This window comes from Rhodoferax aquaticus (assembly GCF_006974105.1).
Taxonomy (GTDB): domain Bacteria; phylum Pseudomonadota; class Gammaproteobacteria; order Burkholderiales; family Burkholderiaceae_C; genus Allorhodoferax; species Allorhodoferax aquaticus_A.
This window is the reverse complement of the sequence record NZ_CP036282.1, coordinates 285343-513908: the sequence shown is the minus strand read 5'-3', so window position 1 is coordinate 513908 and position 228566 is coordinate 285343. Positions and strand designations below refer to the sequence as shown.

General features: G+C 58.7%; 209 protein-coding genes and 1 pseudogene (2 of these 210 only partly in view). 115 read left to right on the top strand and 95 right to left on the bottom strand.

Annotated elements, in window-relative coordinates; all coding sequences use genetic code 11:
• From EXZ61_RS02360 to EXZ61_RS02345, 4 genes are all read right to left on the bottom strand, one after another.
• Nucleotides 1-816, bottom strand: the beginning of a protein-coding gene (locus EXZ61_RS02360) for a long-chain-fatty-acid--CoA ligase (RefSeq protein ID WP_142808655.1). It extends 858 nt beyond the left edge of the window; 816 of the gene's 1674 nt are visible here — the first part of the coding sequence; the start codon lies at nt 814-816; the stop codon falls past the left edge of the window.
• A gap of 89 nt (nt 817-905) precedes the next feature.
• Nucleotides 906-2342, bottom strand: coding sequence for an NAD(P)(+) transhydrogenase (Re/Si-specific) subunit beta (locus tag EXZ61_RS02355; protein WP_142808653.1), 1437 nt, complete (start codon nt 2340-2342; stop codon nt 906-908).
• The gene (locus EXZ61_RS02350) at nt 2339-2659 is read right to left on the bottom strand and encodes an NAD(P) transhydrogenase subunit alpha part 2 (RefSeq protein ID WP_142808651.1); all 321 of its coding nucleotides are present in this window, start codon (nt 2657-2659) and stop codon (nt 2339-2341) included. The genes EXZ61_RS02355 and EXZ61_RS02350 overlap by 4 nt, the downstream gene beginning before the upstream one ends.
• A gap of 29 nt (nt 2660-2688) precedes the next feature.
• Nucleotides 2689-3816, bottom strand: coding sequence for a Re/Si-specific NAD(P)(+) transhydrogenase subunit alpha (locus tag EXZ61_RS02345; protein ID WP_142808648.1), 1128 nt, complete (start codon nt 3814-3816; stop codon nt 2689-2691).
• Nucleotides 3817-4153: 337 nt separating this feature from the next.
• On the opposite strand from EXZ61_RS02345, the gene mnmA reads away from it, so the two are divergent.
• From mnmA to EXZ61_RS02300, 9 genes are all read left to right on the top strand, one after another.
• On the top strand, nt 4154-5281 hold the full coding sequence (gene mnmA / locus EXZ61_RS02340) for a tRNA 2-thiouridine(34) synthase MnmA (protein WP_142808646.1): 1128 nt from the start codon (nt 4154-4156) through the stop codon (nt 5279-5281).
• 153 nt (nt 5282-5434) lie between these two features.
• Nucleotides 5435-5848: a cellulose biosynthesis protein BcsD gene (gene bcsD, locus EXZ61_RS02335; protein ID WP_168224675.1), complete on the top strand. Its 414-nt coding sequence runs from the start codon at nt 5435-5437 to the stop codon at nt 5846-5848.
• A gap of 863 nt (nt 5849-6711) precedes the next feature.
• Nucleotides 6712-7476, top strand: a complete 765-nt coding sequence (bcsQ, locus tag EXZ61_RS02330) for a cellulose biosynthesis protein BcsQ (protein ID WP_142808642.1) — start codon at nt 6712-6714, stop codon at nt 7474-7476.
• Entirely contained in the window at nt 7473-9629 is a 2157-nt protein-coding gene (locus EXZ61_RS02325; protein ID WP_142808640.1) for a glycosyltransferase family protein, read from the top strand. Before bcsQ (EXZ61_RS02330) ends, EXZ61_RS02325 begins: the two co-directional genes overlap by 4 nt.
• Nucleotides 9630-9637: 8 nt before the next feature.
• A complete protein-coding gene (gene bcsB, locus EXZ61_RS02320; protein ID WP_142808638.1) occupies nt 9638-12046 on the top strand; it encodes a cellulose biosynthesis cyclic di-GMP-binding regulatory protein BcsB in 2409 nt (802 codons plus the stop codon).
• A gap of 18 nt (nt 12047-12064) precedes the next feature.
• Complete coding sequence (locus tag EXZ61_RS02315) at nt 12065-12739, top strand: hypothetical protein (RefSeq protein ID WP_142808636.1); 675 nt, start codon at nt 12065-12067, stop codon at nt 12737-12739.
• Nucleotides 12740-12807: 68 nt separating this feature from the next.
• Entirely contained in the window at nt 12808-13557 is a 750-nt protein-coding gene (gene bcsQ / locus EXZ61_RS02310; RefSeq protein ID WP_142808634.1) for a cellulose biosynthesis protein BcsQ, read from the top strand.
• A 64-nt stretch (nt 13558-13621) separates the two neighbouring features.
• On the top strand, nt 13622-15007 hold the full coding sequence (locus EXZ61_RS02305) for an MBOAT family O-acyltransferase (protein ID WP_142808632.1): 1386 nt from the start codon (nt 13622-13624) through the stop codon (nt 15005-15007).
• 3 nt (nt 15008-15010) lie between these two features.
• Nucleotides 15011-16156: an alginate O-acetyltransferase AlgX-related protein gene (locus tag EXZ61_RS02300; RefSeq protein ID WP_142808630.1), complete on the top strand. Its 1146-nt coding sequence runs from the start codon at nt 15011-15013 to the stop codon at nt 16154-16156.
• Nucleotides 16157-16230: 74 nt separating this feature from the next.
• Here the strand turns inward: EXZ61_RS02300 and EXZ61_RS02295 are convergent, their stop codons facing one another.
• The 3 genes from EXZ61_RS02295 to EXZ61_RS02285 form a co-directional block, all read right to left on the bottom strand.
• Nucleotides 16231-17145, bottom strand: a complete 915-nt coding sequence (locus EXZ61_RS02295; RefSeq protein ID WP_168224674.1) for an alginate O-acetyltransferase AlgX-related protein — start codon at nt 17143-17145, stop codon at nt 16231-16233.
• 147 nt (nt 17146-17292) lie between these two features.
• Nucleotides 17293-18006, bottom strand: a complete 714-nt coding sequence (locus tag EXZ61_RS02290; RefSeq protein WP_168224673.1) for a DUF4397 domain-containing protein — start codon at nt 18004-18006, stop codon at nt 17293-17295.
• Between the two features lie 22 nt (nt 18007-18028).
• Entirely contained in the window at nt 18029-19894 is a 1866-nt protein-coding gene (locus EXZ61_RS02285) for a polysaccharide deacetylase family protein (RefSeq protein ID WP_142808624.1), read from the bottom strand.
• A 292-nt stretch (nt 19895-20186) separates the two neighbouring features.
• Here EXZ61_RS02285 and EXZ61_RS02280 point away from each other — a divergent pair, with 292 nt between their 5' ends.
• From EXZ61_RS02280 to EXZ61_RS02260, 5 genes are all read left to right on the top strand, one after another.
• A complete protein-coding gene (locus tag EXZ61_RS02280) occupies nt 20187-22142 on the top strand; it encodes a BcsE family c-di-GMP-binding protein (RefSeq protein WP_142808622.1) in 1956 nt (651 codons plus the stop codon).
• Nucleotides 22143-22393: 251 nt separating this feature from the next.
• A complete protein-coding gene (locus EXZ61_RS02275; RefSeq protein WP_142808620.1) occupies nt 22394-23716 on the top strand; it encodes a tetratricopeptide repeat protein in 1323 nt (440 codons plus the stop codon).
• Nucleotides 23710-25065 carry a glycosyltransferase family 2 protein gene (locus tag EXZ61_RS02270; protein ID WP_142808618.1) on the top strand — a complete coding sequence of 452 codons (1356 nt, stop codon included), beginning with the start codon at nt 23710-23712 and terminating at the stop codon, nt 25063-25065. Before EXZ61_RS02275 ends, EXZ61_RS02270 begins: the two co-directional genes overlap by 7 nt.
• 1 nt (nt 25066) lies before the next feature.
• The gene (locus tag EXZ61_RS02265; RefSeq protein ID WP_142808616.1) at nt 25067-25288 is read left to right on the top strand and encodes a hypothetical protein; all 222 of its coding nucleotides are present in this window, start codon (nt 25067-25069) and stop codon (nt 25286-25288) included.
• Entirely contained in the window at nt 25285-27177 is a 1893-nt protein-coding gene (locus tag EXZ61_RS02260) for a polysaccharide deacetylase family protein (RefSeq protein WP_142808614.1), read from the top strand. The genes EXZ61_RS02265 and EXZ61_RS02260 overlap by 4 nt, the downstream gene beginning before the upstream one ends.
• 133 nt (nt 27178-27310) lie before the next feature.
• Here the strand turns inward: EXZ61_RS02260 and ssb are convergent, their stop codons facing one another.
• Both ssb and EXZ61_RS02250 read right to left on the bottom strand, forming a co-directional pair.
• Nucleotides 27311-27826 carry a single-stranded DNA-binding protein gene (gene ssb / locus EXZ61_RS02255; protein WP_142808612.1) on the bottom strand — a complete coding sequence of 172 codons (516 nt, stop codon included), beginning with the start codon at nt 27824-27826 and terminating at the stop codon, nt 27311-27313.
• A 28-nt stretch (nt 27827-27854) separates the two neighbouring features.
• Nucleotides 27855-29030, bottom strand: a complete 1176-nt coding sequence (locus EXZ61_RS02250) for an MFS transporter (protein WP_142814067.1) — start codon at nt 29028-29030, stop codon at nt 27855-27857.
• A 224-nt stretch (nt 29031-29254) separates the two neighbouring features.
• Between EXZ61_RS02250 and uvrA the strand changes: the two genes are divergently transcribed.
• On the top strand, nt 29255-32296 hold the full coding sequence (uvrA, locus tag EXZ61_RS02245) for an excinuclease ABC subunit UvrA (RefSeq protein WP_425353602.1): 3042 nt from the start codon (nt 29255-29257) through the stop codon (nt 32294-32296).
• A gap of 129 nt (nt 32297-32425) precedes the next feature.
• Here the strand turns inward: uvrA and EXZ61_RS02240 are convergent, their stop codons facing one another.
• The 4 genes from EXZ61_RS02240 to EXZ61_RS02225 form a co-directional block, all read right to left on the bottom strand.
• Nucleotides 32426-33166 (bottom strand): substrate-binding periplasmic protein, encoded by a 741-nt coding sequence (locus tag EXZ61_RS02240; RefSeq protein ID WP_142808608.1) that lies wholly within the window; start codon nt 33164-33166, stop codon nt 32426-32428.
• Nucleotides 33167-33329: 163 nt separating this feature from the next.
• The gene (locus EXZ61_RS02235) at nt 33330-33986 is read right to left on the bottom strand and encodes a DsbA family oxidoreductase (RefSeq protein WP_142808606.1); all 657 of its coding nucleotides are present in this window, start codon (nt 33984-33986) and stop codon (nt 33330-33332) included.
• Between the two features lie 223 nt (nt 33987-34209).
• Entirely contained in the window at nt 34210-34692 is a 483-nt protein-coding gene (locus tag EXZ61_RS02230) for a GNAT family N-acetyltransferase (protein ID WP_142808604.1), read from the bottom strand.
• The gene (locus EXZ61_RS02225; RefSeq protein WP_142808602.1) at nt 34686-35141 is read right to left on the bottom strand and encodes a rhodanese-like domain-containing protein; all 456 of its coding nucleotides are present in this window, start codon (nt 35139-35141) and stop codon (nt 34686-34688) included. Before EXZ61_RS02225 ends, EXZ61_RS02230 begins: the two co-directional genes overlap by 7 nt.
• 103 nt (nt 35142-35244) lie before the next feature.
• Between EXZ61_RS02225 and pdxR the strand changes: the two genes are divergently transcribed.
• Nucleotides 35245-36699 carry a MocR-like pyridoxine biosynthesis transcription factor PdxR gene (gene pdxR / locus EXZ61_RS02220; RefSeq protein WP_142808600.1) on the top strand — a complete coding sequence of 485 codons (1455 nt, stop codon included), beginning with the start codon at nt 35245-35247 and terminating at the stop codon, nt 36697-36699.
• 15 nt (nt 36700-36714) lie between these two features.
• Here pdxR and EXZ61_RS02215 read toward each other — a convergent pair whose 3' ends face one another.
• Nucleotides 36715-37344: a TetR/AcrR family transcriptional regulator gene (locus tag EXZ61_RS02215; protein ID WP_142808598.1), complete on the bottom strand. Its 630-nt coding sequence runs from the start codon at nt 37342-37344 to the stop codon at nt 36715-36717.
• Between the two features lie 184 nt (nt 37345-37528).
• Between EXZ61_RS02215 and EXZ61_RS02210 the strand changes: the two genes are divergently transcribed.
• A complete protein-coding gene (locus EXZ61_RS02210; RefSeq protein WP_142808596.1) occupies nt 37529-37951 on the top strand; it encodes a hypothetical protein in 423 nt (140 codons plus the stop codon).
• 94 nt (nt 37952-38045) lie between these two features.
• On the opposite strand, the gene EXZ61_RS02205 is transcribed toward EXZ61_RS02210, so the two are convergent.
• Together EXZ61_RS02205 and EXZ61_RS02200 are read right to left on the bottom strand one after the other, a co-directional pair.
• Nucleotides 38046-38657, bottom strand: coding sequence for a glutathione S-transferase family protein (locus tag EXZ61_RS02205; protein WP_142808594.1), 612 nt, complete (start codon nt 38655-38657; stop codon nt 38046-38048).
• Between the two features lie 167 nt (nt 38658-38824).
• A complete protein-coding gene (locus EXZ61_RS02200) occupies nt 38825-40051 on the bottom strand; it encodes an HD-GYP domain-containing protein (protein ID WP_142808592.1) in 1227 nt (408 codons plus the stop codon).
• A 103-nt stretch (nt 40052-40154) separates the two neighbouring features.
• On the opposite strand from EXZ61_RS02200, the gene rfaE2 reads away from it, so the two are divergent.
• On the top strand, nt 40155-40661 hold the full coding sequence (gene rfaE2 / locus EXZ61_RS02195) for a D-glycero-beta-D-manno-heptose 1-phosphate adenylyltransferase (RefSeq protein ID WP_142808590.1): 507 nt from the start codon (nt 40155-40157) through the stop codon (nt 40659-40661).
• Nucleotides 40662-40668: 7 nt separating this feature from the next.
• Here the strand turns inward: rfaE2 and glnE are convergent, their stop codons facing one another.
• A complete protein-coding gene (gene glnE / locus EXZ61_RS02190; protein ID WP_237219063.1) occupies nt 40669-43395 on the bottom strand; it encodes a bifunctional [glutamate--ammonia ligase]-adenylyl-L-tyrosine phosphorylase/[glutamate--ammonia-ligase] adenylyltransferase in 2727 nt (908 codons plus the stop codon).
• Between the two features lie 27 nt (nt 43396-43422).
• Between glnE and EXZ61_RS02185 the strand changes: the two genes are divergently transcribed.
• Together EXZ61_RS02185 and EXZ61_RS02180 are read left to right on the top strand one after the other, a co-directional pair.
• Nucleotides 43423-47517 carry a YhdP family protein gene (locus tag EXZ61_RS02185; RefSeq protein WP_142808586.1) on the top strand — a complete coding sequence of 1365 codons (4095 nt, stop codon included), beginning with the start codon at nt 43423-43425 and terminating at the stop codon, nt 47515-47517.
• A 21-nt stretch (nt 47518-47538) separates the two neighbouring features.
• Entirely contained in the window at nt 47539-48363 is an 825-nt protein-coding gene (locus EXZ61_RS02180) for a carbon-nitrogen hydrolase family protein (RefSeq protein ID WP_142808584.1), read from the top strand.
• 52 nt (nt 48364-48415) lie between these two features.
• Here EXZ61_RS02180 and EXZ61_RS21855 read toward each other — a convergent pair whose 3' ends face one another.
• Nucleotides 48416-48562, bottom strand: a complete 147-nt coding sequence (locus EXZ61_RS21855) for a hypothetical protein (protein ID WP_168224672.1) — start codon at nt 48560-48562, stop codon at nt 48416-48418.
• Between EXZ61_RS21855 and mltA the strand changes: the two genes are divergently transcribed.
• Together mltA and EXZ61_RS02170 are read left to right on the top strand one after the other, a co-directional pair.
• A complete protein-coding gene (mltA, locus tag EXZ61_RS02175) occupies nt 48495-49706 on the top strand; it encodes a murein transglycosylase A (protein ID WP_142808582.1) in 1212 nt (403 codons plus the stop codon). The genes EXZ61_RS21855 and mltA overlap by 68 nt on opposite strands.
• Before the next feature lie 59 nt (nt 49707-49765).
• Nucleotides 49766-50725, top strand: coding sequence for a chemotaxis protein (locus tag EXZ61_RS02170; protein WP_142808580.1), 960 nt, complete (start codon nt 49766-49768; stop codon nt 50723-50725).
• A 2-nt stretch (nt 50726-50727) separates the two neighbouring features.
• Here the strand turns inward: EXZ61_RS02170 and EXZ61_RS02165 are convergent, their stop codons facing one another.
• Nucleotides 50728-51303: a hypothetical protein gene (locus EXZ61_RS02165; protein ID WP_142808578.1), complete on the bottom strand. Its 576-nt coding sequence runs from the start codon at nt 51301-51303 to the stop codon at nt 50728-50730.
• Between the two features lie 131 nt (nt 51304-51434).
• On the bottom strand, nt 51435-51974 hold the full coding sequence (locus tag EXZ61_RS02160) for an Lrp/AsnC family transcriptional regulator (protein WP_142808577.1): 540 nt from the start codon (nt 51972-51974) through the stop codon (nt 51435-51437).
• Nucleotides 51975-52170: 196 nt separating this feature from the next.
• Here EXZ61_RS02160 and EXZ61_RS02155 point away from each other — a divergent pair, with 196 nt between their 5' ends.
• From EXZ61_RS02155 to EXZ61_RS02135, 5 genes are all read left to right on the top strand, one after another.
• The gene (locus EXZ61_RS02155; protein WP_142808575.1) at nt 52171-55788 is read left to right on the top strand and encodes an indolepyruvate ferredoxin oxidoreductase family protein; all 3618 of its coding nucleotides are present in this window, start codon (nt 52171-52173) and stop codon (nt 55786-55788) included.
• Between the two features lie 138 nt (nt 55789-55926).
• A complete protein-coding gene (gene yajC, locus EXZ61_RS02150; protein ID WP_142808573.1) occupies nt 55927-56259 on the top strand; it encodes a preprotein translocase subunit YajC in 333 nt (110 codons plus the stop codon).
• Nucleotides 56260-56315: 56 nt separating this feature from the next.
• A complete protein-coding gene (secD, locus tag EXZ61_RS02145; protein WP_142808571.1) occupies nt 56316-58196 on the top strand; it encodes a protein translocase subunit SecD in 1881 nt (626 codons plus the stop codon).
• Nucleotides 58197-58207: 11 nt separating this feature from the next.
• Nucleotides 58208-59161, top strand: coding sequence for a protein translocase subunit SecF (secF, locus tag EXZ61_RS02140; RefSeq protein ID WP_142808569.1), 954 nt, complete (start codon nt 58208-58210; stop codon nt 59159-59161).
• A 98-nt stretch (nt 59162-59259) separates the two neighbouring features.
• A complete protein-coding gene (locus tag EXZ61_RS02135; RefSeq protein ID WP_237219062.1) occupies nt 59260-61716 on the top strand; it encodes a DUF1631 family protein in 2457 nt (818 codons plus the stop codon).
• Between the two features lie 27 nt (nt 61717-61743).
• Here EXZ61_RS02135 and EXZ61_RS02130 read toward each other — a convergent pair whose 3' ends face one another.
• The 3 genes from EXZ61_RS02130 to EXZ61_RS02120 all read right to left on the bottom strand — a co-directional run bounded on the left by EXZ61_RS02130 (nt 61744) and on the right by EXZ61_RS02120 (nt 64749).
• A complete protein-coding gene (locus EXZ61_RS02130; protein WP_142808565.1) occupies nt 61744-62211 on the bottom strand; it encodes a Smg family protein in 468 nt (155 codons plus the stop codon).
• A 97-nt stretch (nt 62212-62308) separates the two neighbouring features.
• The gene (dprA, locus tag EXZ61_RS02125; protein ID WP_142808563.1) at nt 62309-63490 is read right to left on the bottom strand and encodes a DNA-processing protein DprA; all 1182 of its coding nucleotides are present in this window, start codon (nt 63488-63490) and stop codon (nt 62309-62311) included.
• A 38-nt stretch (nt 63491-63528) separates the two neighbouring features.
• Nucleotides 63529-64749, bottom strand: coding sequence for a LysM peptidoglycan-binding domain-containing protein (locus EXZ61_RS02120; RefSeq protein WP_142808561.1), 1221 nt, complete (start codon nt 64747-64749; stop codon nt 63529-63531).
• Nucleotides 64750-64943: 194 nt separating this feature from the next.
• On the opposite strand from EXZ61_RS02120, the gene def reads away from it, so the two are divergent.
• The 22 genes from def (at nt 64944) to EXZ61_RS02010 (ending at nt 89234) form a co-directional block, all read left to right on the top strand.
• Complete coding sequence (gene def / locus EXZ61_RS02115) at nt 64944-65453, top strand: peptide deformylase (protein WP_142808560.1); 510 nt, start codon at nt 64944-64946, stop codon at nt 65451-65453.
• Between the two features lie 33 nt (nt 65454-65486).
• Entirely contained in the window at nt 65487-66479 is a 993-nt protein-coding gene (fmt, locus tag EXZ61_RS02110) for a methionyl-tRNA formyltransferase (protein ID WP_142808558.1), read from the top strand.
• A gap of 2 nt (nt 66480-66481) precedes the next feature.
• Nucleotides 66482-67234 (top strand): AzlC family ABC transporter permease, encoded by a 753-nt coding sequence (locus tag EXZ61_RS02105; RefSeq protein WP_142808556.1) that lies wholly within the window; start codon nt 66482-66484, stop codon nt 67232-67234.
• Entirely contained in the window at nt 67231-67599 is a 369-nt protein-coding gene (locus EXZ61_RS02100) for an AzlD domain-containing protein (RefSeq protein WP_142808554.1), read from the top strand. Before EXZ61_RS02105 ends, EXZ61_RS02100 begins: the two co-directional genes overlap by 4 nt.
• 129 nt (nt 67600-67728) lie before the next feature.
• On the top strand, nt 67729-68922 hold the full coding sequence (locus EXZ61_RS02095) for a phosphoglycerate kinase (RefSeq protein WP_142808552.1): 1194 nt from the start codon (nt 67729-67731) through the stop codon (nt 68920-68922).
• Between the two features lie 234 nt (nt 68923-69156).
• Nucleotides 69157-69837 carry a hypothetical protein gene (locus EXZ61_RS02090; RefSeq protein ID WP_142808550.1) on the top strand — a complete coding sequence of 227 codons (681 nt, stop codon included), beginning with the start codon at nt 69157-69159 and terminating at the stop codon, nt 69835-69837.
• Between the two features lie 10 nt (nt 69838-69847).
• Nucleotides 69848-70213, top strand: a complete 366-nt coding sequence (locus EXZ61_RS02085; protein ID WP_142808548.1) for a response regulator — start codon at nt 69848-69850, stop codon at nt 70211-70213.
• Between the two features lie 90 nt (nt 70214-70303).
• Nucleotides 70304-70612, top strand: a complete 309-nt coding sequence (locus EXZ61_RS02080) for an STAS domain-containing protein (protein WP_142808546.1) — start codon at nt 70304-70306, stop codon at nt 70610-70612.
• Nucleotides 70609-72819, top strand: coding sequence for a chemotaxis protein CheA (locus EXZ61_RS02075; protein WP_142808544.1), 2211 nt, complete (start codon nt 70609-70611; stop codon nt 72817-72819). The genes EXZ61_RS02080 and EXZ61_RS02075 overlap by 4 nt, the downstream gene beginning before the upstream one ends.
• Before the next feature lie 55 nt (nt 72820-72874).
• Nucleotides 72875-75445: a methyl-accepting chemotaxis protein gene (locus tag EXZ61_RS02070; protein WP_142808542.1), complete on the top strand. Its 2571-nt coding sequence runs from the start codon at nt 72875-72877 to the stop codon at nt 75443-75445.
• 14 nt (nt 75446-75459) lie between these two features.
• On the top strand, nt 75460-75978 hold the full coding sequence (locus EXZ61_RS02065) for a chemotaxis protein CheW (RefSeq protein ID WP_201799107.1): 519 nt from the start codon (nt 75460-75462) through the stop codon (nt 75976-75978).
• Between the two features lie 100 nt (nt 75979-76078).
• Nucleotides 76079-79150 (top strand): methyl-accepting chemotaxis protein, encoded by a 3072-nt coding sequence (locus tag EXZ61_RS22475; RefSeq protein ID WP_142808540.1) that lies wholly within the window; start codon nt 76079-76081, stop codon nt 79148-79150.
• Nucleotides 79151-79196: 46 nt separating this feature from the next.
• Entirely contained in the window at nt 79197-80159 is a 963-nt protein-coding gene (locus tag EXZ61_RS02055) for a chemotaxis protein (protein ID WP_142808538.1), read from the top strand.
• On the top strand, nt 80160-80978 hold the full coding sequence (locus EXZ61_RS02050) for a CheR family methyltransferase (RefSeq protein WP_142808536.1): 819 nt from the start codon (nt 80160-80162) through the stop codon (nt 80976-80978).
• Nucleotides 80975-81460: a chemotaxis protein CheD gene (locus tag EXZ61_RS02045; protein ID WP_142808534.1), complete on the top strand. Its 486-nt coding sequence runs from the start codon at nt 80975-80977 to the stop codon at nt 81458-81460. The genes EXZ61_RS02050 and EXZ61_RS02045 overlap by 4 nt, the downstream gene beginning before the upstream one ends.
• On the top strand, nt 81450-82514 hold the full coding sequence (locus EXZ61_RS02040) for a protein-glutamate methylesterase/protein-glutamine glutaminase (protein WP_142808532.1): 1065 nt from the start codon (nt 81450-81452) through the stop codon (nt 82512-82514). Before EXZ61_RS02045 ends, EXZ61_RS02040 begins: the two co-directional genes overlap by 11 nt.
• A 111-nt stretch (nt 82515-82625) precedes the next feature.
• Nucleotides 82626-84059, top strand: coding sequence for a pyruvate kinase (pyk, locus tag EXZ61_RS02035; protein ID WP_142808530.1), 1434 nt, complete (start codon nt 82626-82628; stop codon nt 84057-84059).
• A 123-nt stretch (nt 84060-84182) separates the two neighbouring features.
• On the top strand, nt 84183-85247 hold the full coding sequence (fba, locus tag EXZ61_RS02030) for a class II fructose-bisphosphate aldolase (protein WP_142808528.1): 1065 nt from the start codon (nt 84183-84185) through the stop codon (nt 85245-85247).
• Nucleotides 85248-85353: 106 nt separating this feature from the next.
• Complete coding sequence (locus tag EXZ61_RS02025; protein ID WP_142808526.1) at nt 85354-86262, top strand: phosphoribosylaminoimidazolesuccinocarboxamide synthase; 909 nt, start codon at nt 85354-85356, stop codon at nt 86260-86262.
• Between the two features lie 7 nt (nt 86263-86269).
• Nucleotides 86270-86791: a phosphatidylglycerophosphatase A family protein gene (locus EXZ61_RS02020; RefSeq protein WP_142808524.1), complete on the top strand. Its 522-nt coding sequence runs from the start codon at nt 86270-86272 to the stop codon at nt 86789-86791.
• Nucleotides 86785-87312 (top strand): CinA family protein, encoded by a 528-nt coding sequence (locus EXZ61_RS02015; RefSeq protein ID WP_142814065.1) that lies wholly within the window; start codon nt 86785-86787, stop codon nt 87310-87312. The genes EXZ61_RS02020 and EXZ61_RS02015 overlap by 7 nt, the downstream gene beginning before the upstream one ends.
• Before the next feature lie 95 nt (nt 87313-87407).
• Entirely contained in the window at nt 87408-89234 is a 1827-nt protein-coding gene (locus tag EXZ61_RS02010; protein ID WP_142808522.1) for a PAS domain-containing sensor histidine kinase, read from the top strand.
• Between the two features lie 7 nt (nt 89235-89241).
• Here the strand turns inward: EXZ61_RS02010 and EXZ61_RS02005 are convergent, their stop codons facing one another.
• Nucleotides 89242-90225 (bottom strand): sugar nucleotide-binding protein, encoded by a 984-nt coding sequence (locus EXZ61_RS02005; protein ID WP_142808520.1) that lies wholly within the window; start codon nt 90223-90225, stop codon nt 89242-89244.
• 128 nt (nt 90226-90353) lie between these two features.
• Here EXZ61_RS02005 and EXZ61_RS02000 point away from each other — a divergent pair, with 128 nt between their 5' ends.
• A complete protein-coding gene (locus tag EXZ61_RS02000) occupies nt 90354-91241 on the top strand; it encodes a LysR family transcriptional regulator (RefSeq protein ID WP_142808518.1) in 888 nt (295 codons plus the stop codon).
• Between the two features lie 40 nt (nt 91242-91281).
• Here EXZ61_RS02000 and EXZ61_RS01995 read toward each other — a convergent pair whose 3' ends face one another.
• Nucleotides 91282-92100, bottom strand: a complete 819-nt coding sequence (locus EXZ61_RS01995) for a YecA/YgfB family protein (RefSeq protein WP_142808516.1) — start codon at nt 92098-92100, stop codon at nt 91282-91284.
• A gap of 133 nt (nt 92101-92233) precedes the next feature.
• On the opposite strand from EXZ61_RS01995, the gene EXZ61_RS01990 reads away from it, so the two are divergent.
• Entirely contained in the window at nt 92234-93862 is a 1629-nt protein-coding gene (locus EXZ61_RS01990; RefSeq protein WP_142808514.1) for an FMN-binding glutamate synthase family protein, read from the top strand.
• A 30-nt stretch (nt 93863-93892) separates the two neighbouring features.
• Here the strand turns inward: EXZ61_RS01990 and EXZ61_RS01985 are convergent, their stop codons facing one another.
• The 9 genes from EXZ61_RS01985 to argS all read right to left on the bottom strand — a co-directional run bounded on the left by EXZ61_RS01985 (nt 93893) and on the right by argS (nt 102686).
• A complete protein-coding gene (locus EXZ61_RS01985; RefSeq protein ID WP_237219061.1) occupies nt 93893-94645 on the bottom strand; it encodes a substrate-binding periplasmic protein in 753 nt (250 codons plus the stop codon).
• Nucleotides 94646-94731: 86 nt separating this feature from the next.
• Entirely contained in the window at nt 94732-95151 is a 420-nt protein-coding gene (locus EXZ61_RS01980; RefSeq protein WP_142808512.1) for a putative toxin-antitoxin system toxin component, PIN family, read from the bottom strand.
• A complete protein-coding gene (locus EXZ61_RS01975; protein WP_142808510.1) occupies nt 95148-96413 on the bottom strand; it encodes a THUMP domain-containing class I SAM-dependent RNA methyltransferase in 1266 nt (421 codons plus the stop codon). The genes EXZ61_RS01980 and EXZ61_RS01975 overlap by 4 nt, the downstream gene beginning before the upstream one ends.
• A complete protein-coding gene (rpoN, locus tag EXZ61_RS01970; protein WP_142808509.1) occupies nt 96410-98008 on the bottom strand; it encodes an RNA polymerase factor sigma-54 in 1599 nt (532 codons plus the stop codon). Before rpoN ends, EXZ61_RS01975 begins: the two co-directional genes overlap by 4 nt.
• A 115-nt stretch (nt 98009-98123) precedes the next feature.
• Entirely contained in the window at nt 98124-98891 is a 768-nt protein-coding gene (lptB, locus tag EXZ61_RS01965) for an LPS export ABC transporter ATP-binding protein (protein WP_142808507.1), read from the bottom strand.
• A complete protein-coding gene (gene lptA / locus EXZ61_RS01960; protein WP_142808506.1) occupies nt 98888-99505 on the bottom strand; it encodes a lipopolysaccharide transport periplasmic protein LptA in 618 nt (205 codons plus the stop codon). Before lptA ends, lptB begins: the two co-directional genes overlap by 4 nt.
• A 91-nt stretch (nt 99506-99596) precedes the next feature.
• Nucleotides 99597-100250: a thiol:disulfide interchange protein DsbA/DsbL gene (locus tag EXZ61_RS01955; RefSeq protein ID WP_142808504.1), complete on the bottom strand. Its 654-nt coding sequence runs from the start codon at nt 100248-100250 to the stop codon at nt 99597-99599.
• A gap of 58 nt (nt 100251-100308) precedes the next feature.
• Nucleotides 100309-100953, bottom strand: a complete 645-nt coding sequence (locus EXZ61_RS01950) for an SPOR domain-containing protein (protein ID WP_237219060.1) — start codon at nt 100951-100953, stop codon at nt 100309-100311.
• A 23-nt stretch (nt 100954-100976) separates the two neighbouring features.
• The gene (gene argS / locus EXZ61_RS01945; RefSeq protein ID WP_142808500.1) at nt 100977-102686 is read right to left on the bottom strand and encodes an arginine--tRNA ligase; all 1710 of its coding nucleotides are present in this window, start codon (nt 102684-102686) and stop codon (nt 100977-100979) included.
• A 173-nt stretch (nt 102687-102859) separates the two neighbouring features.
• Between argS and EXZ61_RS01940 the strand changes: the two genes are divergently transcribed.
• Nucleotides 102860-103174 (top strand): PsiF family protein, encoded by a 315-nt coding sequence (locus EXZ61_RS01940; RefSeq protein WP_142808498.1) that lies wholly within the window; start codon nt 102860-102862, stop codon nt 103172-103174.
• 92 nt (nt 103175-103266) lie between these two features.
• Here EXZ61_RS01940 and ubiA read toward each other — a convergent pair whose 3' ends face one another.
• The 4 genes from ubiA to EXZ61_RS01920 form a co-directional block, all read right to left on the bottom strand.
• On the bottom strand, nt 103267-104154 hold the full coding sequence (ubiA, locus tag EXZ61_RS01935; RefSeq protein WP_142808496.1) for a 4-hydroxybenzoate octaprenyltransferase: 888 nt from the start codon (nt 104152-104154) through the stop codon (nt 103267-103269).
• A gap of 78 nt (nt 104155-104232) precedes the next feature.
• Nucleotides 104233-105168: a Dyp-type peroxidase gene (locus EXZ61_RS01930; RefSeq protein ID WP_237219059.1), complete on the bottom strand. Its 936-nt coding sequence runs from the start codon at nt 105166-105168 to the stop codon at nt 104233-104235.
• A gap of 59 nt (nt 105169-105227) precedes the next feature.
• Nucleotides 105228-106187: a LysR substrate-binding domain-containing protein gene (locus EXZ61_RS01925; RefSeq protein WP_142808494.1), complete on the bottom strand. Its 960-nt coding sequence runs from the start codon at nt 106185-106187 to the stop codon at nt 105228-105230.
• A 37-nt stretch (nt 106188-106224) separates the two neighbouring features.
• A complete protein-coding gene (locus EXZ61_RS01920) occupies nt 106225-108399 on the bottom strand; it encodes a PAS domain S-box protein (RefSeq protein ID WP_142808492.1) in 2175 nt (724 codons plus the stop codon).
• 259 nt (nt 108400-108658) lie between these two features.
• Between EXZ61_RS01920 and EXZ61_RS01915 the strand changes: the two genes are divergently transcribed.
• The gene (locus EXZ61_RS01915; protein WP_142808490.1) at nt 108659-109429 is read left to right on the top strand and encodes a substrate-binding periplasmic protein; all 771 of its coding nucleotides are present in this window, start codon (nt 108659-108661) and stop codon (nt 109427-109429) included.
• Here the strand turns inward: EXZ61_RS01915 and EXZ61_RS01910 are convergent.
• Nucleotides 109426-110334: a DMT family transporter gene (locus EXZ61_RS01910; RefSeq protein ID WP_168224671.1), complete on the bottom strand. Its 909-nt coding sequence runs from the start codon at nt 110332-110334 to the stop codon at nt 109426-109428. The two genes, EXZ61_RS01915 and EXZ61_RS01910, sit on opposite strands and share 4 nt — an antisense overlap.
• A 39-nt stretch (nt 110335-110373) precedes the next feature.
• Between EXZ61_RS01910 and EXZ61_RS21850 the strand changes: the two genes are divergently transcribed.
• From EXZ61_RS21850 to EXZ61_RS01900, 3 genes are all read left to right on the top strand, one after another.
• Nucleotides 110374-110517, top strand: coding sequence for a hypothetical protein (locus tag EXZ61_RS21850; protein WP_168224670.1), 144 nt, complete (start codon nt 110374-110376; stop codon nt 110515-110517).
• Nucleotides 110518-110583: 66 nt separating this feature from the next.
• On the top strand, nt 110584-111819 hold the full coding sequence (locus EXZ61_RS01905; RefSeq protein ID WP_142808486.1) for an MFS transporter: 1236 nt from the start codon (nt 110584-110586) through the stop codon (nt 111817-111819).
• A gap of 131 nt (nt 111820-111950) precedes the next feature.
• Nucleotides 111951-112391, top strand: a complete 441-nt coding sequence (locus tag EXZ61_RS01900) for a hypothetical protein (RefSeq protein ID WP_142808484.1) — start codon at nt 111951-111953, stop codon at nt 112389-112391.
• 29 nt (nt 112392-112420) lie between these two features.
• Here the strand turns inward: EXZ61_RS01900 and recG are convergent, their stop codons facing one another.
• Together recG and EXZ61_RS01890 are read right to left on the bottom strand one after the other, a co-directional pair.
• Nucleotides 112421-114523, bottom strand: a complete 2103-nt coding sequence (gene recG, locus EXZ61_RS01895; RefSeq protein ID WP_142808482.1) for an ATP-dependent DNA helicase RecG — start codon at nt 114521-114523, stop codon at nt 112421-112423.
• Between the two features lie 4 nt (nt 114524-114527).
• The gene (locus EXZ61_RS01890; RefSeq protein WP_142808480.1) at nt 114528-115454 is read right to left on the bottom strand and encodes a pyridoxal-phosphate dependent enzyme; all 927 of its coding nucleotides are present in this window, start codon (nt 115452-115454) and stop codon (nt 114528-114530) included.
• 187 nt (nt 115455-115641) lie between these two features.
• Between EXZ61_RS01890 and EXZ61_RS01885 the strand changes: the two genes are divergently transcribed.
• The 3 genes from EXZ61_RS01885 to tgt all read left to right on the top strand — a co-directional run bounded on the left by EXZ61_RS01885 (nt 115642) and on the right by tgt (nt 119102).
• A complete protein-coding gene (locus tag EXZ61_RS01885; protein WP_142808478.1) occupies nt 115642-116625 on the top strand; it encodes a Bug family tripartite tricarboxylate transporter substrate binding protein in 984 nt (327 codons plus the stop codon).
• A gap of 107 nt (nt 116626-116732) precedes the next feature.
• The gene (gene queA, locus EXZ61_RS01880; protein ID WP_142808476.1) at nt 116733-117836 is read left to right on the top strand and encodes a tRNA preQ1(34) S-adenosylmethionine ribosyltransferase-isomerase QueA; all 1104 of its coding nucleotides are present in this window, start codon (nt 116733-116735) and stop codon (nt 117834-117836) included.
• Between the two features lie 48 nt (nt 117837-117884).
• Nucleotides 117885-119102 (top strand): tRNA guanosine(34) transglycosylase Tgt, encoded by a 1218-nt coding sequence (gene tgt, locus EXZ61_RS01875; protein ID WP_142808474.1) that lies wholly within the window; start codon nt 117885-117887, stop codon nt 119100-119102.
• A gap of 103 nt (nt 119103-119205) precedes the next feature.
• On the opposite strand, the gene EXZ61_RS01870 is transcribed toward tgt, so the two are convergent.
• From EXZ61_RS01870 to EXZ61_RS01815, 12 genes and pseudogenes are all read right to left on the bottom strand, one after another.
• Nucleotides 119206-119613 (bottom strand): 3-phosphoshikimate 1-carboxyvinyltransferase, encoded by a 408-nt coding sequence (locus EXZ61_RS01870; RefSeq protein WP_142808472.1) that lies wholly within the window; start codon nt 119611-119613, stop codon nt 119206-119208.
• A gap of 145 nt (nt 119614-119758) precedes the next feature.
• On the bottom strand, nt 119759-121345 hold the full coding sequence (locus tag EXZ61_RS01865; RefSeq protein WP_142814062.1) for a methyl-accepting chemotaxis protein: 1587 nt from the start codon (nt 121343-121345) through the stop codon (nt 119759-119761).
• Nucleotides 121346-121512: 167 nt separating this feature from the next.
• The gene (locus EXZ61_RS01860; protein WP_425353601.1) at nt 121513-123384 is read right to left on the bottom strand and encodes a methyl-accepting chemotaxis protein; all 1872 of its coding nucleotides are present in this window, start codon (nt 123382-123384) and stop codon (nt 121513-121515) included.
• 111 nt (nt 123385-123495) lie between these two features.
• Nucleotides 123496-125304, bottom strand: coding sequence for a methyl-accepting chemotaxis protein (locus tag EXZ61_RS01855; RefSeq protein ID WP_142808470.1), 1809 nt, complete (start codon nt 125302-125304; stop codon nt 123496-123498).
• Between the two features lie 249 nt (nt 125305-125553).
• A pseudogene (locus EXZ61_RS22545) lies at nt 125554-127353 on the bottom strand (methyl-accepting chemotaxis protein).
• Nucleotides 127354-127506: 153 nt separating this feature from the next.
• Nucleotides 127507-128793 (bottom strand): FIST signal transduction protein, encoded by a 1287-nt coding sequence (locus EXZ61_RS01845; RefSeq protein WP_142808468.1) that lies wholly within the window; start codon nt 128791-128793, stop codon nt 127507-127509.
• Nucleotides 128794-128828: 35 nt separating this feature from the next.
• On the bottom strand, nt 128829-129506 hold the full coding sequence (locus tag EXZ61_RS01840; RefSeq protein ID WP_142808466.1) for a PhaM family polyhydroxyalkanoate granule multifunctional regulatory protein: 678 nt from the start codon (nt 129504-129506) through the stop codon (nt 128829-128831).
• Between the two features lie 84 nt (nt 129507-129590).
• Nucleotides 129591-130997, bottom strand: a complete 1407-nt coding sequence (locus tag EXZ61_RS01835) for a PepSY-associated TM helix domain-containing protein (RefSeq protein ID WP_142808464.1) — start codon at nt 130995-130997, stop codon at nt 129591-129593.
• 275 nt (nt 130998-131272) lie between these two features.
• Complete coding sequence (locus tag EXZ61_RS01830) at nt 131273-131659, bottom strand: DUF2946 family protein (protein WP_168224668.1); 387 nt, start codon at nt 131657-131659, stop codon at nt 131273-131275.
• 28 nt (nt 131660-131687) lie between these two features.
• Nucleotides 131688-132191 carry a copper chaperone PCu(A)C gene (locus EXZ61_RS01825; RefSeq protein WP_142808460.1) on the bottom strand — a complete coding sequence of 168 codons (504 nt, stop codon included), beginning with the start codon at nt 132189-132191 and terminating at the stop codon, nt 131688-131690.
• A gap of 45 nt (nt 132192-132236) precedes the next feature.
• The gene (locus EXZ61_RS01820) at nt 132237-132788 is read right to left on the bottom strand and encodes a YcnI family copper-binding membrane protein (RefSeq protein ID WP_142808458.1); all 552 of its coding nucleotides are present in this window, start codon (nt 132786-132788) and stop codon (nt 132237-132239) included.
• Nucleotides 132789-132987: 199 nt separating this feature from the next.
• Nucleotides 132988-133356 (bottom strand): DUF2946 family protein, encoded by a 369-nt coding sequence (locus EXZ61_RS01815; protein ID WP_142808457.1) that lies wholly within the window; start codon nt 133354-133356, stop codon nt 132988-132990.
• Between the two features lie 124 nt (nt 133357-133480).
• Between EXZ61_RS01815 and EXZ61_RS01810 the strand changes: the two genes are divergently transcribed.
• The 3 genes from EXZ61_RS01810 to EXZ61_RS01800 are packed head-to-tail and all read left to right on the top strand — an operon-like array spanning nt 133481 to nt 134917.
• On the top strand, nt 133481-133840 hold the full coding sequence (locus EXZ61_RS01810; protein ID WP_142808455.1) for a TraR/DksA family transcriptional regulator: 360 nt from the start codon (nt 133481-133483) through the stop codon (nt 133838-133840).
• Nucleotides 133841-133858: 18 nt separating this feature from the next.
• A complete protein-coding gene (locus EXZ61_RS01805; RefSeq protein ID WP_142808454.1) occupies nt 133859-134272 on the top strand; it encodes a VOC family protein in 414 nt (137 codons plus the stop codon).
• 42 nt (nt 134273-134314) lie between these two features.
• Nucleotides 134315-134917: a MarC family protein gene (locus tag EXZ61_RS01800; RefSeq protein WP_142814060.1), complete on the top strand. Its 603-nt coding sequence runs from the start codon at nt 134315-134317 to the stop codon at nt 134915-134917.
• 33 nt (nt 134918-134950) lie between these two features.
• On the opposite strand, the gene EXZ61_RS01795 is transcribed toward EXZ61_RS01800, so the two are convergent.
• Nucleotides 134951-135961, bottom strand: coding sequence for a fumarylacetoacetate hydrolase family protein (locus tag EXZ61_RS01795; RefSeq protein WP_142808453.1), 1011 nt, complete (start codon nt 135959-135961; stop codon nt 134951-134953).
• Nucleotides 135962-136065: 104 nt separating this feature from the next.
• Between EXZ61_RS01795 and EXZ61_RS01790 the strand changes: the two genes are divergently transcribed.
• From EXZ61_RS01790 to purU, 3 genes are all read left to right on the top strand, one after another.
• Entirely contained in the window at nt 136066-137151 is a 1086-nt protein-coding gene (locus EXZ61_RS01790) for a DUF3108 domain-containing protein (protein WP_142808452.1), read from the top strand.
• A gap of 90 nt (nt 137152-137241) precedes the next feature.
• On the top strand, nt 137242-137583 hold the full coding sequence (locus EXZ61_RS01785) for a BTH_I0359 family protein (RefSeq protein ID WP_142808451.1): 342 nt from the start codon (nt 137242-137244) through the stop codon (nt 137581-137583).
• Nucleotides 137584-137634: 51 nt separating this feature from the next.
• Nucleotides 137635-138483 carry a formyltetrahydrofolate deformylase gene (gene purU, locus EXZ61_RS01780; protein ID WP_142808450.1) on the top strand — a complete coding sequence of 283 codons (849 nt, stop codon included), beginning with the start codon at nt 137635-137637 and terminating at the stop codon, nt 138481-138483.
• 32 nt (nt 138484-138515) lie between these two features.
• Here purU and EXZ61_RS01775 read toward each other — a convergent pair whose 3' ends face one another.
• The 10 genes from EXZ61_RS01775 to EXZ61_RS01730 all read right to left on the bottom strand — a co-directional run bounded on the left by EXZ61_RS01775 (nt 138516) and on the right by EXZ61_RS01730 (nt 149217).
• Entirely contained in the window at nt 138516-140321 is a 1806-nt protein-coding gene (locus EXZ61_RS01775; protein WP_237219058.1) for a methyl-accepting chemotaxis protein, read from the bottom strand.
• 61 nt (nt 140322-140382) lie between these two features.
• The gene (gene asd, locus EXZ61_RS01770; protein ID WP_142808449.1) at nt 140383-141225 is read right to left on the bottom strand and encodes an archaetidylserine decarboxylase; all 843 of its coding nucleotides are present in this window, start codon (nt 141223-141225) and stop codon (nt 140383-140385) included.
• Nucleotides 141226-141268: 43 nt separating this feature from the next.
• The gene (locus EXZ61_RS01765) at nt 141269-141508 is read right to left on the bottom strand and encodes a hypothetical protein (RefSeq protein ID WP_142808448.1); all 240 of its coding nucleotides are present in this window, start codon (nt 141506-141508) and stop codon (nt 141269-141271) included.
• Nucleotides 141505-142845 (bottom strand): leucine-rich repeat-containing protein kinase family protein, encoded by a 1341-nt coding sequence (locus EXZ61_RS01760; protein WP_142808447.1) that lies wholly within the window; start codon nt 142843-142845, stop codon nt 141505-141507. The genes EXZ61_RS01765 and EXZ61_RS01760 overlap by 4 nt, the downstream gene beginning before the upstream one ends.
• An 8-nt stretch (nt 142846-142853) precedes the next feature.
• A complete protein-coding gene (locus EXZ61_RS01755) occupies nt 142854-144197 on the bottom strand; it encodes a glutamine synthetase family protein (protein WP_201799106.1) in 1344 nt (447 codons plus the stop codon).
• A 152-nt stretch (nt 144198-144349) separates the two neighbouring features.
• Nucleotides 144350-145033, bottom strand: coding sequence for a DUF1345 domain-containing protein (locus tag EXZ61_RS01750; RefSeq protein WP_142808446.1), 684 nt, complete (start codon nt 145031-145033; stop codon nt 144350-144352).
• A 9-nt stretch (nt 145034-145042) separates the two neighbouring features.
• Entirely contained in the window at nt 145043-146353 is a 1311-nt protein-coding gene (locus EXZ61_RS01745) for an NAD(P)/FAD-dependent oxidoreductase (protein ID WP_142808445.1), read from the bottom strand.
• A 62-nt stretch (nt 146354-146415) separates the two neighbouring features.
• Entirely contained in the window at nt 146416-146853 is a 438-nt protein-coding gene (locus EXZ61_RS01740; RefSeq protein WP_142808444.1) for a hypothetical protein, read from the bottom strand.
• 103 nt (nt 146854-146956) lie between these two features.
• Nucleotides 146957-148342: an aminopeptidase P N-terminal domain-containing protein gene (locus EXZ61_RS01735; RefSeq protein ID WP_142808443.1), complete on the bottom strand. Its 1386-nt coding sequence runs from the start codon at nt 148340-148342 to the stop codon at nt 146957-146959.
• A gap of 29 nt (nt 148343-148371) precedes the next feature.
• Nucleotides 148372-149217: a nucleotidyltransferase family protein gene (locus tag EXZ61_RS01730; RefSeq protein ID WP_237219057.1), complete on the bottom strand. Its 846-nt coding sequence runs from the start codon at nt 149215-149217 to the stop codon at nt 148372-148374.
• A 170-nt stretch (nt 149218-149387) separates the two neighbouring features.
• On the opposite strand from EXZ61_RS01730, the gene EXZ61_RS01725 reads away from it, so the two are divergent.
• On the top strand, nt 149388-149717 hold the full coding sequence (locus EXZ61_RS01725) for a hypothetical protein (protein ID WP_142808442.1): 330 nt from the start codon (nt 149388-149390) through the stop codon (nt 149715-149717).
• Between the two features lie 15 nt (nt 149718-149732).
• Here the strand turns inward: EXZ61_RS01725 and EXZ61_RS01720 are convergent, their stop codons facing one another.
• The 3 genes from EXZ61_RS01720 to EXZ61_RS01705 all read right to left on the bottom strand — a co-directional run bounded on the left by EXZ61_RS01720 (nt 149733) and on the right by EXZ61_RS01705 (nt 153369).
• Entirely contained in the window at nt 149733-150431 is a 699-nt protein-coding gene (locus tag EXZ61_RS01720; protein ID WP_142808441.1) for a response regulator, read from the bottom strand.
• A complete protein-coding gene (locus EXZ61_RS01715) occupies nt 150431-151981 on the bottom strand; it encodes an ATP-binding protein (RefSeq protein WP_178084829.1) in 1551 nt (516 codons plus the stop codon). Before EXZ61_RS01715 ends, EXZ61_RS01720 begins: the two co-directional genes overlap by 1 nt.
• A gap of 62 nt (nt 151982-152043) precedes the next feature.
• Entirely contained in the window at nt 152044-153369 is a 1326-nt protein-coding gene (locus tag EXZ61_RS01705; protein ID WP_142808438.1) for a cytochrome-c peroxidase, read from the bottom strand.
• Nucleotides 153370-153577: 208 nt separating this feature from the next.
• Between EXZ61_RS01705 and EXZ61_RS01700 the strand changes: the two genes are divergently transcribed.
• The 10 genes from EXZ61_RS01700 (at nt 153578) to EXZ61_RS01655 (ending at nt 166136) form a co-directional block, all read left to right on the top strand.
• Nucleotides 153578-153940, top strand: a complete 363-nt coding sequence (locus tag EXZ61_RS01700) for a SpoIIAA family protein (protein ID WP_142808437.1) — start codon at nt 153578-153580, stop codon at nt 153938-153940.
• Nucleotides 153941-153997: 57 nt separating this feature from the next.
• Nucleotides 153998-155032 (top strand): SPFH domain-containing protein, encoded by a 1035-nt coding sequence (locus tag EXZ61_RS01695; RefSeq protein ID WP_142808436.1) that lies wholly within the window; start codon nt 153998-154000, stop codon nt 155030-155032.
• A 15-nt stretch (nt 155033-155047) separates the two neighbouring features.
• Nucleotides 155048-156553, top strand: coding sequence for a DUF4178 domain-containing protein (locus EXZ61_RS01690; protein ID WP_142808435.1), 1506 nt, complete (start codon nt 155048-155050; stop codon nt 156551-156553).
• A gap of 32 nt (nt 156554-156585) precedes the next feature.
• Nucleotides 156586-156798 (top strand): DUF350 domain-containing protein, encoded by a 213-nt coding sequence (locus EXZ61_RS01685; protein WP_425353600.1) that lies wholly within the window; start codon nt 156586-156588, stop codon nt 156796-156798.
• Entirely contained in the window at nt 156795-158366 is a 1572-nt protein-coding gene (locus EXZ61_RS01680) for a polyamine aminopropyltransferase (RefSeq protein WP_237219056.1), read from the top strand. Before EXZ61_RS01685 ends, EXZ61_RS01680 begins: the two co-directional genes overlap by 4 nt.
• On the top strand, nt 158366-160033 hold the full coding sequence (locus EXZ61_RS01675) for an FAD-dependent oxidoreductase (RefSeq protein ID WP_142808433.1): 1668 nt from the start codon (nt 158366-158368) through the stop codon (nt 160031-160033). Before EXZ61_RS01680 ends, EXZ61_RS01675 begins: the two co-directional genes overlap by 1 nt.
• 125 nt (nt 160034-160158) lie before the next feature.
• Complete coding sequence (locus tag EXZ61_RS01670; RefSeq protein ID WP_142808432.1) at nt 160159-162021, top strand: PAS domain-containing protein; 1863 nt, start codon at nt 160159-160161, stop codon at nt 162019-162021.
• Nucleotides 162022-162243: 222 nt separating this feature from the next.
• Complete coding sequence (locus tag EXZ61_RS01665) at nt 162244-162837, top strand: hypothetical protein (RefSeq protein WP_142808431.1); 594 nt, start codon at nt 162244-162246, stop codon at nt 162835-162837.
• A 56-nt stretch (nt 162838-162893) separates the two neighbouring features.
• Nucleotides 162894-164912, top strand: coding sequence for a peptidase U32 family protein (locus tag EXZ61_RS01660; protein WP_142808430.1), 2019 nt, complete (start codon nt 162894-162896; stop codon nt 164910-164912).
• 9 nt (nt 164913-164921) lie between these two features.
• Nucleotides 164922-166136 (top strand): serine hydrolase domain-containing protein, encoded by a 1215-nt coding sequence (locus EXZ61_RS01655; RefSeq protein ID WP_142808429.1) that lies wholly within the window; start codon nt 164922-164924, stop codon nt 166134-166136.
• Between the two features lie 18 nt (nt 166137-166154).
• Here the strand turns inward: EXZ61_RS01655 and EXZ61_RS01650 are convergent, their stop codons facing one another.
• Together EXZ61_RS01650 and EXZ61_RS01645 are read right to left on the bottom strand one after the other, a co-directional pair.
• On the bottom strand, nt 166155-166901 hold the full coding sequence (locus EXZ61_RS01650) for a substrate-binding periplasmic protein (RefSeq protein ID WP_168224667.1): 747 nt from the start codon (nt 166899-166901) through the stop codon (nt 166155-166157).
• 175 nt (nt 166902-167076) lie between these two features.
• A complete protein-coding gene (locus tag EXZ61_RS01645) occupies nt 167077-168198 on the bottom strand; it encodes an NADH:flavin oxidoreductase/NADH oxidase (RefSeq protein WP_142814055.1) in 1122 nt (373 codons plus the stop codon).
• A gap of 211 nt (nt 168199-168409) precedes the next feature.
• Here EXZ61_RS01645 and tkt point away from each other — a divergent pair, with 211 nt between their 5' ends.
• Nucleotides 168410-170464 carry a transketolase gene (tkt, locus tag EXZ61_RS01640; RefSeq protein ID WP_142808427.1) on the top strand — a complete coding sequence of 685 codons (2055 nt, stop codon included), beginning with the start codon at nt 168410-168412 and terminating at the stop codon, nt 170462-170464.
• A 50-nt stretch (nt 170465-170514) separates the two neighbouring features.
• The gene (gene gap, locus EXZ61_RS01635; protein WP_142808426.1) at nt 170515-171513 is read left to right on the top strand and encodes a type I glyceraldehyde-3-phosphate dehydrogenase; all 999 of its coding nucleotides are present in this window, start codon (nt 170515-170517) and stop codon (nt 171511-171513) included.
• A 102-nt stretch (nt 171514-171615) separates the two neighbouring features.
• Here gap and EXZ61_RS01630 read toward each other — a convergent pair whose 3' ends face one another.
• A complete protein-coding gene (locus tag EXZ61_RS01630; protein WP_142808425.1) occupies nt 171616-172320 on the bottom strand; it encodes a Crp/Fnr family transcriptional regulator in 705 nt (234 codons plus the stop codon).
• A 105-nt stretch (nt 172321-172425) separates the two neighbouring features.
• Here EXZ61_RS01630 and EXZ61_RS01625 point away from each other — a divergent pair, with 105 nt between their 5' ends.
• Both EXZ61_RS01625 and EXZ61_RS01620 read left to right on the top strand, forming a co-directional pair.
• The gene (locus tag EXZ61_RS01625) at nt 172426-172947 is read left to right on the top strand and encodes an Mpo1 family 2-hydroxy fatty acid dioxygenase (RefSeq protein WP_142808424.1); all 522 of its coding nucleotides are present in this window, start codon (nt 172426-172428) and stop codon (nt 172945-172947) included.
• A complete protein-coding gene (locus EXZ61_RS01620) occupies nt 172944-173801 on the top strand; it encodes a bile acid:sodium symporter family protein (RefSeq protein ID WP_142808423.1) in 858 nt (285 codons plus the stop codon). Before EXZ61_RS01625 ends, EXZ61_RS01620 begins: the two co-directional genes overlap by 4 nt.
• Before the next feature lie 47 nt (nt 173802-173848).
• Here EXZ61_RS01620 and EXZ61_RS01615 read toward each other — a convergent pair whose 3' ends face one another.
• Nucleotides 173849-174577 carry a substrate-binding periplasmic protein gene (locus tag EXZ61_RS01615; protein WP_142808422.1) on the bottom strand — a complete coding sequence of 243 codons (729 nt, stop codon included), beginning with the start codon at nt 174575-174577 and terminating at the stop codon, nt 173849-173851.
• A 96-nt stretch (nt 174578-174673) separates the two neighbouring features.
• Here EXZ61_RS01615 and EXZ61_RS01610 point away from each other — a divergent pair, with 96 nt between their 5' ends.
• The 4 genes from EXZ61_RS01610 (at nt 174674) to EXZ61_RS01595 (ending at nt 178766) form a co-directional block, all read left to right on the top strand.
• A complete protein-coding gene (locus EXZ61_RS01610; protein ID WP_142808421.1) occupies nt 174674-175240 on the top strand; it encodes a MepB family protein in 567 nt (188 codons plus the stop codon).
• 292 nt (nt 175241-175532) lie between these two features.
• Nucleotides 175533-176465: a lipase family alpha/beta hydrolase gene (locus EXZ61_RS01605; protein WP_142808420.1), complete on the top strand. Its 933-nt coding sequence runs from the start codon at nt 175533-175535 to the stop codon at nt 176463-176465.
• Nucleotides 176466-176471: 6 nt separating this feature from the next.
• The gene (locus EXZ61_RS01600; protein ID WP_142808419.1) at nt 176472-177449 is read left to right on the top strand and encodes a lipase secretion chaperone; all 978 of its coding nucleotides are present in this window, start codon (nt 176472-176474) and stop codon (nt 177447-177449) included.
• A gap of 102 nt (nt 177450-177551) precedes the next feature.
• Nucleotides 177552-178766, top strand: coding sequence for an MFS transporter (locus tag EXZ61_RS01595; RefSeq protein ID WP_237219055.1), 1215 nt, complete (start codon nt 177552-177554; stop codon nt 178764-178766).
• Here EXZ61_RS01595 and EXZ61_RS01590 read toward each other — a convergent pair.
• The 3 genes from EXZ61_RS01590 to EXZ61_RS01580 all read right to left on the bottom strand — a co-directional run bounded on the left by EXZ61_RS01590 (nt 178746) and on the right by EXZ61_RS01580 (nt 180181).
• A complete protein-coding gene (locus EXZ61_RS01590) occupies nt 178746-179273 on the bottom strand; it encodes a GNAT family N-acetyltransferase (protein WP_142808418.1) in 528 nt (175 codons plus the stop codon). The genes EXZ61_RS01595 and EXZ61_RS01590 overlap by 21 nt on opposite strands.
• A 51-nt stretch (nt 179274-179324) precedes the next feature.
• Complete coding sequence (locus tag EXZ61_RS01585; RefSeq protein ID WP_237219054.1) at nt 179325-179618, bottom strand: hypothetical protein; 294 nt, start codon at nt 179616-179618, stop codon at nt 179325-179327.
• A 77-nt stretch (nt 179619-179695) separates the two neighbouring features.
• The gene (locus EXZ61_RS01580) at nt 179696-180181 is read right to left on the bottom strand and encodes a hypothetical protein (RefSeq protein ID WP_142808417.1); all 486 of its coding nucleotides are present in this window, start codon (nt 180179-180181) and stop codon (nt 179696-179698) included.
• Between the two features lie 201 nt (nt 180182-180382).
• On the opposite strand from EXZ61_RS01580, the gene EXZ61_RS01575 reads away from it, so the two are divergent.
• On the top strand, nt 180383-181525 hold the full coding sequence (locus tag EXZ61_RS01575; protein WP_237219053.1) for an MBL fold metallo-hydrolase: 1143 nt from the start codon (nt 180383-180385) through the stop codon (nt 181523-181525).
• Nucleotides 181526-181552: 27 nt separating this feature from the next.
• Here the strand turns inward: EXZ61_RS01575 and EXZ61_RS01570 are convergent, their stop codons facing one another.
• On the bottom strand, nt 181553-183760 hold the full coding sequence (locus EXZ61_RS01570) for an OsmC domain/YcaO domain-containing protein (RefSeq protein ID WP_142808416.1): 2208 nt from the start codon (nt 183758-183760) through the stop codon (nt 181553-181555).
• A gap of 160 nt (nt 183761-183920) precedes the next feature.
• Nucleotides 183921-184940, bottom strand: a complete 1020-nt coding sequence (gene add / locus EXZ61_RS01565) for an adenosine deaminase (protein ID WP_142808415.1) — start codon at nt 184938-184940, stop codon at nt 183921-183923.
• Nucleotides 184941-185105: 165 nt separating this feature from the next.
• Between add and EXZ61_RS01560 the strand changes: the two genes are divergently transcribed.
• Both EXZ61_RS01560 and EXZ61_RS01555 read left to right on the top strand, forming a co-directional pair.
• Complete coding sequence (locus tag EXZ61_RS01560) at nt 185106-185717, top strand: TetR/AcrR family transcriptional regulator (protein WP_201799105.1); 612 nt, start codon at nt 185106-185108, stop codon at nt 185715-185717.
• 8 nt (nt 185718-185725) lie between these two features.
• The gene (locus EXZ61_RS01555) at nt 185726-186769 is read left to right on the top strand and encodes a DUF418 domain-containing protein (protein ID WP_142808414.1); all 1044 of its coding nucleotides are present in this window, start codon (nt 185726-185728) and stop codon (nt 186767-186769) included.
• Between the two features lie 36 nt (nt 186770-186805).
• Here EXZ61_RS01555 and EXZ61_RS01550 read toward each other — a convergent pair whose 3' ends face one another.
• Complete coding sequence (locus tag EXZ61_RS01550; protein WP_142808413.1) at nt 186806-187879, bottom strand: DUF3616 domain-containing protein; 1074 nt, start codon at nt 187877-187879, stop codon at nt 186806-186808.
• A gap of 162 nt (nt 187880-188041) precedes the next feature.
• Here EXZ61_RS01550 and EXZ61_RS01545 point away from each other — a divergent pair, with 162 nt between their 5' ends.
• A complete protein-coding gene (locus EXZ61_RS01545; RefSeq protein ID WP_142808412.1) occupies nt 188042-188479 on the top strand; it encodes a universal stress protein in 438 nt (145 codons plus the stop codon).
• 34 nt (nt 188480-188513) lie between these two features.
• Here EXZ61_RS01545 and EXZ61_RS01540 read toward each other — a convergent pair whose 3' ends face one another.
• Both EXZ61_RS01540 and EXZ61_RS01535 read right to left on the bottom strand, forming a co-directional pair.
• The gene (locus EXZ61_RS01540; protein WP_168224666.1) at nt 188514-189509 is read right to left on the bottom strand and encodes a lactonase family protein; all 996 of its coding nucleotides are present in this window, start codon (nt 189507-189509) and stop codon (nt 188514-188516) included.
• Between the two features lie 301 nt (nt 189510-189810).
• Nucleotides 189811-190689 carry a PA4780 family RIO1-like protein kinase gene (locus tag EXZ61_RS01535; RefSeq protein WP_142808410.1) on the bottom strand — a complete coding sequence of 293 codons (879 nt, stop codon included), beginning with the start codon at nt 190687-190689 and terminating at the stop codon, nt 189811-189813.
• Nucleotides 190690-190806: 117 nt separating this feature from the next.
• On the opposite strand from EXZ61_RS01535, the gene ribD reads away from it, so the two are divergent.
• From ribD to EXZ61_RS01520, 3 genes are read left to right on the top strand one after another with little or no spacing between them, the layout of a single operon-like run.
• Entirely contained in the window at nt 190807-191925 is a 1119-nt protein-coding gene (ribD, locus tag EXZ61_RS01530) for a bifunctional diaminohydroxyphosphoribosylaminopyrimidine deaminase/5-amino-6-(5-phosphoribosylamino)uracil reductase RibD (protein ID WP_142808409.1), read from the top strand.
• Between the two features lie 17 nt (nt 191926-191942).
• On the top strand, nt 191943-192620 hold the full coding sequence (alkB, locus tag EXZ61_RS01525) for a DNA oxidative demethylase AlkB (RefSeq protein ID WP_142808408.1): 678 nt from the start codon (nt 191943-191945) through the stop codon (nt 192618-192620).
• Nucleotides 192621-192627: 7 nt separating this feature from the next.
• On the top strand, nt 192628-193599 hold the full coding sequence (locus EXZ61_RS01520) for a type II secretion system F family protein (protein WP_142808407.1): 972 nt from the start codon (nt 192628-192630) through the stop codon (nt 193597-193599).
• 66 nt (nt 193600-193665) lie between these two features.
• On the opposite strand, the gene EXZ61_RS01515 is transcribed toward EXZ61_RS01520, so the two are convergent.
• The 4 genes from EXZ61_RS01515 to EXZ61_RS01500 all read right to left on the bottom strand — a co-directional run bounded on the left by EXZ61_RS01515 (nt 193666) and on the right by EXZ61_RS01500 (nt 196731).
• Nucleotides 193666-194457: a substrate-binding periplasmic protein gene (locus EXZ61_RS01515; RefSeq protein ID WP_142808406.1), complete on the bottom strand. Its 792-nt coding sequence runs from the start codon at nt 194455-194457 to the stop codon at nt 193666-193668.
• Between the two features lie 119 nt (nt 194458-194576).
• A complete protein-coding gene (locus EXZ61_RS01510) occupies nt 194577-195227 on the bottom strand; it encodes a peroxiredoxin-like family protein (RefSeq protein WP_142808405.1) in 651 nt (216 codons plus the stop codon).
• Nucleotides 195224-196174 (bottom strand): DMT family transporter, encoded by a 951-nt coding sequence (locus EXZ61_RS01505; protein WP_142808404.1) that lies wholly within the window; start codon nt 196172-196174, stop codon nt 195224-195226. Before EXZ61_RS01505 ends, EXZ61_RS01510 begins: the two co-directional genes overlap by 4 nt.
• Nucleotides 196171-196731: a carboxymuconolactone decarboxylase family protein gene (locus tag EXZ61_RS01500; RefSeq protein ID WP_142808403.1), complete on the bottom strand. Its 561-nt coding sequence runs from the start codon at nt 196729-196731 to the stop codon at nt 196171-196173. Before EXZ61_RS01500 ends, EXZ61_RS01505 begins: the two co-directional genes overlap by 4 nt.
• Nucleotides 196732-196849: 118 nt before the next feature.
• On the opposite strand from EXZ61_RS01500, the gene EXZ61_RS01495 reads away from it, so the two are divergent.
• From EXZ61_RS01495 to EXZ61_RS01485, 3 genes are all read left to right on the top strand, one after another.
• Entirely contained in the window at nt 196850-197752 is a 903-nt protein-coding gene (locus tag EXZ61_RS01495) for a LysR family transcriptional regulator (protein WP_142808402.1), read from the top strand.
• Between the two features lie 88 nt (nt 197753-197840).
• Entirely contained in the window at nt 197841-198434 is a 594-nt protein-coding gene (locus EXZ61_RS01490) for a uracil-DNA glycosylase family protein (RefSeq protein WP_201799104.1), read from the top strand.
• The gene (locus EXZ61_RS01485; RefSeq protein WP_142808401.1) at nt 198434-198814 is read left to right on the top strand and encodes a hypothetical protein; all 381 of its coding nucleotides are present in this window, start codon (nt 198434-198436) and stop codon (nt 198812-198814) included. Before EXZ61_RS01490 ends, EXZ61_RS01485 begins: the two co-directional genes overlap by 1 nt.
• A gap of 237 nt (nt 198815-199051) precedes the next feature.
• On the opposite strand, the gene EXZ61_RS01480 is transcribed toward EXZ61_RS01485, so the two are convergent.
• The 5 genes from EXZ61_RS01480 to EXZ61_RS01460 form a co-directional block, all read right to left on the bottom strand.
• Complete coding sequence (locus tag EXZ61_RS01480) at nt 199052-199627, bottom strand: hypothetical protein (RefSeq protein WP_142808400.1); 576 nt, start codon at nt 199625-199627, stop codon at nt 199052-199054.
• A gap of 159 nt (nt 199628-199786) precedes the next feature.
• Nucleotides 199787-200194 carry a WapI family immunity protein gene (locus tag EXZ61_RS01475; protein WP_142808399.1) on the bottom strand — a complete coding sequence of 136 codons (408 nt, stop codon included), beginning with the start codon at nt 200192-200194 and terminating at the stop codon, nt 199787-199789.
• 349 nt (nt 200195-200543) lie between these two features.
• The gene (locus EXZ61_RS01470) at nt 200544-201011 is read right to left on the bottom strand and encodes a hypothetical protein (RefSeq protein WP_142808398.1); all 468 of its coding nucleotides are present in this window, start codon (nt 201009-201011) and stop codon (nt 200544-200546) included.
• A gap of 131 nt (nt 201012-201142) precedes the next feature.
• Nucleotides 201143-201835: a hypothetical protein gene (locus EXZ61_RS01465; protein WP_142808397.1), complete on the bottom strand. Its 693-nt coding sequence runs from the start codon at nt 201833-201835 to the stop codon at nt 201143-201145.
• 118 nt (nt 201836-201953) lie between these two features.
• Nucleotides 201954-202367 carry a hypothetical protein gene (locus EXZ61_RS01460; RefSeq protein ID WP_142808396.1) on the bottom strand — a complete coding sequence of 138 codons (414 nt, stop codon included), beginning with the start codon at nt 202365-202367 and terminating at the stop codon, nt 201954-201956.
• Nucleotides 202368-202584: 217 nt separating this feature from the next.
• On the opposite strand from EXZ61_RS01460, the gene EXZ61_RS01455 reads away from it, so the two are divergent.
• Nucleotides 202585-202827: a hypothetical protein gene (locus EXZ61_RS01455; protein WP_142808395.1), complete on the top strand. Its 243-nt coding sequence runs from the start codon at nt 202585-202587 to the stop codon at nt 202825-202827.
• A gap of 38 nt (nt 202828-202865) precedes the next feature.
• Entirely contained in the window at nt 202866-203474 is a 609-nt protein-coding gene (locus EXZ61_RS01450; protein ID WP_142808394.1) for a DUF2306 domain-containing protein, read from the top strand.
• Nucleotides 203475-203639: 165 nt separating this feature from the next.
• Here the strand turns inward: EXZ61_RS01450 and EXZ61_RS01445 are convergent, their stop codons facing one another.
• Complete coding sequence (locus EXZ61_RS01445) at nt 203640-203981, bottom strand: gamma-glutamylcyclotransferase family protein (RefSeq protein ID WP_142808393.1); 342 nt, start codon at nt 203979-203981, stop codon at nt 203640-203642.
• Nucleotides 203982-204238: 257 nt separating this feature from the next.
• Nucleotides 204239-204589, bottom strand: coding sequence for a hypothetical protein (locus tag EXZ61_RS01440; protein ID WP_342590562.1), 351 nt, complete (start codon nt 204587-204589; stop codon nt 204239-204241).
• A gap of 109 nt (nt 204590-204698) precedes the next feature.
• Between EXZ61_RS01440 and EXZ61_RS01435 the strand changes: the two genes are divergently transcribed.
• From EXZ61_RS01435 to EXZ61_RS01425, 3 genes are all read left to right on the top strand, one after another.
• Nucleotides 204699-205286, top strand: coding sequence for a LysE family translocator (locus EXZ61_RS01435; RefSeq protein WP_237219052.1), 588 nt, complete (start codon nt 204699-204701; stop codon nt 205284-205286).
• Nucleotides 205287-205295: 9 nt separating this feature from the next.
• Nucleotides 205296-206762, top strand: coding sequence for an aminotransferase-like domain-containing protein (locus EXZ61_RS01430; RefSeq protein WP_142808392.1), 1467 nt, complete (start codon nt 205296-205298; stop codon nt 206760-206762).
• Between the two features lie 264 nt (nt 206763-207026).
• On the top strand, nt 207027-208412 hold the full coding sequence (locus EXZ61_RS01425; protein ID WP_142808391.1) for a homoserine dehydrogenase: 1386 nt from the start codon (nt 207027-207029) through the stop codon (nt 208410-208412).
• 21 nt (nt 208413-208433) lie between these two features.
• Here the strand turns inward: EXZ61_RS01425 and EXZ61_RS01420 are convergent, their stop codons facing one another.
• On the bottom strand, nt 208434-209039 hold the full coding sequence (locus EXZ61_RS01420; RefSeq protein ID WP_142808390.1) for a class I SAM-dependent methyltransferase: 606 nt from the start codon (nt 209037-209039) through the stop codon (nt 208434-208436).
• Nucleotides 209040-209230: 191 nt separating this feature from the next.
• Between EXZ61_RS01420 and EXZ61_RS21845 the strand changes: the two genes are divergently transcribed.
• The 6 genes from EXZ61_RS21845 to EXZ61_RS01395 are packed head-to-tail and all read left to right on the top strand — an operon-like array spanning nt 209231 to nt 212002.
• Entirely contained in the window at nt 209231-209404 is a 174-nt protein-coding gene (locus EXZ61_RS21845; protein WP_168224642.1) for a hypothetical protein, read from the top strand.
• Nucleotides 209401-209847, top strand: a complete 447-nt coding sequence (locus EXZ61_RS01415) for a DUF3429 domain-containing protein (protein WP_142808389.1) — start codon at nt 209401-209403, stop codon at nt 209845-209847. Before EXZ61_RS21845 ends, EXZ61_RS01415 begins: the two co-directional genes overlap by 4 nt.
• Nucleotides 209844-210116 carry a TIGR03643 family protein gene (locus EXZ61_RS01410; RefSeq protein WP_142808388.1) on the top strand — a complete coding sequence of 91 codons (273 nt, stop codon included), beginning with the start codon at nt 209844-209846 and terminating at the stop codon, nt 210114-210116. The genes EXZ61_RS01415 and EXZ61_RS01410 overlap by 4 nt, the downstream gene beginning before the upstream one ends.
• Nucleotides 210117-210128: 12 nt before the next feature.
• Nucleotides 210129-210239: a deoxyribodipyrimidine photo-lyase gene (locus tag EXZ61_RS22330; protein ID WP_142808387.1), complete on the top strand. Its 111-nt coding sequence runs from the start codon at nt 210129-210131 to the stop codon at nt 210237-210239.
• Between the two features lie 27 nt (nt 210240-210266).
• Nucleotides 210267-210431, top strand: a complete 165-nt coding sequence (locus EXZ61_RS01400) for a DUF2256 domain-containing protein (RefSeq protein ID WP_142808386.1) — start codon at nt 210267-210269, stop codon at nt 210429-210431.
• Entirely contained in the window at nt 210428-212002 is a 1575-nt protein-coding gene (locus EXZ61_RS01395) for a cryptochrome/photolyase family protein (protein WP_178084828.1), read from the top strand. The genes EXZ61_RS01400 and EXZ61_RS01395 overlap by 4 nt, the downstream gene beginning before the upstream one ends.
• Here EXZ61_RS01395 and EXZ61_RS01390 read toward each other — a convergent pair.
• Nucleotides 211999-212919, bottom strand: coding sequence for a LysR family transcriptional regulator (locus EXZ61_RS01390; protein WP_142808385.1), 921 nt, complete (start codon nt 212917-212919; stop codon nt 211999-212001). The two genes, EXZ61_RS01395 and EXZ61_RS01390, sit on opposite strands and share 4 nt — an antisense overlap.
• Before the next feature lie 111 nt (nt 212920-213030).
• On the opposite strand from EXZ61_RS01390, the gene EXZ61_RS01385 reads away from it, so the two are divergent.
• On the top strand, nt 213031-213873 hold the full coding sequence (locus tag EXZ61_RS01385) for a pirin family protein (RefSeq protein WP_142808384.1): 843 nt from the start codon (nt 213031-213033) through the stop codon (nt 213871-213873).
• A gap of 85 nt (nt 213874-213958) precedes the next feature.
• Nucleotides 213959-214651 carry a DUF3334 family protein gene (locus tag EXZ61_RS01380; protein WP_142808383.1) on the top strand — a complete coding sequence of 231 codons (693 nt, stop codon included), beginning with the start codon at nt 213959-213961 and terminating at the stop codon, nt 214649-214651.
• Between the two features lie 55 nt (nt 214652-214706).
• On the opposite strand, the gene EXZ61_RS01375 is transcribed toward EXZ61_RS01380, so the two are convergent.
• The 3 genes from EXZ61_RS01375 to EXZ61_RS01365 form a co-directional block, all read right to left on the bottom strand.
• The gene (locus EXZ61_RS01375; RefSeq protein WP_142808382.1) at nt 214707-216179 is read right to left on the bottom strand and encodes a hypothetical protein; all 1473 of its coding nucleotides are present in this window, start codon (nt 216177-216179) and stop codon (nt 214707-214709) included.
• Between the two features lie 3 nt (nt 216180-216182).
• Nucleotides 216183-216779, bottom strand: a complete 597-nt coding sequence (locus tag EXZ61_RS01370) for a chalcone isomerase family protein (protein ID WP_168224665.1) — start codon at nt 216777-216779, stop codon at nt 216183-216185.
• 403 nt (nt 216780-217182) lie between these two features.
• Nucleotides 217183-217971: a tRNA-uridine aminocarboxypropyltransferase gene (locus tag EXZ61_RS01365; protein ID WP_425353599.1), complete on the bottom strand. Its 789-nt coding sequence runs from the start codon at nt 217969-217971 to the stop codon at nt 217183-217185.
• A gap of 192 nt (nt 217972-218163) precedes the next feature.
• Here EXZ61_RS01365 and sbcD point away from each other — a divergent pair, with 192 nt between their 5' ends.
• The 8 genes from sbcD to yjjJ form a co-directional block, all read left to right on the top strand.
• A complete protein-coding gene (gene sbcD, locus EXZ61_RS01360) occupies nt 218164-219399 on the top strand; it encodes an exonuclease subunit SbcD (protein ID WP_142808380.1) in 1236 nt (411 codons plus the stop codon).
• Complete coding sequence (locus EXZ61_RS01355; protein ID WP_142808379.1) at nt 219396-222854, top strand: AAA family ATPase; 3459 nt, start codon at nt 219396-219398, stop codon at nt 222852-222854. Before sbcD ends, EXZ61_RS01355 begins: the two co-directional genes overlap by 4 nt.
• A gap of 435 nt (nt 222855-223289) precedes the next feature.
• Entirely contained in the window at nt 223290-223814 is a 525-nt protein-coding gene (locus tag EXZ61_RS01350; protein WP_168224664.1) for a DUF3304 domain-containing protein, read from the top strand.
• Nucleotides 223811-224614, top strand: a complete 804-nt coding sequence (locus EXZ61_RS01345) for a DUF3304 domain-containing protein (RefSeq protein WP_142808377.1) — start codon at nt 223811-223813, stop codon at nt 224612-224614. Before EXZ61_RS01350 ends, EXZ61_RS01345 begins: the two co-directional genes overlap by 4 nt.
• A complete protein-coding gene (locus tag EXZ61_RS01340; protein WP_142808376.1) occupies nt 224611-226548 on the top strand; it encodes a T6SS phospholipase effector Tle1-like catalytic domain-containing protein in 1938 nt (645 codons plus the stop codon). The genes EXZ61_RS01345 and EXZ61_RS01340 overlap by 4 nt, the downstream gene beginning before the upstream one ends.
• Nucleotides 226549-226887: 339 nt before the next feature.
• Complete coding sequence (locus EXZ61_RS22035; RefSeq protein WP_237219051.1) at nt 226888-227250, top strand: Fic family protein; 363 nt, start codon at nt 226888-226890, stop codon at nt 227248-227250.
• 243 nt (nt 227251-227493) lie between these two features.
• Entirely contained in the window at nt 227494-228222 is a 729-nt protein-coding gene (locus tag EXZ61_RS01330) for a transglutaminase-like domain-containing protein (RefSeq protein WP_142814045.1), read from the top strand.
• Nucleotides 228223-228326: 104 nt separating this feature from the next.
• Nucleotides 228327-228566, top strand: the 5' portion of a protein-coding gene (gene yjjJ / locus EXZ61_RS01325) for a type II toxin-antitoxin system HipA family toxin YjjJ (protein ID WP_142808375.1). 1098 nt of this gene lie beyond the right edge of the window; 240 of the gene's 1338 nt are visible here — the first part of the coding sequence; its start codon is at nt 228327-228329; its stop codon lies beyond the right edge, outside the window.

Below are 228566 nucleotides of genomic sequence, written 5' to 3'. Positions count from 1 at the left end.
GCCCACGGTAAACGCGAAGATATGGTACAGCGGCAAGGCGCACACGCTGGTGGGCTGCTCGTTGGCCGGCACCTTTTGCATCACCGGTGCATTCCATGCCTCGGACTGCAAGGCATTGGCGATCACATTGCGGTGCAACAGCACGGCGCCCTTGGACACACCGGTGGTACCGCCGGTGTATTGCAAAACGGCAACTTCGTCAGCCTTGGGGTCAACACGTTTGAAGCTGCGCTTGGCGCCAATGGCCAAGGCGTCGTTGAAGCGAACGGCCGTGGGCAGGTTGAAGGCTGGCACCATCTTCTTCACGTTGCGCACGACGTAGTTCACCAAACTACCTTTGAGCAAACCCAGTTGGTCGCCCATAGAGCACAAAACAATATGCTTCACCGGTGTGCTGGCTATGCATTTCTCCAGCGTGCTGGCAAAGTTCTCAATAATGACAATCGCCTTGGCGCCAGCATCTTTGAGCTGATGTTCCAACTCACGCGGCGTGTACAGCGGATTGACATTCACCACCACCAAACCTGCTCGCAAAATGGCAGCGACCGCCACGGGGTACTGGGGCACGTTGGGCATCATGATGGCGACGCGGTCGCCTTTGGCCAAGCCCAGGCTTTGCAAATAGGCCGCGAAGGTTTGGCTCAATGCATCCGTTTGGGCATAGGTGATGTCTTTGCCCATGAAGTTGTATGCGACGCGCTTGCTGTACTTCTGGAAGCTCTCTTCCATCAATGCCACCAGTGAGCTGTACTGGGTGGCATCAATATCGGCTGGCACCCCCTTGGGGTAGCTCTTAAGCCAAACGCGGTCTGTCATGTCTTCATCTCCATAATTTAAATTGCGCGCTGGTATTGTCCCAAGGCCTGACCTAGCTTTGGTTTATGTTTTCCCTAGGTCAGATTGGTTTACTCGATGGCTTTGCCCATGTCTTCCACGACCTTTTTGGCGTCACCAAACACCATCATGGTTTTGTCCATGTAGAAGAGTTCATTGTCCAAGCCCGCGTAGCCCGCAGCCATAGAGCGTTTGTTAACAATAACGGTTTTTGCCTTGTAGGCCTCCAGAATAGGCATGCCATAGATGGAGCTGCCTTTTTGCAAAGCCGCAGGGTTCACCACGTCGTTGGCACCCAAGATGATGGCCACGTCAGCTTGGGCAAACTCGCCATTGATGTCTTCCATCTCAAACACCTGGTCGTAGGGCACTTCCGCCTCCGCCAGCAAGACGTTCATGTGGCCCGGCATGCGCCCCGCCACAGGGTGAATGGCGTATTTGACCTTCACGCCACGGTGCACCAGTTTTTCTGCCAGCTCATTCACCGCGTGCTGGGCACGTGCCACGGCCAAGCCGTAGCCGGGAACAATGATCACGGTCTCTGCGTTGCTCAGCATGTAGGCCGCATCGTCCGCGCTACCGCTTTTGACAGCGCGCTGCACTGCTCCGCCGGTCGCAGCCGCTGTCGCATCGCCGCCAAACCCGCCCAAGATCACGTTGAAGAAGGAGCGGTTCATGGCCTTGCACATGATGTAGCTCAGAATGGCGCCGCTTGAGCCCACCAGCGAGCCCGCAATGATCAGCATGCTGTTGTTCAAACTAAAGCCAATACCGGCCGCGGCCCAACCTGAATAGCTGTTGAGCATGGACACCACCACAGGCATGTCCGCGCCGCCAATGGGGATGATGATGAGCACGCCCATCACAAAGCCCAGCGCCAGCAGCAGGCCAAAGTCCAAGCTACTTTGGGAGTGCCAAAAGCCAAATAAAAAGAACAAGGACGCCAGCCCCAACACCAGGTTCAGCTTGTGCTGCCCCGGGAAGGTGACGGGCGCACCTTGGAACAGGCGAAACTTGTATTTACCAGACAGCTTGCCAAACGCAATGACTGAGCCCGAGAACGTGATGGCACCAATGAAAGCCCCCAGCCCCAACTCGATCCGGTTGCCGCCTGGAATAGCGCCACCCTTTTCCACAATGCTGAAGGCCCACGGCTCGGCCACTGCGGCCACGGCAATGAACACCGCAGCCAAGCCGATCATGCTGTGCATGAATGCGACCAACTCGGGCATTTTGGTCATTTCTACGCGTTTGGCCATCAAGGTACCCGCAGTGCCACCGACCAGCAGCGCACCCAAGACCCAAGCCAAGCCAGACATGCCGTCTTGCCCCATTTGGCCCGCCAGTTTCAGAATCAGCGCGGCTGTGGTTAGCACAGCCACGGCCATACCGACCATGCCAAATACATTGCCGCGAATGGAGGTGGTGGGGTGCGACAAGCCCTTCAGGGCTTGGATAAAGCACACGCTGGCAAACAAATAAAGGAGAGTGACGAGATTCAAGCTCATTTCGCGGACTCCTTGGCTGCGGGCTTCTTGTCTTTCTTTTTGAACATTTCCAACATGCGGCGAGTCACCATGAATCCGCCAAACACATTGACGGCGGCTAATGCCACCGCCAATACGCCCATGGATTTACCAAGCGGGGTTTCGGTCAGCGCTGCGGCCAACATCGCGCCAACTATCACGATGGCGGACACCGCATTGGTTACCGCCATCAAGGGCGTGTGCAAAGCAGGCGTCACTGTCCACACCACGTGGTAACCCACGTAGATGGCCAGCACAAAGATGATCAAGTTAAGTACCGTGGGGGAAACCATTTCCATGGTGTCGCTCCTTATCAAGTTAAAAAGAGTTACTTGCGACGCACTGCGCCGCCTTGGGTCATCAAGCACGCCGCCACGATGTCGTCTTCCAAGTCCACGTGCAAGGCGCCCTCTTTGTTGAGGACCAGCTTCAAAAAGTCCAGGACGTTGCGGGCATACAAGCTGGAGGCGTCCGCAGCTACCAAAGCGGGCAAATTGGTCTCACCGATGATGGTCACACCATGTTTGACCACGATCTTGTCCGCCTCTGACAGTGGGCAGTTGCCCCCGCCATTGGGGCCTTTGCCGGCGGCGATGTCCACAATCACAGAACCAGGCTTCATGGACTGCACCATTTCAGCCGTGATCAGCGTGGGGGCTGCGCGCCCGGGGATCAGCGCGGTGCTGATGATCACGTCAGCCTGCGCTACGCGCTTGGCGACTTCTGCCTTTTGGCGGTCCAGCCAGCTTTGTGGCATGGGCTTGGCATAGCCACCCACGCCAACGGCCGCTTCTTTTTCTTCGTCGGTCTCATAGGGCACGTCAATAAACTTGGCGCCGAGTGACTCCACTTGCTCTTTGACACTAGGGCGCACATCGGAGGCTTCAATGACAGCTCCCAAGCGTTTGGCCGTGGCAATGGCCTGCAGACCGGCAACCCCCACGCCCAAGATCACCACCCGCGCGGCCTTCACGGTGCCAGCAGCCGTCATCAGCATCGGGAAAAAGCGTTGGTATTTGTCGGCCGCCATCATCACGGCTTTGTAACCCGCAATATTGGCCTGGCTGGACAGCACGTCCATGCTTTGCGCACGGGTTGTGCGGGGAGCCGCCTCTAAAGCAAATGAAGTAAGTTGGGCTGCGGCCAGCTGCTGTAAGCCTTCTGCATCAAACGGATTGAGCATGCCCACCACCGTAGCTCCGGGCTTCAGACTAGGAAGTTCTGAGGCACTGGGGCTGCGAACTTTGAGCACCAAGTCGCTTCCCAAAGCGCCAGCGGCATCGGTAATCTCTGCCCCTGCTGCTACATAAGCCTCGTCCGTCACACTGGCAGCCAAACCAGCGCCAGCCTGAACCCGCACGGTATGGCCCTGTGACTTGAGTTTTTTCGCAGTTTCAGGGGTAAGGGCAACACGTGTTTCGCCCACCAATGTTTCGGTGGGTACGCCAATTTGCATGGGGCGCTCCTGTAAGGGTTTGAAAAAATGCTGTCAGCTAGCTTACATGAGATTGGGTGGGTTTTTAGTAGCTAAAACCCCTGTGTTGGTTCAAATAATGGGTACAAATAGTATTAACTGGGCCCCATTTAGCGGCCCCGCGCAGGTTTTCTTCCGACATCATGCGACCCATAGTGCTGAGCTTAGGTGAGGCTGGGCCTTGGCGCCTATTGAGTAGCGCACAACCAGCAGGGCCAGAATACTCCTTTTTTGATAGCTAACCACGCAATAGCAACGAGCGCCAGCGCCCAAAGGAGGATGTGTTCTGCGGCTTGAGAGCTCCGTCTAAAATCGAGCCATGAATAAGCATCGCATCGTTGTTGGACTCAGTGGCGGCGTTGACTCGGCTGTCACCGCCTACTTGCTCAAAAAGCAAGGCCATGAGGTCGTCGGCATTTTTATGAAAAACTGGGAAGACGACGACAGCAGCGAAGAAGACAGCAAGTACTGTTCATCCAACGTTGACTTCATTGATGCGGCAGCCGTGGCCGATGTTTTAGGCATTGAGATAGAACACGTCAATTTCGCTGCGGAGTACAAAGACCGAGTGTTCGCGGAGTTCTTGCGGGAGTACCAGGCCGGTCGCACGCCCAACCCGGACATCTTGTGCAATGCCGAGATCAAGTTCAAGTCATTCTTGGACCATGCAATGCGACTTGGCGCCGAAAAAATTGCTACGGGCCACTACGCTCGGGTGCGGCACAACGTTGCGTCTGGATCCCATGAGTTGCTCAAGGGCTTGGACGCAAGCAAAGACCAGAGCTATTTCTTGCACCGATTGAATCAGGCACAGCTCAGCAAAACGATGTTTCCCGTTGGCGAGTTGCAAAAGACCGAGGTAAGGCGAATTGCCGACGAAATAGGCTTGCCCAATGCCAAGAAAAAGGATTCCACGGGCATTTGCTTCATTGGGGAGCGCCCCTTTCGAGACTTTTTGAATCGTTACATCTCAAAAGAACCCGGCCCCATCAAAGACGCCAAAGGCCGCACGATTGGGGAACATGTGGGCCTGTCGTTCTACACATTGGGACAGCGACAAGGACTCGGCATTGGCGGCCTAAAGGCCAAAGGAGCACAAAAAGGCGGTGGGGAGCATGCACCTTGGTTTGTGGCGCGCAAAGACATGGCCCAGAACACCCTGTGGGTTGTACAGGGCCACGACCATCCCTGGCTCTTATCGTCCCAATTGATAGCCCAAGACTTGAGCTGGACCACAGGACAAGCCCCGGCGGCGGGGGCTTATGGGGCGAAAACCCGCTACCGCCAAGCGGACGCAGACTGTATCTTGGACGCAACACACGCGGGCAGCATGGGTTTGCGGTTTTCCGATGCGCAATGGGCGGTGACGCCTGGACAATCTGCCGTGGTCTACGATGGGGACGTATGCTTAGGCGGTGGGGTAATCGCTAGCGCGGAAAAAACGTGACTTGGTTACCATGCAAATCAATTTGTGCGACTTATTACCCGTGCTGACAAGCACAGCGCACGTAACATATGGTTACAATAAATTTTTAAAGGGAGTGGCATCGCAATGGGGCAAGCAGGTTTAGAAGACTATTTCAGGGCACAACAAGTGTCTATGCAATGGCTGCCAGTACTTCGCGCACTGGCGCAACAGTTGGTGACACACTCCAGCGCCCAAGATTTGCGCGCTTTGTTTGTCAAAGTTGGATCGCAGTTTGCATCGGACGTGGAAGACCATTTCCAAGAAATCCAAACACTCTCCCAGCTGGAAGAAGCCCTCAACGGCCTGTGGGCCCAAACCAACTGGGGGTGGGTGACGCTTTCAGAAGCGGGTGGGGGCATCAGCATAGACCATGAAGCCGCTCCCTTGGCTGAGGCCTTTGGCGAAGAGTGCTTAGAGTGGAGCACAGGTTTGCTCGAGGGCTTCTACCAAAGTGTCTTTAGTGTTCTAGGTGCCAGCGACACCATGCGAGTGCGAGAGGCCAGTGCGCCGGAAGGTATGGCCGTTCACTTGCGCTTCGGACGCTAACTCAGTTACTTCACCAGGAGCGCATGCATGCAGACCCCCGGGGATAAATTTTCTAGCTTGTTTCGTTCGTTGGGACCTGATCAGGCCCCTTCCAAAACACCCAAAAATGCAGCGGTGCAGGACGTTGAACAGCGTTGGCCTCTATTCAAAGCCGTATCGCCGCGCACTGCAGCACAAACACCACCACTCTCCGAGCAAGATCGTCAACGTTGGAACAAGTCACAGCGCCCAGCGGGTGCAAGCACTAAGGCCCCTATTAGCGTGCCTAGTTTTAGTAGAAAGCTGGCGCAAGGCTTGTCCAAAATCTCCGAGCAGAGTTCATCGCATGCGGTGCGCGCGACCCCACAACAGGCAAAACTTGCTGCAAAAAGCAACACGAGGGAAGCCCCTGCGGAAGCTGCGCCGCGGCTCAAGGTGTCAAGTGCCAGGGCGGCAGAAAACACAGTGGTGCAGCCCCCTCCCACTGTAGAGACCCACTTTTTGGGCGTGCTGGAGTCAAAACCGGAACCCTCACACGTTCCCAAATCGCGTGTGAAGGCCACATCAGCGGCTCCGTCTGGGTCCCTTGGAGCATCGCTTACCCCGCCAGAACCACAAGCACCCACTGCAGTTCGCGCTGTAGCGAAGCGCGCCAACACTGGCAGTTTTCCGGGTGCCATCAGTGAGGCGCCTGCTGCTGCGAAGCCCACCGCAAAACTCCCTGCAAAGACAGAGACCTTCATGCCCAAGTTCGCGGCACCTGCGGCTAGCGCGGCCCCAGACAACTTGAGTGCCGTGTTCAATCGCCTTGAAGCGACCACCCAGCCAGCGGCTCAACCACTCACTAAGGCGAAACCCTCCTTTTTAAGGCGTTTGGGGCAAAGATGAGCGTTATTGGTGTAGTTTCCATGAAGGGCGGCGTTGGGAAGACGTCAGCCACTGCCAACTTGGCTGCGGCATTTGCTTCTTTGCTCGGTGCTGGTCGGGTCTCCGCCGTCGACTTAGACCCACAAAGCGCATTGCAATACCACTTTGGCCTGAGTAACGCGCACAACGAGGGTGTCTGCGCGCAGTCGTTACGGGGTGGCAGCTGGCGGGCTATTACCGAAGACAGTGCCTATGGGGTTGCCTGTCTGCCCTACGGTGCGGTCTCAGAAGTCGAGCGAGAAGACTTTGAGGCACTATTGGAACGCGATCCGCATTGGGTTGGCAAACAAATTCAACGCGCGGGTTTAGACGAAGACGCGGTGGTGCTCATTGATTCACCACCTGGTCCTTCTGTATACCTGAGGCAGGTGTTTGCTTGCGCTGACATCGTGTTGATTGTCTTATTGGCGGATGCTGCATCCTATGCTTCGATCCCCGCTATGGAATCGTGGCTGGTCGAGATGTCCCACAGTTTTCCGCAGGTCGACAGTGTCTACCTACTCAACCAAGTGGACCGCAGCGAGCCCTTGAACCGGGATGTTGCCGACATGCTGCGCCAGCAACTCCAGGACAAGCTGGCTCCGATCGGGATACATGCGGATGAAGCTGTGAAGGAGGCGTTGGCATTTCAGCAACCGGTGCTGATCTATGACCCACACGGCCAAGCTAGCCACGATATTGCCCGCCTAGCGAAATGGCTCATAGACGCGATCAATAGATGACTCCGCAGCTGTTGCTGTTTTTGTGGCGTGAACGCTGGGACAAACCGCAGAGCGAGCAGTTTGCTTTACCGTATGCACAAGGCAAGGTAACGCGATGGGGCCAACGCATCGGTGAGGCTGCAATTTGGGATCTTCCTGCTGCACCCTTCTGTATTTGGCTCGGGTGCAGCCTCTCTTTTGCTTTGCTTGTTTCTGCCGATCTTTCCCTGAACAGCCAGCTTGTGTTCGCCAGTGTGGTGCTCGCTGGCGCGTTCTATGTGCGACGCTTTGATGGAGAGTTGGTGAGCAATGCGCTCTTGTTCCTCTCCGTGGCCATGTCCTTGCGATACTTTGGCTGGAGAGTTGGGTCCACCCTGGCTCCAGACTTCAATGCGCACTTTGTAGCAGGGCTTTTGCTCTGCCTTGCAGAGTTCTTAGTTTGGATGCCGATAGCGTTACGAGCCACAAAAGCGGCCACTCCCATTCGGATTGCATCTGCCAGTCTGCCCACGAAGACTGCCGATTGGCCCACTGTAGACATATTCATTTTGTTAGGGCAAGACTCACTCGCTGACATCGCACATTGCGCTGCGCAAGTAAAGCAATTGAACTGGCCTCGCGCTACTTTGCAGTTTGTGGACACGGCGCACCGCGATGAAGTACAGGCGATTGCGCAAGCCGAGAAAGGCCACTACCTAGTGCTTCCAGATGGCCCAACCACAGCCCATGAGCAAATCAACATAGCGATCAGCGCCAACCCAAGCGGAGAAAATGCTGGTTCGCTGATTGCAGTGTTTGAAGCGCGCCATTGCCCTGCACCTACGCAGTGGAACAACGCTGTGGCGTGGTTTGCCAGCCATGGCAGTCTAGGTTTGCTCATGAGTCCCAAGAATTTTTTGGGAATTGCACCTTCTCAACAAGCCAGTGAGCAGCTCAATGGCGCTGCGGCCACTAATTTCGTCATGATTAGACGCGAGACGTGGGCCGCCTGTAACGCGCCTCGCGCGGGCCAATCTGACACAAGAAGACCTTGGTGGCAACAATTGGTTGCACATGGATATACAAGCGCCCATGTTGCCACGCCTGAGGTGGCTCAGGCGCATGGCTCAATGGGTGACAGCAACACCGCAGACCAAACTGCACACGATTTTTACGTGAGGCACACGAGCAGTACCTTTAAATACAAAGTGCATGCTTTCGTGGACGGCCTACTCGAAATGCTGAGCTTTTATAAGCCACTTACAAAGTTGATTTTTTTTCTGCTGCCTTTGGCTTACGCGTATCTCGGCATTCAAAGTGTGCAGGCAAGCGCTGAGTTATTCGCTGCCTTTTTGATTCCCCATTGGCTACTCAGCTATGCCGTTCACACACGGCAAACCTCGCACAAACGATTGCCGTTGATGTTGGAAGTGCGTGAAGTGGGACTGTCCGCCTCCATTTTGATACGGACCGTTGTTCTGACCTGTTACACAGCATTGCGCAGACTATTCCAACGCTTGTTTGCCCATTACGCCCCCACTGAGCACTTCTCTAAAGCGTACCCAATGCAGCTTACTAAGCAATGGCTGCTTTTAGGGATCTACGGTGGCGCGCTCTTTTTCATGCTCAAAGAACCCAGCTTCGCGGGCTTGAGCATTCAGTCGGCAGTCCCCATCTTTCTCGCCTGGACCTCGTACCGTTTTTTGCTTTGCATTGGTGCCATTGCCGTCGAAAACGAAGCCGAGCAGATCCAGCGCCATGCGCGCGGGTTGGTGCACCAAGACGGCATGCTCCGATTGCCAAATGGTCGCAGTGTCATCTGCACCACTGAGAATTTTCCGAGCACTCAACTCCGCTTGAGGCTCGCGTCTGAAAACAGGCTAGAAAACGCGACCGCCGTTTCAATTTCCGTGTTCAAAGGGTATGACGAGGTTTCGTTCCCGGCACATGTTTTGGAGTCTGACTCTTGTGTGCTCACTCTGGAAATTGAGCCGCACGCGCTACCAGACTACTTGGAGTTTGCCCAAGCATTGCGGGCGCGTGGCCCGAACTGGACACGCTGGCTCCCAGGGCGCAATGCAGACCAACTGCTACCAGCCTGGCTGTCCAAACTCCGCTCAAGATTCACAAACCTGATTTGGCACACCGGCAGCCGAATTGGAAATTTTTTTACAAATTTGCGCAAAGGCAAATAAGCTTCCATATGACATCCAAACTGTTCAGCTATCCGGGGTCTATTCCTAAGTACAAGATCGCCGCGGGACTAGGGGCCGTGCTTTTCAGCATTGCCACTCTCGTTTTTGCGTTGCCTGCGGCATCCAAGTCCCCGGGCGACAAGCCAGACACTCAAGTGGGAGCAGCTGACGCGGCCAGTGAAAAGACTACGCCCAAAAATGAGAAAAAGAGCAAGTCTGGCAAAGCCACCAAAGTGGCGGAACCCATTGAAGAAGTCATCGACAGTGCGAAGTCTGGCCCTAAGCAACGCGTGGTCTCGCTCACTTTCAAGCAAATGGGCGCTTGGTCTTCCATAAAGTTGCGTGGGGTAGATGGATACCAGTCTCTGCAATTTCCTGTGCGTGCTGATGAAGTGGTGGTCAGTGCGAAGCTGCGGATGGCCTACGATTATTCGCCTGCCTTGATCCCCGAACTGAGCCATTTGCAGATTTCATTGAATGAGCGCGTTGTAGCGGTAGAAGGCTTGCCGAAGGACAAGGGAGTGGGAAACTCCCGCGAGATCAACCTCGATCCGCGTCTTTTTGGCGACCTCAATAGCCTAGGCTTTAAGTTAATTGGTCACTACACGCGTCAATGCGAAGACCCGTTTCACTCTTCTCTTTGGTTGACCTTGAGTGACCTAGGGCGCCTGGAACTGACCTTGGCTCCGTTGTCCGTTTCTAACGACCTCAAAACCCTACCTTTGCCATTTTTGGACAAACGGGAAAATGCAGCACTCAAGCTTCCTTTTGTGTTTTCGGGGTCTCCTTCGTTTGGTACTTTAAAAGCGGCAGGGGTGGTGGCGTCTTGGTTTGGAATGCAAGCTGGAACGCGAGGCGCGCAATTTCCCACCACGTTAAACACATTGCCTAATGGCAATGCCGTGGTCTTTCTGCGTGGTGCTGACACCATCGAGGGCATCAAAGGGGCTGGAGTTTCCAATATTGCAATTCAGCCGCATCCCACCAATGTCCACGCCAAACTTTTGGTGATTTCAGGCGCAACTGAGCAAGACTTGCTGCGCGCAGCCAACACGCTAGCCTTGTACGCGCCGACCCTCACGGGCCAATCGGTCACCGTGACCAAAGAGGTAGAGCCCGCACCCCGCAAACCCTACGATGCACCGGCGTGGCTCCCGACAGACCGCCCAGTCAAGTTTGGCGAACTGGTGCGCCCAGATGAATTGCACGTGCAAGGATATTTCCCCTCTGTGGTGCGAATCAACTACCGTGTCACACCCGACCTGTTCACCTGGCGCAGTCCTGGCGCGCCCATGAAACTGAAGTACCGCGCAACCCGGCTTCCGTTTCACAAAAACTCCAGCCTCAACGTCAGCCTGAACGCCAACTTTATTGAAACGATCGCGCTGAACGCCAACTACCCATTGGATACCAAAACAGAGTTGACGCAGCGCCCCACTCAGGTAAGCAATGGTGCCACGGCTCTACGCGAGGAACGACTGGCGCTGCCACCCTACGCCGTAGGTGGTCGCAACCAATTGCAACTGGGCTACTTCTTTGACGTGATCAAAGAAGGCGAATGCATGAGCTTGCCGCCCGACAACCTGCAAGCCTCCATCGACGCAGAGTCCACATTAGATTTCAGCGGGTATCCACACTATGTTGCTTTGCCCAACTTGGCTTACTTTGCAAGTCTTGGGTTCCCATTCACGCGGTTTGCCGACCTCTCAGAGACCGCGGTCGTCCTCCCTGACAACCCTAATGCGGATGAAATGGGTGTCTACCTCGCAGTGATGGGGCGCATGGGCGAATCAACAGCTTATCCCGTGCTACGCCACTCGGTGATTTCTGCGGCAGAGGTAGACAGAGTTGCGTCCAAAGACCTGATCATCATCGGTTCTGGACGCAGTCAAACCCTGATGAGCAAGTGGGCGGATCATTTGCCTATGGTCCAACAAGATGGGGAACGCCGTGTCCGAGAACGACAGGAATCTTGGTGGCCTAGTTATCGATGGGAGCAAGAAGACGTCAATGCGCTCCCCGTGCCACCCGGCAGCGTAAACTTTTCGATCGCTGGCAGCCTAGCGGCCATGATGGGCTTTCAATCCCCCCTCCAAGCAACGCGAAGTGCCGTGTTTCTGTATGCTGACAAGGCCGGGGATTTGCGTAAGGTCTCAGAAGCATTGGTGGACCCAGAACGCATTCCAATGGTTCAAGGAGACTTTGTCGTAGTCGATGACAAATCTGTTAACCACGCACGCGTGAGTGAAACCTACTACCTAGGGTCTCTTGCCGTGACTAGCAAGATCCGGTGGTTCTTTGCGGACCAACCTATTCTGATGGGGCTTTTGGCGCTCTTTGTTGCAGTGCTGCTGGCTACTCTGGTCTACCGTATGGTCCGCAGGGTGCGCGGCAAACGCCAGCGTAAATTAAGCTAACTCTGCAGCCTTTTGTCCATGCGTTTTTTCGTTCTCTCCATCCTCGCCTTCTTTCTGACAAGTTTGCACGCGGAGGACTTAATGTCCAGCCAGTTGGCCGACCAAGCACGCCAATGGCATGAAAAAGGCCGTGATGACCTTGCCGCAGACTTGTGGAGAAAGATACTACGCGCTGACCCCAAGCATGCAGAGGCCAAAGCCAGACTAGCCGAGATCGACAATCCAATGCCTGCGCCAACGGCTGTGGCTATTCCTATGCAACGTCCGCCTGTCACCGAAACGAAAAAGCCACCAGAGACGCCCAAGCCCAAGTCGCTGAGACCAAAAGAAAAACCTACGCCGGATCTGATTGTCAAGAAGCAGGAAGAATCACCCCGGGCTGCACCGCCGCCGAAATCGCCCTCTGCGCCAGTCAAAGTGGCTAAGCTGCCAAGTCCGCCCCCAACCGTGTCAGTCGAAGTGGCGAAAGAAAAAGTGATGAAACGTGAAATCGTCCGAGGGCGCACCACGCTGGATGCTCGCTCGGTTTCCTTGCCAATCAGTAGAAGTATTTCTGAACCGCAACCCCCGTCACTCGGCATTGGGCCAGTACTGTCACCCTTAAGCCCTAACACAGCCCCCATCCCTGCGCCTGTCAATCCCGCGATGCTGTCCCAACCGGCAAGTGCAGTCACCCCTACCCAGAAGCGGTAGCGCAGAGAACGTCCACTTTTTTGTCAATACAGCATCTCCCACGGTTCCCAAGCACTCAACAACTCTCTATGCAAGTTATCGCCTTAATTTCTGGAAAGGGTGGCGTCGGCAAGACCACTCTAGCGGCCAATCTCGCTGTTGCCTTGGTTGAGCGGAAGAAGCGGGTATTGCTCATTGACCTAGATCCCCAGAACGCCCAACGTTTGCATCTAGGTATGGACCCGGATGAAATAGCGGGCTTGGTGCGCGAGGGCGTAGGGCCAGATTCCATTTTTGACAGCCCGTTTGGTGTCCGTTTTATTCCGTTTGGCCGAGTCACTGAAACTGAACTCGCCGAATTTGAAAGCGCGATCAAATTGGACCCCGATTGGATCGCGAATGGCATCCAATCTATCGGCGAAGACGTCTTCGACTATGTCATTTTGGACACACCACCTGGTCCTAGTGTTTTTCTCAAGCAAGCACTCACAGCCGCGCAGCGCGCACTGGTGGTCATCTTGGCTGACGCCGCCTCTTATGTGACGATCCCTAAGATCATCACTTTGGTCGAAGAATTTACCCAGGGCCGTGAAGATTTTTGCGGCATGCATTTGCTCATCAATCAAATGCCCGGCCAAAGCCAACTCGGACACCAAGTGCGCAATGCGCTGTACACCGAATACGGAAGCCTCATCGTGCCAGTGGCAGTGCATAAGGATCCGCGTGTATCCCAGGCCTTGGCATTCGAGCGTCCTGTCCTTCAGTTCGAGCCACACTGTAAGGCGAGCCTAGACATTCAGAGTGTTGCAGATTGGCTTTTGGCGAGCATGACCCCTTAGTGCTTCAAACTTGATTTGAGTTTAAAGACGTACGCACCAACTTCTCACAGAGTGAGGCAAGACAATGGTTTTTAGCTCTAACATTTTCCTATTTGCGTTTCTTCCGCTGTTTTTGGCAACCTATTACTGCATGCCAATGCGGGGACGATCGGCGCTTATTCTTCTATTCAGTTACGTTTTCTATGCGTGGTGGCGCCCCGACTTCTTAAGCCTCTTGGTGGGAGTAACGGTGCTGACGTATGCCATTGCCTTGGTGATGGACTACACACAAGACGCGGCGAAACGGTATCGGGTACTTTTCGCTGGCGTTGCGCTTAACCTTTGTGCTTTGGCGTACTTCAAGTACGCTAATTTTGGCATCGACAGCCTCAATACCGCACTTCTTGCGCTGGGGTTCACGCGCATTGAGTTCACCCATGTGCTCTTGCCCATCGGGCTTTCTTTTTACATTTTTCACGCCATCAGTTACTTGGTCGACATCTATCGAAGAGAGGCGCCCCCCGCCCGTAATCTGGTCGACTTTGCAGCTTTTATTGCACTTTTCCCGCACTTGGTGGCAGGTCCTGTATTGCGATACCACTTGCTTGCAGAACAGTTCCGCAGCCGAACCCACACTTTGGAAAAATTTTCCCAGGGCTGTGTCATTTTCATGGTCGGCTTCTGCAAAAAAGTATTGATCGCAGACACGGTGGCACCTCTTGCAGATGCGGCCTTCGCGGCCCCTATTCCCACCATGGCCGATGCTTGGCTGGGAGCTGTGGCGTACACCATCCAGCTCTTTTTTGACTTTAGTGGCTACACCGACATGGCCATCGGCTTAGCGCTAATGATTGGTTTCGTCTTCCCGGAGAACTTTAACGACCCCTATACCTCTCGCTCCATTACGGAATTCTGGAAGCGATGGCACATGTCTCTATCCAACTGGCTCAGGGAGTACCTGTATGTGTCTTTAGGGGGCAATCGGAAAGGCGTAGTACGTACGTATATCAACCTGTTCCTAACGATGTTGCTAGGTGGTCTTTGGCACGGTGCTAATTGGACCTTTGTTCTATGGGGGGCATGGCACGGCGGCATCCTAGCACTGGAACGCTATTGGCTAGAGCGCTTTAAAAGGCCACTACTGCCTGCCTGGCTTGGCGTAATCAAGACCATGCTGTTAGTCATGATAGGTTGGGTGATGTTTAGAGCGGTAAACCTCGCAAGCGCTGGAAACATGTTTGCCGGCATGTTGGGCATGCATGGTTTGGGCTTTAGCCCTGAAGTCAGTTGGCAGGTGAGCGCAGACAGGGTCGGCGTCTTGGTCGTCGGGATTGCACTAGTCTATGCAATGCCATGGCTACGTAAAAACAAGGGGGCATACGGTCGCTACCTTCTCGTCCCTTTGTTTGTATGGGCGGTTGCCACGCTGTCTTCGCAGTCGTTCACTCCCTTTCTTTACTTCCAGTTCTAACGTATGTCCAACCCTAGCACTGAAGCATTGCCTAAAGCTGGCCTCGTCTTCCAACACCACCATTTCGCAGCCGGCTGCTTCAGTATTGCCATGCTTGCAGGTGCATGGCAAGTAGCCCAAAGCGTTGTCAAGGTGGAATGGGACAAGCTGCCCAACACCGTGCTTGATTTTCGAGAAGGTCGGCTCACAGGCACCCTAGAAAAAAAAATCGACCACCAGATGCCGCTCAGGCCGACCTTGATCGCCTACGCCAACGCCGGTCGCTACATGATCACCGGTGGTGGTGGTGACCAAGTAAGAATTGGCGAGGACAATTGGCTTTTCCTAACCGAGGAACTTCGGTTTGAGAAGGATGCACAAGCGCACCTTAATGCACGTGTAGACATGCTTGCCTCAGCAGCTCAACAGCTCAAGGCCCAAGGAATTCCTCTGGTCATCGCGCTGGTGCCGGACAAAGCACGCATCTACGCCCAACATTTAGGCTATGCATCCTATCCAGATTTCAATGCGAGCCGCTATAGCCAATCGCTTGATCTCCTGCGCAAAAAAGGCGTGCCTACCGTTGACCTACTAACTGCTTTAAGCCAAGGCGCAGCACAGAACGAAGTCTATTACCGCACGGATACACACTGGAACCAAGAGGGGGGCAGTATTGCCGCCAAGGCCATTGCCAACGAGGTCAAAAAGCTCGCTATTGATGCCGAGATAACCACCTTTCAAACCCTAGAAACCGGTCCCCGCACGGAGCGTCCCGGTGACATTATTCGCCTGATGAGCCTTGACACCGTTCCTGCAGCCTTGCGGCCACGCTCAGATTTTGAAGTACCTGTCGCAACCCGACAAAGTAGCAAAGACGCAAGCGGAGGCTTGTTTGGTGAGGCCAGCGTACCCATTGTGCTCATTGGGACGTCCTATTCGATGCGAGGCAACTTTGCTGGGTACTTACAAGAAGCCCTGTCTCTTAAAGTCTTGAATGCAGCCAAGGAAGGTGGTGGTTTCCTACAAGCGGCCACCACCTACTTTGGGGATGATTCCTTTAAACAAAACAAGCCCAAGCTCATCGTGTGGGAAGTACCCGAACGCTTTTTGTACAGCAAACTTGAAAAAGAAAATACATGGGTGCAAGACGTCGGACTCACGCAGAAATGAAAAAGCCAGCGCGAAACAGCGCTGGCTTTTGAGTTGGGTGTTATTTGCTGAGCAACACCCGATGGGCAGCGGAATTACTTGAGCAAGTCAGTGATCTTCTGCAACCATGCAGCGTTATCCATGATGTAACGAGGGTCACGGAATTTGTTGTTTGGAGGGGAGCGTAATTCACGCTCTGGGATTTCCCAAATGATCAGCTTTGGCTGCCTTGTCTTAAACGCCTCATCTTTGAGATATGACTCCATGCCGAACCAAGGCCCTTGATCCACTGGCAAAGAAATGTCCAATAAGTCTCTTTGGAGCGTGAAGCGCAAACCATCAGGATAACCCGTCGCTTTGTTGGTGTAGCTGCTGCCAATGACGGTAATTCCTACGTTCTCCCCACCGTTTAGTAGATCCGCCTGTGACGCTTGGACACGGCTAACCTTGAATGGCAACACTTGCTCAGGGGCGTAATTCGCAGAACCTTCTGGCAAATAGCGGACCAAGTCTCGAGCTCGGGTATTGATCTTTCTTGCATTCCACGCCAAAGCATATTGCTCTTCTTTTGTAGCAGCTAATGCTGCTTTGAGTGCTGGAGTGGCGTCAATCAACGATCTAACCGTTTCTGCAGCTAACATGGCGCCAGAAGGCGACCAGTGTGTATCCAGGCGCAAAAATAATGGCGTATCACTGGTGCGATGTGGACTCTTGAGAAAAGCCTCGTTCAAATTCACCACGTTGACACCGCCGCTACGCAACGCTTTGACCGCGTTGTCATATTTTTCATTGGTGTACGCATCAAGTGGTTTGTCTACAGGCAACTTATCCGCGTGGATGCGTATTTTTGAAGGCACGATGACCAGTGCCAGTGCTACGCCCTTACGCTCAAACAGCTTGTTGGCACTTTGCAGCAACTGAAGCGTAGCGGAGGTATCTTGGGCATCAGCAGGCGTTGCAAACTCATAGGGAGTGAACAACCATTCGTCCTTGCCAAACAAAACGGGCACGCTGTCTGCGGCGTGCGCTGACATCACTCCAACGGCGAAACCGAGCACCGTGGAGCGCAAAAAATGCTTAAAGCGACTTGTTTTCATAGTGTCCTTGAGAGGGCGTAAAGAAGGTTTAGATCAATTTTAGTGGTCTAGTGTGATGGACTACTTACCGGTGTAAACCTCGGTCTTGTTTTGCACATGGATAGACGTCATCTTGCCTGCGCCATCGGACATCAAGAAAACACTGTACGCACCTCCTTGGGCCATCTCTAAGGGAACCTTGGTTTTTGCTTGCTTGTCGCCAGCTTTAGCGGCAACTAGTTCAACCGCGATCGGATTGACCTGTATCGCCATCGAAGTTCCGTACCCCAAGGCACTAAAGACTTTGGTGTTGCCATCGGCCGTCATCACATCGACTGATGGTGTTTGGGCATCTAACTGGTATACCGTGAGCATGGCCTTCAACTTGTTCGTGCTTGATTTATCTTCAAACACTATCGGCACCGTGCCAGTCTTATGTGCAGGAAAGCTCAGCGTCAACGATTTGCCACGCACTACGTCTAACCCAAAAGTTACCAACGCGGAGTCTTTAGATGCTGGATGCAAAGCAATAGTGTGCTTGCCAGCACTGAGCACCATGTAGTCACCGACTTGGCCAAAGTTCAACTTGGTTGCGCGGGCTTTTCCATCGACGACAACATCAATAGCGGCAGCGCCCTTGACACTGTGCAGCACCCTGACGTAGGCGGAATCGGCGGGTGGCTCAGGGTCGTAGAGCGTTCCTGCGGGTTGCGCAAACGCAAGCAGTGCCCCCACAGAAACGAAGGAAACCAAGGCGGTACGCAGAATCAAACTGACAGTATGGAGGTTTTTCATAGGGGGTACAGGTGGAAAAAAATCATTTGGCGGTACTGCCGGTCGCCTTATCAAAGTAGACATACCACTGATACATCCCGGGCGCTAAGCCGTCGATTATCACTGCTGAGCGCCAACTGTCCAACTTCAACAGCCTTGGTACCGGAACGTTGGAGCCCACAGAAACTAATCGCAGCGAACTACTAGTGTCGGGGGCATTGACAAGTATCGATACAGGATTTTTGAGGGGCAATCCAGCGCTTACTGCAACTGAAAGTATCGGAGCCACGGGACCTGAGTTCAAGCGCGCACTCAGCCGTTCGCGCTCTCGCCACCAATCGGCCACTTGACCGCCACTAGCCATCCAAGTACGCGTCTTCTGCTCTTTCAGGTAGTCAAAAATTGCGTCCAGTTGATCTGGTGCCAGCAGAGTTTGATTTGAGAATCTGACAAATGAAACTCCCCCCATTTGAAGCGAAAGAGCCAGCTCATCCAAAAACGCTTGGAGTCCGTCTTCCGCATCTGGATCATCTAACCATTCTTCAGGACCGGTCTGTGTATTCGGTATGCCCACCAAGGATTTTGAAGATCCTTCCGCAGAGCCAATGACAAAGGGCAGTCGTGTCTCTGTATCCGCTGAATTGCCAATGTAATGACCAAAGCCTTTATCGGCTGCGACTTTTTGAGTGGTTGCATCCGCCGAACCCATAGGAGGACGAAAGCCCGGAGCCACCCCAGTGTCCAGACCTACATCGCCCAGCTTCTTCTGCATAGCCTCTAGACGCCGCATCTGAACGGCAGCGGTCTGGCCTTGGAATCCCTCAAATTTATCGGCGAGATAGGCTAGCTCATGCCCCTTGGACTGCAGTTTCTTGGCGGTTTCAACCGATTTGGCGACTGGATCTGTCAACAAGTAATAGCTCGCACGACCGCCTACATCCTCTAACCGCTTGGCAAAAGCCACATCTCCACTAACCAAGACATCAGCAGAATCAACCCCCGTTACGAAAGCACTGGTGTAGGGGGCCGGCCAAGGGGACAAGTACGCATCGGGCTGGCGAAGTAGCCACATCAACGCGTTATGCGCTATGGCCTCGAGCACTTTAGGGTCAGCTGTCTGCCAAAGACGCTCTGGGTACCCTAGAACGACAGAGCGAGAACGCGCGCCACTGGCTTGCGCACGTTCGTCATAAGTAATCACAGAACTTGGTTTATCTGGGACAAACGTACGCGACCAAGGCATCATGTTGGCGGCTGCATTTTTTCCCACTAGGGACAAGGGATACCAACCCTTTACCCTCTCCAGCCATACCCTTAAACCAGCTGGCAGGGTGTGACTCACCGGGGTACTGCCATGCATGATCATGAACCCATCATCAGCAGCCGGTTCTGTGGTGCCCACTACTTTGACACCCAACGTGGACTCCATGAACTCAAAACCTAGCCAAGTACCTTGATCACTACGCACACCTGTTAGCCAGGTGCTGAGCACACTCCCGCCCTGCTCTCTGTAGGCAGCAATGGCTTTTCGCTCGGCCTCTGACAACGCCGCCGCACTTGGCAGCAAGAGGACGCCTAGGGGTGCCTTTTCAAGTTGTTCTATAGTGGTCAGCTGCTTATACGGAATTTTGTACTTTCGCAAAAGTACTTCCCATGCGCGCGCATTGGTAGTGGCATCCAAGCCTGCTTTCGCAAAGTATGCCTTGTTGCTGGCAGATGCGTACAGCGTTACTACTTGGGTAAAGCTTCCTTTGAATACGGGTACCGCCACGTTAGAAGTAGTTGCGATTTTGGGAGCGGTGCTAACCGTTGCTGGCGTGCTCAAGGCTTGCTTGGGGTCAATCGCCGCCTTTAAAAAGAAGCCAGTAGGAACAAAGAAACCTGGCGGAGGGATGTCTACCAGTGGCACAGGTCCCTGTTTAGCCGGTTCCACCTTCGCCTGCTCAGATTTACTAGGCTCCGCTTTTTTAGGGGTAGAACATCCGGATAACAGCGTCACCCCTATCAGCAGACCCAACATTGTGACCCGCATGCCTTGGGCCGTTAATGAACTTAAGCTACAAAACATGTAAAAGGAACCCGCAGTTTTGTGACATCGTTCTTGAAGACGCAATATAGCAAACTGCATAATCCGACCAAAGCAGGTTAAATGTGATTAAAATAAATTGTAACAATTTGCAAATTTACTTGGCTATACCATTATGACCGACCCCGCTGCGCCGAATATTCCCGTTGTCCGCGTTGGCGTTAGCGGCCTGCCAAATCTCACCGACAGCATGACGATTGGCGGAGCCTATGTGCTTGTAGCAGAGACCCCATCGGCGCGCTTTCCTTTACTCGCAGCCAGTCTTTCCAGCGCCCTTGAGCAAGGCTTGCCGTGCACCGTGATAGTGCCCGCCAACCCAGAGCAGTTTATCCAGCGCATTGATTCCTTTGTGCCTTTGGACGCCGTGACTTTGATCGCGAATAAGAGCCTTCAGCTTTTTGTCATGCAAAACGAATTCTCAAAAGCCATGTTCCGCTTTGGGGCCGACGCTTTTGCAGAGGAGATGGAAGAGTTCGGAATTCCCGAGAATAGCTACCTCATATTTGACCAAGCCGATGAGTTGCTCAGCCTGCACGACATTTCTTTGGCGTTGGAGCAAATTAGCGTTCTTGGGAAGTGGTTTGCACAAAGGCGAATTACCGCGCTATTGGTTTTCTCTAGGGTTACAGAGGCTAACGCGGGAACCATCAACGCCATCATGGACAACTTGTCTGGCATTGCCCGTTTAGGGGGTGACAAAGATGGATTGGAGTTAACCTTTGACTATTGGCAGTCTCCGGAAGGTGCTATTGCTGCTAGGCACTATATTTTGCTCACTGATGAGCTGGGTTTGTACCAAGCCAGCACAAAATCAACGCCGCTCGAACTTGTATCGGAGTCAGAACCAAGCAGCCGCACTGACGCACCGGACACGGCGAGTGCCCGGGTTTTTTACATGGATCCCGATTTGGGATCATTGGCAAAACTCACACCGGGCGGATGGCAATACGCAGACACGCTAATCGGCATGATGCATGCCAGCAGGAACCTGCCCACCGCCACATGCATTTTGAGCTTTCAGCATGACACCAATCTACGCCAACTTGCGGAGGCCATTCACACCCTCCGCCTTACCCTAGGTCGCAAAGCCCTCCTTGTTGTCCAAGAGAAAGGAGCATCTTTGCGCTATCAGAATGAAGCTCTGCTCCTACGTCTAGGCGTGAATCTGGTCATTCACCGCGATGTACCGACATCGCGCCTAACTTTGCTACTTGAATCCATTCGAGGCCAAGTCTTCAACCGAAACGTAGACATTAACTTTGAGGCAGCCCTTGCGAGTGTGGTGCCGACGATGCTTCGAGGGTATTTGATGCCCACCCATTTTGTGCGCGAGGTTGAAACTATTTTCAAACGTTCCGCCACGCTAGATATTCCCTGTGCCTTGATTATTGGCACCCCTCTACCCGATACACCAATGGAAGACCTGTTGGGGAATATCGCCCTGTCAAGACCAGGTGACTTATCAACGGCTAGTGAATCTGAATGCTTCATTTTCTTGAATGCTTGCCCGCAATCCGTGTTACTGGCGACGGTGGAGCGCATCGTACATGGCGCAATAGATACCGTATTCGCAGACGTCAAATTTTTGGTGCATCGCGATGAAATCAACACTGAACTGGCAGCTATGACGCGCAGCGCTGCACTGGGTTCAGTTCCGGACTACACCGAGATTTCTCGCACTTGGGTTGCCGCATTACCTGCTACAGGCTCATCGGTGCCAAACGTACAGCAACCCACACCTTCGCACGTGTACTTGGACAAACTCTCGACAGCCCCTATGGGCAATGGTGTGTCGGCGACAACAGCGCCCGCACCAACAAGTCCCCGGTCCGACGTCTCTGACCTTCGTTACATCCCCCCGGAGTCGCCCCATGTTTTGACAGATGGCGAGTGGACAAGGGAGGAAGCCACCTCCACAAATGCCAAGCCAGACACACTTGGGCAGGCAACTTCGTTCGGCCGACATTCTGCACCTCGGGCCAAGCGCAGTTCAATCGCGAGACCCCAGAGTCCCCACGGCAGCGAAGCGACAGAGGGTACTAGCTTCCTGGGTGTCAACATCCGCCACTGAAACTTGCAACCAATGTCCATGCAACAATTGCTGCAAGGGTCACTTAGACCTATCACCATCCTGCCTCCATTCATCTAATCCATTGGCTTTTCTGCCAATGACAGCAACTTCCGCAACGACCTATGTCCAAAATTTATCACCTGCAGGGGCATCCAACACACAAGCACCACCGCTACACCCAACGTGAAATTGCGTGTGCACTTGGCCTCGTTTGCCTACCGTTGACTGGTTTCGCGCAGGGTGGAGATACTTTGCCAAGTTCCTTGCTGAACCGCCAAAGCGTTACTACCCCGGTCGGAAGTGCTTTACAAATTGCACCATTCAAATACGTTCCACCTCCAGGAAACACCGCAGTCGAAGTACAAAGCGCCGAGGAACCCAGCGGCCCCAAACGCAGCGCCACACAACAGCGGGTCGTAGACCTCAGCAACGCGGGCAACTACAAAGCCGCGAGCCAAGTCGGGGTGGAACTGCTAAAAAACGAAAAAGCAGACGATGCGCTACAACTCATCATCGCCAACAGTTTGGCATGGACAGGACAGCTAAAACAAGCCATACCTGCCTATGAAAAGCTTACCAAAGGCGAACTTGCCAATGCGGCCAATATTGGTTTGGCCAACATAGAAAACTGGCGGGGCAACCCCGAAAAAGCGGCTCCCATGTTTCGTGCGGTACTTGCCACCGAACCCAACAGTACCGACGCGATAGTCGGCTTAGCCCAAGCCGAACGTGAATTGCGGCCCAAGACATCACTCACTTTCGGCGGAACTAAGGACTCATCCGTCATCGAAAGCCGAGTCGCCACCCTCAACCATCGGTGGCGTGATGAAAGCACCATGAATGTCATGGAAGTTGAGACCAGTGGCGTTCGCAACTGGAAAGACGAGAACCAAACAGACCAACGCGATGTAACCTTTCGCTACCAAGCTTTGGGCCTTGAGCTAAAGCCCAGCTTTGAAATCAGCATGCCTACCAAGGCCGACCGCTCGCTGTATGGTGGTGTGCGCTTAAGCTTCAACGATGCCCAAGAAACACTAGATTTCGGCTACATCAACTGGAGCAAAACCACCGTCAACCCCGATGGTTTGGCTGCCAACTTGGGGGCATCGCGCATTGGTGCTGGCTCTCGCAGAAACTACCCATTCGGCGATGTTTCAGCGAGGGTTGATCTGTACTCTATCTCAGACTCCAACCGGATTTGGACTGCCAATGTGCAACTCAACTCCTCATGGCGACCTGTAGGAAACAACGTCAAACCGTTTATTGGCGCAGAAAACAGAACTGCAACGTTCAATACCAGCAATTACTGGTCCCCCATCAATGGCTCAGGAACACTTTACGGAGGTTTGCTCGGTGAATGGGGCGTGGCGGATTGGAGTCTGTATGCCTCAGCCCAACTCTCCATGCCAATTTACGGCGACGCAGGTTCGGGTTGGGCGGCGTCTGCAGGCGGAAAACGCTGGATCACATCGGACATTGCACTCAGCATGAACCTGTGGGCGATGTCGAGCTGGCGAGATAGTGCCACCTACCGCTCACAAAGTGCCAATGTGACCGTGGAGAAACTTTGGTAAGCAAACAAATCTCTCGCTACCTGTGGGCTGCCCTGGCAGTACTCGCAGTTGTAGCTGTGCTGGGGTATAGCTACCAATCCGTCACGGAGGCGAAAGGGTCGTTTGCGGTCCTGCTAGAGAGTTACGTGCTGTCTGCCGTCACGTTTTACCTGCTGGCGTTCCTGGTGCTTCTGGTGATCCGATACGGAATCATGATCTTCTATTCGTTCATGGACCATTTGGAAACCTTGTTTGAACGGCGCACAGCACCCGTGGCCTTGCCGCGTGAAGACAGTTCACTGCCCATGGTTACTCTGGTGGTGCCCGCTTACAACGAAGGTATCGTCATTCAGGCAGCCATCCGCTCCTTGCTGGAACTGGACTATCCCAATTTCGAAATTGTGGTGGTGGACGATGGATCTACGGACGACACGTATGAAAAAGCGCTTGAGGTAGCCCGAGAACAGAATGACATTCCCGTTCGCGTCATTACCAAGCGAAACGGCGGAAAAGCAGAAGCACTCAACACTGGAATGACTGCTGCACGCGGCGAATTCATTCTCAACATGGACGGCGACTCCAAGCTATCGCGCAACACCTTGCGGGTGTGCATTCGGCACTTTGACAACCCCAAAATTGGTGCTGTAGCAGGCAACGTGAAAGTGATTAACCGCGAGAACATGCTCACCAATATCCAAGCGCTTGAGTATGTGGAAGGTTTGGCCATGGCCCGCAAGGCGCAGAGCTTTCTGCGCATCGTCAACATCATTCCGGGGCCGCTGGGGATGTTTCGCAAGTCGGTGTTGCAGCAAGTAGGCGGCTACGACCATGACACGTTTGCCGAAGACTGTGACCTCACCCTCAAAATGCTGATGCATGGCTGGCACATCGCCTATGAACCCAGCGCTATAGCCTGGGTGGAGACGCCTAGCCGCCTGCTGGACTTGCTGAAACAACGTTACCGTTGGACCCGCGGTATTTTGCAAGCCACTAGCAAGCACAGCCACGCACTTTGGCAACCCCGCAAAGCCGGAATTAACTGCTTTATCCTGTGGTTCATGCTTTTCGAAGGGATCATGTGGCCTTTCTCAACCATGCTAGGCAACCTTTTCTTTGCTTACGTGGGTATTCAGTACGGATTGGCAACCCTGCTGTTTTATTGGTGGCTGCAGCTGACGGTACTGGATGTCGTAGCGGCAGCCTATTGCGTGGTGATTGAGGAAGAAGAGCCCGAACTGATCTTTTATGCCGTTATGTTTAGACTTTTTTACATCAACATTATTGACGTTTCAAAAGTTTTTGCCACGATCGAGGAATGGCGCGGCAAAGCCATGACCTGGGGAAAACTCGAGCGAGAAGGAAAACTCTGACATGGATCTTGTATCAATACTAGCAACCGTTATCTTGGTAACGACCATCGGCACGATGGTCATTGGGGTAGGCGCCTACTACGCCTTCAAACTGCGTGACAAACGTAAGCCCAACAAGAAGAAAGCCGACGACACCCTCGATGACACGGGTAAGAAGGAGCCCGTTTTCCTCAATCGCTACGTACCGCAAGCAGTCCCACCCACTCCCCCTGAGCAGCCATGAAACCTAGGTCCGCCACGGCTGATGGAATAGACGCGCCAAATTTCGTAGACAACCGCAGACCGCGTCCTTTTTTTAAGCGCTTTGGTCCCTACTTGCACGTGTACATCGTGCTGGGGTTTGGCTTGCCCGCGTTGATCTATCTCACCGTCATGCAGATCATGGGCTGGCGCACGCCTAGCTTTGGTATCCAAGGCGCACTTTCGTATATTGCAAGCAGCAGCGACACCGTGGTGCTGTACACCTCGCCCAATACCAAGACCTATTTCGATGGAATAGGTGGCAAGTACGAAGTACTGGTGGTGCCATGGCGCAACTACTTTGCTGCCCATAAAGTCGACTTCAAAGAGGTGAGCGACGCAGCCCAACTGCGCAAGCAAAAAGAAGGGGTCCTCATTCTTCCTTCAGCATTGTCATTGGGGCCTGATGAACGCGCGGAGATCGCGGCATTTCGCTTACGCGGGGGGGCTGTTTTGGCCACTTGGGCGACAGGCACACGCAATAGCCGAGGAGAATGGGAAGGTTGGGCATTTATGGAATCGCTGGGCGCAAAGGCAACCGGAGAAATCGCACCCGATAGCGGCATCAACCATCTCATCATGAATGGCGAATCCCCCGTGTCGCACACCCTTCCTGCAGGCCAGCGTATCTTGATGAGCAAGACCTCGGAGGCCTTGCTCCGTTTCAAAGGCGATATGGTCGCTGGCCGCTTCATGAACTGGGCTCGGATCACGGATGACGGGCTGCGAGATGAAGGCGCTGTTTTGTACGCAGAGCAAGACCCCACACAAGGACGCACCGCGGTGTTTGCCTTTGCTGAGTCCACATGGGAATCTCACCCTCAAGAAACCTACGCACTGATCGACGACACGCTCAAATGGCTACAACGGCAGCCCACTATCGTACGGTCCGCTTGGCCCAATGGCAAACAATCTGCCCAAATCATCGCCATGGACACGGAGCAAGGTTTTGAAAACGCGGTCCCTTTTGCCGCCATGATGAAGTCGCTGGACTACCCGAGTACGTTTTACATCCTAACCTCGGTAGGAAAAGCATTTCCTGACATCGTGAGTCGCCTGTCCAAAGAGTTCGAACTGGGGTTTCACGGTGACACCCACACAGGCTTCAAGAACCAAACCGAAAATGTACAAGAGGACCGCATACGTAACATGCGGGCAGACATCGCCCCTATAGTTCCCAATGCAAAAACCATGACAGGTTTCAGAGCGCCTACCGAAGCGTACGACGCGACGACCGAGCGCCTGCTGCAAAAAAACGGGTTCCGACACCACACAGCAGATCCCAACCGCACCGAAGCGCGCCTGCCCATTTTCGCGGAAATGCCAGATATTGAGCCCGAAGACCGTTTGGTGGTGCTCCCGCGCACCCAGCGGGATGACATTAACCTCTATGGGGAGAAGCTCAGCAGCGAGCAGATTGCCAAGGTCTTAGTAGACGATGCCAATTTGGCTGCAGATACAGGTTCTTTAGGGCTACTCAGCATTCATAGTCAAAACTTTGGACCAGACAGTGCGTTGACCAAGGCAATGCCCAGTCTGCTCGTCAACCTCAAACAAAGGAAGACGCAGTTGTGGTTTGCCTCGGCTGGCCAGGTGACGGACTGGTGGCGCGAACGAGACCGCTTCAAGCTCTCCTCCAAGAACAGCAGCAAGCGCTTGGAGTTCAACATCACCGTGACCGGTCAACAGCCCGTCAAAGGCGGGAGCTTGGTCATCATGCTCCCCCAAAAAGGCTTACTCCCTACCATCGGTTCAACCAAAATTGGACTGCCCTTACCTAAAGTCTCTCGGATCGACGAATACAGGGCTTCCGTCGTATTCGACTCGCTCAACCCTGGCAATTACTCATACCAGGCCACGTTCACCCAGTAGCAAACAAAGCACTGCATGGGCTCGCTGGGACATAGCGACATTAGCGAGCCACAAAGGAAAGGGCACATCGCATTACGCCATGTGCCCTTTGTCATTGCCCCCGATCCGCGGGGCATGAATCACCCATCAATGCTCAAAACGGGATGTCGTCATCCATATCGTCAAAACCACTGGCAGTGCGCGGCGCCGGCGCTTGGCGTGGAGCCTGCGCCATAGGTGCGGCAGCGCGAGGAGGTGGCGGGGCCATGCGGCGTGGGGCTTGTTGCTGAGGAGCCCCGCCTTCATCGCCATCACCGCCAGGAGCACCCATACCTTCGCGGCCACCTAGCAATTGCAATTCGGTCGCAATAATGTCCACCGTATTGCGCTCTACACCTGACTGGTCGGTGTACTTGCCGTACTTCAAACGGCCTTCCACATACACAGGGCGGCCTTTTTTGAGGTATTCGCCTGCAATTTCCGCCAGACGCTCATAAAAGGTCACACGGTGCCATTGGGTGTCTTCAATGGTTTCGCCAGAATTACGGTCTTTGCGGCGGCTAGAAGTTGCAACGCTCACATTGGCAACAGCTTGGCCAGAAGGCAGGTAGCGGATCTCAGGGTCGCGGCCACAGTTGCCGACCAAGATAACTTTATTCACGGATGCCATGGGAAATTCTCCAATTTATTGGGGGTGATTATCCAGCCTTTGGCGCTGGCGCCCGCATGGGCCATGCAACCAGCATCCACGCGCCCATGGCCACCGCACATGAGACAAACAAACCTTGTGCCCCCATGTGCTTCATTAGCCAGCCCCCGAGCACGCCGCCAGTGAAAAATCCCAAGGACTGCAGCGTGTTGTAAACCCCTAGGGCGGCACCGCGTGACTGGACCGGCGCTAAACGCGACGCCAAGCTAGGTTGGCTGGCTTCCAGCACATTGAAGCCGCAGAAAAACACAAACAACACCAAAGCCAGCCCCCAAATGCTCGTGCCTTGGTGCGCCATCCACAACAAACCCAGTTGCACCACCGCGATGGCGCCAATCGCGCTCAGAAACACTGCACGCAGATAGCCGCGTTTTTCTAAAGGGAAGAGCGTGGCACCCATCACCACAAACGACCCCAGCACGGCAGGCAAATAGACCCACCAATGGTGTGCCTTCGCCAGCCCTGCATCCACCAGCATGGCAGGCACGGCCACCCACATAGCTAGCTGGGTTGCATGCAAAACAAACACCCCAAAATTGAGCCGCAGCAAAGGCGCTTGGCGCAGCACATGGGCCAAACCGCCGCGCGCTGCATCTACCATTTTCGCGGGCTCTGCAGGTACCCACCACAGCACCACCGCAATGCCCGTCATCGCCAGCACCGCTGTCAAGGCAAACAATCCGTTCAGGCCCACGGCGCTTGCCAACAGCGGAGACAGCACCAAAGACAAGGCAAACATCAGGCCAATGCTGCTACCCACCAAAGCCATAGCTTTGGTGCGCACGAGGTCACGGGTTTGGTCGGCAAGCAAAGCGGTCACCGCGGCGGAAATGGCACCTGCTCCCTGCAAAGCCCGCCCCGCCACCAGCCATTGCAGGCTAGGCGCCAAGGCGGCCAAACAGCTGCCGGCAGCAAACACGATCAAGCCAAACACTATGACGGGCTTGCGGCCAAAACGGTCTGAGGCCAAGCCAAAGGGAATTTGCAGTAAACCCTGGGTGAGCCCATAAATGCCCATGGCCAAGCCAATGGCGGCGGGGTCGTCACCCCCCGGATAGCGATGCGCCTCCAAGGCAAACACTGGCAACACCAAGAACAAGCCCAGCATGCGCAAGGCAAAAATGAGCGCCAAAGACGCGCTGGAACGACGCTCCAGCGCCGTCATGGTGGTGGACGTGTTGGGACTGCCATGCTCGGTGAGCGGCACACCCATACCAGGAACAGTAGACGTTGTTTGATGCACGACGGATAGCCTAGGGCGATAAATCTCGGCACAAAATTTGTGACAGCTCCGATTGTCCTTGATTCAGGCGCTTGCACTTTGACGTAGGACAGCCAATGTCGTGCAGTGTCACTATCATGGGGGGTTTCCCTCAACCGGCTACCACCTTGACCTCTACCGACGGCACCTATCTTGCAAACGCCTTGCAGCAGCAAAATATCAGTGTGCGTGGCGCGCGCACCCACAACCTGAAAAACATCGACCTCGACATCCCCCGCAACCGCTTGGTGGTGATTACCGGTCTGTCGGGTTCGGGCAAATCCAGCTTGGCGTTTGACACCTTATACGCCGAAGGCCAACGCCGCTATGTGGAAAGCTTGTCGACCTATGCGCGCCAGTTCCTGCAACTCATGGACAAGCCCGATGTGGACATGATTGAGGGCCTGTCGCCCGCCATCAGCATCGAGCAAAAGGCCACCAGCCACAACCCGCGCTCTACCGTGGGCACGGTCACCGAAATCCATGACTACCTGCGCCTGCTGTTTGCCCGCGCGGGTACGCCCTATTGCCCAGACCACCAGTTGCCGCTGCAAAGCCAAACCGTGAGCCAAATGGTGGACGCGGTGCTGGCACTGCCCGAAGACACCCGGCTGATGATTTTGGCCCCTGTGGCGCGGGAGAAGAAAGGCGAGTTTTTGGAACTCTTTGCCGACATGCAGGCCCAGGGCTATGTGCGTTTTCGCATCAACGGCGAAGCGTTTGAAGCGGATGCACTGCCAAAACTCAAGAAGACCGAGAAACACGACATTGATGTAGTGGTAGACCGCATCAAGGTCCGCCCCGACTTGAAGCAACGCCTGGCCGAAAGCTTTGAAGCCGCCTTGCGCATTGCCAATGGGCGGGCCATTGCCTTAGAGATGGATGCACCTAGCTCCGAAAGTAATAGCAGCTCACGCAATACGGATGCGCGACAGCAGCCAAAAGAGCATCTTTTCAATGCCAAGTTTGCTTGCCCCATCTGCAGCTACTCGATTGCGGAGCTGGAACCTCGGCTGTTCTCATTCAACTCCCCCGTAGGCGCTTGCCCTAGCTGCGATGGCTTGGGTTCCAACGAATTTTTTGACCCTGCCCGGGTAGTTGCCTTCCCCAGCCTGAGCTTGGCCAGCGGCGCCATCAAGGGCTGGGACCGGCGCAATGGCTACTACTTTGCCATGCTGGAGTGCTTGGCCAAACATTACAAGTTTGACATTGAGGCCCCGTTCGAGACCCTGCCCCCCACCGTGCAGCAAGCCATTTTGCAGGGCTCGGGCGAAGAGGAAATCAAGTTCAGCTATGTGGTCGACTCCGGTGCATCGCAGGGTAAGAAGCTCAGCAAAAAGCACCCCTTCGAAGGCATCATCCCCAATATGCAGCGGCGCTACCGCGAGACGGACTCAGCCCTGGTGCGCGAAGACCTTGCCCGACTACGCAGCACCCAGGCCTGCCCCCAGTGCCATGGCACACGCTTGCGCACGGAGGCACGCAATGTCAAAGTGGGGGAAGGCGACCAAGCCCGCGCGATTTTTGAAATCAGCCACGCCACCCTGAAAGACAGCTACGCCTACTTCAACACCTTGCAAATGACCGGCTCGCGCGGCGAGATTGCCGCCAAGGTGATTCGCGAGATTGGCCTGCGGCTCAAGTTTTTGAACGACGTGGGCCTGAACTACCTAAGCCTAGACCGCAGCGCAGAAACCTTAAGCGGCGGCGAGAGCCAGCGCATCCGCCTGGCCAGCCAGATCGGCTCGGGCCTCACCGGCGTGATGTACGTGCTCGACGAGCCCAGCATCGGCCTGCACCAGCGGGACAACGACCGCCTAATTGGCACCCTGCAGCACCTGCGCGACATCGGCAACAGCGTGCTGGTGGTGGAGCATGACGAAGACATGATGCGCGCTGCCGACCATGTGATTGACATGGGCCTGGGCGCTGGGGTGCATGGAGGGCGCGTGATCGCCCAAGGCACGTTTGCCCAAGTGCGTGACAACCCGGACTCGCTCACGGGCAAGTACTTGGCCCAGGTCTTGAAGATCGCAGTGCCCGCGCGTCGCACGCCGTGGCTGCCCGTGCTTGCGCCCGCAGCGCCTGAGAAAAAGGCCGCCGCCAAAGGCGCACCCAGCAAGGCCGCGCAAGCCTGGGCCGAACGCCAAGCCGCGCACGAAGCCACGCAAGGCGAGCTCCAAGCCATTCGCGTGGTGGGCGCTAGCGGCCACAACCTCAAAGGCGTGAGTGTGGAGTTTCCCGTGGGCTTGTTCACCTGTGTCACCGGCGTGTCGGGCTCCGGTAAGTCCACCTTGGTCAACGACACGCTGTACACCGCAGTGGCCCGCCAGCTTTACCGGGCCCATGAAGAGCCCGCCCCGCATGAGGCGATTGAGGGCATTCAGTACTTTGACAAGGTGATTAACGTCGACCAGTCGCCCATTGGCCGCACGCCGCGCTCCAACCCAGCTACTTACACCGGGCTGTTTACCCCCATTCGCGAGCTCTTAGCCGAGGTGCCCACGGCCCGTGAACGCGGCTACGGCCCCGGGCGCTTTAGCTTCAACGTGGCCGGTGGCCGCTGCGAGGCCTGCCAAGGCGACGGCATGGTCAAGGTAGAAATGCACTTTTTGCCCGATGTGTACGTGCCCTGCGATGTGTGCGCTGGCCAGCGATACAACCGTGAAACGCTAGAGGTGCTTTACAAAGGCAAGAACATTGCGCAGGTGCTAGACCTCACGGTGGAAGCCGCCTACGAGTTCTTCCAAGCCGTGCCAACCATTGCACGCAAGCTGCAAACCCTGCTGGATGTGGGCCTGAGCTACATCCGGTTGGGGCAAGCGGCCACTACGTTGTCAGGGGGGGAGGCGCAACGCGTCAAGCTGGCCTTGGAGCTCAGCAAGCGCGACACCGGCCGCACGCTCTACATCTTGGACGAGCCCACCACCGGCCTGCACTTTGCCGACATCGCCCTGCTGCTCAAGGTCTTGCACCAGCTGCGCGATGCGGGCAACACCATTGTGGTGATTGAGCACAACCTGGATGTCATCAAAACCGCTGACTGGCTCATCGACATGGGCCCCGAAGGTGGCTCAGGCGGTGGCACGGTGGTTGGAGCAGGCACACCAGAAATGCTGGCCGCCAACCCGGCCAGCCACACGGGGCGCTATTTGCAGCGTTACCTTTGAGGGGAAAACGGCACCGCTGCAGCCCGCATCCACACAGCGCAACCCGCTATTCTTTAAATAGCTTACTGCGCTTATTCCATGCGGGCTAGCCACACAAAATAGTGGGAGCCCAAAGTTGGCCTTCGGAGGCTATTTGCTATGCGCCTTGACCACCTTGTCATACGTTCCGTTTTTGCGCAGCGCGTCTAAGCCTTTGTTGAAGGCAGCGACCAAGTCTTTGCTGGCAGGCACGTTTCTGGAGGCGATGAAGTAAAGCCCGTTTTCTGACACGGGTGGCGCCGCCGCCAACACCACGGAGCCCGGTGCGACACCAGCGGCAGCAATCGAGGCTTTGCCGTTGGCCTCCTCCGTCACAAAGAAGTCCACGCGGTCTGCTTCGACCAACTTGACGCAGGTGGAAATGTCTTTAGGGGACTGAAGTTTGATTTGGCCACTCTTGATCAGAGGCGCCAGTGTTGCAGGTTGCGCCCAACCAATGGGCACACAGATCGAGCTTCCGGCAAATCCTGCCGCATCGGCAAATGTGAACTTCTTCGCGCCCGCCTTGGTAAACACCCGGTCCACCAGTTTGATCATGATGTCGGAGTAAATCATCTCCTTCTCACGCTCTGCCGACTTGAAGTAAGGAAAGGTTCCCGCAAAGTTGCCTTGCTTGGTCTCGTCATAGCCGCGAGCCCAAGGCTGCCAGTCCAACTTGACGTCCATTTTGACTTCTGCGAACGCTTTTTTCACCAGCTCCGTGGCCATGCCCCCTTCGGGCAGCTTGCGGTCGGCATACGGAAGGTAGTCATCCCCCGACACCAGTGAAACCACCTGCGCCTGGGCAAGTCCGCCCACTAACAAGAGGGCCGCTAATAGAGAAGCTCGCATGGTTTATTCCTTTGGTTGACAGCGTCCTAAATCAGAACGCTTTATGCCCTTGTCCCCTTTGTGGAGCCTTGGCTGCGCAAAGGGGACAAGGGTAATCAACTATCGGCAATACGGTCACCCAACTTGAACCGTCATTCAGACAGAAGTCTGAGTCAGCCCCTCATCAAGCTGCTTCTGCGGCTATTTGGCGCAGGGCTTGTTCAAACACCTCCACCGGCTGGCCGCCCGAGATCAGGTGTTTGTCGTTGATGATGATGGCAGGCACCGAGTTGATACCGGCACGTTGGTAGAAGGCTTGCGCTTGGCGCACTTCGTCGGTGTAGGCGTCACCCGCCAGAATTTCGGCAGCCCTGGCACCATCCAGCCCTACAGCCACGGCGGTGCGCACCAAGACCTCATGATTTGAAGGATCTTCGCCTTCGGTGAAGTAGGCTTGCAACAAGGCTTTTTTCAATGCCTGTTGCTTGCCAGTGCCCTGTTCTTCGGCCCAATGCAGCAAACGGTGGGCGTCAAAGGTGTTGTAAATGCGGTCGCGCTTGTTCAGGCCAAATTCAAAGCCTAGCTCGGCGCCCCGTTGGCGGATGGTTTCGCGAATTTGGGCTTGCTGCGCGGGACTGGAGCCGTATTTTTCGGTCAAGTGTTCGGTGATGTCTTGCCCCTCAGGCCCCATCTTGGGGTTGAGTTCAAAGGGCTGAAAGTGCAAGTCGGCCTGCACCTCGTTGCCCACGCGTTGCAGCGCGGTCTCCAACGCAGTCAGGCCAATGGCGCACCATGGGCATGAGACGTCCGATACAAAATCAATTTTCAAAGTAGTCGCCATAGCGTGCCTTGTGTGCCTTCGTGTGGAATGAGAGGGTCTCTAGCTGAGGGGTTCTGCTGGCATTTCAAGTCACAGGCTGCGTACACCTCACCGTAGGGCACCATGGTAGCGGCGCGGAGGCAGTGCTACAAACGGCATGGCTATTGCGCCATTCGCTTTGGAATTTATAGCGGCCTGCGCATATCTGATGCGGGCTACGGGCAGTTTTTGCCCAAGCCTGCGGTCAGACGGCCAGGCTAAACCTGTGTTTGGCGAGCGCAGTGGCCCCCAAGCTTTCGTAAAAGCCCATGGCGTGCACATTCCACGGTGGGGTTTGCCATTGCAGATGGCGGCAGTGGTGGGCTGCGGCAAAGGCCTTGACTTCAGCCATCAACGCGCGCCCCAAGCCTTGCCCGCGTGCGGCCTCGCGCAAGTACAAGCAGTCCAGGTGCGCATAGGGGCTGGCTGCTAGCGTGGAGAAGTCCAGCGTTACGCTGGCATACCCCAAGACTTCAGCACCACGTAGGGCCAACCATGCCTGCAAGCGCTCTGCAGCCAGCGCATGACTTAGGCGCAACGCATGGTCCTGTGGTGCAAATGCGATGCCCTCGTACAACGCATGCTCGGCACACAAGTCCGACAAGGCCGCCGCGTCTTGGGGCCTTGCCACCCGTACTGAAGCTGCGACTAGGTCATGCTGCGCTAACTCGCTGTGGGTCTTCAGCATGCGCACTCAATAGCCGGCGTGTCGGCGGCCCATTCACCGGGCGCGCTGCCCTGTGCCACGGGTTGTCCATCACGCATCCAAAAGTCCAAACCGCCCAGCATTTCTTTGACGGTAAAGCCCAAGTTGGCAAGCTTGTAGGCACCTTTGGTGGAGCCGTTGCAGCCAATGCCATCGCAGTAGGTCACATAGACCTTGCTGCGGTCCAGGTGGGCGGTGCTTTGGGCATCCATCAAGCGGTGCGGGAAGTTGATCGCGCCGGGCACATGCGCTTGTGCATAGAGGGACTCGGAGCGGGTGTCGATGACCACGATGTCGGCAATGCGGTTGCGCAGGTCTTCGGCAACGTCCCAGGCGTCGGCGTGGTAGCGCAGCTTGGCCGCCATGTAGTCACGGCTTTGCTCCGCGGTAGCGGGGGGAAACTGGAGAACTGCTGAACTTGTGTGGGACATGGCACAGGCCTTTCTTGGGTTGGCGTTGACGGTATGGCACCAAGTCTAGGTATTTGCGGCCTTATAGTTAATACCAATATCTAGCCTCACTTAAGGCCAATGTATGACCGATGCCCATGTTTGGCTTTCCATGTTTCACGATGCGCAGTCCCCCGCACGCGGTCTACGCGAGCGCGTATGCGCCACTGTGCGTCAGGCCATTCGGGTGGGAAGCCTGCCATTGGGCGCGCGCCTGCCAGCCAGCCGGGTTTTGGCGCAAGACCTGTCCGTCTCTCGCGTCACCGTAGAAGCTGCGTACACACAGCTGGAGGCGGAAGGCTATTTGGTGCGGCGCACAGGGCAAGGCAGTTTCGTCGCGATTGACCTGGCGTCTGGCAACGGTCAACAACACCAGTCTTCCACGACAAACGCAGGTTTGACAGAGCAGGTTGCCTTGTCGCAACGCGGCCAGCGCACGGTAGGTACCGGCGGCTGCCAAGAGCCCATGCGGCTGCAGGCCTTTGCCGCGGGTAGCCCCGATTTGCGGGCTTTTCCCAACGCACTGTGGCGCCAGCTCACCAACCAGCAGTTACGCCAAGGGTCAGACGCTTTGATGCGCTACGGCGACCCGCAGGGCCTGCCCGCTTTGCGTGAGGCCATTGCGCACTACCTGGCCCAGTCTCGCGCGGTGCGTTGCAGCGCCGACCAGGTGCTGGTACTCACGAGCTCGCAACAAGCCTTGCAGCTGATCGCGCATATGCTGATAGACGCCGGCGATGTGGTCTGGATGGAAGACCCGGGCTACCGCGGTGCCCGTGCTGCCTTTGCGTCAGCCGGCGCGAACATCGTGGCCATGCCCGTGGACTCCGAAGGCATGGTGTGCAACTTTGAACAACCCACGCCGCGCCTGATCTACCTCACCCCCTCGCACCAGTACCCCACCGGCCATACCTTGAGCTTGGCAAGGCGCAACGCACTGCTGGACTATGCCCAGCGCGTGGGCGCGTGGATTGTGGAAGACGACTACGACAGTGAGTTCATCTACGACAAGCGCCCCACCCCTAGCATGCAAGGCTTAGACCGCCATGACAGGGTGGTGTACGTGGGCACGTTTTCCAAAGCCTTGTTTCCATCCCTGCGGCTGGCCTATACGGTCCTACCGCACGCTTTGGTCGCACCCTTGGTGACGGCGCGCACGGTGTATGACGGCCATGTGGCGCAATTACCCCAAGCCGTGACGGCCGAGTTCATGCTGCGTGGCCACTTCAGTGCGCACCTGCGTTTGATGCGCCAGCTCTACCGCAGCCGCAGAGATGTGCTGCTGGACTGCCTTGCGGAGAAACTCCCCTGGGCCCAAGCCTTGAACCCAGCCGGGGGACTGCAGTTGGGTGTGGCACTGCCCAAGGGCCGCGAAGTGCAGCTCACGCGCCAAGCCGCCGCGCTCGGCATTGCGACACCCAGCCTGGGTGCGCTGTACCAAACGGCCGGGCAAGTGGATGGTTGGTTGCTGGGCTTTGCGGCCTTGCAACCTGAAGAGATCAAGGCAGCTGTGGACGCATTGGCGCACATCACGCCCTAAGTGCACCGCGAAGCGTTAAGGCTTCGCGGTGGAGGTTGGCCAATGCTCGCAGCCAATCAGTTGGCGCGAAACAATCAGCATCAGGTCTTCGATGGGCATGGCGCCCTCAGGTCTACCGAGCTGGGACTGAAGCACCACGCCTTGGGCTAGTGCAGCAAGCACGTCCACAATGTCGGCTGCCGGAATGAGCAAATGTAGATTCAGGCGGGCACAGGCGAGCTCCATGATGCCGGCCAAGTCAGCCACATGCTCTTGGCAAAGTTCCAGGTAAATGGCACGCACGTCGGGGTTGCGTACAGCGAGCAACTGAAACTCGACCGACAAGATTTCAAAAGTCGGGTCGGCAGCCTTGGACCTGTAGTAAACGCGCAATCGCTCCCACAGGTTCTCAAAGGATTCCGCTTCGTCTAGCAATTCACGCAGACCCAACACATAGCTGCGCATGTGCTCGGCCAGCAGCGCGGAGAGGATGCGTTCCTTGCTCGCAAAGTTGGAATAGAACGCACCTTTGGAATAGCCCGCGCGCTCCGCAATCACATCCACCGAAGCCGCATTGACCCCCAATTGGACAAACAAAGTTCGCGCCGCATCCATCAGCGCGGTGCGGGTCTGGGCTTGACTTTCAGTGCGGCTCAATCGGGACATAGGCGTGAAATCTCGGTAGTTATAGCCCTGTGGGGGAAGGGCATTGTAGGAGTTCAGTCTTCCAAACTAGCCCATTCCCCCACCCAATGGGCGACAGTGGACGAAAAACATCAAAAACCAAATGGTTTTTGCATACCGACAAGAATTCGGATACCATTCAGTCTTCAACTTTAGGAGTAACTCCATGAAATCCATCCGCAATGTCATCCACTTCGCTTCTTCCGCTGCCTTGATCTCCGGCGGTGCAATGGCTCTGGCCCTCTTGGCCGCCCCCGTGCAAGCCCAAACAGCAACATCGGTTGCCGCTTTCTGCCAAGCAGGCATTGCCCCCGCCACTTTGGACGCCCTGCCTGCCAACGCAAAAAGCAATCTGTGCCAATGGATGAAAGAAGCCGAAGTGTCACCTGCCCGCTTTGACCTGGTGTTGGCCCGCAGCACAACCAGCGGAAACCACTCCGTGGCACTCAAGCAAGCCTTGCAAATGGAAGCCGACATTCACACGCGCAGCGCAAAATCTCTGTCAGCCACAGACTTCGGTTTTTTGAGTAGCGAAGCAGAGAAAAAACGCGCAGCTTTTTATGAGCGCCTCAATCAGCTGGTGATGTAACTGCTACGCAAGGGTTTCAGCTTGGTACGCGCAGAACCGTGCCAAGCTAACCTTGCTTAGGCGCCCCGCCGTTGCGCCTGCCCTCTGTTTGAATTTAAGCCCCGTGTTTGGCTATCGCCCGTTGGTAGGCAGGCCTTGCTTCCACCATCGCCACAAAACGGCTGAGGTTGGGAAATGCGTCTGGCCCTGCGCTTCTCACTGCGACCTGGGCAACAAAAGAGAGCTGGATATCAGCGCCGGTCAGGGCCTCTCCTACGAAGTACTCCTTGCCCGCGAGCTCTGCATTCAAAAACCCTAGATGATTCGCCATTTCACTGCCGATGCGCGCTTGCAATGGCGCACCGGCCTCCCCCAAGCGACCGACGTACAGCTTCAACATCAAAGGCAGCATGGCCGAGCCTTCCGCGTAATGCAAAAACTGCACATAGCGGTTGTACTCTGGCGAACCCACGGCAGGGGCCAACAGGCCATTGCCATAGGTGCGAATCAAATAGTCGACGATGGCACCCGATTCAATCATGACCTGACCTTGGTCCCGCAACACCGGCGCTTTGCCTAAGGGGTGTATAGCCAACAGTTCAGGCGGGGCCAAGCGCGTTTTCGCATCGCGCTGGTAAGAAATCACCTCATAGGGTTGGCCCAACTCCTCCAAAAGCCATGTGATACGGCGTGAGCGCGATTCGCTCAGGTGGTGCAACTCAATCATTCAATCTCCAATACGGCACGTTCAGGGTGGGCCTCACGCAGGGCAAGGGTGGAAATCCATTGTGCATTGGCATCTCTAGAGATGGTCGTCTTTGGGCCACCTTGGCGTCACTTTGGCGTCACGGCATTTGCGACAGGAACATTTGCAACCGCCTAAAAGGCAGGCATTCACCAAGGCCGTTCGGAGGTGGCAATTTGGGTGAGCGGCAACATGCGCTCTAAGTTAACGGTGAGCCTAACGTCACGATGTGCCACGCTGGCAACAATGCGGTACTCTTTCTGGCTAGTGTCACGGATCGCGTATTCCACCGTAGGCATACCGTTGCGGTTAATCATGACCGCTACACGCGGGGTAGCAGTATTCACGCCCCGCTTGATGACCATCGCGACTTCCTCTGTGATCAAGCGCACAAAAGTACCCGGCGGATGAATGCCGACCGTCTTGATGAGCGCAGCCCCTGCCTCATCGACTTGTTTGTTTTCATCAAAATAGCACGCTTGCATGGCAACGCCCGGCGCGGTCGGTTGGCGAGAGGCGCGGGGCGAGAGACGGGCAGCAAACATATCGGCGCGCTGTATGAGTCTGGCCAGCCGCTGCGCAGGTGTGCGTGTCGCCAAAGGCCCCGGAGCTTGGACGTGATGGGCACGCACGGTGTCGAGCCAAATGGCGTCTTTCACCCCGACTGCCTCGAGCATTTGCGCCGAACGCTCGCTGTGGCCTTCAATCGCCTTGCGCTGGTCCACGGTCACGGGCCCCAATTGTGAAGCCAAGCGATCTTGCAGCTCAGTCATCCCCAAATTCATGGTCAGCGCGGCTTTGCACAATATGGCTTCCACCGCAGGGGGCCACTTCATCACTTCGCGAGCGGCAAGCCCACACATCATGCTGACCAACATGGCATGGGTGGCGCTGTACATTCCGACCTCGGTCGCAGACAAATGGATGAGTGCGAACAAGGTGCCGTCCGGGTTACGGTTGGCGTGTAAGCTCAACTGGGCATGCAGCCGATCCAAACGGTCCATAAACACGGCGGGGCTGCTGTCTCGCAACAAGGTATTGGCTTGCACTTGCAAGTCCAGCCAATCGGGCAGCACATAGTCGGCGCTACGCTCACCAAACACCGTGCGGGAAACCTTAACGCCCGCGATTTCTCCCAAGGCTTTGCCTTGGTTGACCAAACCATGCAAGCGTTCGACGTAGGCCCGGTGGTGCGCTTCTGAGTCTGCAACGTCGATGTAAAGGCCGCCGCCGCGCTGGGCTATCACCTCCAGATCGTGCCGGGTTGGAATCACAAACGCCCGCTGCGCCAGCAAGACGCCTTCCTTGTCCATCAATGGGAAAGGGAGCGGCTGACCGATGCGGATGGAATCAACGCTGATGGCGACTAGGTGCATAGTTGCTTTCAATTATGCATGGGCAACCCCAGTCTGACAGGCGCTTGAATGGCCCTTTTTCGGTGCAGTTTTGGCCTACCAAGCCTGCTAGCATTGCGCCCTTATGAGCCATGCAGACACCCCCCCCTCTTTCATTTCCAAGATTTGCGACCGTGCATCGTTGGATCACGCCTTGGCGCGCCTGCCAAAACCCTGGGTCTTTACCAATGGCGTGTTTGATGTACTGCACCGAGGACACGTTGTGTATCTAGCCCAGGCACGGGAACTGGGCGGGAGTTTGATTGTTGCGCTCAATACTGATGCCTCGGTCAAGCGGCTGGGCAAGGGCGATGACCGACCTCTCAACCACGATGCCGACCGCGCCATGGTCATGGCCAGTCTGGCCAGTGTCAGCTTGGTCACTTGGTTTGATGAGGACACGCCCTTGGAACTGATTCAGCAAATTCGGCCCGACCTCATCGTCAAAGGGGGAGACTACAACATGGAATTGTTGCCAGAAACAACCGCCGTTCGGTCTTGGGGAGGGCAAGCACTCGCTTTACCGTTTGTTCCCGGCTATTCCACCACGCAACTGTTAAAGCGCATTCGGGCCAGCACGGGCAAACCTTAGGGCTCGGCTACGCCGGCACAGGGCGGTCTGCCGCAAACACTGCGGCCCACAACGCCAAGCCGGCCTCACGCTCCGCTTCCACGGTATCTAACGCTGCTTCTGTAGCCTCTTCGTTTAACCGTGCCCGGTGTTGTATCTGCCGTAGCACACGGTAGGCGTGACCTGCATGCGCACCCACGCCGGCAGGCAACAAACCGCAGTCTTGTGCCCTGAGCAGCAAGCTGATATTGCCAACATTGGCTAACAACTCGGGGTACTGATTGCCATAGGCAAGCACCAAGTACTGCACCGCAAATTCAATATCGACCATGCCCCCCGGGCTGTGTTTCACGTCAAACTGGGCACTGCGTACAGGGTGACTCAGTCGCACTTTGGCGCGCATGGCATCGATTTCGGCGCGTAGGCTCTGGCGGTCGCGATTGGCACCAATTACAGCATTGCGCACCGCGTCAAAACGGGCATGCAAAGCCGCGTCTCCTAAAACGCATCGGGCGCGCGTCATCGCTTGGTGCTCCCAAGTCCAAGCCGTGTTGCTGCCGCGCTGCTGCTGATAGTTGGCGTATGCGTCAAAACTGGTGACCAGAAGGCCAGAATTGCCATTGGGGCGCAGGGCAGTGTCGATCTCGTAGAGGTCACCCTCTCCCGTCTTGACGGTCAGCCAGTTGATGAGTTTACGAACCAAAGCGCCGTAGATCTCGCCGGCCCGCTCATCCTCATCGTCGTACACAAACACCAAGTCTAGGTCGCTGCCATACCCTAACTCCTTGCCCCCCAGCTTGCCATACGCAATGATGGCGAAACGCGGTACCTCCAGGTGACGGCCTTTTAAACGGCTCCAACACCAACGGGTGGTCACCCGCAGCACGGCGTCGGCCAAAGCGCTCAAGTCATCCGCAACCTCTTCGACAGTGATGCGACCTTCCACATCCCGCGCCAAGGTACGAAACACTTCCGCATGGTGCGCGCGGCGCAGCAAATTGAGCAGGGTCTCGTCATCATCTTCTTGGGTACCTTGCAGGGCTACCCAGCGTGATTCCAGTTCGCGCTCAAAATCAGCCGCATCAAATCGCTCAGCCAACATCGTATGACCTGCCAACTCGTCAATCACACCGGGGTGTTTGAGCAAATAGCGTGCGGGCCAACGGGCTGCGCCCAGCATGTGCAACAAACGCTCATGCACGATAGGTCGCTCCAACAGCAAAGCCAAGTAGCTTTCCCTGCGCAGCAAGGGTTCGATCCAGTCCGCAATGCGGACCGCTGCCGCCTCCGTCACTTTGCCTTGCGCCACCCACTGCGCCGTGCGGATGACCAGACGTGCCAGACGCGCGCGCGGCGCCTCACGCAGGGCGAGAACGCGCGGGTGATGCCGCCAGCCGGCCACGCGCTCTTTGAATTGGCCACTTAGCTGATCCAAAAGCTCATCGAAGTCGCTGCTGCCTACCGACGCGGCAGGGCCATTGCAGCCTGAACACTCTTTCTGCGGCCCACCCAGTAGCGCGTCAAACTCTTGTGCCACAAGCTCACGGTGGGTGTCCAGCTGGCACAGCAAACCGGCACTGTCCGTAAATCCCATGGTGTGCGCAATCCAAGCCAGATCCGCATCGGATGTGGGAAGCACATGCGTTTGCTGGTCGTCTAGGTATTGGATGCGATGCTCCACTTGGCGCAAGAATCCATAGGCTTGGGCCAAAGCGTCGGCAGTGGCTTGTGGCATTAACCCAGACGTGACCAAGCGCTGCAAAGCACTCACGGTAGGGCGGGTGCGAAGTTCTGGAAACTGCCCGCCGCGTACCACTTGGAGAAGTTGCACCGTGAACTCGATCTCACGAATGCCGCCGCGTGAAATCTTGACATCGTTGCTGCGCTCCGGACGTCCAGCGCTGCGCTTAGACGCGTGGTCCCGAATTTGCCGGTGCAAGACGCGCAGAGCATCAAAGACGTTGTAATCTAGGTAGCGCCTGAACACAAAAGGCACGACCGCTGCGCGCAAAGACTGGGCGCACGACGAGGTTACCGCCTGAGCAGGCGCCACTACGCGACTTTTCAGCCAAGCAAACCGCTCCCACTCGCGGCCCTGCACATGAAAATATTCCTCCAAGGCCCCTAGAGACACGGCGGGCGGCCCGGAGTTACCGTTGGGTCGCAGCGCCAAATCGACACGAAATACAAAACCGTGTTCGGTCGTTTCCCCCACCCAAGCGTAAATGGAGCGCACCAGCTTGCCGAAGTACTCTTGGTTTGAAATGCGCCCACGGCCATTGGCGTCTCCCGCGGTTTCACCTTCTTGGTCGTAGATATAAATCAGGTCAATGTCACTAGACACGTTGAGCTCGCGGGCCCCGAGCTTACCCATACCCACAATGCACAACTGCGCCCGGGCACCATCTGGCGACTGAGGTGGGCCGTACTGCTGATCTAGAACTCCAATGGAGTGTTGGTAGGCTGCATTCAATGCAATTTCTGCCAGGTCAGTCATGGCCTTGGTCACCACCTCCAGACCCGCATTTTCCTCACAATCCAAACATACCAGTCGCTCTAACACCAGCTGGCGGGTGGTCCGTAATGCAGTGCCCAATTCAGCGCCATCCGACAGCAAGCCGGCCAAGGTTGCATCCATGTTTTGCCGGGTGGGGATGCCGGGTGGGAGCAAAAGCATTTGACTGGCGTAACGCCTGCGGATTCGCTGCGCGAAGCGCGAGCCGGTAGCCAAGGCGGGAGGCACTTTGCGGGTCATAATTCCTAACATTGCTCCGATTGCACGATGAATGAACTGACGCCCCTCCCCTCACGCTTGCTCAAAACAAGCGCGACCCTCGCCAAGTGGGCGTTGCGCATGCTATTGGCTGCGTGGGTCTTACTCGGCATTGCGTGGGGAGGCTTGCATTTTCTGATTGTGCCGCGAATCTCAGAATTGCGCCCTACGGTGGAGCGGCATGCCTCACAGCTGCTAGGGATTCCCCTTCGCATTGGCAACATCACCGCCCTATCCAATGGTTTGATCCCTTCGTTTGCGTTGAGCGACGTCACTCTGCATAACGCGCAAGGCATTGAAGTGCTCCGACTTCCCAAGGTCTATGCGGCCCTATCCCCACGATCGGCCATGACCTTGGGCTTCGAACAGTTATTCGTAGAGGCCCCCGAGCTCGATGTTCGGCGCACATCCGACGGGAAGTTCTGGGTTGCAGGCCTTGCGATCTCCCAGACCAATCCCGACGACAACACCGGAGTGGATTGGGTTTTTTCCCAAACCGAGCTGGTGGTTCGACACGGTTCTGTGCGTTGGACCGACGAGTTGCGCGGCGCGCCCTCTGTTGCCTTGTCTGATGTCGACGTTGTCATTCGCAATGGCCTTCGCAAGCACACCCTGCATGCGGCAGCCACGCCCCCGGCACTGTGGGGCGACCGCATGCGTGTCACAGGTTTGTTCACACAGCCTTTTTTGACGCACCGCGCAGGTGACTGGCATGCTTGGTCCGGACAGGCCTTTGTCGACCTCCCCCACACTGACTTGGCGCAAATCAAACCCTACTTGGATCTGGGCATTGACATCGCGCAAGGGGTAGGTGCTTTGCGGGCGTGGGTCGACGTCGACCATGGGCAAGTGAATGCAGTTACAGCGGACCTTGCGCTGCAAAGCGTGAACATGAAACTAGCCCCTGAGCTCGATGCGCTTAGCTTGGCCAGCATGTCGGGCCGGCTAGGCGCAAAGCGCTTGGAAGGCGGCTTCGAGATATCAACGCAGGCGCTGCAGTTTGACACTGAAGACGGGCTACATTGGCCTGGCGGTAATGTGCGGCTGGCGCTATTTGGCACCGAACCCGCCCACCCGGCACATGGCGAGTTAGCAGCAGACAAGCTGGACCTGGCAGCCATGGTGGAGATTGCGAGCCGTTTGCCACTGGACGCATCCATGCACCAAGTGTTGCGTCAGTTTGCACCTAGCGGGCTTGTGGAAAGCGTGGTTGCGAATTGGCAAGGGTCTGCCAAGCAAGTTAGTAACTTCAATGCCAAGGGCCGAGTGCTGGGACTCAGTTTGCCAGCGCAAACGCGCGATGGAAAAACTACGCCAGGGTTTAGCGGTGCGGACATTGACTTCGACGTAAACCCCACGTCTGGCAAAGCCACCTTGTCCATGCGCAAAGGCACCATTGACGCACAGGGAGTTTTTGAGGAGCCGCTCATTGCGCTAGAGCAGCTCAACGGGGCCTTTCAATGGAAAGTCGATGGACCGCGAATCAGCGTGAGCTCTAGCAATGTCAAGTTCGGCAATGCCGACTTGCAAGGAGAATTGCAGTTCAATTGGCAAACCAGTGATGCCAAAGTGAATGGCGCAGGTCAGGCACCTCACCGATTCCCTGGGGTACTAGACCTGCAAGGCACCTTGAGCAAAGCAGATGGCAGCAAGGTACCGCGCTATCTTCCCGTGGTGGTTGAAAAAGACTTGCGAGATTACTTGCACGAGGCCATTGTTGCGGGCAGTGCCACCGGGGTGAAGTTCAAGGTGAAGGGCAATGTGGACGATTTCCCGTTTGACACCTCCAAAACGGGGGAGTTTAGGGTGTCCGCCAACGTGCAAAACGCCGTTTTGGCCTTTGCGCCGCCTTTGATCATGCCCAAAAACAGTCGCCCATGGCCACAGCTGACCAATCTGAGCGGTGACTTGCTCATAGAACGGGGAGCGCTATGGGTCAAAGGCGCAAAAGCAGGCATTAGTAACGCACCGGGTCTTCAAATTTCTAAAGCAGAAGCGGTGATCACGGACTTGTTTACCAACGCCAAGTTGCAGGTGACCACAGAAGCCAGAGGCCCTGTGCCAGAGGTCATTGCTGTCATCAACAGCTCGCCTTTGGCAGAGATCACTGACAAGGTGTTTGAGCACTCTAGCGCCACAGGGGTGGCTGACTACAAACTCAGGCTCAATATTCCTTTAAACGACACCAACAGCACCACACTCCAAGGCGCCATCGTGCTCAACAGCAATGACCTGCAGGTTACGCCGGAGACGCCTAAGCTCAGCAAAGTACGCGGCACCGTCAACTTCTCAGACACGGGGTTTTCGGTCAGCAATGCTCAAGCGCGGCTTTTGGGCGGCGACGCCAAGCTGGAAGGTGGTTTGAGCTTTGTTAGCAATCCGGCCATTGGATTAACCAGCAAACCCAGCGCCTCGCCACCCGTGCTGCGAGTCACGGGTTCGGCCACTGCAGAAGGCTTGCGCGCCGCCAAAGAACTTGGTTTCGTGGCGCGCCTTGCGGAGTACGCCAACGGTAGCACAGCCTATACAGCCACCCTAGGGCTTCGCTCGGGCATACCGGAATTACTGGTCAACAGCAATTTACAGGGCTTGGGCATCAATTTACCTGCTCCATTGGCCAAGACCCCGGAGTCCATGCTCCCGTTGCGGCTTGAGAATGCGGTGGTCCGCCCCGGTGCCATCGCTAGCACCGCCAAATCGCCCTTGCAGGACCGCTGGCAACTGGATGTCGGGCGCTTGGCCAATGTGCTGTATGTGCGCGATGTTTCATCGCCTGTGCCGCGCGTGCTCAGCGGAGCCATTGGCATAGGCTTAGCCGCTGATGAGACCGCACCCTTGCCGGCGGAAGGCGTGGTTGCGAATATCAGCGCGGGTCGGCTTGACGTAGACGCATGGAACCGGGTGCTTGAAAAACTGGCGGGCACAGACGCCCCCGCAGGCAACGTAGATGCGGCAAATGCCCAATTTGGTATGGCGTACTTGCCCACCAGTATTGCCCTGCGCGCCAATGAGCTGGTCGTTTCCGGCCGCAGCCTGAACCGCGTCGTTCTAGGGGGCGCGCGTGAAGGGGGCCTGTGGCGAGCCAATGTGGACGCCTTAGAGCTCAGTGGCTACGCCGAGTACCGCCAGCCCAGCGGCCCATCTGCAGGCAAGGTCTACGCCCGTCTTGCGCGCTTGTCTCTGGCCCAAAGCACTGCGCAAGATGTAGAGTCGTTGCTCGACGAGCAACCCTCTAGCATTCCCGCGCTCGATGTGGTGATCGAAGACTTTGAGTTGCGTGGCAAGCGCCTAGGCCACCTTGAAATAGATGCCATCAATGTGGGGGCCGGTGCTGCTCGCGAAAGTGCCAAAGAGTGGCGACTCAACCGCTTCAACATCATCACCCCTGAGGCCGTACTCACCGCCTCAGGCAACTGGGCGAACTTAAACGCCCAAGCAGCCAACGCCCCACTCAACCGAAACAGCAAGAGCAAACGCCGTACGGTGCTGAACTTCAAGCTAGACATCAACGACTCAGGCGACTTACTGAACCGCTTTGGCATGAGTGGCGTATTGCGCAAGGGCAAAGGCAAGATTGAAGGGCAAGTAGCTTGGCTAGGGGCGCCACTGACACTGGACTACCCCAGCATGAATGGTGCATTTAACGTCAACGTAGAAGCGGGGCAATTCCTCAAAGCGGACCCTGGTTTAGCCAAGCTGCTTGGGGTGCTCAGCTTGCAATCACTGCCACGTCGCTTGGCGCTGGACTTCAGGGATGTGTTTAGCGAAGGCTTTGTGTTCGACTTTATTCGGGGTGACGTGACCATCGAGCAGGGCATTGCCAAAACCAACAACCTGCAAATGAAAGGCGTGAGCGCCGCCGCCCTCATGGAGGGCCAGGCCGACATTGCCAAAGAAACCCAAGCGATCAAGGTGGTGGTCATTCCTGAGATCAACGCGGGCAGCGCCTCCTTGATAGCTTCCGCCATCAACCCCTTGGTGGGGCTAACCACGTTCTTAGCGCAAGTCATACTGCGCCGCCCTTTGATTGAAGCGGCGACCCAAGAGTTTTTTATTGACGGCACCTGGATCGACCCACGGGTGACCAAAATCAACGCGCCCTAGCCAACCCACACTGGAACAGAGATGAAAGTTGCAGCCCTTCAAATGGTGTCCACCGGCATCCTTGACGACAACCTAAACCAAGCTGCCACTTTGCTGGCACAAGCCGCTGCGCAAGGCGCTGAATTGGCCATACTGCCAGAATACTTTTGCCTGATTGGCCAACGTGACTCTGACAAACTGTCTATCCAAGAGCGTTTTGGCACAGGGCCCATTCAGGCCTTTTTGGCGACCCAGGCGAAGACCCTGGGCCTTTGGATCGTGGGAGGAACTATGCCTCTTTCCGCTTCTGGCCCTGACCGCGTATACAACAGCAGCTTGGTGTTTAACCCGCAAGGGGAATGCGTCGCCCGGTACGACAAGATTCACCTGTTTCGCTTTGACAATGGGCACGAAAGCTACGACGAGTCCAAGGTCTTGGACCGCGGCGATACGCCCGCACAGTTCGAGTTGCCGTCCAAAGACGGGCACCGCTGGACCATTGGCCTTAGCGTGTGCTACGACTTGCGTTTTGCGGAGCTGTACCGTGGCTACGCCGCTACGGGCTGCGATTTAATGCTGGTGCCCAGTGCGTTCACCCACACCACCGGCCAAGCGCATTGGGAGGTTTTACTCAGGGCGCGCGCTATTGAAAACTTGGCATTTGTGGCTGCTGCAGCCCAAGGTGGCGTGCACCCCAGCGGCAGACAGACTTGGGGCCAATCCGTGCTCATTGACCCGTGGGGCAAGGTCCTGGCGCAACAGGCCCAAGGCGCAGGCGTCGTCGTGGCTGATCTCGACGCTACCCAGCTGGCACAACAGCGCAGCCAGCTTCCTGCGCTGCAACATCGTGTCCTAGTCGCAAGCTAGTTTGCTACACAAATAATAGCTACTTACGCATACTCCACGAGCGCCCATGGCACTATGGCTTCAAGTTGTCATCGGACTGGTCCGCAGCATCGGCAGGCTTCCTAGGCTCGCCGTTGTCGCGGCCTGAAAACATGGTCCACCAAATGATCCAAATAAACAAGAGTCCGGCCCCAAGGGCTTCTAGCAGTAACAGTAGCATGGCACGTTGTCTCAATGGGCTGGCGTTGGCCTTGATTGTAGGAAGCTTGGTGGCCTGCGGCAGTGCCCCTATGGCCCCTGTGGGAAGAACCCTGCCGCCGCCAGCACGCACAGCCACGGTGCCAAGCACCCCTGCGGTCGATACCGGGCCCATCATTCAACAACCCAAAAGCCGCTGGGTGGCGGTGGACTGGTCGGGCCTGCCGGGCTTCGAAGATGACAACCTGTTTGAAGCCTGGAACGCATGGCTCAAAAGCTGCGAGCGTCCGGCTGCGGCGCTGGCAGCACTGTGCGGCGATGTGCGTCGCTTAAGCATTGGTAGCGGCGACGAGCAGCGCGCATGGATGCAAAGCAAGCTACAGCCCTACCGGGTGGAATCTTTGCAGGGGGACTCCAATGGTTTGCTCACCAGTTATTTCGAACCCATGCTAGAGGCCAGCAGGACCCCGAGCGCTGCATTTTCCGTACCGATCTACCAAGTACCGCCCAATCTTGCCAGTCGCAAACCTTGGTACAGCCGTCAGGAGATTGACACCTTGCCCGAGGCGCAAGCGGCACTCAAGGGCCGCGTGATTGCCTACTTGGCAGATCCGGTAGACGCACTGGTGCTGCAAATTCAAGGCTCTGGCCGTATGCGGATAACCCAAGCTGACGGTAGCCTGCGCTGGGCTCGGCTCGCCTATGCAGGCACCAACGACCAGCCCTACCGCAGTGTGGGGCGCTGGTTGCTGGACCAAGGTCTGATCAAAGATGCCTCTTGGCCCGGCATCAAAGCATGGCTGATTCAAAACCCGCAACGCCAGCAAGAACTCCTTTGGAGCAACCCGCGCGTGGTGTTCTTTAAAGAAGAAATACTCTCGGATTTGGATGCTTCCTTCGGCCCTAAGGGCGCGCAGGGTGTGGCACTGACGCCGGGGCGCTCAATCGCTGTTGATCCCGGCAGCATCCCCTACGGAACACCCGTCTGGCTAGCTTCCACCGGGGCACAGAGCAATTTGCAGAGGCTGGTTTTGGCACAAGACACTGGCAGCGCCATTACAGGCGCGGTGCGCGCAGACTATTTTGCGGGTTGGGGCTCTGAGGCCGGAGAGCTCGCCGGGCGCATGAAACAAAACCTGCAGATGTGGACATTCTGGCCAAAATAGGCAAGATCACGTTACTATGTGACCACCAAATTTTCACGCCTTTAACCGAGGACCGATCCATGAGCAAAGAATTGCGGGAAATTGACGAGCGCACCAACCTAGCTGGCAACAGCATGTTTGAGCTCTTGCTGTTTCGATTGGGTGAGGCAGGTGCCGCCAACCGGCGTGAGTTGTTTGGTATCAACGTTTTCAAAGTGCGTGAAATTTTGGTCATGCCAGAAATCACCGTGATGGTGAACGCGCCCCCCTCCGTCATGGGCATCGCCAATGTACGTGGGCAAATGATTCCCGTGATCAACCTCGCCGCCATCACGGGGTGCAACCCCACCAAGGGTTTGGGTATCTTGCTAGTCACCGAGTTTGCCCGCACGACACAAGCCTTTGCAGTCGAAGAAGTGAACGAAATCGTGCGATTGGCTTGGAAACATGTGCTGTCAGCCGAAGGCAATGGCGGTGGCCTTGTCACGAGTATTGCCCGCCTAGACGGAGCCGCAGAGAACACCCGCTTGGCCCAAGTCCTGGATGTAGAACAAATCTTGCGCGATGTGTTCCCTGAGCAGCACATGACCATCCAAGAAGGCGCGGTCATACCCAAGCTGACCATTCCAGATGGCACCGTTGTGCTCGCTGCGGACGACTCTGCGGTGGCCCGCATGATGATCGAGCAGGGCCTCAAAGCCATGGGTATTCCCTATGTCATGCACAAAACAGGTCAAGAAGCATGGGACCACTTGCAAACTTTGGCCAAGCAGGTCGCAGATCAAGGCAAAACGATCAAGGACCGCGTGGCCTTGGTGCTGACAGACTTAGAAATGCCTGTGATGGACGGCTTTACCCTCACCCGCAATATCAAGCAAGACGTGCGATTCAAGAGCCTACCCGTCATCATCCATTCCTCCCTGACGGGGGCCACCAACGAGGGCCACGTCAAGAGCGTGGGAGCGGACGCCTACATTGCCAAGTTTGAGGCCGAAGAGCTGGCCTCCACCATTCGCGAAGTGCTAGCAAAAATCAAATAAACCTAACGCACAGTGATACGGACTTGCAAGTCGGTGTCCACCGCGCCGGCTTGGTTGGATAAGCCCGTCAGACCCTGGGTGTTGGCGTTTATTTGCTGCTCGGAGTGCGCAACGGTAAACCACTCGCCTAAGGGCAGCAGCACTGTGCTGCTGGCGCTAGACGTCCCATTCACTACCTGAGATCCCGAAACTTGCGTAGCAGTTTGCTGGGCGCTGAGCACCAACTCCACACCGTCGCCCCCATCCCAGCGCGGACTCGCTGCAAAGCCTGTATTAGCATCCAAGAACACCGCACTCTCTACCGTGCGCCACACACCTTGCAATTTGACGGTTTGAAGCAACCGCAGCGGTAGCGACCTGCCTAAGTTGATGTTGGCGCTGCGCCCGTTGAGCACCAAAGCCTGCTGCAGCACGCGGGCAGACTGCTGGCTTTGGCTGCTTTGGGCGCCTATCCGCCCTTGCATGTCCACGGAGCCATTGCTGCCCACACCCACGGCAAGCCCTCCCCGCACGTCAGTGCCCTGCCCTTGGCTGGACTGCACTTGGCGCACTTCCACCAGCAAGTTCTTGAGTGGCAAGCCCGAAGTCCCGTTTGCTACTGAATTTATAGCTACTTGCGCATATATAACGGGCGCAAATGCCATATTGAGCCCCAAGGTCAACGCCACACTGCCGCAAACCTGGTGCAATGCCCTGCGGAGGGCGCCCTTCATCGCGCACCCCGCAGCGGCTTCCTTGCAGTGGCATTAGATCCCGTGGACACTGCGGGCTCTTTGGCGCCTAAGTGCCCCAAGGGCAAAGCGCTATTGGCCTTGACCTCGCCCAGCGAAAAGCTGGTGTGCAAGTCTTTGACGCTGGGCAGGTTGATCAACACATCGCGCGCAAATTGGCTAAAGCTGTTGAGGTCGCGGCTCACCACCTGCAGCTCAAACGTGCCGGTGCCGCTGATGTAGTGGCAGCTCACTACCTCAGGCAGGGCGCGTATGGCTTCTTCCAAAGCACGCAGCACATCTCCGGCGTTGCGGTCGGCGTCCAGTCGTACAAAAGCCAGCACGCCCAAGCCAATTTTGTGGCGGTCGATCTCGGCGCGGTAGCCTGTGATGAAGCCAGCATCCTCCAAGGCCTTGACCCGCCGCCAGCAGGGCGCGGCACTCAGGCCCACGCGCAAAGACAGTTCGGCATTGCTGATGCGGCCATCGGCCTGCAAGGCCTCCAAAATAGCCAGGTCAAATTTATCAAGAGTTTCCATGAATTTATTCTTTTCTTAGCAAGGATCTTGCTGCAGATGCCTAGTTTAGGGCAAAGAAAGCAAAGACATATCTGTTTGCGACGCATACACTTATCCACCCTTTAGAGGCTGCGCCCCACCCGGGTGCAGCGCTCTTTTTCAACGCCCACAAGGCGTCTTTTGGCCACCCCACGCCAGCCCATTTGGAGACACAAGAATGAACGCACCGCTGCCCGAGCACATCCGCACCGCACTAGAAACGGTGAGCCTCGAAGACAAATACGCCCTGGACTACGGCCACGCATTTATGAGCGGCGTGCAAGCCTTGGTCAAGCTGCCCATGCTGCAGCGCGTGCGAGATCAACGCATTGGCAAAAACACTGCAGGCTTTGTGAGTGGCTACCGTGGCTCTCCACTGGGCGGCTATGACCAAGCCATGGTGCGTGCCGAGAAGTACCTCAAGGCCCACCATGTGGTGTTTCAACCGGGCGTGAACGAAGAGCTGGCAGCCACCGCTTTGTGGGGCACCCAACAACTGGGCTACGCCCCCGCAGGCACCAACAAATACGACGGTGTGTTTGGCATTTGGTACGGCAAGGGCCCCGGCGTTGACCGCTGCTCCGATGTGTTCAAGCATGCCAATATGGCGGGCACCACCGAATGGGGCGGCGTGATTGCCGTTGCGGGGGACGATCACATTTCCAAAAGCTCGACCGCCGCGCACCAAAGCGACCACATCTTCAAAGCCTGCGGCACGCCTGTATTCTTCCCGGCCAATGTGCAAGAAATCTTGGACTTAGGGATTCACGCCTTCGCCATGAGCCGCTTCTCCGGCGTGTGGGCGGGCATGAAAACCATCCAAGAAATTGTGGAGTCCAGTGCCACCGTGATGATTGACCCCGACCGCGTCAAGATCATCATCCCCGAAGACTTTGTCATCCCCCAAGGCGGCCTGCACATTCGCTGGCCAGACCCACCCCTAGACCAAGAAGCCCGCTTGATGGACTACAAGTGGTACGCCGCCTTGGCCTACATCCGCGCCAACCGCCTGAACTACAACGTCATCGAAGGCAAGAACGACCGCTTTGGCCTGATTGCCAGCGGCAAAGCCTTCAACGACACCCGCCAAGCCCTGCTGGACCTAGGCTTGGACGACGCCAGCTGCCAACGTTTGGGCATTCGCCTGCACAAGGTAGGCGTGGTCTGGCCACTGGAGGCGCAACTCACACGTGAATTTGCCACAGGCTTGCAAGAGATTTTGGTGGTGGAAGAAAAGCGCCAAGTCATCGAGTACCAGCTCAAAGAAGAGTTGTACAACTGGCGCAACGATGTGCGCCCTACGGTACTGGGCAAGTTCAATGAAGTCGACGCCAACGACATCTACGGTAGCGGTGGCGAGTGGTCTATGCCCAACCCGACGGCCAATACCCTGCTGCGCGCCAATGCAGATTTGTCGCCCGCCATCATTGCCCGCGCCATTGCCATGCGCTTGAAAAAACTGGGCATTGATGCTGACACTACCGCTCGCATCGACACCCAGCTGGCCATCTTGGAAGCCAAAGAAAAGGCCATGCATGTGATTGAGCTGGCTGCCGAGAAGTCGGAACGCTTACCTTGGTTCTGCTCCGGCTGCCCGCACAACACCTCCACACGTGTGCCAGAAGGCTCGCGTGCCTTGGGTGGCATTGGCTGCCACTACATGGCCACCTGGATGGACCGCTCCACCAACGGATTTACCCAGATGGGCGGCGAAGGTGTGCCATGGGTGGGGCAGCAGCCGTTTAGCCACGACAGCCACATGTTTGCCAATCTAGGCGATGGCACGTACTTCCATAGCGGCTTGCTGGCCGTGCGCCAAAGCATTGCCGCAGGCGTGAACATCACCTACAAAATTTTGTACAACGACGCCGTGGCGATGACCGGCGGGCAGCAAGTGGGCGAGCGCGTCGAAGGCCACACCGTGCTGCAAATCGCGCAGTCCATGCGCGCCGAAGGCACTGCCAAGATCACCATCGTCACTGACAACCCAGAGAAGTACGCAGGCGTGGCGGGCTTGCCAGAAGGCATTGCCATTGAGCACCGTGATGCATTGGACCGCGTGCAGCGCGAGTTCCGTGCCATCGTAGGTACCTCCATCATCATTTACGACCAAACTTGTGCCACAGAGAAGCGCCGCCGCCGCAAACGCGGCTCCATGGCGGCGCCCACTACACGCGTAGTCATTAACGAGTTGGTGTGCGAAGGCTGTGGCGACTGCGGTGTGCAAAGCAACTGCATGAGCGTGGAGCCGCTGGAGACTGAGTTTGGCCGCAAACGCCAGATCAACCAAAGCACCTGCAATATGGACGTGTCGTGCGTCAAAGGCTTTTGTCCTAGTTTTGTCACTGTAGAGGGCGGCAAGCTGCGCAAAACTGCCGCGGCTGCCAAAACCGTTGCCGGCGGTGCATCCGCATCGACTTGGGCAAACTTGCCAGAGCCCACCATAGCCAGCACCCAAGACGCGCCCGGCGGCGTGTGGGGCATCATCGTGGCCGGTGTAGGCGGCACGGGCGTGATCACCATTGGCCAGCTCTTGGGTGTAGCGGCGCATTTGGAAGGCAAAGGCATCGTCACGCAAGACGCTGGCGGTCTGGCCCAAAAAGGCGGTGCGACCTGGAGCCATGTGCTCATTGGCAGTTCGCAAGACGATATCCGCACCACCCGCGTGAGCATGGCCTCTGCTGACTTAGTGATTGGCTGCGACCCCATCGTGGTTGCAGGCAAAGAAACGCTGTTACGCATGCGCCCCGGGCGCACCCACGTGGCGTTGAACTCCAACAGCGCCCCCACGGCGGCCTTTGTGCGTGACGCCAATTGGACCAACCCGGGTGCGGAGTGCATTCAAGCGATTGCGAGCGCGGTAGGTGAAGACGGCATGGGCCTCTTTGACGCTGACGCCATTGCCACCCACTTCATGGGCGACAGCATTTTCACCAACCCCGTGATGCTGGGCTACGCATGGCAAAAAGGCTGGATTCCGTTGGGGCAAGCGTCGCTGATGCGCGCCATTGAGCTCAACGCCGTAGCGGTCGCCCAAAACAAAGTGGCCTTTGAATGGGGCCGCCGCGCCGCCCACGATTGGAAAGCAGTGCAACGCGAGCTCATGCCCACCCAAGTAGTCACCTTTAGCAAAGGCGATCAGCAGCCGTTGGAAGACATGGTCGCGCAACGCGTGGCCTTCCTGACCGACTACCAAAATGCGGCCTATGCTGAGCAATACCGCGCATTTGTGCAAAAGGTTCAGCAGACTGAAGCCGCTTTGGCCGAAGGGTCCAAGCTGCGCTTGACCCGCACCGTAGCGCGCTATTTATTCAAGGTCATGGCATACAAGGATGAATACGAAGTCGCCCGCCTGCACACCGATACCGCATTCAAGCAAAAGATTGCGGGGATGTTTGAAGGCGATTTTTCGCTGAATTACCACCTAGCACCGCCCCTGCTGGCGAGCCGCAACGACAAAGGTGAGTTGCAAAAACGCAAGTTCGGCGCTTGGGTGCAATGGGCTTTCCGCTGTTTGGCGCCGCTGAAGGTGCTCCGCGGTGGGCCACTGGACGTTTTTGGCTACGCCCAAGAGCGCCAAGAAGAGCGTGCGCTGATCCACGAATACCAATCAGCGCTAGATGCCATGTTGCCGATGTTGAACGGCAAAAACCTGGAAATAGCCATTGACTTCGCGCGTCTACCCGAGCAAATCCGCGGCTACGGCCACGTGAAAGCCCGCCACTTGGCAGCCACCCGCCAGCGCTGGGCCGAGACCGTTGCTCGTTTTCAGGGCTTTTCGGCCCGTAACACCTAGGGGTTAGCCAAGGAGCTCCGTCGGGGGACCTTGGCGGCACGCTTACAATCGTTGGGATCCGCCAGAGATGGGCGCGCGTTGCCGCGTCTATCTCTGGCACACTCGTTGATTGTCTTGACCCATTTGTGGAGTTCGCCTGTGTTTATATCTTCTGCTTTTGCCCAAACCGCTCCCGCTGCTGCCGCTGGCGGAGACATGCAATCCACCTTGATGAGCATGTTGCCTTTGGTGCTGATGTTTGTGGTTTTGTACTTCGTGATGATTCGCCCCCAAATGAAGAAGCAAAAAGAACACCGCGCCATGATCGACGCACTCGCCAAAGGTGACGAAGTGGTGACTTCCGGAGGTTTGCTGGGCAAGGTCAGCAAATTGGGCGATAGCCACGTCAGCTTGGAAGTAGCCAATGGCGTAGACGTTCAAATCCAACGCGCAGCAGTCGTACAAGTGTTGCCAAAAGGCTCCATCAAGTAACTTAGCGCTTGCCGCCTCCCTCTGTCCCTTTGTTTTCGTAGTTAGTTAGCACCAACATGAATCGTTACCCGGCGTGGAAGTATGTGATCCTTGTGATTGCGATCCTGGTGGGCGGGCTGTATGCCCTACCCAATGTGTTTGGTGAGTCACCTGCGGTGCAAGTTTCTCCGGCCAAAGCCTCGATGCCTTTGGACGCAAGCGCCTTGGCCAAAGTGGAGGCCGCGCTTAAAGACAAAGGCCTGGTAGCAAATGGCATTACCCTAGAGGGGGGCTCGATCAAAGCCCGTTTTGCGGACACGGATGCGCAGCTCAAAGCCAAAGATGCCATTCAAAACGCTTTGAACACCAGCGTGGCGGAACCAAGCTACATCATTGCGCTCAACCTTCTTTCGCGCTCTCCCGCTTGGCTGACTGCCTTGCATGCGTCTCCCATGTATTTAGGTCTGGATTTGCGCGGTGGCGTCCACTTCATGTTGCAAGTGGACATGCAAGCAGCATTAACCAAGAAAGCCGAGTCCTTGGCAGGTGATTTGCGCACGGTGTTTCGCGAGAAGAACATTCGCCATGGCGGCATTAGTCGCAATGCACAGACCATAGAAGTTAAATTCCGCGATGCCCAAACTGCTGAACAAGCACGTCGCGTGATCCAAGATCAGTTCCCAACTCTGGCTATCGCTGAGACAGTGGATGGGACCGAAACCAAGATGACAGCGACCATCAAGGTCGCAGCAGCCCGTGATGTTCAGTCACAAGCGCTCAAACAAAATATCACTACGCTGCACAACCGGATCAATGAGTTGGGGGTTGCCGAACCCGTGATTCAGCAACAAGGGCTTGACCGGATTGTGGTCCAGTTGCCCGGCGTGCAAGACACTGCCAAGGCCAAAGACATTTTGGGCCGCACCGCCACCCTTGAAATTCGTATGGTGGATGAAGGCGCAGAAGCCCACGCAGCAGAAATGGGTACAGGGCCAGTCCCTTTTGGTTCTGAGCGCTTTTTGGATCGCAATGGAATGGCGGTCATTGTCAAGAAGCAGGTCATACTGACCGGTGAGAACCTCACCGACGCCCAACCGGGTTTTGACAACCAAACCCAAGAAGCTGCGGTTCATCTCAGCCTCGATGCAAAAGGCTCACGCATATTCCGCGATGTCACGCGCGAAAGCATCGGCAAGCGCATGGCTATTTTGCTGTTCGAAAAAGGCAAGGGCGAAGTGGTCACAGCGCCTGTCATTCGCTCTGAAATCGGTGGCGGTCGTGTCCAGATCTCGGGCCGCATGACCACGACCGAGGCGGCAGACACCTCGTTGCTATTGCGCGCGGGTTCTTTGGCCGCTCCGATGGAAATCATTGAAGAACGCACGATTGGCCCATCACTAGGCGCAGAAAACATTGCCAAAGGCTTTAACAGCGTCACGTGGGGGTTTGTCGCAGTGGCAATCTTTATGTGTGCGTACTACATGCTGTTTGGTGTTATTTCCAGCATTGCATTGGCATTTAACTTGCTCTTGCTAGTTGCGGTGTTGTCCATGTTGCAAGCGACGCTAACTTTGCCAGGCATGGCGGCAATGGCCTTGGTACTGGGGATGGCGATCGACGCCAACGTGCTGATCAACGAGCGCATTCGCGAGGAACTGCGCAATGGTGCTTCACCGCAAGCGGCGATCCATGCGGGCTACGACCGCGCGTGGGCCACCATTATTGACTCCAATGTCACCACGTTGATTGCAGGTTTGGCGCTGCTCGCTTTTGGCTCAGGCCCTGTGCGGGGCTTCGCGGTGGTGCATTGCTTGGGTATTTTGACCAGCATGTTCTCCGGCGTGTTCTTCTCGCGCGGAGTCGTGAACCTCTGGTACGGTAGACGCAAAAAACTTAAGACAGTGTCTATTGGTACTGTTTGGCGCCCAGACAGCGAAACGCCTGCGCTGGCGAAATAAAGAGAAACAACATGGAATTTTTCAAAATCCACCGCGACATTCCGTTCATGCGGAATGCAATGGTGTTTAACGTCATCTCACTGGTCACCTTTCTGGCTGCGGTGTTCTTCTTGTTCTCCAAAGGCTTGCATTTGTCCGTTGAGTTTACGGGTGGCACGTTAATGGAAGTGAGTTATAGCCAACCAGCCGACCTGAATGCGGTGCGCAAAAGCATCGCCAACCTTGGCATCAAGGATGTGCAAGTTCAGAACTTCGGCAACGCGAAAGATGTGTTGATTCGCATGCCTGTGCAAAAAGGCGGCAACTCGGGGCAACAGAGTGAGCGCGTCATGGAAGCGTTAAAGGCGGACAACGCTTCTGCAACCATGCGTCGTACCGAATTTGTTGGACCCCAAGTTGGCGATGAGTTGGCAGCCGATGGCTTAAAGGCGCTCGCGTTTGTGGTCGCCGGCATCATGCTGTACTTGGCCGTTCGTTTCGAATGGAAGTTCGCGGTCGCCGCCATCATTGCCAACTTACACGATGTGATCATTATTTTGGGCTTCTTTGCGTTCTTCCAATGGGAGTTTTCGCTACCTGTCTTGGCGGCGGTGCTTGCCGTTCTAGGCTATTCGGTCAACGAATCCGTCGTTATTTTTGACCGTATCCGTGAGAACTTTCGACGCTACCGCAAGATGAATACGCAAGAAATCATCGATAACGCGATCACATCGACCATCAGCCGTACCATCATCACCCACGGCAGCACGCAGCTGATGGTGCTCTCTATGTTGCTATTTGGTGGGGAAACATTACATTACTTTGCAGTTGCATTAACCATTGGTATTCTGTTTGGCATTTATTCTTCGGTATTCGTCGCCGCAGCCATTGCCATGTGGTTGGGCATTCGGCGCGAGGATCTGGTTAAGGGTGTTGTCAAAAAAGACGAAGACCCCAATGATCCCAATGCCGGAGCCGCCGTCTAAGCCAACTAACGCAGAAACACATGCCCCCCAGTCTTTCGCCAAGACAACAACTTGCCCGAACAGTTCGCCAACGATACGTTGCTGAACTCAGCAAGTCTATGGCGGACATAGGCGCGCAAGTCCAAGGCAAGTTGACGGCGCTTATAGACGAACCTGCGAATGCCCGCGACAGCCAACACCGCCGAGATGTATGGGTGGCTTACCGCAAATTTCGCACACCTTGGTTGGAGGCAACACTCAAAGCATGGCGATCTGCGCTGGAGACGCCCGCAAAAGGCCTGGCGAAACCAGCACCTGACGACTTTGGGGCCATGTCTTTGGTGGCGACCGACGCGGTAGAGAACAAAATCTTGGCATCTCGATTGGTCGCGGCAGTAATGGACAAGGTCCACGCTGGTTTTGATGACCTGCGTTTGCGCATCAAGCTGCTTGAAGCCATTGAAGACCTAGACGCGATGGACATCGTGCGGCCGGACGTAGTGATCCTAATGTTGGTGGAAGAGTGGACGCGCGTAGGCATGCCGGCCAATTCATGGCCCCTAGCCAGCGACGTTATTCAGGGTAGCCTGATAGCGCATCTGAATGAGGCATTTAGGAACGCCAACGCCTTGCTAATCCAGCAAGGCGTGATGCCCACCATAGAACTAAAGGACCGCGTGAAGGCGCCAGTCGTGCGCGGTGGATCAAAGGGTGCGTCGTCTCCGGCGAGCCCCACGCCTGCGGAACCTCAGCTTAGTCCGTCCCCTCCCCCCAACGACCAGACTGCTTACAACAGCGGCAATGCTGCGCCTGTACACGCGAATCAGTACCGGGGTGTGCCTTCAGCCGCGCCATCGGCGGAGCAAGAACAAGGGAGTGCTGCATCCGGCGGAGGCATTTTTGGTGGCAGACTCAATTGGCTGCGTAGTAGCCCGAATGACGCACAACCCAACCTTCAAAGTACGCCGACTGCATTGTCCTCCGGGGCGGCCCCGTTTTGGAAGCAAACCTCTGGCCAACATACAGTGCAAAGCGCGCCTCAAGGTGGCTTTGACGAAACCCAACTGCTAGGTAACAGCACGCCCATTGCTCGGGCGCGCGGCAAGGCTCAGGCCGTGATCGGCCAAATCAGGCGGCTTTTTCTCACCCATGTAGGGGGTGATTTGCTCGGTGCCGCACCGATGGCCCCTTCCGCCGCACTGGCACAGGCCATTGGGCGACCAGGCAGTGCGCCAGCCTATGCAATGGGCGGCACCCTTTACGAAGACTATAGCCCGGCAGGGGTTGCAAGAGTAGCCGGTGCCCTGCGCGAACAGTCTACCGAGCTCAAAAAGAAGGCAGAAACGAAGAGTGAAAAAGCCACGATTGAAATCGTGGCACTCATGTTCCAAGCCATTTTGTCGGAAGAGCGAATTCCACCAGGTATTCGCGTTTGGTTCGCTCGCTTACAAATGCCCGTATTGCGTGTCGCCCTAGAAGACCCGGATTTTCTAGGTACAACGACACACCCCGCGCGCCTTTTGATCGACCGCATGGGCTCGTGTGTCATGGGCTTTGATGCGAGCGGTATACAGGGCAAGACGATGGAGCTTGAGATCAAGCGCATCGTTCAAGTGATTGAGCAGTACCCTGAAACGGGGAAGAAGGTTTACCAAGTCGTTTTTGACGAGTTTCAAAAGTTCTTGGCGAAGTATTTGACAGAAAAAGGCGGTACCAAAGAAGTGGTGAGCGTTGCTCAGCAGGTCGAGCAAAAAGAAACCATGGCGATTCAATACACGATTGAATTGCGCAACACGATCAAAGAATTGCCGGTTCGTGATGAAATTCGAGCCTTCTTGTTTAAGGTGTGGGCTGAGGTATTGGCGGTAGCGGCTGTGCGCAAAGGCCCACAGCACGCCGACACACTCATTCTCAAGAAAACTGCAACCGACTTGGTATGGGCTGCAAGTGCCAAACCTAACCGCGCGGACCGCGCCAAAGTCATCCAGGACTTGCCCAATTTGTTGTTACGTCTACGTTCTGGCATGACCCTACTGGCAATGGCCCCATCGGAGCAAGAAGCCTATGTAAAGTCGGTCAGCGACACATTGGCGGACGCGTTTTTGTCGAAAACTCAGGCGATTCCGCAAGCACAAATCGAGGCGATGGCACAGCGCTTAGAAAACCTGGAAGACTTTGTCAGCGACGATGGCATGGGGGACCTGCCTCTCGATGCCGAAAGCATCGAAATGATGTTGGGCATTGACGCTTCGGCTATTCAAGTTGTCAATAATGGGGGCTCCAAGCCCACCGCAGCGATGATGGCTTGGGCCAACGAGTTACAGCTAGGGAGCTGGTTTACTCTAGACCACAACAAGCAGATTTCCCAGGTTCAGTTTGCGTGGTCTAGCGCACGCAAACACTTGAATCTTTTCGCATCGCCAGCAGGTACCTGCTACCTTATACAGGCTGGGCGCTTAGGGGCGTATCTACAGGCTGGCTTATTGTTGCCCCAGGAAGATGAAGCCTTGACTGTGCGCGCGACGCGAGACGCAATGTCCAAACTCGAGGCAAACCCTGACATCTTGCTGAGTTAGTTCCGCGTCTGGCGACTTTGACCTGACTTAGTGTGCCACTCTCTCTGTGGGGTCGTCGCACAACTCATCCAACACCAAGGCATCTAGTTCTTGGCCAAAACTCCAAAAGACGAGCAAGACAATAACTTTCAGGTCTTCTAGCGAAACGGGGGTGCCTGGTGCGGCCATTGCGCGATCGATCACGACTTCTCGCATATAGGCCGGCAGTACACCGACAGCCTCCAGGAAGCTAATGAACTTGAGACACTCCTCACCCAAATGGTATTGCTCGGCATAGGGATAAATGCGCATACTCAACGGACTCGGGTTCAACAACCAAGGCCGTAAAGGTTCTGGATGCGCGGCAGAATCCAATCCTTTTAACCAAGTCAGGGCTTCGCCAATTTCATCTGCCTCAAACCCTACGGCACTGAGCTTGCGCTCCAAATGGGCGGGCTCTGGACAGGACTCACCAGCGAAGTAGTTCTCGTAAACAAAGACAAGTACGTCAAACATGGAAGAAATATAGCCCAGAAGCTTTTGTATTGGGTTGCAGTGGGCTAGATTCCTCGCTTATCCTGCCTTAGCGACTACCCCCCAATTACGATCCTTTTTATTGGGCGGTAACTACACGTTGAAACAGCCCACCAGGCACACGTGCTACGTGGCACTGCAACTCCAGCTCCATCAAACGAACAAGTAAATCTGCCGTACTCAAACCCGTGCGCGTTTGCAAGAGATCCAAACTGGCTGGGTCATACGCTAGCGCCCTCAGGACGACATCCTCATCCGGCGCAGCAGGAGGCTCTGAAACGCCAGCACGCGAACTCGTACCTACGTCGGTGACTTCAAGCGATGTCTTTGTGCCACTCGGCCGTTCAAACCTGAGCTCTTCCAAGACATCCTGTGCACCCTCCACTAACTTTGCCCCTTGCTTAATCAACGCGTGACAGCCTCGTGACTGAGTTGAATGTATGGACCCAGGGATGGCAAAGACATCTTTACCTTGTTCCAAAGCCAATCGGGCAGTGATGAGCGAACCCGACTGCATCGCTGCCTCCACCACCAAGGTCCCTAACGTGAGTCCCGCAATGATGCGATTGCGCTTTGGAAAATTCGCTGACAAAGGCGGTGTGCCCAAAGGGTACTCGCTGAGCAAGATACCCGACTGCGCAATGTGATGGGCCAGACTCAGGTGCTGGCGAGGGTACACACGGTCGAGGCCGGTGCCGACAACGGCAATCGTTGAAATCCCAGCTTCAGAGCCACCCGCTAAAGCGCCTTCATGTGCGGCACCATCTACACCCAACGCCAAACCGGACACGACAGTCAAGCCAGCTTGGGATAGGGCTAGAGAAAACTGCCGCGCGTTAGCCACCCCTTGCGCAGTTGGGTTACGACTACCAACCACCGCGATACTGCGGCTGGCACAACTGGCTAAACCATCCTCCTCCCAAGCATGCGGCGCACCCATCGCATACAGAATCAAGGGCGGATCTTCCATTTCCAACAACGACCGCGGATAGGCCGCATCACCTAGCGTAAGCACCCTTCGGGTATCACGGTGCTCCTCTAGCCAACCCCATGTAGTCTTCAACTGGGCGTCCAATCCCTCTGGAACCTGCAACACTGCATCAGTTTGCCGAGCACTTAGAACTGCACATAATGACGCTGAGGACTGCAGAAAGACCTGGCTTGGCAAGCCAAAAGTGGATAGCAAGGCCCTAGCCTTCGTGTTCCCAACACCAGGGGTTAAGGATAGGCGCAGCCAACTGTATAGCTCATCTCGCTCCATGGAAACACCCCCCTCCCTAGCAACCCAATAGGCTGCTACTAGCGAGGGTTGACCAAGCGGTCGCCCACGCGCACACCGTTAGATATTTCAATAATCAAGGCGTACGAGACCCGTTCAAACGTGCGAAACACCATCAGCAAGCCATTGCGCTCGTCTGGCAGCTTCATCAGAGGCAGCGCCGGGTCCGACTTATCCACCACACGTGCACCATCTTTCAAGATAGCAAGCACGTGGCCAGGCTCCAAGCCATCGCGACTTCCGCGATTGATGGCAACCACCTGATTCTGAGCAGCGTTCACCACTGCGCTACCGTACACCGAGACGATACGACCATTCTGAACGGTGTCAGGCGCGCGGGGTACATAAGTGCTTAGCTGGCGTGCTGGCTCCGGCAGCATGCGGTCACCCACACGCATTTCTTCTTTGGCAGCTACGATGTCGATCGTTGCGGGCACAATGGCTTGTGCTGGTTTGCCATCGGCATCCTTGACTTCTGAGGTACTCTCTCCACGAACCAAAGTTGCTTTGCCTATGTACTGAGCCTCGTAGCCCAACACTTCCCCACTTTCCGGGTCTTTCATCGGGGTCGCATTACGAAAAACACGGTACTGCTTGAACTGCACCCGATCATCCAGCATCGGTGCGTCCGCCGGCCCACGTGCATACGCACGGTCACCGCGCGCCAACAGTACGCGGCTCTCCTGCGCAGAGACGATTCGAGCAGCGGTCTTCAACGTCGACTCGTCGACCACCAAGGGTTCAGCCAAGAAAGGTTCGATGGTGCTGGACTTCAATGCTGGCAAAGGCGAATTCGCCAAGGCTTCGAAACGGGTGCGTGGAGAAACAACAATGGTGTCCGTGGGGGCACCTTGCGACGAGTTCTGACCAGCGGCCACCCTCAGAGTGGCTGCCCCGTTGCTGCGCTCCAACACCAATACCTGCCCAGGGTAAATGCGGTGCGGGTTCTTAATATCTTCAAGGTTCATGCCCCATAGCTCAGGCCAACGCCAAGGACTCTTCAAGAACAATGTAGAAATACCCCACAGCGTGTCACCACTTTTCACGGTGTAGCGGTCTGGGGCATTGGCGGCTAGCTCACTCAAGGGGACGCCTGCCTGCGCCACTTGGGTGGCCGTTTGTTTTTGGGCTTGCGTAATTGGAAAATTCTGCGCGCTGGCGGGAACAGCAAACCAAGCACTGGCCACAAGGGCCACGGTGGCCATGGATACGCTGGGTTTCGCCATCAGGTGTGTCTTCATGAAGTGCTGTCGTGGGAAAGAGTAACTTGATAATTTACGCGCGATTTTGCGCTCAAGCCCTTGATCGGGCAACGTTTTGGGTAACAAGACGTGCGCAAATGTTCAAAAGTCGCGAAAATAGCGACAATCTCCAATCCGGCACCACTGCGCCCTGCCCTCCAGTGCTTCAGCCCTTGCTATCTTTTTGATTTTTTATGGCCCTACTCCCCATTCTCTGCTATCCCGACCCCAAGCTTCACACGGTTGCCAAGCCTGTTGGCGCAGTGGATGCGCGCATTCAAGCCTTGGTTGCCAATATGCTTGAAACCATGTACGACGCAAAAGGCATAGGCCTAGCGGCTACGCAAGTTGACGTGCACGAGCGACTGATTGTCATTGACGTGTCTGAAGAAAGAGACCAGCCTATGGTGCTTATCAACCCCGAGTTGGTGTGGACCAGCCCTGAGACACATCTCAACGAAGAGGGCTGCCTGTCAGTACCTGGCATCTACGACGGTGTGCAAAGGTTTGATGCCGTTCGCGTCAAGGCCTTGGATGGCGCAGGCAATAGCCGCGAACTGGAAGCCGATGGCTTGCTATCTGTTTGCATTCAGCACGAAATGGACCATTTGATGGGCAAGGTGTTTGTGGAATACCTGTCGCCACTTAAGCGCAACCGCATCAAGACCAAGATGCGCAAAGCGCAGCGTGACGATGCGCGTTAGCCCGACAGCCCTGCTTGTACAAGAAGGCTCGCAATGCGCGTAATTTTTGCTGGTACACCCGAATTTGCGCGCATTGCTCTAGAACGTATTCAGACATCGGGGCACACCATCGCACTGGTGCTGAGCCAGCCCGACCGGCCGGCCGGCCGGGGTCTGAAGCTACAGGCCTCCGCCGTCAAACAGTTTGCTCTAGCCCATGGCATTGCGGTCTGCCAACCACGCAGCCTGCGACTGGACGGTAAGTACCCAGAAGAGGCGACCCAGGCCAGAGAGGCTATCGCAGCAGCCCACGCTGATGTCATGGTGGTTGCCGCGTATGGTTTGCTGTTGCCCCAGTGGGTCTTGGACGACATGTCGCCCAGCCCCGCGCACCCTGGGCGTCTCGGGTGCATCAATATCCACGGATCCTTGCTGCCACGTTGGCGTGGCGCAGCCCCCATTCACCGAGCCATTGAAGCAGGTGATACGCACACAGGCGTCACCATCATGCAGATGGACATCGGCTTAGACACGGGCGACATGCTCCTTACGGAGAGCCTCCCCATCACGGAGCAAGCTACGACGGCCACCCTGCATGACGCAGTGGCTCACTTGGGCGCAGACCTCGTAGTGCGGGCCCTAGACATGGCGACCGATCGCACGTTGTCTGCCGTGAAGCAGAGCGAAGTCGGGGTTACGTATGCCCACAAGATCGAGAAACAGGAAGCTGCAATTCAATGGGAGCAAGATGCGTCTGCCATTGCGCGGCGCGTGCGTGCCTTCAACCCATTCCCAGGTGCCAGTGCACACATCCGTGGCGAGACCATCAAACTCTGGCATGCCTACGCAGACGCCGCCAGCCCCGGAGCGGCACTACCCGGAACCATTGTGGCAATTGCGCCCAGCAGTATTGCGGTTGCCGCTATAAATTCTATAGTGCACATCACAGAGTTACAGCGCCCGGGTGGCAAACGACTGACGGTTGCCGAGTTTTTGCGCGGCTTCGAACTCCAAGTAGGTATGCGCTTTGACTCGAGCTCCAGTTAGCCATGTTCTTTCAAGCCCGTAACTACCGCCACCCCGCCTTCAAACGCGGCTTCCTAGACATGCTGAGCGTGGCTCCCGGCATTGCCGCATGGGGGCTTATGACCGGCGTTGCCATGGTGAAGTCCGGCATGAGCACGGCAGAAGCCTTGTTGATGGCGCTCATCGTGTTCGCAGGTAGTTCACAGCTTGCGGCCATTCCTTTGCTTCTGGCGGGGGCGCCCATGTGGGTGGTCTTGGCTACCGCGTTTTGCGTCAACCTGCGCTTCGTGGTGTTCAGTGCCCACATGCGTCCCTACATGATGCACCTGCCCTTGTGGCAACGACTGGTCAATGGCTACCTCACCGGGGATTTGACCTATGTTCTTTTTGTAAAACACTTTCCATCGCCCGCTAGCACACCGGCGCAACAAGCGGAGCAAATGGCCTACTTGGCAGGCAACGGCGGCATCAATTGGTTGAGTTGGACGTCGTTTAGCGTGTTGGGCGTCGTACTGGCCAATTTCATTCCGGCAACGTGGGGCCTAGGGTTTGCGGGCATCTTGGCCTTGGTTGGAATGCTGTGCTCTCTGGCGTCTAACCGCATGCGTTGGATCTCAGCAGGGGCGGCAGCCGTTGTGGGGGTGGCGGCCTACGGCCTACCGCTCAAACTCAACATCTTGTTAGCCATTGCCGTCGCAGTGGCCCTATGCCTCAAACTGGAGCCGCCTGCATTGGTAACTCCACTCTCAGGTCCCGCCAAGAAAGAAACCCCATGAACTGGGACGCTTTCTTCACAGGTACCACCGATGGCTGGACACTGCTCACTACGGTGGGCATGGCGTGCGTCACCGTGATTGCACGGTCTTTTTTCTTTATTTCCGAGAAAGACTGGGCCTTGCCACCATGGGCGCAACGCGGACTGCAATATGCCCCCATTGCCGCTTTGGCTGCCGTTGTGGCTCCTGAGCTCGTCATGAGCCAAGGTGCCCTCATTCACAACGTCCAAGACGCACGCCTCTATGCTGCAGCTGCAGGTATTGCCTATTTCTTTTGGCGCAAAGGCACTGGTCAAGCCGTTTTGGGCACCATCGTCTCGGGCATGCTGGTCTACCTACCACTGCATATAGGCCTAGGCTGGTAGTTACGTTGCAGACTCGTTGCGCGAGCGCAAAAACCCGCCGCTAGGCACTTCTACAATTCGCTTGGTAACGGTAACTCCCACGCGCAATGCGCGGGCCCTACGCTTTCATCCAACCTGAGGTTTCTTTCCATGAATGTGATTCGATTTGCAGACCTGTGCGCCCAAGGCAAAGTCGCTGGCAAGCGCGTGTTTATCCGTGCCGACCTGAATGTCCCCCAAGATGACACGGGCGCTATCACCGAAGACACCCGTATTCGTGCCAGCGTGCCATGCATCCAAATGGCCCTAGACGCCGGCGCTGCTGTAATGGTGACATCGCACCTTGGCCGCCCCACGGAAGGGGACTTTAAGCCTGAAGACTCCTTGAAGCCAGTTGCCCAACGCATGGGCGAATTGATGGGCCGAGACATCCCCGTACTCGCGACCTGGGTCGACGGCGTAACGGTGGTACCCGGCCAGTTGGTCATGTTGGAAAACTGCCGCGTCAACAAAGGCGAGAAGAAGAACGACGAGGCTTTGGCCAAAAAAATGGCCGCACTCTGCGACATTTTTGTGCACGATGCCTTTGGAACGGCCCACCGCGCCGAAGGAAGCACCTACGGTATTGCGCAGTTTGCACCGATTGCCTGCGCTGGCCCCTTGTTGGCCGCCGAGATGGATGCCATTACCGCTGCTCTGCTTGCACCCAAGCGCCCACTGGTCGCCATTGTGGCGGGGTCCAAGGTTTCCACCAAGCTCACCATTTTGAAGAGTTTGTCAGCGAACGTGGACCAGCTCATCGTGGGTGGCGGCATTGCCAACACCTTCATGTTGGCAGCCGGACTCAAGATCGGCAAGAGCTTGGCTGAGCCTGACTTGCTGGCAGAGGCTGCCGCCGTGATTGAAGCCATGAAGGCGCGTGGTGCCGCAGTTCCCATTCCCACGGACGTCGTCACTGCCAAGTCATTTTCGGCAGACGCGCTCGCCACGGTGAAAGCAGCGACCGATGTGGCAGACGACGACTTGATCTTGGACATTGGGCCGCAAACCGCACAAGCCCTCGCCACACAGCTCAAGTCGGCAGGAACCATTGTGTGGAATGGTCCGGTGGGAGTGTTCGAGTTTCCCGCATTTGAGAACGGAACCAAAACTATCGCCCATGCCATTGCCGAGTCCAGCGCGTTCAGCATCGCGGGTGGTGGCGACACATTGGCCGCCATTGCTAAATACGGAATTGAGGGGCAAGTCAGCTATATCTCTACAGGAGGCGGTGCATTTTTGGAAGTGCTAGAGGGGAAAACCCTGCCTGCCTTCGAGATCTTGAGCCGCAGAGCACAAGGCTAACCGCTACATATTTCATAGCCCTCCGCGCTGATTGGACGAGCGCTGTTGGCTAATTGATACCCAGACTCAAAGAGGCACCTCACGCAATGTGAGGTGCCAAGATGCCTCCAGTATTCCAAATTGCGAAAACTTGAGTAAGGGTTTTCCCTAGCTATCCTTGCCTAGGCTTGGCTGCGATATTGCACCAAGGATACGTTTTGCTTGCTAATAAACGGACGCTCTCACGAGTCTGATATGCCACAAAACCAGGGAACAACCGCTACACCCGTACCCCAAGTAGGTACCAGCACCACCCTAGCGCCAAATCTGGCTGCATTGTGCGCGGGGGTGCTGCCCGTATGGGCACGGCACATCGCCACTTCGCGGGCCCAGTCTGAGGTAGCCGTCACGCAGATGCTGAAAGCGTTCGCCGACATAAGCCCCCACATCGGTGCGGCAGAGCGGCAGTCGGTACAAATCACCGAGGCCCTAAGCACCTCGGACGACGGCATCACGGGATTGGTCTGCGCGTGTGAGCGCACCTTGGCACCTGTATTGCAAAACACCACACTCCCTCCAGAAGCCAGCGCTGCGATCGAAAAGGTCTTGGACATGGTGCGCAGCGCCGTAAGCGCCCTAGAAGGCATTGCCAAACCCTTCGCCCATGAAACCCAAATGGTGGCAGAACATGTAGACCGCATGTACATGGGCTTTCAATACCAAGACCGCATCAGCCAAATGATGGCCTTGCTAGAGGGGGACATCGTCCGCCTGCAAGACGCCTGCACGGGCAAAGCTCCTGACACATTGAACCTTGAGGCATGGCTTGCACGGCTCGAGTCGCTGTACGCGATGTCAGAACAACGCCAAGACCACCTTGGTGCAAGCAACCCATCCACCGACTCCACAGAAACCGGCGAGCCCACTTTTTTTTAACGAGGTAGAAATGGCAAAGACGATCCTAATCATCGACGACTCCGCAAGCCTGCGCCAAGTCGTCAAAATGGCGCTTACCGGCGCTGGTTACAACGTCATTGAGGCGGGTGATGGCCAAGCGGCCCTTGCCTTACTGGATGGACGCCAAATCAACATGGCCGTGTGCGACGTCAATATGCCCAACATGAATGGCATTGAATTCGTCAAGGCTGCGAAGCAAGTAGCAGCCTACAAGTTCATGCCCATCCTCATGCTGACTACCGAAAGTCAGGAAGACAAAAAAATGCAGGGTAAAGAGGCTGGTGCCAAGGCATGGATGGTCAAACCTTTCTCTCCTACCCAATTGGTGGCAGCGGTTTCCAAACTTTGCGTTTAGACATGCATAGCTAAGCGGGAGGTGCCCCTTCCCACGCCAGCTAGCAACCATACGGGGCCTATTCTTCATTGCCGATGTCAGGGGAGTTCTATGAGCGACAGGTTTGAGTTACCTTCCGAGTTGAATATCTACCACGCGCTTGAGGCCCGGGATGCCTTGCTTGCCTGGGTATCAGAACGTAGCGTCCACGGCGCAGACTACCTTCAAATTTCTGCGCGGCACGTCGAAGAAGTCGATGGAGCGGGCTTGCAACTCCTTGCGTCTTTATCCAACACGGAACACAGTTGGCGGCTCGTGGAGACCAGCGAAGCATTCACAGAGGCGTGCAAGACCATGGGCTTTGCTCACTGGATTGACAGCCGCTACCTAAGCACCAGCCCTGCAGGAGCACGCACATGAGCTACAGCAACGACGCCGACCAAGACTTCATTGCGCAAGCGATGCCTGCGTTCATCAGCGAGGCCGCTGAACAAATTGAGGCGATTGAGACCCTGTTGTTGGAGCTGGAGGAACAACCCGACAACCGGGAGCTTTTGGACTCCTTGTTTCGCTGCGCACACACGGTGAAGGGTTCCGCGGGTATTTTTGGTCTCAACCGTGTCGTGGAGTTCACCCACCATGTAGAGACCTTGTTGGACAAAATGCGTGACGGTGACATTGCACTGACACCCGCTATCAGTACCTTGCTTTTGCAGTGCAACGACCAAATCAAGTTCTTAGTGGATACCGCAGCTGACGCCAATGCAGACACGCCTGACGAGATCGATCGGCGCGCCGACCTAGTCATGCATCTCAAAGCGCTGACCGAGGGCGGCAGCCCCGCCGTTGCCGCACCTGCGCCCATAAGCGCCCCCGCAGCACAGCAACAGTCCAGTGGTGTATGGAAAATTTCAGCACAGTTTGGTGCCGACACCTTTCGCAACGGCATGGACCCCTTGTCCATCGCACGCTACCTGGGGACTTTAGGCACAGTAACCGCGGTGCGCTGTGGCAGTGAGACCGTGCCTGCTTTGGTCAACATCAACCCAGAAAGCTGCTACCTGAGCTTTGCCATGGAGTTGGAAAGCGCGGCCAGCCGTGAGGACATCGAAGGTGCCTTCAGTTTTGTGATCGATGACTGCCAGTTCGAAGTCGTGGCCCCAGAAACCCCAGACCAGAAACTCGCCCGCGCCATTGAGAATCTGCCAGAAACACCCCGACTCGGCGAGATGCTGGTGCAAGTCGGCGCCGTGTCGCAAGACAAACTGGACCAAGTGCTGTCCACCCAGGCCAAGACCCCAGGTATGCCCGCCGTTGGCAAGGCAAAAATTGGGGACTTGCTAGAGGCACAAGCGGGCGTTGCTGCAGAAGTTGTAGAAGCCGCACTCGGCAAGCAGCAAAAAATCCGTGAAAACACGGCACCGACCGAAGATCGCTACATTCGGGTACAGGCCGATCGCTTAGACGCGGTCATCAACTTACTAGGAGAACTGGTCATAGCGGGAGCTGGTGCCACCCTATTGGCTCGCGAGTCACGCAATGTGACGCTGATTGAAGCCAACTTGCACATGAACAGCCTGATTGAAGAGATTCGTAACGGCACACTCGGCTTACGCATGGTCCCGGTTGGAGAAACCTTTAGCCGCTTCCGCCGGGTCGTGCGTGACACCGCTTCCAGCTTGGGCAAGGAAGTGAACTTTGAGATCGTGGGTGGCGACGCCGAACTCGACAAGTCCATGGTCGAGAAAATTGCCGACCCACTCATGCACCTGGTACGCAACTCGCTGGACCACGGCCTGGAGCCTCCGCAAGAACGCGTGGCAGCGGGCAAAACGCCTGCGGGCAAACTGGTGCTCAGCGCCCAGCACGAAACTGGCGCCATTCTGATTCGTATTGAAGACGACGGTCGCGGCATCAACCGTGAACGAGTTCTGCAGCGTGCCTGGAACCGCGGATTGGTGGAACCCGGCGTGGTACCTAGCGACGACGCTATCAATATGTTGATTTTTGAGCCTGGTTTTTCCACGGCAGAGCAAGTTACCAATCTGTCTGGCCGTGGCGTAGGGATGGACGTGGTACGGCGCAATATCGAGGCCTTGCGCGGCACACTCAAACTCACCAGTGACCCGGGCCGTGGCTTGCAAGTTGACATACGGCTGCCACTCACCTTGGCCATTATTGATGGTTTCTTGGTGGGCGTAGGCCGCTCTAAATTTGTTTTGCCACTTGAAGCAGTCGTTGAAGTCATTGAAGCAGGCGGTAACTTGGTGAAAGTCGACAGCTCGGGACGCCACTGCTTGGAACTTCGGGGTGCGGTGCTCCCTGTGGTACGCATCAAGAGTCTCTATTCCGTTGAATCCAGCCATACCGACCGGGTCAGCGTTGTGGTGGTCAATTCCACAAGAGGCAAGTTCGGCATTGAAGTTGAAGTGCTACTGGGCCAACAGCAAACCGTGATCAAGCCTTTAGGTCGACTGTTCAAAACTTTGCGAGGTATTTCTGGCTCCAGCATCCTGGGCAGTGGTGAAGTAGCGTTGATTCTGGACACCAACTCTCTGGGCGACTTGGTGACCAGTGAACCCACCACGACCAGCGCCAACGGACTGGCCAACGAGGTGGTCCGCTAACAGCGGCAGTGGCGCCAAGCGACCCCGCTTAGCCGACCACGCAATAGGAGAACGTATGAAGGCAATGCGCCTCAAAACTCGACTCTACGCCACGGTGTTGGGTGGGCTAGGCATTTTGCTGATGGTGGGTGGCATGGGCGTTGTGAATACGCTCAAACAAGCCGATTACTCTGAGCAGGCTGCGACTGTCACCCGTGCCGTGCGTGCACAAATGCAGTCGGACATGATGCACGATGCCATCCGTGGCGACGTACTCAATGCCTTGCGTTTCTCGGCGACCTCCTCTACCGATGCAACCGAACGAAGGGCCATTGCCGCCGAGCTCGACGAGCACATCAAAGAGTTTGAAGGGCAGCTTAAGGAACTCGAGACGCTAGGCTTTGCAGACGTAAATGTCCAGTTATCCACACTCACAAAGGAGGTGCAAAGCTACAGTGCCTCCGCGCGTGGCATCGTCACCGCTGCGTTAGACAAACCCAAAGCGGGCCAGGACGCCTGGCCCAAGTTTTCCCAAGAGTTCTCACAGCTTGAGGACAGCATGGGAAAGTTCGGGGACAGCATTGAAGCCATGGCAAAACGTGTCCACGAGGAGTCCAGTGATTACGGTCACCAAGGCTTGGGCTGGATGTGGGGCCTAATTGCACTAGGCTGCTTTATCTTGCTGCTGGCAGGCTACAAGTTAGTAGACAGCGTCTTTCGTCAGTTGGGGGGCGATCCGCAGGACGCTTTGCTTGCAGCGCAGGCAGTGACGGCCGGAGACTTCACCACGGCCATACCGGTTCAGGCAGGAGACCACGTAAGCTTGCTCGCATCCATGCGTGCACTGAGTCAACGCGTCTCCACCGTGATTGCACGCATCCAACAACTCGCCGATGCACAGCACGAGGGCAAACTCGACGCCCGCATTGACACCAGCGATTTACCGGGTGAGTTTGCGGTATTGGGCAACAAAATCAATGCACTGACCTTGGCGCAAGTGGCGGAGCTGCAAGAGATTACAGGCTTGGTCAACGCCTACAGCAAGGGCGACTTTTCAACACAACTCGCACCACAACCTGGCGACAAAGCCCAGTTCAACCAACAGATGGATGCTGTGCGCGACTCACTCGCCAATAGCGTACGCGAAGCAGCGGAAAACCTGCGCATCCGCAATGCGTTGGACAACAGTTCCACCCAAGTGATGATTGCCAATGCTGCCGATGAAATAATCTATGTGAACCAGTCCCTCAGCAAAATGATGCTGCATAGAGAGTCCATCTTGCGCCAAAGTCTGCCCCAGTTTGACGCGCGCAAGCTTGTGGGCCAGAGCATGGATGTATTCCATACGAACCCCTCACACCAACGCACTTTGTTGGCCAGCTTCACAGAAACGCACCGCACACAGATTGCCATAGAAGGTCTTACGTTTCAGTTGTCCATTAGCCCCATATTCAAAGAACGCGGTGAGCGGGTAGGCACCGTGGTGGAGTGGCTAGATCGCACGGTGGAAGTAGCCACTGAGCGCGAGGTGGGAGATATCGTCCAAGGTGCAAGCCGGGGTGATTTCACACAGCGCCTGGACCTGCTAGGCAAGACCGGTTTTTTCGCCAATTTGTGCGCTGGAATGAATACGCTCTTGACCACCAGTGAACAAGGTCTGAGCGAAGTGGCCACTGTACTCACCGCTTTTGCTCAGGGCGACCTCACTCAACGCATGAACGGCGACTACGAGGGACTCTTCGGCAAGGTCCAAAGCAGTGCCAACGCAACTGCGCAAAACCTTGCCCGGGTCATGCAAGAAGTGCAGTCCACCGCAGCTTCACTCACAGGTGCTGCTGAGCAAGTTAACGCTACAGCCCAGTCTTTGTCTCATGCCGCAAACCAACAGGCGGGCAGCGTAGAGCAAGTCACCACCAGCATTGACAGCATGACGACCTCCATCAACCAAAACAGCGACAACGCCAAGGTGACAGACTGTATGGCGGCCAAGACCAGCAAAGAGGCCTTGGACGGTGGGGAAGCCGTCAACCTCACGGTCAAAGCCATGCGACAGATTGCCACCAAGATTGGCATCATTGACGACATCGCGTACCAAACCAATTTGCTTGCGCTTAACGCCGCGATTGAGGCGGCCCGCGCAGGAGAACACGGCAAAGGTTTTGCCGTGGTTGCGGCGGAAGTTCGCAAACTTGCAGAACGCAGCCAAGAAGCCGCAAAAGAAATCGGGGACCTTGCGAGCAACAGCGTGTCAACGGCAGAACGGGCAGGCACCCTGCTTGATCAGATTGTTCCCAGCATTCAAAAGACGAGTGAATTGGTCCAAGAGATCGCCGCTGCAAGCACAGAACAAAGCGACTCTGTCGTGCAGATAGGTGATGCGATGGGGCAGCTCTCAAAGGCCACACAAAAAAATGCGGCTGCCTCAGAAGAACTGGCTGCTACCAGCGAAGAGCTATCCAGCCAAGCGCAGCAACTGCAGCACAGCATTAAGTTTTTCACCATTGCAGCCATTGCGAGACCTGTGGCCCACCAGCCCGCAGGATCTGCGCAGGAGAGACGACAAGCGGCGCCGCGCTTAGGCGGCATATCGCCCGTACAGACCGCGCCAGTGCGTGGTGCAAGCAGGACCAATTTCAAGCTCTACTAGGGATAGGCAACACTATGAACACCGCAGAAACCGAGGTAATGACGACCAACGCGCTTGAGGGTCCATCGAAACAGTATTTGACGTTTGCGCTGGAGGAAGAGACCTTTGCAATGGACATTCGCAGCGTGCGCGAAATCATTCAGCATGCGTCCATGACGGTGGTTCCTTTAATGCCCAATTTCGTTCGCGGTGTCATTAATTTGCGGGGCGCCGTAGTCCCTGTGATTGACCTGCGCGCCCGTTTTGGCTGGCCAGCGGCCCGCGTCGGAAAAAAAACCTGCATCGTCATCTTTGACGCCACTAGCAACCACGAAAAAATGGAACTCGGCCTCATGGTAGACGCGGTGAGCGAGGTGATCGACATCGCCGACTCCAACATTGAAACTCCGCCTCAGTTTGGCACCGCCATTCGGCGGGACTTCATACAAGGCATGGGCAAAGTGGGCGGGGCCTTCATCATTGTTTTAGAGCCGTCGCGCGCCTTGAACATCGACGACATGGCAGCTTTGGTGGAGCAAGCGCAAGCGACCTAAGCAGTGCCGTTGAGACCAGCGGTGTCACCTGCTGGAGGGTTTGGGATTGAGGGCTTGGTTTTCTAGTTATGTTTTCAATAAATTGACAGGGAGTGTCACCATGCGTTTAAGCAATTTCAAGATAGGCTACCGACTTACGCTCATGCTAGTGGTCATACTGGCTTTGATGGTCGGCGTTGGCAGCTTGGGGGTATCAGAAGTACGTAAGAGCCATCAGTCCATGGTCTCGTTGAATGTGGACCGGGTGCAGCCCCTCGCCCAGTTGAGCGCCGTCATGGAGCGGTCTATTGAGAGCCAGCTTGCCGCGTCACGCGCCTTAGAGCAAGCGACACCTGAGGCTTTTGGTGAGGCGCTCAAAACGATTGCGACAGGCAATGAAGTGATCAGTAGTGAGTGGAAGGCGTATGCATCCACTCTCATGACAGACGAAGAGAATCGGCTCATCAAAGAGTACTTGGCTGCGCGCGAGATTTACCTCAACAGTACCTTTAACCCTTTGGTCGAGGCGATTCGCGCCAATGATTTGGCCAAAGGCAAAGAAATTGACAGCCGGATGGGCCAAGCTTGGCTCGCAGTGGACACGCCCTTGAGTGCACTGCTCAAGCTACAAGTCGACGTTGCTATGCAAACCGTTAACGAGCAGGATCAAAGGATCAGCAGCACTTTGACAATGATTTGGGGACTGATCGGCCTCGCTTGTGTGCTGGCCGCGGCCCTCGGTTTTATCCTCATACGAGGCATCACCGTCCCCTTGTCCCGCGCAGTTGAGGTTGCACGCTCCATGGCAGCTGGTAACTACAACGATGCAATCGGAGTCCCCACCCAAGACGAAACCGGCGTCCTTCTGAAAGCTATGGGAGAAACGCAGATCGCATTGCGTGCTGCTGCCGCCGCCGCCGCATTCAACCAACGTATCCGTACTGCTTTGGAATCCGTATCCAGTAGCGTGATGATTGCGGATGCGCAGCACGACATTATTTTTATCAATAAGTCGGTGCAAACGATGTTTGGCGCAGCAGAAAATGACATGCGCAAAGACTTGCCCAACTTCAACGTGAGTACGCTGCTGGGCAGCAACATTGATATCTTCCACAAGAACCCGGGCCACCAACGCGAGATGTTGGCTCGCATGCGAGACACCGTAACTACCCAGACCATAGTGGGGGGACGTATTTTCAGCATGGTGATTACCCCGGTCTTTGGCGACAAGAGCGAACGTGTGGGTACCGTGGTGGAGTGGAAAGACCGCACTGAAGAGATGACCGCGCGTGAAGCCGAACTTACGCTGATGGGTGAAAACACCCGCATTCGCAATGCGTTAGAGAAGTGTTCTACCAACGTCATGATCGCGGACGCAAACAACCACATCATCTTTATGAATGACGCGATCGTTCAAATGATGCAGCGCAACGAGGCTGAGCTACGCAAAACCCTCCCGCAGTTTGACCTCCGCAAGCTGTTGGGCGAAAGCATTGATGTTTTCCACAAGAACCCTGCCCACCAACGCAATATGCTGGCGGCTCTCTCCACGACTTACAACACGCAGATCAAGATCGGGGGCCTCACCTTTAGTCTGTCGGCCAACCCAGTCATCGACCCCAAAGGCAAACGCTTAGGCACTGTCGTTGAGTGGAAAGACATGACCGCAGAACTGGCCGCGCGCGAAGTCGAGCTGACGCAAATGCGTGAGAACACCCGCATTCGCAATGCCTTGGACAAGTGCTCGACCAATGTCATGATCGCAAACGCCAGCAACCACATTGTCTATATGAATGAGGCCGCTCACCAACTCATGCAGCGCAATGAAGCGGAGTTACGCAAGGCACTGCCTCAGTTCGATGCGCGAAAACTCATGGATGCGAATATTGATGTATTCCATAAGAATCCGGCGCATCAACGGGGTCTATTGGCTGCCTTAGCCACCGCCTACAAAACCCAAATCAAAGTGGGAGACTTGTATTTCGGACTGGCAGCAAATCCGGTCGTCGACGCCGACGGAACCCGCGTAGGTACCGTGGTGGAGTGGACTGACCGTACCGCCGAAGTCGGTATGGAGACTGCACTTGCCTCCATTGTGAAGGCGGCTTCAGAAGGAGACTTTACCCAACGATTGGCAGAAACCGGGCAACCAGGCTTCTTTGGCACATTGTCAATTGGCATGAACCAGCTCTTGGACACCAGTGAAAAAGGCCTCTCGGACGTAGCCCATGTACTTGCTGCCTTCGCAGATGGCGACTTGACGCAGCGCATTGAGCGCGACTACCTTGGCCTATTTGGCAAAGTGAAAGACAGCGTCAACACCACCGCAGACAACCTGAGCCGCGTGATGGTTGAAGTGCGTGGTGCCGCCGATGCTCTGACTGGCGCCGCCAACCAAGTGAGCTCGACGGCACAGTCACTGTCCCAAGCCGCTAGCGAACAAGCCGCCAATGTGGAGGAGACAACGGCTTCGATCGACGTAATGTCAGCGTCCATTAGTCAAAACAGTGACAACGCCAAAGTGACGGATGGCATGGCCATGAAGACGAGCAAAGAAGCGGTGGACGGTGGCGAAGCCGTGAGCCAGACGGTGTTCGCTATGAAGCAGATAGCTGCCAAGATTGGTATCGTGGACGATATTGCCTACCAGACCAACCTTTTGGCTCTGAACGCTGCGATAGAGGCCGCCCGCGCCGGAGAGCACGGCAAAGGATTTGCCGTGGTTGCAGCCGAGGTACGTAAGTTGGCAGAGCGCAGCCAAGAGGCCGCCAAGGAAATAGGCGACTTGGCGGGCAGCAGTGTGTCCACCGCCGAACGTGCGGGCAAATTGCTGGACGAAATTGTCCCCAGCATCCAACGTACCAGTGAGCTCGTCCAAGAGATAGCGGCCGCCAGTGCAGAGCAAAGCGAATCCGTTTCCCAAATCGGCGGCGCCATGGGGCAGCTCTCCAAAGCCACGCAGCAAAATGCATCGGCCTCCGAAGAGTTGGCAGCAACCAGTGAAGAGTTGTCCAGCCAAGCCGAGCAATTGCAGCAGAGTGTTTCATTCTTCAAGGTGGACAACGAAAGCCCCCGCGTACGTAGCCGAGCCGAGCCTGTCTCGCAAGAGAGGCGCGGTGCCCCTCCCCGCTTAGGCGCGCCACTAGGTGCAGGCGCTGTACGCGGTGGGAGTGGAAATTTCAAACCGTATTGAACCGCTAGGCCCCAAACACTTAGCCAACTACTTGGAGCATTTTTGAATGAAAAATACCCAGCATGAGATCGAAGAACGCACCAAGCTAGCGGGCAACAACAAGTTTGAGCTGCTGCTGTTTCGCTTGGGCGAAGCACCGCACCTTGCACAGCGCGAGCTCTTTGGGATCAACGTATTTAAGGTAAGAGAAGTGCTGGTCATGCCCCCGGTTACGGCGTTGGCAAATGCCCATGAACACTTGATGGGGGTAGCCAATATTCGCGGACAGATCATCCCCGTCATCAACCTGCCAGCTGTGGTGGGTTGCACGCCCAAAAAAGGCCTGACCATTTTGATGGTCACAGAATTTGGTCGCACCGTGCAAGCATTTGCGGTGGAAGACGTGCGAGAGATCGTCCGACTCGATTGGGACCAAGTGCTGCCCGCTGAGAGCAGCCACGCTGGTGCCTTGATTACCGGCATCGCACGGCTTGATGGTGCCACCGCCAACACGCGGCTCGCTCAGGTACTGGACGTGGAGCAGATTCTCAAGACCGTCATGCCTGTAACCACGGAGGAAATAAGCAAGGAAGTGGTAGGCCCGCGTATCAACCTGCCCCCTGGACATATCATTTTGGTTGCGGACGATTCGCCCGTCGCACGCACCGTCATTGAGCTGGGCTTGAAGGCCATGGGGGCCCCTTACATCATGACCAAGACAGGTAAAGAAGCGTGGGAGCGCATACAAGCCTTATCGGAAGAAGCTGAGGCGGAAGGCAAAACCATCTACGACCGCATTTCTGTGGTTTTGACCGATCTGGAAATGCCAGAGATGGATGGATTCACTCTGACCCGGCACATCAAGCTCAACCCCAAGTTCAAATCCCTGCCTGTAGTGATCCACTCGTCACTCACCGGAACGACCAATGAAAATCATGTCAAAAAAGTAGGTGCTGATGGTTACGTGGCCAAATTCTCCCCGCGTGAGCTAGCAGCCACCATTCGCAGCGTTCTGCCTGGAAGCGCATAGATGGCCGCAATCACCTTTAGCGACGCGCAGTTCAAGACCATCGGCGACATCATGTACGAAGCCGTTGGCCTTTCGTACAGCGACTCCAAGAAGTCTTTGATCCAGTCCCGTTTGGCGCCTCGTATTCAACGCCTTGGGCTTGAAGGTTTTGCAGATTACATCGCTATCTTGCAAGACGAGACGCAGGCAAGCGAATTCCAAATGGCGGTTGACCTACTTACGACCAATGAAACCTATTTTTTTCGCGAGCCCAAGCATTACGAGCTGCTGGAGGCCGAACTTAGCGCCCGCAAGAGCAAAGAACCTTTGAGCATTTGGAGCGCAGCATCCTCATTTGGGGACGAGGCTTACAGCACAGCCATGCTGCTGTCAGACATGCAGATATCCGGAAAAATAGGGCCTGAGTGGAGTATTTTGGGGACCGATATCAGCCATCGGGTGTTGCTCAGTGCCAAGGAGGGCGTGTACCCCCAAGACCGTCTGCGCGATGTCTCAGCCGATCGCCTGCGCCGCTACTGCTTAAGGGGCGAAGGGGAGTCGGAGGGACAGTCCATGGTCCACGAAAAAATTCGCTCACGTGTGCAGTTTGGGCAGCTCAACCTTTGCAAGCCTTTTGAAGGCTTGGGGCCCTTTGACGTCGTGTTTTTGCGCAATGTGTTGATTTACTTTGATGCTCCGACCAAGCGCGATGTGGTAGACCGCGTGCTACAAACACTCAAGCCCGGGGGTCTATTCTTTTTGGGTACCGCGGAAGGTCGTGCGCAATGTGACACCCCATTGATTACCGTTCAACCCGGCGCATTTAGAAAGGTGGCATGAGCAACCAAAGCTATGACCTCATGCCGGGCGATGTGGCTATCGGCTTTGTAGGCGACGAGCTCAAAACTTTGTTGGGATCGTGCGTTAGCGTCATCTTGACCGATCCTAGACGCACCGTCGGGGCCATGTGCCATATCGTTCATGTGGGGATCTCCCAAACCAATAGCGCGCACAACACCGCGTTTGGGAACGCAGCGATGGCGGACATGTTCGGACGCTTGCGAGCCATTGGCATCACGCCACACTTGTGTGACGCCTACGTCTACGGGGGTGGAAACATGTTTCCCCACTTGTTTCGCGAGAAGCACGTGGGAGCGAGCAACACAGAGTGGGTGCTGGGCTTTTTGCAGCAGCACCGCATTGCGGTGGTAGAACAGCATGTAGGGGGAGCAGGTTATCGCAAGGTGTCCTGGACAGTAGGGCCCCATGAGCCCGTAGTGGAAACTGTTTTTTCAGATCAAGGACAACTCTATGAGCGTTAAAGTATTTGTGGTGGATGACTCGGCTGTGGTGCGTCAAGCGCTGGCGCACATGCTGTCTGGCAATCCAGAGGTGGAGCTGATTGGCAGCGCGCCCAACCCTCTGCTGGCCATGGAGATGATCAAGAAGCGAGCGCCTGACGTGCTCCTGCTCGACATCGAAATGCCAGGCATGGACGGCCTTACCTTTTTGCGCCAAATCATGGCTAGTAACCCGATACCTACCGTGATTTGCTCCACGCTCTCAACCGAAGGCAGCAAGGTTGCTCTAGAAGCATTGTCTGCGGGAGCCGTCGCGGTTTTGGCTAAGCCAAAGCTCGGACTCAAGCAGTTTTTGGATGATTCCCGCAGGGAAATGATTCAAACACTCAAGACGGCGGCACGATCCAAGCCCCGTGCACGCGGCACGCACGTAGAGGCCATTTCCCACACAAGAACAACGCCTACTCGTGCCGCCGGCTTGTCTTCAGTGCATGCGCTGGCCATGAACAAGCCTGTGGTGATCGGTAGCTCCACGGGGGGTACTCAGGCGCTGGAAGTCGTATTGCTAAGCCTCCCTGCAGATGCGCCAGGCATCGCAATCACGCAGCACATGCCTGAAAAATTCACCGCCATGTACGCTTCTCGCCTAGATGGTGTTTGCGCTATGAATGTCCGTGAAGCCAAGGAGGGAGATCGGCTAGAGCGAGGCGTTGCCCTTATTGCACCGGGTGGCCGCCATATGCAGCTGTTCAAGTCGGCGGGGCAGTACTTTGTGCATGTCGTAGATGGCCCGCCCGTGAACCGACACAAGCCCTCGGTAGATGTGTTGTTCAGGTCGGCTGCTGAATGTGCAGGAGCGGACGCACTAGGCATCATCATGACCGGCATGGGGGATGACGGCGCGCGAGGTATGAAGCTGATGCACGACGGTGGCGCAAGGACCATTGCCCAAAACGAAGAAACCTGTGTCGTTTTTGGCATGCCCAAAGAGGCCATCAAGCTGCAAGCGGTGGATGACATCATGCCCTTGGAGCACATTGCGCGCGCTATTTTGCAGTTCGACTCAAGGGCGTGAAAAAGGACTTCAGGTCACAGGCGATTGACGCCAAAAACATGTAACTAATCGACACGCCTCTGTAACCGGTTCCATGGGAAAATAGAAACTTAATTACAGGAGTCTGACCCCATGCCCCGTCGCGCAACAAAAATCGTAGCTACTCTCGGCCCAGCATCCAGTGATCCAGCGTTGCTGGAGCAAATGATTCGCGCCGGTGTCAACGTGGTGCGATTGAATTTCAGCCATGGAAAGGCACAAGACCACATTGACCGCGCCCGCTTGGTACGTGAGGCTGCTATTCGTGCAGGGCGTGAGGTCGCCATCATGGCCGACCTGCAAGGACCCAAGATCCGTGTGGGCAAGTTTGCTGAAGGCAAGGTCATGCTGGAGCCTGGCCAAAAGTTTGTTCTGGACGCCGCTCGCACGGAACTCGGCGACATTGACGCGGTGGGACTCGACTACAAAGCACTTCCACGTGAAGTGAAGTCAGGCGACGTATTGCTACTCAACGACGGCTTGATCGTGATCACAGTCGACTCGGTCAAAGGTGAACAAGTGTTTACCACCGTGAAGTTGGGCGGGGAGTTGTCGAACAACAAGGGCATCAACAAGCAAGGCGGTGGCTTGACCGCCCCGGCTCTTACAGGCAAAGACATGGAAGACATCCGCACGGCGATGAGCTTCCAGGCGGACTATGTGGCAGTGAGCTTTCCCAAGAACGCCACCGACATGGAAATGGCGCGCCAACTGTGCAATGTGGCCGCAGCAGAATACAACCACGTTCCTAGCCTGATTGCCAAAATTGAACGCGCAGAAGCCATTCCTCGCTTGGAAGAAATTTTGCTTGCCAGTGACGGCATCATGGTCGCTCGGGGTGACTTGGCGGTAGAGGTGGGCAATGCCGCTGTGCCTGCTCTGCAAAAACGCATGATCAAGTTGGCTCGTGCGCACGACAAGGTGGTCATTACCGCCACGCAGATGATGGAGTCCATGATCACCAACCCCGTGCCCACCCGTGCGGAAGTCAGCGATGTAGCCAATGCGGTACTGGACGGCACCGATGCGGTGATGTTGTCTGCAGAAACTGCAGCAGGCAAGTACCCATTGGAAACCGTGATTGAAATGGCCAAAATTTGCCTCGCTGCCGAGAGTGGAGAGCACGTGAAGCTCGACGCAGACTTCACGGGAAAAACCTTCCACCGTATTGACCAAACCATCGCTATGGGGGCCCTGTTTACAGCCCACCATTTGGATGCTAAAGCCATTGTGGCAATGACCGACAGCGGCTCTACAGCCCTTTGGATGAGCCGTCATTTGGTGCATGTCCCCATCTATGCATTGACGCCCAAAGTAGCCACACAGCGCAAGATGACTCTGTACCGCAACGTACGCCCCTTGCTGATGGGCACTAGCGCTGACCGTGACACGGCGTTGCAAGATGCTGAGAACCATCTGAAGTCCCGTGGCATTGTGCAAAAGGGCGACGTTTACGCCATTACTTGCGGCGAGCCCATGGGGGCACCTGGCGGCACCAATATGCTGAAAATTTGCGCGGTCAGTTAAGCAAACAAGAAACAAGCGTTTGGAAACGGCGCTTGTGCTTTTCTTGGGGTTTTCCCTCGGCAGTTAGAATCCAACATCGGTACAAGTTACCAAGCGGTTACCAACTTCAGCGGAGATCTAGAAATGGCACTCGTTTCCATGCGCGAATTGCTGGACCATGCAGCAGTAAACAACTACGGCATACCGGCCTTTAACGTCAATAACCTGGAGCAAGTCCAGGCCATCATGGAGGCGGCCAAAGAAGTGGGCGCCCCCGTCATCATGCAAGCTAGCGCAGGCGCGCGCAAATACGCAGGCGAAGGTTTTCTTAAGCATTTGATCCTTGCCGCTGTCGAGAGCTACCCTGAGATTCCGGTTGTGATGCACCAAGATCATGGCCAAAGCCCAGACGTGTGCCAAGGTGCCATCAACCTTGGATTCAGCTCGGTGATGATGGACGGGTCACTCATGTCCGATGGCAAAACCATTGCCAGCTACGAGTACAACGTCGAAGTCACCCGCAAGGTGGTCGACCTGGCCCACAAAGTAGGCGTCACAGTCGAGGGTGAGTTGGGTTGCCTAGGTTCTTTGGAAACCATGCAAGGCGACAAAGAAGATGGCCACGGCACCGACGACATCATGACCCGAGAACAACTGCTCACCGACCCTGAGCAGGCCGCTGACTTTGTCAAGCGCACCCAGTTAGATGCACTGGCAATTGCCATTGGCACAAGCCATGGTGCCTACAAGTTCACCCGTAAGCCCACAGGTGACATATTGGCAATTGAGCGCATCAAGGAAATCCACCAACGCCTGCCCAACACCCACTTGGTGATGCACGGCTCTAGCAGCGTACCGCAAGACCTGTTGGCCATCATTAACGAGTACGGTGGATCCATGAAGCAAACTTACGGGGTGCCGGTCGAAGAAATTCAGCGCTCCATCCAGTTCGGCGTACGCAAGATCAATATCGACACCGACATCCGCATGGCCATGACCGCTGCAGTGCGCAAGTTCTTGGTGGAGAACCCCGAAAAGTTCGACGCCCGCGAGTGGCTCAAGCCCGCCCGTGAAGCAGCCAAAAAGCTGTGCAAACAACGCTACATGGAGTTTGGCTGCGAAGGCCAAGCGGCCAAGATCAAAGGCCACTCATTGAGCATCGTGGCAGGGCAATACGCCCGCGGCGAACTCAAGCAAGTCGTACAGTAAGCGCTGACGCTTGGAAATTGCACACAGTCGCAATTTCAAACTTGCGATAATCTAAGGCTCACCGACCGGCACCTGTGCCGGGGTGGGCCTTTTTAATTTGGACGCCATGACCACAGCTCTGCACACCTCGACCCTCACCTCCCTGACCCTGCTAGCACGCGGCAAAGTACGTGACAACTATGCAGTGGGCGACGACCGCATCCTGATGGTGGCTAGCGACCGTTTGAGCGCTTTTGACGTGATCATGGGCGAACCCATCCCTGGCAAGGGCGAATTGCTCACCCAAATGGCGCTATTCTGGTTCGAAAAGCTGGGCCCTCACGGTGCCAACATTTGCCCTAACCACCTCACCGGTGACGCACCCGAGAGCGTAGTCACGGCGGCGGAAATCCCTCAGGTCACAGGCCGCTCCATGCTGGTCAAGCGTCTCAAGCCCATTCCTATCGAGGCCGTAGTGCGCGGCTACTTGGCGGGCAGCGGCTGGAAAGAGTACCAAGACAACGGCCAGGTCTGCGGGGTGCCGCTACCTGCGGGGCTGAAGAACGCATCCAAGTTGCCCGAGCCCATTTACACCCCGGCCGCCAAAGCCGCCGTGGGTGACCACGACGAGAACATCACGTTTGAAAAAACGGTGGAAATCATTGGGCTGGATTTGGCCACCCGCATTCGCGACATCAGCATTGCCATTTACAAAGCGGCCGCAGAGATTGCATTGACCAAGGGCATCATCATTGCCGACACCAAGTTTGAATTTGGCTTGGACAGCGACGGCACCCTGACCTTGATGGACGAGGTGCTGACCCCCGACTCGTCGCGCTACTGGCCGCACGAGAGCTACCAAGAAGGCAGCAACCCGCCGAGCTATGACAAGCAGTTCGTGCGTGATTGGCTAGAACAAGCCTTGGTCGATGGCAAGCCGTGGACCAAAACCCCGCCAGCCCCGCGCGTGCCCAAAGAAGTGATTGAGCGCACGGCGGCCAAGTACCGCGAAGCCTTGCAACGCCTCACCGCCTGATATGGCGATGGCGCGCCCCACGGCCCGCTTTATGCTGGCCCATCCAGCCCATTGCATAGCGCTGGGGTTTGGCTCGGGCTTGAGCCGTATAGCGCCCGGCACCGTAGGTACCTTATGGGCTTGGATTTCGTTCTACGCGCTTATGCCCTATATGTCTGACACAAAGTGGGGCTACTTGATTGCGGCCTCTTTGCCCATTGGTTGGTGGGCCTCCAGCCTCACCGCCCAGCACATGGAGGTTTTAGACCCTGGTAGCGTGGTTTGGGACGAAGTGGTGGCGTTTTGGCTGGTTCTGTGGATTGCCAGCCCTGCCAGTTGGGCCGGTCAGTTAGTAGCGTTCGCGCTGTTTCGCTTTTTCGATGCCGTGAAACCTGGCCCTGTGGCTTGGGCGGACCAATTGTTCCACCATGCAGATCCTGCCTCCGATTCCGGGGCCTGGCGAAAGGCTGGCTTTGGCATCATGCTGGATGACTTGGTGGCGGCAGCGTGCACTCTATTCGTCATTGCACTTTGGCGATTCGCATGGTGAGTGCCACAGTCGCAACACTATCAAATAGTGAGCATTCTTCTCAGCATTTATGCGCGGCATTGGCAAGTATCCTTTTAGACAAGCACTGGTTGCTGGCGACCGCTGAGAGCTGCACAGGAGGACTCATTAGCGCGGCGTGCACAGATCTTGCCGGCTCCAGCGCATGGTTCGAACGGGGCTTTGTCACCTACTCCAACGCTGCCAAACACGACGTGCTTGGGGTACCCGCCGAGCTAATCAGCCAGCATGGGGCCGTGAGCGAGGCGGTTGCGCGCGCCATGGCGCAAGGCGCGCTGCAACGCAGCGCAGCGCAAGTAGCCATTGCGGTGACTGGCGTGGCAGGCCCCACGGGTGGTAGCGCTGAAAAACCCGTAGGCACGGTGTGGCTGGCTTGGGCTCTACCCAATGGCGTTTACAGTGAACACCAGATCTTTGCCGGTGACCGCACTACGGTGCGCGCCGCAACTGTCCACAGGGCGCTCAGCCGAGTCTGTGAGTTACTCAGCGCCCCCACCTGCTGAGCGCACACGTGCTCAGTGGGCACAAACCAGACTTCCGGCAACGTTCAAAACCGCGCACAATGCCGCATGACTTGCTGCAGGACTAAGAACCTAGTATGCCCAACGCATTGCGCTTAGTGTGCATGGTCACCTTGCCTTGGCTGCTTGTGGCCGGGGCTTGGCTGCTCCATGGGCCAGCCCCATGGATGGTCGGGGGAGCCGTCTTGGGGTTTGCGATCAACGCCATCTTGGTTGTGCGCTATGTGGCACGTCCACAGAAAGAGGTCTCCCTAGCACTGGCTGAGTTGCAACAGCAACATGCATTGCTGCAAACCTTGCTCAAAGACTCCCCTACCGCCATCGCAGCCAAAGACTTGGACGGGCGATTTGTGTTTTGCAACCCGGCCTTCTTGGCATTGCATTCCCTGCCGAATAGCCAAGTTATTGGTAAAACCGACCATGAGCTCTTGCCCTTGGCAATGGCGGACACCTTTCGAGCCACTGACCTGGCCGCCATGCAAAGCAAAGAGGCCCAGCGATACCGCAGCACCTTAGAGGCTCAAGACGGTGCCACATTGCATGTCGAGTCGCTCAAATACGTGCTGCAAGATTCCCGCGGAGTCACCATAGGCGTAGGCTTAAGCGCCATTGACGTCACCGATAAAGAGGCCGCAGAAACTGCGCTGCGAGAAAGCCAGGCCCGGTTTTTCAAGCTGTTTGAATCATCGCCAGTACCCATGGTCTACCACGTCATTCGCGAGGGGACCCGACAGTTTTTCCGCAATGATGCCTTCTACGCCACGTTTTTGTTCTCGCGTGAACACAGCAGCAACAAGTCATTTGACGAGTTAGGCATGTGGGCCAGCCCCCAAGATAGTGCGCAAGGGCGACACAATCAGCTTGGAGGAAAACCCGTGGACAACTGGGTGGTAGAAATGGTTCGCGGCGATGGCAGTCATGGCTGGTTTGCTTTGTTTGGGCGGGTGCTGGAAGACCCAGAGGGCGTTATGTTTGTGACCACCTTGATCGATGTCAGCGAGCCCTTGCGGGCACGTGAAGAGGTCATGGCACTGAACACCCAGCTCGAAGACCGCGTACAAGAACGTACCCAGCAACTGCAGTCTGCCAATGAGGAGTTGTCGCAAACGCTGGACTCCTTGAACGAGACCATGGAACAGTTGGTTCAATCCGAGAAGTTGGCCTCTTTAGGGGCCTTGATGGCGGGCATGTCGCACGAGCTCAATACGCCGATCGGTAACGGCCTCACCGTGGCGAGTTCGTTGGACCACAAGGTTCGCGAGTTTGTAGCCCAATCCGCCCTGGGCGTCCGCAAATCGACGCTGGATCAGTTCATTTCTGACACCCAGTTCGCAGCCGACATCTTGGTTCGTAACTTAGCGCAGGCAGGAACCTTGATCAGCAGCTTTAAAAGCGTTGCGGTGGACCAAACCAGCGCCCAACGACGCCTTTTTAACCTGCGTGCAGTGGTGTCAGAAATCGTCCTGACTTTGAGCCCGGCCATACGTAAATCAGCATGCCATTTGGTTCAAGACATTGAACTCACGCTGGAACTTGATAGCTACCCTGGCGCCTTTGGTCAGGTACTCAGCAACCTGATTAACAACGCCATCATCCATGGGCTAGAGCCAGAAACGCCGGGTCACATCACCATCATTGCACGCCGCCAGGGCACGCACCATGCCGAGGTTCGCGTCCAAAACAGTGGTATCCCGATTGATCCGGCACATCTCAAGCGCATCTTTGATCCTTTTTTCACCACCCGTTTGGGCCAAGGGGGATCGGGCTTGGGCTTGCACATCGTGCACACTCTAGTTACGGGCTTGCTAGGGGGGAAGGTTACCGTGAACAGCAACGAGGCGCTGGGTACCGAATTCGTTCTATTGCTGCCCTTGCGCGCGCCTGCAACCCCGGCTACGACCTGATCCTCAACTACCCGGCAACCGCGTGCAAATCAGCTGCCGCTAAACGTACGGCTTCGTTAAACGGCGTATGGGGCTCAGTGCCAATCAGCGCGCACAAGGCCTGGTTGTCCAAGCGGTGCGGGGTTTGCCACAGGTAGCGCATCTCCAGCAAAGCCGCCCACACCGGATTGAACCAAGCCCCCATGCGAATGATGGGCCAAGGCAAAGCCTTTTGCTTCAGCCTTGCCCCGGGCGCAAGCCAGCCTTTTGCGTGGGCCACCGCCGCCAAGGCATCTGCCCACGCCTGGTCAGTCACGCTATATCCCGCAAAATGCAGCTGGCTAAACATGGGAAGGTTCTCCCGCTTTGCAGCGACGGCCACAAACGTGCGCGCCAAGTCCGGCAAATACGCCCATGGCGTCGCGATGTTGCTCGCACCCAGGTAGGTCCATTGGCCTTGGCGCAGGTCTTTGGCCAGTGCGCTGTCGAACCAACTCCCCGTGCCACTGCCGAAAAAGTCGCCTGCGCGAATGACAACGCTGCGCACACCGGAAGCTTGCAAGCGCTGCTCCATGGTGACCCGTACTGCGCCTTTCACGGTGTCTGCATTCTGTGCGGTCTGTTCCGTCAACACAGGTGGCATGCCCGTGCCGAAGTTGTAGACATTGCCCGGTAGCATCAACGTGGCTCCCAAGGCGCGAGCAAGCTCAATCGATGCGTCCAGCATGGGGAGCGCTTGGGTTTGCCACACCTTGTTGGTGTACAGCGGGTTGATCGCATGCACCACCACACTGGCACCCCGGGCCAACTGCGTGATTTCTCGGGTATCGAAGAGGTCTGCAGACACCCATCGGATGCGCGCGTCGTGTGGACCTGCTGCGGCTGGGTGCACCTGCTCAGTGGCCCCGCCGCGCGTCAGTGCAATCACCTGCCAGCCCGCTTGCGCAAACGCCTGGCAACTCGCCCAGCCCAAACGACCACGAGCACCCAAAACCAAGACAGTAGAAGACATCACAACACTCCAAAGACCACCCAAAACCGGTGAAGTGGGGCTATTGTGTTCGCCCTCAAGCTGCAACACAATTGCATATTTATTCATAGCTGCTATGCGTTCCCGCATAGCACGAATACGAGTAGCCTATGTCTGTTGCATTCGACTGGAGCTTGATCAAGTCTTTCTTGGCGGCGTTGGATCAGGGGAGTCTGCTAGGCGCAAGCCGTGTCTTGCGCATGAGCCAACCCACCGTGGGGCGACACATTGCAGAACTCGAGTCGCAGCTAGGGGTTGCCCTGTTTGAGCGCACGGGGCGCGGCTTGGTCCCCACGCACACCGCCCACCAACTCGCCGAGCATGCGCGGGCGATGCAAAGCAATGCGACGCAGCTCTTGCACACCCTAGACAGCGCGCAATCCAAGGCGACCGGCACGGTACGCATTACGGCCAGCGTGGCGGTTGCCGTTAACCTGCTGCCCTCGGTGTTGGCGCGCATGCGCATGGCGCTGCCTGAGATTCAGGTCGAAATCGTCTCCAGCAATGCGATCAGCAATTTGCTGCGCCGCGAGGCAGATATTGCCATTCGCATGGTGCGCCCCGACCAAGCCTCTTTGGTCGCCAAAAAGATAGGGGACATTGGCTTAGGCGCCTTTGCGCACCGCAGCTACCTCGCCAGAAAAAGCCCCATCCGAGTGCCGCAAGACCTGCTGCAACACGAACTCATAGGCGGCGACACGGACACCTCCATCCTCGATGGCTTTCAAGCCATGGGCTACCCGGTCGGGCGCGAAGCCTTTGCCCTGCGCACGGACGACTTCATCGTGCAGTGGCGGGCCGTGCAAGCGGGATTGGGGATTGGCTTTCTTGCCAATTACATGGCCTATGACGAAAGCGATATCGTTCGTATCTTGCCCCTTGCACTGACCATTGCGCCCTTGCCCGTGTGGCTCACGGTACACCGTGAAATTCGCACCAACCCGCGCATACGGGCGGTCTACGACTTTTTAGCGGAATCGCTGCCACAGGTCATCTGAGCAAGGCGAGCGCCACTATTGCATGCAGCAGCGCCAGCGCCTAGGCGCCGTGGCATTTCTTGTACTTCTTGCCGCTGCCGCAGGGGCAGGGATCGTTACGGCCCGGCTCCGCTTCTTTGCGCACGGTTTCCACACGCGGGCCCATGCTGCGCCAAATCTCACGCAGGTCGTACACAGCCCAGATACCTTGGGCATAGGCATCCAAGCGCTGCGCGCTCATGCTGGGGGGGCCGTCTTCGGCGAACGGGGAAATCTCCAAAGGGCCCGCATCGTCTTCGGTCAAGGCAACAATGAACTCCAATGCGGCGTCGAGCCACTTGGCGGCATCTTTGTCGCGGGGTGCCGCCCATTCTTCGGGCCAGTTTTCTACCGCACACATAAAGCCCAAGGCCCACACTTGTGCAAACGCCGGAATTTCTGCATCTGGCACCCCGGCACGTTGCTCGGGGGTCAGGCTGGCCAAAGCGCCACGCACATCCATGACCTCCGGCTGGTAGGCCCCCTCTTCGTCCAGTGATTTGACTTCCGTATCGAGGGATTTTTCAACCGTGGCCCATCGGCGTGTCCATATCTGCAAGAAACGCTGCCGCTGTGCGTCATCGGCAAAAGAGCCCTCACTGTCGGGTGCCTCGGAAACACCCAACAGCACGTCTAAGTATTCCGCCACGGGGATGGCGCGCCTGCAGCACACCAGTGCAGCCATAAACCCTTCGCAAAATTCCCACTGGGGGGTCTCGTCGTTGCGGGTGCGCAAATCATCCAAAATGGCATCGACTTCATCAAACTCTTCTTCCTCCAAAGGTTGGGCAAGCATGTCCTCGTCCAACTGGTGGGTGGCAATGGCGGAGTCTTGGGTCATGGTGCGTTCCTGCGTTTGAAAGGTAAGAAAGCCCGTATTTTGCCCGTTCAACTGCAAATACCCCCGCCTAGCGACAACACGGACTGTGCAAATAGGCCATGGGCTGTTATCGTGGCGCGCAAGGAGCGTCGTTATGCTGCATATGTTGGATTCGCTGTTTCCCATCCGCTACACGGCCATGGGTTTAAGTGTGCTGGGACTTTTGCTCAGCGTGTTTAGCCTACTTGTCTTCGGTCACGGCATCGGTGCGTTGTTGCTGTTCGGCGTACTCAGCGCCACCGGGCTGTCTGACCTGCTGCAAACCAAACGGTCCATATTGCGCAATTACCCCATCATTGGGCGTCTGCGCTTTATGCTGGAGTTCATACGGCCCGAGATTCGGCAGTACTTTATTGAGAGCGACAACGAGGCAACGCCCTTCTCCAGAGCGCAGCGCTCACTGGTGTACCAACGTGCTAAGGGCGAATCAGACAAGCGGCCTTTTGGTAGCCAGTTGGATGTTCACGCCCAGGGCTACGAGTGGATGAACCACTCGGTCGCACCTACCGTGCTCGACTCGCACGACTTTCGGATCACCATTGGGCCCAACACCGCGCAGCCTTACTCTGCCAGCGTGTTCAATATCTCAGCCATGAGCTTTGGAGCGCTCAGCGCCAATGCCATTCAAGCCCTGAATGCAGGCGCCAAGCGTGGCGGCTTTGCCCACGACACGGGCGAAGGCTCGATCTCGGTCCACCACCGAACCCACGGGGGGGACCTTATTTGGGAGGTAGCCTCGGGCTACTTTGGCTGCCGCAACGACGATGGCAGCTTCAATGCCGACAAGTTCCAAGCCAACGCTACCGATCCTCAGGTCAAGATGATTGAGCTCAAGCTCAGCCAAGGCGCCAAGCCCGGCCATGGCGGCGTGCTACCAGGCCCGAAGGTCACCGCAGAAATTGCCCAGGCACGTGGCGTGCCCCAAGGGGTGGACTGCGTATCACCGGCTTCGCACAGTGCGTTTTCCACACCCATAGAGATGATGCAATTCATCGCCCGTTTGCGAGAACTCTCTGGAGGCAAGCCCACGGGTTTCAAGTTATGCATAGGGCATCCGTGGGAGTGGTTTGCCATCGTGAAAGCCATGTTGGCCACGGGCATCACGCCTGACTTCATTGTGATTGACGGCTCCGAAGGTGGCACCGGTGCAGCCCCTTTGGAGTTCATTGACCACGTAGGCTCCCCCATGCAAGAAGGCCTGCTCTTGGTGCACAACACACTGCGTGGCGTGAACCTGCGTGACCGCATTAAGGTGGGGTGCGCTGGCAAGGTGGTGAGTGCGTTTGACGTAGCGCGCCTGATGGCACTAGGCGCTGACTGGTGCAATAGCGCGCGCGGCTTTATGTTTGCGCTGGGCTGCCTGCAAGCGCAGACCTGCCACACCGGCAGCTGCCCCACAGGTGTGGCTACGCAAGACCCGCTACGCCAACGCTCACTGGTAGTACCCGACAAGGCAGAGCGCGTCTACAACTTCCACCAGAAAACGCTGTTTGCCCTGAAAGAGCTGGTGCAGGCAGCGGGCGTTAACCACCCCCGAGAAATCACGGCACACCACATCGTGCGGCGCACCCATGACAACCGTGTGCGCTCACTGGCCCAAATGATTCTGACGCAAATGCCCGCGGGTGCCCTGTTGGGCGAAGAGCTGAGCAGCCTGCCTTTGATCTACCGCCAGTCATGGCCTAAGGCAACCGCCCAGAGCTTTGCGATGGGCGAGGCCTGAGCCCCGCCGTGGGCGCCACTTGGCGTCCGTTTACTTCCACTGTACTTCGATGGCCTTGTACTTGCCATTCTTCACAATGGTTTCAAATCCTTGGTTGAACTTCTCTACAAATTTCGCACCGTCGGGGTGCTTTTTGCTAAAGGCGATGTACAAGCCCGGGTCTGCAGTGATCCCCACTGCCTTGAATTTACCCGCAAATTCTTTGTTTTTGGTGAACACGGCATTGGCCACTTTTTCATAGGCCAGCATATAGGGCACGCGGTTGGCTAGGAGCTTGCGAAAGCCTTGCTCGTCTTGGTTGGCCACATCGCGTTTGATTTTGGTGTTGGTGTCGAACTCGTCACCGTACTCGTAGCCATTGGTCACCCCCACGACTTTGCCCTCAAGGCTCTTGGGGGTCAGTCCTGACTCTTTGGAGTCTGCCGGTGCGTAGATATTGATCCTGGCGTTGAACAGCGGCTTGGCGTGCCACAAATAGTCGTTCTCTAAGGTGCTGTTGCGTGCCGCGTCAAAACAGCCTGCCAGCTCACCGGATTTGGTAACGGCCATGCAGCGCGCGTAGGGCACGGGCGAGAACTTCACATCGACCCCTGCGGCCTTGAAGGCCTCGCGCACGATGTCCACCGCAAAACCTTGCGCTTCGGAACCCACTTTGGAACTGTAAGGGGCCCAGTCATCCTCAGCTCCTAGGGTGACTGTCTCCGCCGCATAACTAAGGCCTACTGCTGTCATGCAAGCCAAACCCACTACACCCCGCTTGCAACGCTGAACAAATTTCTGCATACCGCGCTCCTAGAGTTAAGGGAAATCCCTAGGTCACTGTAGCCACACTGCGCCTTGCGCGCAAGACCCCCTGCCAGTCCGATGACTCAGGCGGAGACTGCTATTGTTTGCATAGCTGACTGCACAATCACACCAAGGGCTAGCAGCCTCTTTCGCATGCAGAGTACGGCTTTGTCTTTGCTCAGCAGCATGGCTTGGTGCGCCACAGCCAGGTCAATGAATTTTTGATCGTCTTTGTCTTTGCAGGTCACCACCGCTTTGGCCGCGACCTCCACCAAGCGAACTTGCGCATCAAAGCATGCCAGCACGTCTGCGGCGGTCAAACCGTAATGCGCCAAACGGCCCTGCAGGTGCGTGTAGGCAAGCACATGCTCCAACTCGTCACGCATGGGTTGCGTGGCAATCCAGTTCAGGCTGCCCGTGCTCAAGGCTTCGCGCAAGGGAGGTGTTGCCGGGTCGCTGAAGATGAAGAGGTCCAACACCACGTTGGTGTCGATGACGATCACGCGCGGGGTTCCTGCGCAGGTTTGTCTTTGCCCACGCGGCCAGCCACCATGTCAAAGCGAAACAGGCGGCACTCCAGTGGGCCATTCCACATGGGCACGCGGCGCGATTCTTTGAGACGCATTTTTCCGGGCAGCTTGAGGTCAGGCGTGAGCACCCAAGCGCTCCAGCCTGCGTAGTGCTTCTTCCAGTGGCTGGCCAGTTGGCTAAAGAACTCGCCACCGTCTTCGGTGTGCGCCAACTCCCGCGCGCCAAAACGGGCTTGCTCGCCCTCCCCGGCTACACCGCCAATGCCAATGCGCTCGCCGTAGGGTGGGTTCATCACCATCACGCCGCCGCCTTCTATAGGAGGCATACGTTGCAAGGCATCGCCACCGCGAAACTCAATCACATCGCCCACACCTGCGCGCTCTGCGTTGCGCTGGGCAAAGTCCACCATACGGTGGGACACATCACTGCCGTAGATCAGGGTCGTTTGTCCAGGCTCGGGCTTGACCACATTGGCAGCAGCCTCTTGTTTGAGGGCAGCCCATGCTTGGGGCTGAAAAGGCACGTACTTCTCGAACGCAAAGCGCCGCAAGCTGCCAGCCGCAATATTGCAGGCGATTTGCGCTGCCTCAATGGCCACGGTGCCGCTGCCGCAGCAGGGGTCGTACAAGGGCAGCAGGTCCTCTTCTCCAGAGGCCCAGCCGCTGGCGGCAATCATGGCGGCTGCCAAGGTTTCTTTCAATGGCGCATCGCCTTTGTCTTCGCGCCAGCCGCGCTTGAACAAGGGTTCGCCCGAGGTGTCGATGTACAGCGAGCACGCATCCGTGGTCAGGTGGGCAAAAATGCGCACATCGGGCCACTGGGTGTCCACATCGGGGCGCACGCCATTGGCTTTTTCGCGAAACCGGTCGCACACCGCGTCTTTGACCTTCAAGGCCGCAAAGTTCAAGGACGTGAGAGGGCTGTGTTGGGCCGTCACTTCCACCTTGATGCTTTGACGGGGTGTGAACCAGCGCTCCCACGGTACTTCGCAAGCCGCGCGATAGAGGTCTTGTTCGTTGCGGTACTCGGTGTACGACAAGAGCACCAGCACACGCTGCGCCAAGCGGCTGTACAGATTGAGCAGCATGGCATGGGCAAACGAAGTGCGCACCGCCACGCCACCGCGCTGCTTGGTAATGCACCCCGGTGGCAAACCTGTGATTTGCAGAATCTCAGGCGCCAGATAGTCTTCTACGCCGGCGGCGCAGGGTAAAAAGAGTTGGAGTTGGTTCACAGGGCTTTCCTTAGCGAAGCGGGGGCAATTTTGAGCCCTTCGCGGTATTTGGCAACCGTACGGCGGGCACATTCAATGCCCTGCTCTTTGAGCATGTCGGAGATTTGGTTGTCGGACAGCGGTTTGAGATTGCTCTCCGCACTGATGAATTGTTTGATCAAGGCCCGCACTGCCGTACTGGACGCGTTACCCCCCGACTCGGTGCCCAGACCTGAGCCAAAGAAGTATTTCAGCTCAAAGGTACCAAAGGGCGTAGCCATGTACTTGGCCGTGGTGACCCGGCTGATGGTGGACTCGTGCAAGCCCAGCTCATCCGCAATTTCACGCAACACCAAGGGGCGCATGGCCAGTTCACCATGCACAAAAAAACTACTTTGCCGCTCGACGATGGCCGTGCTCACCCGCAGAATCGTGTCAAAGCGCTGCTGGATATTCTTGATGAACCAGCGGGCTTCTTGCAAGCGCTGTTGCAGCGCAGCGTGGCTGGCAGTGTCTTTGCCGCCACGGTGGTTGCGCAGCACATTGGCATAAATATCATGGACTCGTAAGCGCGGCATCACCTCTGGGTTAAGCAGTACCCGAAACTTGGTATTCACTACACCAGGCCGCTTGCTCACAGGAACGACCAGCACATCGGGCACCACAATGTTGCGCTGCACGTCCACAAAACGCCGCCCCGGCTTGGGTTCCAAGCGCGCGATCAGTGCAATGGCTTCGCGCACTTGCGCATCGGTGGCATCGCACAGCTGCACCAAGCGCTTGATGTCACGGCGAGCCAGCAAATCCATGGGCTGGGAGCACATCCGCACGGCCACCGCCAGCAAGGCGCTGCGCTCATCGCTCAGATCCTCATCCGCCTGCAGGGCTTTGAGCTGCAAGCGCAAACACTCGCCCAAATTGCGTGCGCCTACCCCTACGGGCTCTAGGCTATGCAACAAGTGCAGGGCGACCGTGAAGTGGTGAACCAAATCATCGAGCTGATCCAAGTCGCCGCCGCACAAGCCACGCGCAAGGTCCTCCAGTGGCTCATCCAAATAGCCGTCGTCGTTGAGCGACTCAATCAAAAACCGCAGGGCGGCTGTGTCGGTGGGGCTCAGGCGCAAGCGCAGCGCTTGGCGGTGCAAATGGGCTTGTAAAGACTCTTGGGTGCGCGCCAACTCCGTGGCGTCAAAGTCACCATCATCACCAAGGTTGTTGGTACTGGCCTTGGCTTCACCACCCCATTCGCCGTCGTCCGGCGCCATGTCGGTGGTGCCATCGCCCTCCCAACTCACGCCATCATCGGCAGACAGCGGGGTGGCTTCATCGTCATTGGTGGCCTCAGCGCTCGTGGTACTTGCGTAGTCAGCTATAGAAGTAGGAGCAGTTTCGGCTTCCCGGTCGTCGCGCGTCACCGGCGTATCAGCCTGGGCAATGCCAAAGTCTTCACGCACAGCCTCGTCTTGGGTGAGCTCCAGAAACGGATTTTCATCCAGCATCTGCTCCACTTCTTGGCTTAGCTCCAAGGTAGAGAGCTGCAAGAGGCGAATAGATTGCTGCAGTTGCGGCGTCAGCGCTAGGTGTTGCGAGACGCGTAGGGAAAGCCCTTGCTTCATCTCACAACCACCCTGCGGACGTTAAAAGGGCTGCACGGGGCATGGGGCCAAACTAAGCGAGAGAAGGCGCTTCGCGGGCCAAGGCCTAGGAAGCGTTTGCGCACACTTGCCATGGTCACATCTTGAAGTTTTCGCCGAGGTAGACACGGCGCACATCTGCGTTGTCCACGATCTCGGTAGGAGTGCCTTGCGCCAGCACGCGGCCGTCACTGATGATGTACGCGTGGTCACAAATACCCAGTGTTTCACGCACGTTGTGGTCCGTAATCAGAACGCCAATGCCGCGACCCTTCAAGAAATTGATGATGCGCTGAATCTCTATCACCGCAATCGGGTCAATACCGGCAAATGGCTCATCCAGCAAGATAAACCGTGGTCGGGTGGCCAAGGCGCGTGCAATTTCAACACGCCGCCGCTCACCGCCGGACAAGGCCAAAGAAGGACTTTCGCGCAAATGCTCGACGCGCAGGTCTTGCAACAAAGCCGTCAGGCGCGATTCAATTTCACCGCCGCTCAGTGCCTTGCCGTCGGCGTCTTTTTGCAATTCCAGCACGGCGCGCACGTTGTCTTCCACGTTGAGCTTGCGAAAAATAGATTGCTCTTGCGGCAAATACCCCAAGCCCAGGCGTGCGCGGCGGTGAATGGGCATGTGCTCAATGGACTGGCCATCAATGGTGATGTCGCCCGCACTGGCTCGCAAGAGCCCCACAATCATGTAAAACGAGGTGGTCTTACCTGCGCCATTTGGGCCCAATAAGCCCACCACTTCGCCGGTACGCACTGCCAGTGACACGTCTTTAACGACTTGTCGTTTGCCGTAAGACTTTTGCAGGTGGTGCGCTTCTAGACTACTCACCGGGGCAACTTCTGAATGCGCACTCACTTGGCCGGTGCTCCTAAGGTCGTGGTCGCGCGCAGTGCTGGCGCTGCAGCCCCTGTACCGGGTGCCACCGCATCGGGTTTAGGTGTCAACATGGCTCGCACGCGGCCCCCAGTGGGTGCACCAGCAACGCCTTTGCTATGGTTGCCATCCACCGTAAACATATCAGTCAGGTTTTCGTAGACGATGACGCCACCAGTGATCTCGTCTGCCAATACAGCCCCACGCAAGCGCCGTAGTACCGCCTTTTTGGTGAACTTGACGGTGTCTGCCTTGCCATCGTAGTCAATGGTTTCGCCCTCACCCTCAATGAACTCTTCAAGACCTTCACGCTTTTGGCGAAAAAATGCCAAGGCGTCAGGCGCGGCGATCACGCGGCCAAATTGGTACCCATCGGGGTCTTGGCGCACCTCCACTTGGTGGCCACGAATTTGGATAGTGCCTTTGGTCAACACCACGCGCCCTGTAAAGATGCTCACCTGTTTGAGGTCGTCGTAGCGCAATGCGTCGGCCTCGATGTTCATAGGTTTGTCTCGGTCTGCCTTTTCGGCAAACACCGGGCTGGTCACCAAGGCAATCGCCAAGGACCACATTACATAGAAACAGGGATTTTTCATAAAGGCACGGAACTTGCTAAAACGCATGGGGCATTGTACCCAGCGACGGCCCAAGTCCGCGCCTTTTAGAGCGCGAAAACCTATGAAGCGCTTAAGCGCCGGCGCGAATACCGGCCACCAAAGCGTCGACCACTTGCAAGGCGCGCTCCATGCTGCGCGCGATAGATCCGTCCGTGTAGTAACGCCCTGCAACGCCCAAGGCGGGCACACCTTCTACCTTGTAGGCATTTTGCAGCTTGGATGCCTTTTGGGCTTTGGTAACGACCGTGAAGGAGTTGTACTGCTCCACAAACTTGGCCTTGTCTACGCCTTGCTGGGCCACCCACGCGGTGATGCCTTCGCCTTTTGACAAATCCAGGCGCTGCGCGTGGATCGCCTGAAACACTTTGGCGTGCAGCTTGTCCAACAGGCCCATAGCCTCCAGCGTGTAGTAGAGACGTTGTTGGGGCACAAAATCGTCGCGAAACGCGACGGGAGCCCGCCGGAATGCAACGTCTTTGGGCAGCTTTTTGACCCACGCTTCCAAGGTGGGCTCGAACGCGTTGCAGTGCGGGCAGTTGTACCAAAAGAACTCGACCACTTCAATCTTGCCTGCGGGTGCGTCCACCGCCGCGCGGATATCTAGAACTTGGTAATCCGTGCCGGCCTCAGGCTTTTTAAACTGGGCATGGGCTGCAGGTGCCACCCACAGGCCCGAAGCGGCGACTGCACCAGCAGCGACTTGCGTAAATTCACGACGTTTCATGTAAGAGATCTCCATAAGCTTGGAATGTGACCACAAAGGGTCGCAATAGTTCCGGGGTTTAGCGCTGCACGCGCACCAACGAAGTGTCTAGGCCGGCTTTGTCCAACTTTTCTTTGGAACGCTCGGCCTCATCCTTTTTTTCGAACGGGCCAACGCGCACCCTGAACACCGTGCGCCCGGATTGCTCACGCTCTGACACCTTGGTCTCAATGCCGCTCAGCGAGAGTTTGGCCCGGTGCGCTTCTGCATCTTCGGAGGTTTTAAACGCGCCAACTTGGACAAAGTAGCTCACCCCTTCACCATCGGCGGTGGCCATTTTGGCCTTGGCCAAATCACCCAAGGGATCCGCGGAAGGCGCTTTGGCATCCGCCTTGGCATCGGGCTTTGCCGCTGCCTTAGGTTCAGCCTTCGGATCGGGCTTGGCTTCGGCTTTAGCGTCCGCAGGCTTGGCGTTGGGGTCGGCAGCAGGCTCTGGCGCAGGTGCGGGCTTGACCGGGTTCTTGCCATACAGCGGCGAGTTCGGGTCCCAGTCTTTGTTTTTCTGGGCTTCAGCAACGTCTTGCTCGGCGGAGCGGCTTTGGCTCTTGTTCAGAAAAGGCACGGGCACTTTGGTCACATAGACCGCCACCGCCAAGGCAACACCCAAACCAAAGACGACTCCGATGACGAAGCCCAAGAAGGTACCGCCGCGCTGATTTTTCATGCCCTGCCTTTTCATTGAAAACCTTACATTTTTTGCGGAGCGCTTACGCCCAGCACCGCCAAGCCGTTGCGCAGCACTTGGGCGGTGGCCGCCACCAAGGCCAAACGCGCCTGCTTGACTTGCACGTCATCCACCAAGATGCGCTCAGCATCGTAATAGCTGTGGTAGCTAGCCGCGAGTTCACGCAGGTAAAAAGTCACATCATGCGGCGCAAAACCTGAAGCCGCAGCGCTGAGCATCTCGGGGTACTTGGCCAAGAGCAGCATCAGGGCCATGGCCTGCGGGCTTTGCAGCGCAGACAGGTCCACCCCAGACAAACTTGCCGCATTGCCGCCATCTTGTTCCTGCCACGCGGCAAGCACCGAGCAGATGCGCGCATGCGCGTACTGCACGTAGTACACCGGGTTGTCGTTGTTCTTTTGAACGGCCAAGTCCACGTCGAAGGTGTACTCGGTGTCGGGTTTGCGGCTCAACAGGAAGAAGCGCACCGCATCTTGGCTGGTCCACTCGATCAGGTCACGCAGGGTCACATAGCTGCCCGCGCGCTTGCTGATCTTGACCTCTTCACCACCACGCACCACGCGCACCATGGTGTGCAGCACGTAGTCGGGGTAGCCTTGGGGAATGCCGACATCCGCAGCTTGCAAGCCAGCGCGCACACGGGCAATCGTGCCATGGTGGTCGGTGCCCTGGATGTTCACTACCTTGGTAAAGCCACGCTCCCACTTGGCGATGTGGTAGGCCACGTCGGGCACAAAGTAGGTGTAGCTACCGTCCTTCTTGCGCATCACGCGGTCTTTGTCGTCACCGTAGTCGGTGCTCTTGAGCCACAGCGCGCCATCTTGCTCGTAGGTCTTGCCATTGCCCACGAGCTTGCCCACAGCGGCTTCCACACGGCCGCTGGTGTACAGGCTGGACTCGAGGTAGTACTGGTCAAAGTGCAGGTTGAAAGCCTGCAAGTCTTTGTCTTGCTCGTTGCGCAAGTAGGCCACCGCAAACTGGCGGATGTTGTCGTAATCATCCACATCGCCATTGGCGGTGAATTCACGGTCATCTGCCTTGATGGAGGCTTGGGCTTTGAAGGCATCGGCAATGTCCTGGATGTATTCGCCGTTGTAAAACGCCTTACTCTCGGGGTTATCTGGGTCGGTGGGCCAGCAGGTGTCACCCGGCTTGAAGCCCTTAGCGCGCAACTGCGTGCTCTTGGTGAGGGTGTCAATTTGCACGCCTGCGTCGTTGTAATAAAACTCGCGGTGCACGCTGTAGCCCTGCGTGGCAAACAAGTTGCAGATCGCATCGCCCAGTGCCGCCTGGCGGCCATGGCCTACATGCAGGGGGCCAGTGGGGTTGGCGGAGACAAACTCCACCAGCATGCGTTGGTTCAGCGCGGCTTGTTGACCAAAACTGTCGGCAGCGGCGAGCACTTCGCGCACGACTTGCTGCTTGGCCGCGGGCTTGAGTTTGATGTTGATGAAACCGGGGCCGGCAATCTCCAGCGCGTCTACCCATTGGCTAAACGCGGGGGTTTCGCGCAGCGCATTGCACAGGTTTTCGGCCAATTGGCGGGGATTGAGTTTGAGCGGCTTGGCCAATTGCATGGCCGCCGTGGTCGCGAAATCACCATGGGCTGCCACTTTGGGCGATTCAAAGGCCGCTTTAGCGCCTGCGCCGGGTGACAGAGTGTCCAAGGCATGCGCCAAGGTTTCGAGCAGTTCAATTTTTACAGACAACATGCGGCTATTTTACGAGCAGGCCCCAAGGTCACACGCCGCTACACCCTTTGCGCATGTGCATGGGACACTCCGCATTGAAATGTCACAGCTTATATGCTGCAATTTGCAGGGTATTCTTCTCCTCCATGGCACTCTCGCCATGCTCCCAGATTTCAACTTTGTTAGGACATTTGATGAAAAAACTGCTCACCTTGGTCATTTTGGGTCTTTCTTTGTGCGTGGGCGCTGCGCACGCTGCCGATGACAAAGGCAAGACACCCCAGCAAAACAAGATGGTGACTTGCAACAAAGCCGCTGCTGACAAAAAGGGCGACGAACGCAAGGCCTTTATGAAAGAGTGCCTGAGCGCCAAGCCTGCCGCCGCCGAAGCGCCAGCCGCTGAGCCCACTACACAGCAAAACAAAATGAAAACCTGCAACGCGTCAGCCAAAGACCTCAAGGGCGACGAGCGCAAGAAACACATGAAAGAGTGCTTGTCAGCCAAGTAATCCCGCCTACGCGGCTGCCACAAACCCTGTGGCTGACGTAAAAAAAGCCCGAGCCCTGCTACACAGACTCGGGCTTTTTTGTGGGCGCGCGCCTAGCGCAACACAATACCCATGAACAAGGCAAAGCCCAGCCAGTGGTTCACGCGAAAGGCCATGAAGCAACCCTCACGGGTGCGGGTGTAAATGAGCTTGGCATGCCAGCCCACTTGGCCGATAGCCACCGCCAAGGCCAGCCACCACGCCCAGCCTGCTCCATTGGTTTGCATCACCCACGTCCAAATACCCAAGTAGGCACCGTAGAACACGATCACGGCAGGCACATCCCATGAGCCCAACGTAATGGCCGAGGTTTTCATGCCGATGCGCAAATCGTCGTCCCGGTCCACCATGGCGTATTCGGTGTCATACGCCAGCACCCAAAACAGATTGCCCAACAGCAGCACCCAGGCCTGCGGCGGAATGGACGCCCACAGGGTGTAGACATTGACAATAGCCCCGCCGCGCACCGCCGCATACGCCATGGGAATACCAAAGCTAAACGCAACGCCCAACACCGCCTGCGGCATGGACACATAGCGCTTGGCAAAAGGGTAGATCAAAGTCACCAAGAGCGCCGCAAAAGACCACACCACGGTCACGCCATTCGTGGTCAGCACCAAAGCAAACGCTAACAGGGCCAGCACCGCCCCCAACACCAAGGCCTCGCGCGGTGACACGGAACCGCTGGTGACAGGTCGCTGCGCCGTGCGTTTCACGTGTTTGTCAAACTCGCGGTCGGCCACATCGTTGACACAGCAGCCTGCACTGCGCATGAGCACCGTGCCCAAGGTGAACACCACGATCAAGTGCCAGCCCGGGAAGCCCCCCGCCGCCAAAAACAGGGCCGACAAGGTAGGCCACAACAGCAGCAACCAGCCCGCAGGCCGGTTCCATCGGATCACATCCAGATACAGTAAAAAACGTTCAACAATTGGACTCATAAACCGGGTCTAGCTCTTACAGATAAAGCGCAAGCAGCTATGCTTTTAGAAGCACAACAAACACTTGCACAAAGGGGCTTACGCAGAGATCCCCAAAAGCCGCAAGTCTAACCGCCCACCCTGCATGGGCGGGACCCACAGGTAGGCGCCGTTCAACGGGCGAGTGAAAGCAAAAAGTCCGTCCACGATGCCGTCATCGTGCCCTGCCATGCGCCGCATTTGGGCTTCAAAGGCATCAAAACTATGCCCAAACGCCACAAAATACAAGCCGCTGTGCAATCCAGCACTCCAGGGCATAGATCGGCGCAACACAAAGGCTTTGGGCGTGAAGTTTTCTTGCGCGGTGCGTTTGACATGGGCGCTGGCGGGGGCATCGTCCAGTTCCTCGTTATCGCTAAGCCGACGACCCACCGCATGGTCTTGGGCAAGAGGCCCCAGACGCTCAAACTGGTCCATATCGTGCTGCCACTGCTGCACCGCTACAAAGCTGGAGCCACGTAAGCCCACAGCGCCTTGCGCGACCAGCGCCGCATCGGCGGCGTCCGCGCCCTGCGGGTTTTCAGTGCCGTCTTCGTACCCCGTGAGATCACGGCCATGCTCTGCGACGGGGTCACCATGGCGAAAGGCTTCAAGCACCCGATCCAAGCGGAAGGCAGCGTGCAAAGCCTGTTCCACTGCACGTGTCTGACCAAGCAAAGGCCCCCGCGCGTCGCCGCGTAGCCAGCACCAAAGGTCTAAGGAAGTGGTGGGTACGGAAACTCCGTGCCCAGAAAAATCAGGCATAACGCGCAAGCCTGGGACGTTCGAGCCCAAGGCGTCTACGGTCGCAAGCCCCATGCCCAAGACCAAGGTCTCGCCATTGGCGATCTCAACCAGGTCGGCCAACGCACGCAATGCAGCTTGGACTGACTGGGATGCTACGTCCGGCTGTAGCGAAAAAAACAAATAGCGCCCGTGGGCGGGCACGGGTAGCAAAAGGCCCGCTTGGGCACAGGTGTCGACAGGGGGATTCAAACGCAAGCTCTCCATACAAGTTTTTGCCCGCAAGGTGGCGGCCGTCACGGTATCTCAGGTCAGGACAAGCGGTGCACCCCGGGCAGTTCACACGCGTAAATGGCGTTGCGCAGCGCAGCAATGGCCTCGTAGCGCGTAAAGCTTCGTCGCCACGCCAAGACCACCCGGCGCGTGGGAGGCGGCACATGGGGGCCGTCTTGAATGGGCAAATAGCTCACATAGGAATCTTCCGCGCGGCGCTTCTTGATGTCTAGCGCTTCGCGCGGCACGCTCAAGCGAGGCACCAAGGTAATGCCCATGCCGGCCGCCACCATATGCTTGATGGTCTCCAACGAAGAGCCTTCAAAGCTCTTGCGAATGCCTTCAGTATCACTAGAGAAACGCGCAAACTCAGGGCACACCTCCAGCACGTGGTCCCTAAAGCAATGTCCGTTGCCCAAAAGCAGCATGGTTTCACTTTTGAGCTGTTCGGTCGTCACACTGCTGAGCTTGGCCAGGGCATGGTTCATTGGCACGGCCGCGTAAAACGGCTCATCGTACAACGGAGCAATGGCCAGACCCGTGTCTGGAAACGGCTCCGCCAAAATGGCGCAGTCCACCTCGCCAGTGCGCAGCATTTCCATGAGCTTAACGGTGAAATTTTCCTGCAACATGAGCGGCATTTGAGGCGTGCGGTCTATCACTTGGCGCACCAACGCAGGCAGCAAATACGGCGCAATGGTGTAAATCACGCCAAGGCGCAAAGGGCCGGCCAGCGGGTCTTTGCCCCGCTTGGCAATGTCTTTGATATTGGCCGCTTGCTCCAGCACGCTTTGGGCCTGGCGCACGATTTCTTCGCCCAAAGGCGTCACGGTCACTTCGTTGGCACTGCGCTCAAATAGCTTGACGTCCAACTCGTGTTCCAGCTTTTTCACGGCCACCGACAAGGTCGGTTGCGACACATAACAGGCGTCAGCCGCTTTGCCAAAATGCTTTTCGCGCGCCACGGCCACGATGTACTTCAATTCGGTGAGGGTCATGTGTGTATTGTCCTACCTGAGTGAAACGATAAAACCCCTATGCGCCAACGCTGGTCGCAGCAATCGCCATTGGCATTGGCATTGGCACCAAAAACTCCACGACAAACTCGGCGCCTCCTGCGGGCCCTGCGCCTGTGTGCAAGCGCCCCTTGAGCTGCCGCGCAAGATCACTCACCAACTGCAAGCCCAAAGACGAGGCGTTGGCCACTTCAAAGTCCGGTGCCAGACCTTGGCCGCTATCGGACACCCCTAAGCGTAGCGCCAAAGTGCCGTTGCCATCCGCGCCTTGGTTTTGCAGGAAGACGCGCACCACCCCGCCATGCGCTACCGAAAACCCATGCTTGAGCGCATTGGAGATCAACTCATTGACCAGCAGACCGCAAGGTGCCGCCACATCCATATCGACCCGCACCGAATCCATTTCAAGCACCAACTCCACGGCTTGCTCGCCCAACACCATAGACCGGTAAGACTGGGTGGCCAATTGCCGCAGGTAGACCGCCAAATCTACATCCGCAAACACACCCGACCGGTACAAGGACTCATGCAACAAGGACATAGCACGGATCCGACCTTGCATATCTTTGAGCACGACTTTCGTGTCGGTGTGCACCGTGCGACCGGCCTCTAACCGTAGCAGGCTCGCAATCACTTGCAAGTTGTTTTTGACCCGGTGGTGCACTTCATTGAGCAGACTTACTTTTTCACGCAGTGAGTCTTTCACGGCCTCTTGGGCTGCGCGCCGTGCAGTAATGTCCATGCACACCACGACCGCACGCACTGCAGCGCCCGATGCATCGCGCACAAACGCAGCATTCATATTCACCCAAATCATGGCGCCATCTTTACGCAGCAAACGCTTTTCACTGTGGTACTCAGCAATCTCCCCACGCAAGGCTTGGTTGAACATGTCCCAATCAGCCTCCCGCTCTTCGGCACATGTCAGCGACGCAAAGGTGTGGTGTGCCAGCTCTTCGTCGCTATAGCCAGTGATGAGCTGGAACTTCTGGTTGTAGTGGATCAGCGCCCCGTCTTCGATGGAGAACTGCATCAAACCTACCAACGCCACCTCAAAGAAAGCGCGGAACTCTTGCTCGCGTTGCTGCAGTGCCGCTTCGGCCCGGTAACGCTCCGTTACATCACTAAACACCAAAACCACGCCCACTATGCGCTGCTGTGCATCGCGTATCGGGGCCGCACTGTCAAATATTTGGTACTCCTGCCCATCCCTTGCCAACAGAGCCGTGTGATTGGCCAGTCCTACCACCTGCCCAAACTGCATTACGAGATGGGCCGGGTTCACGGCAGGCAAGCGGGTTTGGGCATTCACAATTTTGAAAACCTGCTGCAGCGGCAGCCCCAGCGCCTCTGACAAAGGCCAGGCCGTCAAGCGCTGTGCGGTGGCATTCATGCGGGTAATGCGGCCTTGTGGGTCGGTGGCAATGACGGCGTCCCCAATGGAATGCAGAGTGATGGCCAGGTTCTCCTCGCTCAAGCGCAACTGCTCTTCTGCCATGGTGCGCAGTTTGATAGAGGTAGCGATATCGAGGCGCATCGCTTCTAACGCGGCGGCCAGGCGGCCTAACTCGTCTTGCCGCACCAGCGCCAAGGGCTGCTCAAGCTCTCCACGGGCAAACCGCCCAGCCACCTCTTGCAAAGCCCGCAAGGGCCTTACAAACCGCCGATCCAGCAAAAGCCACATGAACGCAAACGACACCGCAATTTGCGCCAACAGGCCCAGCAGTTTTTGGCGAAGGTCTTGCAACAGGTGCTGATACACCCGCTCTTCAGACATCTGCAACACCAAGTGGCCGACCATACGCCCATTGAAGTGCAGCTCACGTGCTTCGCGAAACAAGCGCCCATTGGCCTGCGCGGGGCCTTCTTTGTAGGCAAACAGGCTGCCAAACTGGTTGGTGACAGAAATGTTGACGACGTCGGGGTTACCCAAGGCGCTGGTGACCAGTTTCTCGCCCATCTCCACATCGACGTTCCACAACGCCAAGGATAGACCTTGGGACAAAACGTCGGCGTATTGCTGGGCGGGTTCGCGCACACGCTGGGTAATTTCGGTTTCTAGGTGGCGTGTAAATTGCACATAGGCCAACAGCAGGGCCGGAATCGCCATGGCAACCCCCACCCCAACCAAAAGCGTGCGCAGCAGGGAGCGGGGCAGCCACCACCCTTGGGTCAATCGAAGCTTCAAGCGCATGAACGGCGCCTTCGGCACGGGCAGGTTCGTGTGACAGCGGGCATCTTCGGTCTAAGGGTGAACAGGCTAGCAGTATCGCACTGCAAACCGACGGCGTGAAGCCTTCTTACGCAAGCCCCCATGCGACGGGCTGATTGCCGATGCCCCGCCAGTGCGTCACGAAGTACTTGACCCAAGCGCCACACCCCACTACTCTGATGGCCGTGAGCGTGGCGCATCTCCTGCGCGCCGCGCGCTTGCACCCCACCGAGAGCCTACTATGCCCCGATACTTGCGTGCTTTGTACCGATCACTCCTAGGTTTAAGCCTCGCTTGGAGTGCCCATGCGGCAGACCCCATACAGCTAGGCATCGGTGAATGGCCGCCTTACTTTTCATCGACGCAAAAGGAAAACGGTGTGTTTGCGCACATTGTCAAAGAAGCCTTTGCGCGAGAAGGTGTGGCCGTGAGCTACCAGTTCTTCCCGTGGAAGCGCGCGCTTTTGATGGCAGAGCATGGCGAAGTAAGCGCCTCACCCGGCTGGATACAGACGGAAGAGCGGTCCAAGCTGTTCCTGTTCAGTGATCCGGTGCTCATCTCCCGCACAACCCTGTTTTATCGGCGAGACCGGCCTTTGGTGTTCAACACGATGGCGGACCTCAAAGGTAAAACCATAGGTGCAGCCGTGGGCTACACCTACGGCGAAGCGTTTGACCAGGCTGCACAAACCGGCGAGTTCACCGTGGACCGAACCTCCTCAGACGAAGCCAATCTGCGCAAACTTTTGCTGGGACGCTTGGACGCAGTGGCGGTGAACCGGGCCGTAGGGTTTGACATCCTCACCCGGTTTACCGATGCCGAAGGAAAGCAGCTCGCCGCGACCGAACGCAACGTCAATGAACAAGCCTCGCGCATGGCAGTGAGCCGTGCGCTGCCCAATGCCGAGCAGCTGCTAAAAACGTTCAACACAGGCCTTGCCAAACTGCAACGCGACGGCACCGCCAAGCGCTTGTTGGCCGATGTCGAGACTGGGGTCTACTCCAAACCCTAGGGTGGGCTGGGCTTGTCCCGCCCCGAGGGTTCGATGATGACCAAGGCGATTCCGCACACCAGCAAACCCGCCCCCATCCAAAACGCAGCGTCCGGCACCTCGGAAAAGAACACCGCGCCCAAGGCCGGGCTGAACAACAACAGCGAAAAACTGCCGGCCTCCACTGCTGACGCATCGCCCGCGCGGTAGGCAAAAAAGTAAGCCAGATAAATGCCGGATGCGGCCAGCGCAATCACCGGCAACAAGCCCCACAAGGCCACAGGGACCGTGGGCAAGCTAAACCCGCTAAAGATGCCAAAGGTCAGCCAACAGGCCACTTGGCTCCAGGTTAAAACCGCCAGCGGATGCTCATTGCCTGAATACTTTTTGAGCACCACACCCAACATGGACTCGTTCAAAGCACCAAACAAGGCCACCAAGGCAGCCCACTGCAACACGCCCGCACCTGCGTTGGGGCGCAGTATCACCAGCACACCCCCAAAGCCCACCAGCACCCCCAGCCAGCGCAGCAGATGCGGGCGCTCGCCCAGCAACCACACGCCCAGCGGCAACATGAACAATGACCCGGTCATTAAGAACGCACTGGCCTCGGCCAGTGGCAGGTGCGACACCGCGTAGGCCGCACACCACGCCGAGGTCACAATGAACGCCGCCCGTACCACATGAATCGCCGGGCGGCGACTCGCAATCACGCGCCCTCGTGTCCACAGCACCACGGGCAGCAGCATGAGCAGCACCGCCGTCGCCTGCAAAAACAAGACCTGCTGCGGCGCAATGCCCTGCGCCATCAAACGCTTGTTGCAGGCGTCCAGCACCGACCAACAGAACATGGCGCCTATTACCAGCAGCACCCCCCGTGTATTGCCCGACAGCGCGAGCCAACGATTCACAATCACTTTGAACATGGCCATAGCCTACCGCATGGCCCCGGTCCTTTGGGCGGCATGGGGTGGAGTACCCTCATGGCCATGGACCATGTGTTTTCCCGCCTTTTGGGCACCGACTTTCCTATCGTGGGCGAGCTGCTGGTCTACGACGGCTTGATGGTGCCCAAGCAGCCGAAAGCCAAATCGCTATCAAATACATAGCTTCTTGCGCAATATCCATGGGCGCAAACGGCATAAAACGCTCTCACAATCAACCTAGAGGCTTGCATGCCACCACCCAACCCCGCAGACGCAGACGCTGACCCGGCCTCGCAATCACCAACAGTTCCACGCCCGCTCTGGGGGGTGCACCCGGATGTCATCAAGCTGGGTTTGGTCAGCTTTTTGACGGACCTGAGCTCGGAGATGATCTTCTCGGTGTTCGCCATTTTCTTCACCACCGTGGCGGGTGCTTCGGCGGCGCTGCTGGGTTTGGTAGAGGGCTTGGCCGACCTCTCAGCGTCTAGCCTCAACTACTTTGCGGGCTGGCTCTCAGACCGCAGTGGCAAGCGCAAGGCCTTTGCTCTGGCGGGCTATGGCTTTTCTACCTTGGCCAAAATCATCTTGCTGGTGTCCAGCTCGGTCACCGGGCTCACCGTTTTCCGGGTGATTGAACGGCTGGGCAAAGGCTTTCGAGGGCCGCCGCGTGATGCTTGGCTGGCCGCCGTGGCCGACCCAAGCAGCCGGGGCTATGCCTTTGGCGTGCACAAGGCCTTGGACAAATCAGGTGCCGTGCTGGGGCCGCTGGTGGCCTATGGCCTGCTGCGCTGGCTGGGCGAAGCGACAAGCACTTACCAACTCTTGTTCGCCGTGGCCATGGTGCCTGCGGTGCTCAGCATCGTGGCGCTGAGCCTGGTGAAAGACCAAGCCGCCCCAGCCCGCCAGCGCGACAACCTGTTTGCCAGCTGGCACAGCCTGAGCCCCGCATTTAAGCGCTACCTGCTTAGCGCCGGGGTGTTTTCTCTGGCGTATTTCAGCTTCAGCTTTTTGATGCTGCGCGCCCACAGCGTGGGCTTTGCGGTGACCGACATTGTGTTGCTCTACGCCTTGTTCAACGTGGCATGCGTCGTGGCTGCGCCGCTGATGGGACGCCTGAGCGACCGCATAGGCCGCCCGCGCATGGTGCTGCTGGGCTACGCGCTGTACGCCAGCATGAGCGTGGGCTTTGCACTGGCCAGCACGCAGTGGCATATCGTGGTTCTGTTTGTGTTGTACGGGGTGTTCTACGCGGTGGACGAAGCACAAAACAAAGCCTTTATTGCCGACCTAGAGCACGAGCGCCGCGCCACCGCCATGGGCCTGTACAACTTTGTGACCGGCATGCTGTACCTGCCCGCGTCTTTGGTGGCAGGTGCCCTCTGGCTATGGCAACCCGCTGTTGCGTTTTGGCTGGCAGCGGGCTTGGCAATGGTGGCGGGGGCTTTGTTTTTGCGCGCGCAGCGGGGGCATGCAGCATGCACCTGAAAAGCAAGGTAAAGGCGTGGCTTGCATAGCAACAAACTACCGTATGCCAGCCAAACTGAACGCTTGCCTTGACCGCCATCTGCGGTAAATTCACTAGCCATTTGTTCGTCCGCACACCGCCCCCATTTGCCATGACCCTAAAACATTTGTTAGCCTTGTTCGCTGCTTTGCTCTTGGCGTCTGTTGCGTGGCGTTACCACGATGCGCCTTGGCTCACGCAGTGGCTGCGGCCTGCGGCGCCGCCTGTACCCATTGTGTTTGACAACGGCACCGTGCGGCAAAAAGGGCCTGTGGTGGCCGACCCCGATCAAGGCGCGCCACCCGGTGTGATGCGCAAATGCCAAAGCGCCAAAGAGGTGACTTACACCGATACGCCCTGCCCCAAGGGCAGCCAAGAAATGGCGGTGGGCGGCAATGTGACGGTGGTGGCAGCGACCAAGCCACCGCCCAAACCTGCTGCCGTGCAGCCAGAGGCCAAAGACAGCCGCCCCAAAACGCTGATGGATGTGCTGGACCCGACCGATATGCAAAAGCTCAAAGACAAGCACATGGAGAAGGTGATCAACCCCTAACCTTGCAGCGGGCCCAGCGTGACAGGCGCTTACGCCTTTAAGAATTCAGCCTTGCCGCCCAACCAACGCTGCACATGCTTGGCGGCGAGGTGGGGGTGACGGTCTAGCAGCATGGGGGCTTCGGCCTTGGCCCACTCCAGCAAGGCGGTGTCGGTGGCCAGGTCGGCAAACCGCAACATGGCCTCGCCGCTTTGGCGCGCACCCAAAAACTCACCCGGGCCACGAATCTCTAAGTCGCGCCGCGCAATCTCAAACCCGTCATTGGTCTCGGCCATGGCCTTGAGCCGCTCACGTGCGCTTTGGCTCAGGCGCGGTGCGTCGCCCGTGGAATACAAAAGCACGCAGGCCGAAGCCGCTGCCCCGCGCCCTACGCGCCCACGCAACTGGTGCAACTGGCTCAGGCCAAAGCGTTCAGCATGTTCAATGACCATGAGCGAGGCATTGGGCACATCTACCCCCACCTCAATCACGGTGGTGCTGACCAGCACCGCCACCAGCCCTTCCTTGAAGGCGCCCATGACGGCTTTTTTGTCTTCTGGCGGCATGCGCGAATGCAGCAGGCCAATGAGCAAAGGCGTACCGTCGGCGCGCGTGGCACCGTTCAGGGCAGCGGCCAGGTCGGCATGGGTTTGCGTGGCGTTGCTCAGGTCCAGGGCCTCACTCTCTTCAATGAGTGGGCACACCCAGTAGACCTGCCGCCCCTCGCTCACCTGCGCGCGTATGCGCTCAATCACCTCGTCACGCCGCGCTTCGTTGACCACTTTGGTGACGATCGGCGTGCGGCCCGGGGGGAGTTCGTCCAGCGTAGATACGTCCAAATCCGCGTAGTAGCTCATGGCCAAGGTTCGCGGAATGGGGGTGGCCGTCATCATCAAGAGATGGGGTTCCATCGCCTCATGCTTGAGCTTGCCACGCAAGGCCAAGCGTTGCGCCACGCCAAAGCGATGCTGCTCGTCAATGATGGCCAGCGCCAGGTTGTGAAAGTGCACTTTTTCTTGAATGACGGCGTGCGTGCCCACCACCAACTTGGCTTCGCCGCTTTCAATCAGGGCCAGCATGGCGCGGCGTTCTTTGGCTTTTTGGGTGCCCGTGAGCCATGCGGTGGTGATGCCCAGGGGCTCTAGCCAGCCCAGCAGCTTGCGAAAGTGCTGCTCGGCCAAGATCTCGGTGGGCGCCATGAGCGCGCATTGCCAGCCAGCGTCCATACAAATGGCGGCCGCCAAAGCCGCCACCACGGTTTTGCCAGCGCCCACATCGCCTTGCAGCAGCCGGTGCATGGGCACATGGCGCGCCATGTCGTGGGCAATTTCTTGGCCCACGCGGGCTTGCGCTGCCGTTAAAGCAAAAGGCAACGCGGCCAAGAGGCGGGCGTGCAATGTGCCACCCGCCACCTCGGCCAACACAGGCGCACGCAGGGCGGCGCGGGCCCGGCGGCTTTGCAGTTGCGACAGTTGCTGGGCCAAGAGCTCTTCGGCCTTGAGGCGCTGCCACGCAGGGTGGCTGTGGTCAGACAGCGTGTCCAAAGACACATCAGGCGTGGGGTGGTGCAAAAACTGTAGCGCAGCGCGCAGTGTCCACAGCGTGTGCGGGCTGAATTGGCTTAAATCACCGGGCTCAAAGGTGTCCGCCAAGTCGGCCCGGGCCAAGCCACCCAGCACGGCCTTGCGCAGCACATGCTGGGGCAAGCCCGCCACCGTGGGGTACACCGGGGTGAGCGCAGCGGGCAAATTGCCGCCCGCCGCCTTAAAGCTGGGGTGCAACATGGTCCAGCCCAAAAAGCCCCCCTTGGCCTCACCCCGCACGCGCACCCGCTTGCCCACCTCCAGCGCCTTTTGGTGCGAGGGGTAGAAGCTGAAAAACCGCAGAGTGCAGATGTCGGTGCCGTCGTTCACCTTGACGATGAGCTGGCGGCGTGGGCGAAAGGTGACCTCGCACTCGATGACGGTGGCCTCAATCTGGATGTGCTCGCCCTCACGCGCTTCGTCCAGCTTGGTGATGCGGGTTTCGTCTTCGTAGCGTAGGGGCAGGTGCAAGGCCAGGTCAATATCACGCACCAAGCCCAGTTTTTCCAAGGCCTTGTCGTGCGCTGTTTTGGGCGCAGTGGCGGGCTTTTTGGGGGCGGGTTCAGACATGCAGCTATTGTGGCGCAGCAGCCCATCGCCACTGGCGGATTTGCTCCACCGTGGCAGTGGCGCCACCACACACGATGACCAACACCTTGGTGTAGGCCTGCAGGGCCGCATGCTGCTCGTAGACCACCGCCAGGGCCGCGCCGCACGCGGGCTCCACCACCACGCGGTGGTCATCCATCAAGCGTTCGCAGGCGGTGAGCGCGCTGTGGTCGGACACCAGCACGCTGTGCACAGGCCGCTCTTGGCTCCAACGCAAGGCCTGCTCGCACACACGCTTAGCCCCCAAGGAAGTGGCCACGGTGGTAATGGCAGGCAGCTCTACCGTGTGCCCGGCTTGCATGGCTTGGTGCAGTGATGCCGCACCATGGGTTTCCACCGCGATGAGGGGCACCGCACCCCAGCCATTGCGCTGCATTCCCAGTGCCACGCCACAGAGCAAGCCGCCGCCGCCCACCGAGAGCACCACCGCATCGGGCACCAAGCCCGCCTGCGCCACCTCGTCAACCAAGCTGGCATGGCCTTGCCACAAGAGTGGGTCGTCAAAGGGGTGGATGAACGCATCGCGCGCGCCCAAGAGCGACTGGGCGTGTGCATTGGCCTCTTGCCATGAAGCGCCCACGACCTGCACCTGTGCGCCTTCTAGCTGCAGCAGCTCGCGTGCGCGTGCAGGCGTGGTTTCAGGGACCACCACCACCACAGGCACGCCGAGCCTGCGCCCGGCATAGGCCACGGCCAAACCGGCATTGCCACCGGATGAAGACACCAAGCGCTGCGCACCATTTGCCACATGGGTCTCACACGCCAGCCCCACGCCACGCAGCTTGAAGGAGCCACAGGGCTGCGCGGCCTCCATCTTGAGCCAGACATCTCGCCCCGCGTGTGCGCTTAGGGGCAAAGATTCAATCAGTGGGGTAGTGATGTGCAAAGGCATGGTGGGGCGCAAAAAAAGTAGGGCAACTGGGCACGGGATGGCGAACAGCTTACCGCGAATTGCAGGGCAGTTTGCCCCACCCACCCCATGCGCTAAGGCACAGGTGCTGTGCTGCAAACAGCCCATCGGTGTTGCTAAACTGACCACCCACCGGCGCGTCCGGCACACCCCCCATAAGAGAGACACTATGTTGAAACGACTGATTGCCCCCATTGCCATTGTCAGTGCCCTGCTAGGCCTGACCAGTGCCTCGGTGGTGCATGCACAAGCGGCCTACCCTAGCAAAGCCATTCGCCTGATCGTGCCCTTCCCGCCCGGCGGTGGCACCGACATTTTGTCGCGCCTCATTGCCAACAAACTCACCGAAGCCAACCAGTGGACGGTAGTGCCTGACAACCGCGCAGGCGCAGGCGGCACCATTGGCATTGCCGAGGCGGTGAAGGCTGCCCCCACCGGCTACGACATGGTGATGGGCCAAAAAGACAACCTGGTCGTAGGGCCTTGGCTGTATGGCAACCTGCCCTGGGACCCCACCAAAGACTTGGTACCCGTAGCCCATGTGGCCTACACCCCCGTGGTGATTGCCACCGCTGCCAACTCCAAATTCAAAACCTTGGCCGATGTAGTGGCCGCCGCCAAGGCAGCACCCGACACCATCACCTACGGCTCACCAGGCAACGGCACCACCATCCACTTGGCGGGGCATTTGTTTGAAAAAGCCGCCAAGGTAGACATTCGCCATGTGCCGTACAAAGGCTCCAACCCCGCGCTGATGGACGCACTGGCGGGCAATGTGGACTTGCTGGTGTCGTCCGTGCCCTCGGCCATTGCCCAGATCAAGGGCGGCAAACTGCGCGCCTTGGCCGTCACCTCCGCCACCCGCAGCACCTCTTTGCCCGATGTGCCCACCGTGGCGGAGTTGGGCTACAAAGACTTTGACGTCAGCACCTGGTACGGCCTTTTCATGCCCGCAGGCACGCCGGCCAACGTGGTGGCGCTGGTCAATACCAAGGTAAATGATTTGCTGAACAACGCGGAGGTTAAAGCCGCCATCCACGCCCAAGGTGCCGAACCCCAGGCCATGAAACCCGAGCAGCTGGGCGCTTTGCTCAAGGCAGACTACACCAAGTGGAAAGCCATTGTGCAGGCCTCTGGCGCCAAGGTGGAATAAGCACAAGCAAGGCTTGGCAGTGGGTGCCTCTGGCGCCGGCTGCCAAGTGCGGGGATAATCGCCATCCCCTCACTCCTTGGAACGGGCCTGTCCGGCCCTCAAGCACCATGACTCTGGCCAGTGCCGCCGCGCGCACCTTCACCCTCAGCGATTTTGATTTCGCCCTCCCTGACAACCTGATTGCCCAACACCCTGCCCCGCAGCGCACCGCCTCGCGCTTGCTCGATGGCACGGGGGCCAACTCCGTAGACCGCATCTTCAAAGACCTGCCCACGCTGCTGCGTGCGGGTGACCTCATGGTGTTTAACGACACCAAAGTCATCAATGCCCGCTTGTTCGGCGAAAAAGCCACCGGCGGCAAGCTGGAGCTGTTGATCGAACGGGTGCTGGGTGGCAACCAAGTGGCCGCCCATATGCGGGTCAGCAAAAAGCCCGAAGTAGGTGCCACTGTGAAACTGGTGTGCGCCCCCGGCTGCGAGGATGGCCTGAGCGCCACGCTCCTAGGCCGCTGGCCTAATGCAGATGGTCCACTGTTTCGCTTTGTGCTCTCTAACGATGCGGGTGACAACCCCTACACCCTGATGGAGCGCCACGGCCATGTGCCGCTGCCCCCCTACATCACGCACACCGACTCGGCAGAAGACGCGCAGCGCTACCAAACCGTGTTCGCCAAAAACCCAGGCGCAGTAGCCGCTCCCACCGCCGCCCTGCATTTTGATGAGGCCTTGCTGGCCCAACTGGATGCTATGGGCGTGCAACGCGCGCATGTCACCCTGCATGTGGGGGCCGGGACGTTTCAACCAGTCAAAACAGAAAACATTGCTGAACACCAAATGCACAGCGAGTGGTACCAAGTGCCGCAAGCCACCATAGACGCCATTGCCGCTTGCAAAGCGCGTGGTGGCCGGGTGATAGCCGTAGGCACCACCACCGTGCGCACGCTGGAGAGCTGGGCCAAGTCCTGCACGGGGCCCGGCTTCGCGGGCGGAATTACCGAGGGCGACACCAACATCTTCATCACACCCGGCTTTGCATTTGAGGTGGTGGACATGCTGATCACCAACTTCCACTTGCCCAAGTCCAGCTTGATGATGCTGGTGAGCGCGTTTGCAGGCTACGTGCCCATCATGGCGCTGTACCGCGACGCTATTGCGCGGGAGTACCGCTTCTTCAGCTATGGCGACGCCATGCTGCTCGCGCGCGCCGCCTAAGCCCCGCCAACCCAAACCCTACCACTGCACGCCACCAGACACACTGCCATGTTGAAATTTGAACTGCTCGCCACCGACCCAGCCACCACCACGCCCGAGGGCAGCTACCTGGGCTCGCACGCCCGCCGCGGGCGCCTGACCCTGAACCACGGCGTGGTGCAAACCCCCATCTTCATGCCGGTGGGCACCTACGGCACGGTCAAAGGGGTGATGCCCCGCTCGCTGGAAGAAATGGGCGCGCAAATCATTTTGGGCAACACCTTCCACCTGTGGATGCGCCCGGGCACCGAAGTCATTTCGCAGTTCGGTGGCTTGCACGACTTTGAAAAGTGGGACAAGCCCATCTTGACCGACAGCGGTGGTTTTCAGGTGTGGAGCTTGGGCGAGATGCGCAAGATCAGCGAAGAGGGTGTGAAGTTCTCATCCCCCGTCAACGGCGACAAGCTGTTTTTAACGCCTGAGATTTCCATGCAAATTCAGCGCGCTTTGAACTCCGACATTGCCATGCAGTTTGACGAGTGCACGCCCTATCTGTCGGTAGAGCCCAAGACCAAGGGCCAAGTCACCACCGAGCGCGAAGCCCGCGACTCGATGGAGTTGAGCCTGCGCTGGGCCAAGCGTTGCCAAGCCGAGATGGACCGCTTAGAAAACCCCAACGCCTTGTTTGGCATTGTGCAAGGCGGCATGTTTGAACACCTGCGCGATGAGTCGCTGGCGGGCTTGGAGGAGCTGGACTTCCCTGGCATTGCGGTGGGCGGCCTCTCGGTGGGCGAGCCCAAAGAACACATGATGCGCGTGCTGCAACACGTAGGCCCCAAGCTGCCTAAGCACAAGCCCCATTACCTGATGGGCGTGGGCACCCCGGAAGACTTGATCGCCGGTGTGCAAAACGGCATCGACATGTTTGACTGCGTAATGCCCACCCGCAACGCGCGCAACGGCACGCTGTTTAGCCGCTTTGGCGACCTAAAAATTCGCAATGCGCGCCACAAAACTGACAAGCAACCGCTGGACGAAACTTGCACCTGCCACGCCTGCGCGGGCACCTCGGGTGTGAGCTGGGCCAACGGAGGGCGCGACGGCTTTAGCCGCGCCTACCTGCACCACCTGGACCGCTGCGGCGAAATGCTGGGGCCCATGCTGGCCTCCATCCACAACCTGCACTACTACCTAAACTTGATGCAAGAAGTGCGTGACGCCTTGGACGCCGGTCGCTTCGGCGCGTTTGTCAAACAGTTCCACGCCGACCGCGCTCGCGGTGTGTAAGGTCTGAGGTGTTGCGCGGAACGCTACACATTCAATAGTTGCCTGTCCAATATCCATGGGCGCATCGGACAGATGAGCCTTTGGACTTACCCATCCAGTGAATTCATCGCAGAAACTCGCTCTGGAACCAGCCCCAAACCCCTAAGGAAAAGCCGGGGATCAGGTCAATCCCTAGGGCAGACTTGACCAGATACAGCACCAAGAGTCCTACAGCGGTAGACACCAGCAAAAACACCGCCAGCACAATTGCCATGCTCAGGCGCTGCAACTTACGCTCACGCAAGCTAAGTACACGCTTATTGCGCCCGGCCAAAAACACAAAGTAATACTGCCAGCGCCACCACTTCAGCGTCCAGCGGGCATCTACGGCATGGGCACCCCAGGCACGCCCACCCAAGGCCACCTTGAGCGCCAGCAACTGCGCATCACTGAAGCTGCCCCGCATGTCTGCTGGCACCTTGTCCAGCAATTTGGTGATGACGGGGTCGGTTTGGATAGATGGAATATTCATCGGCACACCGTTCGTTGGGCTGCATGGCATGCGCGCACATTGCTACTACTTCCATAGCTAACTACGCAGCTTGCATGCGCGTTGTGGGGCACCACCCCTTCAAACCAGGCGATGTCCAAACGCGCAGACCGTCTAGGCCCGTGGTTTAAAAGGTTTCCCAGTCATCATCTCCGCCAGCCGGTGTTGGCTTAGCGCTGCCCTTGGGCAATGCCGCTACCGGACGTGCCGCTTGGGCTTGCTGTGGCTTGGGCGCCGTGCGTGCGGCAGCGCCTTTGGGCACACCGCCCTCACGCCGCTCAGGGCCTTTGAATGGCGTGGCTTTTGGGCTGGTGGAGCGCACCTTGGCCACAGGCAGGCTGGCACCCACGGTGCCGCCCGCCAGCTTGAAGACCGACACCACATCCACCAAGTCATTGGCCTGGCTCTTGAGGCTGCTGGCGGCAGCGGCCATTTCTTCGACCAAGGCCGCATTCTGCTGGGTGGCGTGGTCCATTTGCGTGACGGCTTGGCCCACTTGCGCCACACCGTTGGCTTGCTCGCTGCTGGCAGCACTGATCTCGCCCATGATGTCGGTCACGCGTTTGATGGAGCTCACCACTTCGGTCATGGTTTCGCCCGCTTTGTCAACCAAGCTGGTGCCGTGTTCTACCCTCTCTACGCTGGCGTTAATGAGACTTTTGATTTCTTTGGCAGCGTCTGCGCTGCGCCCTGCCAAGCTGCGCACTTCGCTGGCCACCACGGCAAAGCCTCGGCCTTGCTCGCCTGCACGGGCCGCTTCGACCGCTGCATTCAAAGCCAAGATGTTGGTTTGGAAGGCGATGCCGTCAATCACGCTGATGATGTCGCTGATCTTGCGGCTGGACTCGTTGATGCCTTTCATGGTCTCTACCACTTGGCTCACAACCTCACCGCCTTGCACGGCCACGGTGGATGCGTTCATGGCCAGCTGATTGGCTTGGCGTGCGCTGTCGGCGTTTTGTTTCACGGTGGAGTTGAGTGCGTCCATGCTCGACGCCGTTTGCTGCAAGGCGCTGGCTTGTTGTTCGGTGCGGTTGCTGAGGTCGTTGTTACCCTCTGCAATTTCGGATGAGGCCGTGGCCACGCTGGCAGCTCCCTGGCGCACCTCACCTACCAAGTTGGCCAAACTGGATTGCATGCTGGCCATGGCATGGAGCAAAGCCCCCACTTCATCCTTGCCCCCGGTGGGAATGGCACTGGTCAAGTCACCCTGCGCCGCGCGGTTGGCGGCCTCAGCGGCAGACTCTAAGGGGTCCACAATGCTCTTGGAGAGCCGCAAGGCGATCAGGGTTCCGACAATCAAAGCAATCACCAAGACCACCCACCCGGTGGACTCCGCGCTTGCCAAAGCTGCCTGCAACTGCTTGCTGTCGCTGATCTGCAGGCCCACCAATTTGCCCGCCATTTGGTCCACTGCCTGAGAGTAAGCTTCGGGCGCCCCACTGGCAGCTGCCGTAGCGGCCGCCACGGCAGATTTTTCCTCTGGGTCTTGCACCAAGCTGCCGAGTTTCTTGGCCGGTTCAATCTCTGCACCTGGTACCGGTGCTTTGGTAGCCACCGCAATCTTGACTTGGGTTGCCCAGTCAGAGGCCAAAGACAAGCGGTAGGCTCGCTCATCGAGCCTGCCATTGAAGTGTTTGATCGTGCCCAACTGCAGCTCACTCAACACTGTCAAGACACCTAGCATGAGCAAGATGACACCGAAGCCAAGCATGAGCTTGCGTTTGATAGAGAGTTGCACGCGAATGTCCTTTACAACGAAGTAGGGAGAAGGCTGCCCATTCTTGGCCCTACAGCAGCAAAGGTCAAGCTAAAGCCAAGGGAAAATACCAAGGCCCATTAGCGTCTTGCTGAGGCAAAGGCCCGGTGGCAAAGCCCTGCTTAAAAGGTTTCCCAGTCGTCATCCCCACCCGCAGGTGTGGACTTGCTGCTGGTCTTGGGCAGGGCAGCCATGCTGGTTGCAGGCTTGCTGGCCGATGCGGCTGGCGCAGGGGTGTGCCCGCGTGCGGCGGCGCCCTTGGGCACGCCAGCTTGGCGTCGGTCGTTGCCATGGAAAGCTGCGGCCGATGGTTTCGTCGAGCGCACCTGGGCTTTGGGTAGCACAAATGCACCGCCAGCTCCCCCCGAGACTTTGAACAAGGCCACGGTTTGCACCAAGTCATTGGCTTGGCTCTTGAGGCTGCTGGCGGCAGCGGCCATTTCTTCGACCAAGGCCGCATTCTGCTGGGTGGCGTGGTCCATTTGCGTGACGGCTTGGCCCACTTGCGCCACACCGTTGGCTTGCTCGCTGCTGGCAGCACTGATCTCGCCCATGATGTCGGTCACGCGTTTGATGGAGCTCACCACTTCGGTCATGGTTTCGCCCGCTTTGTCAACCAAGCTGGTGCCGTGTTCTACCCTCTCTACGCTGGCGTTAATGAGACTTTTGATTTCTTTGGCAGCGTCTGCGCTGCGCCCTGCCAAGCTGCGCACTTCGCTGGCCACCACGGCAAAGCCTCGGCCTTGCTCGCCTGCACGGGCCGCTTCGACCGCTGCATTCAAAGCCAAGATGTTGGTTTGGAAGGCGATGCCGTCAATCACGCTGATGATGTCGCTGATCTTGCGGCTGGACTCGTTGATGCCTTTCATGGTCTCTACCACTTGGCTCACAACCTCACCGCCCTGCACGGCCACGGTGGATGCATTCATGGCCAGTTGATTGGCTTGGCGCGCGCTGTCGGCATTTTGTTTGACAGTTGAACTCAAGGCGTCCATGCTCGACGCCGTTTGCTGCAAGGCGCTGGCTTGTTGTTCGGTGCGGGCAGACAAGTCGTTATTGCCTTCGGCAATCTCCGACGAAGCGGTGGCCACACTCTCGGAGCTGCTGCGCACCGTGCTCACTACGCTGGCGAGTTGGTCGCGCATGCCTTTCATGGCGGCCATGACGCTTTGGGTATCGCCGGGGGCCAAGACCAAGTCGCGCGTCAGGTCACCATCGCGTATGCCTTCGGCTGCGCTGCGCACGGCGTCGGGCTCTGCGCCCAAGCTGCCCATGACAAAACGTGTCATGGCCCACAGAAATCCGCCAGCCATTACAACACTCAAGGCCGCGGCCAAGATGACCAAGCTGTACCAATGGTTCTTCGTTGCCTGCGCCTCATTCACGGCGGCTTGGGTACGCATATCGACCAAGGTCAAAAACTCGTCCACCGGCTTCATGATCTTGGCCTTGAACAGGTGGTAGTTTTTGTCATGCATCATGGCGCGGGCCTTGGCCAGTTCGGCTTCGTCTTTGGTCTTGACGAGCTGCATGGCCACCGTTTCGGTTTTCACCAAGTCGTCTGAATTGCCTTGGGCTTCCTTGAGCTTGCCAAACTCTTGCTCGGTAAACCCAGCCTTACGCATCAGGTCTTGCAGCGGCACGGTCTCACCCGTGCCACGGCCAGGGTCGGTACCTACTGCGCGGAAATCCCAGTAAATTTTTTCGTACTGGTTGGGGCGCGGTTTCTTGCCGTTGCGAATGTCCAGGATTTCAAAGTACTGCTTTTCCCACTCGTCTTCGCCAGACACCACATAGGTACGCGCCAGGCGGGTCAGGTCGTCAGAACTTTGGCGCAATTCGTCAGCCAGCAGGTAAGACGAATACCGCGCAAGATTGGCTTGCGAAATACTGTCATTGGCTTGACCCAGTTTAAGCAGCGCGGCGGCCACCAAAAGCGCTGGCAGCAGCAAGGCGGCCAGCATCCATCGGAACATTTTGTTCACTGATTTCATAAAGACTCCCTGAGAAAAACCTTCGTCCGCAGACATGGACACTGCCTGCCGCAGGCGCGTGCACCCATGCACACACCTGCACCTTTCACTAATCGGCCATTGCGCTCAGAACTAAAAGGTTTCCCAGTCGTCATCGCCACCGGCAGGGGTAGCTTTGGCCTGGGGTTTGGCTGCGGCTAGGGGCCGAGGCAACGGCGCGCTGGGCTGGGGCGCAAGAGCTGGTTTGGCTGCTGCACGTGAATTGGCGTTGCGTGCAAGTCGCAAGGTGCTCCCAGCCGACTGGCCCGGGGTGGCCCGCACAGGACTGCGTTCAGACCGATTGCCGTGGGTGCCCGCTGGCAGCTTGAAAACTGACACCACGTCTACGAGGTCTTCAGCTTGACTCTTAAGACTGCTGGCCGCTGCTGCCATTTCTTCCACCAAAGCCGCGTTTTGCTGCGTGCCCTGGTCCATTTGCGTCACCGCCTCGCCCACCTGGGCCACGCCCAAGGCTTGCTCGCTGCTGGCAGCGCTGATCTCACCCATGATGTCGGTCACGCGTTTGATGCTGCTTACCACCTCCGCCATGGTGTCGCCGGCTTTGTCCACCAAGGCTGAGCCTTGCTCGACCCGCTCTACGCTGGCGTTGATGAGGCTTTTGATCTCTTTGGCAGCGTCTGCACTGCGCCCTGCCAAGCTGCGCACTTCGCTGGCCACCACGGCAAAGCCTCGGCCTTGCTCACCCGCCCGCGCGGCTTCTACCGCTGCATTCAGAGCCAAGATATTGGTTTGGAAGGCAATGCCATCAATCACGCTGATGATGTCGGCAATCTTGCGGCTGGCGTCGTTGATGCCTTTCATGGTTTCAACGACTTGGCCTACCACGTTGCCGCCCTGGACGGCGACGGTGGACGCGTTCATAGCGAGTTGATTGGCCTGGCGGGCGGAGTCGGCGTTTTGTTTGACGGTGGAGCCCAGTTCTTCCATGCTGGCGGCGGTTTGCTCCAGTGCACTGGCTTGTTGTTCTGTGCGCGCACTCAGGTCGTGGTTGCCTTGGGCGATTTCGGCGCTTGCAGTGGCAACTGACTCGGAGCCGCTGCGCACGTTAGACACCACTTGAAGGAGTTGTGTTTGCATGCGCTCCAGACTAGACAGGAGCTGCCCCATTTCATCCTTGCCCTGCACCTGCACGCGTTGCGTCAGGTCACCATCTGCAATGCTTTGGGCAATCGCCACCGCCTGATTGACGGGTTCAATCACGCTGCGTGGGATCACCCAAATCAACGCGGCCCCTACCAGCAGGCTTACGGCCAGGGTGATGAGCATGGCGACTTCAGCCGCACTCACCTTGTTGGCCACTGCAGTGGCCGCCATGGCGGTACCTTTGAGGTTGAACTGGAGGATGGCGTCCATCGCAGCATGGGCCTTCTTGAAGGCCTCGGGCATCGTGCCGGAATACTGTTGACGCACCAACAACAACACGTTCTCATCGCCCATGGCATCTTCTACTGCCTGAGAGCCATCTTTGGCCAGTTTGAAGTACGCGTCGCGCTTGGCTTGGTAGTCTGCAAACAAGGCTTTCTCGGCTTCTCCTTGTGCAGCTGTTTCATCAGAATAGGTGAGCAGGGTGGCAGCGTAGATCTCCGTCGCTTTGGCCAAGTTGGTGGACGATTCGGTGGTCACCTTCTGAAAGCTCATGGCATCCAGGTTGCCCTGAATGGCCAGGCGGTCACTGGTCGCCGTGTAGTGGTCGGAAAGATAGGCATTCATCCGGCCCAAGTTCTCAATGGCGGGGATCCAAGAGTTCGCCACCTCGCCGGCTTCGTACTTGACGGAAATATTTTGGTACAGCGAATTGGCTGCACTGAGCACGGCGAGCAACAAAATGGCTGCAAGGCCCACGGTGATGCGGACGCGGATACCAAAGTTATTGAGTTTCATGGAACGCAGGCCCAAAGCGAAAGGTGGCGGTATCTTCGTGCCAAAAGCTGGCTTTTGGCAAGTACGAAAAGCGCCGGATTTCTACGACACGGCCAAGGCCACAGGCCCCACCGCTAGAGTTGCTATCTAATGTATAGCTATACACACACTATCCATGGGCGCAAATGGCCAATCTATGCCCCATCACTGAGCCAAGCACAGGCCAAGCGGGGATTCAAATCCGCCCCAGCCATTCCAACGCGGCAGAGGCTAAAAGGTTTCCCAGTCGTCATCCCCCCCGGCCGGGGTGGCTTTTGCGCTGGCTTTGGGCGCTGGGCTGGGTAAGCGTGCGCTGCTGGCGGGTGGCGGGGCAGGCCGACTCGGTGCGGCCTTCAAGGCTGGTGCTGCGGCGCGCGCGGCAGGCTTGGCCAAAGCCCTGCGCTCATCGCCGCCAAATGGCGGGGCACTGGCCGTGCGCACTGGGGTACGCGCCGCTCTAGCGCCGCCGCTTTGGCCATGGGCTCCAATGTTGAACACGGCCACCACCTGCACCAAGTCTTGGGCCTGGCTCTTCAAGCTGCTGGCGGCCGCTGCCATTTCTTCCACCAAGGCTGCGTTTTGCTGTGTGGCTTGGTCCATGTGGGTCACGGCCTCGCCCACTTGCGCCACGCCTGAGGCTTGCTCCGTGCTGGCGGCGCTGATCTCACCCATGATGTCGGTCACCCGCTGGATGGAGCTGACTACCTCACTCATGGTTTCCCCCGCCTTGTCGACCAGGGTACTGCCTTGCTCGACCCGCTCTACGCTGGCATTGATCAGGCTTTTGATTTCTTTGGCAGCGTCGGCACTGCGCCCGGCCAGAGAACGCACTTCAGACGCCACCACAGCAAAGCCGCGCCCCTGTTCACCCGCGCGGGCGGCTTCTACCGCTGCGTTGAGCGCCAAGATATTGGTTTGGAAGGCAATGCCGTCAATCACGCTAATGATGTCGGCAATCTTGCGGCTGGACTCATTGATGCCCTTCATGGTCTCTACCACTTGGCCCACCACTGCACCACCTTGCAGGGCGACGGTCGACGCGTTGGAAGCCAGTTGCCGCGCTTGGCGCGCGCTGTCGGCGTTTTGCTTGACCGTGGCACTCAGCTCTTCCATGCTGGCGGCGGTTTCTTCCAAGGCGCTGGCTTAGCTCTCGGTGCGTGTGCTCAAGTCGTTATTGCCTTGGGCAATTTCGGCGCTGGCATTGGCCACGCTTTGCGAGCCTTGCCGTACGTTGGACACCACCTGCACCAAGCTGGTCCGCATAGCCTCAAGCGAGCGCAAGAGCTGCGATGGCTCGTCACTGCCTTGGGCGCGCAGTTCCACAGACATATCTCCGGCTGCAATACTGCCTGCGGCCGCCACCGCCTGACCAATAGGCCCAGCAATGGCACGCGAGATGGCAATTGCCAAAACCACAGAGGCCAGCACCGACAAGGCAACGGCGGCAGTGACTACCCAGCGGGCCCGGTCACGGATGGCCTGCGCCTCCACCCACGACTTGCCCCCCTCTATGACGTTGTATTCCACAATGCCTTGGATGTCTTTCAAGGCGGTCATAAATGGAACGGCGGCTACATTGCTATAAGTATTGGCAGCCTCGGCCATGCCTGCCGCCCCTTGACGCGAAACCGGCAGGTTTTTGTCGGCAATGGCAAACCATGCGTCGCGGTTAGTTTTGTAGTTCGCAAAGGCCGCTTTCTCTGTGTCAGACGTCAGCAAAGGAAGCAACTGGGCCTCTTGTTCGGCCAAGGTCTTGCGCGCGGCAGTAATCTGCGCCTCTTGCTCAACTTTGTCTTTTTCTTCGCTGGCCAGAATGTGGCGGGCCTCAAAGCGCCGCAAGGCATTGAGCGTGGCGCGCAAACTGGCCGAGTTCTCTACGCTGGGTAAGTTATTGGTGGCAATGTTTTCGGTTTGGGCTGCCACATTGGAAATTTGGTAGAGCGCCGTAAACCCCAGCGCGACCGTGAGCACAACCACCATGCCAAAGCTAAGTGCCAATTTGGCGGAGATCTTCAGATTCGAAAAGTTCATTGCCCAGCCCTGCCTGTTCGTTGGTTGATCCAACAGTCAGGTTACTCCCTGGGCAAGACTTTGCATAGGGTGAGAAAGAAAGAATAAGGCGAGGGTTTGCCAAGCTGTGCCCCTAGGCGTACAAAAAGCGGCCCTTTACCGTGACGGCGTGAATTAGTCTTTGCCAACAAACACCGTCAGCACGCCGGTGTAGCCATACACGTGTTTGTGGGCAATTTCTCCACTGCCAAAAAAACCGACCAAAGGCACGTCACCCAAAGCGCGGCGAACGATGTGCATCTCTGCGCTGGGTGCGCCGAAATGGGGCCCGCCCCGCCCTGCGCAACTGACATACAACGCGCCAGCGATGCGCCGTTGCGGGTGCGGTGCGGCTTGGGCTTCTGGTGTATGGAGCGCCAGTGCCAACTCCAAGCCCAACTCTTCAGGCTCCAACTCTTCGCGCACTTCAGCGCAAATGCGCACCAGGTCTGCTTTGGCCGCTTGTTGGTTTCGCTGGCAAAACGCCAGCGTGGTGCCCTCGGTCACTTGTGCCGCCACGGCCACGCCATGACGACCAGGGTCTAGCCCGATGATGTGGCGCACGATGACATCGCTTCCAAAGTTGCCTGTTTGGGGCAAGTGGGTCTCCACCAACCGAGTCGCTTGCGCACGCGAGCCAGGTGCGCAGACCATGCCCACCAAGGTCGCGCGCACCGCGCTCAAGGCTTGCTGGGGCTCGTCCAAGGTGACAGACAAGTCGTCCAGCAGCACGTCCAGCGCAGGCTCTCCATCTAGGGTGACCACCACGTTGTGGTCGGCCTGGGTGACGGTACGCACTTTGGAGACGGGCTTACACCCTTGTGTCACACGCGATACCAAGGCCACCTCTGGGCCAAAAGCCACACCACTCAAGCCACCGCTGAGCACACCGCTGGCCCCGCCGTGGCCCCGAATATTGCCGTCACCCGACACGGCAAACTGCAGCCCACCCGCGCGGCGGCTGGCCAAGCCACCAAACAGGTAGCCTGCATCGGTGCGTGCCGCCATCTCCTCCACCAGCCCCGCGATGTCTGCTGCGCTGGCGTCGGCGTGGACCAAGGCAGTGTGGGCTTCAAAACCCAAGCCCAAGGGGGCAATGCCGGAGAACACGCGGTACTGGTCGCTGGGCAAGTCCAGCAACATCACGGCCAAGGCCGGCTCGTCAAAATATTCCACATTGTTGGCGGCAACGCCCACACCTACTGTGCCCGACCAGTCGGTGACCAGGGGCAGCTCGGCACTCAGCAACTCCAAGATGCCCGTGGCATCTGCGGTGTAGTGATCGGTGATGTACAGCAAGCCTAAGCTGGGCGAGGCTGCGTAGTCAGGCTGGGCCATTTGGGCACGCAGCTGTGCCAAGACCAAGGCAGCGGCCATCTCCCAATGGGGATGGGTCGCATGGGCGTAGGGAAAGAGCTTCATGCCCGCAGTGTAGAGCCCCTAGCGGGCTCCACGCTTTACTTGGCAGCGGGTTTTTTGGTGGTTTTACGCGGGGTGCTGGTGCCCGTGCGGCGCACCGCAGCGCCAGCGGCTTTCTTGCCAGACTTGATCGCTTCTTTGGCCAAGCCGGTGGCCATGTTTTTGGTGATATCGACGGCGGTTTTGGTGCTCGCCTCTTTGATAGCGTTGGCCGCGATGTTCTGAAACTGCTGGGTGAGCGAGCCCCACATTTGCATGGGGTCTATGAACGGGTTGCCCGCAGGCTTGTCGGTGTCTTGGTCGTCCGCCTTGGTGGCGGAAGAGGCGACGTCAGAAATGGTTTTTGCCGTACTGGCGGCGCGCTCGGTCACACGCTGTACACCTGTGTACACGGTGTCGGCGGCTTTGAGCTTGAGAGCATTGGCCATGTCACCCAGGTTGAAGTTCATGCCCTGCAGGGTGGCCAAAGTCATGCGCTGCACTTCCAGCGCTTGGATGGTGGCCCCCAAGGCGCGGGAGTTTTGCTCCAGCCAAAAGTGCACGCCTTTGAGCTCGGTGATCCGCTTTTCAAGCTCTTCCACATTCAGGGTAGGCGCCACCCAGTTGCCGATATTGGGCATTTGGGGGATGTGGGTGCTGGCGCCTTTGGCCAGGTTTTGTAAAAAGTCAAAGCCCGGCACAAACTTGCCAAAGCCAGCGCTGTCGTTATCGCTCATGCTTGCTCCTAGTGCGGCCTGTTGATCAGGCCATGCGCGACAGCTTACTCCAATGCGCACCGACTGGCGAGCCAAGCTTGCGGCTTAGCCCACCCACTGCTTCAGTGGTTTGATGCGCGACAAGAGCACAAAGTCCAGCAACAACACGCCCAGCAACACCGCACCGCTGACCGGAAACGCCAAGGACGCGCCCAGCATGACCACCACACCCGTTTTCCACAATGCGGCATTGGCAGGCACACCGGGTGCACCCAAGCGTGCAGCGCCCGCTGGGCGGCGCAGCCACCACATCACGATGCCGCTGATGCAAATGAATGCCACGCTCAAGCACAGCACCACGTTGAGCCACGCGCTCCACAGGCCCAAGTCGCCTTGGTGCAGCGCAATGCCTACGGCCATGGCCTTGGCCAGCAGTGAATAGTCTGCAAAACCCATGTCTACCAGGATCTTGCCGGTGTAGCGGTCTACGTGCACGGTGCGGTCTTGGGTAGGCACCTGCAAATCGCCACTCATGGTGTCGGCCGACAAGGTGTACACGCCGGTGGCGTCTTGCGGCACGTGGATGTGGAACTGGCCTGCAAAGCCCAAGGTTTTGGCCAAGGCGTACAGGCCGTCCAAATTGATAGGCTGGCCCGCAGGTACGCCGGGCGTACCCACGTCAGAACCAGAAACTGGCAGCGGGGTGAGCTCCAAGCCCCAAGGCACCTCGTGCAACCCTGCGCTATTCAAGCTTGCGTGGGTGGCGTCTGACTTGGGCGCTTCCCACTTTTCAGCTGGAAAGCTGCCCCACGGCTGCACAAACTTGTTGCCCCACACATTGGTCCAAGACAAGCCCGTGAGCAAAAACAGCGCCAGCACGATGCTGAGCCAAAAACCAATGCTGGAGTGCATGCTTTTCCAAAACTTGCGGCCCTTGGCGCGCACATCGGGAATGAGCGCTTCGGCCCAGGTGCCGCCGTTGCGTGGCCAGTAAAGGTACAGGCCGGTGATGATCATCACCATGCCCAAACCGGCTGCGATTTCGATCAGGGCGTCGCCCACATCGCCAAGCAGCAGCGAGCCGTGGATTTGCTCGGCCCATGCGTACACGGTGTTGCCTTTGTCTACGGTCTTGATGACTTCCGCGGTGTAAGGATTCACCGCCACGGACTGGGTCGCCGCGCCGTCAAGAATGGTGAACCACGCAGGCACATTGGCGGCCTTAGGCGCCACATATTCTTTGAGCTTGGCTTGTGGATACTGCGCCAGCGCGGCCTTGGCCTGCGAGGTAACCGACTGCACTTGGGCTTGCGGCTGGATGTGGATGCTCATCCCCAAACGGGTTTGAAAGCCGGTGAAGAACACCATCACCAAGCCAGTGATCGCCAGCATGGTCAAGAAGGGCACAACATAGAGGCCCGCATAGAAATGCCAGCGCCAGGCCGTGGCGTAAAAGCGCGCATGGACCGCGCGGGACTGCGTGTCAGACGCAGCGAGGGTGGTATCCGTCATGGATGTCTCCTAGTGGGCAAATCAAGGGAATGGGTCAAAAAAGCGGGCGTAGGCTGGGGCATCCAAGCGCGTGCCACGCCCCAGGGGTCAGTGCCACCGGGCTTGGCCCATGTGGAAGATCTAGACCGGCTAGTTAGGGCCAATGTCAGGGCGAGAACGAGCACCTGTGCTCAGCCACGGGTGGTGCGCGACCGCAGGTTTCAATGAATGCGCAGCGCGCTCAAACAAACAGACATGGCACCTCGCCACGCGTTTCGAGCGACTGAACCAAAGGTTCAAACGGAGTGCGGGGGGCCACGCGGTGGTGGCGCAAATGCGGGTGGGTGGGCGTAGAAAAAAGCCTGCGCAACAGCAGCCTCCTGCGGGCCGCCGGTCACCGAGAAGAGGTAAAACGTCTGGCTGGGCGGAGGAGCGCTGCGGTCGCTGGGATGCAGGCAAAACGGGCAGTGGTCTAAGGCAAACGGCGCGCCTTGGCTGGCAGGTGCATCTGCGGGCACGGTGCGCGTGCCACTGCTGGAACAAATTTCAATCGGCCAATCAGGGCGCGCATGCACCAAGGCATGCGACACCGTGGGTGCCAAAGCCATCACGCACGCCAAGCACACAGCCAAGCACACAGCCCAGGGGCGGCGCAACATGGCATAAAAGTTCGTGTTGTGCATAGCGGCTAAGGCAGATGAAGCAAGCGCCTTATTTGCCGTGGTTGGCATGTGCGCCGTGGGCGTCTTGCGCAGCGGGCGAACCCGAACCAGCAGGGGCCACTTGCGACACAGGCACTTTGAGTTCTTTGCTAGTTTCTCCGCCCTTGGCGTCTTTGAACACCAGGGTCAAGGGAATGGTGGTGTCTTTCAGCAAGGGCAACTTCAAGTCCATCAGCATGATGTGGTAGCCACCGGGCTTGAGTTCTACCGCTTTGCCAGCAGGTAGCTCCAGCCCCTTGTCTAGGGCGCGCATTTTCATCACGCCGCCGTCCATGGACATTTCATGCACTTCGGCCACACCGGCTACGGGGCTGCTGACGCGCACCAAGCGGCCGGCATCCTTGGCGGTCAGCTGCATGAAGGCGCCAGAAGCCTTTTGGCCTTGCACGGTGGCCCGCGCCCAAGCGCCTTGAATGTCTACCGATTGGGCCCACAAGGGGGCCGACAGCGAGCTAGCCAACAAAGCCAGACAGCCTATGCGCGAGAATTTCATGGTGTTTCCTATGCAGTGTGAATTGATGGGTGAAGGGGGAGGTTCTTAGTGGCTGTGGCCGCCAGCGGCTTGCACATCCAGCACTTCGAGCAGGGCAGCAGGCATTTTCAAGCCCTTGGTGGAGCTGCCGGACGCGGGCACTTCCACCCATTCGTTGCGGCCCTTGACGCAGGTTTGCACCACTTTGAACCACACAGGTCCAGGCTTTTTGGGCGTAGTGCCGCGCAGCACAAATTCGTCATAGAAGGCGTCAGGCAATGCGTCGGCGGGGGTGTTGGCGGTCCAGCTAATCTCCAGCACGCCGTCGGTGTATTGGGTGCCGTGGCTCTCATACGGTTCGGCCAACTTGCCCACGCGGGTGCTGACCGTCCAACCCGCCTTGGGCATGGGCTGAGCGCCGTTGAAGCCTGCAGGGATGATGACCTTCAACCCTGTGGTCGGTGTGCCTTCGCAACCGTGGCCCACGCGCAAGGTGGCGCGGTAGCCGGTACCGGCAGCAGCGGCACCGTCTTGCAGAGTGACATGGGCAAAAGTGGCACTTGCGCCCATGGATATTGCGCAAGCAGCTACAAATTTGAGAGCAATTGAAGTTTTCATGGTCAAGACAAAAGTACAAACAAACAAACAAACGAAAAAATAGGACGCCACCACGTCTTGGCCCAGCCATCGCACGCGGTGTGCGGCGATCCAGTGAGGCCAATAACTTGCGGCAAGCGCCAAGGCGTGCGCAAGTACCCAACGTGTATTGCGTGCGTAAGCCCCAAGGCGCCGCGTACAGGCGCAGCAGGGCTAAAAATCAGGTGAGGGAGGGTGGCCCGCGTGCGGGCAGTGGCGACGCTGTGCGCCACACTTCAGGGCGGGCCTGCTGGCGCGCCCATGCGTAAGACAAGGCCGGGGCAGTTTCCGCCACGGGCTTGGCCAGTGGCGGTGGCGCGCTGAGCGCCAAACACATCACACAGTCTAGGGTGTGCGCGCCCATCGTGGTTGCGGTGCCATCCTCCCCGCTGACTAACAGCTTGACCTCACCGGCGGCAGAGCACACCAAGGTCAAAGACTGCGGCTGCACCACGGGGGCTGCAATGGCAATGCCCACCGACAAGACAAACCACGCCAGCACGCTGCGAACCAGCAGGCGTGCGTTGCGGAAAGTTTGAAGCGTGGACATGGGCGGAATTATCGCCCATATGCGCACAGCCAGCCTGGAACGGACGGCGTGATTGATCTACATCAACGCAAAAACCAAGGGCTGCGCCCATCATGGAGGCATCACTCAACCCACTTCTTCCCCTATGTCCACTACCACCTATCCCATGGCACAAACCCTGCTGCTGCAAAAGCGTGCGACGCTGCTGGCGCAATTGGAGTCGCTGCGTGGCGGGGCGATAGGGCGGGCCGAAGCTTCGACTGCGCACTTTGCGGGCCGCGAAGACTCTAGCGCCCAAGTGGCTACGGAGCGCGACATTGAGTTCGCCTTGGACGCCCATGAAACCCAAGAACTCATGGCCATAGACCAAGCCCTAGAGCGCTTGGCGGCAGGTACTTATGGACAGTGCATTGACTGTGGCGTAGCCATCAAAGCCGGACGCTTGGCCGTGGCCCCGGAGGCCGCGCGCTGCATCCACTGCCAAGAAAAAAGCGAGCTTGCCTGAGGCTGGTATTCTGCGAGGATGCGCAGCCTATTTCACCTCGCCTTTAACGTCACAGACCTCCAACTTGCCCGCCAGTTTTATGGCGGCGTGCTGGGTTGCATGGAAGGACGCAGCACCGACACCTGGGTCGACTTTGACTTTTTCTCGCACCAAATTTCCTTGCATTTGGGTGAGCCCTTCAAGACCGCCAACACCGGCCACGTGGGCGAGCATTTGGTGCCTATGCCGCACTTTGGCGTCATCTTGGCCCTACCGGACTGGCAGGCACTGGCCGACCGATTGACTGCGGCCAAAGTCGAATTCGTGCTCAAGCCCCAAGTGCGATTTGCCAATGAACCCGGCGAGCAATGGACCATGTTCTTTTTGGACCCGTTTGGCAACCCCATTGAGGTCAAAGGCTTTCGATCTTTGCACACGGTGTATTCCCAATAGGCGCTTGGCACTATTGCTTTAGAGCGAGAGACTTTTCCCATGATGAACTACACGTTTTGGTCTGCCACCATTTTGTTGGTACTGATTACCGACCCGATTGGCAACATCCCCATTTTTGCGAATGCCCTTAAGCATGTGCCGCCTGAGCGCAGGCCCCGGGTCATCTTGCGCGAGATCTTGATTGCCTTTGCGCTCTTGCTCACTTTTATGTTTGTGGGTGAGAGCTTTTTGCGGGTGATGAACTTGAGCGAGTTGTCCTTGCAAATTGGTGGCGGTGTGATTCTGTTCTTGATCGCGCTGCGCATGGTGTTTCCTCCTGCCGCTACGGCCGAGAGCGAAATCATGACCGAGCCGCTCATCGTGCCACTGGCCATCCCTGCAGTGGCGGGGCCGTCCGCCTTGGCCACGGTATTGCTGCTGGTGTCCCAACAACCCGATAAACGTTTGGAATGGATTGGTGCGCTGTGCGTCACCATGCTCATCAGTGCGGTTGTATTGGTGTCCGCCGAGCGGATTCAACGGGTCATCGGGGACCGCTTGGTCATTGCCGCAGAGCGTTTGATGGGCTTGGTGCTGGTGTCAGTTGCCATTGAAATGATGTTGCGCGGAGCCAAGACCTTCATCATGCAGTTAATGCGAACCTGAGAAACGCCTCAGACCCGCTGCACAGACCCGTGTTTACGGCGTGACTGGCACCACTTCTTGCTCAATCGCGCCGAACAAGGACTGCCCATCGCGGCCTTTCATTTCGATGCGAATGGTGTCACCGTATTTCATGTACTCGGTACTGGGCTGCCCATCTTGAATCGTTTCCATCGCACGCTTCTCGGCGATGCAGCTATAGCCTTTGGACCAATCGGTGCGGGACTTTTTTTCCACGCCTTTGTTGCTGACCGTGCCCGACCCGATGATGGAGCCCGCGCGCACATTGCGCGTCTTGGCCAGATGGGCAATGAGCTGACCGAAATGAAACGTCATCTCCGGTCCGGCATCGCACATGCCCACTTTGCGGCCATTCCAAGTGCTTTGCAAGGTCAGATGGACGCGGCCCTTGATCCACGCTTCACCCAGCTCGTCTGGCGTAATGGCAACAGGGCTAAAGGCGGTGGCCGGTTTGCTTTGGACAAAGCCAAACCCCTTGGCTAACTCTGCCGGAATCACGTTGCGCAAGCTGACATCGTTGACCAACATGAGCAAGCGAATGGCATCCAGCGCGCGGTCTGGCGCGCTGCCCATGGGCACATCACCCGTGATCACGGCCACTTCGGCTTCAAAGTCCAAGCCCTGTTCTTCGCTGGCACACACGATAGGCGCGCAAGCGCCTTGCAAGTCATCACTGCCGCCTTGGTACATCAAGGGATCGGTATAGAAACTCTCCGGCACTTCGGCGCCGCGCGCCTTGCGCACCAACTCCACATGGTTGAGATAGGCTGAACCATCGGCCCATTGGTAGGCGCGAGGCAGGGGTGCCATGCATTGCGTAGGGTCGAACGCAAAAGCGTGGCGCGCGCGCCCTGCGTTCAGCGCCTCATACAGCTCTTGCAACTGCGGCGATAGGTAGTTCCAATCGTCGAGCACTTGCTGCAAGCGATTGGCAATATTTGAGGCATATTGGGCGACGCTTAGGTCACGTGACACGACCACCAATTGGCCATCGCGCGATCCATCTTTGTAAGTTGCAAATTTCATGGCGGAATTGTCGCTCTGAATTAGACTGGCTGCGTTGTAGCGTGGCACGTACTGTGCGAACCACCTTGACTCGTAATGCCAAACTCATCCCCCTAAGCAACACCATGCCTATCTTTCGTAGCGATTGGCCTCGCATCGCAATGGTGCTGGGCACCGTGCTGCTGGCCCACGGGTGGGTCCTTCAGAACCCACCTTCGGCTTGGCATCTCATGCCCGCATTCGAAGACAAGGACAAGAATACAAAACTCACATTTACAACGCGCAGCGTAGCTTTTGGCGAGGCCAAGCCACAGGCATCCGTCAGCCCCAAGGCGACTGCAATTCCATCGCCTAGGCCTTCATCTTCAGCGGCTGAGAGGCATGCAGCAAGTCAAGCGCCAACCATTCAGAGTCCTCAGGTCCCCGAGGCACCACCCACTGCACTTGTGACGCCACCCAGCAATGACCCCTTGCCTGCTGAGGTGTTGGCGGCGGCAGTGCCGTTACCGCCAAAGCCTGAACCAGAACCAATTGCCAACACCCAAGCCATGCATAGCCAAGTCAGCACGCACCGGTTTTTGTTTCCAGGTTCAGTGCAGCTTAACTACGACGTCAAAGCCAATATGAATGGGTTTCCCATCGCTGCCAATGGGGAGTTGCGCTGGGTTCAGGACGGTAAGTTTTATGAAGCCCGACTGAAATGGGGAAATGTACTGGTGTCGAGAACGCTCACAAGCAAAGGCGAACTCAGCGCGCAAGGCTTGGAGCCAACCCGCTTTGGCGACAAAGTGAGGTCAGAGCAAGCGGCTCACTTTGTCCGAGAAAGGGGCCAAGTCGTCTTCAGCGCCAACACCCCCGACATTCCTATTGAAGCGGGAGCCCAAGACCGGGCCAGCGTCTTCATCCAGCTGGCGGCCATGTTTGGCGGTGAACCCGAGCGTTTTCCTGCAGGGAGCAGCTTTGCCTTCCAAACCGTAGATGCACGTGCCGCTGAAACCTGGAGATTTAAAGTCGCTGCTCTAGAGCCCATCAGCTTGCCTAGCGGCAATTTCAACGCCATCAAGCTCCTGCGGGATCCGGTGGGTGATTACGGCCAAAAAGTAGAAGTCTGGCTGGCGCCCACGATGTCGTACTTGCCAGTCCATATTCGCATCACCGAGGCCAATGGCAATGTGCTTGACCAAGTGTGGCGTTCTTCTGAAACTCCGTAAAGGTTTACGCAAGGGCAGCAAAACCTGATACCCTTGAAACCAGAGCTAAAGGCTCCAATTGCACTGCAAAACCCCGTTATATTTTTTGCCATGCACACGCTTTACGATTCCGAAACCTTCTCTGTGACCCATATGCTGGCCAACGCCGAGGCAGATGGCTTGGGCCAATCCAACGCTCCGATACAGGGCGTGACCACTCTCAGCGCCGAAAAATCAGACAAATACCCTCGCGGTGTACCCATGTTGGCGCGCCACGGCTTTGAAATTGTGGACAAGCGCAACGGCAAAGAGGTGTATTTGGACGGTTCGTGGGCCGAACTGTTCCAGCAGCACATCGTAGCTTGGCAAGTGAACACGCCCACCCAAGAGGAAGTGGAAGACACCCTGGAGCAGTACGCCGAGTTGGCGCAGAACCCCGTTATCGTGCACTAAGAGCCCGTTCTGGGCGGGTCTGGCTCGGCTTGCTGCGACAATGTCGGCACCATGAGCCAGACTTACATCCTTACCTTTTCTTGCCCTGACCGTCTAGGGCTTGTCCACGCAGTTTCCGGCTTTCTGATGGAACGTGGCGGCAATATCGAAGAAGCCGCCCAGTACAACGATCCGGATACCGGCCTGTTCTTTATGCGGGTGCAGTTTCGCTGCAGCGCAAACAGCCACGCAGAGCTTAAAACCCAGTTGGGTACATTCGCAGCCCCATTCGCAATGCAATGGAGTTTGCATGCCACCGCACAGGCGATGCGCACCGTGCTGATGGTGAGCAAGGAAGGTCACTGCCTCAACGACTTGCTGTTTCGCTGGAAAAGTGGTCTGCTGCCGCTAGACATTCGGGCCATCATTTCCAACCACCGCGAGTTTTACCAACTCGCCGCCAGCTACAACGTGCCGTTTCATCACCTACCCGTTACCGCGGCCACCAAAGCCCAGGTGGAAGCACGTCAACTAGAAATTATTGAAGCTGAAGGTGCGGAACTGGTCGTCCTTGCGCGCTACATGCAGGTTTTGAGTGACGCCATGTGTGCAAAGCTGTCTGGCCGCGCCATCAACATCCACCACTCGTTCCTTCCGAGCTTTAAAGGCGCCAAGCCTTACTACCAAGCCCATGATCGTGGAGTCAAACTCATTGGGGCAACCGCGCACTACGTCACGGCCGACTTGGACGAAGGCCCCATCATTGAACAAGACGTAGCACGGGCCGATCACAGCAAAACCATCGAAGACCTCACCGCCATGGGGCGTGACACCGAAAGCCAGGTGTTGGCCCGCGCGGTGAAATGGCACAGTGAACACCGTGTGTTGATCAACGGTCACAAGACCGTGATCTTCAAGTAGCCACGGAGAAAGGCCCCTATCGTCTAGACGGCTTAGCTTGGGTGCAAATCAAAGCGCCCAACCAAACCGTCTAGCGCTTGGGCTTGCTCATCTAGCGATTGGGCGGCCGCGGCGGCCTGCTCAACCAAAGCCGCATTCTGTTGGGTGCTTTGGTCCAAGTCGGAAATGGCTTGGTTGATCTCTTCGATACCCACACTTTGCTCACGTGACGCACCAGATACATCACCCATGACGTTGCTCACCTGCTGCACCGTTTGGGCCATTTCAGCAATGGTGGCGCCAGCGGTACCCGCCAAAGCCGCGCCGTCTTTGACATGCGCTGCGGAGTCTTCAATCAATGCACTAATTTCTTTGGCTGCGGTGGCGCTGCGCTGGGCAAGCAGGCGCACTTCCGCTGCCACCACGGCAAAGCCGCGGCCTTGGTCACCCGCATGGGCGGCCTCCACAGCCGCATTGAGCGCCAGAATATTGGTTTGAAATGCGATGCTTTGAATCGCCCCAATGTTGGAGTGGATGGCGTCCGTACTTTTGCGGATTTGGTCCATGGTCATCACGACTTGGGCCAACACCTCACCACCATGCATGGCAGCCTGTGTGGCTTGGGCAGACAACTGGGCTGCATGGGCGGCGCTTTCGGCATTGCGCTTGGCAATGGCGGTGACCTGCGCAGCACTGGCATTGGTTTTTTCCAAAGAGGTAGCCTGCAACTCGGTACGCTGCGACAGGTCCAAATTGCCCATAGAAATTTCACGGGATGCGTTGGCCACCATATTGGATCGACTGGCAATTTCACCCATCGTGTCGGCCAACTGCGACTGCATTTCATGCAAGGAAAACAACAAGCTGGTCTCATCGTTCTTGGCCAGCTTGATCTGCATGCGCAAATCGCCATGGGCAATGGCACTGGCAATGGACTTGGCATACGCAGGCTCTCCCCCCAACTGACGGGTCAGGCGCAAAGTCACCCACTCACTGATCAGCAAAGACAAGGCAATCAAGGCCAGCGTAATGCCTATTACCCATGCCAATGAGGTTCTATAGATTTGCGCCGCAGAAGCGATGGTCGCTTGGGCGGACTCTCCTTGCTGCTGCACCAAGGTATCGACAATTTTTTCCAACTTGCGCGTGTCGTTAAGCAAACGCGCGTCAGCCGATGGCACATCCGGGCTCATCTGCATCAGGTCCAAGGGCTGCTCTTTCACCAACTGCACATAGTCCTTCATGCGCTTGGCCCATACAGCCAAAGCGTCAGTCAGTTGCTTTTCAGTCGTTTGAGACTCTGCACCTAAGTCCAATTTTTGAATGGACTCCATGCGCTGAGTGATCTGAGCCAAGCCCGCTTCTACGTCTTTACCTAGGCTGTCACGTTCACCTGCTGTAGTGGCCGTGAGCAGTTGCGTCTGCGCCCGGCTGGCGCGCAACAAAAAGCTTCGGATTTGCTCTGTCGCTTGGCCTGCCGTGTACTCGCGCTCGTAAATGGTTTGGGTTGATGCATTTAGGCGACCCATCTGAACGATGGAGAAGGCCCCCACAATGAATGCCCCCGCCAGCACGCTGGCGAACGCCAAGCGCAAGCTGGACTTGACCGACATGCCTTCGGCCATGGGAATCGGGATTTTTTTGGCTTTCGCTAACGCGGAAGAGGACAGCGCATCCAACTTGCCACCTGGCGCGCGCGCCACTCCAAGATTGCGTCCTAGGGTTTGGAAGGACACCTTGACACGTTCCCAGAGCCCACTTTTTTCTTGGATGACACTGCGGTCTGCCCAGTTATGCGAGGAACTTTGGCCAACGCCATCGTCCTCCGATGGGTCAGTCTCGTTCGAGCGGAGATCCATATATCAACTCCAACACTGCGAATATGAAGACCTCAGAATAGCGTATTTCACTCCATTTCGGTTATTTTTTGCCCATCACTTCTCCCAAACTGACGGGGAGGGCTTCGGCCCACTGGGAAGTGAAAGCGATGCTCCCCTTGGGAAACAAAAGCACCACCGTAGACCCTAACAAAAAGCGCCCCATTTCCTCGCCTTTTTTCAGATTCACGGCACCGGGCTCGTAATGCCACTCATTGATTTGCCCACCGCGCGGCGGGTTGACGACTCCATGCCAGGTGGTCGCCATGCTGCCGACAATGGTGGCCCCCACCAAAGTGAGCACCATAGGACCATGCGCCGTGTCAAACAGGCACACCACGCGCTCGTTGCGGGCAAAGAGTCCAGGCACGCCTCTAGCAGTCGTGGGGTTGACTGAGAACAAGTCACCGGGCACATAAATCATGCGCCGCAGTTCCCCGTCACACGGCATATGGATGCGGTGGTAGTCCCTCGGGCTGAGGTAAATGGTGGCAAAACTGCCATCTTGAAAATGACGCGCCAGCTCTGCGTCGCCGCCCACCAAGGCGGTCGTGCTGTAGTGGTGCCCTTTGGCTTGAAAGATTTGGTCATGGGCAATTGGGCCCAGTTGGCTAATGGCCCCATCGACGGGGCACACAAACGCAGCGTCGGCAATTGGCCTAGCGCCTTCTTTTAAGGCACGCGTGAAGAACTCATTGAAGCTCGTGTAGCTGCTGGGATCGGGATTGGCGGCTTCCGCCATGTTGACCTTGTACCGCTTGATGAACCACTCGATCAGGGCCGTGGTCATACGACCACCTTTGGCACCGGCCACCTTGCCTGCAAAGGTAGTGAGCGCTTGTTTAGGCAACAGGTATTGGGGAAGAACTGCGAGGCGGTCTGACATAGCGGCGTACCAGAGTGGAAAGTGGCGCGAATTGTAAGTGGACCTAGCGCTGCAGTGGCCCCAGTAGCCGCCCCAAGGCCTGCGCATCAGGGGCGTCTACCGTCACGTTATGGCTGAGGGTCAAAGGCCCACCACCTGGCAGCACGGCTCCGTGGGCGTCAACCCCAATGGCCTTGAATTTCCACACCTGCCCAATCTTTTTGAGGTTGCCCACGTGTTCACCCGACGCTAAGTGCACACTAAAGACGAGGCTGTTCACCTCTTGCAGCGCGACCTCGGTCACGCTGGATTCTCCCCGTGTGGATTACACGCCGCCAATGCCGTAACCACGGCCGACATGGGCGGACGGGCTGCGCAAACGCTCTCCATGCACGCGTGGTGCACCGTCTGCAGCGCTTGCAAAGTACTCACGGCCAGACTGCCCACCTGGCAGCGTGCTAGGAGTTCACCCAAGAGCACGCCAAATGCCCGCACGTCCATGGCGCGTAAGTGCTGCGCCACCGGCGCTGGCAAAGCATCGGTGGGCGACGCAGCACCAAAGTCCCCCAAAAGCACATCCCCCACTGGACTGAGCATCAGGTTGTGGGCATACAAGTCGCCATGCAGCAGACCTTGGGCATGCAAATGGGCAAGTGCATTGGCCAGAACCTGGGCCATGCGCACAAGCACTGGCCCGCGCAAGCCAAACCCGGCCGGGTACACATCGCGGGTGCAGCTCTGAAGGCTCGGAGGTCCAGCCACCACCCCATAGTCATCGGGAACCCATGCCATCACCAAGCCTTGCTGGCCTTGGGGGTGGTGCTGGACCTGCCCCATCACCGAGATAAGGCCGGGGTGTCGCCCCGCGCGTAAGCAGGCGGCCATCTCGGCCTGAGGCCAACCGTCGCTGGTGACATCCCCCTTGAACATTTTGACGGCCACGGGCTGAGTCCCATCGGGCGCATCCCATTCAGCCCGGTAGATGACCCCCGACGCCCCTTGCCCCACCCTGGGACCCAGGCGCAATTGCGTCCAAGCAATTTGCGGTACTTCGGGTGGCACGGGCATTGCGTCGGATTCGCACATGGGATTGCCCGCGACAGCCAACCACGCCAGATTCGGCAAGGTCAACAACACCTCTGGAAACGCAGCGAAACGGTTGGCGGAGATGCGGACCAACTCCAACTGGGTGCAATGCGCCAAAGCGGCTGGCAAATGGGTCAGTTGGTTGCCCGCGAGCATGAGCTTTTGCAGCTGCGTACATTGCCCCATGCTGTCTGGCAAGGTGCTCACCGCGTTGTCCGTGAGGATCAGCCAGCGCAGCTGTGGCCCCAAGGCTTGGGCCGGCACCGTGTGGATCTGGTTGGACTTAAAGCCCACCATGCGCAACTGTGCGCATTGCCCCACAACCGCAGGCAACACCGTAAAGCGGTTGTTGGAGCAAAACAGCACGCGCAGCTTGCCAAGCCGCCACAAATCGTCAGGCAGCTCCGACAAAGCGTTGCCCGACAGGTCCAGGATTTCGAGTGTGTCCGCCAAGGAGAAGATCTCCCTAGGGAACTCCTCCAAGCCTAGCGCGAGTTGTAAGCGGGTGCAGCCCTGCAGTTCGCCAGACCGCAGCTGGGCCAGGGTATGTGCCATCCCGCCACTCAGACCAGAGGCAGCAATACGCGGCGCTCCCAGGCGCTGATCTCGTTTTGGTAGCTCTCGTATTCCAAGGCCTTGACGGCGGTGTAGCCGGTCACAAACGTGTCGCCCAACAAACGCCTGCCGTGGGCGCTCGCGGCCATTTGGTCCAAGGCCACGGTAAAGCTGCGGGGCAAGGTGTGCGCCTGGTCATAGGCGTTGCTCTCCAGCGGGGCGCTGGGGGCAAGGTGCTCATCCATGCCCGCCAGACCTGCGGCCAAGGAGGCGGCTATGGCCAAGTACGGATTGGCATCGGCCCCCGCGAGCCGGTTTTCCACACGCCGGGCCGCCGGGCCGCTGGCGGGCACGCGCAACCCGGAGGTGCGGTTGTCATAGCCCCACTGCACGTTCACAGGGGCTTGGCTACCCGACACATAACGCTTAAAGGAATTCACAAATGGCGCGTACACCAGCATCAGGTCGGGCACATACCGCTGCAGGCCTGCAATAAACTGCCTAAAGCACGGAGCCTCTGCTCCGTCGTCCAAGCTGAAGATATTGCGTCCCGACGCATCCACCACGCTTTGGTGCAAATGCATAGAGCTCCCGGCCGCGCCCGCAATGGGCTTGGCCATAAACACCGCATTCAAGCCGTGCTTGAGCGCAATTTCTTTGGCCGCGTACTTGAACAAAAACGCCTGGTCGGCCACCGCCACCGCATCGCCATGCATGAGGTTGATCTCAAACTGGGTCGGCCCTACTTCATGGATCCAGGTATCCGCCTGCACCCCCAAGGTGTCTAGGGCTTGGCGGAATTCGTCCCAAAACGCACTGTGCTCGTTGAGCATATTCAGGCTGAAGGCACTTTGACCCACCTCGACACGGCCACCCCGCATGCTGGGCGCTAGTAGCGCCAGCGCCGGGTCTGCGTTGGCTTGGGTGAGGTAAAACTCAATCTCAGGGGCGACCACCGGTGTAAGTCCCTGGGCGGCATAACGAGCGACTACGCTTTTCAAAATACTACGGGGGGCAAATTGGCACACGCTGCCGTCGAGCTCCACACAGTCGTGAATAGCCACGGCACGCGGCGCACTGGCCCAAGGGCTGAGCTTCAGGGTGGCATAGTCTGGCACCATGCGCACATCCGGGTCGGCATCCGGAAAGACAGGGTTGTACGAGTAGTCCCCCGTAACCGCCTGCATCGGGATGGCCTGGCAAATGCGCAACTCCGCACCCGCCGCAAAGCTGGCGGCCGGCATCAACTTGCCACGCGGGTAGCCCGAGATATCGGGGAATATGCATTCCACATCGCGCACGCCGTGGCTGCTGAAAAATGCGTTCAAAGTTTTGGCGTGGGTATCAGGCATGGTGCGTCATCGGTAAGGCAATTGTGGTGGCGAGGGCCTGCGCCCAAGTCCACTTCATTTTAGATCAACCCAAGCAAAACAGCCTAAGCCCCTTATTGAATAAGCGCATATAGCTATTAATTCAGTAGCAAATCAAGGCTGCCTAGCGAGCACTAGAACAAGCCCGAGGCCATGTTGATGGTCAGTGCCAGCAAGGTGGTATTGAAAAAGAAGGCCAAGACACAGTGCAAGAGCCCAATGCGGCGCATGGCGCGGCGGGTGAAGCTGACATCCGCCGTTTGGCCAGAGGTGCCGATGACCGCTGCAACATACAAAAAGTCGCCGTAGTCCGGCGCTTCATTGCCAGGAAAGGCCAGCCCCCCTGCTCCCGATTCATCGCCCGCATGCCCAGTGCGCGCCGCGTGGGCGTAGTACTCGTGGGCGTAGTGCAGGGCAAACATCACCTGGGTAAATGCCCAGGACGTCGCGATGGTCAATGCCGCCAGGCCAATGTGGGCATAGCGACTGGCACCCTGCAAATCCTTGGCGACCGCCAGCTCTGCCACGATGGCGCCAATGCAGGCCATCGCGGCCAACACCACCAACATGAGGATGAGCAAGCGGCCTTCATCTTCTTGCGCCGCGCGTTGGCGCATCAAGGCATGGGTGGAGGCAAACATCATGTACAGCGCCAGTGTTAAGTACACAAGGGCCCCCACATTCCACGCAAGAATGGCCCGCGTCACGGGCAGCAAACCCCAGCTGGCGGGCATGGCAAAGCCACAGGCTAGGCCAATGAGCGCACACACCACCAAGCGTGGCCGGGCTCTTAGTGCATGCATCCAGCGACTCAGCATGGCGATGGCCTAGTGCAACTTGATGCGTGGGCGGTAGGTGCGGTCTAGCAACTCCGAGAGCGTGATCAAGGCCATTTTCTTGAAGCCCCCCAAGGCCATCTGGTGCTGCTTGTGCAGCGCCCAGTACATGAACTTGGCGATCTGGCCTTCCACAAAGAAGCTGCCTTTGGTCAAGCTGCCCATGAGGCTGCCCACCGACGAATATTCGGACAAAGACACCAAGGACCCCTGGTCTTTGAACACAAAGGGCGCCACCGCCTCCCCCCGTTGCAGCATGGGCAAAGCGCGCACCAAATACATGGCCTGCTGGTAGGCCACCTGTGCGCGGGGTGGTACCCACAGGCCATCGGGCTGCTGGTAGGCGGCGCAGTCGCCAAAGGCAAAAATGCTGGGGTCTTGCGCACACTGCAGGTTGTGGTTGACCAAGAGCTGGTTCAGGCGGTTGGTCTCTAGCGGTGCCTCACCGCCCAGCGTCTTGAGAAACTCAGGCGCCTTCACACCGGCTGCCCATACCGCAATGCTGGCCGGCACCACTTTGCCGCTGGCCATTTTCAAGTGGTCGGCGGTCACCTCCACCACTCTTTCGTTGGTGTGCACTTCAATGGCCAGTTTGCGCAGCTCGCGCAGCGCGGACTCGCTCAGGCGCTCGGGCAACTGGGCCAGCAAGCGCGGCGCGGCTTCAATCAGCACAATTTGCAGGTCTTTTTCGGGGTGGATGTGGTCAAACCCGAAGTGGGCCAAGACCTTGGCCGAGGCATGCAACTCGGCCGCCAACTCCACGCCGGTCGCGCCCCCGCCCACAATGGCCACCGTCAAACGGCCGCTGCCCGCGCTGCGCGGCACGGTTTGCGCGCGGATGCAGGCGTTGATCATGCGGTTGTTGAAGTTTTGGGCGGCCACAGGACTGTCGAGCTTGATGGTGTGCTCGGCCGCGCCCAAGGTGCCGAAGTCATTGGTTTGGCTGCCCACCGCAATGATCAGGGTGTCATAGGCCAGCTGTTGCGCCGGTGTGATCTCACGGCCTGTTTCATCGAAACTAGCTTCCAGTTGCAGCGTCTTGGCCGTGCGGTCCACACTGACCAAGCGGCCCAAGCGAAACTTGAAATGGTTCCAGCGCGCCTGCGCCAAGTACTCGATTTCTTCCGCATGGGTGTCAAAACTGCCCGCCGCCAGTTGGTGCAACAGGGGCTTCCACACATGGGTGCGGGCTGCGTCCACCAGCGTGACTTCAGCCAGCCCTTTTTTCCCCAATTTTTTGCCAAGTTGGGTGGCCAGCACCAAGCCGCCGGCACCACCGCCCACGATCACAATACGTTGCATACGCGCCTTACAGAGTTTTGAAATCGTTCGCGCAGGGCCGCCTACAGCGGCTCCCCCACGCCTTAGCCGTGGCTAAACAGGTACAGGCCAATGCCCAGTGCGGCCAAGATGCCCACTAGCACCACAGCGCCCCATGTGTGTTGGGCATGGTCAATGCGTTCAAAGCGCTCCCAGTCCCCCGCTTGCGCCGCGTCCCCCCGGCGAAACACCAACCAAACACAGTAGGCATTGGCCGCGATGGCCAGCACACCCAAGCCAGCTTTGAGGTGCAGCAGGTTGCTGGGCGGTGCGGCATGCAGCATCAATGCCCCGGTCACCAAGACCCCCACAAAGGCCGGTATCTCGATCAACAGGTCCACCTTTTTATGCAGCGCCACCAACACCAGCTCAAAGGCTCGGCCTTGGCCTAACAAGGCGCGTTCAAACAAGGCTTCCGTCAAGACGCAACCCAGCCAAACGCCCACAAAGACAAGATGCAGCGGCAACAGGTAAGAAGGCATGGTGGAGGAGTGAAGTGGAGACAGCGGAAAGGATAACCCAAGCACCTAAGCAAGGCCCGGGCCAGTCAGTACCCATGTCACAGGCGCTGGGCTGCCTCTGCCGTCAGTCACGCATCAAGGCTTCAATGGCCTCAGCCTCCACAGGCACACCACGGCTCAACAACTCGCACCCATTGGCGGTCACCAGCGCGTCGTCTTCAATGCGAATGCCGATGTTGTGAAAAGCCTCAGGCACGCCGGGCGCGGGCCGCACATAGATCCCAGGCTCAATGGTGAGCACCATACCGGGCTGCAAAATGCGCCCCGGACGGTGCAGTGACACTGCGCCGGTCACCGCATCGGTGCGCTCGGTGGCCAAGTGCAGCTCACTGGGTTCGTAGTAGCTGCCGCAGTCATGCACATCCAAACCCAGCCAGTGGCTGGTGCGGTGCATATAGAACTGAAAGTAGGCGCGCTTTTCGATCACATCGTCCACCGTACCCACCACCTTGCGGTCCAACAGGCCCAGATCGAGCATGCCTTGCGACAGTACCTTCACGGTGGCGTCATGCGGGTCCATAAACCGCTGGCCAGGGCGTGTCACCGCAATAGAGGCCGCTTGGGCGGCTACGACCAGGTCATACAACGCACGCTGAGGGCCCGTGAACTTGCCGTTGGCAGGGAAGGTGCGGGTAATGTCACTGGCGTAGCCGTCAAGCTCACAGCCTGCATCAATCAAGACCAACTCGCCGTCCCGCACCGCGCCTGCATCGGCCCGGTAGTGCAGCACGCAGGCATTGCCCCCTGCGGCCACGATAGAACTGTAGGCCGGGTACTGCGAGCCATGGCGGCGAAACTCGTGCAATAGCTCTGCATCCAGGTGGTACTCATGCACCGCTTGGCCTGCGCGCAGCATGCGCGCTGACTGCTGCATGGCGCGCACATGGGCTTGCGCGCTGATCTGCGCCGCACGGCGCATGGTGGCTTGCTCTTCGGCGTCTTTGAAGAGGCGCATTTCATCGAGCAAGGCGCACACATCGCGCTGCGCTTCGGCACACAAAGCCCCTTGGCGGGAGCGGCCACGCACTGTGCTGAGCCACCCAGCCACCCGGGTCTCTAGGCCTTTGTGGATGCCAAACGGGTACCACACGGTGCTGGCGTTCTCCAGGAGCTTGGGGAGCTGAACATCGAGCTCGGTACAGGCATAGGCCTTGTGCACACCCAAAGCTTCAGGGGCCGCCTGGGGGCCGGTGCGAAAGCCATCCCAGATTTCGCGTTCCGGGTCTTTGGGCTGGCAAAACAGCGTGCTGCTGCCATCCCCACGCACCACCAAAGTGGCATGGGGCTCCGTAAAGCCGGTGAGGTACAAAAAGTAGCTGTCGGCGCGGAACAAAAAATCAGAGTCGCGGTTGCGCTGCTGCTCAGGCGCGGTGGGAATGATGGCAATACCGCTGGGGCCCAGTTGGGCAGCCAAAGCGGCGCGGCGGCGTTGGTAAACAGTCTGTGTCATAGCGAAAACGCGCTCCAAAATCGAGAAACTTACACGTGGTTGAGTTGGGCCAGCCGCTCGGGCGTGCCCACATCGGTCCAGCGACCGGTATAGAGCTCGGCACTCACCCGCCCTTGGTCCATCGCAGCGCGCAGCAAGGGCGCCAGCGGCGCTTTCACACCCTGGGGATTGCCCGGCGCAATGGCGCACCAGGGCGGCGCAAACAGCGCGGCACGGTACAGACCTATGGTGGAGTAGGTGTAACGGGGCCTTGGATCGTCAGTGGCGAGGTTCAGCGCCATACCCGCAGCGTCGGAACCCTGGGACAGCGCCAAACCAAAGTCACCCCGGGGGTTGTGCGCGGGGTTGGGCACCAACCAGAGGTGGGCAAGCTTGTCACTCGCCACAAAGCGCGCGACCGCGTCTTGGCGGTAGTCAAAGTCAGGCACAAACACGTCGCCCGCAGCCACCCAAAACACAGCACTTTTCGCTGCAGCTGGCTCGGCCACCAGCAGCGGCAATGCGCGTGCAATACCGCCTGCCGTCTCCAGCGCGCCGCCAAAGTCTTGGCCCTCGCGGGAGAACGCTAGGGTGAACACGGCATCGCCATTCGACGCCATGTCTTGCTCTGCATTCCATAGCTGCTCACGCACATTCCATGGGCGCAAATGGCCTGTTTGGCCCTCAAAAAAACGTTCTATTTTGGAACCTAACCAGTCGGTATTGACCACCGCCTTGGAGAACCCGCCACGGGCCAAGGCTTCCAGATGCCACTGCAACAAGGGCTTGCCGCGCACCTCTAGCAAGGGCTTGGGGCAATGGTCGGTCAGGGGTCGCATGCGCTCACCGCGTCCAGCGGCTAGCAGCATGGCGGGCGTACACGCAAAATCGGTCATGGAATGGGCACTGCGCTGGGCAAAAGTAGGCGAATGTGAAAGAGATGGCAGATATTGAACGGTGATGGTACCGTGAAAGCCTGCTCCACAATTGCTCCACACTTAAGGCACACACTGCATCGCACTGCACCCCGCAGGGTTCCCCATCTCAGACCTTAAGGAGTCATGCCATGTCGAAGCTTCCTCTTGCCCTCCGTGTGTGCGCTGCCATGGCCTTGCTGCTATGCGCCGCCACAGCCTCCGCCCAACAAGCGCCCCCCAATGGCCCAAAGCCGGCAGGCGGGCAAGAACAGCAAGAGGGCCCAGAGCACCGCAAACCACCGGCCGAAGCGCTCGCGGCGTGCAAGTCTTTGGCGGCAGGCGCGGCGTGTAACTTCACCTCGCCGCGTGGTGCCGAAGCAGGAACATGCGGAGCCCCCGAAGGCAAACCCTTGGCTTGCCGCCCTGCCCACACAAAGGGCCAAGGCCCCGGCATGGGCAAAGAAAAGCCCAAGAGCTAAACCCCAAATGGGCGCTTAGACGCCCAAGTCCAGCCGATAGCCCACGCCATACACCGAGGCAATGCTGGCCTCGGTGACCTGGGCTTGCTCCATCTTGCGGCGTATATTTTTGATGTGGCTGTCGATGGCGCGGTCGCTCACATCGCGCTGATCTTCATGCAGGCTGTCGAGCAAACGGGCGCGCCCAAATACTTGTGCGGGCCGCGAGAGCAACAAGGCCAACAAGCGGTACTCCACCTGCGTGAGCGGCAAGGCGTGACCCGCCCACACCACCTGCCGCTTGGCAGCGTCCACCCGCAGGCCTAGATTGGCCGCTGGCTGTGCACCGGGTAAGGGCGCAAGCAGCTCACCTTGCGTGCGCCGCAACAAGGCCTTGATACGGGCCACCACCTCGCGCGGGCTAAAGGGCTTGCACACATAGTCGTCAGCGCCCGTCTCTAGGCCCAAGAGACGGTCCACTTCGTCCACGCGCGCCGTCACCATGATGATGGGTACCGCTGAGAACGCCCGCACGGCGGCGCACACGCCAACACCATCCAAACTGGGCAACATCACGTCGAGCAGCACCACGGCGGGGGCTTGGCTGCGCACCAGCTCCACCGCCTGCAAGCCATCGGCGCAGCATAGGGTGGCGTAGCCCTGCATGCGCAGGTAGTTGTCCAGCATGTCGGCAATCTTGAGGTCGTCTTCCACAATGAGAATGGGGGCTTGCATCACCGCTCCTTTCTGCGTTCCAGCCGCTGTGGCTGCAAGGGCAGCACCAAGGTGACTGCGAGCCCACCGAGTTCGGATGCACTGGCCTTCACCGAGCCGCGGTGTGCCCGCACAATGGCTTGCACGATGGACAGGCCCAGTCCACTGCCCTGCTGCCCGGTGCGCCCGCGTGCCGCGTCAACCCGGTACAAGGGTTCAAACAGTTTGGGCAAATGCACAGCGGCCACGCCGGGCGCGCTGTCTTCTACGGTCAAGGTGAGCGCGGTCGCACTGGCCTGCCAGCGGATACGGATGCGCCCCGGCGCATGGGTGTAGCGCAGGCTGTTTTCCAGCAAGTTGCCTAAGAGTTGCTCGATGCGCCCATAGTCCCATTGGGTGGCAATGGGCTGTGCGCAGGGAACGATGTCCACGACGAGGCCCATCTGCTGGGCGCGCGTCTCAAAGCGGCCCGCCATGCGCTGCAAGGCAGCGTTCGCATCGCCCGGTGCCATGTGGCAGGGCATCTGCCCCATGTCAGCCACCGACAGCAAATGCAAGTCGTCCACCAAGCGGGTGAGTTGCATGACTTCTTCACGCAGGCTGCCGATCACGCTGGGCGTGGGCTGGCGCGCACCATCTTCTATCGATTCAAGCTCACCGCGCAGCACCGCCAAGGGCGTGCGCAGTTCATGGGATATCTCCGCAATCCAGGCCCGTCGCGCAGACTCCAGCGCCGCCAGGGACAGTGCCATGGCATTCACGTCGGCCACCAAGAGCGCGATTTCGACCGCGCCGGTGTGCACCGCTCCCGGCAGCGCTTGGGGCGCTGAAAAGTCGCCTTGTGCAATGCGCCGGGTCACCGCCTGCAGTGCCCGCAGGGGCCGGCTCCAGCGGCCGCCGATTACGACCGCAGCTACCAGTGCGGCCGCAATGGTGATCGCTGCGGCCAAGGCCAAACCACGGTACTGTCGCTGCAAAAAGCTGGCGTCCACGCCTTCCATCTGGGCTTCTGGCGTCAACTCCAAGCTGCCCACGGAAACGCCATCGACCTTGATGGCTCGCACACTGACACGTGCGCCCGCCGGGGGCTCCCGGCCCACGAGGCGGCGGCCCTGCGCGTCGCGAATGAGCAACCTTTGGGCAAAGTTGCCTGCACTACCGTTGGGCGCTAGAGGCGGCGGTGGCGCCACTCTGGGCGGGCCGGGGCGCTCGGGTGGCGGGCCTTCGCGCTCAGGCCCCGGGGGTGGGGGACGGCCGTCGCGGGGCAAGGGTCTGTCACCCGGGGCGGGCCTAGCGCCTTGGGGAGGACGTCCGGCAAACTCGTCCACCAAGGCACGCAAGGCTTCGCGGTCGCCGCGCAGCCATTGCATGCTGGGGTCCTGGGCGGCGCGGCGCTCCACCAAGCCCAGAAAGCGGGTGAGGTGTTCTTCATCGCGCGCTTGCAGGTAGTCCGAAAAGCCGCGCTGCAAATTCCACACGCTCAGGCCCCCCACGGCCAGCACCGCCAGCACCACAAAGGCCGACAGCAGCAGCGCTAGCTGGTGGGCAAGGGTCAGGGTGGGCAGGCGCATGGCGCGATGGTAGAGCCGTTTAGGCGCCTGTGGCTAGTGCGGGCAAGGCCAAGCACCACACACTACGGCGACGTCGCACGTGGAGCAGCACCGACGCCCGCCACCGTGACTGCGGGCAGCGCCGGGCTATAGCCGTCGCTCAGGGTGTGCAAAAAGGCCACGATGTCATTGATCTCGGCCTCTGTGAGCAAGGGGCCCGCTTGGGGCTTGCGGTTGAAAGGCGCTTTTTCATGCTCGATATTGCCGCGGTACTGGGCAGGCAAGTCGTTGGGCACACCCGCAGCGCCATACCAGTGCGTGGGATCGGTGTTGCGGGTGGCGTAAAAGCGCACCACCTCCCGCAGCCCTTTGAAGTAGCCGTTGTGCATATAGGCCTCGCGCTTGGCCACATTGCGCAAGCTGGGCATGCGAAACATGCCGCAAAAATGGCTGGGCTTGACGTCCGCAGGCACCGTCGCGGGCAATGCAGGCATGTCGCGCTCAGGGCCGCACAGCCCCAAGTCAAAAAAGGCAGGATCTGCATTGCGCGGAATGTCGGTGTTGCGCGGGACGCCCGTGGCGTAGTAGGTGAACTCGGAGAACAAAGAGTTCTCAGGCTTACCGCTTTTGGGGTCCATCAAGTGGCAGCCTGCGCAGTTGGCGCGCTTAGGATCCGCGAACAAAGCCATGCCACGGGCTTCTGCGTGGGTGAACTCCACTTTGCCGCGCACCATGGCGTCGTACTTGGAGCTAAAGGACTGCAGCCTGGCCCGTTCAAAGTCGCTGATGGCCACGCCCAGCGCTTCAAACGCATGGTCCGTGTTGTCAAACACCTGGGTGCCGAATTCTTGGCGAAAAAGAGAGGCATACGGAGCCGCTGCGACTTTTGCGACCACAGCGGCGCGGTCGGGGTTGTTCATCTCCAGCGGGTTTAAAAACGGGCCCCAAGCCTGCTGCTCCATGCCAGCGGCCCGGCCATCCCAAAAGTGGCCACCCCGGGCCTCGGTCTCACCCTGATCCGTCACGAACTCAAACGCCGGAACAAAGCTGGCGTAGCCGTTGGACATGGTGTTGCGCAAACCCACAGAAGTGGCCTTGCTGCCCACCGCCACACCCAGCGTGGAACCGTTGTTGCTAGCCAAGCCTGTGTTGGCACCGTGGCACGCAATGCAGGCCGTACCGCGAGGTTCCGACAGGTTTTTATCGTTAAAAATCATCTCGCCCAAGCGCACCCGCGCACTGTTTTGCAGCGCGTGTTGGGCCACTGGGTCTGGAGCACGCGTTGGAACTTCTGCCCGCGATACCGTGTCAGGCCCGGCCCGGCATGACAGCAACACCACGGGTAACACCAAGCCACCCCATACAGCCGCACGGCGTAAGCGTGCGCTCAGCCAATACTGGGTCCACATAGCGATCTCCTTATTCCAAGGTCAGGTTGACCTTGCTGGATGCGACTGTGAAGAGCAACTGTGGATCAAATATGGAGAGAACAGTCCAACACGCACAAGGTGCCGTGGCACAAGGGCCACTGGGGAAGCAGAGCGCCGATAATGGCGGCCTGCCCCCCTGACGCATTGGGTACACATCTTGCTGCACCTAGGCGCACCGAGCGACACCATGACCATCCACATCGCATACGAACTCCCCACATTGATCGTGGCCACCGTGACCGACGTCCTCATGCGCGAGGAACTCGACGACGCCAAACGCCAGATCCACGACCACCTGCAGGCCCACGGTCCCTGCCGCCTGTTGGTTTTCTTTGCACAAGGGTTTATCAACCTCCAAGCGCTGGCGACATGGGACGACATTGACGTAGACCCCTACCTGCAGCGCAACACCACGCGCATGGCCTTGGTGGGTGACATGCGTTGGCGCGACAGTGCTTTGCTGTTTTTTTTCAACAGCATGGTGCCGTTTCAGATGGAGTATTTCCCGCCCGAGCAGTACGAGTTGGCCAAGGCCTGGCTCATCGACTGAACGCCACTAGGCGGGCGGTATCATCGCCGCTGCTTTTTACTTTTTTGGGAGATCGCCATGGGACTGATGGACTTCATTAAGAAACAGTTTATTGATGTCATTCAATGGACCGAGGAGTCCGATGGCACGCTGGCTTGGCGCTTCCCCATGTCGGGCATGGAAATCCAAAACGGCGGCACCTTGGTGGTGCGTGAATCGCAGATGGCCGTGTTTGTGAATGAGGGCAAAGTGGCCGATGTGTTTGGCCCCGGCAGCTACACGCTCACCACCCAAACCCTGCCCGTGCTGACCTACCTCAAGAACTGGGACAAGCTGTTTGAGTCGCCCTTCAAGAGCGATGTGTACTTCTTCAGCACCCGCCAACAGATTGACCAAAAATGGGGCACGCCCCAGCCCATCACCATCCGTGATGCCGACTTTGGCGCGGTGCGCTTGCGCGCATTTGGCAATTACAGCTTCCGCATTGCGGACCCCAAGCTCTTTCACACCGAGATCTCCGGCACGCGTGAGAGCTACCTCGTCGGTGATGTCGACGGTCAGCTACGTGGCTTGGTTTTGCAAAACATCAGTGCGGCTGTGGCCAGCAGCGGCATTGCCTTCTTGGACCTGGCCGCCAACCAACTGAGCTTTGCCCAAGCGCTGACGCGCCAACTGGCGCCTGAGTTTGAAAAAGTGGGTATCAAGCTCGAAGGCATGACCGTGCAAAACGTGTCCTTGCCCGAAGAGTTGCAAAAAATTCTGGACCAAAAAATTGGCATGGGCATGGTGGGCAAGGACATGGGCCAGTTCATGCAGTACCAAACCGCACAGGCCATCCCGAAGTTTGCTGAAGGCGCGGGCCAAGGCGGCGGCATTGCCGGTGACGCCATGGGCTTGGGCGCGGGCGTGGCGCTGGGCCAAGTGCTGGCGCAAAACCTGGCGGCAGGCTTGCAAGGTGCGGGTGCGCCAGCTGCCGCGCCGCAGGCAGCAGGCGTCAAACCCGAAGAGGTGATGGCCACGCTCGAAAAGCTGGGCGACCTCAAAACCAAGGGCATTCTCACGCAAGAAGAGTTCGACGCCAAGAAGGCAGAGCTTCTGAAGAAACTCGTTTAAGCCCGCAGCGTTCTCGTGGCAACTGAGACCCCGCAACGGGCCTACCAAGCGCCCTGCCCCGGCTGTGGCGCGCCGGTGAATTTCGTCAGCGCGCAAAGCACGCATGCGGTGTGCAGCTACTGCCAAAGCATGGTGGTGCGCAAGGGTGATGTATTGGCCCGCATCGGCAAAGTGGCCGAGCTGTTTGACGACCACAGCCTCTTGCAACTGGGTGCCTCTGGCCGCTGGAAAGGCCAGTCCTTCACGCTGCTTGGGCGCTTGCAATACCGCTATGGCGAAGGCACTTGGACCGAGTGGGTGGCCATGCTGGCCGATGGCAGCACCGCCACCTTGAGCGAAGACAACGGTGCCTATGTTTTCTCCATCCCGCAACCCACGCAGCAGCGCCCGATTCCGGCCGCCAGCGCCTTTAGGGTAGGGGCCACCACCGCCATCAATGGCGTGAGCTATTCGGTGGCGTCCAACCAGTCGGTGGCCCTCATCAGCGCGCAAGGTGAGCTGGCGCGCGTGCCAGAGCTCGGTGCGGCGTTTGACATGGTGGAGCTGCGCAGTGCCGATGCCGCTGTGCTCAGCATCGACTACAGCACGCAGCCCCCCAGCGTGGCGCTGGGCAAGGCAGCCACATTGGACGAGCTCACGGTCACGGGCCTGCGCGACAGTTCGCAAAAGGATGAAAAAGGCCGCCAGTTCAGTTGCCCCAACTGCGGTGCACCGCTAACGCTGAACCTGAATACGACCAAGAGCCTGACCTGCCCCTCGTGCAACAGCATTGTGGATGTGTCGCAAGGCATGGGGGGAGAGCTCAAACACGCCATCCAAGACGAGCCCGTACAACCTTTGATTGCATTGGGCACCATGGGTCAGCTGCAAGGCACGCAGTGGCAGGTGGTGGGCTTTCAGCACCGAATGGGCTACGCGCCTAGCGACCCCGACGAGCACTTTGGCTGGGAAGAGTACCTGCTGTACAACGCCAAACGCGGCTTCATCTTTTTGGTGGACTCTACCGAAGGCTGGAGCGTGGTGCGCCCCGCCACCGGTGCGCCCGTGGTGGCCAGCAACGGACAAAGCGCCACCTACTTGGGCACGCGCTACACGCTCAAGGAAAGCTACAGCGCCGAAACCAACTACGTGGTGGGCGAGTTTTACTGGCAAGTGCAACGCGGCCAACAGACCAGCAACCGCGACTACGTGAGCGGAAAAAACGTGCTCTCCATGGAGCAGTCGCCCGCAGAACTCACCTGGTCGGTGGGCAGCCAGATGGACAGTGCCACCGTGGCCAAAGCCTTCAAACTGCAAGACAAGCAAGAGCTCCTCAAACGCAGCGATGTGGGCGCCACCAGCAGCACCAAAAACCCCGTGGCCCGGGCCGACTTTTGGGTGTTTGTGGTCGTGGTGGTGTTGATCTTGGTTCTGAGCCGCTGCTCTGACTGCGACCCCAATGTAGAGAACTGCTCTGGCTCAGGATCGCGCACCTCAGGCGGGTCGTTTGGCGGCTTTTCCAGCGGCGGCGGGCACAAGTAGCACCCCTTTTAACGTTTCACAAGGAGATCACCATGGAATGGTTTAAACCCGACATCGTCTTGAACTCAGTGCTTTACGCGCTGATAGGCGTGGCCATTTTCTGGCTGAGCTTTATCGTCATCGACAAGCTCACCCCCTACAACCTATGGGAAGAGATTGTGGAGAAACAAAACAAAGCCCTGGGCATGGTGGTAGCCGCCATGTCTCTGGGCATTTGCATCATTGTGGCGGCTGCTATTCATTGAGTTCACCCACCACATCTTCTAGCGCCGCCCCTGCGCCCAGCCCGCTCGAAGTCGCGCTGCTGGCATCGGTCTTTGTGATTGCAGCATGCGGCTTGGTGTACGAGCTGGCTGCCGGTGCGCTGGCTTCGTATTTGCTGGGCGACTCGGTACTGCAGTTCTCCACGGTGATTGGGGCCTACCTGTTTGCCATGGGGGTGGGCTCGTACCTGTCGCGCTACTTTGTGCGCCAACTGCCCGCGCATTTTTTGCGCATTGAACTGCTGGTAGCGCTCATTGGCGGGGCGTTGCCCGCTCTGCTTTTTGTAGCGTATGCCTATGTACCCGGTGCCTTTAGGGGTCTGCTGTACGGGCTGGTCATGCTGGTGGGGGTGTTGGTTGGCTTGGAGATTCCGCTGGTCATGCGCATGCTCAAGCGCAATGTGGCGCTCAAAGACTTGGTGTCGCAGGTGCTCACCTTTGACTACCTGGGCGCATTGGCCGTGTCGCTGGCATTTCCGCTGGTGCTGGTACCGCAGCTGGGCCTGATTCGCACCGGCTTGCTCTTTGGTTTGATGAACGCCAGTGTGGCGCTGTGGGCCCTGTGGCTGTACCGCCATGAGCTGCGGCGCTTCAAGGCCCACGCGCTGGCGTGTGCGGCCACACTCAGCGTGCTGTCCGCAGGCATGCTGGGTGCCAACCACATCACCACCTGGGCGGAAGACAAGCTCTACCAAGACCGCGTGGTGTTTGCCAGCACCACGCCATACCAGCGCATCGTGGTCACCCACGGGCCGGGCGAGGGGCGCGCAGGCTACCGCTTGTTCCTTAACGGCAACCTACAGTTTGCCCAGCGCGACGAATACCGCTACCACGAAGCCTTGGTGCACCCTGCCATGGCGGCCTTTAACCCCAGCGGCGCGGGCCCCAAACGCGTGGCGGTGTTGGGTGGTGGCGACGGCATGGCCGTGCGCGAGATCTTGAAGTACCCCAGCGTCGAGAGCGTGACCTTGGTGGAGTTAGACCCAGCCATGACCACGCTGTTTAGCCAAAACCCGGTGCTCGCAAGCCTCAACGGCCAAGCGCTTTCGTCCCCCAAGGTCAAGGTGGTCAACACCGATGCCTTTAGCTGGTTGGAAACCACGCCAGAGGTGTTTGATGTGCTGATCGTCGACTTCCCTGACCCCACCAACTTCTCCATTGGCAAGCTCTACACCCACTCGTTTTACGCCCTGCTGGACAAGCATCTGTCGGCCAGCGGCTATGCCGTGATCCAGACCACATCGCCCTTGGTGGCGCGCAAGAGTTTTTGGACCGTGGTGCAGACCATCGAGTCCGTAGGCCTGAGCGCCACGCCCTACCACACGCATGTGCCCAGCTTTGGAGAATGGGGCTTTGTGATTGCCAGCCGCCGCCCCTTCCGCCAGCCCACCGTGCTGCCGCCGGGCCTGCGCTACCTCAATTTGCAGACTCTGCCCTTGCTGTTTGACTTTCCGCTGGACATGAACCGCGTGCCCGCAGAGGTCAACCGCCTGTCCAACCAGGTGCTGGTGACCACCTACGAAGAAGAATGGGGCCGCGTGGCCAAGTGATGCAACGCCGCCACTTTCTTGCAGGTGCGGCAGCGGCAGGCCTCACGGCCGCCTGCAAGCCCAGCGCCAGCGACACCCAGCACATCACGGGCGACTTCACGGGCATCCACATCGCACGTGGCCACCAGCTGCGCGGCACCACGGCCTGGCCGGCCCCTTTCGTGCAGCGCCGCACCCGGGTGCTGATCGCCGGTGGCGGTGTGGCGGGCTTGGCCGCCGCGCGCGCTCTGCGCTTGCGCGGCATGGACGACTTTGCGCTGCTGGAGCTAGAAGACAGCGCAGGCGGCAACGCACGGGGCAGTCACATCAACGGCATTGCCTGCCCCCAAGGCGCGCACTACCTGCCCACGCCGGGGGACGACGCCCCGGTGCTGCAAGACCTGCTGGAAGAACTGGGCCTGCGCCAACGCGTGGCCGGGCGCTGGCAATACGACGAACGCCACCTCTGCCACAGCCCACAAGAGCGCCTGTTCTTCCATGGCGCGTGGCAAGACGGCTTGCTCCCGGTGCAAGGCGTGGGATCTGACACCTTGGCGCAGTACCGCCGCTTTGCCGCCTTGGTCGCCAGCGCCCAGCGTGCCGCGCCCTGGCCCATGCCAAGCGCCAATAGGCCGCTGGCGCCCATGCAGATTGCGCTAGCCGCTATCACTTTTGAAGCATATCTCGGCAACAACGGCCTTACTGACCCGCAGCTGCGCTGGTATTTGAACTACTGCTGCCAGGACGACTTTGGCGCTGGCCTGTCCACCGTGTCGGCCTGGGCAGGCCTGCACTACTTCGCCAGCCGCCACGGCTTCCACGCACCGGGGACGGAGGCCGAACGCGAAGGCGTGCTCACCTGGCCGGAAGGTAACGCCTGGCTCACCCAGCGCTTGGCCGCCCCCTTGCTTGAGCGCCTGCACACTGGCTGCATGGTGCTGCGGGTAGAGCAAGGCAAGCACGGCGTAACCGTGGATGCCATCAACACCCGCACCCAGGCAGTAGAGCGCTGGCAAGCGGAGCACGCCATCGTGGCGCTGCCCGTGTTCGTGGCGGCTCGGGTTCTGGCCCAGCCGCCCGACTTTTTGCAGCAGGCGGCCCACCGCACCACCTACGCGCCGTGGCTGGTGGCCAACATCCACATCACCCAGCCCCTGGTGGACCGCCCCGGTGCGGCGCCCAGTTGGGACAACGTGCTCTACGGTGCGCCAGGCCTGGGCTATGTAGACGCCATGCACCAAAGCCTGCACCCGGTGCCCGGTGCCACGGTGCTCACCTACTACCGCGCCTTGGGCGACGCCAGCTGGCAGGGGCAAACAGGCCCCGGCGCAGGCCGCCAGCAGCTCCACAACAGCCCATGGACCACCTGGCGCGACACCATCGTGGCCGAGCTCGCCACCGCGCACCCCGACTTGGCCCGCAAGACCGACCGCATGGACATCACCCGCTACGGCCACGCCATGGCCATCCCCACGCCAGCGGCCATGGCTTTTCTGCACCAGTTCAGAAGCCAAAACATGCCACAGCGCTCGTCCATCAAGCGCAAGCAGCTATCAAAAGCATTGCAATCCCACGCAATGTGGGCCCCACAGAGTGGCCGCATCAGCTTCGCCCACGCCGACTGGGCGGGCTACTCGGTGTTTGAAGAAGCGTTTGCCTTGGGGCATGCGGCGGGGGAGCAGGTTTAAGCCGCTTTTGTGGTCTTTTTTGTTCATTTGGGCGGTGCAAGGGCATGGTGTCCCTGCGCGGTGTTATTTAGCTAGCGCATCGCGCGCACTTGCGCTATGGTGCTCTCTCTGCGAGTAAGGCCCGTATGAACGATTCACTGCAAACCCGAAGGATTCAGGACTTGGTAGACGGGTCCATGGATGCCATCATCTCCGTGGACGAGCACATGCGCATTGTGCTGTTTAACCAGGCCGCCGCGCAGATGTTTGGGGTGACCAGTGACGGGGCGTTGGGGCGCCCCATTGACCAGTTCATACCTGCGCGGTTTCGGGAGGCGCACGCGGGGCATGTGGCTGCGTTTGGCGTGGGCCAGCATCCGCGACGCAGCATGGGCCGTGGCGGCATGGTTGCGGGGCTGAGAGCCAATGGTGAAGAGTTCCCTGCCGTGGCCTCTATTTCACACAGTGAACTGGATGGGCGCCCACTTTTCACCGTGTTCCTGCGCGATGCCATGCAAGAAGTGCATGCGCGCCACGCCCTAGAGCACTCGCGCGCTGACCTGCAGCTCAACAGTGAGCTATTGGAGCGCACAGCCGCCATGGCCAAGGTCGGGGGCTGGGAGCTTGACTTGACCACGTTTGTAGTGACCTACTCCAAAGAAACTGCCCGGATCCACGAGGTGGACTACCCCTACGTGCCCCCCAAGCTCTCCCAGGGCAACGAGTACTACCCTCCCCAAGCGTGGCCCACGGTTGAAGCGGCGGTCAAACAGGCCATTGAGTTTGGAACGCCCTATGAGTTAGAGACACCGTTCATCACAGCCAAAGGGCGTCACATTTGGGTCAGGGTGCAGGGTTTTGCGGTGCAAGAAGGGGGCAAGACCACCAAGCTGCAAGGCACCTTCCAAGACATCACCGAGCGTGTGTACGCAGAGGAAGAAAAGCGCGCCATGGCGGACCGCTTGGCACTGGCCACCCGAGCAGGCGGCATAGGGATTTGGGACCTCGATGTGCCCACCAACACCCTCATTTGGGACGACGCGATGTACGCGCTGTACGGCGCAAGCGCGGACCAGTTTGCCGGGGCCTACGAAGCGTGGAAAGCCTGCGTTCATGCAGACGACCAGGCCCGCGTAGAGGCGGAAGTCCAAGCCAGCCTGTACGAAGGCAAAGACTTTGACACCGAGTTTCGGGTGCGTTGGCCCCATGGCGAAATCCGAACCATGCGCTCTTTGGCCTCCGTGCAACGTGGCGCCCAGGGTGAGCCCGTGCGCATTGTGGGCACCAATTGGGACAACACGGCGCAAAAAGCCTCTGAAGAAGCCCTGCGCACCTCGCTCAAAGAGAAAGATGCGCTGCTCAAAGAGGTGCACCACCGGGTCAAAAACAACCTGCAAGTCATTACCAGCCTGCTGCGCATGGAGGCACGCCGCAGCGCAGTGCCCGAATCGGTGCATGTGCTCAAAGACATGCAGGGCCGCATCCAGTCAATGGCGCTCCTGCACGAGTCGCTGTACCGCACGGGCACGTTTGCCTCGGTGGATTTGGGGGCTTACCTTGGGCGCATTGCCACGCAAGCCTTGCAATCGCATCAGACGGGTGACTCTGTGGCGAAACTGTCTCTCCACATGGGCTCGGTAGGGGTTGGCATGGACCAAGCCATGGCCTGTGGCCTGCTGGTCAATGAGCTGGTGTCCAACTGCTCCAAACACGCGTTTCCCCCAGACTTTGCCCTCACCAAGGGTGCAGAGGTGCGCGTGGACTTGATTCCCGTCAACGCAGCTACCGTTGATGCCGATGCCATGTGGTGCCTGCGGGTAAGTGACAACGGAGCAGGCCTGCCCGCTGACTTTGAAGAGCGGCGCAAGCGCTCTTTGGGCTTGCAACTGGTCAGCGACTTGACCCAACAAGCCGGTGGCATCTTGGACATTGGCAACCATGCCGCTGGAGGCGCTGCTTTTGCCATTACCTTCAAAGCCCAGGCACCAGCGGCCTTGGTGGTGCCGTAAAAGACCGCTAACAAGCGATTGAACGCCGCACCTCTAGGGGTTAATGCGCGTTTACAGCCTGCGAGCACTCCCTTTAACCTGTAGACATTGGAACGTGAGCTGGGCAAGGGCAATGCAAGGCTCTGCGCGGTACAGCCTGGCCTGAATCTGCCGTTAACAAGGAATAAGGGCGTTTTTTCGAACACTCGGTGTTTATCGACCACTCGTGAAGGTGATGTTTCCATGAAAAAGTCGAAAAACTGGGGAATGCTGCTTGGCGGCAGCGTGATGTTTCTGCTCTTGAGCGCCGTGCTGACCGCATGGGTGCCATCACCATGGCTTTGGCGCGTGGGCAGCGTTGGCCTGAACCCTCAGGCCACGGCGTCACCACCCATTGATGTGTCTGCGTTGAACCAAACCATCCAAAACCGGGGCGTAGCGTTGCGCAACTTGGGTTTGGCGATGCCAGAGGCCCGTGCACCTGAAATCGCCCTGCTGCAGTCTTTGCAAACCCAGGGCGAGATTGCGCTGCAAGAGTTGGAAGAAAAGGTGGCGCAACTGGCCAGCAACGCCAACCAGCGCGCCCAGGTGCAACGCATCATTGAACAAACGCAAGCCACCCAACTACTGACCGAGGACATGCTGGCCTTGATCCAGGCCAACAAAAAGTCGGCATTTAACGAGTTGCTGTACAACTACTACGACCCGGTAGAAGCCCAGGTGCTGCGGGCCATCAACGACATGCGCCTAGGGCTGGAGGACTTGCCACCGACCGGCGCCGGGCCCAACCCGGCGGCGGGCACCGGAATTCGCCTCAAAACAGACCCATTGTCCTGAGCCGGAAAGCCGCGCGGGCTTGGCGGCTGAGGGCCGGGCTGGGATAATCCCGCGCCATGTCTTTGCAAAATTTTCAACTCGAACTTCTAGCCCCGGCACGTGACGCTGAGATCGGCATAGAAGCTATCAACCACGGGGCCGACGCGGTCTACATCGGTGGCCCCGGCTTTGGTGCCCGCTCCAGCGCGGACAACAGCGTGGCCGACATTGCCCGCCTGGTGCAGCATGCCCACCGCTTTAACAGCCGCATTTTCGTGACCATGAACACGATATTGCGGGACGACGAGCTCGAGCCCGCGCGCAAACAGGCCTGGGCTTTGTACGAGGCAGGGGTGGACGCCCTGATCATCCAAGACATGGGCCTGCTAGAGATCGACATGCCGCCCATCCAGCTGCATGCCAGCACGCAAACCGATATCCGGACCCCTGAAAAAGCGCGGTTTCTGCAAGACGCGGGGCTGTCGCAAATTGTGCTGGCGCGCGAACTCACCTTGAAGCAAATCGCCGCCGTGCGCGCCGCTACCGACCCCGAGCGCTGCACCTTGGAGTTCTTCATCCATGGCGCGCTGTGCGTGGCCTACAGCGGCCAGTGCTACGTGAGTGCGGCCCACACCGGGCGCAGCGCCAACCGTGGCGAATGCAGCCAAGCCTGCCGCCTGCCCTACCAAGTGGTGGACTCGGCGGGCCGCTTTGTGGCGCATGACAAGCATGTGCTCTCCATGAAGGACAACAACCAAAGCGAGAACTTGGCAGCACTGGTGGATGCGGGCATTCGCAGCTTCAAGATTGAGGGGCGCTACAAAGACATGGGCTATGTGAAAAACATCACTGCCCACTACCGCAAGCTTTTGGACCGCCTGATCGAAGACCGCCAGGACTCGGACCAGCCCCTGTCGCGCAGCAGCAGCGGCACGACCACCTTCAGCTTTGAGCCCGACCCCAACCAAAACTTCAACCGCGAATTCACCGACTACTTTGTGCAAGGGCGCAAAGAAGACATAGGCGCGTTTGATACGCCCAAGAACCCCGGCCAGCCCATCGCGTATGTGAGCAAGGTCCACACCGACAGCGTAGAGCTTGAGCTGCACGACCCGAGCAAAGCCCTCTCCAATGGCGATGGCCTGTGCTACTACGACCTGCAAAAAGAGCTGGTGGGCCTGGCCATTAACCGGGCCGAGGTCATCCACGCCGCCAAGGGGGTGTGGCGCGTGTTCCCCAAAGACCCGATGGCGGGCTTCAAAGACCTGCGCAAAGGCGTAGAAGTCAACCGCAACCGCGATGTGAACTGGGTGCGAGTGCTGGACAAAAAAAGCAGCGATCGGCGTATTGGCGTGTGGGCCAAGCTGGAGCGCAGCACCTCCGGCCTGTTGCTGAGCCTGACCGATGAAGACGGCTTTAGCGGCCAGGCGCAAGCCGCCTGCCCACTCAGCCCGGCCAAAGACGTGGCCGCAGCCACGCAAGCCAACCAAGACAACCTGAGCAAGCTGGGCACTACTATTTTTGTAGCTACCCACGCAGATGTGACGGGCGTAAACGGCTATTTTGTGCCTGCATCGGTGCTCAACCCCTTGCGCCGAGACGCAGTCGCGGCCTTGGAGGCTGTGCGCGCCGCTGGCTTTGCCCGCCTGCCGCGCGCAAGCGCCATCGAGCCGCCAGTGCCGTACCCCGAAGACACGCTGAGCTACTTGGCCAATGTGTTTAACCAGGCGGCGCACCGCTTCTACGCCAAGCATGGTGTCAAGGTGATTGCCCCCGCCTACGAAGCGGTTGAAGAGCTAGGCGAAGTCAGCCTCATGATCACCAAGCACTGCGTGCGCTTTTCTTTGAGCCTGTGCCCCAAGCAAGCCAAGGGCGTGACCGGCGTGCAAGGCCAAGTGAAAGCAGAACCTTTGCAGCTGATCAACGGCAAAGAAAAGCTCACCCTGCGCTTTGACTGCAAACCCTGCGAAATGCATGTGGTGGGCAAAATAAAAACCAGCGTGGCCAACCAAAGCCGCAAAGAGCTGCAAGACGCCCAGCAAGGCGTGCCCATGACCTTCCACAAGACGCGCCCCAAACAGGCGTTTGGGCATTAGGCTGTAGACATGCCCCCAAGCCACGGCGCCGTGCAGGGCTTCTGCACTCCCCCCTTCCAAGCCGTGGCTGACCAGTTTGCCCAGCACGTAGAGCAAGGGCTGGAAATAGGCGCAGGCCTGTGCGTTTACCACCAGGGCAAGGTGGTGGTCGACCTGTGGGGCGGTGTACGCGACCAGCAGACGCAAGCCCCGTGGACAGATGACACCTTGATCGTGGTGTTCTCCGTCACCAAAGGCCTGGCCGCCATGGCCCTGAACCTGGCCGCCGAGCGCGGCCTATTTGCGTGGGACGCGCCGGTTGCGCAATACTGGCCAGCCTTTGCGCAGAACGGCAAAGCGGCGATCACCGTGCGCCAGCTCTTCAACCACCGCGCCGGACTTGCGGGCATCTCAGCGCCTCTTAGCTTAGACATGCTGTGCGACCCCAGCCAAGCGCAAGCGGTAGAGGCCATCTTGGCAGCCCAAGCGCCTGCTTGGGTGGCCGATGCCGGGCAGGGCTACCACGCCCTGAGTTTTGGCATGTATGCCAGCGCCTTCTTTGCCCATGCGTGTGGCGAGCCTTTGCAAGCCTTCTTGCACCGCGAGTACCTAGACCCATTGGGCGCAGATGTGCACTTGGGCACCCCGCCCAGCGAAGACCACCGGGTGGCCACGCTCTACCCGCCATCCAACGCCGAGCGCCTGCGCCACATGCTGTGGGCCGCGCTGCGTGGGGGCAGCGCCGAGGCCAATGTAGCGCGCTCCTTTTTGCGTGGGGGCCTGGCCAAACAAGCCTTCATGAACCCACCAGCGCCCACAGGCTTGGGCTGCTACAACACGCCACCCGTGCGGCGCCACAGCCTGGCGTGGGCCTCGGCCACCGCCAGCGCGCGTGGCTTGGCTTTGGCCTATGTGCCGTGGTCATTGGGTGGGCAGTGGCAGGGGCGGCAATGGCTAGCACCCGCCACGGTGGCACAGGTGCAAACACGCCAAGGCTGGGCCGCGCCCGACGCCGTGCTGGGCAAACCACTGAGTTGGGCGCAAGGTTTTCTGAAAGAGGAAGAAGGCGTCTTCTCGCCGCACCGCGAGTCGTTTGGGCATCCGGGCATGGGCGGGGCCTTGGGCTGGTGTGACCCCAAGGCGGGGCTGAGCATGGGCTACACCATGAACCGCATGGATTGGCGCGTGCGCTCGCCACGCACACTGGCTTTGTGCCACGCCATCTACCAGTGCGCTTTGGCTTAGGCCCAAGGCCTGCGGCCGCTAGCCGCGAATCAACTTGGAGTAGTCGGCCTCTACCTTGCTACGGTCCGTGCTTTTGAGCGCGGCGTCAAACGCGTTGCGCAAAGCCAAGCCTGCAGGCGTTCGCTTAAAGCACACATGCAGCGATAGCTCGGCGATCGGGCGGCTGCTAAACGCAATGCGGTCGGCGCCCCCCACATGGGTCAAGGTGTAGTCCAGCACGTTTTTGTCAATCACGATGCCCTTGATCTTGCCCGCCTTGAGCTTGTTAATGTTGACCGCATCACTAGGCGCCACCTCCACCGGCTGGCGCTTTTCTTTGACCAAGAAGTCAAACTCCTCGCCGTTGGAGTAGCCGTCGACCACGCCTAAGCGCGCGTTGCTGAGGTCGCTCAATGCGGTCCAGGAGATGGGAGCACTTTTGAGTGTGGCCAGGCCCAGCACGCTGGTGCCCATGGCTTGGGAGAGGTGGCAGTTTTGCTCGCGTTCTTTGGTGTAGTACTCAGGAAAGTAGCCATCAAAGTTAGGGTCCTTCTCGCCCTTCTCTACCGTGCTGGCCCATTCAAAAGAGGCGGTCACCAATCGAAAGCCTGCTGCTTTGGCAACAACGGTTGCCACGCGGGTGGACAGCCCGTCTTGCGGCAGCAAAGTGCCGGTGTACGGAGGCCACTCCAGCGTGGCCAGTCGAATGAGTTTGGGCGCTGCTTGCGCATACACACTGCCAGCCACCATGGCCGCAGCCCACACCATTGCATGTAAAACCCGCATTCGCATTCCTTGGAAAAACGCGACACGGAGTTGTCGCACCTTAGAACGAACGGTAGGGCTTGGCGGGGTACCTCAGCAGGCACCATGCGACGTGCATTAGGCAGAAAGCGACAGCGATTCCATCGCCTAGGGAAACTCCTAGGCTCTGGCGATGCGCAATCGCGCCAAGGGCTGCTTAGCGACTACCCACGGCCACTTTGCCAAACGCAGTCTGCGCCTCGCGCGGCAGGCAGCGCCAGTACACCGGGTTGGCTTGTACCTCGCCGCCCAAAGCCGCAGCCGCTTGCCAGCCCCAGCGGGGTTGGTACAAAAAGGCACGGGCCACGCCAATGAGGTCGGCGTCTCCATTTTGCAAAATGGCTTCGGCGTGGTGCGGGTCTGTAATCAAGCCCACGGCAGTCGTGGCCATGCCGCTGGCTTGGCGGATGCCGCGCGCAAAGGGCACTTGGTAGCCAGCGCCCAAGGCAATCTTTTGTTGGGGAGACACGCCCCCGGTGGATACATGGATGAAGTCGCAGCCCGCGGCTTGCAAGCGCTCGGCAAACACCGTGCTTTGGGCCAGGTCCCAGCCGCCGTCTACCCAATCGGTAGCCGAGAGGCGCAGGCCTAGCACGCCTTGGTAGGCCTTGCGCACAGCGGCAAACAGCTCCAAGGGATAGCGCATGCGGTTCTCCAAGCTGCCGCCATACGCGTCTGTGCGCTGGTTGGCCAAAGGCGACAAAAATTCGTGCAGGAGGTAGCCATGCGCGCTATGCAGTTCGATGGCATCGATGCCCATGGCATCAGCCCGCTGCGCTGCCGTCACAAACGCTTGGGTGACGGTGGTCATATGCGCTAGCGTCATCTCCGTGGGCGCCGCTTCAGTGGGCAAGTGCGCAATGGCGCTGGGGGCAAAGGTTTCCCAACCACCTTGGGCCGCATTGAGCAACTGCGCGCCTTGCCAAGGAATGGCGCTGGACGCTTTACGCCCTGCGTGGGCCAACTGAATACACACGGCCGTGTGCGGTGCCAGCTTGCGAGCGCGCGCCAAGGTGCTGGCCAAGGCGGCTTCGGTGCGCGTGTCCCACAAGCCCAAGCAGTGGGTGGAAATGCGCCCCTCAGGCAACACCGCCGTGGCCTCAAGGGTGAGCATGGCGGCCCCACCATTGAGCAAGTTGCCCCAGTGCATCAAATGCCAGTCGGTGGCAGCGCCAACGTCGGCCGAATACTGGCACATAGGCGCAATCACAATGCGGTTGGGCAAGGTCAAGCCGCCACGTGGCGAGGGCAAGGTCAGGGGCGAAAACAAAAGGCTCATGGCAATGGACGCGCGGGCAAAGGCGCGGCTTAGAAAATTGGATCTGGGCAGCATACCCAAGGCGGCATAGTTGTGCGCTGCGCTGCGGCATTGCCCGCGCGTAAAGTGCTGCGCCAGATGCCACGTACCGCGTTTGTAAGCCCTGCTTTAGCCGCACCCGTAAAATAAGCGGTTTCCCTCAGTTTCAACCTTACCGAAAGAGTCGCCACCCATGGCTACCAGCCCCAACACCCAACAAATGGCCAACGCAATTCGCGCACTGGCAATGGACGCAGTGCAACAAGCCAATTCCGGCCACCCCGGTGCGCCTATGGGCATGGCAGACATGGCTGTGGCCTTGTGGGGTGACCACCTGCAACACAACCCCTCCAACCCCCATTGGATGAACCGCGACCGCTTTGTGCTGTCCAACGGGCACGCCTCCATGCTGATCTACTCGGTGCTGCACCTGACGGGCTACAAGCTGCCGATTTCTGAGCTGAAGAACTTCCGCCAGCTGCACAGCAAAACCGCTGGCCACCCCGAAGTAGGCATCACCCCCGGTGTGGAAACCACCACCGGCCCCTTGGGCCAAGGTATCACCAATGCCGTGGGTATGGCATTGGCTGAAAAGCTGCTGGCGCAAGAGTTCAACCGCGAAGGCCACACCGTGGTGGACCACCACACCTACTCCTTCTTGGGCGACGGTTGCTTGATGGAAGGCATCAGCCACGAAGCCGCCGCCCTGGCTGGCGCATGGAAACTGGGCAAGCTGATTGCGCTGTACGACGACAACGGCATTTCCATTGACGGCCAAGTGGCCCCTTGGTTCATCGACAACACCGCACAACGCTTTGTGGCCTACGGCTGGAACGTGATTGGCCCCGTGGACGGCCACAACGCCGCCACTGTGTCTGCCGCTATTGCCGACGCGAAGAAGTCCAGCGACCGCCCTACCCTCATCATCTGCAAAACCCACATTGGCAAGGGCAGCCCCAACCGTGGCAACACCTCCAAGGCGCATGGCGAACCTTTGGGCGCAGAAGAAATCAAGCTCACCCGCGAATCCATTGGCTGGAATCACCCACCTTTCGTGATTCCTAAGGAAGTGGCTGCTGACTGGCACGCCAAAGAAAAAGGCGCAGCCGCAGAAAAAGCTTGGAACGAGAAGTTTGCGGCCTACAAAGCAGCGCACCCTGACTTGGCCAAGGAACTGTTGCGCCGTATCAAGGGCGACTTGCCCAAGAACTTTGTGCAAACCGCGGTGGACACCGTCATCAACGCGCACGAAAAGGCCGAGACCGTGGCCAGCCGCAAGGCATCGCAATTGGCATTGGAAGCCTTCACTGCCGCCTTGCCTGAACTCTTGGGTGGCTCTGCCGATTTGACAGGTTCTAACCTCACCAACACCAAGAGCACGCCCAACCTGCGCTTTGACATGAATGGCGTGGGCAATGGCGGACGCCATATCAACTACGGCGTGCGCGAGTTCGGCATGGCGGCCATCATGAACGGCGTGGCGCTGCATGGCGGCTTCATTCCTTACGGCGGCACTTTCTTGACCTTCAGCGACTACAGCCGCAATGCCATTCGCATGGCTGCGCTGATGAAGCAACGCGTGATCCATGTGTTCACCCACGACTCCATCGGTCTGGGCGAAGACGGCCCCACCCACCAATCGATTGAGCATGCCGCGTCGCTGCGCTTGATTCCTAACTTGGACGTGTGGCGCCCCGCTGACACCGCAGAAACAGCAGTGGCTTGGACTGTGGCCTTGCAAAACAAGACCAAGCCCACCGCCTTGCTCTTGTCCCGCCAAAACATCAGCTACGCCGCCAAGTGCGACTCCGCTGCTGCGCCTGACGCCAGCGGCCTGGACGCCATCAGCAAGGGGGCGTATGTGTTGTCTGAACCCGCCGACGTGGGCATCAAGAAGAAAGCCCAAGCGGTGCTGATCGCCACCGGCTCAGAAGTGCAATTGGCCTTGGCCGCGCAAAAGGTACTTGCTAGCAGAAACATAGCTGCCCGCGTTGTATCCATGCCCTCCAACACCACATTTGACACACAAAGCACTGCATACAAAGCCAGCGTGTTACCCGCAGGTATTCCCCGCGTGGCGGTCGAGATGGGTGTGTCGGAAGGCTGGTGGAAGTACGGCGTGGCCGCGGTGGTGGGCATTGACACCTACGGTGAGTCAGCCCCCGCGCCCGTGCTGTTCAAGCACTTTGGTTTCACAGACACCAATGTGGCCGACACCGTACAGACGGTGCTCAGCCGCAAGGCCTAAGTTCGGTTTTCTGGTTCTTGTTCGACGTTTTTTAATTGAGAGAGAAGCAAATGACAATCAAAATTGGCATCAATGGTTTTGGCCGCATTGGCCGCAATGTGCTGCGCTCGGCATTGCAGAACTTCCAAGACATCGAAGTGGTGGGCATCAACGACTTGTTGGAGCCGCACTACCTCGCCTACATGTTGCAGTACGACTCTGTGCATGGCCGCTTCAAGGGTGAAGTGTCGGTAGACGGCAATACCTTGGTGGTCAACGGCAAGAAGATTCGCCTGACCCAAGAGCGTGACCCAGCGAACCTGAAATGGAACGAAGTGGGCGCGGATGTGGTCATCGAGTCCACCGGCTTGTTCTTGGACAAGGTCACCGCGCAAAAGCATTTGGATGCTGGCGCTAAGAAGGTGATCTTGTCGGCCCCCTCCAAGGACGACACCCCCATGTTCGTCTACGGCGTGAACCACGAAACCTACGCTGGCCAAGCCATTGTGTCCAACGCATCGTGCACCACCAACTGCTTGGCTCCCTTGGCCAAGGTGATCCACGACAAGTTTGGTATCAAGCGCGGTTTGATGACTACCGTGCACGCGGCCACTGCGACCCAAAAAACCGTGGACGGCCCGTCCAACAAAGACTGGCGCGGCGGACGCGGTATTTTGGAAAACATCATTCCTTCCAGCACTGGCGCTGCCAAGGCCGTGGGCGTGGTGATTCCTGACCTGAACAAGAAGCTCACCGGTATGGCGTTCCGCGTGCCCACCAGCGACGTGTCGGTGGTGGATTTGACTTGCGAACTCAACACCGCTGCCACCATGGAAGAAATTTGCGCTGAGATCAAGGCACAAAGCGAAGGCGCACTGAAGGGCGTGCTGGGCTTTACCACCGACAAAGTGGTGGCTACCGACTTCCGTGGCGACACCCGCACTTCCATTTTTGATGCAGACGCTTCCATCGCTTTGGACGGCACCTTCGTCAAGCTGGTGAGCTGGTACGACAACGAATGGGGCTACTCCAACAAGTGTTTGGAGATGGTGCGCGTGGTCGCTAAGTAATCACTGTCGCCAAGACCTAGCGGGCACTGCATGTGCCCCGCTAAGAAGCCCGTGCCGCGCAAGTTGCATGGGCTTTTTCTTGTGCGCAACTACAAAGCGCAGCTAGAGATACAGGGCGCGCAATCCGTGTAAGTCGAGGATCTCCAATGACCCTCGGTGCACAGCCACGAGCTTGCGGTCTTTGAGGTCGTTCAAGATGGCATTGGTGGTTTGGCGCGAGACGCCGATCATGAGCGCCAGCTGCTCTTGCGTCACGGACAAACTGCGCCGGGAGCCAGCGGCTTCGTTGGCTTGCCCGTAGCCCTGCGCCATCATGACCAAGCGGCGCGCCAAACGCAAAGGAGCGGGCAGCACGGTTTGCTCTTCCATGGTGGCGAAGGCCAAGCGCAACTTGTCGGCCATCAAAATCGCCAAGTCTTGCCAATGGCTGGGGTGTGCGGCCAGCCAGAGCAATAGGTCCTCATGGGGCACTTGCAACACGGTGCTGCTTTCTGCCGCATGGGCATCGTGGGTGCGCGCGGAGCCGTCAAACACCGATATTTCACCAAACCAGCTGGGGGGCTCCAGCATGACGAGCAGGGCTTCGCGCCCCTCGTGGCGCGCACCACCCTGGCCGGACACGCGAATAGCGCCACGCACCAAGGCGTAGAGGCCACATGGAGGCCCGTCACGCAAGAACAAGACTTCACCCGTTTGCAGGTGGCGTATCCGGGCCATGCCCAAGAGCGCTTGCTCAAAGTCGGGGGGCAGGTGGGCAAACCAGCGGCCCGTTTGCAGCACGGGGACATAGCGAGACAGGTCAGTCATAAGGATAGGGGTATGTACCAGTGCATCCACTTGTGTCGGGAACTTGACAGACGTCAAGGCGGCATCGGGCGGAACATGGCGCCTATCTAAAACTAGGAGACCGCTATGAGAACCCTGACCGAGCACCTGACCCAGTATGCCGCCTACCACCAAGACAAGCGCAACGTCGCTACGCATTTTGTGGGTATTCCCCTCATCGTGGTAGCGGTAGCAACCCTACTCTCGCACCCGCAGCTGGTCGTGTTGGGGGTGCCCGCTAGTGCGCTGCTGGTGGCCTGGTTTGGCATTTTTTACCTGCTGCTAGACCTGCGATTTGGCTTGGCCATGGCGGTGCAATTGGCGGTGTTTTTCGCCTGTGGCCAATGGCTGGCAAGCCAAGGCAGCGTCACCTGGTGGCTCGGTGGTGTGGGCCTGTTTGTTCTGGGCTGGGTCATTCAGTTTGTGGGCCATTACTTCGAGGGCAAAAAGCCCGCCTTTGTGGATGACTTGGTGGGTTTGATGGTGGGCCCTTTGTTCTTGACCGCTGAGGCCGCCTTTGCCATGGGGCTGCGGCAAGACTTGCACACTGAGATCCTGCGCCGCTTGGGTGCGCAAGCCTCGGGTGCACGACTGGGCGCCGCGGCATGAGCTTTATCGCCTTACTTCCCACGCTGTTGTTGGTCGCGCTGGCCTTGGTCATGCTGGGCTTGGGCATGTCCCTGAGCCTGCAAGACTTTGGCCGATTACGCGAGCAACCCAAACCGGTGATCTTGGCCTTGGCACTGCAGATGCTGGTGCTGCCCGCCGTGGCCTACGGCTTGATCGTGCTGTTGAAGGTGGAGCCCGTCTATGCCGTGGGCCTGATGCTGTTAGCGGCCTCACCGGGGGGCGTGTCGGCCAATCTGTTCAGCCACTTGTTTGGCGGCAATGTGGCGATGAACATCTCGCTCACGGCCATCAACACGGTGCTCTCCATTGTGAGTCTGCCCTTTATCACCAACTGGGCGATCGCGACCTTTGTGCAAACCGGCCAAGTGGTGCCACTGCAGTTTGGCAAAGTGTTTGAAGTGGTGGCCGTCGTCTTGGTGCCGGTGGCCTTGGGTATGGTGGTTCGTGCCAGGTACGCGGGCTTTAGCGAGCGCATGCAGGGCCCGATGAAAGTGTTCAGTGCCGTGGTGCTGGCCACGTTCTCAATCATTGCCATCGCCAAAGAATGGGCCGCGTTGACCACCTCTTTTGCGAGTTTGGGGCCCGTGGTGGTGGCCTTTAACTTGGCCAGCTTGCTGATGGGTTATTACCTATCGCGCGGCGCTGGGCTTAGCAAGCCTTTGGCCACTGCGGTGTGCTTTGAGATTGGTATTCACAACTCTACGCTGGCGATATTTGTGGCGCTCTCGGTGCTGGCCAACTTCCAGCTGGCCTTACCAGCCGCAATTTATTCGGTCAGCATGTACATCACCGCTACCTTGTTTGGCATGCTGGTGCTGCGCAAGCACGCCTAGCCACACAGAGGCGCTTGGCAAAGCATGCCCGGCGCCTCTGCATCAGGCTATTTCAGATACTTGGCTTTGATCTTGTCCAAGGTGCCGTCTTTCTTCATATCGGCCAAAGCGGCTTTGGCTTTGTTGACGACATCGTCAGGGGTTTGCTTGCTAAACGCCATGTAAAGCCCTGCGGACAGGGCCTCAAGCTTCACCGCTTTGACCACGGTGCTGGGGTCTAGGCCCTCGCGTTTGTACAGAGCGACCATGCCGAGCTCGTCGATGGGAAAGAGGTCAATACGCTCTGCCGCCAGCTTTTTGGCGTTGGTGCTGTCGTCCGTCACCAAATCGGCTTTGATGCCTTCTTTCTCCAAGAACTGAGCACGCACATCTTCACGCACAGCACCAATCTTGAAGCTTTTAGCACTGGCGATGTCGCTGGCAGTGACGTTGGTGCGGCTCTTCAGGCGGTAGAGGTACACGTCATAGGGCGCAATCACGTCTACCCATTTGAAGAGGGTTTCGCGCTTTTCACTGCGTCCAATGGAGTAGATCAGCACGTTAGGCCCGTCTTGGGCCATTTGGTAGGCGCGGGCCCAAGGGTACATGCCCAGCTGATAGTCGAGCTTGGCCCGCTTGAGAACTTCTTCGACTACATCGGTAGAAATACCGGTGATTTTTTTGTTGGCGTCTTGGAAGTTGTACGGTGGATACTCCTCCGTGACGACCGTGATCTTCTGTGCATACGCGCTAAACGCGGCCAACACCGCGAGCGCAACTACCAACATCTTTGTCATCGCGAACTCCTTATGGGTGAATCACACTGTGACCGACCAACCCGAGCGCTGACCGGGGAAGGCACTGTACGCTCAGCCCTCCCATTTGTACACCCCATGCATCCAGAACTCCATGCCACGCTGAATTTCCTTGCTCACACGCTGGGCGCAGTAAGCCATGGCGCTGCGCCCGAACCCGAGAGTGCAGAGTACGCCGCACACCACCTGCAAATCAACGCGCGGTCCGTTCGTTTTCGTTTCGCCAAAATTACGCCTACTAAAGGGGGGCAGTTTGTGACCTTGTGGAAGCGCAGCGCCGTCAACCCACAAGCGCCCGCCGCCCACACGCCCATTGCTCCGTTCGACGCCAGCGATGCTGTGGATGTGGTGGTGGTCAGCGCACGTGCGGGTGCGCTCTGGGGGCTGTTTGTCTTTCCTAAAGCCGTACTGGTAGCGCAAGGTGTTTTTGCGCGCGCGGGCGTGGGCGGGAAGCGAGCCCTGCGCGTCTACCCGGCGTGGGACGCATGCCCTAGCCGCCAAGCGCAAAAAACCCAAGACTGGCAGCTGCGCCACTTCATCGACCTGAGCAAGGGCATGGCGTCGGCTGCGGAACAGACTCAAACGGTCTTCGCCATGGCCTTTGCGCCCCACCACGCCCCAAATCAGGACCCAACTGGCCGCTAGCGCACATTCCATATGCGCAGCGCGCTATCAATACCAGAGTGCCCGAGATATTTTCCAGTGTCTGTGCCCAGCCGAGCGGACGGGTTTTCCACAATGACAAACCTTCTCCTGCGCCGCATACTGCGCCAAATAGCACGACCGTGCTATTTGAAGACTCACTCCCGCTGACACAAGCAGCTTGGGGGCCAGTCCCCCGGCGACAGCGCCCTACCGACGCGGTCACCCGTTTTGCACGTTCTCTCAATCGCATTCCTTTCAACCACCGACCCTTTAGAGGTCCCGAGGAGACAACATGAAGAAAACTGTGATGGCCTGGTGCGCTGCGTGCCTCATGGCCTGGCTTTCCGTGCCCGCTGCGTGGGCGGCCGGATACACCCAAACCAAGTACCCCATCGTGCTGGTGCACGGCTTGTTTGGCTTTGACCAAATTGGCCCTGTGGAGTACTTCTACGGCATCCCCTCGGCACTGCGCGCTGATGGCGCCAAGGTGTTTGTGGTGCAGGTGTCTGCCGCCAACAGCACCGAGGTGCGTGGCGAGCAACTGCTGAGCCAAGTGAAGCAAATTTTGGCGGCCACGGGCGCGGCCAAGGTCAACCTCATGGGCCACAGCCATGGCGGACCCACCACACGCTACGTGGCCTCCGTGCGCCCTGATTTGGTGGCTTCTGTGACCTCCATTGGTGGCGTGAACAAGGGCTCTACCGTGGCCGACGTGCTCTTGGGTGTGGCACCTGCGGGCTCGCTGAGTAACGCAGTCATCGTGTCCGTTACCAATGGCTTGGGCAGCGTCATCAATTTCCTGTCCGGCGGCGGTGGCGGCTTATCGCAAAACGCCCTGGCAGCAGCGCAGTCGCTCAGCACGGCTGGTACTTTGAAGTTCAACGCGGCCCATCCCCAAGGCGTGCCCACGAGCGCCTGCGGCGAAGGTGCGTATGTGGTGAACGGCGTGTCTTACTTTTCGTGGAGCGGCGCGCAACCGTATAGCAATGTGCTGGACGTGGTGGACCCGGCCTTGGCCCTCACCTCCTTGGCGTTCAAGGGTGCTAAAAACGATGGCCTGGTTAGCAGCTGTTCGTCCCGCTTGGGGCGGGTGATTCGTGACGACTACGCGTTCAACCACCTCGACGAGGTGAATCAAACCATCGGCCTCACCAATCTGTTTGAGACCAACCCGGTCACGCTGTTCCGCCAGCAGGCCAACCGCCTGAAAAATGCAGGGCTCTGAGTCGCCATGCGCCGCGCACCAGCCCGCATCCTGACGGGCTTTTTGCTGGCCTTGGCGCTGGGCGCGGTCTGGTGGCTGTGGCCACGCGCCCAAGTGAACGCGGTGAGCTGGAACGCGGTGCTCACGCCCGGCACCACCAGCGCAGTGCCACCAGCCGCTCGCTCACTCGAAGGCACGGTGCCTGACGGGCTGCCCACAGCGCCTACGGCCAGCGGTGCGCCCAGCGACGCCCCCTTGGACCTAGGGGCTCTCAAGCGCTTGTTTGACTACTACCTCAGCACCGTGGGCGAGCAGAGTGTGGAGGCCATCACGCTCACGCTGCACAACATGCTCGAGCAAAGCCTCAGCCCCACGCAGGCCCGAGCCGCCAAACAACTTCTGGGGCGCTACCTCACCTACAAACGCGAGCTTCTCCCCTTGGAGCAACAGCTCTCAAAGATCCCTGCTGGCCCAAACACCTTGCGCCAGCGTTTTGAAGCCATGCAAGCGCTGCGCGCGCAGTACTTCAGCGCGAGCGAAGTGCAGGCCATGTTTGGTCTAGAAGACGCCTACGACGCGGACGCACTGGCCCGGCTAGACATCCACAACAACCCGGCGCTGACACCTGCCCAAAAGCGCAGTCAGTTGGCAGCCTTAGATGCCGCATTGCCCCAGCAACTGCGCGAGGATCGCGAGGCACCCCGTGCGGTCATTCGATTGGAAGAATCGGTGGCCTCCCTGCGGGCCAGTGGCGGCGGCGACGATGCGGTGTACCGCCTGCGCGCCCAAGCCTTTGACACGGCTGCGGCAGACCGCTTTGCCGACCTCGAGCGCGAAGAAGCCCAGTGGAAGACCCGCATAGAAAACTACCTGGGCACACGCGCCCAACTGCTAGGCCGCCTAAGCAATGCCACAGCCAGCGAACGCCAGGCCGCCGTGGCCGAATTGCAGCAAACCCTGTTTACTGAGATGGAACGCAAACGCTTGGCCGCCTACGAGCCTTGAACCTTAGCGGGGCGCCCGAGTAGCGTGCGCCTCACGCTATATACTTGATAGCTGCCTGCGCAATATGTGTGCGCACTGCAGGCCATTTTTATCCAAAGAATCGTGAGCCAAGACCCCACCACCCACAACGCCCGTTTCGTGGGCTGGCTATCACTCGCGCAACTGGTGAGCTGGGGCACCACCTTTTATGCCTTTGCCTTGGTCATGGGGCCGGTGGAGGAGGCGCTGGGCCTGAGCCGCGCCCAAGCATCCCTAGGCTTTAGCTTGGCGATCTTGGCCGAGGGCCTGCTGGCCTACCCCGTGGGCCGCTGGATTGACCGAGGCCACGAACGCCTTGTCATGACGGGTGGCTCGCTCCTCGCGGGGGCCTGCCTGCTATTGCATGGTTTGGTAGCCACCCTGTGGGGCTTTTATGCAGTGTGGCTAGGCCTGGGCGCCGCCATGGCCGGGGTGCTGTACTCGCCCGCGTTTGCGGTGGTGACACGGCGCTTTCCCCAAGACTACCGCCGCGCCATCATTACCATGACCTTTTTGGGTGGCTTGGCAAGCACCGTGTTCATACCCTTCACCTCGTGGCTCATTGCGGCATGGGGTTGGCGTATGGCCATCGCAAGCCTTGCGGCTTGGCAGCTGTTGCTCTGCGCACCGCTGCATGCCTGGATGTTGCGAGGCGCGCCCCCACGCATGCCACGCATTGCCAAACTGGCTGGAGCTAAGCCAGTCAACGTTCGGTCGCTGATGCGCAGCCCCCCGTTTTTGCTCATCGGCCTGTTTGTCATGGCGCTGCTGTCGGTGAGTGTGGCGCTGCCTGCCCACATGATCAGCCTGCTGCGCGAGTACGGTGTAAAAGAGACTTGGGTGGTAGTGCTGCCCGCCAGCATTGGCGTGATTCAGGTGCTGGGGCGTTTGCTTTTGTACTTTTTTGAACACCGTTTTGACTTGCACTTGGCCAATCGTGTGATTCCCTTGCTCATCCCCATGGGCTTGGTGGCCTTGTTGCTTGCGCCGCTGGCAGGACCAGCGTCTGCCTGGGTGGTACTGGGTTTTGTGGTGCTGTACGGCATGGGCAACGGCATGCTCACCATCGTGCGCGGCACCGCCATTGCGCAGTACGTCAGCAAAGAGCATGCGGCCACGCTCAACGGGGCCTTGGGCCTGCCCTTGGCGCTGGCCCGCGCCAGCGCGCCCTTGCTATTGGGTGTGTTGTGGAATCCGCAAGTGGGCTATACCCATGGCCTGTGGCTGCTGCTGGCCATGAGTGCGGTGGGCGTGGTGGCTTTGGTAGGCGCCCAACACCTAGCTCTGGTGCAAGACTGAGGGATGTGCCAAGACCGTGAAACGGTACAGTTGGCAAACCAAACCATCCAGCTCTAAGCGTTCAGACGTCTCAACTTGATAGCCCGCCTGCGCAATCGCCTTGGGCCAGAATTTTGCGGCGGGCGCGTTGTTCACCATGTTGTAAATCTCCCAGCGTCCCGGATGTTGGGCCAGCAACTGGGTAAACATGGATTGCGCCCGACCTTGGCCACGGTAGTGGCGGGCCAAAAAGAAATAGCCAAGATTGCAATGGGAGTCCGCATGCACGCACTCTTGGTCCATGACCGCGAATCCCGCCAACTTGCCGCCCACACGCGCCACATAGGGCTTGACGCTCGGCGTTGCCCAGTAGGGCGCCTTAGGCCGCAAAGCATACTGCCCCGTTTCGGCAAACTCCACAGGGCACCACTCACTGCGGTCGTAGTTGTAGAACTGCATCATGCGCTCGAGGCACGGCCAGTCCTGCGGCGTGGCGGAGCTCAGCGCCAGGGGTGATTGGCTAGACATGGCTTGAACGGGAGATGAGGCTTGCAGAGTCGCGTTGTGGTGGGACTCGCTTTAAGTGATTTTGAACACGGTGCGCACCACCTTGCCGCCGGACTTTTCTTCAAAAACGGCCCACTGCTTGATGCCTTTGACCAGCACCTGCTGACTCACGTCTTTCACCGTGCGCTTGGCCTTGAGCTTGCGCGTGATCCAGTCTTGCACATGGGGAAAATACTCGCCCTCTTTGCCCGAGGGAATCAAAAGCTCTTTTTCTCCAACCTTACCGGCGGAGGTGGTGAACAGTTCGGTAGCGGGCATAGGGGCAGGGAAAAATAAAGCAATGAAGGTGGCGTGGCGCAGCATCATATCTGCACGCCCTGCACGTGCTTGCTAGCAGCAGTTGCAACGGAAACTGATAGATTGCCCAGTGACGCACACCTTATTCACCCACGCTTACCGGGCAAAGTGCCCGCAGTCAGTAGCTTGCACTGCCGGTTGCGGTCTCGCCAAATCGCAAGCAAAACGCCCAGCGTCAACAGTTCCAAGAACCAGAAGAGGCCTGCGCTCAGAGACAGCGCGAGGTCCATTGCAAGGATGAAGAACACCACAAACCAGGCAAACCAAAAGACGTCGTGATGCAGGGTCTTGCGAAACTGCTGCAGCATCGCCGCTTGGTAGCGCCCGCAACGTGGGCAAGGCGCCAAGGGCCATGCGTGAGCCACCTTGCGTTCCAACTGGCGCAGCGCTTTGCTGTGCCCACGCCGCTTTGCGGCCTCCTGCCACAGCCCAAACACACCGATGCTGGTGCCCACCGCCTGCACCTCCCCCTCCGCCATAAACGAAGTCCCACAGTACTGGCAAGTGCAGTTCTTGCGCAACGGTTGCGTCAGTGTCACGGTGTGGTCGGTGCCAAAGAATAAGTAGTCCATGTGAGTCGTAAGCGAAAGCCCGGGAGAAGAATGCAGGGCAGTTTATGGTCAACTGCAAACAGCATCGTTTTCACACACTTGCGTATGCCACGATTCACTCGCGCCGGGCGGATCCCCCGTATAGCTCTGGGGCTTTTGCCGCAAGCCAGCACTGAGTTCGCAGCCCTCTCCTATGCTCGCACCCAGCTAAGGAAACCTCATATGCCCTCGCTCTTCCCCCCTATGCACCACGGTATAGCGCTGCTGCTCGCCAGTGCTCTGTGTATGGCCGCGCAGGCCAATCCCCATTTCGACCCCGCCAAGGCGCACCACACCCCCGATGGGTTTAAGAACAACTACATCGGGGCCATGGATAAACCGTTCAGTGAGTTGTTGAAGTGGCAATGGGAGGCGTGGCGGGGCGGGTTTCCACTGGCCGCCAAGGTGCCTACGCCGACACAAAGGCCAGATTTGCCCCGCATTCACAGCTACCAGCAAAGCGCGGGCGACAGCCAAGCCGGCCGCTCTGCCTCCACACCCGCGATTACGTGGATTGGCCACGCCAGTGTGTTGGTGCAGGCCGGGGGACTCAATGTATTGACCGACCCCATCTTCAGCGAGCGCGCCTCGCCGGTACAACTCTTTGGGCCAAAGCGGGTGGTGCCACCCGGCGTGGCGCTGGACGACCTGCCGCCCATCGACGTGGTGGTCATTTCGCACAACCATTACGACCATTTAGACCGCAGCAGTGTGGCCGCCCTGTTTGCCAAGGCCCAGGCGCAAAACCGTATGACTACATTCTTGGTGCCGCTGGGGCAAAAAACATGGTTCGAAAGCGTGGGCATCTCCAGTGTGGTGGAGTTGGACTGGTGGCAAAAACACACCGTGCGCGGGGTGGACTTTTACCTTACTCCGGTGCAACACTGGTCGGCGCGCGGCCTAGGGGACCGCAGCGCCACGCTGTGGGGCGGTTGGTCTGTGTTCGCTGAGGACTTGCATTGGTACTTTGGCGGCGACGCTGGCTATAGCAAGGACATGCTGGACACGCGTTTGCGCTTCGCGCAGCGCCACGGCGCAGAGCAAGGGGGCGGGTTCGATGTCGCCCTGATCCCAGTAGGTGCCTATGAGCCACGTTGGTTCATGCGCGAGCAACACATGAATCCCGCCGAGGCGGTGCAAGCCCACCTGGACCTGGGTGCCAAGCGCAGCATGGGCATCCACTGGGGCACATTTGCGCTGACTGACGAACCCCTGGACCAGCCCCCTATCGACCTTGCCAGCGCCAAGGCCGACAAGCAACTCACGGACACCGATTTCTTTGTGGTCAAAATCGGGGAGACCGTGGACTTGCCGCGGCGCAAATAAAGCGTTCCTGGGTAGGCGCCCAGACCGCTAGGTGCCGGATGCCGCCGCCGCGCGGGCCCGCGCCGTGTGCAATTTCTTGTAGCTGTCGATCAGGCGCTGGTGCCGCTCTAAGGTCTCCAGCTGCATGCCCGTTGGCGTCAAGCCGAAGAAGCGCACGCTGCCGTCCAATGCGCCCAACACTGCATCCATCCGGGGGGAACCAAACATCCGCCGGAAGTTGGCGATGTAATCGTCGAGCGCTAAATCTTCATCCAAGTGCACCTCCAGCACCACGTTCAAGGCTTGGTAAAACAGCCCGCGCTCGACCGTGTTGTCGTTGTACTGCAAGAAGGCGCCCACCAACTCGTGTGCCTCCTCGAACTGCTGCAAGGCGAGGTGGATCAGCAGCTTCAACTCCAGCACGGTCAACTGGCCCCACACCGTGTTCTCGTCAAATTCAATGCCGATCAAAGTGGCGATGTCGGAGTAGTCGTCCAGCTCGTTGTTCTCCAGACGATCCAGCAGCGCTTTCAGGCGCTTGTCGTCCAGACTGTGCACATTCAAAACATCGGCGCGGAACAGCAGGGCTTTGTTGGTGTTGTCCCAAATCAAATCATCGACCGGGTACACCTCCGAATAGCCCGGCACCAGAATGCGGCAGGCGGTAGCGCCTAGCTGGTCATACACCGCCATATAGGCTTCTTTGCCCATGCTTGTGAGAATGCCGAACAAGCTAGCGGCTTCCTCGGCGTTGGAGTTTTCACCCTGCCCAGAAAAATCCCACTCCACAAAATCGTAGTCCGCCTTGGCACTGAAAAAACGCCACGACACCACCCCGCTGGAATCAATGAAGTGCTCCACAAAGTTGTTGGGCTCCGTCACAGCCTCGCTGGTGAAAGTGGGCCGAGGTAAATCGTTGAGGCCTTCAAAGCTGCGGCCTTGCAGCAGTTCCGTCAGGCTACGTTCCAGCGCCACCTCTAGGCTGGGGTGCGCACCAAACGAGGCAAACACACCGCCCGTGCGCGGGTTCATCAAGGTGACGCACATCACCGGGTACACCCCACCCAGCGACGCGTCTTTCACCAGCACCGGAAAGCCTTGCTCTTCCAGGCCTTGAATGCCGGCCACGATGCCGGGGTACTTCGCCAGCACTTCGGGCGGCACATCGGGCAGTGCGATTTCGCCCTCCAGAATTTCGCGCTTGACTGCCCGCTCGAAAATCTCGGACAGGCATTGCACCTGGGCCTCGGCCAGCGTATTACCGGCGCTCATGCCATTACTCACAAACAGGTTTTCGATCAGGTTAGACGGGAAATACACCTGTGCGCCGTCCGACTGCCGCACATAGGGCAGCGAACAAATGCCACGCTCACTATTGCCTGAGTTGGTGTCGATCAGGTGCGAGCCGCGCAGTTCGCCATCGGGGTTGTAGATCTTTCTGCAGTAGTCATCCAAGATTTCTTTGGGCAGCGCGTCTTTCTTGCCGGGCTTGAACCAGCGCTCATTGGGGTAATGCACAAAGGCCGCGTTGGCGATGTCTTCGCCCCAATACGCACCAGCGTAAAAGTGGTTGTTGTTCAGGCGCTCTATGTATTCGCCCAAGGCCGACGCCAAGGCGCTTTCCTTGGTCGAGCCCTTGCCGTTGGTAAAGCACATGGGCGAGTGCGCGTCGCGGATATGCAGCGACCACACGTTGGGGACCAGGTTACGCCACGAGGCGATTTCAATCTTGATGCCCAGGGCCGCCAACACCCCCGACATATTGGCAATGGTTTGCTCCAGCGGCAGGTCCTTGCCCGCGATAAAAGTGCTAGCTTCAGACGACGGATTGAGGGTCAGCAAGGCCTGCGCATCGGCATCCAAGTTTTCGACCTCTTCAATCACAAACTCAGGCCCGGCTTGCACCACTTTCTTCACCGTGCAACGGTCAATGGAGCGCAAAATGCCTTGCCGGTCTTTGGCAGAAATATCCGCTGGCAACTCCACCTGAATCTTGAAGATTTGCTGGTAGCGGTTTTCTGGATCGACCATATTGTTCTGCGACAGCCGAATGTTGTCGGTCGGAATGTTGCGCGTGGAGCAGTACAACTTCACGAAGTAAGCCGCGCACAAGGCTGACGAGGCCAGAAAGTAATCGAACGGGCCAGGGGCTGAGCCATCGCCCTTGTAGCGGATAGGCTGGTCGGCCACCACCGTGAAATCATCGAACTTGGCTTCCAAACGCAGCTTGTCGAGAAAATTGACTTTAATTTCCATGGGGGCATTCCAAAATAGTGCTGCAAAACAGGGGCCAAGGGCTGCACAAGGGCAACGTGTGGGTCGAAGCCTGAAAGCCCGCGCTGGCCAAACTGCGGATTGCGGCGACTATAGACGAGGCTTGCAATTGCCCCTAAGAAACGAGCCCATCGCCAGTGCTTTACCAGCGTGCCAGCTTGTCCCGCAGCCCGCGTTTGATATCGGGGTTGGCAAAGCTAGCATCCACCGACGTTTGCGCCACCGCGCGCAGCACATCGTCGTTCCAGCCATAAGCCGCCTGGCACTGGGCGTACTCGCCTTCCAAACTCGCGCCCAGCAGCACCGGGTCATCGGTATTCAGTGACACCGGCACGCCGGCCAGGCGCAAGCGGTCGACCGGGTGGTCTTGCAAAGAGGGGTACACCCGCAATACCAAGTTCGACGTGGGGCATACGCCCAGCGGTATCTGCCGCTCTACCAGTAGCGCCACAAGCGCAGGGTCTTCAATAGCCCGCACACCATGGTCAATGCGGTCAGCCCCCAAGAGATGTATGGCATCCCACACGCCTTCGGGGCCGCTGGATTCGCCCGCGTGCACTGTGCGCCGCAGACCCGCGGCACCCGCTTTGGCAAACGCATCGGCAAACCGTGGCCCGGTGCGCCCCGCCGTGGCTTCGTTGCCATCCACCGACAAGGCGACGACGCGCGGGTGGCGCATGGCGATCAGCTGGTCCACGAGTTCGGCAGCGGCGTCACCCGTTTGGGTGCGCAGCACACTGACACACAGGCCCACAGGCGGCAGTCCGTCGTGTTCTGCGGCTTTGAAGCCTGCATCCAAAGCATCCACCATGGCAGGCAGGCGGCCATGCCATGCATCCCAATGCGTGGGGTTAAAAATTACATCGGCGTACCCCGCACCGCTGTCAGCCAAGCGCTTGGCGTAGCCGTAGCTCAGCTGGGCCAAGCGGTCGCGCGTATTGGCGAGGCCACAGGCCCAATCCAGAAAGTGCAAAAAGTCTGCAAGGCCCGCAAACTCAAACAAGCGCTCCTGCGGGCGTGGCAGGGCAATGCCCGCCTCTTGGGCCCACTGCGCCAAGACATGGGGCTCAAAGCACCCTTCCAAGTGCGCATGCACCTCTGCCTTGGGCAGGGCCCGCATGCGGGCAAGCTGCTCGGTGTTGGTCGATAAAACTGTGCCCATGGTGAACCCTTATGCAGTGCGACGTGGGCACCATTTTGCAGCGATTCAAAAGCTGCCTTATTGGCAAACTGGGATAGACGCTATATCCACCCATGCGCATCCACCTTTACATGATTCGCGAATTGAAAATGAACGGTCGTTCATTCATACATTACACTGCACCGTATGAACCAAGACCCACAACCCATGCGCCGCGAGCGCAGCACCGCGCAGCGCCGAGAGACCATTGTGCTGGCCGCCCTGCACTGCTTTGTAGAGAAGGGCTTTCACCAAGCCAGCATGCGTGACATCGCCACCCAAGCTGGCGTGAGTGTGGGCAATGTGTACAACCACTTCGCCGACAAAGACGCCCTGATTGCAGAAATAGCGGCGCTAGAAATGCAAGAACTGCATCCGTTGTTGGAGGCACTTGAGCACGCCGAACCGCTGGAGGGCTTGCTGCGCTTTGCCAAGCGATACGCAGCCATTTGCATGCAGCCCGACAACGTCATGCTGACCAGCGAGGTCATTGCAGAAGCGGCACGCAACCCGGCCCTTGCAGCGCTATTTGCGAAGAACCACGCCGTTTTGGTCACCGTGCTCAGCCGCACGCTGACGCGCGGCATGGACGTGGGCGCATTAGATGCCACGCTACCTCCCAGTGCGACGGCCGCGCTCATGCTGGACGCCATAGAAGGCCATGCACTGCGGGCAGCCTTGTTTGCCCCAAAAACAGCGGCCCTCAAGCGCGCCAATGAAGACCTTGCGACCCTGTTGCGCAAGCTGCTGACCCAATGAGCGAAGCCATGGGGACAGCACACACTGCACGCATCGTGGGCTTGGACCTGGCCCGCTGCCTTGCTTTGGTCGGCATGGTGATGGTCAACTTCCGCTTGGCGATGGGGGTAGACACTGGCCAGCCGAGTGGTTTACTGGCGCTGTTCAACGCCGTGCAAGGCCGCAGCGCCGCTACGTTTGTGGTGTTGGCCGGCATTGGCTTGGCCTTGGGTGTGCGACAACTGGACTACGGGGCCGCCGTGCACCAAACCTTGCGGCGCAGCGCTTTTTTGTTGCTCGTCGGCTTGCTCAACTCGCTCATATTCCCTGCCGACATCATCCACTACTACGCCGTTTACTTTGTGTGCGGCATTGCCTTGTTGCCACTGAGCCATCGCGCCTTGTTGGCGGTGGCGGCAGCCGTCACACTGGGCTTCCCTGTGCTGGCGATGGTCTGGGACTACAACTTGGGATGGAATTGGGCGACCCTGGACTATGTGGATTTCTGGACGCTGGGCGGCTTTTTTCGACACCTGCTGTTCAACGGGTGGCACCCCGTAGTTCCCTGGCTTGCATTTTTGCTGTGGGGACTGTTCTTGGCGCGCACCGCTTTGCATACAGCGCGGGTGCAATGGGCCATGGTGGTAGGCGGCGCAGCCCTGGCTGCATGTGCCCACGCTGTGTCAGCACAAGCCATCGCTTGGTGGCCCCAGCACGCGCAGTGGCTGGGGATCGCCCCCTTGCCACCCATGCCTTTGTACACGCTCGCCGGGGCGGGGGTGGCTAGCTGCGTCATTGGTCTATGTCTGGTGCTGGGCCAGCGCTGGGGGAAGTCGGCGGTGGTCCGCGTGGTCTTGCCCGCAGGCCGTATGACGCTGACCCTGTACATCGCGCACATCGTGTTGGGCATGGGCACCCTGGAAGCCATGGGCTGGCTGCGCGGCCAAAGCTTGCACCAAGTGGCTTGGGCGGCGGGCGTGTACTGTGCGCTGGCCATTGCATTCGCTTGGGTTTGGGCCCAGCGGTTCAGGCTGGGGCCGCTGGAGTGGCTGATGCGGCGTCTGACTGCTTAAACCACTGCGTGGTGCGCGGCACACGCCTGTGGTGCATTACCGGGCCAGTGTGAACGCCAACGGACCGCCATCGCACATGCCGTCTGACAGCACCAGCACCTGGTAAGTGCTGGCAGTCTCTTGCAGCACGGCCAAGGCTTCGGGCTTGAGCTCGGCATCACAGCTGCGCAACGCAACGCCACGGAGGTCCAGCGTGGCCAGGTGCTTGGTGCGCGCGCCTTGGGCGCTGGCTTTGCCGTCCCACCCGTGAATGGTCCACGCCACACCTTGGTTGGCTTTGCCATCGTCAGGGCCTGCCAATAGCAAAAAGCCGTCTTTCACGGCCACCATGTCGCGTATGCCGCGGTTCGCCCCCAAGGCTACCCGCGCCAACACTGGCTTGGGGTCACCCGCACCAAACAGTGCCTCGGCGTCCACCGAAAGCACCATGGCGGTGCCCTGCAGAACCGGGGCTCTGAAGCCAAAGTACAAACGCCCGTCACGCACGGCCAAGCCTTCGATGTTGATGCCCTGCTGCCCAGGCTCGGAGCCCAAGCATTTCCCATCGCCCACGTAAGCACTCAAGCCCGGCACCGACTGCATCACCGACCAGAGGCGACCGGTGTCCGCCACCGGGCCCGCTTGCGCCTTACCCGTCTGGGGATCTAGCGCCATGCGCACCACATGCCGGCTATCGGGATTGCTGGCGCAATCCGACCGCTTGGCCGAGTGCGAACCCGTGACATACAGATAGCGGCCATCGCTGGCTGCGCCTTCGGCGTCCAACTCACCATCACCACGGGCTAATTCCACCGGCTGTGGATCCGGCAGCAGTTGCCCGTCACGCGCCACGGCATAGCGCGCTTGCACGCCTTCGTCAAAGGCCATGAGACACACACGCTCGCCCTTGGCGTTCAAGTTGCAGGCTAGGCCACTGACCGAGCGGCGGGTTTTCAGCGCCTTTTTGTCTTTGAGCGCAAACTCAAACCCTGCCCCCGCAGACCATATGCCGCCTGCAGGTGCCACCCGCGGAGCGGGGGCCTGCGCCATGGCCCCCATGCCGCTCCCCAGGGCCAAAAGACACACCGCAACGTGGGCGGCGCGCGTTAGCGAAACACGGTGTATAGACATACTTTGAACTCATCCGTTGCATCAAACATGCGGCGAGTCTACCGAGACTAGGCACCACTCAGTCAAGCATCCATTAGGGTCTGACCACACTTGCACGCCAGTGCGGCACGGCCTATGCTTAGCTTGCCCATCTGCACTCTCCCACTTTTCAGGAGGCTTCTTATGTACAAGCGAATTTTGTTGGCTTACGACGGCTCACCCAGCGGTCAAAAAGCACTACTTGATTGCCAAGACCTAGCCCAGTGGTCACACGCAGAGTTGGCGCTAGTCGCCGTGCTCCCTTTGCATATTGGCCTAGTCGCCACCGAAGCGGGGGTCTACGACAGCGGCATGATGGAGCGCGAAAAACAGGCCATGCAAGAGGTCTTGGACGAAGGCCTAGGCCGCCTTAAAACCGCCGGCCACCAAGCCAGCGGCACTCTGCTGCACGGTGACACGGTCGAAGAAATCACCGAATACGCCAAGAAGATCAAGGCCGATTTGATAGTGGTGGGCCACAAACACTTAGACGGTTGGGCCGCTAGATGGTGGAAGAGCTCTGTGTCCAAAACCCTCATTGCCCACGCGCCCTGCAGTGTGCTGGTGGCTATTACCCAGTAGTCACCTAGCAGATCAGACAGAGTAACGCCCGGCGCTAAAAGGTGCTGGCTATCGCGGACACCGAGGCACCGCCCGTGGCATAGCTACCGACCACGGTCAGTGCACCGGTATTGGCGTTGACAGTAAAAGCTGTCACGTCATTGCTTACTTCGCTTCCCACATACAACAAGCTTTCGCCCGTCGCGGGCGCGTAAATGGACAAAGGCCGAGCACTCGCATTGGGTAAAACAAACGGACTTCCTGTCAACGCGGTCAGCGAGCCATTGGCATTGATGGTGTAGCCCGACACAGTATTGGTGCCGTAATTGGCCGCATACAAGAAGCTCTTGTAGCGGGCCAAGCCACTGGGTTGATTTAGCCCTCCGGCGCTGTAAGGGCTGCCCACCGTGGAAGCCAGCGTGCTGGCACCGCCAGAAAACCCAGAAATGCTGCTGGCCCCACTGGCGCTGTTGGCCACATAGACAAAGCTGCCGTAAACCAACACTGCGCTGGGGTTATTGCCCACGGTGTAAGTACTGGCTGCTGTGAGGTTGCCAAGGTTGTTGGCGGTGTAGGACCTCAGACTTCCGGGGGTTGTGTTGTTTGCCACATAGACCGCACTACCTGCCTCCCCAGACGCCAAGGCGCGCGGATTGGTCCCTGCGGCTACCGATGTCCCCGACACCAAGTTTCCACCCACAGACTCGTACTTGTTGACTGTTGCCTCGCCACTATTGCTCACGTAGACATAACCCAACTGTGACTGCAACACTTGGTAGGCGCCGCTGGCCCCTCCGCCAGCCCCAGTTTTCAGAGCCGTGCCAACCGCTGTCAACGCACCGTTGCTCGATTGAATGCTGTAGTTCGTCACACTACCATCCACCGTATTGGCAATGCTGGCCAAGCTACCAGACGCATGTACCACGATGGACTGCGGCTTATTGCCTGTGGCCACAGGGCTTCCCACGGTCGTCAGCGCGCCTGTGCTGGCGTTGACCGAGAAAGTTGTGACCGTATTGGAGTTCGCATTGGTCGCGTAGACAAGTCGCACCCGTCGGTCCCCGGAGCTACCCGAGGCTGAACCGCTGCCACCTCCGCCACAACTTGCGAGGAATACTGCCAACGAGATACAGGTCACTGCACTCAAAACGGACTTGCGTGTGCCATGGGAAGTAGAAAGGAGTCGCATAGTGATCAAAATGAATGGCCGCAAACGCCCTAAAGGCCTGAACACCCGGGGCGGAGCGTGAAAGATGGTGCTGAGCCTACCTGCAAATGCGCATCGCAAGCATGCGCAGCCCCCCTGAATTACCCACTGTTACTCGCTGAGCACAAAAAGAGGATCGCCGGGGCTACACGCCCCCCGCCATGCGCAACCTGCGTGCGGCATCCTCCGCACAGGCGTCGTCAATCTCGCGCAGCACCGCTTGCATGTCCACGTCGGCATTTTGGCGTTGGAATTGGCCGGTCAGCACCGTCTCATTGCTGAGCAAGCCCGCTTGGTACAGGCTCCAAATTTCTGGGCCGTAGTCCGTCTGGCGCAAGGCGGGGGCAAATTGGCCAAAGAAGTCACGCAGGTTGGCCACATCGCGCAGCAGCATGCGTTGGGCGTGGTTGTTGCCTGCAGCATCCACCGCCTGTGGCAGGTCAATGATGACTGGGCCGTCTACACCCTCTTGCCCATCCACACCCGGCGTATGCGCCAACAGAATATTGAACTCAGACAAGTCGCCATGTACCACCCCGGCGCACAGCATGCGCACCACCTCCCCAATCAGCGTGGCATGGTGGGCCAAGGCTTGCTCGGGGGTGAAGGCTACATCGTTCAAACGTGGCGCGGCATCCCCCTCAGCATCGGTCACCAGCTCCATGAGCAGCACACCTTCGTGAAAGTTGTAGGGCGTGGGCACCCGCACGCCTGCAGCGGCCAAGCGGTACAGCGCATCCACCTCAGCACTTTGCCACGCGGCCTCTTGCTCTTGGCGGCCAAAGCGGCTGCCCTTGGCCATGGCACGGGCGGAGCGCGAGCTTTTGACCTTGCGGTTTTCGGTGTAGTCCACCGCTTGGCGAAAGCTGCGGTTGGTGGCTTCTTTGTAAATCTTGGCGCAGCGGGTCTCATCGCCACAGCGCACCACGAACACCATGGCCTCTTTGCCACTCATGAGCTGGCGCACCACCGTGTCGATAAGGCCTTCTTCGATCAAGGCTTGGAGTCTGGGGGGAGCTTTCATGCAAGGGCTTTAGGTTAGAACAGTAGGTGATTGTGACCTGCGCTGCACCGTGAGCCGCTAGACTTCTACGCCAAGCCCCTACAAACTACTGCTCCCCCTGCAACGAGACACCCCACCGTGATTGAAGACGCATTACAACTGGCCGCGCAAGGGCGCACCTTGAGCCCACCCAACCCCTCGGTGGGCTGCATCATTGCCACCGCGGACGGCACCGTACTTGGCCAGGGCCATACCCAACAAGCAGGCGGCCCCCATGGCGAGGTCATGGCCTTGCGCGACGCCGCCGCGCGGGGCCACTCCGTAGTTGGAGCCACGGCTTATGTCACGCTAGAACCTTGTTCCCACCACGGCCGCACAGGCCCGTGCTGCGACGCACTGGTGGCTGCGGGCATTGGCAAAGTGGTGGCCGCCATGGCCGACCCCAACCCCTTGGTGGCTGGCCAAGGCTTCGCCCGCCTGCGTGCAGCCGGGGTAGAAGTTGAAGTGCTAGCGCCCACCGACCCACAGGCCCTGGCGGCCCGCGCACTCAACATCGGCTTTTTCAGCCGCATGGTGCGCAAAACCCCCTGGGTGCGCATGAAAGTGGCCGCGTCCTTAGACGGAAAAACCGCCTTGCCCAACGGCGTGAGCCAGTGGATTACCTCCCCTGCCGCGCGGGCAGACGGCCATGCGTGGCGCGCGCGCGCCAGTGCTGTGCTCACAGGCATAGGCACGGTGCTGCAAGACCAGCCCCGGCTCGATGTGCGCTTGGTGCCCACCCCACGACAGCCCCATGTAGTGGTGGTAGACAGTGGCTTGCAGACGCCCCCCAATGCTTCTCTTTTTATAGCTGGTCGCGCAGTCTATATCTACGCTGCAGCCCAAAATGCCGAGAAACAAAGGGCATTGGAAGCCGCAGGCGCCACCGTTATCTACTGCCCCGGCCACCATGCCGACGGCACGCCCACCGGCAAGGTCGACCTGGCCGCCCTGCTGCGCGACCTGGGCCAGCGCGAGATCAACGAAGTGCATGTAGAAGCGGGCCACAAGCTCAACGGCTCGCTGGTGCGTGAAGGGCTGGTGGACGAATTTTTGGTCTACCTCGCCCCGCTGCTCATGGGCCAGGGCAGCGGCATGGCCGACTTTGGGCCGCTAACCGAACTCAGCGGTGCCACCGCGCTGCAATTCACGAGCATTGAGCAAGTGGGCCCTGACCTGCGGGTGCTGGCGCAGGTGCAAGGGCGCGATCAGTTTTAGCCGCTAGCGCGCACACCATGGACCTGTTTGACGACCTGCCGCTGCAAGACACCGCGCCGCAAACCATTGCGCCGGGTGCGGTGCTCTTGCCGGGTCTAGCGCGTGCGTGGGACGATGCTCTGCTACACGCCGTGGACACCGTGCTCAGCCAGTCGCCACTGCAGCACTTGGTCACGCCCGGGGGCTACACCATGTCGGTCGCCAGCACCTGCTGTGGGCCGCTGGGCTGGGTGTCGGACGCGCAGGGCTACCGCTATGGCGCGCTCGACCCGCGCAGCGGACAACCCTGGCCCGCCATGCCACCGGTGTTTATGGAATTGGCACAAGCGGCCGCTACACAGGCGGGCTACAGCGGCTTTCAACCCGATGCCTGCTTGATCAACGAATACGTGCCCGGCGCGCGGCTCTCGCTGCACCAAGACAAAGACGAAAAAGACCTGCGCGCGCCCATCGTCTCGGTGTCTCTGGGCTTGCCTGCCATCTTCCAGTTTGGCACCACCCAGCGCAACGGCCCCACGCAGAGGCTGCGCTTGGTGCATGGCGACGTAGTAGTCTGGGGCGGCCCCTCGCGGCTGGCTTTTCATGGCGTGCTGCCGCTGGCCGATGGCCACCACGCGCGCGTGGGCCGCAAGCGCATCAACGTGACGTTTAGGCAAGTGCGGCCGAAGCGACAGGTTCAGCACGACATCAACTAAACCGCGCATGCCATCGCCACTGTCCAGCCAAGTTCGGTCCAGCCTGTTTGCCCAACTTGCGGCCATGGAAAAAGCAGGGCTGCCAGCAGACCGCGCATGGGCCCTCATCCAACTGCCCAAGGTGCCACAGGCCCACATGCAGGCGGTGTCCAACGCCATTGCACGCGGCGCCAGCCCTGCAGTTGCGGCGCAAAAAGCAGGCCTATTCACGCCCTTGGAAGCCAGCTTGGTGCGCGCAGCGCTGGCGGCAGGCAGCCCCTTGCACGTGTACCAGCGCTTGGCGCAGACCTGTGGGCAGCGCGCCATCAACGAAGGCAAAGTGCGCTCTGGCATGGTCTTGCCCGCAGCGATGCTAATCCTCGCCTTGCTCATTGGGCCAGCACCACAGCTTGTGGCGGGCACCCTGACTGCGGGGGCCTATCTGCTACACGTGCTCAAACCCCTGCTTGCACTTGCGGGCCTTTTCTATGTGTTCAAGCAGGCCAAAGCGTCGGCGAGCGCGAGCGCCTGGCCCTTGAAGCTACCTTTAGTTGGCAAAGTCATTGCTAGACAAAACGCGCTCTACTTCTTTGAAAGCTTGGCCCTGCTGCTAGAGGCGGGCGTTGCCATGTTCGAAGCCCTGCCCACCGCCGTTGCCAGCATTGAGAACGCACGCATTCGCAAGGCCTATGCCCAACTCAAACCCACCATGCAACGCGGTGCGCCACTGTCACAGGCACTGGTGCAGAGGATTGCAGCCCCCATGTACTTGGGCCATGCAGACGTACTCGAATTCATCGCCACCGGCGAAGCCAGCGGCACGCTGCCAGAGATGCTGTTTCGGCATGTCAACGCTGAGGCAGAACGCTTGGCCCTGTATTGGTCCAACGTTGCCGCATGGGCACCACGCATTGCCTATGCATTGGTTGCGGGGTGGATGGCGTATGGCTTGCTGACGGGGGACGCATTGCGGGTGCAAGATGTGAGTAAGCTGTACTGAAATGGGTAGAGGTTTACTCAGTCTGCCCCGCCTGCAATGCCTACATCGGCGGGTCCCTTCCCATCGTTACAAGTCCTGAGCGATACCGTATTTTTTGAATATGGCGGACAACTCACCGTTGGCCTTTAATACCTTGAACGCTGCGGTGATGCGCGCATCCACGCCAGGGTCCAGCTTTTTCGACACCACAATAAAGAGAGGCTGAGGTTCCAGGGAAGTGGGCAGCACCCGTAGTTTTTCGCTAACCATGGGGTCCCGCATTTGCGCAGCCATCAGGTAGTCGATGTTGTAGTAAAAGCGCCCACGCTTGAACACCAACTTGCGCAGATTTGCGGCATTGTCCGTACTGCTGTCATCCACCACAACGCCTAGCTGCTTCAACCTGTCGGCGAAGACCGTGCCGCGCCGCACGATCACCGGATGTTCCAGAGACAGAGTTTTGAGCTGCTGCAAATCGCGCAATTGCTCGATGGGGTCATCAGCGCGCACGGCAACCACCATGTGGCTGGTCGTGATCTTCTGGGCGTATCGCACGATGCCATCGCGGTGTGGACTCTGGCCAAACCCACAGTTGATGGCGTCGGTACCAAGCGCTAAGGCCTGCTCGTTGAGCGACAGCGAAAGCACTTTGTTAGCACCTCGAATTTGCAGAGAGGGATCAACGCGCTCCAGCGCGGCATACAAGTCGGGACAGACACCAGAAGCCACTCCGTCCTTCACCACAAAGAATGGCTCGGAGTCCCGCGCCGAGGTACTTAACTCTGTGGCTTGGGACGCAAAGCCAAACAGTACAACTTGAAGCAACGCGCAACCCACTGCCGCCCGCGCACGCAAAGCCCAACACCGTGTATCTCTCATCGCACAACTCCTTGCAATCCGTATGGGCTTGCGCCAATCCTTGGGTCCTCCATTGCGCCCACACCAAAAAGTTGGCGTTGGACATGACTTAGGACGCTTGGTTTGACGTCATAGCTTTCCTAAGCCAACGATCTGAGCAGCTGCAGTATGTCTACGGGCTCCGCACGTTGGCGGTAGTCGGCCTCCACATGCCGATAAATCACTTCGCCCTCGGTATCAAAAACAAAGGTAGCAGGCACGGGTAACACCCACTGCCCATTTCCGTTGAGACTTGGCAGGTCATTGCCAACGCTGGCGTACATCTGCGCTAGGTCTGGTGGCAATGTGAAGGCAATACCAAAAGCGTGTGCAGCAGCGAGTGATGAGTCGCTCAACACTGGGTACGCCAAGGCATTTTTCTCTTTCGTGCTCAAAGACGCATCAGGCAGTTGTGGCGATATGGCAATGAGCTGCGTGTGTACGGCCGCAAGCTCGGGCAACAAGCGTTGCCACTCTCGCAGGGTCAAGTTGCAGTACGGACACCAACCGCCCCGGTAGAAAACGACCACAGTGCGCTTGCCAGCGTGAAGCGCTTTGAGTTGGACAGGGCTTCCTGTTGCAGACAACAGTTCAACGCTTGGGAGGCTTTCCGCCATGCCGAGTGCGGTGTGCTCAATGCCACTGGCCTGGAGCTGGGCCGTAGCGCTTTCCATCATCGCCACCCGCTCTGGCGCAGCGCGCTGTTTGAATCCGGCTTGATAGTCCGAAAGTTGGGTTTTCAGTAGTGTCATGAATAGCTCCGTTGGGAAAGATGGTTGGGATTAACAGGCAAGGGGGTGGCCTTTGCAGGGGAGCCAGTCACGGTCCATACCAAGCCAGCAATCGACACCGCAAGGCCTAGCAACTCCAAGCCAGAGGGCGTGTGGTCGAGCACTGGCCATGCAAGCAGCGCTGCAATGCCAGGTGCTAACGCAGGAAACACGGCAGCACGCGCGGGCCCCAAGAGTGACACCATTTTGGAATAGGTGTACAGCGTGCCGACGCCGGCAATCACACCCTGGATCAGCGCTTCGGTCACCACAACGGCGGTGGCCGTTGCCAGCAGCCGATCCACACCCACGATGCCGACGTACAAAGGCACATAAGTGATCAATGCCGAAAATGAAATGACTGCGGTGCTTGTCAGAGGGTTGAGGCCGTTCTTGCGCATGACGATGCCAAAGCCCGCCCACAAAGTACCTGCCGCTATGAACAATGCGTCTCCCCACAGGGCTTTACCCACTAGGCTGGAGAGTTCGAGCCCGGAAAGAATGACCAAGCCCATGATGACGATGGCGATTCCACTGAGCTTGCGCAAGGTCAGCCGGTCTTTCAAGAACCACACCGACATCAGCGTGCCCATCACGCTCATCGCCGTGAATGGAAACACCGCGGCGTGGCTGGCCGGGGCCCACTGCAAGGCAGTGAACATCAAGAGGCCAAAAAGCGGCCCTGCCAATACGGACACGGCAAGCCATGCCCGCCATTGGGCAAAAAACGCTGCGGAGTCCGCGCGCACGACTCGCACCAAAACGGGCAATGTGAGTGCACCCGCAATCGAGAAGCGCAAGAAGGTCATATCGACTGCGCGCATGCCGTGGCCAATGCCCCAGCGCGCAAACACGGTGTAGAGCGCGCCAATACTGGCCGCCGCAAGCCCCACGGCAATGCCCTGCAACAGGCGGCGGTCGGTGCTCATGCTGTTGCGAGCTCGCGAACGTCAGCCAGCGCCACGGCTGCTGGGAAATCCACTGGGATTTTTGTGGTGCTGTGCAAGTAGTTGCTGATGGTTTTGTCGCCAATCACCACCATCACATCAACCAGGTTGCCCTCGCTCCAACCTGCAGCAAAGAACGCTTGGACCACAGCGTTGTCAGCATGGCCACGGGTTTGTGCCACGTTGCGCACCAGACGGGCCAGTGCATCTAAGCGCGCGTCGAAGGGTGCTGTGCCTGCACGAACCTGCAGCACTTGTTCTTCGGTAAAACCCACCATCTTGCCCAGCATGCTGTGGGCTGCGAGGCAGTAGGCGCACTGGTTGACTTCACTCACGGCCAAGTTCACCACTTCGCGGGCCTTTGCGGACAGCGAGCTCTTGGCATTCTGCAAAGTCAAGTAGGTAGTCAGCGCGGTGTCTGAATGCGCAATGGTCGCGTACAGGTTGGGCACAAACCCAAGGCCTTTCTTCAGGTTGTCAAAGAGCGCCTGGTTGGCGGGAGAAACTGATTCATAGGTGGGAACAGCTACGGTTTTCATGGGGTGTCCTTTCGAGACGGGTTGTTGATGGACTGAAGTGTCTTCTTGTTCCCAAATCAGCGGTAGCCTGAAAAAATGACTAACATCCATTCCACTCAGGAATTAATAGGAGCCATCTGTGGACCGCCTACAAACCATGCAGACCTTTGTCCGGGTCGTGGAGACCGGCAGCTTTTCGGCCGTGGCGCGCGAGCAATCCACCACGCAAAGTGCGGTGAGCAAGCAAGTTGCAGCGCTTGAAAAATACCTTGGGGTGCGCCTGCTGGCGCGGTCCACCCGTTCGCTCAGCCTCACAGACGAAGGGCTACGGTACTTCGAAGAAACCCGGCGCTTGGTGGGCGAAATCAGCGAGGCGGAGGCGCACTTACGCCAAGGCGAACGCACCCTGTCAGGCCCGCTGCGTGTGGCCACTGCGGTTGGTTACGGTTTGCGCGTACTGCTGCCGCATGTGCAATCTTTCATGCAATTGAACCCAGACGTGCAACTGGACTTCAAGCTCGATGACGGCTATGTGGATCTGGTGGAACAAGGTGTCGACGTAGCCGTGCGTTTGGGGGCACTGGCAGACAGCACACTCATTGCCCGTCGGGTGGCAACCTCCCAACGCTTGCTCGTAGTCGGAAAAAAATACATCAAGAAGCTTGGCAAGAGCAAACCCCTGCCCCGTGTACCGCAAGACCTTTTGAGCCACGACTGCCTCATTTACACCGGCCTGCGCACACGGAACAACTGGGAGTTCAGCACCGCGGACGGGTCGTCCGTAGCAGTGCGGGTACACGGCCCCATGCAAACCAATAGCTCTGAAGTCCTGCGCGCATCGCTACTGGCCGGGGCGGGCATTGGCTACATGCCGGACTGGACCTTTGCCGACTTGCTGGCATCGGGTGAGGTGGTGGTACTGATGCCGCAATGGCAAGTGCCGCCTATTCCGATTCATTTGGTTAGCCCAGCAGCGCGCAAACACTCGGCCAAGGTACGTGCCTTTAACGAGCATATTGCAAACGCGCTCCGCGTAGAGTGAGCCACAAGGATCAGAACCCATCAACCAGTGACGCAACGCGGGTACACCAGCACATGGAGCGCGCGGTACTTTATGCAAAGATGCACCCATGATGACACCTCCACCACTTGCCACCCTGCTGCGCGACGTGCGCGCCTGTACCCAATGCGCTGAACACCTGGCAGACGGTGTGCGACCCGTACTCCAAGTGGATAGTGGCGCCCGTATTTTGATAGCTGGGCAGGCCCCTGGGCGCAAAGTACACGCCAGTGGCGTACCGTTTGACGATGCGAGCGGCGAGCGGCTTCGTAGCTGGATGGGGATTGGGCCAGACGTGTTTTACGACGCTACACAAGTTGCTATCCTGCCTATGGGGTTTTGTTACCCTGGAACCGGTAAATCTGGCGATCTGCCACCGCGCAAAGAATGCGCCCCCCTATGGCGCGCGCCCTTGCTAGCCGCCATGCCGCGCATTGCGCTGGTGTTGGTGATTGGCCAGTACGCACTCGATTGGCACCTGCCGCAATGCGCAGGCGCAACGCTCACAGATACCGTGCGCAACTGGCGCAGCTTCGGGCCAGGCGTGTTGCCACTGCCGCACCCTAGCCCACGCAACAACATCTGGCTCAAAGCAAACCCTTGGTTTGTTGCAGACGTAGTCCCTAACTTGCAAGCGAGGGTGTCAGAGATACTGAGCAAATAGTGCGCTACGCGAGCCAACGTGAAGCACTGCCCACTGCCGTTGTCAGCAACGAAAACGCAAGTAGCAGTAAGGCGTATGCCCAACTCCAACCCACCATGCAACGCGGTGCACCACTGTCACAGGCACTGGTGCAGAAGATTGCAGACCCCATGTACTTGGGCCATGCAGACGTACTCGAATTCATCGCCACCGGCGAAGCCAGCGGCACGCTGCCAGCGATGCTGTTTCGGCATATCAATGCTGAGGCGGAACGCTTGGCCCAGTATTGGTCCAACGTTGCCGCATGGGCACCACGCATTGCCTATGCAGTGGTCGCTGGGTGGATGGCGTATGGCTTGCTGACGGGGGGTGGATTAGGCACGCGGATTACAACGATTTAGCAAAAAATCAAGGGCGACGAAACACCGCTTGTATGCGCGTCACACCTAAAACGGACGACAGCAATGGGCTGCAAGCGGTCGGTCAGATTTCCAGAAGACGGTCATTGAAACGCTACGACTTCACCCATTAACGTCGAAGTTGAGCCGCGAGCGGCGGCTGGGCACGGAAGGCCCAGAATGAAATGCGGGCCTGGAGTGACCAGCCGTTGCGAGTCGGCTCGAACGCCGGGTTAGGCCTCACTGCGATAGCTCCTCAATGTATTGTAGGTATGTGCTCGGCGTGGCATTCAGGAGCGACCACGCACGTTTGTAGCAGCCTGAAGGCAACTGGCTGTCAAGAGCGACGACCTGCTCAAGCGCCGCAGGGTCTTTGGTGTGCAGCAGCGACGCCTTTTGGAGTGCCAGCAGGTGCAAGTGATTTCGGACGCAAATGGGTTGAGATGAGTGCTGGGCAAGTAGCGGCGACATCTTGGGAGTGTTCCGCGAGACGAACCCGTGCAATGCCTCGTGGAAGACTGTGTCGATCTTGTATCGCATCGGTACAGGCTTGGCCGTGAAGCTGCGCAGTGCGTAGCGCATGTTCACCGTGACCCCGAAGAATGAGTTGGAAGGCTGGTCCGTAAGAGTCAGATGGACTGTCTCGGGCGCGGAGAAAGGCTTCTTGGTCGTGGCCGCTACGGCTTCGACGAGTGCAGGACCAATCGACTCCCAAAGTTTGACGATTTCTGGAAGTCGTTCATTCAGTTCGATGGACCACTCTGCCTGGACAGACTGACTTTCGGCCTTTTGGTCGAATACAAAATGCGTGGTCAATCCAAGGTCAGCTGCGGACGCTGAGGTTGCCGCTAGTAGTAGTGCTGACGCTGTCGGAATACGCATGCTTTTGGTGAGGCCTAACGTTGGAGGCAACTGGGCCGCAACATTTGCGGCGGAGCCGCCTCCTGATGTTGTGGGTCCGCGTTGGCCGAAATGTTAAACATCATGCTTCTCCGAGGGTAACAAGGCTTCAAGAACACGCAAGGGCGCAGGCAAGAAAGTTTGATCTAAGCCGAGATCGAACAATAACTTGTTTCCAAAGGTTGCCTCAGACCATGCAACGCCGCGCACCTCAATATGACCGCCCGCAGTACCCACAAACTTCAAAGTGAATTGTTCGTCTCGCGGAGATAGCGTTGCCTCGCCCTTCAACGTTTCATATAGCGTTCGAAGTTGAGTGGTGAAGGGGACCATGTCCTCTACATCAAGCAAAGGGCGAATACTCGCATTGAAACAATGAACCGCAATTTCAACCTCGGCTTGAGCCCAGCCCTGCTCGCAGTAAGAGCCCGGCAGCGTGATCTTTACGTACTCGGTCTTTGTGCCGAAATAGACGACGCTCATGTGATGTTTAACGTTCACGCTCAACCGACGCCGAAGGCAGTCGGCTGCAGCACAAGGTTAGACAGCATGGTGGCCTGAATCTCAAGAGACACCTCCGGAATGTGCAAGCCGAACCTTGAGTTTCGTGATGAGTTCTTCCTGTCTTTGGGTCAGACCACAAATGCAGTTCGCTGGGTCAAGAACAGCGGAACCAACGGCATCAACGGCAGGGCAGTCTGGATCGTGCTCAGCGTACGAGCCCAGAAAGATTCGTAATTCACCGATTAGAGGATCTTCGATATTGCTCATGTGGACTGCTGTCTAACGTTGGAGCCAAGAGGCGCCGCAGGCGTCCGACTTGGGCGCCCCGTTAAACGACCATTTCATGGCGCCAGCCCTCCGTGATTCGTTTCACCAAAAGAGTGTCGTTGATGACACCTCTGAGAGGAAGCGTTTCCATTCCGGGCTGCAAGTCTCCGATGCGCCATTCCTTGCTTCCATCCCAGAGCCACCACAGCCTCTTTTCATTTCCTATACCAGCGCTGGAGCGAAACAGCGGAAACACGCTCGCCTCGGGTGACAAGGGTTGCGCTCCCACTATTTGGACTATCCCTCTGCTACACGCAGCACCTAACGGAAAGAAAGTCAAAAACTGCGGCGCCGCAACGCTGACCCATGAGAAGTCATCCGGTCTCTTCGTGAACACTTGAGGTAGCACGCGAAGCAGCGCGCCGTATGCCGCATGCTTGTGCGTGTATTGAGCGTAAGCTAACCCGGAACCCACTGTGATTTCAATGACATCGCCGATTTTCGGTCGGGTACGCAAGACAGGTGTCATGGCCGTTTAACGTTTGAGCTGAGCCGACCGTGGAGGCGAGGCCCACTGGCCGACGAGGCCAACATGCTACTGCGGCCTGGGCGGCCAGTGGGCCTTGCCGGAGCGGGTCGGCTCCAGCGAAGGGTTAGCCGTCACTTGCGGGACGGCGGAAGTTGAGGTCCTATGTAGTCGACCCAGGCCTTGACTTTGGATGCGTCGCCCATCTGGTCGAGGTCAATCGGCCGCACCTTGGAAGGTAGGTCACGCAATTCCTGCCATCGCTTTGCGCCGTCTTCAACACTCAAAAGAATAGCCGTACCGTGCGAGACAAAGAAGAACTCGCGTTGATTCTTGCCAAAGACGTCTCGGTACGAGATCGACAGTATTGACTTCGGTCCTTCGACTCCAAGTCCATCGGGGAAAAAATTCCTGGCTGTCTCGCTCAGCGATAGGAACTTCTGATGATTCCTGTGACCGACGAGCGTTGCAAGCTCGCCCTTCTGTCGTCCAGTGTTGAAAGTCGAATGAAAGTACCCGTTAAGTGGCTGTTGGAATACTGGCTCTCCATATCGCCCGATTTCAAGCCACGTAATCGACTCCGAGTCGAAGTTCTTGACAGGTCCGCCGTCTGACGAGACGACTATGTGGCGGTCAGTGAACTTGCTGCCATCAGGATCTTCCTTTAGAAGCGGTGACTGCACCTCAATCTGTGGAGCTAGGCTAATGACTGCAGCTTGCGCTTGAAGATCCGCGGCCTTGTATTGAGCGATCGATGCAACGACGCTGGCCGTCGTAAGAACGATACCTAGCAGAGAGAAGACGGTTGTCGGACGGATGCGGCGCATATGGTGGGTTGTGACGGCTAACGTTGGCGATGATTGGGCGACATCGGTGTGGCCAATGTCGAAGAATGGATGCAGCGCTGGCCACCGGTGGCGGTCCAATCGATCAACATGTTAAACCTCAGGCCACGACGCAAGTTGCCTCCTCGGCTTGTACTCGAACTGCGAAGCCCGACATAAACTCAAATATGACGTGCATGTCTTCGTCCACTCGTTCGATTGCTCCGTAGCTCTCTTCTGAAGTTTTGTCCGCAGCCACGACCAACACGGTACCTAAGCAATCATCTTCAGTAAATGGTTTCTTCAAGTCCCGGGATTTCGCAGACAAGTGGCTTACGCCTCGCATTTGTATTTCAAGATTGTGGGGCGTATTAACGGGCACCCAGTCACCAATGCACCGTTGCCACCGCAAGATCAAAGTCTGATTGGCGACGTCATACGCCAGACCACTGAAATTGAAGTTGTTGTGCAAGTCGTAGCCTGTTTCACCAACAGTGATTTCTACATCAGAAAGCGTAAAGCCGTGAAAGCGCATATGAGGCTTAACGTAATGTCCAGAGCAAAACTTGCTCTATAAGCTGGCCGCTGCTCCATAAGTTGGACATGAAAAACTCCTAAAGATGGCTTGCAGTCTTGCTTGCGGAGGTTTTGCCTGAAATTTATACAGTTATCAAAACATCGAAAAACCCCGCAGGCTTTTTTCGAGCGATTCTAGCCACGGACAGGCCAATTTTTACAAATGCGAGCGCCAGTTGTATGACTGCAATCGCGGCAAAGCAGACTCGGCAGCCAAGGATAAACCTTGGGCTGTGACGCGTGGGGGCGGCTGGCTTGCCGCCATGTGGACGGCCCACACTGCAATGCGTTACCAGCGCAACCGGCCGCACACACCGCTGGACGTGGTGGAGCGCCGTGCGCTGCTTGACCTCGGTCTCATTACGCAGCAACATTCTCCAGTTGGGCTGCTGCTGCCGCACCCTGCGGTGGCGGTCTGAAGCGTCACATTGACAACATTGAGAAACTGCGAGACCACATGGCTACATGGAAACTTCATAAGCTGCAGTGGCCGCTTGCGGCATTGAGTGTGGGTGTGGCGGGCTATGCCTTGGTGGCCTACAGCTTGGTTCCGTTGGGGAATTTGGTGCACCCGCAGATGAAGCTGAGTTTTGAAGCCCATCGCATGGCCATCCTCACGCATATCTTTTGCTCTGCGCTGGCCATGCTGCTGGGTCCATGGCAGTTCATGCCGGGCCTGCGCGCGCGCCAGCCCGCGCTGCATCGCTGGAGCGGACGCCTCTACCTGCTAGCGGGAGTACTACCGGGTGGTGTAGCCGGTTTGTATGTCGCAAGCTTTGCATTTGGTGGCGCAGTCAATCAGCTCGGCTTTGCCATGCTTGCCGTGTTGTGGCTGTTTAGTGGCTATGCCGCCTACCGCGCGATCCGCAATGGCAATATCCAGGCGCACCGGCAATGGATGTTGCGCAACTTTGCGCTGACGTTTGCAGCGGTCACTCTGCGCATTTACCTCGGCACTTTTGCGGCCATGGGCATCCCGTTTGAAACCTTTTATGCGTGGCTGGGTTGGCTGTGCTGGGTCCCCAATGTGTTCGTTATTGAGTGGTATGCCCGCCGCAACCAGTGATTGACACGGACAGGAAATTCAAACCCATGGGGCCAACTATGTGTCGGGATTGGGGCTAGCTAAGGATTCAGTCGCACTAAGCGCTCGGGCTGTTGATTTGCACTGAAAACCAAGTTCCCTTCAAAACACTGAAATTTCGCAAGGCTGCCCTTGCAAAGAGAGCCTTTAGGTTTGGGCAGATGACTGGCTTAAGACATAGATGTAGGCATCGACCAATCCTCGATCCAGATGTACCTTAGTCTCTACGCGCTCGTAGCCACTTCCTTCAAATGCATCCAAACGTGGCAAATGCGCAGCCAGCTTGTCGGAACTGAAAAGGAAACCCTGAACTTCCCCACCGTTGTGGTCTAAGACTATCCCTGGATAGCCTACCTTTGCACCCCATCCTTCTTGCAACAGTGTGCCCCTCACTGTGCCGGACTCCCACGTTCCGGGAATGTCGGCAAGCACATGTTCGTTGGGCCTACCGGGCGCCAAAGTGCCATAGACGAATAGGTGGTTAAGCATGATTTGTGGGATTTAAGGGTTTAAGTGTTGAACTACTACTTGTGGAGCGAAAACAAATGCTGCAAATGCTACCGCTTTACGCTACCCAATGCCATGAGACGACTATCGCGGCTAAGCATTGCTCTATCGAACCTGCGAGTGCATGGCGTTCTCAAGGAGTTCATCTTGATCACGCAGTCATGCTTGGGCAGTTCTGTACTGGGACGAATACCCCACAAGCACTAACGGGTGCTGGCAGTCGATGGCACAACTGCCCCTCACCCAATCACCGACCACCCCGCATGGCGGTTGACTTTGTTGTTCTCGTATTCCCAAATCGTGCCGCAGCGTTCGCAGCGGTATTTGGTGATGGTGACAGCGCCGTGCTTGTGTTGCACGGTGCGGTGGGTGCCTTGCATGAGTTCGGGGTGGCCTTTGGCGCGGCGCCAGTTTTGTTGCACGCCGGCGCAGGACTCGCACAGCTCCGCTTGAGGGCTTGCTGGTTCTGGGGTGGTGTCTTGGGTCATGGAGTGCTTTACAAAGTTAGGGGCCACGGTGGCACATGCCGTGCGGCGCAGGGGGTGATTGTCGCCCAGCGCGCGCATGGGGCTTAGGCCAGAGGCTTGCACTGTATGGTTGCATCCACTGATACAGCGCATGCACGGCACACACAGTCTGTGCCTTGGCACACGCGGGGTAGGCACCTACAGTCAAAGGCCTAACTGCTGGAGAGCGCCCGTGTTGACCGATTTACTGCCCTTGATGACCTATTGCTTTGTCATGTCTAGCACCCCGGGGCCCAACAACGTGATGCTGGCCACCTCTGGCGCCAAGTTTGGCTACCTAGGCGCACTGCCGCAAATTTTGGGGCAAAACACGGGCGTGGCCATTCAAACCTTTATCACCTGCATGGGCTTGGGCAGCGTGTTTGTGGCCTACCCTGTGTTGCACCAAATACTGCGCATTACCGGCGCGGTGTACCTGCTGTACTTAGCTTGGAAACTCAGCGGCAGCTCCATGGGGGCTGCCCGTGAGAGCAAGCCGCTCACCTTCTGGCAAGCGGCGCTGTTTCAAGGCGTGAACCCCAAAACTTGGGTGAAGTCTGTCACCCTGGCCTCGGTGTTCATGCCGATTGGTATGAGCCTGCCCATGGGTGCGTTGCTGGTCACAGTGATTGGCAGCCTCATTGGCTTGCCCAGTGCGTCTATGTGGGCCTTGTTTGGTGTGGCCATTCGCCAGCTGCTGACCGACCCCATCAAACAACGCGTTTTCAACCTGACCATGGGTGCCATGCTGGTGGTTCTCGCGGTGAGCTTTCTGCGCTAACCTTGGCCCATGTTTTCGCTAGACCGCAACGCCCCCACCGCGCTGGCCGACCAGATTGAGCTGCGCCTGCGCGAGCTGATTGCGGGCGGCCAGCTGCCAGCCACTGCGCGGCTCATGTCCATACGCCAGTTGGCGGCGCAACTGGCGGTGAGCCCCAACACCGTGGTCACGGCCTATGACCGCTTGATGGCGCTGGGCCTGATCGAATCGCGCGGCACGGCGGGCTACTACGTGCGTGAAACCCGCAACACCAGTTTGCCTGACGCCTCCGCACTCGAAGCGGGTGAAGAACAAGACGGCGTGTGGCTCGCGCAGCAGGCCAACGACCAACCCACGGGCCTCTTGTTGGCCAGCAGCGGGGCGCTGCCACCCTCTTGGCTCGAAGATGGTGTACCCGCCGCAGTGGTGCACCGCGGCTTGGCGCGGGCGACAGCGGGCATGGCCTCGCGCTGCCCGCCGCAAGGCCTGCCGGACTTGCGTGAACGCATTGCCATGTTGTTGCGTGGCCAGGGTATTGCCGTAGATGCGGGGCGCATTCTCACCACCTTTGGCAGCACCCACGCCATTGACCTGATCTGCCGGGCTTTTTTGCAGCCCGGCGACACCGTGCTGGTGGAAGACCCAGGCTACTTCTTGATGTTTGAGCGCCTACGCAAAGACGGCATTCGCATCATCCCCATCACCCGCCGCCCCGATGGCATGGACTTGGAGCAACTAGAAACTGCCTGCCGCGAGCACCGCCCGCGACTGCTGTTCATCCAAACCGTGCTGCACAACCCCACTGGCTGGGGCAGCAGTGCCGCCAATTTGCACAAGGTGCTGGTCATGGCCCAGCAACACGGTTTTTTGATTGCAGAAGACGATGTGCACGGCCACTTCCACTCAGGCCACGCCACGCGCGTGGCCAGCTTGTCGGGCCTGGACCGGGTAATTTACTACTCCAGCTTTTGCAAGGCGCTGAGTCCCGCTTTGCGCATGGGCTACATGGCCGCAGACCACTCGCTGCTCAAGCTGCTCATGCGCGAAAAGATTTACTCCATCCTCACCACCCCAGCGCTCAACGAGTATGTGATGCTGGAGGTGTTGAGCGCAGGGCGCTGGCGCAAGCACTTAGACCGGCTCAACACCAAACTGATGGCGGCACGCCAAGTAAGCGCGCGGCTCCTCACTGAGGCAGGCATTGTGCTAGACCACCCCGGCGAGGGCGGTTTGTTTTTATGGGGCAAGGTGCCCGCTGGCACTGACCTAGAGCTGCTGGTGCAAGACGCTTACCGCAACAAAATCTTGCTGGTGCGAGGCACCACGTTTTCCGCCACCCGAGACTACGACGCCCACATACGCTTCAATGCGGTGATCAGCCAAAACCTGCGCGTGTCGAGCTATTTGAGCGAGCGACTGCAGTCTTTGGCGGGTGCGCGCGAGGTACTGGGCCGCGCCCACAAGGCCGCCAGCGAGAGCGCCAAGCGCAAGGCCTAAGGCTTGCCTGCAAGCTCGTGCGGCTAAGGCCGTGCTATGCTTATTCCCATGTTGTGTAACTCCTATTGGCTCCCCACCCCCGCTGCTACGGCTGCGAAGGAAGTGGTGCGCGCAAGCAAAGCGTCGATAGGCACACACATGATTACCACCATGACAACCACGGCCGCCTGAGCGTCGTGCAGGTGGCCGTACTGGCTGCCTGGTGGTGTTTCTCTCTGAACAACCCAGCTAGGCAGCTGGAGTAGCAACTGTTTGGAGAGTTTGATGTACCAAGATCCTGCGTTTAGTCGTTCCAATCCTCATGTGGCAATCCCGTCCGCCACGGCCACTTCCATGCCCCCATCCATCGCGCCACTGCGCGTAGGTCTGCTCGGTTTGGGCACTGTGGGCTTGGGCACCTACACCGTGCTGCGCCGCAACGCGGACCTGATTGCTATGCGCACGGGCCAAGCCATTGAAGTGGTCGCTGTGGCGGTGCGCAACACGGCACGCGCCCAAGCCCTGCTGGCGCCCGAGGTCACCCTGCTGAGCGACCCGTTTGCGCTGGTGGACCTGCCCGAGGTGGACGTGGTCGTGGAAGTGCTGGGCGGAACCACTGTGGCTAAAGACTTGGTGCTTCGCGCCATCGCCAATGGCAAGCATGTGGTGACCGCCAACAAAGCTTTGTTGGCCGAGCATGGCAACGCGCTTTTTGCCGCAGCCCAAGCGCAAGGCGTGGTGCTGGCGTACGAGGGTGCGGTGGCGGTGAGCATCCCCATCATCAAAGCCTTGCGCGAAGGCTTGAGCGCCAACCGCATTGAGTGGTTGGCAGGCATCATCAACGGCACCAGCAATTTCATTTTGTCGGCCATGCGCACCCAAGGCGTGAGCTTTGCCCAGGCCCTGGCAGATGCCCAGGCCCAAGGCTTTGCAGAAGCCGACCCCACCTTGGACGTGGAAGGCGGCGACGCTGCGCACAAGCTCGCACTGTTGGCATCCAACGCCTTTGGCACGCCTTTGCAATTTGCACAGGTGCATACCCAAGGCATCACCCAACTCACGGGCGAAGACATCGACTACGCCGCGCGCTTGGGCTACCAAGTCAAGCTCTTGGGCATTGCCAAGCGCAATGAACAGGGCTTGGAGTTGCGGGTGCAGCCTTGTCTACTCCCGCAAGACCATTTGCTGGCCCAGGTGCATGGCTCCATGAACGCGGTGATGGTGAAAAGCGATGCTGCGGGCCTCACCATGTACTACGGCGCAGGTGCAGGCTCAGAGCAAACCGCTTCCGCCGTGATTGCCGACTTGGTGGACCTGTGTCGCAGCGCGCGGCTGCCTGCACCGTTGCGCGTGCCCTACTTGGGCATTCAAGCCAGTGCATTAAAACCCTTGCCTGTGTGTAACACCGGGCATGCGCAGAGCCGGTTTTATGTGCGCTTTAACATCGGCGCGCACACCTACTCGCCCACTGAGCTGCTTGCGCAATGCCACGCTGCAGGCTTGCCCAAGGTAGAGCTGCACTCGTTTAGCGACAAGGGCGAACAGCTTGCTGTGGTGCTGCTAACCCAAGCGCTATCACCCAACGCGCTGGACGCTGCATTGGCCGCACTGCGGCAAGTTGGCGCAGTGCGTGGCGCAGTGCACACCTTGCGCTTGGAAACGCTGCAATAGGCAGCTGGGCGTGCTCGCCCGTTAAGGGCCCGCACGCTCCAGCGCAAACAGCGGAAGCTCGGCCTTGCGGCTGAGCCACAGCCCTCCGCCTATCTCGATAAAGTGGGCTTGCAAGCCCGTGCGGTACAACTTGGCAGGGTGTTTGAGCAGGCGTGGGTCGGTCAAGGTGTCGTCCACCACGTCTTGCTCCCAGTCCTCGCGGGTCACAGCTTCGATGTACAAGGCACCGTGGCACAAAGCACCTAAGTTGGCCAAGGCCCGCTGCAAGTCTGGTGCGCTGAGGTAGGGCAACACACCTTGGCATATCACCAAGTCAAACGGCGACTTGGCCCGGTAGTCCACCACCGAGCCCTGCGCCCACCCATAGCGCTCGCACAGGTAGGTGCTGAACTCCACGCCTTGGTAGCGCGCTTGCGGGTAGTGCTTGCCCACCACATCGCGCCACAGGCCAATGCCACAGCCCACATCCAGCACACGCTTCACCGGCACGCGCAGGTACTGCAAGTAGCTGCACACAAACGCGCCCAAGCGCTGCACATGGCCAGGGTCGACCACGCTGGTTTTTTTATCAAAGTAAAAGCGCTGGTAATACGCCTCGTCAAACACATCGGCCGTTGCAGACTGCATGGGCAAGATTCTCCATCCGTGAAACGCCCAGCCCACCGGGGTCTGTCCATCAAGCGCACGGGCTAAGTATCGCCGCAGCACTAGACCCTGATGGGGGCAATTCCCTTAGAGCGCGCGGCCTTGCGCTCAAAGCGACAAAATCCACGGTTCAACCAATCAACCACCAGCCCCGGACCCTTTGGAGACCTCTTATGCAAGACGACGAACGCTGCTGCGGCACAGGCACCTGCATCATTGATGCGAAAGGCCGCTGCTGGTGCGGCCAACAGTGGGACGGCGAAAAAATGTGCCGCCCCACACCTGCTGTGGCACACGACACAACGCCACCTCCCCCTCAAGCTGCGCAAGAGCCAGACCCCGTATGAACACCCCATCCACCCAGCGCCCCAACGCCGCCGTGCTGGCATTGGGCTATGCCGGTCTGCTGCCGTTTGTGGGCTGCGCAGTGGCCATGCACCTCGTAGCCGCAGAGCAGCAAGGCCGAGTGCTCTACGCTTTGCTCTCGTATGGGGCCACCATCGTGAGCTTTTTAGGTGCGATCCACTGGGGACTGGCCATGCGCGAACCCCACAACCGCACCCTCACATGGGTTTGGGGGGTGCTACCCAGCCTGGTGGCGTGGTTGGCCTTGTTGCTGCCACCCGTGCTGGGGGCTTATGTGCTGGCGGCTGCCTTGTGGACCTGCTTGGCAGTAGACCGGCAGGTGTACCCACGCTTTGCACTGCAAGGCTGGTTGCCCATGCGCTTGGTGCTGACCTGCATCGCTAGCGCGGCTTGCGTTCTGGGCGCTGTGGCATTGGCAGCATGACCCGTGCGAGCACGCCAGGCATCTGGTCTTTGACGGAGGGCGAGGTCTCGCGCATTGTGGAAATGGCGTGGGAAGACCGCACCAGTTTTGAAGCGATTGAAGCCCAGTTCGGCCGCAACGAATCTGCGGTGATTGACCTGATGCGCAGGCACATGAAGCCATCGTCTTTTCGCATGTGGCGCAAGCGCATGGCCGGGCGCACCACCAAGCATGCGGCCCTGCGCGGGGCTGTGCATTTGCGCCACCGCGCGAGCCACACGCGGCCCTAGGCTGCAACAGCCATGGCAAGCACGCGGGCGCTGGTCTGGTTCAAACGCGATTTGCGGGTGCATGACCATGCACCCCTGGTGGCGACGGACGCCCCATCACCACAGGGCGACCTGTTTGCCTGAGCCGCGAGAACTGTAAGCACCACCCCCATGAAAAACGACTTCAAAGGCAATAAGCAATCCCTGCCCCGCAAGCCCTGCGCGGTGTGTGGCCGCACCATGACCTGGCGCAAGGCCTGGGCCAAAAACTGGGAGAGCGTGCTGTACTGCTCAGACGCTTGCCGCGCCAAAAAGACGTTGAAGCAAACGCCATGAGCGCCCCGCTGTCTGCCGCCGTGCCGACCCGCGTACGCAAGCTGGTCATTGTGTTGGGTGACCAGCTGGATCTGCAGTCCACCGCGCTGCAGGGCTTTGACGCTGCCCAAGACCTGGTGTGGATGGCCGAGGTGCGCGAAGAGTCCACCCATGTGTGGTCGGCCAAGCAACGCGTCGCCGTGTTCCTAAGCGCTATGCGCCACTTTGCAGACGCGTTGCTACGGCAAGGCCTGCCCGTGGCCTACACACGCCTAGACGACCCCGACAACCAAGGCACGCTGGCCTTGCAACTCGCCCACGCTATTGCCCGTTACCAGCCCGTTGGCCTGGTGCTGACGGCCCCCGGCGACTGGCGCGTGCTGCAAGACTTGCGCGCCGTGGCGGCCCGGCACCAGCTGCCGCTGGACCTGCGCGATGACACGCACTTTTTCAGCACCGTGCGCGAATTTGCAGCCCACGCCAAGGGCCGCAAACAGCTGCGCCTAGAGTACTGGTACCGCGAACTCCGGCACAAGCACCGCATCCTGATGGACGGCGATGCACCCATCGGTGGCCAATGGAACTTTGATGCAGACAACCGCGAGTCATTTGGCAAGCAAGGGCCACAGAACGTGCCAGCGCCCACCCGGTTTGCGCCAGACGCCACCACGCAAGCTGTCATCGCTTTGGTCAACACCCAATTTGCGAGCCACCCCGGCCTGCTCAACAGCTTTGGCTGGCCGGTCACCCGCGAGCAGGCACTGGTGGCGTTGCAGGCCTTTATTGCCGAGCGTTTGCCCTTGTTTGGCAAGTACGAAGACGCCATGTGGGCAGGCGAAGCCTGGCTGTACCACTCACACCTGAGCTGCGCGCTCAACCTCAAGCTGTTGAACCCGCGCGAAGTGGTGCAGGCCGCCGAAGACGCCTACCGCAGCGGCCACGCACCGCTGGCCGCGGTGGAGGGTTTTATTCGGCAGATTCTGGGCTGGCGCGAGTATGTGCGCGGCATCTACTGGACCCAAATGCCCAGCTACCTGGAGCGCAATGCCTTGGACGCGCAGGCCGACTTGCCCGCGTGGTACTGGACGGGCGACACCGATATGGCCTGCCTCCAAGACGCCATCACCCAAACACTGGAACACGGCTACGCCCACCACATCCAGCGCCTGATGGTGACGGGGCTCTACGCGCTGCTACGCGGTGTGCGGCCACAGGCGGTGCACGCCTGGTACCTCAGTGTGTATGTGGACGCGGTGGAGTGGGTGGAGTTGCCCAACACACTGGGCATGGGCCAGTTCAGTGACGGTGGCCTGATGGCAAGCAAGCCCTATGTGGCCAGCGGCAAATACATCCAACGCATGAGCAACCACTGCGCAGGCTGCAAATACGACCCTGCGCAATCGACCGGACCACAGGCCTGCCCTTTCACCACCCTGTACTGGGACTTCTTGGCACGCCACGAATATCTATTAAAAAAGAACCCCCGCATGGCCATGCAGCTCAAGAACCTGGCGCGGCTGGACACGGATGCACGCGCAGCCATTGCCTCGCAGGCGCAAGCACACCGCGGGCTGCCAACGCGTGGGCCCTAAGTAGCAGGCTGAGCGCCCAGTTGCGCCGCCAAGGGCACCATGCGCTCCACCACCATGTCCACAAAAGCGGTCACCGCAGGCGGCACATGGCGGCGGCTGGGGTAGACCACATACAGGTTGCCCACGCTGCTCGCTATACCCGGCAACACCTCCACCAGACGGCCTGTTTGAATGCTGGTCTGCAGCAAGTTGAAGGGCAGCAAGCAAATGCCTAGGCCCGCCTCTGCCGCTTGGCGCTGGGCCATGCCGGTATTGGCGCAAAACCGGCCCGTCACGGGCACTTGCACCGGCCCCTCTGGCCCCACCAAGCGCCAGAGCGACGGGCCCGCTTTGCCGCTGGCGCGTATGCAGTCGTGCTGGGTCAGCGCCCAAGCATCGGCCGGGGTACCGCGCTCGGCCAGGTAGGCGGGGCTAGCCGCCAAAGCCAAAGTTCCGCTGGCCAAGCGGCGGGCCACCAAGCTGGAGTCTGGCAACTCGGCGCTGCCACGAAAGGCCACATCAATGCCCTCGCCCACAAAGTCAGCCATGCCATCGCTGAGGACAAACTCCAGCTGCACTTGGGGGTAGCGCTGCAAAAACTCTTGCACCCACTGCATGCGAAACGACTCAAAAAACCCCGCCGTGGCGGCCACCCGCACCGCGCCCTTAGGCGTTTGGCTTTCGCCGCTGAGCGCGGCAGCCGCGTCGGCCAATGCGTCAATTTGCGTCACCGCGCGGTCAAACAAGGTGCGGCCCGCATCGGTCAGGCTCAGTTTGCGCGTGGTGCGCTGCAGCAGCCGCGCCTGCAGCGTGTCTTCAAGCTGCGCCACTTGGCGGCTCAAGGTGGTGGGCGGCACACCCAGGCGTCGCGCGGCTTGGGCAAAGCTACCCGCTTGCACCACCTGCACAAACAGGGCGATTTGGTTGAGGTCAATCACGGTATTACGCTCAAAAATGGCACAGTGAAATTCATTTATTGCGTCTACACAAGCAATAGGCTGCATCCTAAGCTACAGGCATGGGTTCAACCCACTTTTATGGAGCACAACATGACCTTCTCTTCCACCACAGAGCGCCGCATCGTGCACCGCACACGCGGAAGCAGCCACGGCCCAATTACGCGTTTGGTCAGCCCTGGCGATGTGGGCGAGCTTATCAAGCCCTTTATTTTTCTGGACAGGTTTGAAGCACCCGCGGGGGGACCCAAGCCGCAATTTGGCATGCACCCACACTCGGGCATTGCCACCTTGACGTATTTGATCGACGGCCGCGCCCAGTACGAAGACACCACCGGTGAGCACGGTGCCCGTGGGGTGCTGCCCACGGGTGGCGTGGAATGGATGATGGCCGGCGGCGGCGTGTGGCACCGTGGCGGCCCCGCAGACCAAGGGCGGGTGCTGGGCTTTCAGCTGTGGGTGGCCATGCCGCCTGCGCTAGAGCTTGCCAGCGCCTACAGCCAGTACCTGGACCCGCAAGACATTCCGCACGCAGGCCCGGCGCGCGTACTGCTCGGCAGCTATGGCGGCCACACCAGCCCCATAGCCGCGCCCTCCAACATGGGCTACCTGGGCGTACACCTGAGCGCAGGCGAATCTTGGACCTACACGCCCCCAGCGGGTCACACGGTGGCATGGCTGGCGGTGGGGGAAGGCCACTTGTCCGCGCCTAGCCCGCTGAGCACCGGCGATTTGGCCGTGTTTGAAGAGGGCAATGCGTCAATCACCCTCACGGCGCAGACCGACACCGTGCTGGTGTTTGGCACCGGCGAGCCACATCCCCACGATTTGCACATGGGGCCGTACTCGGTGCACACCAGCCCCCAAAGCTTGCACCTAGGTCAGAGCGGCATACGCGATCGCGCAAATACCTTGAAAGCGCAAGGGCGGCTATGAAACACACGCTGAAAGGGGTGGAATTCTCTGATTGACTCCAGCGTTTGGCGCTGTACATTGGTGCCTTGGATTAGAGAGGCACATCATGGTAAAAATTTGGCAAGAGCCAGCCGTTGTCTACGGCACCGAAGACATTCTCACCAGCCTATGCAATTCGGTCACCCGGGTGCTGTCGGTGGCCACCCAGTGTCCGATCCAATACTCCGGCATGGTGCAGCGGATTGGCAAAATTTGCCTCAAGCCCGACATAGGCTGTTTTGTTCTGTTTGACGGTGGGTTTTCGGGTCTGGTGGTGCTGAACTTCTCGTCTTCGGCAGCGATGGAACTCTATGAGAGTTATATGCTGAGCATGGGCATGCCCAAAAGTGAGCTGGCTAACTCCCATACCTCCGACGAGGTCAGCAACATCCTCGGGGAGCTGATGAACCAAATGGTGGGCGATTTCACCAGCAAAGTTCGCCGTGAGCTGCAAACCAATATCACCCAGAGCCAGCCCAAAATGCTGGTGCTGACCAAACAAGTGATGTTGAGCGTGGACACCCAGCTAGACCAACCCGAGTCGCGCCGCGTGACCTTTTACACCGGCAAGAACAACATCTTCTACCTTGAGCTGGCCATTGACCGCACCGAGTTCATCAAGTTGCATGATTTTGATGCGGAGGAGCAAGTTAACCCAGATGAGCTGATTGCACAAACCAACGCGGCCGTTCCCGAGCAGGCAGCCGCGCCGGCCGCCCTCGACGACCAAGACGAGTTGCTCAAGTCCCTGGGCATGTAAACCGGCCTGCCCTGAGCGCAGCAGCGCCGGGGTGGACCAAGGGCTGCGCCGTGCTTCACGGAAGCATGGGCTCCATCAGCAGCTCAAACCTGCGCTCCAACAGGTGCGCATCATCAAAATGGCGCTCTCCCACAAACGCTGTGGCGTGGTGTCCCCATTGGCGCATTTGCCCGGCAGACGCAATCCCCATGGGCCAAAAGATAAAGCGCTCTCCCCGCTGGGTACCGGGGATCAATCCATCATGGCCGTAAGCACTGCGGGTGGCAAGGGCATCGCCAAGTGGGCCCGCTGTGCGCTGCGGCAGGGCGCGCAGTGCGTCTTGCGGCAGCACTGCCAGGGGCACCTGGTGCACTGCAGCGTTTCCGACGCTTGCACTCGGCTCCAGGCTCACCCGTTCCAAGTAGTGCGTGCGCGTGGCAATGCGCAGCACCACCCGTTCAGTGGCTTGAGGTGCTGCCAATGTTTGCGGCACAAATGCCCATTCAAGTTCATCGGGCGGTGCAGCAATTGCCTGCGCAGAAGGTGTGGTGATGAAGTAGTGGTAGCAGCCGCAAGGGTGGATGGTGTCGTAGAGCAGCACCTGGTTGCGCGGGCCCAGCGTCACGCGCCAAATCAATCCATCGAGGTGGCCTGCCAACAGGTCGCCAGGGCGGCTCGCAGGCCGCGCACCAAACCACACGGTGTACACCAGTTGCCGCAAGGTCTGCCCCTTGTAGCGGGTGTAGCTCACAGCGGTGTACACCGTGGGCTGGCTGGTTTGCACCGCTGGGCGGCCTTGGGCAGGGTCCCACGCGAGCGCGCCGATCTGGTCGTCGGGCAGCGTTTCTTCCTTCTCGAATACGGGCTGGTGCTGGTGCAACAGCAAGGCCTCTTCTCCGGTGTCCACCGGCCTGTCCAGTGGCACATAGCGCACTAGCTTGCCGCCATCCGGTGTTTGCAAGGGCCGGGTGAAGGCGGCGCTTACCGCACGCAGCTCGCGCTCCACCCCGGCGGTGAAGGGGTAGCGCGCAAGGGCATAGGCCCCCAAGAACCGTTGGCCAGCACGGTAGCTGGACGCAACGGCCACGGAACTGCGTGCTGGTTTTAGCACCTCCATGAGCCGCGATGCACAAGCTTCGGTGCGTTGCAGCACATCGACGCGCGTTGCTCGCAGCAGGCCCAAGGTCATGTCGGGCAGGTTGCTGATTTCGGCTGCCCGGGCCGCACGGTCCAGCGCACGCATGGCGGGCAGTACCTCGCGGACAAAAGCTGCATCGTCCACGCGTGCATCCTGCGCCAGTGCTGCGGTAAACCGGTTGGTGCGCAAGTGCGGATGGCCAGCAACGCGGGCCTCTTGCGCATCGGCAACTTGCGCTTGCGCCACTGTGGCATCCAGTTGCGTCAACCATGCGACGCAATCGCGTTCTTCTGGAGCGAGGGGTTCGGTGGAGAGATGCCGCGAATTGGGGGCCAGACTCGTACAGCCGACCAGCAGCGCCACTGCCAGCGCCAGTCCCAAGCACGCAATGGAGTACGGCGCTTTACCCATGGCCTAGGGCTTTGGCGGGGCATCTTGTGCGAGCAAGGCGGCACGCAAGTCAGGACGCTTGGTTTTGGGGTCTAACCAGATCTTGAAGAACGCCTCACTGAAGGCAGTGTCTTGGGTTTCTCCAATCAACCGCCCGTTGAGGAAGAAACGGGCACCATTGCCCGGCACATGCACGCCAATGAGTTGATCGCCCGCCTTAACGTCGGTGAAGGTCGCATCCATCCAAGCGCCCCAAGCCACGATCTGTTCTGGGGACGAAGCACTGATGCGCTGCAGCTCAATCAAAGAGGTGTTGGAAATGTCTCGCCCTTTGATGCGGGTGGCATAGCGAATCTCTAGGGCAAATGGTCGGGTGAATGCAAAGGGCGCATTCGCAGAGGGCAGCCACAAAGTGGCATCGTAGGCTTTGAAGCCAAAGAACCGAAGCACACCGCTGCCCGCAGCTCGCCAACCAGCGCCGTAGGCGGCCAACTCAGCAGGCGCAACCACAGCAGACGGGGGTTCCTGCGTTTGCGCAAAGCTGGGCGTCCCAAACACCATGAGGCACGCGGCGATGCACGGAACCAAAATTTTGAAGGTTGTCGCACGGAAAGGCTTCATGGTCGGGGCTCCGGTGTCGGTGGGTGTGCACCCAATGCCGTCGCTAAAGTCGTGAAACTGCCAGCGGCAAGCGCTGTGTCCACCCAGTCTTTGGCCTGTGCGGACAGTGCCACGCCGAGAGACAACACCGACGCGATACATAGCTTTTTCATAAATTCTCCGAAGAATTCAATCATCGAAACCCGCCAAACATGTGGTGCACGCGAATTCTATACAAAACAGTATCCTTATGAACTAAGTGGTATTTATTGATACCGTCTAGTTCAACTTCATTGATTTTAGTTCTTGGAAGAAAGTTGTAGTGAAACCAAGGACCTTGCGCAAAGGACTCGCCTCGGGCACCCAATGGGGTAGCCGAGTTGCGCGGTGCATGGCTGCTTCGGATAGCGCAAGCCCGGGTGATTCAACCGCCCTTTAGCTGGGCAAGGCGCAGGTGGTCTGCACTGTCGCGGTTAGGTGGGAGTTGGTGTTTGGCTTGCAGGTAGTGGTGGGTGTAGATGCCCAGGTAGCTCTCTAGCGTTTGCGCCGCCACGGTTTCACCCGCTAGGTCTAGGCACAGGGAGGCCACCTCGCTGGTGCAGAAGTGGTCATCGCGGCGCGAGCGGCGCAGCTGGTAGCGCGAGATCTGCTCGGGCTGCAAGCTCAGCACCGGAAACGGGTTGAGGTAGGGGCTTTTGCGAAACATCTTGCGCGCCTCGGCCCAGGTGGCGTCTAGCAAGATGAACAAGGGGCGCTTGGCCTTGGCATCCGCATCGCCCGGCACGGGCAAAGCATGCACCACGCGCTCAGGCGGCACAAACTCCCCCGGAAACACCACATAAGGCTGCCACTGCGGGTCGGCTAAGAGCGTCAGCAGCGCGGGGGCTACCTCGGTGCGGGCCCAGCCAAAGGCAAAGGTATCGGGCACCACATCGGCAATCAGCCAGCCCGTGTTGCTAGGCTTGAGCGGCTCAATGTCGGCCATGAGCAAACACATGCCCGCGTGCGTGGGCAGCATGGGGCGCAAGGCACAGATGCAGTGGCTGGGCACCAAGCGGCAGCCCGCGCAGCGTTCCCCTTTGATACCGCCGCGCGCCAGAAATGGCTTGGCACTGCGCGCCAAGCGCTCCGCCCGCAAGCGCGAGACAGCGTGCGGCATAAGGGCGGGACGGGGTGAGTCGGTCAAAGGCAAAGGCAGCGGTGGCTGGGGCATGGAAACAATCAAACGTGGGCTCGCACTCTAACCGCACTCAGCGCCATGCGCTTTTGAGACCACGATGCGCCGCGCAAAGCCACCTTAAAAATAAGTCCGCCACAGGGGCGCAAACGCACCGATCCACAGACAAAATCATTGCTTCCACCAGACTGCCCTCGCCCACCGGGGCATCCCTATTTGAAACTGACCATGCGCATCCTCCACACCTCAGACTGGCATTTGGGCCAGCACTTTATGGGCAAGAGCCGACAGGCAGAACACCAAGCTTTGGTGGACTGGCTGCTGGGCGCAGTGGACGCGCATGCGGTAGATGCGGTGCTGATTGCGGGCGACATTTTTGACACCGGTGCGCCGCCTAGCTATGCGCGTGAGTTGTACAGCCAGCTGGTGGTGCGCTTGCACAGCGCGGGCGTGGCCCTGCTGCTGCTGGGCGGCAACCACGACTCGGTGGCCACACTGGGCGAGAGCCGCGCCATGCTGGCCTGCCTCAGTACCACTGTGGTGGCAGCGGTGGGCAAGCCCGAAGACCAGCTGGTGGTGCTGCCGGCCCGTGGCGGCAAGGGCGAGCCCGGCTGCATTGTGTGTGCGGTGCCCTTCGTGCGCCCGCGCGACGTCATGCAAAGCCAAGCGGGGCAAAGCGCACACGACAAGCAGCTTTCTATGCAGGCCGCGCTGCAAGGCTATTACGAGGCGGTGGTGCAGGCCGGGCGGGCACGCCAAGCCGAGCTGCACATCACACTGGGCCGCACGGTGCCGCTGATAGCCACCGGGCACCTGACCACCGTGGGGGCGAGTAGCAACGAGTCGGTGCGTGAGATTTATGTGGGCGCGCTGGAGGCCTTTCCCACCTCGGCATTTCCGCCGGTGGACTACGTAGCTTTGGGCCATATCCACAAGCCGCAAAAGGTGGGTGGCCTCGCGCACATCCGCTACTGCGGCTCGCCCATCCCCCTGGGTTTTGACGAGGCCAAGCAAACCAAAGAAGTGCTCTTGGTCGACCTAGACGCCAGCGGTTTGCAAGCTGTCACGCCGCTGGAGGTGCCGCGCTTTCAGCCCCTGCTCTCTGTCAGCGGCAACTTGGACGCCTTGGCCCAGGCCATTGCCAGCGCCGCTGCGCAAGGCAGCGCCGAGAAACCTGTGTGGCTGGAAGTCACGGTGATGGAAGACGACTACGTGAGCGACCTGCCCGCCCGCGTCAGCGCCATCACCCAAGGCCTGCCGGTGGAGGTGCTGCGCGTGCGCCGCCAGCGTGGCACGGCCGCTGCCGCGCTGGTGCAAGAGGCGCTGGAGACGCTGGACGAACTCAGCCCGCATGACGTGTTTGCCAAACGCTTGGCACAAGAAGACTTGAGCCCCGAGCTGCACGCCGCCCTAGACCAGCGCTACCGCGAAGTGCTCAAAAGCCTGACGGAGGACGCGGTATGAAGATCCTCAAGCTGCGGCTCAAAAACCTCAACTCGCTCAAAGGCGAGTGGACGATTGACTTCACCCAAGCGCCCTTTGTTGAGAACAGCCTGTTCGCCATTACCGGCCCCACGGGCGCGGGCAAATCCACCCTGCTCGACGCGATTTGCTTGGCGCTGTACCACGAGACACCGCGCTTGAAGAGCGTGTCTAAAGCTTCCAACGACATCATGACGCGCCACACCGCCGACTGCTTGGCCGAGGTGGAGTTTGAAGTCAAAGGCGCGGTGTACCGCGCGTTTTGGAGCCAGCGCCGCGCCCGCGACAAGCCAGACGGCGCACTGCAAGACCCAAAGGTAGAGCTGGCGCGCATCGACCCCACCACGGGCAGCGGCAGCATTGTCAGCAGCCAGACTGTGGACAAGCTCAGGCGCGTGGCCGACATCACTGGCCTGGACTTTGCGCGCTTCACCAAATCCATGCTGTTGGCACAAGGGGGCTTTGCCGCCTTCTTGAACGCCAGCGCCAACGACCGCGCCGAGCTACTGGAAGAGCTCACCGGCACCGAGATTTATGGCGACATTTCAGCCCAGGTGTTTGAGCGCGCGCGTGACGCCAAGCAACAGCTTGAGCAGCTCAAAGCGCGCGCGCAAGGCGTGGCACTGTTGAGCCTTGAGGCGCGCACCACCATGGAAACTCAGCTCGAAGCCTGGGCGCAAGAATTGGCAGCCGTGCAAGCCACGCACCACAGCGCCCAAGCCCAAAGCCAGTGGCTGCACAACGTGGCGCGTAGCGCGCAAGAGTTGCAGGCCGCGACTGCCGCTTTGGCGGACGCACAGGCCGCGCTGCACGCCGCAGCACCCGAGCTACAAGGCCTAGCCGACAGCGCTCCCGCGCAAGCCTTGCAACCGCTGCACGCTGCGTGGCAGCACGCGCAAGGCGCATGTGCAGCCAGCCACGCCTTGCTTGCCGACTTAAGCGCCCAGCGCAAGGCCAGCGCCAGCGCGCACCGGCAGCAGCACGCACTGGCCCACACCCTGGCTGCGCGCGTGCAGCACATCGCGCAAAGTCAACTCAGCCAAGCGCAGCACGAACACCAGCGGCATGCGGACTACTTGGCCGCGAACCCGCAGCACGCCCACTTGGGCGAGCGCCTGGCCCTATGGCGCCAGCAGTTTGCGCAGGCCGACACGCTGCAGGCCAAGCTGGGCGCGCAGCACAGCGCAGTGCAAGCGCAGCTAGGTCAGATCACGCAGCAGCAACACGCCTTGGCTGCGCAAGTGGCTTCGGTGGAAGCCGCGGCCCGTGGCCACACCACCTCCTTAGCCGCGCTTCAGACAGCAGAAGACGCGCAAACGCAGCGCTTAGGCGGGCGCAGCATCGCAGAGCTGCGCACCCACTGGCAAGCGGAGCAAGGCCGCACCCATGCCTGGCAGCACCTCGGCCAACTGGCCCACCAACGGCGCGAACTTGCCGAGCAACAAGAAGCGTTGAGCAGCGCTTTGCGCCGGGGCGAGGCCAAGGTTGTTGAGCAGATGGCTGTGGTCGCGGCGCTGCGCGAGCAACACAAGTCGCTCAAAGAACAAGTGGCCGACAAGCGCCTGCTGCTGGCGCAAGAGCAGCGCATCCAAAGCCTGGACGCCCACCGCCACGCCTTGCAAGCGGGCGAGGCCTGCCCGCTGTGCGGTGCCATCGAGCACCCCTCCATTTCCGCCTACCAAGCCTTGGATGTATCGGCCACCGAGGCAGCGCTGCACACCAAGCAAGCAGAGCTAGACGCTTTGGTCGCCCAAGGCCAAGCCGCTGCCGCAGCTTTGGAAGCTACCAAGGCCCAGCAAACCGAGCGTGACCAACAGCTCACCCAACTCATGCAACGCGTGGCACCGTGGCTCAGTGCATGGACAGCAGCCTTGGCTGCCTTAGGCGCAAAGCCAGCACTACCCGTCGACGTGTGGGAGCACCCCGACACCTTGGCCGCAGGCCAGCAAGGTGCTGCGCAGGTCTTGGGACAAATCAAGCTCAATCTGCAAGCGGCCGAAGCGGGTGAGCAAGCCCTGCAGCATGCGCGCAGCGCCGCACACCAAGCCGCGCAGACCTTGCAAGCCGCCCAACACCAGCACGCCCTCTTGCAGCAAGCCCTGCAAGACGCACACACCCGCCACACCACGCTCACACAGGCTGTGCACGCAGCGCAAGCGGAACTTGAAGCATTGCAAGCGCAGCTGCAGGCCACGCTGGCCGAAGCGGGGTACGACTGGCCTGCCGACGCCGCACCGTGGCTGCACGCCCGCAACGCCGAGTGGCAGCAGTGGCAGCACACCCAAAGCCAGCTGCACGGGCTAGACCACACCATCACCCGCTTGCAAGTCCAATGGAACAGCGCACAAGCGCAAGCCCACACCTGGGCGAAGCGCTGGGCCGCACTGCAAGGCAGCGAGGTAGCGCCAGAACTTGCCCCGCCCACGCTGGCCGATAGCGACGTGCCCGCCGCGCTTGAGGCCTGCGTCAAGTCGATAGACCCACTGGTACAAACCATGGCAGCTCTAGAGGGCCGCACTACCCAAGCACAAGTCGCGCTCGACCAGCAAACTCAGGCCCTCGCAAGTGCCGAACAGGCATGGCAATCCGCGCTGCAAGCCAGCCCCTTTGCCACGGTCGAGGCTTATGCGGCAGCCCTCTTGTCTGAGCCAGAGCGGCAACGTTTGCACACGCTTAGCACCCGCTTGCAATCCGCACTGCAAGCGGCCACGGCACTGGAGCAAGCCGCTCATGCAAAGCATGCAGAACTGCAGGCCCAAGCCCTCACAGCGCTGACGCTGGAAGACATCAGCACCACGCTGGCCAGGCTAGAGGCACAGCGCAGCACTTTGAGCGAACAGATAGGCGCAAAGCGCGCCCTGCTCACCCAAGACACGCAGCAACGCCACAACCAGCAGGAGCTACTGGCCCAAATCAGCGCGCACACCGAAGATGCGGACATCTGGCAGCGCCTAGACGGGCTCATAGGCTCTGCCAAGGGCGACAAGTTCCGCAAGTTTGCGCAAGGCCTCACGCTAGACCACCTGCTGCACCTGGCCAACCGCCACCTGGCTCGCCTGCATGGCCGCTACCTGCTGCGCCGCAAGGCCAGCGGCGAGCTGGAGCTAGACATCGTGGACGCATGGCAAGGCGACGTGGCCCGCGACACCCGCACGCTCTCAGGCGGCGAAGGCTTTTTGGTGAGCCTGGCGCTGGCCTTGGCGCTCTCTGACTTGGTGAGCAACAAGACCTCCATCGACTCCCTGTTCTTGGACGAAGGCTTTGGCTCGCTTGACGGCGACACCCTAGAAATTGCCCTCACCGCCTTGGACTCGCTCAACGCCAGCGGCAAGATGATCGGCATCATCAGCCACGTAGAAGCGCTCAAAGAGCGCATTCCTGCCCAAATCCGCGTAGAAAAAGGCGGCGGCATTGGGTACTCGCGCTTGGTGGTTTAGCTAGCGCATCTTCAGAGGCAAATGGGCCTCTAGCGCCCATACCGCAAGCGCAAGCAGCTATCAAAACTCTAGCAACCTGCGCTAACGGGTAGTTCTGAAGACAGGTCGCCCCTGATCCATCGTCCCAAGTCGCCACGCGCTTGCATCATTTCTTCCAAATGGCCAAAGCGCAAGGGGCAAGCTGCGTACCAGCGGGCGCACACATAGCAAAGCACTCAACAGCAATTGCAAAGCCGTTTTTACAAAGACACGCCGTTAGCTTCCTCACAATGGCTTATGGCGACAGAACCGCTGCGACCAGCATCCGGTGATGCGCGATGAATACGTGGGTTTGCTGCAAATCTGGGTCAAGGCCAAAGCCATCGGCTTCAGCGGGCGGCGCGAGGGCGGTGGCTACTGTTTACCGCGTGCGGTATTTGAATGAAGGGGCTAACGATGCAACGAAATACTCAGCGTGCATTCACTTGCGCAACCTTGGCCCTGGCCGCACTGATCGGTTGCGCGGAGCCAACCTCCAGCGCGGGGGTCACAGGCTACAACCACACCAGCAACCGCTCCATCTACACCTTCAGTGTCAATGGCAGCATGGGTATGCCTTTGGGTCCTGAAGAGGGCGGCGGTGGAACCGTCTGCTGCACCAGCATCCCCAGCCAGTGGCGTCCCGGCATCAAGGTCAAGGTGCGTTGGGAATACCAAAACTTCCGCGACATTCCCGCTCCTCAACCCGAGGTGCGCGAAGCCGAAGTCGAGCTCCCCCGGTACAAGCAAAACGACATCGACCGCTTGGCAGTGCACTTCTTCTCCGACCACAAAGTCAAAGTGCTTGTCACGCCCTTGGGGATTCGCCACCCTGACTACCCCGCCGATTTGCGCTGGGATGCACCCACGCCGCCGGATGCCGTACAGGCCATTCCCTCGCCTGCTGTTCAACCCGCCACTCAGCCCTCCGCCCAACCATGAGCACCACCTCCAACACACCACCCGCACCCGCCCAAAGCTGCGCGGCAGGCAACAAAGCGCTCGCATCCGACGGCCACCACGCCTGGGCGGATGACACGCTGCAAATCCACCCCGCAGTGACCCACTGCGAACACTGTGTGGCCGCCCACGAGCTTGACCTAGAAGCCAAATCAGCCTCTTGCGCTCATGGAATGTGGGCTAGAAGCTATCAAAACCGTAGTAAATCCACCCTACACAGTTTGCACACGCGATGCACCCGCAGTCTCAAGCGCATGGCCCACGGCGTGCGCAAGGCTTTGGCGCCCATGGCCGCAGTCTTGGCCCTGGCCGCCCTGACCGGTTGCGCGGAGCCAACCTCTAGCGCGGGGGTCACAGGCTACAACCACACCAGCAACCGCTCCATCTACACCTTCAGTGTCAATGGCAGCATGGGAATGATGCTGCTTCCCGAAAGCGGCGGCGGTGGAACCACCTGCTGCACCACCATCCCCAGCCAGTGGCGCCCCGGCATCAAGGTCAAGGTGCGCTGGGTGTACCAAGGGGGCACCGAGTTGCCGCCCGCACCGCCGCCCCAAGAAGCCGAAGTCGAACTCCCCCGGTACAAGCAAAACGACATCGACCGCTTGGCAGTGCACTTCTTCCCCGACCACAAAGTCAAAGTGCTGGTCACGCCCTTGGGGATTCGCCACCCTGACTACCCCGCCGATTTGCGCTGGGATGCCCCCACGCCGCCCGATGCCGTGCAGGCCACTCCCTCGCCTGCTGTTCAACCCGCCACTCAGCCCTCCGCCCAACCATGAGCACCACCTCCAACACACCACCCGCACCCGCCCAAAGCTGCCCGGCAGGCAGCGTGCCCACGCCCACCCTCACACCTGCCGAGCGCATGCGCGCCGTGCAGCAGTATGCCAAGCTGGCATCCCCGGTGCTGAGCTGCAGCGGCAATGTGTATGTCGGCATGTTCTTTGACGGCACCGGCAACAACGAGAAGCTGGACTACGACAACGGCAATGTGCCCCTAGAGCAGCAAAAGCCCAGCAACGTGGTGCGCTTGTTCTACGCCTACAAAGACGGGATGAAGGGTGCCCAAGCCACCGACGGGCTATACAAGTTTTACGCCCCCGGAGTAGGCACGCCGTTTGAGGACATTGGTGATGTAGGCAGTATAGGGGGCGGTGCTCTGGGGGCAGGGGGTGAACAACGCATTCTGTGGGGTTTGTTGCAAGTGTTCAATGCGGTGAATGACTATGCCATCACGCGGACGCTGATTCCTGCCAGCGCAAGCCCGTCAAGAACCCTAATGCTCCAGGGCATGATGCCCCCTGAGCGGCAACGCCACTTTGCCTTGCTGCAGCAGCAGCTCAAAGCCAACCTGAAGGTCTCCACCAAGCCCGGGCTAGACCGCATCGTGGTGGACGTATTCGGCTTCTCGCGCGGGGCCGCCCAAGCCCGCGCCTGGGTGAACTGGCTTTACGGCCTGTGCGAGCAGCAGGGCAGTGATGCGCGTACCGCGACTTACCTGTTTGCCGGTGTTCCGCTGCAAGTGCGCTTTATGGGCTTGTTTGACACCGTGGCCTCGGTGGGCGTGGGTGGCACGGTGGCGGGTAACAAAGCGCTCGAATCCGACGGCCACTACGCCTGGGCGGACGACAACCTGCAAATCCACCCCGCCGTCAAACACTGCGAACACTATGTGGCGGCCCACGAGGTGCGCGCCAGCTTCCCCTGCGACAGCGTGCGGGTGGACGCAGCCTACCCCCCCAACGTGCGCGAAAGTGTGTACCCCGGCTCGCACTCGGATGTGGGGGGCGGTGGCTACACCCGCAGCGCCCAGGGCAAGCGCGATGGGCTGGCCCGCATACCCGGCATGGCCATGTACAACGCGGCGCTGAGTTGGGGGGTGCCGCTGTATCGCCTGAATGTGTTGAAAGCGAAAGGCCAGGGCTATTACGACAACCTCATCCCCAGCGCAGAGGCTGTGGCCGCGCACCAGGCCTATCTGCAGGCGGTGGGGGTGGCGCCGGGCTCGGTGGAGCAGCAGCACCGCGCCCACTGGGCTTGGTACCTGCGCTACCGCATCGCCTGCCGCGAGGCCTACGGCCATCGCAGCTTTGTGCGCGCCGCCACCGAGGCCGAGCGCAAGCTGATGCTACAGACGCAGAACGATCTGGCAGAGGCGCTGTCCCGCGCGGGCGCTGCGGCGCGTGCGGTGGTGGCCCGCGATGCGCCGCGCATGGGTGCCATCCGCGTGCCCAACGCAGCCGAAGCCGTGCTGCTGCGCATGGAAAAGGCCGAACGCATCATCAACCCGCCTGCCGCTGTACAAGTGACCCTGGAATGGGCACGGCTGCGCCTGCGCTTGCAAAAAGACGGCGGCGTGCTGCTGCGCAATGCAGACCACCCCGAGCTGGATGTGGCCGAGCTGCTGCATGCGCTGGTCGATGGCGATGCCAGCGCCAGCGCGGGCCATGTCCCGACGGTGCCCCCGGCGGTGGTTGCGTTTTTTGATACCTATGTGCACGACGCGCTGGCGGGCTTTATAGGAGATGCGTTCAACGAGTACAGCGCAAACGGCTACGGCCTGTTCAAGTTCCGGCGCATGTTTTTTGGCAACCGGGCGGATGCCTATGCCAAAGCCCTCGCCCAGGCCGACAACGCACAGCGCCTGGCAGGGCGCAAGGCCACCACCGACGCCACCCCGACCTACACAACTTCTATGAGTACATCCCCATGAGTGATTCCGCATTGCTAGACACCGACAAAGACGAGGGCAATGGTGCGCGCACCGCCCTAGACTCGCTCAACGCCAGCGGCAAGATGATCGGCATCATCAGCCTGTAGAAGCGCTCAAAGAGCGCATTCCTGCCCAGATCCGCGTAGAAAAAGGCGGCGGCATTGGGTACTCGCGCTTGGTGGAGTGAGCATGGCACAGCCAGCACAGCGCGCTCGCAGGGATAAGCGCATTTAAGTTGGCAATAGTTAGAAATAATCGTTTAAATTCATTTGTTTACAAACTTGTCAAAGTTGGCAGAACGGATGGATGTATTCGCAAATCCATCAGTTTGAACCGCTCATGCCAGCAGACTCCCGCATGGAGCCCCTGCTTGCCAAGGCACACGACCTTTCTCGCACCGCCACACTACTAACCGGGACCCGGGTGCCACCTGAACTGCGCGCCCTTTTGCGCAGCATGAACGCGTACTACACCAACCGTATAGAAGGCCAACACACGCGGCCACACGAGACTGACCAAGCACTACGGCAAGACTTTTCGCACAACGCCGCGCTCGCGGCAAAGCAGCGACTGGCATGGGTGCACCCGTTTGTAGACGGCAATGGACGTGTCATGCGGCTGCACACCCACACTTGGCTTACCAGTATGGGCTACACCGGTGGCCTGTGGTCGCCACTACGAGGATTTGCAAGCAGCACCTAGCGCTATTACGCTCTGCTGTCTGACGCCGACAGCCTGCGCCGTGGTGACCTAGACGGACGCGGCAAGCTCAGCGAGCAAGCCCTGATCGCCTGGGTCGACTATGTGCTCGACACCTGCCTCGACCAAGTGCGCTTTATGGCCGATATGCTGGACTTTGGCACCATGCGCGCCCGCTTGACTCTAAAGTGGCTACAGGCTGCCCAATGCCTTATCTGCCTTTCACTTTTGCATTGGAGCGTTCACATGGAGCCGCAATTACACGAATCGGGGTTGCTCAAACCCCTGACCCAGCCCACCGCGCTGCTGGACTACCAACACGCCAGCATTCAACTGCTGATTGACACGCGCACATGGCGAGGCCTGCCGGTGTTTGAGCGCATTGGGGCGGCCTATGCGTTTGTGCGGGACGAGGTAGCGTTTGGCTACAACGCGGCTGACGACTTACGGGCCTCGCAGGTGCTGGCCGATGGCATGGGCCAGTGCAACACCAAAGGCACGCTCTTGATGGCGCTGCTGCGCGCACTGGGCGTGCCCTGCCGCTTTCATGGCTTCACCATCCACAAGCGTTTGCAGCGCGGCGCCATTACCGGCGTGGCCTACTGGCTAGCGCCGCCCAGCATCATCCACAGCTGGGTGGAGGTGTGGTTTGACGGGCGCTGGGTCAACCTAGAGGGCTTTATCTTGGACCGCGCTTACCTGCGCGCGCTGCAACTCAAGTTTGCCGGGCACAGCGGCCCGTTTTGCGGCTTTGGCGCTGCCACCCCCAACCTGCAAAAGCCCGGCGTGGACTGGTGCGGCACCGACACCTACATCCAAAAAGACGGCATCAACCACGACTACGGAGTCTTCCCCGCGCCCGACGACTTCTATGCCGCCCACGGCACCAATCTGTCGGGCATCAAGCGCTGGCTGTACCAGCACGCCGTACGCCACTGGATGAACCGCAACGTGGCGGACATTCGGGCGGCGTAGCTACAACTTGCCATTCACAGGCCATTAAAATCTATTCACAGTTGCAGCTAAGCCATTGTTATAAATAGAATTTTGTTAAAAAGTATCTATTCATATAATTATTCATGCCCAAGCCTGCGGACCTCACCCAAGCCATTCTTCAGGCCTTGATGCGCCAAGGCAGCGTGCTGACCAGCGCTGAGCTGCAAGCCCAGCTTGGCGTGAGCCAGCCCACGGTGTCGCGGGCCATGGCGCCGCTGATTCAGTCGGGCCAGGTGCTCAAAGTAGGCGCTGCGCGTAAGCAGCGGTATGTGTTGCCACGCACGGTGCGCGACGTGGGGCGCAGCATTGCGGTGATGCGCATC

Excerpts from the sequence above, each read along its gene's own strand:
- EXZ61_RS02350 (WP_142808651.1), bottom strand. The coding sequence starts at position 2,659 with ATGGAAATGGTTTCCCCCACGGTACTTAACTTGATCATCTTTGTGCTG.
- EXZ61_RS02250 (WP_142814067.1), bottom strand. The coding sequence starts at position 29,030 with ATGACGGCGCTGGAGCGTCGTTCCAGCGCGTCTTTGGCGCTCATTTTT.
- EXZ61_RS01705 (WP_142808438.1), bottom strand. The coding sequence starts at position 153,369 with ATGTGGACCCAGTATTGGCTGAGCGCACGCTTACGCCGTGCGGCTGTA.
- bcsQ (WP_142808642.1), top strand. The coding sequence starts at position 6,712 with ATGAGCGTTATTGGTGTAGTTTCCATGAAGGGCGGCGTTGGGAAGACG.
- EXZ61_RS02025 (WP_142808526.1), top strand. The coding sequence starts at position 85,354 with ATGACCACAGCTCTGCACACCTCGACCCTCACCTCCCTGACCCTGCTA.
- EXZ61_RS01610 (WP_142808421.1), top strand. The coding sequence starts at position 174,674 with ATGCATCCAGAACTCCATGCCACGCTGAATTTCCTTGCTCACACGCTG.
- EXZ61_RS02040 (WP_142808532.1), top strand. The coding sequence starts at position 81,450 with ATGAGCGTTAAAGTATTTGTGGTGGATGACTCGGCTGTGGTGCGTCAA.
- EXZ61_RS01870 (WP_142808472.1), bottom strand. The coding sequence starts at position 119,613 with ATGAATATTCCATCTATCCAAACCGACCCCGTCATCACCAAATTGCTG.
- EXZ61_RS01900 (WP_142808484.1), top strand. The coding sequence starts at position 111,951 with ATGACCCTAAAACATTTGTTAGCCTTGTTCGCTGCTTTGCTCTTGGCG.
- EXZ61_RS01785 (WP_142808451.1), top strand. The coding sequence starts at position 137,242 with ATGCACACGCTTTACGATTCCGAAACCTTCTCTGTGACCCATATGCTG.
- EXZ61_RS02210 (WP_142808596.1), top strand. The coding sequence starts at position 37,529 with ATGAAATCCATCCGCAATGTCATCCACTTCGCTTCTTCCGCTGCCTTG.
- EXZ61_RS02215 (WP_142808598.1), bottom strand. The coding sequence starts at position 37,344 with ATGTCCCGATTGAGCCGCACTGAAAGTCAAGCCCAGACCCGCACCGCG.
- EXZ61_RS01575 (WP_237219053.1), top strand. The coding sequence starts at position 180,383 with ATGCCCTCGCTCTTCCCCCCTATGCACCACGGTATAGCGCTGCTGCTC.
- EXZ61_RS01350 (WP_168224664.1), top strand. The coding sequence starts at position 223,290 with ATGCAACGAAATACTCAGCGTGCATTCACTTGCGCAACCTTGGCCCTG.
- EXZ61_RS02325 (WP_142808640.1), top strand. The coding sequence starts at position 7,473 with ATGACTCCGCAGCTGTTGCTGTTTTTGTGGCGTGAACGCTGGGACAAA.
- EXZ61_RS01810 (WP_142808455.1), top strand. The coding sequence starts at position 133,481 with ATGTCCACTACCACCTATCCCATGGCACAAACCCTGCTGCTGCAAAAG.
- EXZ61_RS01400 (WP_142808386.1), top strand. The coding sequence starts at position 210,267 with ATGAAAAACGACTTCAAAGGCAATAAGCAATCCCTGCCCCGCAAGCCC.
- EXZ61_RS01425 (WP_142808391.1), top strand. The coding sequence starts at position 207,027 with ATGTACCAAGATCCTGCGTTTAGTCGTTCCAATCCTCATGTGGCAATC.
- EXZ61_RS01370 (WP_168224665.1), bottom strand. The coding sequence starts at position 216,779 with ATGAAGCCTTTCCGTGCGACAACCTTCAAAATTTTGGTTCCGTGCATC.
- EXZ61_RS01550 (WP_142808413.1), bottom strand. The coding sequence starts at position 187,879 with ATGTCTATACACCGTGTTTCGCTAACGCGCGCCGCCCACGTTGCGGTG.
- EXZ61_RS02075 (WP_142808544.1), top strand. The coding sequence starts at position 70,609 with ATGAGCTACAGCAACGACGCCGACCAAGACTTCATTGCGCAAGCGATG.
- EXZ61_RS01355 (WP_142808379.1), top strand. The coding sequence starts at position 219,396 with ATGAAGATCCTCAAGCTGCGGCTCAAAAACCTCAACTCGCTCAAAGGC.
- EXZ61_RS02170 (WP_142808580.1), top strand. The coding sequence starts at position 49,766 with ATGAGCAAAGAATTGCGGGAAATTGACGAGCGCACCAACCTAGCTGGC.
- EXZ61_RS01800 (WP_142814060.1), top strand. The coding sequence starts at position 134,315 with ATGAACTACACGTTTTGGTCTGCCACCATTTTGTTGGTACTGATTACC.
- bcsB (WP_142808638.1), top strand. The coding sequence starts at position 9,638 with ATGACATCCAAACTGTTCAGCTATCCGGGGTCTATTCCTAAGTACAAG.
- EXZ61_RS01820 (WP_142808458.1), bottom strand. The coding sequence starts at position 132,788 with ATGAAAACTTCAATTGCTCTCAAATTTGTAGCTGCTTGCGCAATATCC.
- EXZ61_RS02045 (WP_142808534.1), top strand. The coding sequence starts at position 80,975 with ATGAGCAACCAAAGCTATGACCTCATGCCGGGCGATGTGGCTATCGGC.
- rpoN (WP_142808509.1), bottom strand. The coding sequence starts at position 98,008 with ATGAAGCAAGGGCTTTCCCTACGCGTCTCGCAACACCTAGCGCTGACG.
- EXZ61_RS01330 (WP_142814045.1), top strand. The coding sequence starts at position 227,494 with ATGGAGCCGCAATTACACGAATCGGGGTTGCTCAAACCCCTGACCCAG.
- EXZ61_RS01660 (WP_142808430.1), top strand. The coding sequence starts at position 162,894 with ATGTCTTTGCAAAATTTTCAACTCGAACTTCTAGCCCCGGCACGTGAC.
- purU (WP_142808450.1), top strand. The coding sequence starts at position 137,635 with ATGAGCCAGACTTACATCCTTACCTTTTCTTGCCCTGACCGTCTAGGG.
- EXZ61_RS01745 (WP_142808445.1), bottom strand. The coding sequence starts at position 146,353 with ATGCAACGTATTGTGATCGTGGGCGGTGGTGCCGGCGGCTTGGTGCTG.
- EXZ61_RS01995 (WP_142808516.1), bottom strand. The coding sequence starts at position 92,100 with ATGACCCAAGACTCCGCCATTGCCACCCACCAGTTGGACGAGGACATG.
- EXZ61_RS01650 (WP_168224667.1), bottom strand. The coding sequence starts at position 166,901 with ATGCGGGTTTTACATGCAATGGTGTGGGCTGCGGCCATGGTGGCTGGC.
- EXZ61_RS02080 (WP_142808546.1), top strand. The coding sequence starts at position 70,304 with ATGAGCGACAGGTTTGAGTTACCTTCCGAGTTGAATATCTACCACGCG.
- EXZ61_RS01720 (WP_142808441.1), bottom strand. The coding sequence starts at position 150,431 with ATGCAAGCCCCCATTCTCATTGTGGAAGACGACCTCAAGATTGCCGAC.
- pyk (WP_142808530.1), top strand. The coding sequence starts at position 82,626 with ATGCCCCGTCGCGCAACAAAAATCGTAGCTACTCTCGGCCCAGCATCC.
- EXZ61_RS01570 (WP_142808416.1), bottom strand. The coding sequence starts at position 183,760 with ATGGAAATTAAAGTCAATTTTCTCGACAAGCTGCGTTTGGAAGCCAAG.
- EXZ61_RS21845 (WP_168224642.1), top strand. The coding sequence starts at position 209,231 with ATGCAAGACGACGAACGCTGCTGCGGCACAGGCACCTGCATCATTGAT.
- EXZ61_RS02005 (WP_142808520.1), bottom strand. The coding sequence starts at position 90,225 with ATGTCTTCTACTGTCTTGGTTTTGGGTGCTCGTGGTCGTTTGGGCTGG.
- EXZ61_RS01715 (WP_178084829.1), bottom strand. The coding sequence starts at position 151,981 with ATGCGCCTGCCCACCCTGACCCTTGCCCACCAGCTAGCGCTGCTGCTG.
- EXZ61_RS01910 (WP_168224671.1), bottom strand. The coding sequence starts at position 110,334 with ATGTTCAAAGTGATTGTGAATCGTTGGCTCGCGCTGTCGGGCAATACA.
- EXZ61_RS02135 (WP_237219062.1), top strand. The coding sequence starts at position 59,260 with ATGGCGGACATAGGCGCGCAAGTCCAAGGCAAGTTGACGGCGCTTATA.
- argS (WP_142808500.1), bottom strand. The coding sequence starts at position 102,686 with ATGTTGTCTGTAAAAATTGAACTGCTCGAAACCTTGGCGCATGCCTTG.
- EXZ61_RS01475 (WP_142808399.1), bottom strand. The coding sequence starts at position 200,194 with ATGAGCGTCGTCTATTTCGGCACAAAGACCGAGTACGTAAAGATCACG.
- EXZ61_RS01415 (WP_142808389.1), top strand. The coding sequence starts at position 209,401 with ATGAACACCCCATCCACCCAGCGCCCCAACGCCGCCGTGCTGGCATTG.
- EXZ61_RS01545 (WP_142808412.1), top strand. The coding sequence starts at position 188,042 with ATGTACAAGCGAATTTTGTTGGCTTACGACGGCTCACCCAGCGGTCAA.
- EXZ61_RS02180 (WP_142808584.1), top strand. The coding sequence starts at position 47,539 with ATGAAAGTTGCAGCCCTTCAAATGGTGTCCACCGGCATCCTTGACGAC.
- EXZ61_RS01670 (WP_142808432.1), top strand. The coding sequence starts at position 160,159 with ATGAACGATTCACTGCAAACCCGAAGGATTCAGGACTTGGTAGACGGG.
- EXZ61_RS01395 (WP_178084828.1), top strand. The coding sequence starts at position 210,428 with ATGAGCGCCCCGCTGTCTGCCGCCGTGCCGACCCGCGTACGCAAGCTG.
- sbcD (WP_142808380.1), top strand. The coding sequence starts at position 218,164 with ATGCGCATCCTCCACACCTCAGACTGGCATTTGGGCCAGCACTTTATG.
- EXZ61_RS01700 (WP_142808437.1), top strand. The coding sequence starts at position 153,578 with ATGACCATCCACATCGCATACGAACTCCCCACATTGATCGTGGCCACC.
- EXZ61_RS02065 (WP_201799107.1), top strand. The coding sequence starts at position 75,460 with ATGAACACCGCAGAAACCGAGGTAATGACGACCAACGCGCTTGAGGGT.
- EXZ61_RS01410 (WP_142808388.1), top strand. The coding sequence starts at position 209,844 with ATGACCCGTGCGAGCACGCCAGGCATCTGGTCTTTGACGGAGGGCGAG.
- EXZ61_RS02000 (WP_142808518.1), top strand. The coding sequence starts at position 90,354 with ATGTCTGTTGCATTCGACTGGAGCTTGATCAAGTCTTTCTTGGCGGCG.
- EXZ61_RS01445 (WP_142808393.1), bottom strand. The coding sequence starts at position 203,981 with ATGCTTAACCACCTATTCGTCTATGGCACTTTGGCGCCCGGTAGGCCC.
- fmt (WP_142808558.1), top strand. The coding sequence starts at position 65,487 with ATGCGCGTAATTTTTGCTGGTACACCCGAATTTGCGCGCATTGCTCTA.
- EXZ61_RS02300 (WP_142808630.1), top strand. The coding sequence starts at position 15,011 with ATGTCCAACCCTAGCACTGAAGCATTGCCTAAAGCTGGCCTCGTCTTC.
- EXZ61_RS01490 (WP_201799104.1), top strand. The coding sequence starts at position 197,841 with ATGATGACACCTCCACCACTTGCCACCCTGCTGCGCGACGTGCGCGCC.
- EXZ61_RS01950 (WP_237219060.1), bottom strand. The coding sequence starts at position 100,953 with ATGAAAAATCAGCGCGGCGGTACCTTCTTGGGCTTCGTCATCGGAGTC.
- EXZ61_RS22330 (WP_142808387.1), top strand. The coding sequence starts at position 210,129 with ATGGCAAGCACGCGGGCGCTGGTCTGGTTCAAACGCGATTTGCGGGTG.
- EXZ61_RS01340 (WP_142808376.1), top strand. The coding sequence starts at position 224,611 with ATGAGCACCACCTCCAACACACCACCCGCACCCGCCCAAAGCTGCCCG.
- rfaE2 (WP_142808590.1), top strand. The coding sequence starts at position 40,155 with ATGAGCCATGCAGACACCCCCCCCTCTTTCATTTCCAAGATTTGCGAC.
- EXZ61_RS02130 (WP_142808565.1), bottom strand. The coding sequence starts at position 62,211 with ATGTTTGACGTACTTGTCTTTGTTTACGAGAACTACTTCGCTGGTGAG.
- EXZ61_RS01645 (WP_142814055.1), bottom strand. The coding sequence starts at position 168,198 with ATGAGCCTTTTGTTTTCGCCCCTGACCTTGCCCTCGCCACGTGGCGGC.
- EXZ61_RS01625 (WP_142808424.1), top strand. The coding sequence starts at position 172,426 with ATGAGAACCCTGACCGAGCACCTGACCCAGTATGCCGCCTACCACCAA.
- EXZ61_RS01555 (WP_142808414.1), top strand. The coding sequence starts at position 185,726 with ATGGGGACAGCACACACTGCACGCATCGTGGGCTTGGACCTGGCCCGC.
- EXZ61_RS01925 (WP_142808494.1), bottom strand. The coding sequence starts at position 106,187 with ATGACCCTCACCGAATTGAAGTACATCGTGGCCGTGGCGCGCGAAAAG.
- EXZ61_RS01730 (WP_237219057.1), bottom strand. The coding sequence starts at position 149,217 with ATGACCGATTTTGCGTGTACGCCCGCCATGCTGCTAGCCGCTGGACGC.
- EXZ61_RS01500 (WP_142808403.1), bottom strand. The coding sequence starts at position 196,731 with ATGAAAACCGTAGCTGTTCCCACCTATGAATCAGTTTCTCCCGCCAAC.
- add (WP_142808415.1), bottom strand. The coding sequence starts at position 184,940 with ATGGGCACAGTTTTATCGACCAACACCGAGCAGCTTGCCCGCATGCGG.
- EXZ61_RS01665 (WP_142808431.1), top strand. The coding sequence starts at position 162,244 with ATGAAAAAGTCGAAAAACTGGGGAATGCTGCTTGGCGGCAGCGTGATG.
- EXZ61_RS02345 (WP_142808648.1), bottom strand. The coding sequence starts at position 3,816 with ATGCAAATTGGCGTACCCACCGAAACATTGGTGGGCGAAACACGTGTT.
- EXZ61_RS02055 (WP_142808538.1), top strand. The coding sequence starts at position 79,197 with ATGAAAAATACCCAGCATGAGATCGAAGAACGCACCAAGCTAGCGGGC.
- bcsD (WP_168224675.1), top strand. The coding sequence starts at position 5,435 with ATGCAATGGCTGCCAGTACTTCGCGCACTGGCGCAACAGTTGGTGACA.
- EXZ61_RS01375 (WP_142808382.1), bottom strand. The coding sequence starts at position 216,179 with ATGGGTAAAGCGCCGTACTCCATTGCGTGCTTGGGACTGGCGCTGGCA.
- EXZ61_RS02160 (WP_142808577.1), bottom strand. The coding sequence starts at position 51,974 with ATGGAAACTCTTGATAAATTTGACCTGGCTATTTTGGAGGCCTTGCAG.
- EXZ61_RS02240 (WP_142808608.1), bottom strand. The coding sequence starts at position 33,166 with ATGCGAGCTTCTCTATTAGCGGCCCTCTTGTTAGTGGGCGGACTTGCC.
- EXZ61_RS01985 (WP_237219061.1), bottom strand. The coding sequence starts at position 94,645 with ATGCAGAAATTTGTTCAGCGTTGCAAGCGGGGTGTAGTGGGTTTGGCT.
- EXZ61_RS01620 (WP_142808423.1), top strand. The coding sequence starts at position 172,944 with ATGAGCTTTATCGCCTTACTTCCCACGCTGTTGTTGGTCGCGCTGGCC.
- EXZ61_RS01585 (WP_237219054.1), bottom strand. The coding sequence starts at position 179,618 with ATGATGCTGCGCCACGCCACCTTCATTGCTTTATTTTTCCCTGCCCCT.
- tgt (WP_142808474.1), top strand. The coding sequence starts at position 117,885 with ATGTTGAAATTTGAACTGCTCGCCACCGACCCAGCCACCACCACGCCC.
- ubiA (WP_142808496.1), bottom strand. The coding sequence starts at position 104,154 with ATGAGTCCAATTGTTGAACGTTTTTTACTGTATCTGGATGTGATCCGA.
- EXZ61_RS01685 (WP_425353600.1), top strand. The coding sequence starts at position 156,586 with ATGGAATGGTTTAAACCCGACATCGTCTTGAACTCAGTGCTTTACGCG.
- mnmA (WP_142808646.1), top strand. The coding sequence starts at position 4,154 with ATGAATAAGCATCGCATCGTTGTTGGACTCAGTGGCGGCGTTGACTCG.
- EXZ61_RS02015 (WP_142814065.1), top strand. The coding sequence starts at position 86,785 with ATGGTGAGTGCCACAGTCGCAACACTATCAAATAGTGAGCATTCTTCT.
- EXZ61_RS01760 (WP_142808447.1), bottom strand. The coding sequence starts at position 142,845 with ATGGCACATACCCTGGCCCAGCTGCGGTCTGGCGAACTGCAGGGCTGC.
- EXZ61_RS02050 (WP_142808536.1), top strand. The coding sequence starts at position 80,160 with ATGGCCGCAATCACCTTTAGCGACGCGCAGTTCAAGACCATCGGCGAC.
- tkt (WP_142808427.1), top strand. The coding sequence starts at position 168,410 with ATGGCTACCAGCCCCAACACCCAACAAATGGCCAACGCAATTCGCGCA.
- EXZ61_RS01860 (WP_425353601.1), bottom strand. The coding sequence starts at position 123,384 with ATGAAATCAGTGAACAAAATGTTCCGATGGATGCTGGCCGCCTTGCTG.
- EXZ61_RS02020 (WP_142808524.1), top strand. The coding sequence starts at position 86,270 with ATGGCGCGCCCCACGGCCCGCTTTATGCTGGCCCATCCAGCCCATTGC.
- EXZ61_RS01580 (WP_142808417.1), bottom strand. The coding sequence starts at position 180,181 with ATGGACTACTTATTCTTTGGCACCGACCACACCGTGACACTGACGCAA.
- EXZ61_RS01840 (WP_142808466.1), bottom strand. The coding sequence starts at position 129,506 with ATGAGCGATAACGACAGCGCTGGCTTTGGCAAGTTTGTGCCGGGCTTT.
- fba (WP_142808528.1), top strand. The coding sequence starts at position 84,183 with ATGGCACTCGTTTCCATGCGCGAATTGCTGGACCATGCAGCAGTAAAC.
- EXZ61_RS01815 (WP_142808457.1), bottom strand. The coding sequence starts at position 133,356 with ATGTCCACGCTTCAAACTTTCCGCAACGCACGCCTGCTGGTTCGCAGC.
- EXZ61_RS01505 (WP_142808404.1), bottom strand. The coding sequence starts at position 196,174 with ATGAGCACCGACCGCCGCCTGTTGCAGGGCATTGCCGTGGGGCTTGCG.
- EXZ61_RS01345 (WP_142808377.1), top strand. The coding sequence starts at position 223,811 with ATGAGCACCACCTCCAACACACCACCCGCACCCGCCCAAAGCTGCGCG.
- EXZ61_RS01940 (WP_142808498.1), top strand. The coding sequence starts at position 102,860 with ATGAAAAAACTGCTCACCTTGGTCATTTTGGGTCTTTCTTTGTGCGTG.
- EXZ61_RS01630 (WP_142808425.1), bottom strand. The coding sequence starts at position 172,320 with ATGACTGACCTGTCTCGCTATGTCCCCGTGCTGCAAACGGGCCGCTGG.
- EXZ61_RS01845 (WP_142808468.1), bottom strand. The coding sequence starts at position 128,793 with ATGAAGCTCTTTCCCTACGCCCATGCGACCCATCCCCATTGGGAGATG.
- EXZ61_RS02105 (WP_142808556.1), top strand. The coding sequence starts at position 66,482 with ATGTTCTTTCAAGCCCGTAACTACCGCCACCCCGCCTTCAAACGCGGC.
- EXZ61_RS01735 (WP_142808443.1), bottom strand. The coding sequence starts at position 148,342 with ATGACACAGACTGTTTACCAACGCCGCCGCGCCGCTTTGGCTGCCCAA.
- EXZ61_RS02265 (WP_142808616.1), top strand. The coding sequence starts at position 25,067 with ATGGATCTTGTATCAATACTAGCAACCGTTATCTTGGTAACGACCATC.
- EXZ61_RS01750 (WP_142808446.1), bottom strand. The coding sequence starts at position 145,033 with ATGCTGAGTCGCTGGATGCATGCACTAAGAGCCCGGCCACGCTTGGTG.
- EXZ61_RS01865 (WP_142814062.1), bottom strand. The coding sequence starts at position 121,345 with ATGCTTGGCTTCGGTGTCATCTTGCTCATGCTAGGTGTCTTGACAGTG.
- EXZ61_RS22035 (WP_237219051.1), top strand. The coding sequence starts at position 226,888 with ATGCCAGCAGACTCCCGCATGGAGCCCCTGCTTGCCAAGGCACACGAC.
- EXZ61_RS02095 (WP_142808552.1), top strand. The coding sequence starts at position 67,729 with ATGAATGTGATTCGATTTGCAGACCTGTGCGCCCAAGGCAAAGTCGCT.
- EXZ61_RS02235 (WP_142808606.1), bottom strand. The coding sequence starts at position 33,986 with ATGGCGACTACTTTGAAAATTGATTTTGTATCGGACGTCTCATGCCCA.
- EXZ61_RS02230 (WP_142808604.1), bottom strand. The coding sequence starts at position 34,692 with ATGCTGAAGACCCACAGCGAGTTAGCGCAGCATGACCTAGTCGCAGCT.
- EXZ61_RS01855 (WP_142808470.1), bottom strand. The coding sequence starts at position 125,304 with ATGAAACTCAATAACTTTGGTATCCGCGTCCGCATCACCGTGGGCCTT.
- EXZ61_RS01590 (WP_142808418.1), bottom strand. The coding sequence starts at position 179,273 with ATGTCTAGCCAATCACCCCTGGCGCTGAGCTCCGCCACGCCGCAGGAC.
- EXZ61_RS01740 (WP_142808444.1), bottom strand. The coding sequence starts at position 146,853 with ATGCCTTCTTACCTGTTGCCGCTGCATCTTGTCTTTGTGGGCGTTTGG.
- recG (WP_142808482.1), bottom strand. The coding sequence starts at position 114,523 with ATGTCTGAACCCGCCCCCAAAAAGCCCGCCACTGCGCCCAAAACAGCG.
- EXZ61_RS01380 (WP_142808383.1), top strand. The coding sequence starts at position 213,959 with ATGGTAAAAATTTGGCAAGAGCCAGCCGTTGTCTACGGCACCGAAGAC.
- EXZ61_RS01725 (WP_142808442.1), top strand. The coding sequence starts at position 149,388 with ATGTCGAAGCTTCCTCTTGCCCTCCGTGTGTGCGCTGCCATGGCCTTG.
- EXZ61_RS01510 (WP_142808405.1), bottom strand. The coding sequence starts at position 195,227 with ATGACACTACTGAAAACCCAACTTTCGGACTATCAAGCCGGATTCAAA.
- EXZ61_RS01755 (WP_201799106.1), bottom strand. The coding sequence starts at position 144,197 with ATGCCTGATACCCACGCCAAAACTTTGAACGCATTTTTCAGCAGCCAC.
- lptA (WP_142808506.1), bottom strand. The coding sequence starts at position 99,505 with ATGAAAAATCCCTGTTTCTATGTAATGTGGTCCTTGGCGATTGCCTTG.
- gap (WP_142808426.1), top strand. The coding sequence starts at position 170,515 with ATGACAATCAAAATTGGCATCAATGGTTTTGGCCGCATTGGCCGCAAT.
- pdxR (WP_142808600.1), top strand. The coding sequence starts at position 35,245 with ATGACCGATGCCCATGTTTGGCTTTCCATGTTTCACGATGCGCAGTCC.
- EXZ61_RS01890 (WP_142808480.1), bottom strand. The coding sequence starts at position 115,454 with ATGCCTTTGCACATCACTACCCCACTGATTGAATCTTTGCCCCTAAGC.
- EXZ61_RS01430 (WP_142808392.1), top strand. The coding sequence starts at position 205,296 with ATGTTTTCGCTAGACCGCAACGCCCCCACCGCGCTGGCCGACCAGATT.
- asd (WP_142808449.1), bottom strand. The coding sequence starts at position 141,225 with ATGTCAGACCGCCTCGCAGTTCTTCCCCAATACCTGTTGCCTAAACAA.
- EXZ61_RS01385 (WP_142808384.1), top strand. The coding sequence starts at position 213,031 with ATGACCTTCTCTTCCACCACAGAGCGCCGCATCGTGCACCGCACACGC.
- EXZ61_RS01450 (WP_142808394.1), top strand. The coding sequence starts at position 202,866 with ATGGCTACATGGAAACTTCATAAGCTGCAGTGGCCGCTTGCGGCATTG.
- EXZ61_RS02100 (WP_142808554.1), top strand. The coding sequence starts at position 67,231 with ATGAACTGGGACGCTTTCTTCACAGGTACCACCGATGGCTGGACACTG.
- EXZ61_RS01615 (WP_142808422.1), bottom strand. The coding sequence starts at position 174,577 with ATGACAAAGATGTTGGTAGTTGCGCTCGCGGTGTTGGCCGCGTTTAGC.
- EXZ61_RS01460 (WP_142808396.1), bottom strand. The coding sequence starts at position 202,367 with ATGCGCTTTCACGGCTTTACGCTTTCTGATGTAGAAATCACTGTTGGT.
- EXZ61_RS01560 (WP_201799105.1), top strand. The coding sequence starts at position 185,106 with ATGAACCAAGACCCACAACCCATGCGCCGCGAGCGCAGCACCGCGCAG.
- ssb (WP_142808612.1), bottom strand. The coding sequence starts at position 27,826 with ATGGCATCCGTGAATAAAGTTATCTTGGTCGGCAACTGTGGCCGCGAC.
- EXZ61_RS02010 (WP_142808522.1), top strand. The coding sequence starts at position 87,408 with ATGCCCAACGCATTGCGCTTAGTGTGCATGGTCACCTTGCCTTGGCTG.
- EXZ61_RS02070 (WP_142808542.1), top strand. The coding sequence starts at position 72,875 with ATGAAGGCAATGCGCCTCAAAACTCGACTCTACGCCACGGTGTTGGGT.
- EXZ61_RS02185 (WP_142808586.1), top strand. The coding sequence starts at position 43,423 with ATGAATGAACTGACGCCCCTCCCCTCACGCTTGCTCAAAACAAGCGCG.
- EXZ61_RS01420 (WP_142808390.1), bottom strand. The coding sequence starts at position 209,039 with ATGCAGTCTGCAACGGCCGATGTGTTTGACGAGGCGTATTACCAGCGC.
- EXZ61_RS01805 (WP_142808454.1), top strand. The coding sequence starts at position 133,859 with ATGCGCAGCCTATTTCACCTCGCCTTTAACGTCACAGACCTCCAACTT.
- EXZ61_RS01675 (WP_142808433.1), top strand. The coding sequence starts at position 158,366 with ATGCAACGCCGCCACTTTCTTGCAGGTGCGGCAGCGGCAGGCCTCACG.
- secF (WP_142808569.1), top strand. The coding sequence starts at position 58,208 with ATGGAATTTTTCAAAATCCACCGCGACATTCCGTTCATGCGGAATGCA.
- EXZ61_RS01605 (WP_142808420.1), top strand. The coding sequence starts at position 175,533 with ATGAAGAAAACTGTGATGGCCTGGTGCGCTGCGTGCCTCATGGCCTGG.
- def (WP_142808560.1), top strand. The coding sequence starts at position 64,944 with ATGGCCCTACTCCCCATTCTCTGCTATCCCGACCCCAAGCTTCACACG.
- EXZ61_RS02200 (WP_142808592.1), bottom strand. The coding sequence starts at position 40,051 with ATGCACCTAGTCGCCATCAGCGTTGATTCCATCCGCATCGGTCAGCCG.
- EXZ61_RS01695 (WP_142808436.1), top strand. The coding sequence starts at position 153,998 with ATGGGACTGATGGACTTCATTAAGAAACAGTTTATTGATGTCATTCAA.
- EXZ61_RS02085 (WP_142808548.1), top strand. The coding sequence starts at position 69,848 with ATGGCAAAGACGATCCTAATCATCGACGACTCCGCAAGCCTGCGCCAA.
- EXZ61_RS01600 (WP_142808419.1), top strand. The coding sequence starts at position 176,472 with ATGCGCCGCGCACCAGCCCGCATCCTGACGGGCTTTTTGCTGGCCTTG.
- EXZ61_RS01465 (WP_142808397.1), bottom strand. The coding sequence starts at position 201,835 with ATGCGCCGCATCCGTCCGACAACCGTCTTCTCTCTGCTAGGTATCGTT.
- EXZ61_RS02205 (WP_142808594.1), bottom strand. The coding sequence starts at position 38,657 with ATGATTGAGTTGCACCACCTGAGCGAATCGCGCTCACGCCGTATCACA.
- EXZ61_RS01775 (WP_237219058.1), bottom strand. The coding sequence starts at position 140,321 with ATGGATCTCCGCTCGAACGAGACTGACCCATCGGAGGACGATGGCGTT.
- EXZ61_RS02225 (WP_142808602.1), bottom strand. The coding sequence starts at position 35,141 with ATGTCCCACACAAGTTCAGCAGTTCTCCAGTTTCCCCCCGCTACCGCG.
- EXZ61_RS02260 (WP_142808614.1), top strand. The coding sequence starts at position 25,285 with ATGAAACCTAGGTCCGCCACGGCTGATGGAATAGACGCGCCAAATTTC.
- EXZ61_RS02120 (WP_142808561.1), bottom strand. The coding sequence starts at position 64,749 with ATGAAGACACACCTGATGGCGAAACCCAGCGTATCCATGGCCACCGTG.
- bcsQ (WP_142808634.1), top strand. The coding sequence starts at position 12,808 with ATGCAAGTTATCGCCTTAATTTCTGGAAAGGGTGGCGTCGGCAAGACC.
- EXZ61_RS02155 (WP_142808575.1), top strand. The coding sequence starts at position 52,171 with ATGAACGCACCGCTGCCCGAGCACATCCGCACCGCACTAGAAACGGTG.
- glnE (WP_237219063.1), bottom strand. The coding sequence starts at position 43,395 with ATGACCCGCAAAGTGCCTCCCGCCTTGGCTACCGGCTCGCGCTTCGCG.
- EXZ61_RS02090 (WP_142808550.1), top strand. The coding sequence starts at position 69,157 with ATGCCACAAAACCAGGGAACAACCGCTACACCCGTACCCCAAGTAGGT.
- EXZ61_RS01365 (WP_425353599.1), bottom strand. The coding sequence starts at position 217,971 with ATGCCCCAGCCACCGCTGCCTTTGCCTTTGACCGACTCACCCCGTCCC.
- EXZ61_RS22475 (WP_142808540.1), top strand. The coding sequence starts at position 76,079 with ATGCGTTTAAGCAATTTCAAGATAGGCTACCGACTTACGCTCATGCTA.
- EXZ61_RS01790 (WP_142808452.1), top strand. The coding sequence starts at position 136,066 with ATGCCTATCTTTCGTAGCGATTGGCCTCGCATCGCAATGGTGCTGGGC.
- EXZ61_RS01470 (WP_142808398.1), bottom strand. The coding sequence starts at position 201,011 with ATGACACCTGTCTTGCGTACCCGACCGAAAATCGGCGATGTCATTGAA.
- EXZ61_RS01655 (WP_142808429.1), top strand. The coding sequence starts at position 164,922 with ATGCCCCCAAGCCACGGCGCCGTGCAGGGCTTCTGCACTCCCCCCTTC.
- EXZ61_RS01520 (WP_142808407.1), top strand. The coding sequence starts at position 192,628 with ATGCCATCGCCACTGTCCAGCCAAGTTCGGTCCAGCCTGTTTGCCCAA.
- EXZ61_RS02315 (WP_142808636.1), top strand. The coding sequence starts at position 12,065 with ATGCGTTTTTTCGTTCTCTCCATCCTCGCCTTCTTTCTGACAAGTTTG.
- queA (WP_142808476.1), top strand. The coding sequence starts at position 116,733 with ATGACTCTGGCCAGTGCCGCCGCGCGCACCTTCACCCTCAGCGATTTT.
- EXZ61_RS21855 (WP_168224672.1), bottom strand. The coding sequence starts at position 48,562 with ATGCTACTGTTACTGCTAGAAGCCCTTGGGGCCGGACTCTTGTTTATT.
- secD (WP_142808571.1), top strand. The coding sequence starts at position 56,316 with ATGAATCGTTACCCGGCGTGGAAGTATGTGATCCTTGTGATTGCGATC.
- mltA (WP_142808582.1), top strand. The coding sequence starts at position 48,495 with ATGGTCCACCAAATGATCCAAATAAACAAGAGTCCGGCCCCAAGGGCT.
- EXZ61_RS01915 (WP_142808490.1), top strand. The coding sequence starts at position 108,659 with ATGCCCCGATACTTGCGTGCTTTGTACCGATCACTCCTAGGTTTAAGC.
- EXZ61_RS01905 (WP_142808486.1), top strand. The coding sequence starts at position 110,584 with ATGCCACCACCCAACCCCGCAGACGCAGACGCTGACCCGGCCTCGCAA.
- EXZ61_RS01795 (WP_142808453.1), bottom strand. The coding sequence starts at position 135,961 with ATGAAATTTGCAACTTACAAAGATGGATCGCGCGATGGCCAATTGGTG.
- EXZ61_RS02355 (WP_142808653.1), bottom strand. The coding sequence starts at position 2,342 with ATGAGCTTGAATCTCGTCACTCTCCTTTATTTGTTTGCCAGCGTGTGC.
- dprA (WP_142808563.1), bottom strand. The coding sequence starts at position 63,490 with ATGGAGCGAGATGAGCTATACAGTTGGCTGCGCCTATCCTTAACCCCT.
- EXZ61_RS01830 (WP_168224668.1), bottom strand. The coding sequence starts at position 131,659 with ATGCACAACACGAACTTTTATGCCATGTTGCGCCGCCCCTGGGCTGTG.
- EXZ61_RS01885 (WP_142808478.1), top strand. The coding sequence starts at position 115,642 with ATGTTGAAACGACTGATTGCCCCCATTGCCATTGTCAGTGCCCTGCTA.
- EXZ61_RS01955 (WP_142808504.1), bottom strand. The coding sequence starts at position 100,250 with ATGAAACGTCGTGAATTTACGCAAGTCGCTGCTGGTGCAGTCGCCGCT.
- EXZ61_RS02305 (WP_142808632.1), top strand. The coding sequence starts at position 13,622 with ATGGTTTTTAGCTCTAACATTTTCCTATTTGCGTTTCTTCCGCTGTTT.
- EXZ61_RS01515 (WP_142808406.1), bottom strand. The coding sequence starts at position 194,457 with ATGAGAGATACACGGTGTTGGGCTTTGCGTGCGCGGGCGGCAGTGGGT.
- EXZ61_RS01920 (WP_142808492.1), bottom strand. The coding sequence starts at position 108,399 with ATGCGCTTGAAGCTTCGATTGACCCAAGGGTGGTGGCTGCCCCGCTCC.
- EXZ61_RS01535 (WP_142808410.1), bottom strand. The coding sequence starts at position 190,689 with ATGAAAGCTCCCCCCAGACTCCAAGCCTTGATCGAAGAAGGCCTTATC.
- EXZ61_RS01825 (WP_142808460.1), bottom strand. The coding sequence starts at position 132,191 with ATGAAATTCTCGCGCATAGGCTGTCTGGCTTTGTTGGCTAGCTCGCTG.
- EXZ61_RS01835 (WP_142808464.1), bottom strand. The coding sequence starts at position 130,997 with ATGACGGATACCACCCTCGCTGCGTCTGACACGCAGTCCCGCGCGGTC.
- EXZ61_RS21850 (WP_168224670.1), top strand. The coding sequence starts at position 110,374 with ATGGGGTGGAGTACCCTCATGGCCATGGACCATGTGTTTTCCCGCCTT.
- EXZ61_RS02280 (WP_142808622.1), top strand. The coding sequence starts at position 20,187 with ATGACCGACCCCGCTGCGCCGAATATTCCCGTTGTCCGCGTTGGCGTT.
- EXZ61_RS02290 (WP_168224673.1), bottom strand. The coding sequence starts at position 18,006 with ATGAAAAACCTCCATACTGTCAGTTTGATTCTGCGTACCGCCTTGGTT.
- EXZ61_RS01990 (WP_142808514.1), top strand. The coding sequence starts at position 92,234 with ATGCTGCATATGTTGGATTCGCTGTTTCCCATCCGCTACACGGCCATG.
- alkB (WP_142808408.1), top strand. The coding sequence starts at position 191,943 with ATGGACCTGTTTGACGACCTGCCGCTGCAAGACACCGCGCCGCAAACC.